This is a genomic window from Spirosoma aerophilum, from assembly GCF_054782495.1.
Window position 1 is genome coordinate 1 of the sequence record NZ_BAAGSJ010000036.1, and the last position, 230686, is coordinate 230686.

The 230686-nt window shown below is 52.1% G+C and carries 170 protein-coding genes; 94 read left to right on the plus strand and 76 right to left on the minus strand.

All coding sequences use genetic code 11. From position 1 onward, the window contains the following. Window positions 1–200 precede the first annotated feature (200 nt). Window positions 201–1040 (minus strand): outer membrane beta-barrel protein, encoded by an 840-nt coding sequence (locus ACYVK4_RS27960; protein WP_461130875.1) that lies wholly within the window; start codon window positions 1038–1040, stop codon window positions 201–203. Continuing rightward, on the minus strand, window positions 1003–2349 hold the full coding sequence (locus tag ACYVK4_RS27965; protein ID WP_461130876.1) for an SGNH/GDSL hydrolase family protein: 1347 nt from the start codon (window positions 2347–2349) through the stop codon (window positions 1003–1005). The genes ACYVK4_RS27960 and ACYVK4_RS27965 overlap by 38 nt, the downstream gene beginning before the upstream one ends. 223 nt (window positions 2350–2572) lie before the next feature. On the opposite strand from ACYVK4_RS27965, the gene lysM reads away from it, so the two are divergent. The 18 genes from lysM (at window position 2573) to ACYVK4_RS28055 (ending at window position 18830) form a co-directional block, all read left to right on the plus strand. Further along, entirely contained in the window at window positions 2573–3040 is a 468-nt protein-coding gene (gene lysM, locus ACYVK4_RS27970; RefSeq protein WP_461130877.1) for a peptidoglycan-binding protein LysM, read from the plus strand. A gap of 162 nt (window positions 3041–3202) precedes the next feature. Further along, on the plus strand, window positions 3203–4099 hold the full coding sequence (locus ACYVK4_RS27975) for a DUF937 domain-containing protein (protein ID WP_461130878.1): 897 nt from the start codon (window positions 3203–3205) through the stop codon (window positions 4097–4099). A 380-nt stretch (window positions 4100–4479) separates the two neighbouring features. Continuing rightward, window positions 4480–5364: a S1 family peptidase gene (locus tag ACYVK4_RS27980; RefSeq protein ID WP_461130879.1), complete on the plus strand. Its 885-nt coding sequence runs from the start codon at window positions 4480–4482 to the stop codon at window positions 5362–5364. A 136-nt stretch (window positions 5365–5500) separates the two neighbouring features. Continuing rightward, complete coding sequence (locus ACYVK4_RS27985; RefSeq protein WP_461130880.1) at window positions 5501–6589, plus strand: M20 family metallo-hydrolase; 1089 nt, start codon at window positions 5501–5503, stop codon at window positions 6587–6589. A 37-nt stretch (window positions 6590–6626) separates the two neighbouring features. Next, a complete protein-coding gene (locus ACYVK4_RS27990) occupies window positions 6627–7979 on the plus strand; it encodes an alpha-L-fucosidase (RefSeq protein ID WP_461130881.1) in 1353 nt (450 codons plus the stop codon). A 27-nt stretch (window positions 7980–8006) separates the two neighbouring features. Beyond that, window positions 8007–8993, plus strand: coding sequence for a type I phosphomannose isomerase catalytic subunit (locus ACYVK4_RS27995; RefSeq protein ID WP_461130882.1), 987 nt, complete (start codon window positions 8007–8009; stop codon window positions 8991–8993). Between the two features lie 101 nt (window positions 8994–9094). Further along, complete coding sequence (locus ACYVK4_RS28000; protein ID WP_461130883.1) at window positions 9095–9880, plus strand: L-fucose dehydrogenase; 786 nt, start codon at window positions 9095–9097, stop codon at window positions 9878–9880. Window positions 9881–9913: 33 nt separating this feature from the next. Then, window positions 9914–11305: an L-fucose:H+ symporter permease gene (gene fucP / locus ACYVK4_RS28005; RefSeq protein WP_461130884.1), complete on the plus strand. Its 1392-nt coding sequence runs from the start codon at window positions 9914–9916 to the stop codon at window positions 11303–11305. 4 nt (window positions 11306–11309) lie between these two features. Then, window positions 11310–11636: an L-rhamnose mutarotase gene (locus ACYVK4_RS28010; protein ID WP_461130885.1), complete on the plus strand. Its 327-nt coding sequence runs from the start codon at window positions 11310–11312 to the stop codon at window positions 11634–11636. Window positions 11637–11914: 278 nt separating this feature from the next. Continuing rightward, on the plus strand, window positions 11915–12388 hold the full coding sequence (locus tag ACYVK4_RS28015) for a hypothetical protein (RefSeq protein ID WP_461130886.1): 474 nt from the start codon (window positions 11915–11917) through the stop codon (window positions 12386–12388). Further along, window positions 12385–12585: a helix-turn-helix transcriptional regulator gene (locus ACYVK4_RS28020; RefSeq protein WP_461130887.1), complete on the plus strand. Its 201-nt coding sequence runs from the start codon at window positions 12385–12387 to the stop codon at window positions 12583–12585. Before ACYVK4_RS28015 ends, ACYVK4_RS28020 begins: the two co-directional genes overlap by 4 nt. Before the next feature lie 4 nt (window positions 12586–12589). Beyond that, a complete protein-coding gene (locus ACYVK4_RS28025; protein ID WP_461130888.1) occupies window positions 12590–13162 on the plus strand; it encodes a zeta toxin family protein in 573 nt (190 codons plus the stop codon). A gap of 262 nt (window positions 13163–13424) precedes the next feature. Then, entirely contained in the window at window positions 13425–15353 is a 1929-nt protein-coding gene (locus ACYVK4_RS28030; RefSeq protein WP_461130889.1) for a CocE/NonD family hydrolase, read from the plus strand. Between the two features lie 48 nt (window positions 15354–15401). Further along, window positions 15402–15683 (plus strand): DUF427 domain-containing protein, encoded by a 282-nt coding sequence (locus ACYVK4_RS28035; protein ID WP_461130890.1) that lies wholly within the window; start codon window positions 15402–15404, stop codon window positions 15681–15683. A gap of 104 nt (window positions 15684–15787) precedes the next feature. Then, window positions 15788–16282, plus strand: a complete 495-nt coding sequence (locus ACYVK4_RS28040) for a DUF6932 family protein (RefSeq protein WP_461130891.1) — start codon at window positions 15788–15790, stop codon at window positions 16280–16282. Between the two features lie 55 nt (window positions 16283–16337). After that, window positions 16338–16460: a hypothetical protein gene (locus ACYVK4_RS28045; RefSeq protein ID WP_461130892.1), complete on the plus strand. Its 123-nt coding sequence runs from the start codon at window positions 16338–16340 to the stop codon at window positions 16458–16460. 83 nt (window positions 16461–16543) lie between these two features. After that, on the plus strand, window positions 16544–17278 hold the full coding sequence (locus tag ACYVK4_RS28050) for an ABC transporter ATP-binding protein (RefSeq protein WP_461130893.1): 735 nt from the start codon (window positions 16544–16546) through the stop codon (window positions 17276–17278). Next, window positions 17271–18830, plus strand: a complete 1560-nt coding sequence (locus ACYVK4_RS28055; protein WP_461130894.1) for an ABC transporter permease/substrate-binding protein — start codon at window positions 17271–17273, stop codon at window positions 18828–18830. Before ACYVK4_RS28050 ends, ACYVK4_RS28055 begins: the two co-directional genes overlap by 8 nt. A gap of 55 nt (window positions 18831–18885) precedes the next feature. On the opposite strand, the gene ACYVK4_RS28060 is transcribed toward ACYVK4_RS28055, so the two are convergent. Next, window positions 18886–19911 (minus strand): LacI family DNA-binding transcriptional regulator, encoded by a 1026-nt coding sequence (locus ACYVK4_RS28060; RefSeq protein ID WP_461130895.1) that lies wholly within the window; start codon window positions 19909–19911, stop codon window positions 18886–18888. 319 nt (window positions 19912–20230) lie between these two features. Between ACYVK4_RS28060 and ACYVK4_RS28065 the strand changes: the two genes are divergently transcribed. The 15 genes from ACYVK4_RS28065 (at window position 20231) to ACYVK4_RS28135 (ending at window position 50177) form a co-directional block, all read left to right on the plus strand. Next, window positions 20231–23314, plus strand: a complete 3084-nt coding sequence (locus ACYVK4_RS28065) for a SusC/RagA family TonB-linked outer membrane protein (protein ID WP_461130896.1) — start codon at window positions 20231–20233, stop codon at window positions 23312–23314. Window positions 23315–23340: 26 nt separating this feature from the next. Then, the gene (locus ACYVK4_RS28070; protein ID WP_461130897.1) at window positions 23341–25059 is read left to right on the plus strand and encodes a RagB/SusD family nutrient uptake outer membrane protein; all 1719 of its coding nucleotides are present in this window, start codon (window positions 23341–23343) and stop codon (window positions 25057–25059) included. Window positions 25060–25106: 47 nt separating this feature from the next. Further along, window positions 25107–27581 (plus strand): hypothetical protein, encoded by a 2475-nt coding sequence (locus tag ACYVK4_RS28075; RefSeq protein WP_461130898.1) that lies wholly within the window; start codon window positions 25107–25109, stop codon window positions 27579–27581. A 461-nt stretch (window positions 27582–28042) separates the two neighbouring features. Continuing rightward, window positions 28043–31129, plus strand: a complete 3087-nt coding sequence (locus ACYVK4_RS28080) for a SusC/RagA family TonB-linked outer membrane protein (protein ID WP_461130899.1) — start codon at window positions 28043–28045, stop codon at window positions 31127–31129. A 17-nt stretch (window positions 31130–31146) separates the two neighbouring features. Beyond that, window positions 31147–32586: a RagB/SusD family nutrient uptake outer membrane protein gene (locus tag ACYVK4_RS28085; protein ID WP_461130900.1), complete on the plus strand. Its 1440-nt coding sequence runs from the start codon at window positions 31147–31149 to the stop codon at window positions 32584–32586. 89 nt (window positions 32587–32675) lie between these two features. After that, complete coding sequence (locus tag ACYVK4_RS28090) at window positions 32676–33488, plus strand: sialate O-acetylesterase (RefSeq protein WP_461130901.1); 813 nt, start codon at window positions 32676–32678, stop codon at window positions 33486–33488. Window positions 33489–33513: 25 nt separating this feature from the next. After that, on the plus strand, window positions 33514–34662 hold the full coding sequence (locus tag ACYVK4_RS28095) for a glycoside hydrolase family protein (RefSeq protein ID WP_461130902.1): 1149 nt from the start codon (window positions 33514–33516) through the stop codon (window positions 34660–34662). Continuing rightward, window positions 34659–36380: a sodium:solute symporter family protein gene (locus ACYVK4_RS28100; protein ID WP_461130903.1), complete on the plus strand. Its 1722-nt coding sequence runs from the start codon at window positions 34659–34661 to the stop codon at window positions 36378–36380. The genes ACYVK4_RS28095 and ACYVK4_RS28100 overlap by 4 nt, the downstream gene beginning before the upstream one ends. Before the next feature lie 34 nt (window positions 36381–36414). Further along, entirely contained in the window at window positions 36415–38457 is a 2043-nt protein-coding gene (locus ACYVK4_RS28105; RefSeq protein WP_461130904.1) for a glycoside hydrolase family 2 protein, read from the plus strand. After that, a complete protein-coding gene (locus tag ACYVK4_RS28110; protein WP_461130905.1) occupies window positions 38435–40723 on the plus strand; it encodes an FAD-dependent oxidoreductase in 2289 nt (762 codons plus the stop codon). The genes ACYVK4_RS28105 and ACYVK4_RS28110 overlap by 23 nt, the downstream gene beginning before the upstream one ends. Continuing rightward, on the plus strand, window positions 40716–42947 hold the full coding sequence (locus ACYVK4_RS28115) for a glycoside hydrolase family 95 protein (RefSeq protein ID WP_461130906.1): 2232 nt from the start codon (window positions 40716–40718) through the stop codon (window positions 42945–42947). Before ACYVK4_RS28110 ends, ACYVK4_RS28115 begins: the two co-directional genes overlap by 8 nt. Window positions 42948–42969: 22 nt before the next feature. Next, on the plus strand, window positions 42970–46074 hold the full coding sequence (locus ACYVK4_RS28120) for a glycosyl hydrolase (RefSeq protein WP_461130907.1): 3105 nt from the start codon (window positions 42970–42972) through the stop codon (window positions 46072–46074). 2 nt (window positions 46075–46076) lie between these two features. Beyond that, the gene (locus ACYVK4_RS28125) at window positions 46077–47186 is read left to right on the plus strand and encodes a glycoside hydrolase family protein (RefSeq protein ID WP_461130908.1); all 1110 of its coding nucleotides are present in this window, start codon (window positions 46077–46079) and stop codon (window positions 47184–47186) included. Then, window positions 47183–49120 carry a cellulase N-terminal Ig-like domain-containing protein gene (locus ACYVK4_RS28130; protein WP_461130909.1) on the plus strand — a complete coding sequence of 646 codons (1938 nt, stop codon included), beginning with the start codon at window positions 47183–47185 and terminating at the stop codon, window positions 49118–49120. The genes ACYVK4_RS28125 and ACYVK4_RS28130 overlap by 4 nt, the downstream gene beginning before the upstream one ends. A gap of 181 nt (window positions 49121–49301) precedes the next feature. Next, entirely contained in the window at window positions 49302–50177 is an 876-nt protein-coding gene (locus tag ACYVK4_RS28135) for an alpha/beta hydrolase (protein ID WP_461130910.1), read from the plus strand. A 70-nt stretch (window positions 50178–50247) separates the two neighbouring features. Here ACYVK4_RS28135 and ACYVK4_RS28140 read toward each other — a convergent pair whose 3' ends face one another. The 4 genes from ACYVK4_RS28140 to ACYVK4_RS28155 all read right to left on the minus strand — a co-directional run bounded on the left by ACYVK4_RS28140 (window position 50248) and on the right by ACYVK4_RS28155 (window position 54169). Further along, window positions 50248–51315, minus strand: a complete 1068-nt coding sequence (locus ACYVK4_RS28140; protein WP_461130911.1) for a DUF2382 domain-containing protein — start codon at window positions 51313–51315, stop codon at window positions 50248–50250. A 52-nt stretch (window positions 51316–51367) separates the two neighbouring features. Continuing rightward, window positions 51368–51820 (minus strand): YsnF/AvaK domain-containing protein, encoded by a 453-nt coding sequence (locus ACYVK4_RS28145; protein WP_461130912.1) that lies wholly within the window; start codon window positions 51818–51820, stop codon window positions 51368–51370. A gap of 224 nt (window positions 51821–52044) precedes the next feature. After that, window positions 52045–52866, minus strand: a complete 822-nt coding sequence (locus ACYVK4_RS28150; protein ID WP_461130913.1) for an aldo/keto reductase — start codon at window positions 52864–52866, stop codon at window positions 52045–52047. Between the two features lie 196 nt (window positions 52867–53062). Further along, a complete protein-coding gene (locus ACYVK4_RS28155; RefSeq protein ID WP_461130914.1) occupies window positions 53063–54169 on the minus strand; it encodes an NAD(P)-dependent alcohol dehydrogenase in 1107 nt (368 codons plus the stop codon). Between the two features lie 306 nt (window positions 54170–54475). Here ACYVK4_RS28155 and ACYVK4_RS28160 point away from each other — a divergent pair, with 306 nt between their 5' ends. Next, a complete protein-coding gene (locus ACYVK4_RS28160; protein ID WP_461130915.1) occupies window positions 54476–55570 on the plus strand; it encodes an endonuclease/exonuclease/phosphatase family protein in 1095 nt (364 codons plus the stop codon). A gap of 17 nt (window positions 55571–55587) precedes the next feature. Here ACYVK4_RS28160 and ACYVK4_RS28165 read toward each other — a convergent pair whose 3' ends face one another. The 3 genes from ACYVK4_RS28165 to ACYVK4_RS28175 form a co-directional block, all read right to left on the minus strand. Next, the gene (locus tag ACYVK4_RS28165) at window positions 55588–57294 is read right to left on the minus strand and encodes a hypothetical protein (protein WP_461130916.1); all 1707 of its coding nucleotides are present in this window, start codon (window positions 57292–57294) and stop codon (window positions 55588–55590) included. Between the two features lie 24 nt (window positions 57295–57318). After that, window positions 57319–58755 carry an FAD-dependent oxidoreductase gene (locus ACYVK4_RS28170; protein ID WP_461130917.1) on the minus strand — a complete coding sequence of 479 codons (1437 nt, stop codon included), beginning with the start codon at window positions 58753–58755 and terminating at the stop codon, window positions 57319–57321. 409 nt (window positions 58756–59164) lie between these two features. Then, a complete protein-coding gene (locus ACYVK4_RS28175; protein ID WP_461130918.1) occupies window positions 59165–60433 on the minus strand; it encodes a hypothetical protein in 1269 nt (422 codons plus the stop codon). Window positions 60434–61134: 701 nt separating this feature from the next. On the opposite strand from ACYVK4_RS28175, the gene ACYVK4_RS28180 reads away from it, so the two are divergent. The 7 genes from ACYVK4_RS28180 to ACYVK4_RS28210 all read left to right on the plus strand — a co-directional run bounded on the left by ACYVK4_RS28180 (window position 61135) and on the right by ACYVK4_RS28210 (window position 76093). Further along, the gene (locus ACYVK4_RS28180) at window positions 61135–64194 is read left to right on the plus strand and encodes a SusC/RagA family TonB-linked outer membrane protein (RefSeq protein WP_461131215.1); all 3060 of its coding nucleotides are present in this window, start codon (window positions 61135–61137) and stop codon (window positions 64192–64194) included. A gap of 11 nt (window positions 64195–64205) precedes the next feature. Beyond that, window positions 64206–65702: a RagB/SusD family nutrient uptake outer membrane protein gene (locus ACYVK4_RS28185; protein ID WP_461130919.1), complete on the plus strand. Its 1497-nt coding sequence runs from the start codon at window positions 64206–64208 to the stop codon at window positions 65700–65702. 82 nt (window positions 65703–65784) lie between these two features. Beyond that, the gene (locus ACYVK4_RS28190) at window positions 65785–68151 is read left to right on the plus strand and encodes a DUF1549 domain-containing protein (protein ID WP_461130920.1); all 2367 of its coding nucleotides are present in this window, start codon (window positions 65785–65787) and stop codon (window positions 68149–68151) included. 196 nt (window positions 68152–68347) lie between these two features. Further along, the gene (locus ACYVK4_RS28195) at window positions 68348–69784 is read left to right on the plus strand and encodes a DUF1501 domain-containing protein (RefSeq protein WP_461130921.1); all 1437 of its coding nucleotides are present in this window, start codon (window positions 68348–68350) and stop codon (window positions 69782–69784) included. 149 nt (window positions 69785–69933) lie between these two features. Beyond that, the gene (locus ACYVK4_RS28200) at window positions 69934–72252 is read left to right on the plus strand and encodes a PSD1 and planctomycete cytochrome C domain-containing protein (RefSeq protein ID WP_461130922.1); all 2319 of its coding nucleotides are present in this window, start codon (window positions 69934–69936) and stop codon (window positions 72250–72252) included. Window positions 72253–72368: 116 nt separating this feature from the next. Further along, window positions 72369–73820, plus strand: coding sequence for a DUF1501 domain-containing protein (locus tag ACYVK4_RS28205; RefSeq protein ID WP_461130923.1), 1452 nt, complete (start codon window positions 72369–72371; stop codon window positions 73818–73820). Between the two features lie 86 nt (window positions 73821–73906). After that, window positions 73907–76093, plus strand: a complete 2187-nt coding sequence (locus ACYVK4_RS28210; protein ID WP_461130924.1) for a c-type cytochrome domain-containing protein — start codon at window positions 73907–73909, stop codon at window positions 76091–76093. 10 nt (window positions 76094–76103) lie between these two features. Here the strand turns inward: ACYVK4_RS28210 and ACYVK4_RS28215 are convergent, their stop codons facing one another. Then, complete coding sequence (locus ACYVK4_RS28215; protein WP_461130925.1) at window positions 76104–78614, minus strand: bifunctional YncE family protein/alkaline phosphatase family protein; 2511 nt, start codon at window positions 78612–78614, stop codon at window positions 76104–76106. A 326-nt stretch (window positions 78615–78940) separates the two neighbouring features. Here ACYVK4_RS28215 and ACYVK4_RS28220 point away from each other — a divergent pair, with 326 nt between their 5' ends. The 14 genes from ACYVK4_RS28220 (at window position 78941) to ACYVK4_RS28285 (ending at window position 98628) form a co-directional block, all read left to right on the plus strand. Continuing rightward, the gene (locus ACYVK4_RS28220) at window positions 78941–79384 is read left to right on the plus strand and encodes a response regulator (RefSeq protein ID WP_461130926.1); all 444 of its coding nucleotides are present in this window, start codon (window positions 78941–78943) and stop codon (window positions 79382–79384) included. Continuing rightward, entirely contained in the window at window positions 79384–80127 is a 744-nt protein-coding gene (locus ACYVK4_RS28225) for a polysaccharide biosynthesis/export family protein (RefSeq protein WP_461130927.1), read from the plus strand. The genes ACYVK4_RS28220 and ACYVK4_RS28225 overlap by 1 nt, the downstream gene beginning before the upstream one ends. Window positions 80128–80136: 9 nt before the next feature. Then, complete coding sequence (locus ACYVK4_RS28230) at window positions 80137–82332, plus strand: GNVR domain-containing protein (RefSeq protein WP_461130928.1); 2196 nt, start codon at window positions 80137–80139, stop codon at window positions 82330–82332. After that, the gene (locus ACYVK4_RS28235) at window positions 82329–83621 is read left to right on the plus strand and encodes a lipopolysaccharide biosynthesis protein (RefSeq protein ID WP_461130929.1); all 1293 of its coding nucleotides are present in this window, start codon (window positions 82329–82331) and stop codon (window positions 83619–83621) included. Before ACYVK4_RS28230 ends, ACYVK4_RS28235 begins: the two co-directional genes overlap by 4 nt. After that, window positions 83573–84691: a glycosyltransferase family 4 protein gene (locus ACYVK4_RS28240; protein ID WP_461130930.1), complete on the plus strand. Its 1119-nt coding sequence runs from the start codon at window positions 83573–83575 to the stop codon at window positions 84689–84691. Before ACYVK4_RS28235 ends, ACYVK4_RS28240 begins: the two co-directional genes overlap by 49 nt. Continuing rightward, window positions 84676–85983, plus strand: coding sequence for an O-antigen ligase family protein (locus ACYVK4_RS28245; RefSeq protein ID WP_461130931.1), 1308 nt, complete (start codon window positions 84676–84678; stop codon window positions 85981–85983). The genes ACYVK4_RS28240 and ACYVK4_RS28245 overlap by 16 nt, the downstream gene beginning before the upstream one ends. A 122-nt stretch (window positions 85984–86105) precedes the next feature. Next, window positions 86106–88526, plus strand: coding sequence for a phosphotransferase (locus ACYVK4_RS28250; RefSeq protein ID WP_461130932.1), 2421 nt, complete (start codon window positions 86106–86108; stop codon window positions 88524–88526). 42 nt (window positions 88527–88568) lie between these two features. Next, on the plus strand, window positions 88569–89306 hold the full coding sequence (locus ACYVK4_RS28255; protein WP_461130933.1) for an acyltransferase: 738 nt from the start codon (window positions 88569–88571) through the stop codon (window positions 89304–89306). A 15-nt stretch (window positions 89307–89321) separates the two neighbouring features. Then, entirely contained in the window at window positions 89322–90551 is a 1230-nt protein-coding gene (locus ACYVK4_RS28260) for a glycosyltransferase family 4 protein (RefSeq protein WP_461130934.1), read from the plus strand. A gap of 69 nt (window positions 90552–90620) precedes the next feature. After that, the gene (locus tag ACYVK4_RS28265) at window positions 90621–91706 is read left to right on the plus strand and encodes a glycosyltransferase family 4 protein (protein WP_461130935.1); all 1086 of its coding nucleotides are present in this window, start codon (window positions 90621–90623) and stop codon (window positions 91704–91706) included. Window positions 91707–91859: 153 nt separating this feature from the next. Further along, window positions 91860–93068 carry a DUF1972 domain-containing protein gene (locus ACYVK4_RS28270; RefSeq protein WP_461130936.1) on the plus strand — a complete coding sequence of 403 codons (1209 nt, stop codon included), beginning with the start codon at window positions 91860–91862 and terminating at the stop codon, window positions 93066–93068. 13 nt (window positions 93069–93081) lie between these two features. Continuing rightward, the gene (locus tag ACYVK4_RS28275) at window positions 93082–94179 is read left to right on the plus strand and encodes a glycosyltransferase family 4 protein (protein ID WP_461130937.1); all 1098 of its coding nucleotides are present in this window, start codon (window positions 93082–93084) and stop codon (window positions 94177–94179) included. A 249-nt stretch (window positions 94180–94428) separates the two neighbouring features. After that, window positions 94429–95793 (plus strand): sigma-54-dependent transcriptional regulator, encoded by a 1365-nt coding sequence (locus tag ACYVK4_RS28280; RefSeq protein WP_461130938.1) that lies wholly within the window; start codon window positions 94429–94431, stop codon window positions 95791–95793. 30 nt (window positions 95794–95823) lie between these two features. Further along, complete coding sequence (locus tag ACYVK4_RS28285) at window positions 95824–98628, plus strand: PAS domain S-box protein (RefSeq protein ID WP_461130939.1); 2805 nt, start codon at window positions 95824–95826, stop codon at window positions 98626–98628. Between the two features lie 41 nt (window positions 98629–98669). Here the strand turns inward: ACYVK4_RS28285 and ACYVK4_RS28290 are convergent, their stop codons facing one another. Next, complete coding sequence (locus ACYVK4_RS28290) at window positions 98670–99482, minus strand: LytTR family transcriptional regulator DNA-binding domain-containing protein (protein WP_461130940.1); 813 nt, start codon at window positions 99480–99482, stop codon at window positions 98670–98672. Window positions 99483–99969: 487 nt separating this feature from the next. Here ACYVK4_RS28290 and ACYVK4_RS28295 point away from each other — a divergent pair, with 487 nt between their 5' ends. Then, window positions 99970–104175 carry a PAS domain S-box protein gene (locus ACYVK4_RS28295; protein WP_461130941.1) on the plus strand — a complete coding sequence of 1402 codons (4206 nt, stop codon included), beginning with the start codon at window positions 99970–99972 and terminating at the stop codon, window positions 104173–104175. A gap of 20 nt (window positions 104176–104195) precedes the next feature. Here the strand turns inward: ACYVK4_RS28295 and ACYVK4_RS28300 are convergent, their stop codons facing one another. The 3 genes from ACYVK4_RS28300 to pdxA all read right to left on the minus strand — a co-directional run bounded on the left by ACYVK4_RS28300 (window position 104196) and on the right by pdxA (window position 107698). Beyond that, window positions 104196–104834, minus strand: coding sequence for a DNA-3-methyladenine glycosylase (locus tag ACYVK4_RS28300; RefSeq protein ID WP_461130942.1), 639 nt, complete (start codon window positions 104832–104834; stop codon window positions 104196–104198). Window positions 104835–104839: 5 nt separating this feature from the next. Continuing rightward, on the minus strand, window positions 104840–105727 hold the full coding sequence (locus tag ACYVK4_RS28305) for a YicC/YloC family endoribonuclease (RefSeq protein ID WP_461130943.1): 888 nt from the start codon (window positions 105725–105727) through the stop codon (window positions 104840–104842). A gap of 111 nt (window positions 105728–105838) precedes the next feature. Then, window positions 105839–107698, minus strand: coding sequence for a 4-hydroxythreonine-4-phosphate dehydrogenase PdxA (gene pdxA / locus ACYVK4_RS28310; RefSeq protein ID WP_461130944.1), 1860 nt, complete (start codon window positions 107696–107698; stop codon window positions 105839–105841). Between the two features lie 153 nt (window positions 107699–107851). Here pdxA and ACYVK4_RS28315 point away from each other — a divergent pair, with 153 nt between their 5' ends. Next, window positions 107852–108784, plus strand: coding sequence for a 2-hydroxyacid dehydrogenase (locus tag ACYVK4_RS28315; protein WP_461130945.1), 933 nt, complete (start codon window positions 107852–107854; stop codon window positions 108782–108784). 84 nt (window positions 108785–108868) lie between these two features. Here ACYVK4_RS28315 and ACYVK4_RS28320 read toward each other — a convergent pair whose 3' ends face one another. Beyond that, window positions 108869–110653, minus strand: a complete 1785-nt coding sequence (locus tag ACYVK4_RS28320) for an IPT/TIG domain-containing protein (protein ID WP_461130946.1) — start codon at window positions 110651–110653, stop codon at window positions 108869–108871. Window positions 110654–110879: 226 nt separating this feature from the next. Between ACYVK4_RS28320 and ACYVK4_RS28325 the strand changes: the two genes are divergently transcribed. The 4 genes from ACYVK4_RS28325 to ACYVK4_RS28340 all read left to right on the plus strand — a co-directional run bounded on the left by ACYVK4_RS28325 (window position 110880) and on the right by ACYVK4_RS28340 (window position 116881). Next, window positions 110880–112412, plus strand: a complete 1533-nt coding sequence (locus ACYVK4_RS28325) for a P-loop NTPase family protein (protein ID WP_461130947.1) — start codon at window positions 110880–110882, stop codon at window positions 112410–112412. Window positions 112413–112614: 202 nt separating this feature from the next. Then, window positions 112615–115053: an outer membrane beta-barrel protein gene (locus ACYVK4_RS28330; protein ID WP_461130948.1), complete on the plus strand. Its 2439-nt coding sequence runs from the start codon at window positions 112615–112617 to the stop codon at window positions 115051–115053. Then, window positions 115053–116093: a sensor histidine kinase gene (locus tag ACYVK4_RS28335; RefSeq protein WP_461130949.1), complete on the plus strand. Its 1041-nt coding sequence runs from the start codon at window positions 115053–115055 to the stop codon at window positions 116091–116093. The genes ACYVK4_RS28330 and ACYVK4_RS28335 overlap by 1 nt, the downstream gene beginning before the upstream one ends. Before the next feature lie 8 nt (window positions 116094–116101). After that, on the plus strand, window positions 116102–116881 hold the full coding sequence (locus ACYVK4_RS28340) for a LytR/AlgR family response regulator transcription factor (protein WP_461130950.1): 780 nt from the start codon (window positions 116102–116104) through the stop codon (window positions 116879–116881). A 213-nt stretch (window positions 116882–117094) separates the two neighbouring features. Here the strand turns inward: ACYVK4_RS28340 and ACYVK4_RS28345 are convergent, their stop codons facing one another. After that, window positions 117095–117415, minus strand: a complete 321-nt coding sequence (locus ACYVK4_RS28345) for a heavy metal-binding domain-containing protein (protein WP_461130951.1) — start codon at window positions 117413–117415, stop codon at window positions 117095–117097. Between the two features lie 400 nt (window positions 117416–117815). On the opposite strand from ACYVK4_RS28345, the gene ACYVK4_RS28350 reads away from it, so the two are divergent. Continuing rightward, window positions 117816–118325, plus strand: coding sequence for a lipocalin-like domain-containing protein (locus tag ACYVK4_RS28350; RefSeq protein ID WP_461130952.1), 510 nt, complete (start codon window positions 117816–117818; stop codon window positions 118323–118325). A gap of 201 nt (window positions 118326–118526) precedes the next feature. Beyond that, the gene (locus ACYVK4_RS28355; protein ID WP_461130953.1) at window positions 118527–119057 is read left to right on the plus strand and encodes a lipocalin-like domain-containing protein; all 531 of its coding nucleotides are present in this window, start codon (window positions 118527–118529) and stop codon (window positions 119055–119057) included. Window positions 119058–119109: 52 nt separating this feature from the next. Here the strand turns inward: ACYVK4_RS28355 and ACYVK4_RS28360 are convergent, their stop codons facing one another. Both ACYVK4_RS28360 and ACYVK4_RS28365 read right to left on the minus strand, forming a co-directional pair. Next, on the minus strand, window positions 119110–119808 hold the full coding sequence (locus tag ACYVK4_RS28360) for a uracil-DNA glycosylase family protein (RefSeq protein ID WP_461130954.1): 699 nt from the start codon (window positions 119806–119808) through the stop codon (window positions 119110–119112). A gap of 106 nt (window positions 119809–119914) precedes the next feature. Then, window positions 119915–121018, minus strand: a complete 1104-nt coding sequence (locus ACYVK4_RS28365; protein WP_461130955.1) for a vWA domain-containing protein — start codon at window positions 121016–121018, stop codon at window positions 119915–119917. 382 nt (window positions 121019–121400) lie between these two features. On the opposite strand from ACYVK4_RS28365, the gene ACYVK4_RS28370 reads away from it, so the two are divergent. Then, complete coding sequence (locus ACYVK4_RS28370; protein ID WP_461130956.1) at window positions 121401–121850, plus strand: DUF2141 domain-containing protein; 450 nt, start codon at window positions 121401–121403, stop codon at window positions 121848–121850. Further along, window positions 121847–122443 carry a DinB family protein gene (locus ACYVK4_RS28375; protein ID WP_461130957.1) on the plus strand — a complete coding sequence of 199 codons (597 nt, stop codon included), beginning with the start codon at window positions 121847–121849 and terminating at the stop codon, window positions 122441–122443. Before ACYVK4_RS28370 ends, ACYVK4_RS28375 begins: the two co-directional genes overlap by 4 nt. Before the next feature lie 2 nt (window positions 122444–122445). Here ACYVK4_RS28375 and ACYVK4_RS28380 read toward each other — a convergent pair whose 3' ends face one another. Together ACYVK4_RS28380 and ACYVK4_RS28385 are read right to left on the minus strand one after the other, a co-directional pair. Then, window positions 122446–123384 (minus strand): aspartate carbamoyltransferase catalytic subunit, encoded by a 939-nt coding sequence (locus tag ACYVK4_RS28380; protein WP_461130958.1) that lies wholly within the window; start codon window positions 123382–123384, stop codon window positions 122446–122448. A 165-nt stretch (window positions 123385–123549) separates the two neighbouring features. Further along, the gene (locus tag ACYVK4_RS28385; protein WP_461130959.1) at window positions 123550–124980 is read right to left on the minus strand and encodes an arylsulfatase; all 1431 of its coding nucleotides are present in this window, start codon (window positions 124978–124980) and stop codon (window positions 123550–123552) included. 363 nt (window positions 124981–125343) lie between these two features. Here ACYVK4_RS28385 and ACYVK4_RS28390 point away from each other — a divergent pair, with 363 nt between their 5' ends. The 5 genes from ACYVK4_RS28390 to ACYVK4_RS28410 all read left to right on the plus strand — a co-directional run bounded on the left by ACYVK4_RS28390 (window position 125344) and on the right by ACYVK4_RS28410 (window position 131253). Beyond that, on the plus strand, window positions 125344–125697 hold the full coding sequence (locus ACYVK4_RS28390) for a T9SS type A sorting domain-containing protein (protein ID WP_461130960.1): 354 nt from the start codon (window positions 125344–125346) through the stop codon (window positions 125695–125697). Window positions 125698–125791: 94 nt separating this feature from the next. Further along, the gene (locus ACYVK4_RS28395) at window positions 125792–126898 is read left to right on the plus strand and encodes a sensor histidine kinase (protein ID WP_461130961.1); all 1107 of its coding nucleotides are present in this window, start codon (window positions 125792–125794) and stop codon (window positions 126896–126898) included. Further along, the gene (locus ACYVK4_RS28400) at window positions 126895–127653 is read left to right on the plus strand and encodes a LytR/AlgR family response regulator transcription factor (protein ID WP_461130962.1); all 759 of its coding nucleotides are present in this window, start codon (window positions 126895–126897) and stop codon (window positions 127651–127653) included. The genes ACYVK4_RS28395 and ACYVK4_RS28400 overlap by 4 nt, the downstream gene beginning before the upstream one ends. A gap of 117 nt (window positions 127654–127770) precedes the next feature. Continuing rightward, on the plus strand, window positions 127771–130341 hold the full coding sequence (locus ACYVK4_RS28405; RefSeq protein ID WP_461130963.1) for a TonB-dependent receptor: 2571 nt from the start codon (window positions 127771–127773) through the stop codon (window positions 130339–130341). 189 nt (window positions 130342–130530) lie between these two features. Then, window positions 130531–131253 (plus strand): outer membrane lipoprotein-sorting protein, encoded by a 723-nt coding sequence (locus ACYVK4_RS28410; protein ID WP_461130964.1) that lies wholly within the window; start codon window positions 130531–130533, stop codon window positions 131251–131253. 266 nt (window positions 131254–131519) lie between these two features. Here the strand turns inward: ACYVK4_RS28410 and ACYVK4_RS28415 are convergent, their stop codons facing one another. The 10 genes from ACYVK4_RS28415 to ACYVK4_RS28460 form a co-directional block, all read right to left on the minus strand. Further along, window positions 131520–132725, minus strand: coding sequence for an acetate/propionate family kinase (locus tag ACYVK4_RS28415; RefSeq protein WP_461130965.1), 1206 nt, complete (start codon window positions 132723–132725; stop codon window positions 131520–131522). A 22-nt stretch (window positions 132726–132747) separates the two neighbouring features. After that, complete coding sequence (gene pta, locus ACYVK4_RS28420; protein ID WP_461130966.1) at window positions 132748–134844, minus strand: phosphate acetyltransferase; 2097 nt, start codon at window positions 134842–134844, stop codon at window positions 132748–132750. A gap of 105 nt (window positions 134845–134949) precedes the next feature. After that, the gene (locus tag ACYVK4_RS28425; protein ID WP_461130967.1) at window positions 134950–136503 is read right to left on the minus strand and encodes an alpha-amylase family glycosyl hydrolase; all 1554 of its coding nucleotides are present in this window, start codon (window positions 136501–136503) and stop codon (window positions 134950–134952) included. Window positions 136504–136800: 297 nt separating this feature from the next. Continuing rightward, entirely contained in the window at window positions 136801–138363 is a 1563-nt protein-coding gene (locus ACYVK4_RS28430; RefSeq protein WP_461130968.1) for an alpha-amylase family glycosyl hydrolase, read from the minus strand. A 198-nt stretch (window positions 138364–138561) separates the two neighbouring features. After that, entirely contained in the window at window positions 138562–139611 is a 1050-nt protein-coding gene (locus tag ACYVK4_RS28435; RefSeq protein ID WP_461130969.1) for a SusE domain-containing protein, read from the minus strand. 13 nt (window positions 139612–139624) lie between these two features. Beyond that, window positions 139625–141229 carry a RagB/SusD family nutrient uptake outer membrane protein gene (locus ACYVK4_RS28440; RefSeq protein WP_461130970.1) on the minus strand — a complete coding sequence of 535 codons (1605 nt, stop codon included), beginning with the start codon at window positions 141227–141229 and terminating at the stop codon, window positions 139625–139627. A 120-nt stretch (window positions 141230–141349) separates the two neighbouring features. Beyond that, on the minus strand, window positions 141350–144391 hold the full coding sequence (locus tag ACYVK4_RS28445; RefSeq protein ID WP_461130971.1) for a SusC/RagA family TonB-linked outer membrane protein: 3042 nt from the start codon (window positions 144389–144391) through the stop codon (window positions 141350–141352). Between the two features lie 207 nt (window positions 144392–144598). Further along, window positions 144599–146554 (minus strand): helix-turn-helix domain-containing protein, encoded by a 1956-nt coding sequence (locus ACYVK4_RS28450; protein WP_461130972.1) that lies wholly within the window; start codon window positions 146552–146554, stop codon window positions 144599–144601. Between the two features lie 118 nt (window positions 146555–146672). After that, window positions 146673–149519: a DUF4961 domain-containing protein gene (locus ACYVK4_RS28455; RefSeq protein WP_461130973.1), complete on the minus strand. Its 2847-nt coding sequence runs from the start codon at window positions 149517–149519 to the stop codon at window positions 146673–146675. A 42-nt stretch (window positions 149520–149561) separates the two neighbouring features. After that, window positions 149562–150158, minus strand: coding sequence for a Maf family protein (locus ACYVK4_RS28460; protein WP_461130974.1), 597 nt, complete (start codon window positions 150156–150158; stop codon window positions 149562–149564). A gap of 217 nt (window positions 150159–150375) precedes the next feature. On the opposite strand from ACYVK4_RS28460, the gene ACYVK4_RS28465 reads away from it, so the two are divergent. The 4 genes from ACYVK4_RS28465 to ACYVK4_RS28480 all read left to right on the plus strand — a co-directional run bounded on the left by ACYVK4_RS28465 (window position 150376) and on the right by ACYVK4_RS28480 (window position 154160). Beyond that, window positions 150376–150894 carry a GNAT family N-acetyltransferase gene (locus ACYVK4_RS28465; RefSeq protein ID WP_461130975.1) on the plus strand — a complete coding sequence of 173 codons (519 nt, stop codon included), beginning with the start codon at window positions 150376–150378 and terminating at the stop codon, window positions 150892–150894. A gap of 79 nt (window positions 150895–150973) precedes the next feature. Beyond that, window positions 150974–153025 (plus strand): hypothetical protein, encoded by a 2052-nt coding sequence (locus ACYVK4_RS28470; RefSeq protein WP_461130976.1) that lies wholly within the window; start codon window positions 150974–150976, stop codon window positions 153023–153025. 54 nt (window positions 153026–153079) lie between these two features. After that, window positions 153080–153535, plus strand: coding sequence for a MarR family winged helix-turn-helix transcriptional regulator (locus tag ACYVK4_RS28475; protein ID WP_461130977.1), 456 nt, complete (start codon window positions 153080–153082; stop codon window positions 153533–153535). A gap of 55 nt (window positions 153536–153590) precedes the next feature. Further along, window positions 153591–154160 carry a YceI family protein gene (locus tag ACYVK4_RS28480; RefSeq protein ID WP_461130978.1) on the plus strand — a complete coding sequence of 190 codons (570 nt, stop codon included), beginning with the start codon at window positions 153591–153593 and terminating at the stop codon, window positions 154158–154160. Window positions 154161–154310: 150 nt separating this feature from the next. Here the strand turns inward: ACYVK4_RS28480 and ACYVK4_RS28485 are convergent, their stop codons facing one another. From ACYVK4_RS28485 to ACYVK4_RS28535, 11 genes are all read right to left on the minus strand, one after another. After that, window positions 154311–154691: a hypothetical protein gene (locus ACYVK4_RS28485; protein ID WP_461130979.1), complete on the minus strand. Its 381-nt coding sequence runs from the start codon at window positions 154689–154691 to the stop codon at window positions 154311–154313. 54 nt (window positions 154692–154745) lie between these two features. Further along, on the minus strand, window positions 154746–156935 hold the full coding sequence (locus tag ACYVK4_RS28490) for a hypothetical protein (RefSeq protein ID WP_461130980.1): 2190 nt from the start codon (window positions 156933–156935) through the stop codon (window positions 154746–154748). A 78-nt stretch (window positions 156936–157013) separates the two neighbouring features. Then, window positions 157014–157643 (minus strand): TetR/AcrR family transcriptional regulator, encoded by a 630-nt coding sequence (locus ACYVK4_RS28495; protein WP_461130981.1) that lies wholly within the window; start codon window positions 157641–157643, stop codon window positions 157014–157016. Between the two features lie 368 nt (window positions 157644–158011). Continuing rightward, a complete protein-coding gene (locus ACYVK4_RS28500; RefSeq protein ID WP_461130982.1) occupies window positions 158012–160018 on the minus strand; it encodes an FAD-dependent oxidoreductase in 2007 nt (668 codons plus the stop codon). Window positions 160019–160061: 43 nt separating this feature from the next. After that, window positions 160062–161492: a RagB/SusD family nutrient uptake outer membrane protein gene (locus ACYVK4_RS28505; protein ID WP_461130983.1), complete on the minus strand. Its 1431-nt coding sequence runs from the start codon at window positions 161490–161492 to the stop codon at window positions 160062–160064. Window positions 161493–161582: 90 nt separating this feature from the next. Then, complete coding sequence (locus ACYVK4_RS28510; protein WP_461130984.1) at window positions 161583–165068, minus strand: SusC/RagA family TonB-linked outer membrane protein; 3486 nt, start codon at window positions 165066–165068, stop codon at window positions 161583–161585. Continuing rightward, complete coding sequence (locus ACYVK4_RS28515) at window positions 165065–166084, minus strand: FecR family protein (protein WP_461130985.1); 1020 nt, start codon at window positions 166082–166084, stop codon at window positions 165065–165067. Before ACYVK4_RS28515 ends, ACYVK4_RS28510 begins: the two co-directional genes overlap by 4 nt. 24 nt (window positions 166085–166108) lie before the next feature. Beyond that, window positions 166109–166789 carry an RNA polymerase sigma-70 factor gene (locus ACYVK4_RS28520; protein ID WP_461130986.1) on the minus strand — a complete coding sequence of 227 codons (681 nt, stop codon included), beginning with the start codon at window positions 166787–166789 and terminating at the stop codon, window positions 166109–166111. 309 nt (window positions 166790–167098) lie between these two features. Beyond that, on the minus strand, window positions 167099–168136 hold the full coding sequence (locus tag ACYVK4_RS28525) for an SO2930 family diheme c-type cytochrome (protein WP_461130987.1): 1038 nt from the start codon (window positions 168134–168136) through the stop codon (window positions 167099–167101). A 3-nt stretch (window positions 168137–168139) separates the two neighbouring features. Further along, complete coding sequence (locus ACYVK4_RS28530) at window positions 168140–169351, minus strand: parallel beta-helix domain-containing protein (protein WP_461130988.1); 1212 nt, start codon at window positions 169349–169351, stop codon at window positions 168140–168142. Window positions 169352–169592: 241 nt separating this feature from the next. After that, the gene (locus ACYVK4_RS28535) at window positions 169593–169820 is read right to left on the minus strand and encodes a hypothetical protein (protein ID WP_461130989.1); all 228 of its coding nucleotides are present in this window, start codon (window positions 169818–169820) and stop codon (window positions 169593–169595) included. A 56-nt stretch (window positions 169821–169876) separates the two neighbouring features. Here ACYVK4_RS28535 and ACYVK4_RS28540 point away from each other — a divergent pair, with 56 nt between their 5' ends. Continuing rightward, window positions 169877–169999, plus strand: a complete 123-nt coding sequence (locus ACYVK4_RS28540) for a hypothetical protein (RefSeq protein WP_461130990.1) — start codon at window positions 169877–169879, stop codon at window positions 169997–169999. A 114-nt stretch (window positions 170000–170113) separates the two neighbouring features. Here the strand turns inward: ACYVK4_RS28540 and ACYVK4_RS28545 are convergent, their stop codons facing one another. Together ACYVK4_RS28545 and ACYVK4_RS28550 are read right to left on the minus strand one after the other, a co-directional pair. Beyond that, on the minus strand, window positions 170114–170368 hold the full coding sequence (locus ACYVK4_RS28545) for a hypothetical protein (RefSeq protein WP_461130991.1): 255 nt from the start codon (window positions 170366–170368) through the stop codon (window positions 170114–170116). Window positions 170369–170657: 289 nt separating this feature from the next. Next, entirely contained in the window at window positions 170658–171527 is an 870-nt protein-coding gene (locus ACYVK4_RS28550; protein ID WP_461130992.1) for a UbiA prenyltransferase family protein, read from the minus strand. On the opposite strand from ACYVK4_RS28550, the gene ACYVK4_RS28555 reads away from it, so the two are divergent. Further along, window positions 171515–171640 (plus strand): hypothetical protein, encoded by a 126-nt coding sequence (locus tag ACYVK4_RS28555; RefSeq protein ID WP_461130993.1) that lies wholly within the window; start codon window positions 171515–171517, stop codon window positions 171638–171640. The genes ACYVK4_RS28550 and ACYVK4_RS28555 overlap by 13 nt on opposite strands. 358 nt (window positions 171641–171998) lie before the next feature. On the opposite strand, the gene ACYVK4_RS28560 is transcribed toward ACYVK4_RS28555, so the two are convergent. Both ACYVK4_RS28560 and ACYVK4_RS28565 read right to left on the minus strand, forming a co-directional pair. Next, window positions 171999–173555 (minus strand): polysaccharide deacetylase family protein, encoded by a 1557-nt coding sequence (locus ACYVK4_RS28560; protein WP_461130994.1) that lies wholly within the window; start codon window positions 173553–173555, stop codon window positions 171999–172001. A 552-nt stretch (window positions 173556–174107) separates the two neighbouring features. Next, window positions 174108–174518 carry a hypothetical protein gene (locus tag ACYVK4_RS28565; protein WP_461130995.1) on the minus strand — a complete coding sequence of 137 codons (411 nt, stop codon included), beginning with the start codon at window positions 174516–174518 and terminating at the stop codon, window positions 174108–174110. A gap of 345 nt (window positions 174519–174863) precedes the next feature. On the opposite strand from ACYVK4_RS28565, the gene ACYVK4_RS28570 reads away from it, so the two are divergent. Beyond that, window positions 174864–177071: a PAS domain-containing sensor histidine kinase gene (locus ACYVK4_RS28570; protein WP_461130996.1), complete on the plus strand. Its 2208-nt coding sequence runs from the start codon at window positions 174864–174866 to the stop codon at window positions 177069–177071. A gap of 319 nt (window positions 177072–177390) precedes the next feature. Here the strand turns inward: ACYVK4_RS28570 and ACYVK4_RS28575 are convergent, their stop codons facing one another. The 3 genes from ACYVK4_RS28575 to ACYVK4_RS28585 all read right to left on the minus strand — a co-directional run bounded on the left by ACYVK4_RS28575 (window position 177391) and on the right by ACYVK4_RS28585 (window position 180775). Beyond that, window positions 177391–178032, minus strand: coding sequence for a porin family protein (locus tag ACYVK4_RS28575; RefSeq protein WP_461130997.1), 642 nt, complete (start codon window positions 178030–178032; stop codon window positions 177391–177393). Window positions 178033–178938: 906 nt separating this feature from the next. Next, a complete protein-coding gene (locus tag ACYVK4_RS28580) occupies window positions 178939–179886 on the minus strand; it encodes an alpha/beta hydrolase (protein WP_461130998.1) in 948 nt (315 codons plus the stop codon). Window positions 179887–179947: 61 nt separating this feature from the next. Then, complete coding sequence (locus ACYVK4_RS28585) at window positions 179948–180775, minus strand: AraC family transcriptional regulator (RefSeq protein ID WP_461130999.1); 828 nt, start codon at window positions 180773–180775, stop codon at window positions 179948–179950. A 494-nt stretch (window positions 180776–181269) separates the two neighbouring features. Here ACYVK4_RS28585 and ACYVK4_RS28590 point away from each other — a divergent pair, with 494 nt between their 5' ends. Beyond that, window positions 181270–181836: a hypothetical protein gene (locus ACYVK4_RS28590; RefSeq protein WP_461131000.1), complete on the plus strand. Its 567-nt coding sequence runs from the start codon at window positions 181270–181272 to the stop codon at window positions 181834–181836. Between the two features lie 445 nt (window positions 181837–182281). On the opposite strand, the gene ACYVK4_RS28595 is transcribed toward ACYVK4_RS28590, so the two are convergent. Next, window positions 182282–182728 carry a type I restriction enzyme HsdR N-terminal domain-containing protein gene (locus ACYVK4_RS28595; protein ID WP_461131001.1) on the minus strand — a complete coding sequence of 149 codons (447 nt, stop codon included), beginning with the start codon at window positions 182726–182728 and terminating at the stop codon, window positions 182282–182284. 122 nt (window positions 182729–182850) lie between these two features. On the opposite strand from ACYVK4_RS28595, the gene ACYVK4_RS28600 reads away from it, so the two are divergent. Continuing rightward, on the plus strand, window positions 182851–183621 hold the full coding sequence (locus ACYVK4_RS28600; RefSeq protein WP_461131002.1) for an AMP nucleosidase: 771 nt from the start codon (window positions 182851–182853) through the stop codon (window positions 183619–183621). 97 nt (window positions 183622–183718) lie between these two features. Here the strand turns inward: ACYVK4_RS28600 and ACYVK4_RS28605 are convergent, their stop codons facing one another. Next, a complete protein-coding gene (locus ACYVK4_RS28605; RefSeq protein ID WP_461131003.1) occupies window positions 183719–185059 on the minus strand; it encodes a tetratricopeptide repeat protein in 1341 nt (446 codons plus the stop codon). Between the two features lie 332 nt (window positions 185060–185391). Between ACYVK4_RS28605 and ACYVK4_RS28610 the strand changes: the two genes are divergently transcribed. Further along, window positions 185392–185814: an Hsp20/alpha crystallin family protein gene (locus ACYVK4_RS28610; RefSeq protein ID WP_461131004.1), complete on the plus strand. Its 423-nt coding sequence runs from the start codon at window positions 185392–185394 to the stop codon at window positions 185812–185814. A gap of 95 nt (window positions 185815–185909) precedes the next feature. On the opposite strand, the gene ACYVK4_RS28615 is transcribed toward ACYVK4_RS28610, so the two are convergent. Both ACYVK4_RS28615 and ACYVK4_RS28620 read right to left on the minus strand, forming a co-directional pair. Further along, window positions 185910–186686: a carboxypeptidase-like regulatory domain-containing protein gene (locus tag ACYVK4_RS28615; RefSeq protein ID WP_461131005.1), complete on the minus strand. Its 777-nt coding sequence runs from the start codon at window positions 186684–186686 to the stop codon at window positions 185910–185912. A 59-nt stretch (window positions 186687–186745) separates the two neighbouring features. Further along, window positions 186746–187411 (minus strand): phosphoribosylanthranilate isomerase, encoded by a 666-nt coding sequence (locus ACYVK4_RS28620; RefSeq protein WP_461131006.1) that lies wholly within the window; start codon window positions 187409–187411, stop codon window positions 186746–186748. Between the two features lie 59 nt (window positions 187412–187470). Here ACYVK4_RS28620 and ACYVK4_RS28625 point away from each other — a divergent pair, with 59 nt between their 5' ends. Continuing rightward, window positions 187471–188721, plus strand: coding sequence for an MFS transporter (locus ACYVK4_RS28625; protein ID WP_461131007.1), 1251 nt, complete (start codon window positions 187471–187473; stop codon window positions 188719–188721). 71 nt (window positions 188722–188792) lie between these two features. On the opposite strand, the gene ACYVK4_RS28630 is transcribed toward ACYVK4_RS28625, so the two are convergent. After that, window positions 188793–189002 carry a hypothetical protein gene (locus ACYVK4_RS28630; protein WP_461131008.1) on the minus strand — a complete coding sequence of 70 codons (210 nt, stop codon included), beginning with the start codon at window positions 189000–189002 and terminating at the stop codon, window positions 188793–188795. Between the two features lie 198 nt (window positions 189003–189200). Here ACYVK4_RS28630 and ACYVK4_RS28635 point away from each other — a divergent pair, with 198 nt between their 5' ends. Continuing rightward, window positions 189201–190064 carry an SMP-30/gluconolactonase/LRE family protein gene (locus ACYVK4_RS28635; protein WP_461131009.1) on the plus strand — a complete coding sequence of 288 codons (864 nt, stop codon included), beginning with the start codon at window positions 189201–189203 and terminating at the stop codon, window positions 190062–190064. A gap of 71 nt (window positions 190065–190135) precedes the next feature. Here the strand turns inward: ACYVK4_RS28635 and ACYVK4_RS28640 are convergent, their stop codons facing one another. From ACYVK4_RS28640 to ACYVK4_RS28660, 5 genes are all read right to left on the minus strand, one after another. Continuing rightward, window positions 190136–190366 carry a hypothetical protein gene (locus ACYVK4_RS28640; RefSeq protein WP_461131010.1) on the minus strand — a complete coding sequence of 77 codons (231 nt, stop codon included), beginning with the start codon at window positions 190364–190366 and terminating at the stop codon, window positions 190136–190138. A 14-nt stretch (window positions 190367–190380) separates the two neighbouring features. Then, window positions 190381–191715, minus strand: a complete 1335-nt coding sequence (gene argH / locus ACYVK4_RS28645; protein ID WP_461131011.1) for an argininosuccinate lyase — start codon at window positions 191713–191715, stop codon at window positions 190381–190383. A gap of 138 nt (window positions 191716–191853) precedes the next feature. Next, on the minus strand, window positions 191854–193119 hold the full coding sequence (locus ACYVK4_RS28650; RefSeq protein ID WP_461131012.1) for an MFS transporter: 1266 nt from the start codon (window positions 193117–193119) through the stop codon (window positions 191854–191856). Window positions 193120–193280: 161 nt separating this feature from the next. Continuing rightward, window positions 193281–193904, minus strand: a complete 624-nt coding sequence (locus ACYVK4_RS28655) for a hypothetical protein (protein WP_461131013.1) — start codon at window positions 193902–193904, stop codon at window positions 193281–193283. 66 nt (window positions 193905–193970) lie between these two features. Further along, window positions 193971–194414, minus strand: a complete 444-nt coding sequence (locus ACYVK4_RS28660) for a DMT family transporter (protein WP_461131014.1) — start codon at window positions 194412–194414, stop codon at window positions 193971–193973. Window positions 194415–194546: 132 nt separating this feature from the next. Here ACYVK4_RS28660 and ACYVK4_RS28665 point away from each other — a divergent pair, with 132 nt between their 5' ends. Further along, window positions 194547–195539, plus strand: coding sequence for a GRP family sugar transporter (locus ACYVK4_RS28665; protein WP_461131015.1), 993 nt, complete (start codon window positions 194547–194549; stop codon window positions 195537–195539). 8 nt (window positions 195540–195547) lie between these two features. Here the strand turns inward: ACYVK4_RS28665 and ACYVK4_RS28670 are convergent, their stop codons facing one another. Beyond that, window positions 195548–197308: a DUF885 domain-containing protein gene (locus tag ACYVK4_RS28670; protein ID WP_461131016.1), complete on the minus strand. Its 1761-nt coding sequence runs from the start codon at window positions 197306–197308 to the stop codon at window positions 195548–195550. 161 nt (window positions 197309–197469) lie between these two features. Here ACYVK4_RS28670 and ACYVK4_RS28675 point away from each other — a divergent pair, with 161 nt between their 5' ends. Both ACYVK4_RS28675 and ACYVK4_RS28680 read left to right on the plus strand, forming a co-directional pair. After that, window positions 197470–198927, plus strand: a complete 1458-nt coding sequence (locus tag ACYVK4_RS28675; protein WP_461131017.1) for a sulfatase family protein — start codon at window positions 197470–197472, stop codon at window positions 198925–198927. A 165-nt stretch (window positions 198928–199092) separates the two neighbouring features. Further along, window positions 199093–199752, plus strand: a complete 660-nt coding sequence (locus ACYVK4_RS28680; RefSeq protein WP_461131018.1) for an outer membrane beta-barrel protein — start codon at window positions 199093–199095, stop codon at window positions 199750–199752. Between the two features lie 92 nt (window positions 199753–199844). Here the strand turns inward: ACYVK4_RS28680 and ACYVK4_RS28685 are convergent, their stop codons facing one another. Further along, on the minus strand, window positions 199845–201029 hold the full coding sequence (locus ACYVK4_RS28685) for a hypothetical protein (RefSeq protein ID WP_461131019.1): 1185 nt from the start codon (window positions 201027–201029) through the stop codon (window positions 199845–199847). 324 nt (window positions 201030–201353) lie between these two features. On the opposite strand from ACYVK4_RS28685, the gene ACYVK4_RS28690 reads away from it, so the two are divergent. Genes ACYVK4_RS28690 through ACYVK4_RS28700 form a run of 3 tightly spaced genes read left to right on the plus strand, consistent with a single transcriptional unit; the run spans window position 201354 to window position 204626 of the window. After that, window positions 201354–203609, plus strand: coding sequence for an ATP-binding protein (locus tag ACYVK4_RS28690; protein ID WP_461131020.1), 2256 nt, complete (start codon window positions 201354–201356; stop codon window positions 203607–203609). A gap of 4 nt (window positions 203610–203613) precedes the next feature. Next, window positions 203614–204045, plus strand: coding sequence for a response regulator (locus ACYVK4_RS28695; RefSeq protein ID WP_461131021.1), 432 nt, complete (start codon window positions 203614–203616; stop codon window positions 204043–204045). Then, entirely contained in the window at window positions 204042–204626 is a 585-nt protein-coding gene (locus ACYVK4_RS28700) for a biliverdin-producing heme oxygenase (RefSeq protein ID WP_461131022.1), read from the plus strand. Before ACYVK4_RS28695 ends, ACYVK4_RS28700 begins: the two co-directional genes overlap by 4 nt. 41 nt (window positions 204627–204667) lie before the next feature. Here the strand turns inward: ACYVK4_RS28700 and ACYVK4_RS28705 are convergent, their stop codons facing one another. From ACYVK4_RS28705 to ACYVK4_RS28740, 8 genes are all read right to left on the minus strand, one after another. Continuing rightward, window positions 204668–206695: a PAS domain-containing sensor histidine kinase gene (locus ACYVK4_RS28705; protein WP_461131023.1), complete on the minus strand. Its 2028-nt coding sequence runs from the start codon at window positions 206693–206695 to the stop codon at window positions 204668–204670. Between the two features lie 300 nt (window positions 206696–206995). Then, window positions 206996–207484 carry a low affinity iron permease family protein gene (locus tag ACYVK4_RS28710; protein ID WP_461131024.1) on the minus strand — a complete coding sequence of 163 codons (489 nt, stop codon included), beginning with the start codon at window positions 207482–207484 and terminating at the stop codon, window positions 206996–206998. Between the two features lie 184 nt (window positions 207485–207668). Next, on the minus strand, window positions 207669–208931 hold the full coding sequence (locus ACYVK4_RS28715) for an Hsp70 family protein (protein WP_461131025.1): 1263 nt from the start codon (window positions 208929–208931) through the stop codon (window positions 207669–207671). Between the two features lie 237 nt (window positions 208932–209168). After that, on the minus strand, window positions 209169–209933 hold the full coding sequence (locus ACYVK4_RS28720) for a DUF5958 family protein (protein ID WP_461131026.1): 765 nt from the start codon (window positions 209931–209933) through the stop codon (window positions 209169–209171). A 130-nt stretch (window positions 209934–210063) separates the two neighbouring features. Further along, window positions 210064–211647 (minus strand): sensor histidine kinase, encoded by a 1584-nt coding sequence (locus tag ACYVK4_RS28725; RefSeq protein ID WP_461131027.1) that lies wholly within the window; start codon window positions 211645–211647, stop codon window positions 210064–210066. A 76-nt stretch (window positions 211648–211723) separates the two neighbouring features. Further along, the gene (locus ACYVK4_RS28730; protein ID WP_461131028.1) at window positions 211724–212236 is read right to left on the minus strand and encodes a hypothetical protein; all 513 of its coding nucleotides are present in this window, start codon (window positions 212234–212236) and stop codon (window positions 211724–211726) included. Window positions 212237–212257: 21 nt separating this feature from the next. Next, window positions 212258–213241: a hypothetical protein gene (locus ACYVK4_RS28735; protein WP_461131029.1), complete on the minus strand. Its 984-nt coding sequence runs from the start codon at window positions 213239–213241 to the stop codon at window positions 212258–212260. A gap of 391 nt (window positions 213242–213632) precedes the next feature. After that, complete coding sequence (locus ACYVK4_RS28740) at window positions 213633–214943, minus strand: thioredoxin family protein (RefSeq protein WP_461131030.1); 1311 nt, start codon at window positions 214941–214943, stop codon at window positions 213633–213635. A 119-nt stretch (window positions 214944–215062) separates the two neighbouring features. Here ACYVK4_RS28740 and ACYVK4_RS28745 point away from each other — a divergent pair, with 119 nt between their 5' ends. Together ACYVK4_RS28745 and ACYVK4_RS28750 are read left to right on the plus strand one after the other, a co-directional pair. Then, on the plus strand, window positions 215063–216913 hold the full coding sequence (locus ACYVK4_RS28745) for an ABC transporter ATP-binding protein (RefSeq protein WP_461131031.1): 1851 nt from the start codon (window positions 215063–215065) through the stop codon (window positions 216911–216913). Between the two features lie 572 nt (window positions 216914–217485). Then, window positions 217486–217863: a VOC family protein gene (locus ACYVK4_RS28750; protein WP_461131032.1), complete on the plus strand. Its 378-nt coding sequence runs from the start codon at window positions 217486–217488 to the stop codon at window positions 217861–217863. A gap of 137 nt (window positions 217864–218000) precedes the next feature. Here ACYVK4_RS28750 and ACYVK4_RS28755 read toward each other — a convergent pair whose 3' ends face one another. Continuing rightward, entirely contained in the window at window positions 218001–219770 is a 1770-nt protein-coding gene (locus ACYVK4_RS28755) for an arylsulfatase (RefSeq protein WP_461131033.1), read from the minus strand. A 707-nt stretch (window positions 219771–220477) separates the two neighbouring features. Here ACYVK4_RS28755 and ACYVK4_RS28760 point away from each other — a divergent pair. Next, a complete protein-coding gene (locus tag ACYVK4_RS28760; RefSeq protein WP_461131034.1) occupies window positions 220478–221092 on the plus strand; it encodes a hypothetical protein in 615 nt (204 codons plus the stop codon). A gap of 127 nt (window positions 221093–221219) precedes the next feature. On the opposite strand, the gene ACYVK4_RS28765 is transcribed toward ACYVK4_RS28760, so the two are convergent. Beyond that, entirely contained in the window at window positions 221220–221702 is a 483-nt protein-coding gene (locus ACYVK4_RS28765) for an alpha/beta fold hydrolase (protein ID WP_461131216.1), read from the minus strand. Beyond that, window positions 221653–221937 (minus strand): hypothetical protein, encoded by a 285-nt coding sequence (locus tag ACYVK4_RS28770; RefSeq protein ID WP_461131035.1) that lies wholly within the window; start codon window positions 221935–221937, stop codon window positions 221653–221655. Before ACYVK4_RS28770 ends, ACYVK4_RS28765 begins: the two co-directional genes overlap by 50 nt. Before the next feature lie 238 nt (window positions 221938–222175). Between ACYVK4_RS28770 and ACYVK4_RS28775 the strand changes: the two genes are divergently transcribed. Together ACYVK4_RS28775 and ACYVK4_RS28780 are read left to right on the plus strand one after the other, a co-directional pair. Then, window positions 222176–222784, plus strand: a complete 609-nt coding sequence (locus tag ACYVK4_RS28775; RefSeq protein ID WP_461131036.1) for a hypothetical protein — start codon at window positions 222176–222178, stop codon at window positions 222782–222784. 94 nt (window positions 222785–222878) lie between these two features. Further along, window positions 222879–224114, plus strand: coding sequence for an OmpA family protein (locus tag ACYVK4_RS28780; RefSeq protein ID WP_461131037.1), 1236 nt, complete (start codon window positions 222879–222881; stop codon window positions 224112–224114). 78 nt (window positions 224115–224192) lie between these two features. Here ACYVK4_RS28780 and ACYVK4_RS28785 read toward each other — a convergent pair whose 3' ends face one another. Together ACYVK4_RS28785 and ACYVK4_RS28790 are read right to left on the minus strand one after the other, a co-directional pair. Next, entirely contained in the window at window positions 224193–225587 is a 1395-nt protein-coding gene (locus tag ACYVK4_RS28785; RefSeq protein WP_461131038.1) for a Gfo/Idh/MocA family protein, read from the minus strand. A gap of 55 nt (window positions 225588–225642) precedes the next feature. Continuing rightward, a complete protein-coding gene (locus tag ACYVK4_RS28790; protein WP_461131039.1) occupies window positions 225643–226446 on the minus strand; it encodes an NIPSNAP family protein in 804 nt (267 codons plus the stop codon). Window positions 226447–226695: 249 nt separating this feature from the next. On the opposite strand from ACYVK4_RS28790, the gene ACYVK4_RS28795 reads away from it, so the two are divergent. Then, window positions 226696–227658 carry an alpha-E domain-containing protein gene (locus ACYVK4_RS28795; RefSeq protein WP_461131040.1) on the plus strand — a complete coding sequence of 321 codons (963 nt, stop codon included), beginning with the start codon at window positions 226696–226698 and terminating at the stop codon, window positions 227656–227658. A gap of 74 nt (window positions 227659–227732) precedes the next feature. Here the strand turns inward: ACYVK4_RS28795 and ACYVK4_RS28800 are convergent, their stop codons facing one another. Both ACYVK4_RS28800 and glgB read right to left on the minus strand, forming a co-directional pair. After that, entirely contained in the window at window positions 227733–228491 is a 759-nt protein-coding gene (locus tag ACYVK4_RS28800; protein ID WP_461131041.1) for a hypothetical protein, read from the minus strand. Window positions 228492–228632: 141 nt separating this feature from the next. After that, window positions 228633–230645: a 1,4-alpha-glucan branching protein GlgB gene (glgB, locus tag ACYVK4_RS28805; RefSeq protein WP_461131042.1), complete on the minus strand. Its 2013-nt coding sequence runs from the start codon at window positions 230643–230645 to the stop codon at window positions 228633–228635. Window positions 230646–230686: the final 41 nt, after the last annotated feature.

The window sequence follows — 230686 nt, forward strand, 5'->3', positions numbered from 1 at the left end:
CTTTGTGCCGCACGGCGGACCGTCTCTGTGGTTAAATCTTTTTGATCTAGCCTGGATTCTGATCTTCAGTTAAACGAATGCTAACCTGCATTTAGCCATTATTCACGTTAATTAATACTAAAATGGATAGCCGCCGGGAAGCTTTGTGACATGACAAAGCTTCCCGGCGGCTATCCATTTTAGTTCGCGTATACGCCTGCTTAAAAAACCTTAAAGCCCAGCGAGAGGGTGGCAATACCCAGGAACCCGGTAATGTTTGAATCTTTATAGACCCCACCCACAGGTACCGCATATCGCACATCAACATCCAGAAAAGGTACGGGTGAGTACCCAACGCCTAACTCCAGCGCGTAAGTGAAATCTTTCACTTCCAGATTCTGCGCGGTATATTTATTAAGCAGATTTGTGCTGGCGCTCGACGATGGAATATCCGTTTGGGGAAAGCCGACTGCCGAGTTTGCATTAATAATACCCGCTGTGGTCCGATTTAGCTCGGCTTTTTGCACGAAGATAAAATTAGGGCCAACGTAGCCGCGTAACTTACCGTCCATCCAGCGTTTACCGAATAAAATCGGCACATCCACTGCTTCCAGCACCGATTCTGACGTGGCATTCAGAGTGGCATTCAGTAAACCCGGCTGTACACTTACCGGCAGGGCGTTGGCCAGCGTTTGATTGGCATTAACATCCAGAGTAACGTTTGTTTTCTGCTTTAGTACGAAGCGATTGTAGGTTACTTCGGCCTGAATGAAAAAGCTGTTGAAATTTTTACGAGCCCACAAGCCCCCGGAATAGCCGTAGCCAATACCGTTGTTTTTATTCTCCAGATTAGGGACCTGAACACTACCTATCGTTTGGGCTGGCACCTTCGTGAAGCCGTGTGTAAAGGTAGCTCCTCCCTTAATGCCAAACTCGAACGGACGGGTTTGAGCAACCGCTGCTGACATGCTGACAACAAGCAGGGCAACTATTGATAATTGACTTAATTTCATGTCTGCGTAATTATTGCTGTAGAAGTACACGACGATAGTTCGCCACATTGACCGTTGGGATGGTTGCCGTGTATTTTGCATTGATTGCTTTAATGATTTCGTTCGCCATCAGCGCATAACCCGCAGGGGTAAGGTGAATTCCGTCGAGACTAAAGACGCCACCCTGAATGAAACTGGACGTATAAGTAATGCCATTCTGCGTTAATCCACCCGATGCAGCCACCTGGCTCAGCACCGTATTTGGGTCAACATAAGCTACCCCTTTAGCATCGGCCTGGGCTTTCATGATACCATTGTACGTATTGATACTGGCGTTCAACTGCGTTACCTCACCAGCGTCCAGCACAAGTCTGTCGGGAAGGGGGTTTGTAGGGCTCAAGCCATAAGGGCCCACTTTAGTACCGGCAGATGTGCTGCCAATAGTCGCGTAGTCCGTAGCACTGGCAAGCATCAGCAGATCGCCGGCCTGTGTGGCCCGGATGCCGTTGGCTGTCTGAATAACCAGCGCCGTAACAGGTGTTGTCGGATTCAGGAGGGCATTGATACTGGCCAACACAAGCGGAATCGTTACGGTGGTGTAATAGGGTGCCGTCGTAATATTTGGAATGCCGATAACAACGCCTTTCCGGCCGCCTTCCGTCAGCTTGTTCATGGCTGCCGTAAAGTTCGTTGTGAACAGAGCGGTTGGCGTCAGTGGGGTGGCTCCTCCCGTTGTGGCATACCCAAGGGCATCGTTGTTTCCTAACCAGCAGGAGAAGAAAGTGGCTCCGTTCAGGTTATCGCTCATGTATTGGAAATAGGTCGTGGCCGGGTTCGCGACCAGGCGCTCAAAATATTGATTACCCTGTACGGAACCATAGCCAACGGTCAGGATGTCGGATACCCGAATGCCCGGCACACCTAAGTTTTGATTAGCATCGGTAAACTTGGTCAGCAGCGGAGAGCCGCCCGCTGTGTTGCCACCTCGTGCGGCACCGGGTGCTACCTGCGTGATTGACGTAATCAGCGAGATTGGATTGGCGGCATCGGGTACTTTGGTAAGTTTTAAGTAACCTGCCCCGGCGGCCTGAGCTTCCGTAAATAACGGCTGTACAAAACTACCACCGCCAACGGTAGCAAACTGACCTGCCAGAATGCTGGGGTAGGAGTTAAGCTGACTGTCTCGATAAAGCCCGCCATCGGCGTAGCCTGCTGTTAATGAATTGCCTACAGCTACGTATTTTGCGAAGTCGGCCGTGCCTTTCGTTGGCGCAACGTTGTTGCCTGCATTGGGGTCAATATCATTATTGGTGCAGGCGTTTATAGCAACAAACGTAGTGAGCACGAGCCCCCACCGGAGCCTGTTTTTAAATAGCATTCGTATAGGTTGTTGATTGTAAAAAACTAAGATAAACTTGTGAAAAAGAAACGCAAAAATAGCTCCTTTTTGTATGCAAATTGGTTTGAGATTAATTTAATATATATCATATAAGGTTTATTTAATTTAAACAAAGCATAAACGCTGCCTGTTGTTTGTCACGAGTGAGTTAGCGTAATTGCCAGCCATTCGTTACATGTTTCATTAAAACCATACTAAACCAATGGGTCTCTTATCATTTTTTAAAGGCGTAGGTGAGAAAATTTTTCACAAGGATCAGGTTGCACCTGCACCTGCACAAGCCGAAGCGGTTGAGCCCGTTCGCGCTCAGGCATTACTCGATCACGTTAAGCAACTTGGATTAGCGTATAACAGCTTAACCGTTAAAACGAAAGGCGATACCGTTACGATCTCTGGCTCGGTGAAATCGCAGGAAGATGCGGAGAAAATCGCGCTCGCCGTGGGTAACGTTGAAGGTGTATCGGCTGTGGATAATCAACTGGTGGTTGACGAGCCCACTCCGGAAGGGAAATTCTACACCGTGAAGTCTGGTGACTCGCTGTCCAAAATTGCCAAAGAAGTGTACGGTGACCCAATGAAATACGGCATCATCTTCGAAGCCAATAAACCCATGCTGAAAGATCCCGATCTGATCTATCCCGATCAGGTACTGCGGATTCCACAGCTGTAGTTAAAAGTTAGCAAGTGGTAAGTTATAAAGTAGTAAGTGGCTGGCGCGACACTCAAGTCCTGCGTCAGCCACTTACTACTTTATAACTTACCACTTGCTGACTTAAAATAGAACATTCAGGCTATTGGTAAGTTTTATTGATCTCAACTCAATGAAAAACTCATGGCCGTTCATTTATTAGCCTATCTGAAAGAACAGTTTACGCCCGCGGTAGTCGACCAGCTTAGCGATGCGCTGAATGAATCGTCAGCAAATACTCTGAAAGCCGTCAACGGCTCGCTGCCAATCTTGCTTGGCGGATTAACCCGACGGGTACAAGCCTCTGGTGGCGCGTCGGCAATTGTAAATTTCCTGGATAAAGGCGATTATGGTAATACGCCTTTAGACGTGAGTCAGGCCCTCCGCAACCGCCAGTCCATACAGGAGGCTACATCCGCTGATGCCGGTTTCCTCGATCATATTTTTGGTGATAAAGCATCCCGCACCGTCGAACTCCTGAGTTTATACAGCGGTACAAAAACGCAATCGGCCGCCACAATTCTTGGGCTGGCAGGTTCGGTATTGATGGGGGTGCTGGGGCGTCAGGAGCAGGAAAAAGGCCTGACTGCCGAAAGCCTGAAGACGCTTCTGCTTGGGCAGGCAACCGAGTTTCGGAAAGCCCTGCCAACCGGCCTCGATGGCATTGGCAGTCTGCTTGAATTTGATGAACTCGTTACTCCGGCAGGCCCACAAACAGAGGTACAGGGTACCGATAACTTCAGCGGAACGGTCGTCAATCCAAACATTCCCAAAAGTCCTGAAGGTGACCGACGGCACGAAAACGTGCGGTGGCTGCGCTGGGCCATGATCGCTATTGCCGTCCTGGTTTTAGCGTTGCTTATTCAGAAATGTAGTCAGAATCAAAATGGTATTGATGGTGTCAGTACCGACTCTACCACCCGAGCCGAACCCAACGCTGTTGAAGATACATCGGCTGCTACAAAAGAAAGCGTTCGGGAGTCCAATGGGCAAACGAATGATTCGACAGCTCCCGGCCCAATGGGAATTCGTAAGAAATAGTCTTTAAGTTGGTAAGTAGCTGACACGGGCAACACAAGTGTCAGTTGCTTACCAACTTGGGCGAAGCCGCCCGTTATTGACTTATTAATCAAGCGAAGACCGGAGCGCCTTTGTACCGGCCGAGGTGGGGGTGTTCCCTAAAAGTAAGCTTATTGATCCGATAATAGAAGTGGCGTGGCTTTTGTAGGCAAAGGCCTTATAAGGGGCTTCTTTTATTCATTCCGGCTAGCACTCGTGCCTATGAGTGATGGCCGGAGTGAATAAAAAATAAGTGTATCCTAATTCGACCGTTTGTGATTTCGATCTATTCATGCGTCGGGATTCATTAACTTGCAGCCTCACTTGCCGCCTGGTCGGTTCACTTACTTTATCGCTTATTTATGTTTGTTGACGCCATTGAACGCGTTAATCTCTTCACCCAGCCCATGCATTCCATTGTTCGGTTGTATGGCCATAATGAAATTGTGCCGGGATCAGCCACCCTCTTTTTTATCAACGAAGAAGGTTGTGCCATTACCTGTAAGCATGTTGCCGAGCTGATTCGGCAAAGCGATGGTATCTACCATAATTATCGGGAGTTTCAGGGTGCCCGACGGGAAGCCCTGCGGGAGAAAAATGCCGCTCAGCTTATCAGCCAGCTAGAGGTAAAATTTAAACTGACGGCCGATACCATCATTCGGGTGCGCAACAACTTTATCAGTTGCGTTGATCAGTTTGAGAAGCTGACCATCGACCATCATCCCACTCAGGACCTGGCCCTGTTGCGGTTTGAAGGGTATAATCGGCTGCTGTATCGTTCCCATGCCGTGTTTCTGGGCGATACCAGCCGGATAAAGCCGGGTCGAAGTTTATGCCGGTTGGGGTATCCTTTTCCGGAGTTTACCAATTTTCGGTACAATCCTGCCAACGACGATATTGAATGGACAACGACCGGTCGGGTTGTTTCGCCCAGCTTCCCGATTGATGGTATCGTTACGCGGCTATCGGGCGATACGAACATGATTACAGGCATTGAGCTCAGTACACCCGGTTTGCGGGGCCAGAGTGGCGGCCCTTTGTTCGATACAACCGGACTTATCTACGGCATGCAGTCCGCTACCCGCCATTTACACTTAGGGTTTGATATTGAAGATCAGGAAGTGCTGGTAAACGGCCGTAAAAGTCGGGTCTCCAATTATCCGTTTCTGAATGTCGGCCAGTGTGTTCACGTCGACATTATCAAAGCGTTTCTTCGGGAAAAAAACGTGAAGTTCTATGAAGGGTAGCCGTCAGCTCTGTCAACATGATTCACCGGTCCTCCATCCATCTGTACAGGTAAGGCAGATTGCCCATTTACAATAGATCGGTAAACGAAAGACTTTATCGCGTTGGCTGTATCTTTGAGCGGCCAACGCTTTTTTTATGTCACAACTCACTGCCCTGTCAACACGGCAAATGACACTTGCCGACGAAGCCCTCGTCTTGCTCAAACGACTGATTTCCACACCGTCATACAGCCGGGAGGAGGAGCAGACTGCCACAATTATCGAAGCGTTTTTTCAACAAAAACAAATTCCGTATAAACGCCTGAAAAACAACGTATGGGCTCAAAATCAGTTCTTCGACTCGGCCAAACCCACGTTGTTGCTGAACTCACACCACGATACGGTGAAACCGAATAAATCCTGGACGCTCGACCCGTTTGCTCCGCTGGAGCGCGATGGGAAACTCTTCGGTCTGGGCAGCAACGATGCCGGGGGCTGTCTGGTCTCGTTACTGGCCACTTTCGCCTATTTCTATGACCGGCCCGATATGGCTTATAACATCGTAATGGCTGCCACGGCCGAGGAGGAAATATCGGGACGTGATGGCCTCGAACTCCTCTTACCCGAATTACCCCCCATTAGTTTCGCCATTGTGGGCGAGCCAACCGAAATGCAGCTGGCCATTGCCGAAAAAGGATTACTGGTGCTGGATTGCACGGCCAAAGGTGTCAGTGGTCATGCCGCCCGCGACGAGGGTGATAATGCCATTTATAAAGCCCTCAAAGACATTAACTGGCTGACCAGTTATCAATTTTCAAAGATATCGCCCACGCTGGGGCCAATAAAATTGTCGGTAACGATCATCCATGCGGGAACCCAGCACAATGTGGTGCCGGATACCTGCACATTCACGATTGATGTGCGCGTAACGGAGCAGTATACGCTTGAAGAGGTTATTGACACCATTCAGGCCAATATTCAATCGGAGGTGAAGCCGCGCTCAATCCGGCTCAAGCCGTCGTCGATTCCCGCCGATCACCCTATTGTGCAGGCAGGTCTAGCGCTGGGACGGCATACTTACGGGTCGCCAACGACATCGGATCAGGCTGTGTTGAACTGTCCGTCGCTTAAGTGTGGCCCGGGGCATTCGGCCCGCTCTCACTCCGCCGACGAGTTTATTTATCTGCATGAGATAGGGGAGGGCGTAAACGGCTATATTCAGATGCTGGAGCAGGTTGTTCGCTAACTTTCACCCAATACACCACCCTAAACCTACTGTCATAATGCCTATCTTCCGTAACTGCCTGGTCATCGCCAGTTTGTTAGGTTCGTTGCTAAGTTACTCTCAACCGGTGCCTAAACCCACGCCACGCCAACTTGCCTGGCAGCCGCTGGAAACAACGGCTTTTCTGCACTTTACAGTTAACACCTTTACGGACAAGGAGTGGGGCGACGGCACCGAAAGTCCGGCCATCTTCAACCCCACCAAACTCGACGCCCGGCAATGGATCAAGGCATTGAAGGAGGCCGGTTTCAAAATGGCGATCATTACCGCCAAACACCACGATGGCTTTTGTTTATGGCCTTCTAAAATGACCGATCATTCGGTGAAGAGCAGCCCCTGGAAAAACGGCAAAGGTGATGTCGTAAAAGAAGTAGCCGACGCCTGTCGTGAGTTTGGCCTTAAGTTCGGCGTTTATCTTTCCCCCTGGGATCGCCACGAACCTCGCTATGGCACGGCTTCGTACAATGACTACTACAAGAGTCAGCTTCGCGAGTTGCTAACCAACTATGGCCCTGTTTCGGAAGTATGGTTCGATGGGGCCAAAGGTGAGAATGCCAAAGATATGACCTACGATTTTGCCGGATACTGGGCTTTGGTTCGTGAGTTACAGCCCAACGCGGTGATGTTTTCCGATGCCGGTCCCGATGTGCGCTGGGTGGGTAACGAGTCGGGCAACGCGGGCGAGACCTGCTGGTCGACGATCAATACCGATGGGCTGGCTCCCGGCAAGGCGGACGAGAAATACCTGAACCGGGGCGATGCTACGGGCAAACAATGGGTGCCCGCCGAAACCGACGTGTCTATTCGCCCGGGCTGGTTTTACCACCCTGCCGAAGACACAAAAGTGCGATCTGGTAAGAATCTGGTGGATTTGTATTACCAATCCGTTGGTCGGAATAGCCTGTTGCTGCTTAATGTGCCCCCCAATCGGGAAGGGTTGTTTTCTGAGCCGGACATAGCCAGCTTAAAGGAATTTCGGCGTATTCTGGACGAAACCTTCCGCCAGAATCTGGTCGTCAAACAACCGTCGCTTACCGATAAGAAACTAACGACATTCACCACTCTAACTGCCAATCAGCCATTGACGATTGACCTTGGCGGGGAGAAATCATTCGACCGGATATCGATTCAGGAAAACATTGCCAACGGTCAGCGGGTGGCGACTGGCCGCGTCGAATATTGGGATGGCAGCAACTGGAAACCCCTGCAAACGTTCACAACGGTAGGTTATAAGCGGCTTTTGCGCTTTCCGGCCATAACATCTTCCAGGCTGCGCCTGTTTATTACGAACGCCAACGGGCCGGTTCAACTCGCCGAGGTCGGAGTGTTCAAAGCGTCTTCCAGAGAATAACAAACTCTCTTAATAATTAGAAACTATATGCTGTATCCGCTTACGTTTGAGACCATTTTCAAAGACAAGATCTGGGGTGGTCAGAAGATCAACACCATTCTGGGCAAAGACTTCTCTCCCTTGCCCAACTGTGGCGAAACCTGGGAGGTGTCAGACGTTGAGGGCAACCTGTCGGTCGTTAAAGAAGGTAGCTTGCAGGGTAAATCCCTTCACGAATTGGTAGAGCAGTATAAGGGCGAATTGGTTGGGGAGCACGTGTACAACAGATACGGCAATCGCTTTCCCTTACTGGTAAAATTTATCGACGCTAATGACGACCTCTCCATTCAGGTCCATCCCGACGATAAGCTGGCGGCAGAACGCAAAAGTGGCTTCGGCAAAACCGAGATGTGGTACATCATGCAGGCCGACGAGGGGGCTAAGCTCAACTCCGGTTTCAATCGGGAGCTTACCAAAGAGGAATACGTGAAGGCCGTTGCCGACAATACCATTCAGGAGTTGCTGAATATTGAACCGGCCGAACCCGGTGATGTATTTTTCCTGCCCGCTGGCCGCGTTCACTACATCGGGAGAGGGCTGTTGCTCGCCGAAATTCAGCAAACCTCCGATACGACCTACCGGATTTACGACTTCGACCGGGTGGATGCCACCACCGGCCAAAAGCGCGAACTGCATACCGAACTCGCCGTAGATGCGATCAATTATCACCATTACGACGAGTACAAAACGCAGTATGACAGGAAAATAAACGAGAGCGTGAACGCCGTTACGAGCGATTACTTTGTCACGAACATCTTGAACTTCAACGAAGAAGTTGAGCATGATTATACGCACATCGACTCGTTTGTGATTCTGATCTGTGTAGCCGGTGCTCTCACCATCGAAGCCGCGGGTGGCTATAGTGTAGCGCTTAAAATGGGCCAATGCGCCCTGATTCCGGCATCAATCAACAATGTAACGCTCGTTCCCGATGGAGATATGACTGTTCTGGAGACGTATGTCCCCGGACTGTAGAATTTTATAGCGTTGAATTTGGCGACGAAAGGAGAAAAGGCAATTATTTGTCTTTCTCATTTCGTCGTTGCTATTTTCCGGTGTTGTTAACTTTTCGAAACATGAATTTAAACTTACAGGATAAAGTCATTATTGTTACGGGTGGTGCCAAAGGCATTGGTGAAGGTATTTCGATGGTGCTGGCTGCCGAAGGGGCTATTCCGGTTATCATTGGGCGTAACCAGGACGACAACCAGCAAACGGTCGATGCCATTCGGGCAGCGGGCGGACAGGCGCACCAGTTCGTTGCCGAATTGACTTTGCCTGATGACTGTAAGCGGGCCGTAGAGCAAACGATGGCCCAGTTCGGCCGTATTGATGGGTTGGTGAACAATGCTGGCGTGAATGATGGAGTCGGGTTAGAGAACGGGTCGTATGATGGCTTCATCGCTTCGCTGCACAAGAATCTGGTGCACTATTACCTGATGGCGCACCATGCCCTGCCCGCCCTCAAAGCCTCGAAAGGAGCCATTGTCAACATTGGCTCGAAAGTGGCCGAAACGGGTCAGGGGAACACCTCGGCCTATGCCGCGTCTAACGGCGGTCGCAACGCGCTGACGCGCGAATGGGCGGTTGAATTGTTGCCGTACAGCATCCGGGTCAATTGCGTCGTGGTGGCCGAAAGCTGGACACCCCTGTACGCCAAGTGGATTAAAACCCTGCCCAACCCGGAAGAAAAATTGAAGCAGATCGTTTCCAAAATTCCCCTCGAACACCGCATGACCACTCCCGAAGAACTGGGTAACGCCGTCGCTTTCCTGTTGTCCGATAAATCGAGCCATACCACGGGTCAGCTTATCCATGTCGATGGCGGCTATACGCATCTGGACCGGTCTATTACGGATTAATACTATTCTTTTACTTCTCCTAAATCCTGAAAAATGCCTTTACCTGCTTCGACTACGTCGCCAAAAATCAAGTCCGGTTCGGCCGGGAACTACGGCATTGCCTTCGCCCTCGTCACGAGTCTCTTTTTTCTGTGGGGACTGGCCAACAGCCTCAACGGATCGCTCATCAAACAATTCCAGATCGCGCTGGATCTTGACCGTTTTCAGGCCGGTATTGTTGATTTTGCTTTTTACCTGGGCTATTTTTTTATGGCCTTACCGGCCGGATATGTGATGCGGAAGTTTGGCTATAAGCGCGGTATTCTGCTGGGTTTATTGCTGTATGGAGGTGGTGCGTTCCTGTTCTACCCGGCGGCCGAAGTGCGGGTGTACAGTTTTTTCCTGCTGGCCCTGTTCACCATGGCCTGTGGGATTGCCTTCCTGGAAACGGCCGCCAACCTCTACGTGACGGTACTTGGCGATCCGGCCAAAGCCGAGTGGCGACTCAATTTTTCGCAGTCGTTCAACGGCATCAGTATCATTCTGGGCCCCATCATCGGTGCGCTGTTCATCTTCTCAAAAACCGAATACACCCCCGAGATGCTGAAGGCGATGGCGCCCGTTGAAGCTCAGGCCATTCGGGTGCAGGAAGCCTTATCTGTGCAGGGGCCTTATCTGGTGATCGGCACCATCATTGCGCTGATGACGGTACTGTTTTTCATCACCAAAATGCCCGAAGTGGGTGAGGAGGAAGAACAGGCAGCCGGTAATATTCCCATTACCAGCTTGTTTCGGCACCGGCATCTGACAATGGGCATTATTGCCCAGTTTCTGAACGTTGGTGCACAGGCTACCCTCTGGGGGTATTTCGTGGATTTAAAACTCGATTTCTCCAGAGAGGGCCACTGGGCGCTGGCCGAAGGCTACATGAATATCATCAACTCGGTAACGGGTTCGCCAACGGATATGTCGCCGACGCAGATTGCCGGTTTTCACGCGTCGTTTGCGCTGGTGCTGTTCATGCTCGGTCGCTTTGTGGGTACCTCGCTCATGACCCGTATCAAGCCGAACACGGTACTGGCGATCTATGCCGCCGGGGCCCTGGCGATGGTGGTTCTGGCGATGGCAACGGGTGGATTGACGGCCGTCATTGCGCTCAGTTTTACCTATTTCTTCCAGTCGATTCAGTTTCCGACCATTTTCGCGCTGTCTACCAAAGGGCTGGGTGTCGAGTCGAAAATTGCATCATCGCTGGTCATCATGAGCATTGTGGGTGGCGCGTTGCTGCCGCTCGTGGCCGGGGCCTTATTTGCCAAAGGGGCAGTTTATGCCTTGATCGTCCCGCTGGTGTGCTTCGCCTATATTCTGTATTACGCCACACGTGGCTACAAGATCACAATGTCCGATCTGCACGCACCAACCATCGCCCCCGAAATTGCTCCCTAAACTGATGCGTTACTGCTTTGCTCTCGACCTCAAAGACGACCCGGCCCTGATTGCCGAATACGACCAGCATCACAAACGGATATGGCCCGACATTGAGGCCAGTATCCGGGAGGCTGGCATTACAGATATGCAGCTATACCGCACGGGCAACCGGCTGTTCATGATCATGGAAACGGACGAGACGTTCTCGTTCGAAGCCAAAGCAGCTGCCGATGCCGCCAGTCCCATTGTACAGAAATGGGAGACGCTGATGTGGAGCTATCAGCAACCCATACCCACGTCGAAACCCGGTGAGAAATGGGTGCTGATGGATCGTATTTTTAAGTTGTGAGCTTGGGGAAGCTGGCGCATGGCATACTGGCGCGGGTATTCACCCGTGCCTACTATTTCGTCAGTATTTACTGACGCTGGGATCTATTAGTGCATCTAATGCGTCAGCGAATGCTGACGAAATTACAGGCACGGGTAAATACCCGCGCCAGCAAGCCAATGAATCACCGGGTCTTATCCAAGGTTCGGTGATTTTTTTTAGCATTCAATTGTAAAGTTTATTTGACATTATGAAAAACTTACTTTACGTTTGATGTGTCAACTTAACTTTACATAACCATGAAAACAAAGTGGCTTTTTCCCCATCGTTTCCGGCTCATCGGCTGGTTGATTTTTGTTCCTTCTTTGGTTCTTGGTCTGGCCGCTTTATACGCTGATTTTAAGATTAACGGGCTAAGCGCTAACTGGCTAAGTGAGTCTCTAACGGTAAGTTCTGGTAACGCGATTGCGCACTTTACAGAGAACCAGGATCTAACCGATGAAATAGCGTCTATCGGCATCATCGTAGGTCTGTTATTTATCGCCTTCTCGCGAGAGAAAGTAGAAGACGAAATGATTGGACAATTACGGCTTGAAGCCTTACAGTGGAGTGTTTACGCGAATTATGCTATTCTGGCCATCGCGATTCTAACCGTGTACGACATGGCATTTTTTAATGTCATGGTCTATAACATGTTCACTGTGTTGCTGGTCTTCATATTTCGCTTTCGGTGGCTCATTTACCGGAATAGCCACACTTTACTCGCTTTATGAAAAACCGACTGAAAGTAGAGCGGGCGGAACATAATCTGTCGCAGGCGGATCTGGCGGATCGTATTGGCGTGAGTCGGCAAACGATCAACTCGATTGAAACGGGCCGCTACGTTCCCTCAACGATCCTGGCATTGAAAATTGCCCAAGTGTTTAGCAAGGCCGTAGAGCATATCTTTACGCTCGAAGAGACCGATTGATACGATGCCGAATCTGTATATTCTTGCTGGTTGCAATGGCGCTGGTAAGACATCCGTAGCTTATACGCTACTGCCTGACGTAGTGGACTGTCAAGAATTTGTGAACGCTGACGAAATAGCGAGAGGCTTGTCTCCTTTCAATGTTGAAGGGGTGGCGTTCGAAGCTGGCCGAATCATGTTGAACCGGATTGATTTTCTTCTTGATAAACAGGTCGATTTCGCCATTGAAACCACGCTGTCAACACGCTCTTATGTTCAATTAATTAAGCGGGCAAAACGTCTTGGTTACGAGCTTACACTGATTTACTCATGTTTGCATTCGGTCGAGTTGGCTAAAGAACGAGTCAAATCAAGAGTTGAACAGGGTGGGCACAATATTCCTCCTGATGTTATTGAACGTCGATATGTCCGTAGCTTAAAGAACCTGAATGACCTTTATTTGCCACTATTCGATAGCTGGATTGTGGTTGATAATTCACTGGCAGAGTTGCAATTGGTAGCACAGGGGCATAGACTTGATTGTATCGTTAATAATGAAGAAATTTGGCTTTGGCTCAGAGGACATGGAACAAACTAACACGATAACCGACACAGATAAACTGGTTAAAGGGGCGCAATTGGCTATAAAAAAAATAATCGAAAAGGCGAAACGTGACGACCGAACCCTCGTCATCGAACGTGATGGTAAAATTGTCCACGTCCGAGCCCGAGACTTATAGAAAATCGTTGTCTAAATCTGTTCGAAACGCCTGCCTCAGTCAGGCGTTTTTTGTTGGTCGCCAATGTTGTGCAATCGCTATCTTTACAACCATCAACTCCATCAATACCGGTCTAACTTTATGAAATACTGGCTCTACGCCCTGCTTTCCATCGCGTTAACCCTTCCCGCATACGCACAGCTGACATCAACGGGCAACTTCGTTCGGGATAACTATCAGAAATTCGAGTACAAAATCCCAATGCGCGATGGGACGAAACTGCACACGGCAGTGTATGTCCCCAAAGATGCGTCGGCGACAGCGAAGTACCCGTTCATGATGCAGCGGACCTGCTACAGCGTCGCCCCTTACGGCGCCGATGCCTATCCCGCACAGGTTGGCCCGTCGGGTACGCTCATGCGCGACAAATTCATCTTCGTGTATCAGGATGTTCGGGGCCGATGGGCGTCGGAAGGTACCTGGACGAACATGACGCCTACCGTTACGGATCAGCAACCGGCGGCTGCGCCGAAAGGCAAAAAAAAGACGATCGCACCGGTTAGTACCACGGCCATTGACGAGAGTTCGGATACCTACGACACCATCGAATGGCTGCTCAAAAACGTACCGAATAACAACGGTCGGGTAGGGCAGTGGGGCATCAGCTATCCCGGTTTTTACACGGCGGCATCCTTACCCAACGCGCACCCGGCCCTGAAAGCCGCTTCGCCACAGGCTCCGATTGCTGACTTCTTCTTTGATGATTTCCACCATAACGGCGCGTTCATTCAGGCCTATCTGTTCACGTTCCCGGTGTTTGGGGTGCAGCATGCCGAGCCAACCACGAAGGCGTGGTACAACGACCAGATGATTAAAACGGGCTCCAACGACGGATTCCAGTGGCAGTACGACCTGGGCCCGCTGAAGAATGCGGATAAATACTACAAGGATAATTTTTACTGGCAGGAAACGGTCAACCACCCCAACTACGACGAGTTCTGGCAGAAACGCGGCCTTCTGCCACACCTCAAAAACATCCGTCCGGCGGTGATGACCGTTGGTGGCTGGTTCGATGCCGAAGATTTGTACGGCCCGCTGAATATCTACAAAACAATTGAGAAGAGCACCCCCAACGCGTATAATACGCTGGTGATGGGGCCGTTCGGGCATGGCCGCTGGTCGCGCGAAACGGGGCATACGCTGCACAGCAACGTCTACTTCGGCGATAGCGTCGCGACCTTTTACCAGCGGAATATAGAAGCGAAATTCTTTACGCACTTCCTCAAAGGCGCGGGCGATGGCAAAACGGGCCTTCCCGAAGCGTATCTGTTCAATACGGGGCGCAACGAGTGGAAAACATTTGATAAATGGCCCGTTGCCGATGCACCCAAAAAACAGTTCTTCCTTATGTCGGATGGCGTACTGGCCACCAACCGGACGATGGAAGTTGGCAATAACCGATTTTCTGTATTCATCAGCGACCCCATGAAGCCCGTGCCGTACACGGAGGACATTACAACTACGCAGGGCTTCACGCCGTTCAACTACATGTCCGAAGATCAGCGGTTTGCGGGTCGTCGGCCGGATGTACTCACGTTTCAGACCGAGGTGCTGACTGAAGACATGACGCTGGGGGGCGAGATTATGGCCAAACTCAAAGTGAGCACCACCGGCACCGACGCCGACTGGGTGGTGAAATTGATCGACGTATATCCACCCGATGAGCCGAATCATCCCTATATGCCGAACAAGAATATTACGCTGGGTAACTACCAGCAGATGGTTCGTTCGGAGGTGATGCGCGGACGGTTCCGCAATTCGTTCGAAAAACCTGAACCCTTTAAACCCGGCGAAGTGACCGATGTGAATTTCCGGCTACAGGACGTGTTGCACACCTTCAAAAAAGGCCATCGGGTCATGATTCAGGTGCAAAGCACGTGGTTCCCGCTGATCGACCGGAATCCACAGAAGTACGTGGACAACATCTACAAAGCCGATGCCGCTGATTTTCAGAAAGCGACACACCGGGTATATGATAATTCAGTAATTGAAATTCAGGTGCTTAAATAAAAAAACAGAACCGTCAGACAGGCGGTTCTATCACAAATCCTTACTCCTATGAAAGCTATCTGGAATGGCGAAACAATCGCCGAAAGCAACGATACGGTTGTCGTTGAAAACAACCATTATTTTCCGAAAGACTCAGTTAAGGCAAAATTCCTGGTCGACAGTTCGACGCATACAACCTGTCCGTGGAAGGGGCTTGCCTCGTACTATACCTTAACCGTCGATGGGAAAACCAACCCCGATGCGGCCTGGTATTACCCCGAACCGAAACCCGCGGCCAGCAACATCCAAAACCGGGTGGCCTTCTGGAAAGGCGTACAGGTAGTCGAATGATCGACGTTCAAAAGCTAACTAAACGCTTTGATACCCACACGGCAGTCAACGAGGTGTTCTTGTGAGTTCGGGAAAATATACATAATTGTCTGTATTTGCATATAATGGCTAAGCACGTTGACTATTGGTTTGACAAGCATGGTAATCTCGCACCTTATACGTTTATATCAGTCGACGATTTAGTTGATTTTGAAAAGAGATTCGTGGCTGATTTCGTTCAGTCAACGACTCGACAGACAATTTTCACTGGCTTACTTGAATATCTGGGCGATGTGGGTATGTTATTAACTGACCTTAGCTACAAAGGGACCTGGCGAGTTTGGCTAAACGGTAGTTTTACTACACAAAGATTGAATCCGAACGATGTGGATTTACTGAATGTTTTTGATAACGATAGTTTGTTTGAGCAGCACAAGAGTCAGTTTGAACCGTTGTTTGCTGGTAATGCGTCAGCTCGCTATGGCGTTGACGCTTACTTTCTGCTTACTGATAATTCTGATAGAACCACTGAGTTAACAAATTATTGGCAACAGCAATTTGGCACAGATAGGAATGGACGTGCTAAAGGAATTATTAACTTAGAAATTTTATTTGGCTAGCCCTATGCATCTACGAGACATACAGAAGCGCCTTACAGATTTAGCTTTAGAACGTGTGCGCCTTACGGATCAACTCATCGAACAGGCCCGTCAGCAGCAGCAGCAAAATCCATCTGCAGTGAATGAATTTACCCTTCAAAGTCTGGAGCACAGGAAGAAAAAACTACTTCGCAAATAACGTCTGGTTTTAGTGGTGAGAAATTTAAAAGCCGAAAACAGTTGGACTTATGAAGAGAATAGCCTGGTTGGTTTTGTCATACAATGATCGACGTTCAGAAGCTGACCAAACGCTTTAATTCTCACACGGCCGTTGACGAGGTGTCGCTGTCGGTTGGGCAGGGGGAAACACTCGTGTTGCTCGGCACAAGTGGCTGTGGGAAAACCACAACCCTCAAGATGATCAATCGATTGATTGAGCCCACATCGGGTTCTATTACGGTCGACGGGGTCGATGTGCGGCAGCAGGCGGGCCCTGACCTGCGCCGTCGGATCGGGTACGTGATTCAGGATGGGGGCCTGTTTCCGCACTATACCGTTGCCGATGCCATTGCCACGGTGCCCAACTTACTCGCCTGGGAGCCAGCCCGTATCCTGGAGCGCACTCGTGAGCTAATGGATAAACTTCAACTGGTCCATACGCTGCTGAACCGCTACCCCGCCGAACTAAGTGGCGGGCAGCGCCAGCGGGTTGGACTGGCGCGCGCGCTGGCCGTTAATCCACCGGTGGTGCTTATGGACGAACCCTTTGGCGCCCTTGACCCATTCACCCGAAAGCACGTTCGGCGGGAGTTGTTCGGGCTGAATGAACTGCGCGAAACAACCGTCGTGCTGGTCACACACGATGTGAGCGAAGCTCTCGAACTGGCCGACCGTATTGCGCTGATGGACAAAGGGCGCATCGTGCAGATCGGCCCACCCGATGAATTGCTGACGAACCCGGCCACCGATTTCGTTCGCGATTTTCTGGATGATAAACCCCACCGACTGAATGGCTGATTTTTTCCTGTTCATCCGTGAACATGCCGATAAGTTACTGGAGCAGACGCTAACGCATATCGGGCTGACGTTTGTATCGCTGCTGCTGGCCTTGCTGATCGGCGTACCGCTGGGTATCCTCATTTCACGTCGGCAACGCCTGGCGAGCAGTGTTTTGGGCGTTGCGGGTGTGTTGCAGACCGTGCCAAGCGTGGCGCTGTTGGGCTTTCTGATTCCCTTGTTGGGCATTGGTGTTGGGCCGGCGTTGGTTGCTTTGTTTTTGTATGCACTCCTGCCCATTATTCGAAATACCTATGTCGGCATTACCGAAGTTAGTCCGCTTGTGAAAGAAGCGGCTATGGGCGTGGGCATGACAAACAATCAGGTTCTGACGAAGGTCGAATTACCATTGGCGCTGCCGGTCATCTTTGCCGGCGTTCGAACGGCCACGGTCATTAATGTCGGCGTGGCCACGCTGGCGGCTTATGTCGCGGCTGGTGGGCTGGGTGAGTTTATCTTCAGCGGGATAGCCCTTAGTAACGTCAACATGATGCTGGCCGGAGCGATCCCGGCGGCTTTGCTGGCGGTTGGTTTTGATCTTGGGCTGGCTCGTCTACAAAACCTGTCCGCCAAAAAGCTGAGGGTCGGGGCATTAACGTTCATCATTCTGGTGCCGTTTTTGTCGGCATTTTACCTGTTGCCGGGTCGCCAGGATAAGCTGGTAGCTGGTTTTGCGCACGAGTTTTACGGCCGTGCCGACGGCTATCCGGGTTTGCAGAAAACGTACGGCCTTCAACTTCGCCCCCGGCTCATCGACCAGAATCTAATGTACGAGGCCATTCGCCGGGAGCAGGTCGACATCATTAGCGGCTATTCCACCGATGGCCGCATCAAAGCGTTTAATCTGCTGGTGCTGGACGACAATAAACATGCTTTCCCCCCTTACGATGCCGCTCCGGTGGTTCGGCAAGCCACGCTCAAACGCTACTCCGATCTCGGTCCAACGCTGAATTTGCTGGCCGGAAAGCTGACCGATTCGGTTATGACCGCGCTGAATTATCAAGCTGACTATAAGAAAGAGTCGCCCGAGAAAGTGGCCCGGGATTTTTTGAAACAAGTAGGTTTATATAAAGTCCCAACCCCCGGCGACCGACCCGAAACTGTGGTCATGGGCTCCAAAGTATTCACCGAACAGTACATTCTGGCTGAGATTTACCGGCAATTGATCGAAGGACAAACCCGTTTGCGTGTCGTGACGAAAACAGGGTTAGGCGGCACCCAGATCTGCTTCGACGCCCTGCGAACGGGGGCTATTGATTTCTACCCCGAATATACCGGTACAGGCCTGCTGGTCGTACTGCAGCCTTCGGCAGACCGACTGCAAAGACTAACGATGCAGTCCGATTCGGTGTACCGGTTTTGCCGTGAACAATTTCAGCAGAAATACCAACTCGACTGGCTGAAGCCACTTGGGTTCAGCAACAGCTACTGCCTGATGATGCGACGGGATCAGGCGAAAACAGATGGTATTCGCTCCATCGACGATCTGGTAAGCTATTTGAAAAGGGATTAGCCCTTGTACGAAAGGCCTGAGTTATAAGCCCAAATCGTAAAATATATCCTTCATCTCAAGGGACACGCTGGCTTGATCCCCGAATAATAAGCTCTGTTTTCAACACGCGCGTGATGGGCTTCCATGTCGAAGACTCTGTGTTGATCTGATCGAGAAGGAGCTGGGCAGAAACCTGGCCGATCTCACGGGTGGGTTGGGCCATTGTGGTCAGGCCAGGCTCAATCAGCGCCGATCCATAGTCGTTACTGAAGCCAACAACGGCCATTTGCTCCGGAATGACAAGGCCATGTTCCTTGATCACTTTCAGGGCTTCCAGAGCAGTAGGGTCATTGACGGCAAAGAGAGCATCAGGCGGTTGAGGAAGATCCAGCAGGTATTTCACATAAATCTTGACCTTCTCCAGATTCAGATCATAGCTGATGACCAAGTCATTGATGATCGGGCGATTGTGTTTACGCAGGGCATCTTTATAGCCTTCCAGACGCTTCCGGCTAATATACAGGCTGGGCGGACCGGCCAGATGAGCTATGCGTTGCTTCCCCGACAGAATCAGGTGTTCCGTTGCTTTGAAAGCCCCTTCATAGTCATCAACGACCACTTTGGGAACCTCTATCTCATGACAGACCCGGTTAAAGAAAACCATCGGAATGCCCTTGCGCTTGAACACCTCGAAATGATCGAAATTTTTCGTCTCCCTGGTCATGGAGATCAGCACCCCATCGACCCGGTTGGCCAGCATCACGTTGGCGTTGGCTACTTCTGTTTCGTAAGTTTCATTCGACTGGCTGATCAGCACTGAGTAGCCTGCCTGAGCCGCTACTTCCTGCGCCCCCATAATGACGATGGGAAAAAAAGACGTAACAAACTCCGGGACGATAATGCCAATTGTCTTACTCTGATTTGATGAGAGGTTGATTGCCAGCATATTACGCTGGTAGTCCATCTGCTGGGCTAGTTGCAAAACGGCTTCCCTGGTCTCATTACGCACACTCGGATGCCCGGTAAGCGCCCGCGAAACAGTCGATTTTGAAATGTTCAACTGCCGTGCAATATCAATAATCGTGACCTGGTGGCGCTTCATGAATACCGTGAATTTAAAGTTGTAATTAACCAAGAAAAAGGACTCCTGGCAAAATTGATGTTTTTTTTGATTTATGGGAGCGTTCCCAAAAAATGGGAACGCTCCCATAAATATTTTAACTTTTTAATTCGGTTGAATTGTATTTTATAGCTTAAAATTTGCACTTGTTCAGGTGTTGAATTAGAAGGTAGGTACTGGTTTTAGGATCGGTGTATTTCCATAAAGGATAAACTACTAGCGGAGCGTAAAAACACATTCGTTCGTAGCCTGAACAAATATTGTACTATTCGTATAGACACACTAAACCGGATGAAACTGTATGCACACATTTACAAACCGATTGAACCGCTTTGCAGGCATATGGCTTGTTCCACTGCTGTTGCTGCTGAACGGGGTTGCTCCGGCACAAGTCAACCGTGATTCCCAGATCAGGGGGACCGTGGTAGCCGCCGAAACGGGGCTGGGTATCCCGGGCGTGAACATCATCATTAAAAACTCGAAACAGGGAACCACCACGCAGGCCGATGGCAGCTTCACCCTGAACGTACCTGAGCGGCCAGGTGTCCTGCTTGTTTCGTACATCGGCTATCAAACGCAGGAGGTGACGGTGAACGCGCAGACGACCCTCACGGTTAGCTTGCAGGCCGACACCCGTTCGCTGAACGAGGTCGTTGTCGTTGGCTATGGTACCCAAAAGAAAAGGGACATGACCGGCGCGGTTGCCTCTATTGGTTCAGAGTTGTTCAAAGAGCGCCGGGAAACGCAGGTGGCGCAATCGTTGCAGGGGGCCATGTCGGGGGTGGTCGTAACCCGGAGCGGTTCTAACGGGGCCATGGGTGGAGCGACCATCCGTATTCGGGGGGTTACGACCATTGGTAACTCCGACCCGCTGGTGATGGTGGACGGTATTCCGGTGGCCGATGTTAACCAGGTCAACTCCGCCGATATTGAGAATATCACCGTGCTGAAAGATGCTGCCGCGGCCTCGATTTATGGCTCAAGGGCGGCATCAGGCGTAATTCTGATTACCACTAAACGCGCCAAAACCGATCAGGTATCCATTCAGTATTCGTACGAGAATGGCGTAGACAAGCCCACCCGCCTACCCGAAACAATGGGCGTGGTCCGGTACATGGAGCTGGTCAATGAATTGCGCTGGAACGATGCGGGCAATGGCACGAACCAATACCCAACGTTTACCAAAGACTTGATCGATGGCTATGCCGCCAAAAACGCAGCCGATCCCAATAAATTTCCCGATACAGACTGGGTGGCGCTCACGCTGCGGCAAAGTGCGCCCCGCGAAACCCACAGCCTGAGTATGATGGCCGGCTCCCGGTTCGTCAAATCCAGTGCGTCGATCCGGTATGAAAAAGTGGGTGGTTTTTATGATAACAAAGACTACCGGCGGATTTTCGCCCGGCTGAACAACGACTTTACGATTAACAAATACGTCAGTGCCACGTTCGACTTTAACTTCAAACGGACTACCACCACCGACCCCACACACAGTGACCCGCTGGGGGAAATCCGGATTGCATCGCCCGTTTATCCGGCTATCTGGACCGATGGACGTGTTGCCGATGGCAAAGCAGGGGCCAACGTGTGGGCACGGCTGAAATACGGCGGTACCAATGTCAACTGGTTTAACCAGATCAGCGGACGGGTTGGTATCGACATCAAGCCCATCGACGGGTTAAAAATAACGGGCATTCTGGCCCCTATTTTTGATTTCAACAATCAGAAATTTTTCAATAAGCGGGTAGATGCGTTCTCCGCCACCGACCCCACGCAATTTGCGGTAACACTCTCTGAAAACGGGGCTAACGCCACAACGCGTCTGTCGGAGGCACGGAATAATAACCTGGCCCTGACCACACAATTATTGGCCAATTATGCCCGGACTCTCGGCAAACATGACATCACGGCACTGGCCGGATTCGAAAACTACTACAACAAATTCGAAAGCCTGTCGGCCTCCCGTGACCAATATCTGTTTGATGGATATCCGTACCTCGATCAGGGGCCAATTACGTTTCGGGACAACGCCGGTAGTGCTGGCGAAACGGCTTATCGGTCTTATTTCGGTCGGTTAACCTACGCCTTCCAGGACAAATACCTGTTTCAGGCAAACGTCCGGCGGGATGGCTCTTCCCGCTTTAACAGCAACTACCGCTGGGGAGTATTCCCTTCGTTCTCGGCCGGCTGGGTTATGAGTGAAGAGAATTTTATGAAGAGCCAGCATGTGCTGTCTTTCCTGAAACTACGGGGTTCGTGGGGTACGCTGGGCAACGAACGAATCGGAAATTACCCGTATCTGGGTATCATCAGTTTCGGCAATGCGCTGTTCTACCAGGCCGGAGCGGCAACGTCACAGCAAACGGCCGCGCAGATTCAGTATGCGATTGAGAACATCTCGTGGGAAAAAACGACTTCGACGAACATTGGTGTCGATGCCAATTTCTTCAACAACCGGCTTCGGCTGGTGGGCGATGTGTATCAGAAAGAAACCTCAGATATGCTGCTGGCCCTGCAGATTCCCATTTTTGTAGGTTTTGAAAACCCCAACCAGAACACGGGTAAAATGAATACGAAAGGCGTTGACCTCGATCTCTCCTGGAGCGACCGGGTAGGGCAGTTGACGTATTCGATCGCGGGAAATGTCTCGCAATTTAAATCGGTCATGGGCGATCTGGGCGGAACCGAATTTCTGGGCGATCAGATCAAACGGCAGGGAAGCGAGTTCAACGAGTGGTACGGCTACCAGGCCGTAGGGATTTACCGGACTCAGGAAGACGTTAACAACTCCCCTAAACTGAGCACCAACGTAAAGGTGGGCGACATGCAATACCGCGACATAAGCGGTCCTAACGGCGTACCCGACGGTAAGATTTCGCCCGAATACGACCGGGCTTATCTGGGTGGATCGCAGCCGCAATGGACCTACGGTGGTAATATTCGGCTGGCTTACAAAGGATTCGACCTTGGCCTTTCTATTCAGGGAGTTGGCAAACAGAACAGTTCTATGCTGGGCTTCACCGACTACAACTCCGCAAACTGGGGCCGGTTCCCTAACCTGCTCGACGGCCAGACGTGGAGCAACTACAACACCCCCGAGCAGAATGCAGCCGCCATGTATCCGCGCTATACCGAAACAAACAAGGGGATTAACCGGGCGATGTCCGATTTCTGGCTGTTTAATGGCGGCTATATGCGCCTGAAAAACATAACCGTTGGCTACGCCATTCCGGAGCGGTTTGCCCGCAAAGCCATGATGAAAAGCTGCCGGGTCTACGTAAGCGGTACCGATCTATGGAGCCTGAGCCGATACCCCAGAGGATGGGACCCCGAAGGGCTGGGCATCGTCACGACCCTGATGGGTGGCGTATCGGTTAATTTCTAATCCTAACAAAACGTGTCAGCACCTTTATGAAACCAATCCTATACACTACCCTGACCGGTTTGTGGCTCCTGCTGGCCGGGTGTCAGAACAGCCTCGACCTGTATCCACTCGCCCAGCCATCGGCCGAAAAATGGTACTCCAATGAATCCGAAATTTTACTGGCCCTCAACGATCTCTACCGGCCCGACTGGTGGACACCCGACGAGGGCATTGGTAACGAAATCCTGTCGGATGATGGCTTCTACCGAACAACGCTCTCGCCCATTAAAGCGGGTACGACCAATAGTCAGTGGGGCACGTCGACCCTGCTCTGGCGGAACAGCTACAAAGCCATTGCCCGCGCCAACCGGGCGTTGCTCGCACTGGACAATTCGGTAACCAAGGCCAACGTACCCCCGGCCAAACTGGCGATCTATGTGGCGGAGCTACGGTTTCATCGGGCTTCTCAATACGCCCGGCTCATTAGCTATTTCGGCGATGTCGTCTATAGCGATGGGGTTGTTTCCATCGAAGAAGCTTATACCAAAGGTCGAACCGACCGAAAAACGGTACTCGCTAAAACCTACGAAGATTTTAATGCGGCAGCAGCGGCCTTACCGCAAAATTACCCCGCTTCGGCGGTGAAGCGGGCCACTAAAGGAGCTGCCCTGGCGCTGAAGGCACGGCTGGCGCTGTACATGGGCGATTTTAAAATCGCTGCTGAAGCCGCCAAAGCCTGTATCGATCTGGGCGAGTATAGCCTGCACCCCGGTTATGCCAACCTGTTTTTACAGAACACCAAAAATTCGCGGGAGATCGTGTTCGGACTGCCCCGTTCCATTGCGCTCAATGTCAACATTGGTTCGTCCAATGTGCTGGATCGCCTTACGCGCAATGCGGGTGGGTTTGCTGCGGTAGCGCCAACCTGGGATTTGTTTTGTGGCTACCTGTGCAAAGATGGCCTTCCTATCGACAAATCCCCGTTGTTCGATCCCCGAAATCCATTCAAGAACAGAGACCCCCGCTGCACAGCCTCGATTGTGGAGTTTGGTACGGTTCATCTGGGCTTTGTATACGACCCCAATCCAACGGCCCTGCGCGTACTGCGGGTGAGCAGCAACTCGCAGGTGACCAATAACGATAACCGGGCCAACGCGCAGTTTGCCACGTTTACGGGATTGGTCTGGAAGAAAGGTATCGACGATACCTGGCTACAGAATGGCAACCGGATAGAGCCCGACCAGATCGTTATTCGCTATGCCGATGTGCTGCTGATGTATGCCGAAGCGAAAATGGAGCTCAACGAGATCGACAAATCGGTGCTGGATGCCGTCAATGCCGTTCGGGCCAGAGCGTATGATGTAAACCTGTCAGCCACCACCGCTTATCCCGCCATCACCGCTACCAGTCAGCCGGAGCTTCGCAAGGCCATTCGTATCGAACGGCGCATGGAACTGGCCAACGAGGGCCTGCGGTATATGGACCTGATACGGTGGCGATTGGCCGAAAAAGCACTGAACCGCCCCGTTTACGGTATGCTGGATCCTAACGATGTGAAAACGAAGCTGGTGGATAAAAATTTATGGTTCTTTCCCAGCACACCAGCGATCGACGAAGACGGACTGGCTGATTTCAAGCCGATGTTCGATGCGGGCCTGATTAAATTGATCGTGCCTACCAGTTGGAGTAATCAACAGTATCTTTGGCCCATTCCGGCCGCTGAGATTCAGATCAATACCAATATGAAACAAAATGCCGGGTACTGATCAGCAGGCATCCTAACCCATTCAAAGACCCTTTACGTCCCGTTTCCATGTTCCGTACTACGTTCCGATTCGTTCTCTCCGTGCTTTGTGTCGCTGGAACGGCCAATGCCCAGCAACAGCCTGCCCGTCCTCAGTTTAGCGGTATTTACCCGCACCTGGCGTATTACAACAACGAGGGAGAATGCGGCACCGGGGCCGTTGTGCCCTGGGCCAACCGGTTGTGGGTGGTCACCTACGGCCCGCACCTGCCCTTTGGATCGTCGGATAAGCTGTACGAAATCACGCCCGACCTGGCCCAGATCGTCAGGCCCGAAAGTACGGGAGGCACACCGGCCAACCGCATGATTCATCCGGAAAGTAATCAGTTATTTATTGGCCCCTACGCCATTGATAGCCAGCGGCAGGTCCGGACGATTCCCTATACCAACGCGCCGGGCCGCTATACCGCTCTGGCGCGGGACCTGATCAACCCCAAACAGGATCTGCTGCTGGCTACGATGGAAGAAGGTTTTTATCGGGTCAATACACAGAACCTGCACACAACGCTGCTATATCCCGACGGTAATGTGAAACAACCCAAGAAAGATGATGTCTCCAACAACCATCAGGGTACGTTGCTTCCGGGTGCTCACGGGAAAGGCGCCTATTCGGGGCAGGGCGTGCTGGTATATTCCAACAATGGTGAACCGGGTCAGCTGGCGCTGCAGCAGTTCGATATTGAAGCGGGCGTACTGGCCGAATGGAATGGTAAAGACTGGACGGTCGTGCGCCGGAACCAGTTTGTTGAAGTGACCGGCCCCGGTGGTATTTATGGCAACGCCAACCCGGCCACCGACCCGATCTGGGCGACAGGATGGGACCATAAGTCGGTGCTGCTGGGTGTGCGGGGCAATGGCAAATGGTCGTTTTTCCGGCTTCCCAAAGCCAGCCACTCCTACGATGGTGCGCACGGCTGGAATACCGAGTGGCCCCGCATTCGGGATGTGGGCGAAACGGGGAAGCCCGACTATCTGATGACGATGCATGGTCTGTTCTGGCGGTTTCCGGGCACGTTTTCGGCCAGCCGCACGGCGGGTATCCGGCCCCGTTCGGCCTATTTGAAAGTGATTGGCGACTTCACCCGCTGGAATAACCGCCTGGTCTTCGGCTGCGACGATTCGGCCCAGAAAGAGTTTTTGAACAAGCGGAAGGTGAAAGGCAGTATCGAAGGACCGGGGCAGTCGAATTCCAATCTCTGGTTTACATCGCCCGACACCCCCGACCAGCTTGGACCGAATACTGCCGAAGGAGCCGTCTGGCTGAACGAAGCCGTGCGCGCCGGCGACTCCTCGGAGCCATTCCTGTTTGCGGGCTGGGCCAACCGGTCGGCCTGGGTGCAGAACCATAGCGGAGAGGCCGTAACCCTTACGTTTGAGGTAGACCAAACTGGTACCGGCAACTGGACACCGTTGACAACCATTACCGTGGCTGGGCAACAGGCCACCCGTCTGCCGTTTGCCGCCAGGGCACCCGGCGAATGGATACGGGTGCGGACGAATAAGGCTGCCCGGCTAACAGCCCATTTTACGTATTCAGCCAACGACAACCGGACCACCACCGCTAACCCCATGTTTGCGGGATTGAGTCCGTTAAAAGCCCCTTCCTCAACGGGCGGGTTGCTCTACGGCCTGGGCAACAACCGGCGGGCACTGGGCCTGTTGGCGCAGCAATACACCCCCGGCGGGTCTGCACCCATTGGGTATTATGAGCTGGATGCGGCCATGAAGCTGGTTCGCAAAACGGATGATTCGATACAGACGTTTATCAGCGCCAAATTTGCCATACCCAAAGAGGTCGTGACGGTCGATGCTTCATCGGTGCTGGTGGTGGATGACAAAGGCCGACGCTGGCGCTTCCCGCTGAGCGACGACCGCTTTACGAAACTCACCACCGAAAGCAGCCTGCGCGTGTGTCGGGAAGTAGCGACCGAACGGGACTTGTTCAACTGCCACGGTACGTTCTACGAACTCCCCGCCGAAAATGCTGACGGCTTTGCCAAAGTCAGACCCATTGCTTCGCACCAGTTGCGGATCAACGATTACGCATCGTACCGGGGGTTACTGGTGATGACCGGTATTGATCTGGCGTCGGCAGGGGGGAACGAACACATCATTGTCTCCGACGACAAAAAAGCGGCAGTCTGGGCGGGGGCCATCGATGATCTCTGGAAACTGGGCAAACCAACCGGCCGGGGTGGCCCTTGGTACAATACTGCGGTATCGGCCAACACGGTTTCAGACCCCTATTTGATTGGTTTTTACGACAAGCGCACGCTAACCCTCTCGCACAAGGCCACGTCGCCCGTAACGTTCACACTGGAGGCCGACCCCGTTGGAACAGGGCAATGGATGGCGTACAAGACCTTTACCGTTGCTCCCGGCAAACCGATAACGCACGTATTCCCTCCCGATTTTCAGGCCCGCTGGATTCGTTTTCGCGCAAACAACGCCTGTACGGCTACCACGTTGCTTACCTATCAGTAAACCGATTCAGGTCGTTCTGTTGGCTGGCTGGTCTTTTCCCGGAAGCGGGATAAAGACCAGCCAGCCAATTTGCGTTTAGCTAGGTCCGGTAGCACCTGCTTTGGTGCCCTTATAACTAATAGACGGCTGGTTTTACGGAGCTTATCCAATTAGATTGAAATTGTAATTTATTCATATTTCCTCAAATGGCTGAAATGGCCGACGTTACAGCAAAATGGGAACGTTCCCAAAAAATGGGAGCGTTCCCATAGGAAAATCATACTACTATCTAGTATAATTTGAATTATAGCGTTTAATATTTGTACAAATCCCGACAAAGTCCGATCCAGATAACGATATTCCTATCCAGGATATGCTGAAAGAGACCAGTGCGCTGGCGGGGTAACTCAGCATCCCAAAACTTGTCTGTTAGCTTAGAAATTGAATTATTCCTGTAAAAACCTTAGCCAATCCGTACACTTATGCACACATTTACACGTAAACGAAACCTCTATGCAGGCATGTTGCTTATCCCGTTGCTGTTGCTGCTGAACGGGTCTGTTCTGGCGCAGGCCAACCGAACCACTCTGATCAGGGGGACGGTAGTAGCTGCCGAGAGTAGACAGGGTATTCCGGGTGCCAATATCATACTTAAGAACACACAGGTGGGAACTACCACCAATGCCGATGGAGGGTTTACGCTGTCCGTTCCTGAAGGTGCCCGCACCCTGACGGTTTCCTATATTGGCTATCTGTCGAAGGACGTGGCGATTTCTGGTCAAAGCAACCTCAGCATCGCCCTGGAGATGGATGACCGATCGTTGAATGAGGTCGTTGTGGTGGGTTACGGTACGGTGAAAAAGAGCGACCTGACGGGGGCCGTTTCGTCCGTTAAAGCGGCTGAACTGAAACAGACGCCTATCGCCAACTTCGTGCAGGGGTTGCAGGCCAGGGCTTCCGGCGTTCAGGTGACCCAGAACTCGGGGGCACCCGGGGGCAGCATCAGCGTCCGTATCCGGGGCAACAGTTCCATCAGCGGCAGCAGCGAACCTCTGTATGTGGTGGATGGCTTCCCCATTTCGGGCAGCGACAATCCGTTGGCGGGCGGGGGCAGCAGCTTCGGTAACGACAATGGAAACCGGCTATCGGTGCTGTCGACGCTTAATCCCAACGACATTGAGTCGATGGAAGTCCTGAAAGATGCGTCGGCCACGGCAATTTACGGAACGCGGGGGGCCAACGGCGTGGTCCTGATCACGACCAAACGTGGAAAAACCGGCCAAACGCGCGTAAACTACGAAGGCTATTACGGCCAGCAACAGGTGCGACGAATGCTGCCCCTGATGAACGCCACCCAGTTTGCGCAGTACGAAAATGAAGTGAGCGGGCAGGCGCTGTTCACAAATCCTGAGCAATTAGGCGCTGGTACCGACTGGCAATCCTACATTTTTCGCAAAGGAGCCATGCAGAGCCATCAGCTGTCGGTGTCGGGCGGTACGGAGAAGTCACTGTTCAACATATCGATGAACTACTTCGACCAGGACGGGATCATTATCAACTCGAATTTCAAGCGCGGGTCGGTACGGGTAAACCTCGATAATACGATCAGCAAGAATTTCAAGATTGGCACCAGCCTGACCTATACCTACTCACAAAATAACGGGGCCGTCACCTCAACACTGGCCGACGGAGCCGGGGGAGGCATTGTGCTATCGGCCCTGTTTGCCCCGCCAACCATTGCGCCTTATGATGCGCTGGGCAATCCAACCATTTTTAGCGGCCGGTATCTGGACCTCAACAACCCGATTGCCGTTGCGTCCAACGTCCTGAACCGAAATACCACCCGCCGACTGCTGGCTAATATCTTTGCCGACTGGACGATCCTGAACGGGCTAACTTACCGGGCTTCGTTTGGGGGCGATCTGGTCAATGACACCCGCGACTCTTACATCACCCGACTGGTGCGGGCCGGTTCGCAGGTTGGCGGTATTGGCGGAAAAGGGAATGCGTACAGCAATACGTTTCTGCACGAAAGCTTGTTGAATTACCAGAAAACGCTCGGCTCCCATAACCTGACGCTGACAGGCGTTTTTTCGACGCAAAGTCAGTTACTGTCCAGTGATGCTTCGTCGGCCCAGACCTTCCCGAACGATCTGGTACTGAATGACAACTTAAGTCAGGCGTCTATTGTCTCCATTGCCAGTAGCAAGCAGTCGTGGCGGTTAGATTCGTACACGGGCCGCGTCAATTACAATTACAAAAGCAAGTACCTGCTCACGCTGACGGGCCGGGTGGATGGATCGAGCCGGTTTGGAGCCAATAATAAATACGGCTTTTTTCCCTCAGTAGCGGGAGCATGGCGCGTTTCGGAAGAGGCTTTCATGCAGGGGCAGCAAGTGGTGAGCGATCTGAAACTGAGGGCTAGTTTCGGCATCACGGGTAATGCCGATATTCCACTCTACAACTCACTGTCGCGACTGAACTCGGTGGGAAACTACAATTTCAACAACACCCGCAGCATTGGTATTCTGGCCGCCAACATTGCCAACCCGGATCTGCGCTGGGAAAAAAGTGCGCAGACGGATATAGGCGTCGATATTGGCCTGTTTAATAACCGGGTTCAACTCACGGCGGATGTGTATGCTAAAAACACCACCGACCTGCTCTTATCGCGCGCCATCCCCCTGTCGTCGGGTTTTGGCTCCGTGTTTGGCAACTTCGGGGGCGTCGAAAACCGGGGCATCGAGTTATCGATGAATGTTGCGGTATTGAATGGCCCGCTTAAGTGGGACATCAGCGGCAACGTATCAGCTAACCGCAATAAACTGTCGATCATTGATGGTAAACGGACCGAAATTATTCCCGGTGATGGGGGCGGCTCTGTCGGGCCGTTTACCAACACCAGTCTGCTTCGGATAGGGCAGCCGATTGGCTCCTTCTATGGCTATTTCTTCGATGGTATCTACCAGACCGGCGAGAGCATCCCGACGGGCAGAACGCCCGGCAATGTGCGTTACCGCGACCTGAATGGCGACGGCGTTATTTCGGCCGCTGATCAGGATATTATTGGTAATCCAAATCCAGATTACTATTTCGGATTGACCAATAATCTGAAATTCAAAGGGTTCGACTTCAGCCTGTTCATCCAGGGGGTGCAGGGCAACCAGATCTACAACGTTTCGAAGCCCCGGATGGAAGGGGGCGCCGGTGGGTACAACCAGTACGCAACGATGGCTGACCGGTGGACGACCACCAACCCGTCGAACCGTTACCAGAAAGCTTCGCAGGGGCAGCGGATCAACCAGTCGGATATTCACATTGAAGACGGCTCGTTTGTGCGGTTCAAAAATGCTACGCTTGGCTACACCTTCCCGGCGGTAGGTAAAGTAAGCTGGCTCAAAAACAGCCGCATCTATGTAAGTGCCAACAACTTTATTACGATCACAAAGTATTCGGGCTACGACCCCGAAGTAAACACCGCCGGGCAGAACAACCTGAACCTGGGTGTCGACAACATTGGCTATCCTGTGGCCAAGTCATTTATCGCTGGTCTTCAACTAACGTTCTAAGCACTTACTCCTGAACCATGAAACGTATTTATCTATTTTCTCTGCTTCTTGCTGCCTTCGTGGGTGCGCTGAGCGGTTGTCAACTGGCCGAGCAGCCTTATTCATTCATTACGCCCAATCAGTTCTATAACACGGCATCGGATGCCGAAGCCGCCCTTACAGCCGCTTATACGCCCATCACAGACCTGTATAGCCGGGTGGGTACGCAGGTGCCCGACTATTCGGCCGACCAGTGCTTTCCACGAGCTGTGGTGGGCCGTGAGCAGTTAACAGTCTTTTCCTATGATGCCACCAACGACCTGATCGGGCAATACTGGCAGCACTGTTACAACGGGGTGAACCGGGCCAATCAGGTGATCGAAAATGTTCCCCGCGTAACGATGGACGAAACGCGCAAAAAGCAAATTCTGGCCGAGGCCCTGTTTTTGCGGGGGCTGTATTATTTCCACCTCGTAAAAACCTTCGGGGATGTCCCTATCAAACAAATCAGCACGAAGGATATTGCCAGCACCGAAGCTCCCAAAAGTAAGGCGGAAGAAGTCTATGCTTTTCTAATCAAAGACCTGGAACAGGCGGTTAAAGACCTCCCGGCTCAGCCCAAAGATCGGGGGCGGGCTGCCAGCGGAGCGGCTCAGGGGTTACTCGCCAAAGCGTATCTTTATGCCGGGAATAACGCGAAAGCTGCCGAGAACGCGCAGGCATTGATTCAGTCGAACCGGTATAGCCTGATGCCGAACGTGCTGGATCTGTACAACCCCCTGCGGGAAGATGCGGCCCGCGCTGAGATGATTTTTGCCGCCGAATTTTCGGCCCTTAGCGGGTTGATCGGCTATGATCTGGTTGGGTTTTATGCCCCGGCCAACTCGCCACCAGTATTTTCAAAAACGGCCTTCGGGTCGGCTTTCGGCTATCTGTCGTTCTACAGATCATTTAACCCCATCGACAAACGGCGGCAGCTACTGGATACCGCCTACGTAAACTCGGCGGGCAAACTCATTGGTCAGGCCGACGTGACGCTGAAAGATCGTATTCTGGTGAAGAAGTTTCTGGACCCTAACTCGAACGGAGCCAATGGCGAAAATAACTTTCCCATTCTGCGTTTGGCCGATGTATATCTGATTGCGGCTGAGGCCGAAGCGCGGCAAACGGGCCCGACGGCCGTTGCCTATGCCGCCATCAATACGGTTCGTCGGCGGGCGGGTATTCCGGACCTGACGCCGGGGTTGAGCAAAGATGCTTTTATTGAGGCTGTTCTGCAGGAGCGGTCCTGGGAGCTATGCTATGAGGCCGACCGCTGGTTCGACCTCACCCGAACGGGCAAGTTCAAGATGGTGGCCAATGTGCTGAATTCGTATTACCCAACCCGCCCGGTACTGGATAAGCACCGGTTCTTCCCGATACCAAATCTGGAGATTCTGACCAACTCACAACTGGAGCAGAATCCCGCCTGGAAATAAGTATGTACTATAGGTTGGGATGTATGTAAACGGCTCTGTCGAGCGCAGAGCCGTTTCATTGTTATCCTTTACAACAGACCTGGTTTTAGATGAAATGGCTTCCCGTTCTTTTCCTGCTCAGTTGCTGCTCTGGTGCCACCGCTCAGAAACGGCATCTCTTTCTGATTGCCGGTCAAAGCAATGCCGTTGGGCAGGGCACTGCCGGTGAATCGATCGTTTGTCGGCCCGGCGTAGCTTTTGCGTATCTGTCTTCCCCGGATTCGCTGGTTGCCCTGGCCGATCCGTTTGGCGAGCGGGTGGGGCATTTTGAGCCCGCAGGTACGGGCAGCATGGCCCCGGCTTTTGCCGATGAGTTGTACCGGCTTACAGGAGTGAGCGCGGTGCTGTTATCAACGGCGCGGGGTGGAGCATCCTGCCATCAGTGGGCCGAGCTGGGTGCCTATGGAACGTGGGCCGAATCGGGTAAACTGCCCTTACTCAACGAAGCGGTGACCCAAATGAGACGCGCTATGGCAAAAACGGGCCTCCCGATGAGTGGTATCATCTGGCTTCAGGGCGAACGGGATGCCAACGCCATTGCCGATAGCCTGATGACGGGTAACGACTACTCGGCCGCCCTGATCAGTGTCATTCAGCGCTTCAGACAAGCGGCTCGGGCCGCTATACCGTTCTACATCGTACAGACAGGCTATCAGGCCGGGCGCCCTTCAACCGGAAGCGAGGCTGTTCGGGCCGCCCAGCTGGCGGTGGCTCAGAAACTGCCTGACACCTATGTCGTTTACCCGGAAACCAACGAGTTTAGTAAACGAGGCTGGATGAAGGACTTTGTGCATTATAACCAGACGGGACTCAACGATATAGGAAAGAAGGTAGCCCGATTTATCAGTCAACACCTCAACTAACAGCTGAAACCTACACGTTTTATCCATGAAGGCTTTCTCACTCAACCGGCGCACGTTTCTACTATCGACTGTTCTGCTCCCGGCAGCGGCCTGTTCCCGGAACATCCGGGCTGCCAGTGCCGCGTCAGCGGGCATGCGTACGCCTGTTGCCCCCGATCGGCTCAATCTGAGCGCCATGATGCAACCCGTGCAGGAGCAGTCGATGCTGCGCGACCCGGACTGGTTTATCTGGGGCGGGGGTATGGTGCGCACGGCCGATGGGGTCTGTCACGGTTTTTTCGCCCGCTGGCCCCGAAAAGAAGGGTTCAATGCCTGGGTAACGCATTCTGAAATTATTCGCGCCACCAGCCCCGGCCCCCTGGGACCCTGGACGGTTGTTGGGCCGGTGTTTGACCGGCGACCCGGTTTCTGGGATGCCGACAACCTGCACAATCCGCTGATTCAGGCTTTCGACGGAAAATACTACCTGTATTATTCCGGCAACTACGGGCCGCGCAATGGCACTAAGGATGGCTGGTGGATTCACCGCAACAACCAGCGGGCAGGGGTGGCCGTGGCCGATCATCCGGCGGGCCCCTGGAAACGATTCGATACGCCATTGATTGATCCTACGCCCGGCGGTACCGATCACCTGCTTACCAACTCGCCCACCGTAGCCCGTCGAAACGATGGCAAGTACGTGCTGATTTATAAAGGCGTGTCGGATGGACCAATGCCGTTTGGCGGTAAGGTTCGCATGCACGTAGCCCTGGGCGACAGTCCAATCGGCCCATTTGTAAAACAGCCCAACACCGTATTTGGCCACGAGACCATGCAGTTTCCGACCGATGACAACGTCATCTGGAGCTCGAACGGGCGGCTCTATGCCATTGTGAAAGATTACCGGGGGCTCTATAGCCAGCAGGCCCGGCCCGGTTCCGCCGAGAAGGAGTCGCTGGTGCTGTTCACCTCCGAGAATGGCCTCGACTGGGGGCTGGCGGCCCACCCGTTTGTGTCAGATTTCCACATCCATTGGGCCAACGGGCGCGTCAGCGATCGACTGCACCGGCTCGATCAGCCGCAGGTGTGGCTCGAAAACGGGCAACCGTCGGTGCTCTTTCTGGCCGTAAAAGCCAAATCGGACGACGATGATTCGGACCTATCTTATAACATTCAGCTAAAACTCAACGCGTGAATACAACTATCGACACGGCGGTAATCGTCATTTTTTCAGCGTTTGTGCTGGGTATCGGGCTGCTGTTTGCCCGCACGGGCCGCAACCTTAAATCATTTTTTGCGGGGGGCGAGGCCGTCCCCTGGTTCATTGGCGGGCTGTCGCTGTTTATGAGTTTCTTTTCGGCCAGTACGTTCGTCGCCTGGGGCAGTATTGCCTATAAACACGGCTGGGTGGCCATCACCATACAATGGATGATGTGCGCCGGGGCGCTGGTTACGGGCTTATGGCTGGCCCCGCGCTGGAAAAAAACCGGTGTGCTGACCGCTGCCGAATACATCCGGCAACGGCTCGGGCTGACGGTTCAGAAGACGTACATATTCATTTTTACCCTCGTCAGTATCTTCATCAAAGGATCAGTACTGTACCCGGTGGGCAAACTGGTCAGTGTCTCGCTGGGGTTACCCCTGATGCCGACCACTATCGGGCTCGGCATATTCATGATTGCCTACACCTCCGTGGGTGGTCTCTGGGCGGTGATGGTGACCGATATTCTCCAGTTTGTGGTGCTGTCGGCGGCTGTCTGTATTCTGCTGCCGCTGGCCTTCGATCAGGTGGGGGGTATCGCAGGGTTTACCGCCAAAGCGCCCGACGACTTTTTTAACCTCCTCAACGGTGAATATTCCCTTGGGTTTATCCTGGCTTTTTTCGTGTACCAGGTGGCCTATATTGGCGGCAACTGGACGTTCGTGCAGCGCTACACCAGCGTCGATAGTCCGAAATCAGCCCGAAAGGTGGCGTTCCTGTTCGCAGGGCTTTACCTCATCAGCCCGATTATCTGGATGTTGCCGCCTATGATCTACAAGACCATCAATCCTTCGCTCACGGGTCTCGATACCGAGAATGCCTACCTCGAAATATGTCGGCTGGTTTTGCCGCCGGGTTTGCTTGGCCTCATGCTGACGGGCATGTATTTCTCGACTTCGGCCAGTGCCAATACCACCCTCAATGTGGTCTCAGCGGTGTTTACCAACGACATTTACAAGGGGCTGCTGAACCCCACCGCCACCGACCGACAGTTGATTCGGGTGGCGCGGCTCTCGTCCTGGGGCTTCGGCGTGGGCATGATTATAATTGCGTTGCTGGTGCCTTACATTGGTGGTATCGTGGAGGTGGTGCTCACCATTGGGGCCGTAACGGGCGGCCCGCTGCTGGCTCCGCCCATCTGGGCGCTCTTTTCAAAACGGCTGACCGGCCAAACGACGCTGCGGATCACCCTTATCACGCTGTCGCTGAATCTGGCAGGCAAGATTATCTTGCCACTGGCAATGGGCATGAAACTTAGTCGGGCGGAGGAAATAGTTATTGGCGTGGGCATACCCGTGTTGTTGCTGGCTCTGGCCGAATGGTGGGCATCGCGCAGAGGGGCGGATAGTACAGACTACCTCGCCTACGAAACGATACGGGCCGAGCAGTTACCCATACCCGAGCAGGAACAGGCCGACGAAGCCGCTGAGGTGAGCCGTCAGAATCAGTTTGGGCTGCGGGTCATTGCGGTTTCGCTGGTTGTAACGGCTCTTATTCTGCTGGGACTGAGTTTGCTGACCACGCAGGGAGCCGGGGTTACGGCCCTGCTGGCCGGTATTGTGCTGGTCACAGCCCTGATTCCCTGGCGGGCAGCGGCCCGGCTAAATCCCGTTCTAAAGTCGGCCGGAACCGCCGACGTCCCCAATCTTTAACGCTTCCTGACGAGCCCTTAATCTAAAAATCGCCATGATCTACCGCCTGTTTGTTCTCTTCTGGCTGATTCCCCTTTCGCTGGCAGCCCAGTACACCCTGCGCGACCCGAATGCCATTCCGTTGCATGGCGAGTGGCGGTTTGCCCTCGATCCCGTTGGTGCGGGTGAGCGGGGCAACTGGTATCGGGAAGATGCCTCGCTGAATCCGTGGGAAAAAGTAACCGTGCCGCATTGCTTTTCGGTCGATCCCCGCTTTCAGTTTTATATCGGAACGGCATGGTATCGACGGACATTTCCGCTTCAGGCAACGCCGGGCAAACGCGTTATCCTGCATGTCGACGCGGCCTATTACGAAACGGCAATCTGGATAAATAACCAGAAAGTTGGCACCCATGAGGGGGGGTACACGCCCTTTCAGTTCGATATTACGGACTACCTGAAAACAGGTGCCGGAGCCCTGAACGCCATTGCCATTTCCGTAAATAATAATACCTGGAAAACGACCACCATACCGGGCGCCAAAGACAATAACCTCCCCGAGTCCTTTCCGGGATGGCTGAACTATGGCGGACTTATTCGCCCCGTTTACCTGACCATCGAGCCGGAGGTATACATCGATAACACAAAAGTTGACGCCACACCGGACCTCGTGAAAGGTAGTTCGACGCTAACCATCAAAACCCGGATTCGGAATGCAGGCAAACAGGCCATAACCTCCAAACTCGCCTTTCGGGTCGTGCAGAACGGCAAACTTATTCCGCTTGTCTGGAAGCAGCAGGGCGGTTCGGTAGCCGCAGGTCAACAGGCCGTAGTGGAAGCGGAAACGGTGCTGAAAGCCGCCGATGTGAAGCTATGGAGTATCGACCAGCCGACGCTGTACGATCTGCAGGTGATAGCAGGTACCGACACCGTGCAAACCCATTTTGGGATTCGTAAAGTAGAGGTTCGCCATGCGCAGCTGCTGCTGAACGGGCAGCCCATCAAGGTAGCCGGAGGGAACCGTGTGGTCGATTATACGGGCCTGGGTTCGCTGGAGCCCGACTGGCTGGTGGAGAAAGATATGCGTCTGATGAAAGAAGCAGGCATGGAACTTCACCGGCTTACCCACTACACACCGGCCGAAACCGTATACGACTGGGCCGACCGCAACGGGATGCTCATCATCAGCGAAGCGGGCAACTGGCAGTTGACGCCCCGTCAGATGGACAACGATACCATGCGCACCAAGTTCCGGCAGCAGTTTCGGGAGATGGCCGAGCGCGACTGGAACCACCCCAGTGTGATTGCCTATAGTGTGGGCAATGAGTACCTGTCCGAACAACCGGCGGGCCAGCGGTGGACCAAAGATATGATCGCTTACGCCCGCGAACTCGACCCCACCCGCCTGTACACTTTCGCGTCCATGCGGCTCAATATTTTCCCGAAGAAACCCGAGGATGAAGCGAGTCAGTACTGCGATTTTATCTCGACCAACACCTACGGCAACCACGCAAACGTGCTGAAACACATCCATTCGCTATATCCTGACAAACCAATTTTTATCAGTGAATACGGCACGCGGGCAGATGGCAAAGACGGCGATGCCGGTCAGGTGACGCACTTGGATAAGTTTCTGTCCGATATTCGGCCATTGCCCTACGTGATCGGTGCATCATGGTGGTCGTTCAATGATTATCTGAGTCGGCACGACGGCACCAACCCGGACGGTACCCGCCCATGGGGGCTCGTGCGGGGCGACCGCACAAAACGGATGCTCTACAAAGCCTACCAGACCGGCATGGCCCCCGTTACGGTCGAGAAAGTGAACTGGGTGGCTGGTCCCGAAGGGGTTCACCGCGTCACGCTGCGCATTACGGCCCGCAACGACTTCCCAGCCTACGCCCTCAGAAAGTACCAGCTCAAAGCTGATCGAACGATGCTTGCCATTCCCGATTTAATGCCGGGCCAGAGCGCTGATCTAACGTTTACGGTTCGTGGTTTCGACAAGACGCTGGCCGTCGACGTCATCAAACCCACCGGCTTTACCATATTTACCCAACTGATTGACTTAACGAATGATACGCGAACAGGCAACTGATAAACGTCCCCTTCGGACGGTTCGGCACGATGCCGACTTACTGGTAATTGGCGGAGGGCTTTCGGGCGTTTGCTGCGCCATCACGGCCGCCCGTGCCGGTATTCGGGTGGTGCTGGTGCAGGACCGGCCGGTGCTGGGCGGTAACGCATCGAGCGAAGTGCGCCTGTGGGTGCTGGGGGCTACGTCGCACATGGGTAATAACAACCGCTGGGCGCGGGAGGGGGGCGTTATCGACGAGCTGCTGCTCGAAAACCTCTACCGAAACCCGGAAGGCAACCCGCTTATTTATGACACTATCCTGCTCGAAAAAGTAGTTGCCGAATCCAACATAACATTGCTGCTCAACACGGCGGTGTTTAACGTGGAAATGGCGGGCGAAGAAAGCGGGCGCATTGAGTCGGTGCAGGCGTTTTGTTCCCAGAACAGCACCACCTACCAACTGGTGGCTCCTCTGTTTTGCGATGCCTCGGGCGACGGTATTGTTGCTTTTCAGGCGGGGGCGGCCTTTCGGATGGGGGCCGAATCGGCGGGGGAGTTTGGCGAAAAGTTTGCCCCCTCTGCCGACTACGGCGAATTGCTGGGCCACTCGCTGTATTTCTACACCAAAGATACCGGCAAGCCCGTACGTTTTGTGCCGCCTGCCTATGCCCTGGAGGATATTACCCGGATTCCACGTTTCCGTTCGTTCAACACCAGCGATTACGGTTGCCGCTTGTGGTGGCTGGAATATGGCGGGCGCCACGATACCGTCCACGATACCGAAACCATCAAGTGGGAACTCTGGAAAGTAGTGTACGGAGCCTGGAACTACATCAAGAACTCGGGCAACTTCCCCGAAGCGGCCAACCTGACGCTGGAGTGGGTGGGGCATATTCCCGGCAAGCGCGAGAGCCGCCGGTTCGAGGGCGACTATATGCTCACGCAGCAGGACATTGTGGAACAACGTCACCATGCCGATGCCGTAGCCTTCGGGGGCTGGAGCATCGATCTGCACCCGGCCGACGGCGTTTTTTCGGAAAAGCCGGGCTGTAACCAATGGCATAGCAAGGGTATTTATGCATTGCCTTTCAGGAGTTTCTACAGTCGAAATGTGTCGAATCTGTTGCTGGCCGGGCGCATTATCTCGGCCTCACACGTGGCGTTTGGATCATCGCGGGTGATGGGAACGAGTGCGCATGGCGGGCAGGCTGTAGGCATGGCCGCAGCGCTTTGCACCCGGCAAGGGGTACTGCCCCGCGACATCACGGCCGAGCCACGGCTGATCCATGCGCTGCAACAGGCGTTGCTCAAAACAGGGCAGCACATTCCAGGTCTGCGGCTTGAGGATGAGCGGGATTTGACCCAACAGGCTACGCTGTCGGCGTCGAGTGACTGGGTACTGACCGAACTGCCGCCCGATGGTCCCATGCTGGCGCTTCGGCATTCAGCCGCTCAGATGCTCCCGCTCCGGCAAGGCCCGGTTCCGCAGCTTACGTTTTGGGTGGTAGCCGCTCAGGATACCACGCTGACAGTTGAGTTTCGGGTGAGCAGCAAACCCCGGAACCATACGCCCGATCACACCCTCGACCGGCGCGACATCCAGTTGAGTAAGGGCCGACAGCCTGTTAAACTGACCTTTACGGAGGATATGCCTTCGGATGGGTACGCCTTTATCTGCTTCCTGCAAAACGAACATATTTCGGTTCAGTGCAGCCAGTTGCGGGCATCGGGCGTCTTGTCGGTCTTCAACAAAACCAATCCGGCCGTATCGAACTACGGCAAACAGGAGCCGACCGACGACATAGGTGTAGATGCGTTTGAATTCTGGACCCCCGACCGGCGTCCGAAAGGGCATAATCTGGCGGTTCAGATAGAGCCGGGCCTTCGCGTCTTCGGCGGGGAAAACGTACGAAACGGCCTCCAGCGACCCACCAGCGCACCCAATGCCTGGGTAGCGCAACCTAGTGACTCACAGCCTACTCTTACCCTGACCTGGCCCGAGCAGAAACAGATCAGGGAGGTGGTTTTAAGTTTCGATTCCGATTTCGACCACCCACTGGAATCGGTGCTGATGACCCATCCTGAAACAACCATCCCGTTCTGCGTTCGTGATGTTGTGGTGTGTAATGACCAACAGCAGCGCGTGTATGAACTGGTTAATAATCATCAGAGCCGGCATACGATTCACTTTGAGCCGCCAATCAGTACCACCCGTCTGAGTATTCACCTGAACGCCATGAATGGTCCGGTACCCGCTTCGCTCATGGAAATTCGCTGTTATGAATAAACGCCCGGATACCCTGCGGCAAAAAAGCCTGGGTGTACTTGTTATCAGCCTGCTCATCGGCTGTGTGCCGGCAACCGGACAACCCATGTCAACGGATGGGTCTACCGTGCTCTGGTATGCCAAACCGGCCACAGAATGGCTGGAAGCGCTCCCGCTGGGCAATGGCCGGATGGGCGGTATGCTGTTTGGGGGCATCCGGTCCGAACACCTTCAGTTCAATGAGCAGTCGCTGGTGACCGGCACCACCCGGAAAGTTGGCTTTTACCAGCCTTTCGGCGATGTTTTCGTCGATCTCGACTCGGCAGGACCGATCCGTTCCTACCGCCGTGAATTGAATCTGCAAAATGCGGTACACACGGTCCAGTATGAGGCCAACGGGGTCCGGTTCAGTCGAACAGCTTTTGCCAGTTTTCCCGATCAGGTACAGGTGCTTCACTTTACCGCCGACAAAGCGGGGCAGCTCACCGGCACTGTTCGTTTGACCGACGCCCACCAGGCTCCGCTTCGGGTAGAGGACGGGAAACTGATCGCTACCGGCACCCTCGAAAACGGCATGGCTTACGAAGCGCAGGTGCGCGTGCTGGCCACGGGCGGCAACGTGTCGGCAACAGCCGCTGGTATTCACGTCGAAAAAGCGACTGCCCTGACGGTGCTGCTTACCGCAGGGACATCGTTCGTCAACGACGAATCGCGCAACTTCAGCGGGCCGCATCCCCACGACATGCTCAGCCGCCGACTGGCCAAAGCCGCCAGCCAATCGGTTAATCAGTTAAAAAAGGCTCATTTGCGGGACTACCAATCGCTGTTTGGGCGGGTCAGCTTACAACTGGGCCCTCCTGGTCTGGCGGTTCCGCCACCCATTCCGGATCGGTTGGCGGCCTATGCACAGGGGAAAAATGATCCGGCTCTCGAGGCCCTGTTGTTTCAGTTTGGGCGGTATCTGCTCATCAGTTCATCGCGGCCGGGCGGGTTGCCCGCCAATTTGCAGGGCTTATGGAACAATGAATTGAAGCCGCCCTGGTATTCGCAGTACACGACCAATATCAACGTGGAAATGAACTACTGGCTGGCCGAGCAAACTAACCTCGCCGAGTGCCATATGCCGCTTCTTGACTGGATCGAGAACCTGGCCAGGGTGCAAAAGAAATCAACCGATCCAGCCCGGAAAACCGATACCGGCTGGGTTATTTACAGCACGAATAACAGTATGGGCGGCCCCTCCACCTGGCGCATTCATCGGCCGGGCAGTGCGTGGCTGAGTCAGCATTTGTGGGAGCATTATGCATTTGGGGGCAACAGGCTGTTTCTGAAGGAACGGGCTTATCCGATGCTCAAAGAACTGACCGCCTACTGGGCCGGGCATTTGGTGGCTGGCCCCAACGGTAAGCTGATCAGTCCGGACGGTTGGTCGCCCGAGCATGCACCGGGCCTGAAGGAGGGAGACATTACGGCCTACCCCGGCGCTTCTTACGACCAGCAAATCGTGTATGATTTGTTCACCAACTACGTCGAAGCAGCCCGCACTTTAGGGGTCGATACGGAGTATGCTGCAAAAATAGAGGCACTGCGCAGTCAGTTGCTGGGCCCGCAAGTTGGTCAGTGGGGGCAGTTGCAGGAATGGATGGAAGACGTTGATGACCCCAGAGACGACCACCGTCATAATTCCCATATGTTTGCTGTACACCCCGGTCGGCAGATAAGTCCCCGCCTAACGCCCGAATGGGCCAAAGCCGCTTTTGTGTCGCTCCGGGCGCGGGGTGATAAAAGTACCGGCTGGAGTTCGGCCTGGAAAATCAACTTGTATGCCCGGCTCCACGACGCGAACTGGGCGCATACGCTCGTTCGGCGGTTGTTAAGACCCGTCGACCCAAAGCAGACCAGCTTTTCGTACGACGGAGGCTCCTATCCCAACCTGTTTGGTGCCCATCCGCCGTTTCAGATAGACAGCAATTTTGGCTATACGGCGGGCATAACCGAAATGCTGCTGCAAAGCCAGTTGGGTGAACTGGACCTGCTGCCCGCCCTGCCCGCTGCCTGGGCAGAAGGTTCGGTAACCGGTTTACGGGCGCGGGGAGGACTAACGGTCGACATTTGCTGGTGGGCCGGTAAGCTGATGTACGCCGTTCTAACCGCCATCCGGACCGGCACCTACACGCTACGTACTGGAAATCAGGTAAAACAAGTACATTTAACCGTTTCGAAACCAACAAAAGTCAACTTTTAACGGCTTGATTTATAACGTAATTATGTACATAATCTCCATTGTAGTTCAAAATCGACCCGTCGAGTGGCCGGATGGGGCGGGTGCCAACACGATTGATCGGCCTGCCAGATCAGCTACATTTCGACGAACTTTCCGTTTGGCGAAAGGATCAAAAACGCTTCTGACAACCCTACTGCTTGCTGGCTCCTGGTGGATGCCTGGTGCCGTTGCCCAGCCTGCCGGTTTGCTGCGTCAGCAGTTTCAGAACCCGCCCGCTTCGGCAAAAGTGTATGTGTGGTGGCATTGGATGGGCTCCAACTTTTCAAAGACAGGCATTACCAAAGATCTTGAAGCCATGAAAGCGGCCGGGATTGGTGGGGCAACCATCTTTAACCTCACCTCGGCCGTGCAGGAAACACAGTCGCCCACCCAGAATAACCCCTGGCCCGGTCAAACTTACCGTAGCCCTGCCTACTGGGACGCCCTCAAACACGCGGCTGCCGAAGCCCAGCGGCTGGGTCTTGAACTAGGTCTGCATAATACCGTCGGGTATTCGACAACGGGTGGTCCCTGGATTACGGAAGAACGGGCCATGCAGCAACTCGTCTGGACACGCACCTCACTGAGCGGGGGGCAACCACAGAATATCCTGCTACCCGAACCGGCCAAGCCTATTTTTAAAGGCTGGGGCAGCATCAACGCCCCCCTGCTGCAAGCCACCCGATTCACCGACATCGTGGTGCTGGCCGTGCCAATCGGACGTACGCCGGCGGTTCGTGAAGTTGTTAATCTCACTGCCCGTATGTCGAAGACAGGGCAGCTGCAGTGGCAGGCCCCGCCGGGCGAATGGGCGGTTTACCGGATTGGGTATTCCCCCACGATGGCAGTGCCTCATCCCTTGCCCGACGAATTGATCGGTAAGGTGCTTGAAGTGAATAAGCTCGATGCCGACCAGTCGCGCTTTCACTGGCAGTCAGTACTTGAGCCGCTGAAAACACATTTGGGACCTTACCTCGGCAAATCGTTCGGCCACGTGCTGATCGACAGTTATGAGGCCGGGGATCAGAACTGGACGCCCACCTTTCAGCGCGAGTTTGTCAAACGCAAAGGGTACGACCCGCTCCCCTGGCTTCTTTGCCTGACGCCCGACCCCAACGCCCCCGCCGATCGGTGGAAACCACTGCTGCTTGAAAACGATACGATGACCCGGCGCTTTCTATGGGACTACCGCGACGTCATCAGTCAGTTGTATTTCGATAATGGATGGGCCGTTGGGCAGAAACTGGTGCAGCAGGCGGGCCTCAAGCTTTACATGGAGCCTTACTCCGGCCCGTTCGACACCGCCGAGGGTGCTACCCTGGCCGATATGCCGATGGATGAATTCTGGACCCATCGACCCCTGGAACCAGAAAGTCCGGTACCGGCAGCAGGCAGGGCGGCCGGTAAGACCCTCGTTGGGGCCGAAGCCTTTACCGGACGTCCCGAGGTGAGTCAGTGGACCGAAGACCCGGCCTTCCTCAAGCCGGGTGCCGACCTGGCGTTTGTGGGCGGCATAAACCGGCTCGTGCTGCATCACTGGGTTCATCAGCCCTTCGATGACCGCTATCAACCGGGTATGGGTATGGGTTGGTGGGGTACCCACTTCAGCCGCCATCAGACCTGGGCTAAACCCGGTAAAGCGTTCTTCACGTACCTCAATCGCTGTCAGACGCTCCTCCAGACGGGGCAGCAGGTGGTTGATTATCTGTGCGTCGGAAAACTCGTCGGGAACGCCGATCTGGTGTCGGATCGTGATTTTCTGAAAAGTGAAATCCGGGTCGTTAATCGAATGATTGTCCTGCCCTCGGGCCGGACGTACCCGTTTATGGTCTTCCCGAACCAACCCGACATGCCGCTGGCCGTAGCCCGCAAAATTAAAACGCTGGTAGCCGCCGGAGCCAGGGTGGTAGCCGCCAAACCGACAACGACGCCCGGTCTGGTGGGCTACCCGGCCGTAGAAGACAGCCTGCAGAAACTGGTCCGTGAGGTTTGGGGGCCGGATACAACGGCTCATACGTATGGCCTCGGCCGGATTCTGCCTACGGTGGCAGACGCGTTGCGTGATGCACAGATTACGCCGGACGTTATCGTTGAGCACGCTCAGGACAGTAAAAACATCATCAGTGTTCACCGACGCACACAAGGAGAAGACCTGTATTTTGTGGCCAATCAGACCCAAAAAAGCCAGTCGATACCCGTGTCGTTTCGGGTCAACGGAAAACAGCCCGAATTGTGGCAGGCTGAGGACGGTAGTGTTCAACAGGCCCCGGTCTGGCAGGAGAAAAACGGTCGTACAACGGTATGGTTATCGCTGAAACCCATGCAGTCCATTTTCGTCGTTTTCCGGAAGGCTGCCCCTGTCGCCGATCATCCCATTGTGGTTCGGGTTGCCGATTCGACCGCCCATTGGACTATGGCCATCACTCAGGACAATAAATCCATTCTGCAAACCACCAGTTATCTGTCGGCTGAGGTACTATATGCGTCCGGCAAAACGGCGAAAACGACGTTGAAGGCTCCGCGGCCCACCACCCTGAATGGTGACTGGACGGTTTCGTTCGTGCCCAAACTCGACCAGCCCTTTACGCTGACGTTGCCGAATCTGATCGATTTCAGCCAGCACAGTAATCCGGCTGTCCGGTATTTTGCGGGCTCGGCCACCTACCAGAAAAATCTGACCATCCGCCCCGCCGATCGAAAGGCCAATCAACGGATAATCCTTGATCTGGGAGCGTTGCACAACATTGCCGAGGTTCGGCTGAATGGTACTGAACTGGGTGTTCTGTGGTATCCACCGTATCAGATCGACCTGACGGATGCCTTAAAAATCGGCGAAAATAAGTTGGCTATTGTCGTGACCAACAACTGGGCAAATCGCCTGATTGGTGATGAACAGGAACCGATTGACTTTGAGTGGGGACAGGATCGGGAGGATAAAGGTCGGGCCATAAAAGGCTACCCCGACTGGTTCATCCAGCAGAAACCCCGGCCCTCGACCGGCCGTAAAGCATTCACCGTCTGGTATTATCATCGCAAAGACAGCCCCTTGCAACCCGCCGGGTTGGTTGGGCCGGTGCGCTTACTTTTTGGCCAACAAGCAGCATTATAACCATGCGCGTACTCTTTCTTTGGTTACTCTGTCACTCGGCTTTGGCACAGCCGCCGAAATTGGACAGAAAGGGCTGGCTCGTTTCCATGGACAGCGTTGACTTGAGTGCGCTGGTGCAGCCGGTACCCGCAGCCAATCGCTTCGTACTGCCCGATTACAACATCTGGTGCGGGTCGATGATACCGGGTAACCATGGTAAATATTACCTGTTTTATGCCCGGTGGCCCAGAGTTAACGGCCATTTAGCGTGGATAACTCATTCGGAAATCGCCCTGGCCCGCGCCGACAAGCCCGAAGGGCCGTACCAGCACGTGAAGGTTATACTGCCCGCTCGCGGAGCGTCCTTCTGGGATGGGGTCTGTACCCATAATCCCGCCGTGATTGCCCATAAAGGCAAGTTTTATCTTTATTACATGGGCACTACCGGCAAGGCCGCCGTTAAGCAACCCGCTTCAGCAAATGACCCTGGCTGGTGGGAGTACCGGAACAACCAGCGAATCGGCGTTGCCGTGGCTGACAATCCCGAAGGCGAATGGAAACGGTTCGATAAACCGGTTCTCGATGTTAGTCCGGATAGTACAGCATTCGATGCGTTGATGGTATCGAATCCGTCAGCAACCGTGGACAACGCCGGGCGGGTAATCCTGGTCTATAAGCAGGTCGAAAAAAATAATACGCTGCAAGGTGGGAAAGTCCGGTTTGGGGTTGCCTTTGCCAATGCCCTGACAGGGCCGTTTGTTAAACACCCAACCCCCATTTTTGAGGCTAAAGACCGCGGTAGTGAGTGGATGGTAGCCGAAGATCCGTACCTCTGGCATTACAAAGGGAAAAACTATGCTATTGTCCGTGATGTAGTCGGCAAGTTTACCGGTGAAAAAGATGGGCTGGCCCTGCTCCGTTCGACAAACGGCTACGACTGGCGACCAGCGCCTTATCCAAAGGTGTTGGGTAAGACTGTATATCAAGCGACAGGTGAACCGTTTGACGACAAGCTCGAACGTCCCTGCCTTTACACCGAGAAAGGTGTTCCCAAACTCCTGTTCGGAGCCATGGGTGTTCGGAATCGTGCCCATTCGATGAATGTTTTCGTCCCCTTATCAAACTCGAAATGAAATACATTATCCTCGTCGCCCTGGTTTTTAGTACCCTTTCGGGCATGGCGCAACCCGCCAAACCGCTGGCTGTTCCGCTGGTGAATCAGGCCGGTTATAACCGGGGTGAGGCCAAACGCTTCGTCTGTTACGAAGCCGCCGACGGTACGCCGTTTCAGGTTATCCGGCAATCCGATAAGGTGGTTGTCTTCACCGGAACGATCCGGGATCGGGCGGGGGACTTCTCTGCGCTCAACCCCAAAAACGGGCAGGCAGCGTATATCATTTCGATCAAAGGTCGTGAGCCCTCGGTGCCGTTTCGCATTGCCGATCACCTTATCGAAAGTGTTTCCTCAAAACTGGCCTACGATTTTTTTGTGGATGTTCGGGGCTCCGAAGATCCCGTCCATTCAAATGAAGCGAAGGTGTATGGCGGTGGCCCATCCCGCGATCAGGGTTCGTTTGGACTGGAAACAACCTTCGAAACGCTGTTTTATGCCTCCAACCCCGCCTTGTTTGACCGATGGACTACCGAGCTGGGCGATAAAAAAACGGCTGACCTCATCGACCTGATTCTCTGGCATGGCGAATTTGCCTACCATCATGTCGATTACAACGGGCCGGTGGCTACCCGCCATGGAACCCTGGGCTATGAAGGGCAACCCCGCATGAATTACGACTACTGGAATACACTCGATCAACTGGCGGCCGTCTGCGCGGGGTACCACACCTTCCTGAAGCCTTATCTGTCCCGTGAAACGTACCTGAAATACCGCGACGAATGCCGCAAACGCTGGCAGACCTACGACCGCCACAAAGTAGTGCGGCACTGGACTTACAGCAACAAATGGGTCGACGAAGGGTTTCAGGAGTTTAACGAAATGGGCAATGCCTTTGGGCAATCGGTGTTCAGCAACCTGTTCATGTATCTCTCCGAGAAGGAGGAAGCCGACGGGCAGCCCGATCAATACCTGCGCTGGGCACAGGAAAGTGCCGAAGACATTATCAAGAACTGGGATTTCAACAATCCCCGGCATATGTGGTGGATTCGTAATGCCGAGCACATCACCCCGCAGGCACTGGCGTTTTTCCTGTTGGTTGCACCCAACAAAGCACCCAAGGGCACCCGTGAAAAACTCATGGCCTGGCGCGATCACATGAAGCAGAAAACGGCTAATTTCTGGCACTACCGGGTACACAGCGATACCGAATGGGCACACCCCCGTACTAAAGAGCTGGGCGGGGCACCTGCCCTGGGAGGGTCTATGTTTGCCGTGGCACATCTGCTGGGCGACCGGGAGCTACGTGACATTGGCTGGTCGCAGGTCAACTTTGTGTTTGGCCTGAACCCCATTGGTGCTCATCTGAGCAACAAAAGCGCGGATCGGCTGGCGATCAACGGCTATTGGGACGGGGTCGAACATGGCTGGCCCCGCAGTCACCCCAACGGCTACGGGATGCTCGGCAAAGTGCGCGGCACCCTCGACGGCACCCCCCTCGACGCGCAGTTTCCCCGGCCGGGTACATCTGCCATACTTGACAAATCGACGGAAGGGCAGGGGGATCATATTGGCCAGAACGCCTACGCCACCGAAGGCTGGGCCATCTCGAACCGGGGCTGGCTGGCCACGATTACCTTCGCTCCGCTGGGTACCCAGAAAGTCCGGATACTTGACACCAGTGGCAAAAAAGCGGTGGCATCCGGGAAGGCAGGCCAGGCGGTGCTTCTTGAACTGACAACGGCTCTGAATCTGGACCCTGCCAATGCCGAATCCGGCTGGGTACTGGTGAGCTTCGGTGACAAGGAACCTGTAAAAGTAGCCGTGCAGGAAACGGCTCCCGACTCGGGTGTTTTCACCGCGCGATATACGCTGCCGTCGACCGGGGCCAAACAGCTCCGGGTATCGTATGGCTATTGGGGGCTGGGTAGTCAGGCTATTTGTACTATTCGTTAAGTAGCCTGTTTCGGGCAGGGTTCCCGGGTGAAGTCCGTTCGTAGGCGTTTGAAAATGCGGGCTGAACACCGCAGGTACGTGTCTGGGTGCAAGTTCTTCGCCAAATGGTACAAAAGGCAGCCGAATTGGCTCGAATGAAACAGTTCTTTGTGTACTTTTGACGTAAAGAACCTGTATTCCTATGCCTTTATTTCGTTTAGTAGTCTGTATCAGCCTTCTGGTTTTACCTTTATTTGCCGCTCATGCCAAGGTTGATACGCTCGATGTGCCCAGTGCGGCCATGAGCCGAACCCTCCACGCGGCTGTTGTATTGCCCGAGCGGTACAAGAAAATAAAGCAACCGTTACCCGTGTTGTATCTGCTGCATGGTGGCTCGGGCAGCTTCCGGGACTGGCTTACCAAAACACCTGACAAAACGCTGCTACAGCGGCTGGCCAATCAATACAGCCTGATCATCGTTACGCCCGATGGCGATCCAACCAGCTATTACTTCGATAGTCCACTGGTCAAAACCAGCCAGTTTGAGACCTTTATCTCGAAAGAACTGATCGATAAAATTGACAACACTTACCGAACTGTCCGCGATAAAAAAGGTCGGATCATTGCGGGGTTGTCGATGGGTGGGCATGGGGCCATGTTCATATCGAGCCGTCATCCTGAGCTATACGCAGCGGCCGGGAGCATGAGCGGTGTCATGAATATCAATACCGCAACCTGGAAAGTCCCCGCCGACTTCGCCAAGTCCAGATCGGAGAATTTTATCAAGTTGCTTGGACCGCCGAAAGAGGGAGATGCGCCTTATCCGGGTTATACGATGGTTACGCTGGCCGATCAACTCAAGGCAAACAATCTACCGCTTATCTTCTCCATCGGGGTCGATGATTTTCTGATCGAAACCAACCGCGATCTGCACCGTCGGTTATTGGAAAACAAAACCCCGCACGACTACACCGAGCGGCCGGGCGCGCATACCTGGGAGTTCTGGGAAAATGCCCTGCCTTATCAATTGCTGTTCTTTAGCAAGATTTTACAGGCAAATGGTGTGTCAGTGATGTAACGCCGATTCACTCTACAACAAAAAAGCCCGATCAGGATTTCTGATCAGGCTTTTTTATATGAAGCTGGAACTATCGGTTGGTGTATGTCGACGTATTGTCGAGGTCATCATCCAGATCGGTCGTCCGGTCAGCCCGCAGCGTAGCATCTCTATCTGTATTTGGCAGATTTTCGACCTGTACGTCTGTGCTTCGAACCGTATCCCGTACTGTTTCCGTACGTTCGTTTACTTCTTTGCCGACCGAAATTTCTTCAACGACGTTGGCCGTTTTCGATACTACCGGTACTTCAGCATGCTCAACAACTTCGATCTGACCTTCCTGGAAAGCGTTCAGGTCGGCTTCTGTTGCCGGGCGGTTCACGGGGGTCCGTTGAACAGTTACCCGCTCTTCACGAAGACGCAGGCTTTCTTCAACGGGCTTTTCAATGATGCGGCTACGCACACGAACGCCACCGCGCTCAACTTCACGTTTGCCAACCTGAAGGTTTTCTTCGATCACCTTAATCGTTTGATCACCGTCCGTTGTTCCTACACGATCCGTTGTGTTATAATCGGTATCCGTATTATAACCGGCGTTTGTCCGGTTGTAATCGGTATTGTCCGTTAAGTTGGTTGTGCCAGTAGTACCCGCGTAATCGGTTGTGCCGGTCGTACCTGCATAATTAGTATCGGCACCCGCGTACCCTGTAGTGCCGTACTGCGACGTACCGTACTCATTAGCGCGTTCATCGACATCAACGGCACCATATTCGTCAAGAAGATCGGCAGCGCGCTCGGCTTCATCTTCCGATTGAGCATGTACCGTCACGATCGTACCACGATTGGCAACGTCTGAGTATTTACGCGTGTCGTCGGAATCAGAGCCAAACAGGTTGCTAAAGAAGTCACCAATGCTGCTACCTACGTCTTTGGTATCGTCAACAACTTCTTCCGTGCGTGTACCCGACGTATTGACATGGCGATCTGGAATCAGATCATCAGAACCAGTCGAATAATCACTCCGGTTAGTCATGGAGTCGCTGCGGCTAGCCGACATATCAATGCTATCGCGTGAGAAACCGTTGCTGATAAGTTGATCTACGGCATTTTGTGCATCTGATGCACTGTCAAATACGCCAATTACTGTTTGCTGTGCCATTTCTTTACGATTTTGTTGAGTTTAATTAGTATAAGTATTACTGGTAATGCGCTCACTCAGGAGAGGTAGAGGACATGGGCACTCGTTCAATAACGACTTCCTCTTTTCGGAGTACAACCTCCTGCGACTCGTTCTCCTGTACCTTACGTTTGATCACGTGTACTTCTTCCACCAACAGAAGCTTTTTCTGGGTAATAACAACCTCCTCCAATACAGGAATGATCATTGTATCCCCTTCATACCGAACACTGGGTGGCGTTTCGACAAACTGGTTGATGGCTACCCGCTCAACGGTAATTTCTTCCCGGCTGCCTGGTAAATCGATCACCTCGCGATCCTCATGAACTCGTTTACTGATACGAACCACACCCGTTTCGACTATATTTTTGTCGATCTGAATCTGCTCTTCAATGACCGGAATTTTATGGACCTGATTGGTCCATGCCTCGTCGGATTGACGCGTGTTCGGGGTTGGTAACAAGGTTGAATCAGTCTCGTTGTTCATGGAGTGATTAAGGCCTGAATGGCATTATTTGTTTAAAATATTTATTCTATATTTTTGGTAGTCTATGTGGCCAAATTTAGATGTTAATTGTATATATCTTCATAACTACCTGTAAGACAACAGGCAATTTTTCAGGCTCGCCTATTGCGTATATACATGAATAAGAATATATTTTTATGGAATAATAATATTGGCTTAACAAACGGAATGCTTGCTTACGGGAATTAAAAGCCGGCAATCAGTGCCGCCATTTTCTCCCGCGTGGCCTTGTCGGGTAGAGCGCCGATTCCTGCTTTGGCATTATCGGTCATGTGTTCCGGTTTGCTGGTGCCGGGGATAACACAGGTTACGGCTGGATGAGCCACCAGAAATTTAAGAAAAAATTGTCCCCAGCTTTCGATCCCCAGCTCACTGGCCCAACCGGGAAGGGTCTTACCACGCACTTTGGCAAACAGGCCTCCTTCGCCCAGCGGCCGGTTAATGAGCGTGGCAACACCGTGGTTGGCCGCAGCGGGGAGTAATCGCTTTTCGGCGTTTCGGGAAACAATGGAATAGTTAAACTGAACAAAATCGATTGGAGTTGACGAGATAATTTTCTTCAATTCATCATGCATAGAGTCGGTATAATGTGTGATGCCGATGTACCGGATTCTACCGGAGGCTTTCCAGTCTCTCAGCGTTTTCAGGTGGGTTTTCCAGTCGACCAGATTATGAATCTGCATCAAATCCATTGTTTTACGATGCATCAGGTCGAAGGATTCGTTCATTTGTTTAATGCCAGCATCATGGCCCTGTGTCCAGACTTTGGTAGCGTAGAAGAATTGATCCTGCAGTTGAGTACCGTTCGTTAGCTTGCCCACAACGGCTTCTGAACGACCATACATGGGCGAACTGTCAATCAGCGTGCCACCGTATTGATGCAGCGTTTGTAAGACCTGTTGCAAGGGTTCCATGGCCGATTGGTTCGATACGTCGAAGGTTTGCCAGGTACCCAGCCCAATAACGGGCAGTTTTTCTTTTGAGGAAGGAATAATACGTTCTAACATGGGATGTTGGGTTTATTAAGCAAGAGCGTTGATCCGGTTGGTTCTAATGAAGCTGATCGTCTGAAAAACAAAAATCACCACCCCATTCGCAGATGATGATTTTTCGCTATTTAAGCTTTTGTTACAAGGCTGAATTTGTCATTCCGACGCAGAGGGAAGGACAAATTCAACCTTGTCGATTCACGCGAAGCCGCCATTATTCATTCGACCCTTTCAGCGACTGCATATCGATCACGTACCGGAACCGTACTTCTTCGTCCATCATTTTGTCGAAGGCATCATTAATGTCCTGGATGGCGATCATCTCCACATCGGGCAGGATGCCGTGTTCAGCACAAAAATCGAGGACTTCCTGCGTTTCGGCAATGCTCCCGATCAGTGACCCCGACACCGATCGGCGATGAAAGGCTACCTCCTGATTGTTCAACGTACCCTCGTACGGACCCAGCAACCCAACCGTTACCAGACTGCCATTCCGCTTGAGCAGCTTGACGTAGGGATTGATCTTGAACTTGTCCGGAATCGTGATCAGGACAAAGTCCAGGGTCAGTTCGTTGGCTGACATGGCATCTTTATCTTCCGAAATAATTACCTTATCGGCGCCCAGTTTCTCGGCAGAGCCCCGCTTTTCTTCTTTGGTCGTCAACACCGTTACTTCGGCACCCATGGCTTTGGCCAGCTTGACGGCCATATGCCCAAGGCCACCCAGGCCCACAACGCCGACTTTATCGCCCGCTTTTACGCCCCAGTGCTTCAACGGGGAGTAGGTCGTAACGCCCGCGCAGAGAATGGGGGCGGCTGCCTTGATATCGAGCGCATCGGGTATTTTCAGAACAAACGATTCCTTAACCACATGGTTGGTCGAATAACCACCAAAGGTGTTGAAGCCGCTCCCGTCGGGTTTCATATAGCCGTTGTAGGTGGCGGTCCAGCTTACAGGTCCTTCGCAGTACTGTTCTTCGTGCTCTTCACACGAATGGCAATGACCGCAGGAGTCGATCATGCAGCCAACGCCAACCACATCGCCAACGTTGAATTTAGTAACGGCATCGCCTTTTTGCACCACCCGCCCTACGATCTCGTGACCCGGTACGCAGGGGTAGATGGTGTTGCTCCAGTCATTTTTTACCTGGTGAAGGTCGGAGTGGCAGACTCCGCAATATAAAATGTCGATCAGTACTTCGTCGGCTTTGGGTGGCTGACGTTCGAACTCCATGGGCTCCAGGCTTTTGCCGCCCAGAAGTGAGCCAGAGGCTCCATAGCCCTTTGTTTTGATGGCTTCCTTTGGTTTAACTGCTTCCATAACGTTGTTGGATTTTGTGTTTAGCACAGGTTATGTCAGTCACTGTGCTTACCCAATGGCAACTCGCATTCCAACACTGAGGTTTTCGCAAAGGGCTTTTTTTGTCCGGGCGAGCAAAGCATGGACAATGGTGCAGACTAGCGGTACTAATATGTTGACACCAGTAAATAAGTATCAGGGTTTGGGGATTGCTGTTAAAGCCGGAATGAACTGTAATGAGCCGGAAGACCCGCCTTTTGTCGTCAGATAGTAAAACCGTGCTGCTGATTTTAATGTTACACTTGGTATAGCCATTCATAAAATACCATGCAAACCCTTGATTATGTACTGCTTACATATGCTGTTGTGATCATAACTGTCTCCTTCCTGAACCTTATTCGTCTGGATTACTGGTGGATACGTATATGGGACTTCCCGCATTTGCAGCTCACTGTATTGGCGGCAGTTGGTTTGGTTAGCTGGTTTCTATTGCCGCATACGCTGTCTGGATTTTTCTATGTTATACCCGTCGGTTTGTTGGCAACACTAACCTATCAGGGGTGGCTCATTTATCCGTTTACTCCGCTCTACAAAAAACAGGTCCTGCGACTGACCGCCAAGTCCGGTACCGATAAAGTTGACGATAATACCATTCGGTTGCTGGTGTCGAATGTCCTGATGGATAATACCCGAACAGAGGATGTCCGGAATCTGGTCAGCAAGCACAAGCCCGATGTGGTATTGCTGCTGGAGGCTAACCAGCGGTGGAAGGAGGGGGTATCAGCTATCGAAAAGGATTATCCGCATCAGGTGTTGCATCCCCTGGAAAATACGTATGGCATGCTGATGTACTCGCGCTTCCCGATTCGCCACCACGAACTGCGTTTCCTGATTCAGGATGATATACCGTCGGTGTATGCACAGCTTGAACTGCCCTCTAAGCAGATTGTCAATTTTTACGGCGTTCACCCCATGCCACCCAGCCCAACGGAACATTACCGGTCCACCGAGCGCGACGCCGAGTTGTTGCTGGTCGGTAAAGAGGCCCGCAATAAGGTGGGGCCAATCATTGTGGCCGGTGATCTGAATGATGTCGCCTGGTCGCATACCACGCGGCTTTTTCAGCGGGTCAGCGGTTTGCTTGATCCCCGCATTGGCCGGGGGCTGTACAATACGTTCCATGCCTGGTATTTTTTCCTGCGCTGGCCGCTGGACCATGTCTTTGTGTCGCCCCACTTTCAGTTGCAGAAAATACTACGTTTGCCCAACTGCGGCTCCGACCATTTCCCGATGTTCATCGCCCTGACCTACGTATCTGAAAAAGAACAACCCATCGACGAAATAGAGATACCCGAACCCGAAGGTGATGATCTGGAAGAAGCTCATGAAAAAATAGTGGAAGCTAAATCAAGTCAAGACTGACCCAGGCATCTGGCCCGTTACTTTACTTCGTCCGGCGAATACTTTTGGGGTACATCGCTTGCCTTGAGCCGATCGTTGCGAACAAAAATCCGTTCATCGTTTATTGTGGCAACATGTCTATAATACGTTTGAATAAACGCCCTTATCGGTGCCACCTGTTCGTGGCCGAAAACATCTGCGTTTAGAAACCAGAAAGAATGTTTGTTGACTAAATCGACAAAAACCGCCGGGCGGTGCCTTTTTAAATCCGCCAGAAATCGGTCCTGGTGGGCTTTTTGCAGGGGTCCCGGCATCAAAACCCGGAAGGTAATATTGTCTGCGGTTGCCTGACTGAGGTTCGTTTCAACGTGATATGCCGGGTACCATCCCCATAGCGTGATATCATCGCCCGGCCGGGTGTAGGTCAATATTTTTTTAGCCGTGAGCGACACATAAACAGGTTTGAGCAAGTCTTGTAAACGGATGGAAACCGCTAGCGAAGAACGATTGGACATAGTCCATTTGTCGATTCCATAGGGTAGCCAACAAACCAGCATCCAACCCGCCAGAAGTAGCCGCATCCTGATTGGGGGTACTTGCCGGGCATCGTAGAAACGACTCAATACAGCTCCGCTCAGGAGAGCCAGCGGTACAATTAGAAACTGCTGATAATGGTGGTATTGGTAGCCCGATTTAATCGCTTCATAAAAGCCTGTTAGTACATGAAGCAGGCCAAACCAGACCAGAAAGGATGGCGTACTGCCGCGAAATGCCGAGCGAGCGGTTAACCAGAGAGCCCCCGCCATGAGCAATCCGTAAGAAAGCAAAAGATTGGGAAACTGGCCCGAATGCTTCAAAAAATCTGGATAATTGAGTGCTTTCTGCCCTATAGAACCTCCGTAGGAGTACTGTAGATTGCCAATCAGATAGAAGTTCAGGAAGTAATCAAACGATCCATTCAGCCGTGTAAATGACAGCACAAGCAACGGGCAACACAAACAACCGGTGAGTAAAACAACTAATGATCTGATCTTATCGGGACTTTTTGAGAGGATAAGCAAGGCCGTAAAAATCAGTGTGATCAACGCAGTGGGTGCACCTTGTAGTTTGGCAAAGGGAACGAGTCCTGCTACAAATCCGAGGGCTAGCAGAACCCCGAATGAGGGCTGCGGTTGACGGTGCAGTTTCGAGAATAACCAGAAATGAATGGCCAGTAAGCACAAAACGGCGTATTCGTTATACAACTCACAAAACCATCCCTGAACCAGCAGATAAAAAAAACCAGTGGGTACAAACACGGCTAAACCAATGGGTTTGGCAAACAGATTATTGACGGATAGGTAAGTGAAAACCAACGTAATAATCAGGACGAAAAAGCCTACCAAATGGGCTGAAATATAATCAAAAGGCCTGCCGAACCACGAAGGCACGATCAGTAAATAGCTGACCAGCGGACCCTGGGTGAGGCCATCCACATCTGTCCAGTATTGCCAGTACTTGGTCAGGGTCAGTGCCTGAGCCAGCATCTGAGATTCGTCAATATCCAGCTCCCTATTGTAGGCGATAAATGGAAAGCGCATGAGAAACAGCAATCCGCAAAAAACAGCGGCCCATCCCCATCGACTGCTTCGGCTGGTTGCTTCGCTGCCCTTATAAAGAAACAGTAACGAACTGATTAAAACCGATAGGCATCCGAACCCGGTAAGTATGGAAAGTGATGTATTGAAACCTACCAAATCCATCATAAGCGTAAACGTTGCTTGCTATAGTTACTGTTTTTTGAGCCCAGTCTCCGTAATAACTGTGTTTTCCTGATAGGTTTCGTAATCGGTGTTTACCGCCCACAGATCGACGGGTTGGTCGGTGGTTAGTTTTTGGGCGGCTAAGATCCCCATCAGAATACTATGATCTTGGTTGTTGTACTTGAACGCACCGTACCGGCCAATGGGGTAAAGGTTGGAAATGCCGGAGAGGTATTCCTGCACGGGAATCAGCGAATCCATGTACCCTTTTGCATAAATAGGATAACAGCGTGGAACCCGGTGTACATAGCCATCAAGCACTTCTCTATTGGCGATCAGACCGGTATGCTTCAAATCTGCCGTAGCCAATTCAATTAATGAATCATCCGAACTGTGCCATAGGTCATCATCGTCGTTACACCATAGTTCGAGGGCTAAGATGGTATCTTCTGAACTGCCGTAAATAGTAGGCAGCCAATTGCGGAAATTGGTGATTCGACCCACCTTCAGTTCCGGAGAGTGTATGTACAGCCATTGATCGGTGAAAAGACGATCGCCTTTTATCAAAAGGTATACCAGAATTGTGTGTCTAAACGTCAGTTTGTTCGCTGCCTCTTTTACCGTCTCAGGTACTCCCTCAAGGGTATTGACCAGATTCGTAATGGGCATGGTGCTGATTACGGCATCATAGTGTTTGATGGTGCCATCGGCTAATTCAAGGCCCACAACCTGCTGTTGGTCCGTAAGTACCCGGTTAACTTTTGTATTGAGAAAAACCTGTCCATTATGCTCCCGGCAGTATTGGGCCATTCGATCGTAGATCATACCCGTTCCCAGAGTGGGATAAGCGAATTGTTCGACCAGCGTTTGGTGCGTTCGTTTAGCACCGATAAGGCTGTTACGAACAGCTTCATACAGAGAAAGTTTCTTTATTCGCTGGGCTGCGAAGTCTGCATCCAGTTCAGTACATTTAATTCCCCATAACTTCTCTGAGTAGTGCTTGAAAAACATCCTGTAGAGCCTCTTCCCGAAACGGTTAGTTACCCAGCTCTCAAAATCACCGTTTGAGGAAACCGGAAAAACCTGTTGATAGACGTAGCTGATCAAACAACTCGCCGTCTCCAGCAAGCCCAGATTTCTAAATGTGTTAAAGGGTTTGAGAGGATAAGCAAAAAAACGATTCCGATAAAATATGCGCGTTTGGCGGTTTACCATCTGATAATCGTTTCCTGCCACTTCCAGCCATAATTCGTTGATTTGCCGGTTGGTACTAAAAAAACGGTGAGGGCCAAGATCGACTAAACAGCCCCATAATTGGATGGTTCTACTCATGCCGCCGACATCACTTTGGGCTTCGTAAATATCGACGTGGTGATTTTTTTTAACCAATTCATATGCTGCGGTCATGCCGGCAGGACCTGCCCCTATTATTGCAATTCGTTTTGGTACGGATGTGTTAGTCATTTAAAAAATTAGATGTAATTTTTTATTGGACGTTGATTTTGCTTTGAAGAAACACTATAAAGCAAAGTAAATCCGGTCCAGTCCACCAGCCGGTGCGAATAGTAAATGTATACTTTAGTATAAATTGTGACTCAATATATAACTAAAAGTGAATTTTACCAAGATTTGAGACTCGTTGAAGCCGATCTGAGACGATGGGGAAGTCGAAAGGCGAGCGATGGAGAATGTTTCTGCTGCTAACCAGCTGTTCGGAAACATGTAATAGGCACAACCCATGATCCTTCAGCTTACCCTCTTTTTAGAATATGTAAACATTGAATCTGAACGGTCACACGTATACGTATAAAGCCAACTGTAAACAGTTGGCTTTATACGTTAGTAACGTTATTCTGTCTAAGGGAAGACTAGTTCAGGAAAAGCCGAGCGGCTGGTCGTTAGGCGCAGTGAGCTGAGCGGCCAGATCCGTTAGCCGGTTCTGCATCATGTTTTTCAACGCCTGCCAGCCCGTATTCCACCGGCGAACCACGTTGACCTCGCGAACGATGGCAGGCTCTTTCGGCTGATTGGGCTGTTCGTAATACTCGGGCATCCGGGCCGTCATCTGGCTGACAACCGCTTCGATAGATCCGCTTAAAATTACATCGGAATCTGCTTTCGCCAACTGAATCAGCGCCCGACACATCGACGCGGTATAAAAGGCGCAGTCGATGTCCTGATGCCGAACGGGCACACCGTCGTGCAGACGCTGGAGTTTTACGCCCCCATCTTCCAGGCGGTCCGAAGCCGGAGCCTGATCGGCGGGTTGCGGAAAAACAGCGTCTATTTTATGCTTGAACTTATCCCACCAGGGTGGGCGTGGGCCGGGTTTCAGGGTGTCGCAAAAGATGATACGCTGGGGTAGGGTTGGCTCCTCCGGATTCATCACCAGTAGGGCAGCTCCCAAATGCCGGTCATCAGCGGCATGACGGCGCTGGATCACAAAGCAGTGGGGTTGGGTATCGCCTTCTTCGCTTAACTGCTCTGTAATGGCTTTGACACGCCGTAGCGAATCGTCCATATAGCCTTCGGTAATGACATGAACGGGCAACTCCGACGGTACTACGGCTTCCCAGCGTAGCTGGTGGGCCAGAATCGTCAGGGCTGTGCTGTCCGTACGGCGGGTACCAAAATAGACCCCAATATCTTCGCGGGGAGGTTCGCCATTGGCCTCGCCCGGCTGAATGGTATCGCCATGTGTGCCCTGACGGCTGAGCGGACTATAGCGGAAGGGTACCTCCAGGTGTTCGCGCTGAGCCGCTATGTTATATATACGTTTCTCGAACCGGGCCAGCAGCGGCTCGTAGGCGTCATTCTGAAAATAAACTTCGTCGATGGGCCGAAGCAGATGGCGGGCAATCTGTTCCTGTTCAAGGAGCCGTTCGAAGGCATCGTCCCGGTGTTTGAAGAACGTTCGTAGCGCGCCCTGCTCCACAAATTCTTCTATATCAGTGCCGTCTCCTTCCAGATTTTTAGTTGAAACGGTTCCTTGCTCAATCCAATCGCGCAGGAACTGCTTGACGGCCAGATCAAAGGCATTGTTGGCCGCTTCGGCCTGTTCTATTGTATAGTCTGTTTGATGGATGTTTGGTTTGTGGATGGGGCTTTTCTGATCGAAGAATGTCCCAGCAGTTATGGTCATCGATGAGTAAAAATTAGAACGGTGGTTAAAATGGCCAAATGGTGTCCAGCCACAAGATCCGCTACGATCCGGGAGCTACATTCACGATTCCAGGGTGGTTACCAAAGGAGGGATATACTACCTGGATAACGTCATTATGATTCATAGAAGTTTCCAAAGAGTAACCTATTTTCGCTCAATTAATGATTTCTTCAATATTTTTGTAATCTGTTGATAATAAGGATGTTGCCATGACGACATGTCTCTCTGGCTAATAGCGCCAGCATTCCGGGGTGCTGTGGAATCCCGTATGGACACTTAAACGGGTGATTGATCGACGTCCTTTATCCAACCTCTGATTTCTACTGGCCACACCTAGGGTTCAAGCACACTCCCTTCTGATCAACGGCTGCTTTCTCTTCAGTTCATTAGACAGCGTATTTATTGGCGCAGTCTTGAAAAATTGAAAAAAAACTTAAAATAATTAAAAACCACTAGGTAAGTCTAGGAAAGAGTTAGATCATCGAATGGTAATATTTGGTCAATAAATTGTTCATTTCTGTGTAACTAAATGCCATGAACCCTTAAACATCGACACGATGAAGAAGCTCTATCAAGCAGTTATCCTTAGCGTATTGACTGGCAGTTTTTCGGTCCTAGTCTATGGACAGGAAATGAGTGCAAAACGAACAAACACGCCACTCAGTCAGACTGAGCTGGTTATGCTGAACAGCTCAGACAATAAAGCAGCGCGTACAGTGGCCAGAACGACAGATGTAGTCGTGTCGGGGAGGGTAATTGATGAAAAAGGAGCGGGGCTTCCCGGGGTGAGTGTCGTGGTAAAAGGGACGACCCAGGGAACAACGACAGATGGGGAAGGACGCTATCGCCTGTCGGCCCCTACTACGGCGGCAACGCTGGTCTTCAGCTTCGTTGGCTATCAGAAACAGGAAGTACTCATTGGCAATCAAACGGGCATAACCGTCACGCTGGCACCAGACGATCAAACGTTGAATGAGGTCGTTGTGGTAGGGTACGGGTCGCAGCGTCGGCAGGATATTACCTCGGCGGTTTCGGTCATCAATATGAAGGATATTGGTGAACAGCCCGCCAACAACCCGAACCAGATTCTTCAGGGACGGGCACCGGGGGTAGTTGTCAAGCAAAAAAGCGGCACGCCCGGTGGTGTTTTCGAAGTGCGGGTTCGGGGTATCGGTTCGCTGGGAGCCGGTAGTAATCCGTTGTATGTTATTGATGGTTTCGCCGTTGGCACTTCCGTCGGGCAAAACTTGAACCCCAATGATATTGAGAGCGTCACGGTTCTGAAAGATGCCGCTTCGACGGCTATTTACGGAGCCAGAGGTTCCAACGGGGTAGTGCTGATCACTACCCGGCAGGCTAAAGAAGGTAAGGTAAATGTCAACCTGTCGCTCGATTATGGTCTTCAGACCGTGCCGAGGTCCCGACGGGTAACCATGTTGACCGGCCCTGAATTTGCCCAGTTCAAGAAAGACATATACATGGATCAAATTCGGATCCTTCAGAATCGCGAACCCGCCGAAAGCGAAGTGCCCCTTGGCTACCGTTTTCCGGAACAGACCAAGTATTCCACGAACTGGTTTGACCTGATCATGCGTGACAACGCACCCTATTCTGACTTAAATATGACGGTATCGTCAGGAACCGGACCTCTCAAGGCATTGGTGTCCGTTGGGTATTATAAAGAAGATGGCATTATCAAAAGAACGAATTATGACCGTATATCGGTGCGGTCCAACCTGGGTGGGCAGGTCAATAAGTTTATCACCGTAGGCTTGAACATCAACGGGACGTATACCCGTCAGAATCTGGCGAATACCGACGGAAGAAGTGCGCTGGTAGGGGGCGCCCTGCTGATGGACCCTCGGGCAACACCGTATAATGCCGACGGTTCGCTCGTTCCCTACATCAACGGAGTCGATGGCGTATTTGGTTTTCCTAACCCGCTCTACGTCCTGGAGAATGTCTATCGGAAACGTAATATCTCTGATTTATTGACCAATGGGTTTATTGAAGTAGCCTTTCTGAAAGATTTTAGATTCAGAACTTCCGCCAACGTAAAACTGACGAATAATACCTTCAAGGAATATGTTCCCTCTACCATTGGGTTGCCGGTGGCGTCGGGTACGGCGGGGGCGCCCCCACGAATTGCTACCGAAAGGGACGATACAGAAGAATTAACGAATTACTCGTTGGATCAACTGCTCACCTACAAGCCTCGTCTATCCGCCAATCATAGTCTGGATGTGCTGGTAGGCTATACGGCCCAGCAGGAAAAAGCACGTGGCTTTGCGGGTACCGGCAATACCTTTCCAGATGACCTGGTCCCTTTCCTGGGGGCAGCTTCTATTCGGTCGGCCTCGTCTTATGAGCTTGGATGGAGCATGCTGGCGTTGCTGAGCCGCGTCAATTATTCTTACAAAGACAAGTATCTCTTCTCCGCATCGTATCGGCGGGAGGGAAGTTCGCGTTTCGGGGCCAAGAACAAATACGGCGATTTTCCGGCTGCGTCTATAGGCTGGCGGATTACTGAAGAATCTTTCATGCCTAAAACGGCCTGGCTCAGCGACCTTAAACTTCGCGCCAGTTGGGGCGTAACGGGTAATAACGATATTGGTAACTACCCCAGTCTGGCGTTTGTAGGGGCCAACAATTACATCCTGGGTAATGCCTTCGCGGCTGGTAAAGTAGTCAGTTCGTTTGCCAATGCAGAGTTGAAGTGGGAGAAGTCAAACCAGTTGGATATTGGTATGGACCTTGCCCTGTTTAACAGCAAGTTGATCTTTAACGCCGAATACTACCGCAAGATCACCAACGATATGCTCCTGCCGGTATCCATACCGTCGGTGTCGGGGTTTACGACCAGTCTGGACAATATCGGTAAAGTAGAGAACCACGGCTTCGAACTGGGTGCCGAATTCCGGACTGCCATCGGCCAGGTCAACTTCCGCACCAATGCCAACATCAGCTTCAACCGGAACAAGATCCTGGCCATCAAAGGAGCTAATGATGCGCTGTATTACGGCAGCTTCTATGGCGGTTATAATGTTCAGAAAGTAGGTCGCCCGGTGGGCATGATCTATGGCTACAAAAAGCTGGGTATTTTCAATACCCAGGCCGAAATCGACGCGGCACCCAAGCAGGATGGTGTCATTCCGGGCGGGATGAAGTTTGCCGATACCAACGGCGATGGCGTTATCTCATACGATACGCAGGACATGGTTGAGATTGGCAACCCGAATCCGGCCTTTACCTGGGCCTGGACATTTGCCGCGGATTACAAACGGTTTGATATAAACTTGATGTTCCTGGGTGCGCAGGATTTTGATATTTACCGCAACATCGAAGCGTCGACTATGAACATGGATGGCGTGTTCAACGTGCTGGATAAAGCGAAAGATCGGTGGCGGTCGGCCAGTAATCCCGGAACAAATCCCTCCGACGTGCATGCGCAGGGCGGTACCAGTTACTTTAAATGGTCACGCGAGAGCAGCGACCGGTATGTATATGATGGCAGCTATACCTGGTTGAAAACCGTAACCATCGGCTACAACTTTCCCCGGTTCAAATCCATCCTGAGCAACGCCCGGGTGTTCCTGACCGGCAACAACCTGCTCATGTTTACCAAGTATCCCGGCAATAACCCGGACGCGGGTGTACGAAGCACGACCGAACCGAATAATGACGATGAGTCGTACCCGGTCCCCAGAACGTTTGCTGCTGGTATCAAACTCAACTTCTAATCGCCACGAACATGAAAAATAAGATTCTTATCGGAACCCTTTTTCTTTGCTTAGGTCAGTTTTCGTGCAGCGATGATATGCTGATCACAACCGACCCGACCCGGATCGGGACCGACCTGTTCTATAAAAACGAAACGCAGTTTTTACAGGCATTGAATGGTGTGTATGGCCAATTGCAGGGCATTACCAACGCAGCCTATATCTTTCAGGAGTTTCCTTCAGACAACACGACCCTCGATTTCAATCCGCTCGATCGGGGAGGAGCTGCCGGATGGGAAGCTTTCGAATTCTCGACCGTTAACCAGGGCAACGGCGAAATTGCCAATGTCTGGAACCTCTACTATTCAGCCCTGTACAATACCAACTATACGCTGGAGAAGCTGGCGACCAGTACGCTGGACGCCACCGCAAAAGCACCCATCGAAGGTCAGCTGAAGTTTCTCAGAGCCTATTTTTACTTTCATCTGGTTCAGTACTTTGGCGATGTTGTTCTGGTAACGTCCACGCTGGATAAACCCGACAAGGCCTTCGATTTAGTCCGGTCTCCCCAGGCCGATGTATGGGCGCAGATTGAGAAAGATCTGAAAGAGGCTGTTCCCTTATTGCCCGCCACCTACCCCGCGTCTCAACTGGGGCGGGTAACAAAAGGGGCGGCTTCAGGTCTGTTGGGTAAGGTTTATCTGACCCAGAAGAAATACGCCGATGCCGTCACGACGCTGAAGCAGGTAACGGGGTACTCATTAAACCCAATTTATGCCGACAACTTTAATCCGGCGAAAAAGAACGGCCCCGAATCGCTCTTTGAAGTGCAGTATCAGGGCGGTAATGATCTGGGTGAGTGGAGCAACTTTGCGTATATATTCGCCCCCCGATTATCAGCAGGGGCGGTAACCGGATTTGCCAATACAACGCCTGGTGGACGGAATATCCCGACCAACGATATGATCGCAGCCTACGAACCCGGTGATCTGCGGAAAGATGCCTCATTGAAAACCAGTTATACCCTGAATGGCAGTGTGGTACCCATTCCATACGTAACGAAATTTACGTATCCACACACCATTACCGGCCGTACGGATAATAACTGGCCGGTACTCCGGTATGCCGATGTGGTGCTGATGCTGGCCGAAGCCATCAATGAGCAGGCCGGCCCAACAGCCGAGGCTTTAGGGTATGTAAACCAGGTCCGTACCCGGGCGGGTCTGAAAGAGTTGGCAGGGCTCGACAAAGCGGCTTTCCGGACCGCGGTTTTGAAAGAGCGCCGGGTGGAACTTGCCTTCGAGAACCATCGCTGGTTCGACCTGAAACGGACCCTGAGTCCTACGGAGTTAGCGGCCTTTATGAATGCCCATGGGGCCAAAGAAAAAGCGAAGCCAACAGTAGATCGGGGTGGAATTTCGTTTAATGCATTAGATTATGTATACAGTGACTTCGAGTACTTTTTTCCGATTCCGGCTCCGCAAATTCTGATTAACAATAAATTGACCCAAAATGCTGGCTATCAGTAGCCTGTGAATAAATCGACATATCAGAGCCGTGGCCACGGCTCTGATATGTTAGCCCCATTTCTTAACTCATTACCTCAACCTGATGACTGTAGTCGCTGAATCGTTCTGGCTCTGGCAATTTCTGGGCCGATTACATCCTTTACTGGTTCACTTTCCGGTTAGTTTACTCTGTATTGCGTTATTGCTCGAGGCTATCGGCTGGTTTCGTAAGTCGACCGAAATGCAGGCCGGAATCCGGGCTATGGTCTGGATTGGAGCCATTAGTTCTATAGTGGCCGCTGCGCTGGGATTGATGCTGGTAAATCAGGATGATTATGGCGGTGATACCGTAACCATTCACCAATGGTCGGGGCTGGCAACGATGACGCTGGCCATCCTGACGGTGCTGGCACTACGTTCTGGCCGTACCGATCTATACCGGGGTCTGCTGATCACAACCGTGCTGGGCGTTAGTCTGGCGGGCCATTACGGGGCAATGCTCACCCACGGCGACGATTACCTGAGCAGTGTTCTTCCCTTCGGAAAGGGAGGCAGCACCCCCGTTACCAGTGATACACAGTTTGCCTTCGCCAGCGCTACAGATGCCAATAAACCCCTGGACGAAAAACAGATTGGTGAGCTGAATCTGGAAGTGCGGTCTATTCTGGCGCACAACTGCTACAGCTGCCATAGTGCTACCAAAATCAAGGGTGGTTTGCGGCTGGACAAAAAAGAGTTTATCATGAAGGGTGGCGAAGACGGTAAAATTCTGGTAGCCGGTCATCCTGAGGATAGCGATATGATCCGGCGCATCAAACTCCCCGCTGGTCATGAGGACGCCATGCCCACCAAAGGCAAGCGACTGAGTGAACACGACGTTGCCCTGCTCGAATTCTGGATCAAGCAGGGAGCTCCCTGGCCGAGTGGTGCCGAAAAGAGCATTTACCGGGTGGCGGCCCTCGAACCTCGTTTACCTGCGCTTCCCGATTCGGGTGCCGGGCTCTCGAATCCGGTGGATCGCTTCGTGAATGTCTATTTTCAGCAGCATAAAATTGCGTGGAAGGATGTCGTCAGCGACCGGGTGTATATGCGCCGGGTATATCTGGACGTTGTGGGACTCCTGCCAACACCGCAGGAGATCCAGACGTTTGAAGCCGATGCCCGACCCAATAAGCGGGAAATACTGGTCAACCAACTCCTCAGCCGCAATACCGATTATGCCCAGCACTGGCTCACGTTCTGGAACGACGCCCTTCGCAACGACTATACCGGTACGGGCTACATCACCGGCGGCCGCTTTGACATCACTAACTGGCTCTATTCTTCGCTCAAAGCCAACAAGCCTTACAATCAGTTTGTGCGGGAGTTGATCAGCCCAACCAAGGAGTCGTCGGGATTCATCAAAGGAATTAAATGGCGGGGAACCATCAATTCGAGCCAGCGGACCGAAATGCAGGCGGCCCAGAACGTATCGCAAGTGTTGCTGGGGCTGAACTTGAAGTGTGCGTCGTGTCACGATAGTTTTATCAGCGACTGGAAACTGGCCGATGCTTATGCCTTTGCCAACGTTTTTTCGGATACAACGCTGGAGATCAATCGCTGCGATAAGCCCACGGGCAAGCTGGCCGGACGCAAGATCATTTTCGAGAAACTGGGCACGATCAATGGCAAAGCCACCACCGACGAGCGACTTCGCGAACTGGCTGAATTTCTGGTACAACCTAAAGACGGGCGGCTGTATCGCACCGTCGTGAATCGGGTGTGGGCGCAGGTGATGGGCCGGGGCATTATCGAACCCGTCGATGTCATGGACAACGATCCCTGGAGTCAGGATTTGCTGGACTGGCTGGCGTCGGATTTTGTGGCGAATGGGTACAATATCAAGCGGCTGATGGCAACGATTCTTACGTCCCGAACCTATCAGTTACCTTCCGTTGGCCTAAAAGACGCGGACTTGATCACATCGCCCAACTTTGTTTTTCAGGGTATGGTCCGCCGTCGGCTCACGGCCGAGCAGTTTACCGATGCTGTCAGTATGGCGTTCAGTCCGGTGTATATCGACACGTCGATTGTGGAGAAACTGTTCCCTAAACAAATAAAGAAAGAAGCTCCCTTTGCGCGGGCGGCACTGGTCAAAAACGACCCGTTCCTGACGGCGCTGGGTCGCCCGAACCGCGAAACGGTTAGTACCAGCCGGTCGTCGCAGGCCAACCTGTTGCAGGCGCTGGAACTTACCAACGGCGAGCAATTTAACGAAGCCCTCAAACGGGGAGCCCAGCAATGGAAAGCCACCTACCCAACAACGGATGCGCTGGTGAAAAACCTGTACTGGAAAGCCCTCGGGCGGGAGCCTAAGCCTAAAGAACTGGCCGTGGCCCAAAAAATAGTCGGTAAAAATCCGAGTACAGAGGGTATTCAGGATCTGGTGTGGGCCATTAGCCTTCACCCCGAGTTTCAGTTGATTTATTAGGTTTTGAGAAACCGACCATGGCAGATTTAAGAATCTGCTACCACTCACCACACCACCTCAACCAGGAAACGGGTTGATAGCATGCATCAGACACATATATTAGATAGTAAAAAATAACGATCAGTGACTTATAACTACCTGATAGACAACTTTCGGGTATTGAGGTAAGTACAGTCGGTTTTGAGCCAGATATACTATGAGACATAACTGGAATAGACGGGAGTTTCTGCAAAAAACAAGTGCGGCTACGCTGGCGGCTATGGCAGCGGGTGCCCCCATGTCGAGCCTGTTATCAGGTTGCCGCCGGACGCCGAAGCCGGGCGAGACCAACGGTACCGCCGACACGGTCATTCTGCTCTGGATGGCGGGCGGCATGGCCCATACCGAAACCTTCGACCCCAAACGCTACACGCCTTTTGAAAAGGGCATGGAAGGCAACCGGGTGTTGAGTACCTTCAAGCCCATACCCACGGTGCTGGACGGAATCAATTTTTCGGAAGGACTGCAATCCATTGGCAAGGTTATGGACAAAGGAACATTGATTCGGTCGTATGTGGCTGGTGATATGGGCCATATTCTGCACTCACGCCACCAGTACCACTGGCATACCTGCTACGAACCACCCCAAACGGTTGCGGCTCCGCACCTGGGTTCCTGGATTGCAAAGGAGTTGGGTCCCAAAAATCCGGTCATTCCGGCTTTTGTCGATATTGGGCAGCGGTTCACCGTGGGCGAGGCCGAAGAGCTTAAGGCGTTCCATACCGCCGGTTTCCTGGGCAATGAATACGGCCCGTTTTTCATTCCCGACCCTAGTCAGGGGCTGGAGAGCGTTCGGCCGCCGGTTGGCATGGATGCCAAGCGATTTGAGCGACGGAATCAGTTGTATAATGATTTGATCAGCAATGGCCCGATGGGTGAATTTGGCAGCGATTACCAGAAAGAGTCGCTCAAACGGTCGATGGAGCAGGCGTATATGCTGCTCAACTCCCCCGAAGCCAAAGCCTTCGATCTGAGCCAGGAGCCCAAGGCCAGTTACGACATCTACAATACCGGTAAGTTTGGCCTGGGCTGTTTGCTGGCCCGCCGACTCACCGAACAGGGTGCCCGTTTCATCAGCGTCACCACCGAATATGAGCCGTTTAAAGGCTGGGATACGCACGAGAATGGGCACACGCGTCTGGAAGACATGAAAAAGCAGATCGACGGCCCCATTGCGCAGTTGATCAAAGATCTGGACAAAACCGGACAACTCGATCGTACCATGATTATTCTGGCCAGCGAATTCAGCCGGGATATGATGGTAGAAGGGCGACCCGATGCCAAAGTGCAGGAACAGGTTAAACAGCCGGAAATACTGTCTGACCTTAAGTTCTATGGCATGCACCGTCACTTTACCGACGGCTGCTCCATTCTCATGTTCGGGGGCGGTATCAAAAAAGGGTTCGTTTACGGCAAAACGGCTGACGAGCGCCCCTGCAAAACCATCGAGAATCCAGTACATATCGATGGCATTCATCAAACGATTTACCATGCGTTGGGTATTGCGCCGGATACCCATTACGAAGTTGAAAAGCGACCATTTTATTCCACGCCCGATGGGCTGGGGAAAGCGGTTCTGGATTTGCTGGCTTAGGGTTGTGCTGTCAGTTTCTTAAAACCGACACGGTAGATTTCCTAAACCCTACTGCATAGGCTGTCAAATTGACGAGCTTAACCGAAGGGGTATGGTGGTGACATAGATCGCGGATACGATACTATCCTGAATCAAATAAATCGTGCAGTATGCGTAAGAGTCTAATCTATTTACTGGTTTTAGGTGCAGGAATTGCCTGGTATTCCCAGGCCTGTACGACCAGTTCAGGAAGCAACGGCGGTTCGGAAGACCTTCCGGAGATGGTCAGCTATAATTTTGATATCCGGCCCATTCTGTCTGACAAATGCCTGGCCTGCCACGGTCCGGACGCCAACAAGCGCGAAGCCGGGCTGCGGCTCGACATGGCTGAAAGTGCGTACAAAGCCTTGCAGGAACACCCGTCGGCGCATGCGCTGGTGCCAGGCAAACCGGAGTTGTCGGAAGTGTTTCTGCGGATCAGTTCGCCGGATACGTCCATCATGATGCCGCCCCCCTCGTCCAACCTGAAACTGTCGGCGCGAGAGATAAAACTGATCGAGAAATGGATCCGGCAGGGAGCTGCTTACGAGAAACACTGGGCCTTTGTCGCGCCCACTAAGCCCGCGATTCCGCATGTCGAACGAACTGACTGGGCGAAAAACGAGATCGACTACTTCATCCTGCAAAAACAGGAACAAAAAGGGCTCAAACCCAATGATGAAGCCGACAGAGAGCGGCTGCTTAAACGACTGAGTCTGGACCTGACCGGGCTGCCGCCCAGCCTGCAGACCATGGACCGTTTTCTGGCCGATAAAAGCGCCAATGCCTACGAAAAAATTGTCGATGAGTTACTGAAGAACCCGGCTTACGGCGAAAAAATGGCGCTGCACTGGCTCGATCTGGCCCGCTATGCCGATTCGCACGGGTACCAGGATGATGGCTACCGAACGCAGTGGCCCTGGCGGGATTGGGTCATTCATGCGTTCAACAAAAACATGCATTACAATGATTTTGTGAGCTGGCAACTGGCGGGCGATCTAATGCCAAACTCTACTAAAGAGCAATTGCTTGCCACTGCCTTCAACCGGAATCACAAAATAACGGAGGAGGGTGGCGTCATACCGGAAGAGTACCGGACCATGTACGTGACCGACCGCAACGACCTGTTCGGAAAGGGGTTGCTGGGGGTAACCCTTGAATGTGCCCACTGCCACGACCACAAGTACGACCCTTTTTCGCACAAAGAGTATTACCAGATGTTCGCGTTTTTCAACAACGTGAAAGAAGTGGGCATCGAGTCGGTTATTGGCGGGCCCGATACCTACGCCAAGAAGCCACTGATGGAAATCTGCGACGAAGACATCCAAAGTATCCTGTCCTTCGTCAACAAACGGGATACCAACCGACTGATCGTGTCGGTGATGGGCGATCTGGATACTACGCGCAAGACCTTTGTGCTGAAACGGGGTGTCTACGATGCCCCCGGCGAAGAGGTGCAGCCCGGTACGCCCAAAGCCATACTGCCGTTCAATCCCAGTTACCCCAAAAATCGGCTGGGACTCGCCAAGTGGCTGTTTGATCGAAAGAACCCGCTGACGGCCCGCGTGTATGTTAACCTGTTATGGCAGGAATTTTTTGGGAAAGGGATCGTAAAAACGTCCGGTGATTTCGGGATGCAGGGCGACCTCCCGTCGCACCCGGCTTTGCTCGACTGGCTGGCCGTCGACTTTATGGATCACGGCTGGGATATAAAGCGGCTGGTCAAACAGATGGTGACGTCAGCTACCTATCGACAATCGGCGGTGATTACGCCCGAGAAACTAGCCGCCGACCCGGATAATATACTTCTTGCACGGGGACCGCGCTACCGAATTCAGGCCGAGTTTATTAAAGATCTGGTGCTGAGCAGCAGCGGTTTGCTGAACCCAACCATTGGGGGGCCGAGTGTGAAGCCGTATCAACCAGCTGGGTTGTGGGAGGGAGCTACATCGGGGCGCGGACTGCTATCGGTTTATAATCAGGATCACGGATCAAGTCTGTATCGGCGGGGTATGTACACGCTCATCAAACGGACTGTTCCACCGCCGTCGATGGCTATTTTCGATGCCAGCAACCGCGATCTGTGCGAGGTGAAGCGATTGAAAACCAATACGCCCCTGCAGGCACTGGTCATGCTAAACGACCCGACGGTACTGGAAGCGTCGCGGGTGCTGGCGGCCCGGCTGTTACAGGAAAATAGCGACGTAGAGGCTAAAATCAGTAAAGCCTTCCGGCTGATCGTGAGTCGCAAACCCAGCGGGAAAGAAACCGAAATACTGACCGGCTATTACGATAAGGAGTTGAAAAAACTCACCCCATCCGTCGCCGAGAAATCGCTGGCTGTTGGCGAGTACCCGATTCCTGCCCGAGTCGACAAGACTAAATTAACCGCGTTAATGCGCGTCTTGACGACCATTTACAACCTGGAAGAAACCATTACAAAGTCCTAAATGGGACACAGATTGACGTATTTCCAATCATCTATCTACTTCAGTACTAGTTAGCTGGATCATACCTAATCATACTGATCATAAACATCAGTCCCGGCCGCGGGTGCGGTTCTATTATGGAAAAAGAAATTCTCGAACACGGTCTGAATTTTAACCGACGCCGTTTCCTCTCCCGGCTAAGTCTGGGTCTGGGAAGCGCTGCTTTGGGTTCGTTGCTTATTCCTGATCTGTTTAGTGGGTCCGGGGCCGAAGATGGACTGACACCCGGTATTCCGCATTTCGCGCCAAAAGCCAAACGCGTCATTTACCTGTTTCAGAATGGTGCCCCCTCACAGCAGGAGTTGTTCGATTACAAACCCAAACTGCGGGAGATGATGGGGCAGGAGATGCCGCCTTCCGTGCGGGGAACGCAACGGCTTACGGGTATGACCGCCAACCAGAAAGAGTTTCCGCTGGTGGGTTCTTTTGTCGACTTTAAACAGTACGGCGAGTCGCGGGCGTGGGTTAGCGATCTGTTTCCGTATACGGCCAAAATCGTCGACGACCTCTGTATCGTGAAGTCCATGTTTACCGAAGCCATTAACCACGACCCCGCGCTCACATTCCTGCAAACGGGTTCGCAGCAGGGCAACCGGCCCAGTATGGGCTCCTGGCTGAGTTACGGGCTGGGGAATGAAAATAAAAACCTGCCCAATTTTACCGTGTTGCTGTCGCGCGGGATTGGCAACGGGCAGGGTGTGTATTCCAAGCTGTGGTCGAATGGGTTTCTGGATTCTATTCACCAGGGCGTTCAGTTCAGCAAAGGCGAAGACCCCGTGCTGTATCTGCGTGACCCCGAAGGAATGGATCGGCAGGCCCGCCGGGAGATGCTCGACAATCTGGCGCAGCTCAACGATTTATCCTATCAGGAGTTTGGCGACCCGGAGATCAGCGCCAAAGTGAAGCAGTACGAAATGGCGTACCGCATGCAAACGGCCGTGCCCGAAGTGATGGATTTGTCGAAGGAGCCGGACGATATTATCAAGCTTTACGGACCCGATTGTCTGGTGCCGGGCACTTTTGCCGCCAACTGCCTGCTGGCCCGCAAGCTATCCGAGAATGGCGTGCGCTTTGTGCAACTGTACCACCAGGGCTGGGATCAGCACGGCAACCTCCCGTTTGAGATCGCGAAGCAGGCCAAAGACGTCGATCAGGCATCGGCTGCACTGGTGACCGACCTCAAACAGCGCGGTCTGCTGGACGAAACACTGGTGATCTGGGGCGGTGAATTTGGCCGTACCAGCTACACACAGGGCAAACTTACCAAAGATAATTACGGTCGCGATCATCACCCCCGCTGCTTTACGATCTGGATGGCGGGTGGCGGCATTAAGCCGGGTATCGTCTACGGCGAAACCGATGAAATGGGCTATAACATTATTAAAGACCCTGTTCATGTGCACGATTTTCAGGCAACGGTCCTGAATCAGCTTGGCCTGAACCATGAGAAATTGATCTTCAAACACCTGGGCCGCCGGTATCGGTTAACCGACGTGTCGGGGAAAGTGGTGCATGATATTATTGCCTAATTGTACCCATGGGATTTATCCCGTGTTCTCCTTGATATAAAAACACGGGATGAATCCTGTGGGTACGGCAAATTATTTAGTTGGAGATGAATAAAAAACTAATCGGTTTTGCGGAGCAGGCGTTATTTGCGTCGGTAGTTTTCGTCCTGTTTTTGTTGCTGTTCAATGGCAAATTTGTGGTTCCTGTCTGGCTGCAACCCCTCGGGCGGATGCACCCGCTGCTGCTGCATTTCCCGATCGTTATTTTGTTGCTGGCTATGGTTATGGAGGCTTTTCGCTCTCGAACGTCCAGCGTGTCGAACCCCGCCTTTGCTGAGTTTTATCAACATTTCCTGAGCAGTCTGCTGTTGATCGGAGCGTTGTCGGCGGGCTTGACGGTCATTATGGGTTTATTCCTGGCCAAGGAAGATGGCTATAGTGGTCAGGTGCTGACCTGGCACAAATGGTCGGGCGTGGCTATCTTTTTCATGGCGTCATTCCTATACTGGGCCCGTCCTAAGGTCTGGTATACGGCCATGATAGCCCGGTTGGGGGCGGCTGTAACGGTGCTTTGCCTGATTGGGGCCGGTCATTATGGAGCCACGCTCACCCACGGTGACAACTTCCTGTTCGAGCCGATCAGCCGGCTGGAAAAACCCGCTCCGGTCGCGTTCGACAAGGCCATGGTCTATGCCGATGTCATTCAACCCATTTTTGAGCAGAAATGCATTAGCTGCCACAATGCCGACAAACTGAAAGGGCAGTTGAATCTGGCAACGATCGATGCCATGCTGAAAGGGGGTAAAACCGGTAAGTTATTTGTAGCCGGAAAACCCGATATGAGTTTGCTGCTCGAACGGATTCATATGCCGATGGAGGAGAAAAAACATATGCCGCCATCGGGTAAAACGCAGCTCACACCACAGGAAATGACCCTGCTGGCCTTATGGGTAAAGGGCAACGCCGAACATAAAAAGAAACTGATTGACTTACCCGCTACCGACTCGTTACGCCTGATGGCATCGGCCTTGTTCAAGCCTGCGGAGCCGGTGGAGCAGTTTGATTTTGACCCGGCAGACGAAGAGACGGTAAAGAAACTAAATAACGACTACCGCACGGTGGCTCCACTCGCCAGAGAGTCGCCCGCCCTGGCCGTCAACCTGTACAATAAAGACACGTACTCGCCCGAAAAATTAGCGGAACTGAGCCCCGTGAAAGAGCAGGTCGTCTATCTGAACCTGAACAAGATGCCCGTAAAAGACGCCGATCTGAAACGAATTGCCGAGTTTGATAATCTACAAAAACTGGACCTCAATTTTACCGACATTACAGGTTCGGGGCTTTCAGAACTGGATGGGTTGAGTCAACTGAAAACACTCGCCCTCTCGGGTACCAACATCACGTTCGACGTGTTGCAGAAGCAGTTGGGGAACTTCAAGAAACTGCAAACGATTTCGCTTTGGAATACCAAACTTACGCCTGTACAGATAGGCCAGTTGCAGAAGGTGTACAGAAATATTCAATTCATTGCCGGCTTTGACGGGGCCGACAGTGCTCCCATCACGTTGAATCCCCCGCAGATAAAAAATAGCTCGACTATTTTTACCGGCACCGTACCCCTTCAGCTAAAACACCCGATCAAAGGCGTTCAGATTCGCTACACCACTGACGGCACCGAACCCGACAGCCTGCACTCCCCCGTATTTACCAACCAAACGGTACTCTCCCAACCGACTCTGGTAAAGGCGAAAGCGTACAAAGCGGGCTGGTATGGAAGCACTGTTGCTACATTCGATTTTTACAAGAGCACCTATAAACCCGACAGTGTCAATTTGCTCTTCCCGCTCAATCCGGTTCACCAGGCCGATGGGGCGCATACGTTTTTCGATGGCCGACTTGGAACGTTCAATGCCAACAGCCCGGCTTGGGCCAACAACTGGGGTGGATTCAGGAAGTATGACATGGCCCTGGTTTCGGAATTTAAAAAGCCGATTTCTGTAAGCTCCGTTGCACTACGGGTCATGGTCGAAGAGGAAACGAGTATTTTTCCGCCAGAAGTCGTTGAAATCTGGGGCGGTAACAGCCGCGAAAAGATGACATTACTCGGCACGCTAAAACCCGGAATGCCTGTCAAAAAAGAGAAGCCTATCCTGAAAGCTGTCGTGTGCGCTTTCAAGCCGCAAACCGTTTCGTTCCTGAAGGTCATCGCCAAACCCGTCAAAAAATTGCCCGACTGGCATCCTAATAAAGGCAATAATGCCCTGTTGCTGGTCGATGAGGTGTTTATCAATTGAGATGACCTGCTCAATCGTCATCCTCATCTTCTTCACCTTCCTCTTTCTTCCCTAGCCGGACAAAGGCGCCCCGACGCGGGGCAGGCATTACGCTCTTTGGGCCGCGAACGGTTTGCCAGACGATCTCGCTGAAAATGAGGTCGTCAATATCGTCGGGGCGGCTCAGGTTGAAGCGCGAGGAGCGTTTGGAGTTGTTGTTGACGGCTACGTTCCTTTCGTTGAGGTCGATCTCGGCCGCCCTGGCGATGAAGGGTGTCGGATCTGCTTTTTTGGCGAAACAGCGCCACAGGGGCGTGGCGGCAGCATCGTACTGACTCATGGGTTTGAGGCCTAAGATAAGCTCGATGGTTCGGAGAAGACCCGAAGTTGAATACATGGTATGATCGACGTAGCCCCGTTTCACAAAGCCACCCGCCACAAAGGCGATTGAGCGGTGGGCGTCTACATGGTCGGGGCCGTTCTGGGCGTCGTCTTCCAGAATAAACACTACCGATTCGTTCCAGATCGGACTTTTTGATAGATGCTCCACAAACCGACCAACGGCCAGGTCGTTATCGGCAACAGCGGCTTCGGGTGTGGGCATACCTATTCGAGCGCCCGATGTATGGTCGTTGCCCAGGCGCACGGTATTGAGCCGGGGCAAGGTGCCGGCGGCAAGCAGCGCATCAAAATCTTTCTCCCAAACCTCAACCCGTTTTGTATCCATATAAGCCATGTCAAAGCCTTTGAAATCAGGGCAGTTGTGGCCTTCCAGCACTTTGATGTTTGGTTTGTTATCCACGAACCAGCCGTAGCTTCGGAACGTTACACCTGCCCGCTGGCAGTGGTCCCAGATAAAGCCATCGCGCGGATGGGCAATTTCTTTTTGTCCTTCGTAATCATACGTACCGCCCCGGCCCCCGTAGCTGGTGACCCAGTTCTTCTCCACATAATCATTGGCGTAAGCCGCCGAGGACCAGTTATGCCCATCGGCACTCACTTCGGCATCGACGTAGAAGTTGTCCAGCAGCACAAATTCTTTTGCCAGTGCGTGTTGGTTGGGCGTTACTTTTTTGGGGAACAGACAAAGAGCCGGGTCGCCGTTGCCTTCGGGCATGTCGCCCAGTACCTGATCGTAGGTGCGGTTTTCCTTGATGATGTAGAAGACATATTTAATCGGTGACCGTGCCGACGAACCACTTCCCCCAACGCGCATAGGGATCGGGTTCCCGGCTTCGCCTTCTGCCAGTTGCTCTTTACTTTTCGTATACGGCGTATTGGCGTAGACCAGCCGTGAGTAAGCGGCTAATACATCGGTGGTGGGTACGTCGATGACGGAAAGGGTGCCTTTAAATAAGCCGGCAATGTATTGTTCACGTCCCGTGTTGGCTTGCGGATTGGGCCCCACCTGCTGAGGTGCGCGTGACCGCACGGGGTTTGGCCCTTTCGGATTCGCCTTCGAGGAGAAGCCTTTGCCGTTCGTAACAAAAATCCGGGAGCCGATCACTTTCACCGCTGTTGGATACCAGCCCGTTGGGATAAAACCGCTGGAATGACTATGACCTTTGCTGGTCACATCAAAAACCGCCAGGCAGTTATTGTCGGCGTTGGCAATGTAGAGTGTATTCTCGTCGTCGCTCAGAGCCAGCCCGTTGGGTGTCGTGCCCAGCGGTGCATTGGGGAAGAGCGACGTTGTCAGGGTTTCAATCACCTGCCGTTTGGCCACGTCGATCAGGACAACCGTATTATCGTTTCCGTTAGCCACATACAGGTATTTGCCATCGCGGGTAAGGAGCAGATCGTTCGGGTTTCTGTTGGTCGGAATTTTAGCCGTTATCGCCTGCGTGTTCACGTTGACGACCAGCACACTGGCCCCACCCCAGAGCGAAACAAACAGTTCGTTTTTGTCGGGCGAGAGCAGGCAGGTGTAGGCAGCCGCTCCCAGATTGAGCTTGTGAAGTGTTTTACGGGTTTGGGTGTCGGTAATGTAGAGTGAACTGTCCTCTTTCGTGACGACATACAGGCGGTTTTTGGCATCGTCGACGGCCAGACCGGTAGGGGATACTTTAACCGGCCAGGGCTTTGCCAGCACGATGGATTCATCGGGCACGAGTTTCTCGTTTTCAATCCGGTAAATCAGTATCTTATTGTCGTTGCCCCCCGAGGCATACAACCGGTTTTCGTCGGCGCTAAAGGCCAGACCCAGGTAGGATTTGCCTACTCTGGCCGTATCCAGAATCTGGTGCGTCTGGGCGTCCAGCAGCGTAATGCTCTGGGTACTCTGTCCATTATTCGTGACCGCCAGATATTTCTTGGTAGGAGAAACGACCAGATTCAGCGGCAAGTCGTCCAGATTAACGCTCTGTCCCGGTGGAGTTAAAGACCAGCCATTGGGCAAATGGACACGAGCCGCAGCCAGTTTCTGATACACGTCTGTTTCCTGCGACGAGCCAGACGAATGGCTGGTCCGATGGCAGCCCGCCAGTAAAGACATTAGGAACAAAGGGCTGGCTATGTAAAACAATAAGGAGCGAAGGGCCATGCGATGAATGCTGATAAACGTTACTCGATAAGGAGTCGAAACCTCGGGAAAATCTACTGATATCGGTGTAGGATGTCTGTTAAATTATTAAGAACAATCAAGTCGGCCTGTATGCCGGAGGGCGTTTTGTGGGCTGGTATCTGATGTACAGATCTCCCGTCGACGGGTCTTTCCAAAGTTGATCCCCTTTTTCGATTCCACATTCTGGAATTTTATTCCAGACCATAGACGTCTGTTCTGTTACTGGTTTAGAAATCTTCTGACAATCAATGGGTTATTTAAGTGGCACAGTATTCGAGTACCTGTTTGTCAAACTTAGAAAGTTCATGGAAAACAAAGACGCACTGTCCATCTTCGTTGTCGACGATGACCCCTTCTGCCAAAAGATTTATGAGCAGCATCTTCATCAGTTAGGCTACAGCCAGGTCCGGCTGTTTAGCGATGGACAGTCATGCCTTAATCTGCTGACTGAGCTTCCCGATGTTATTTTTCTGGATTACCAAATGGAGCCGCTCGATGGCCTTGAAGTACTTCGGAAAATTAAACGCTTTAACCCGGACATCTACCTGGTAGTTATTTCGGCTCAGGAAGATTTGCAGGTGGCTGTCAACGCACTCAAATACGGCGCTTTCGACTACATCATAAAAGGACATGACGACTTTGCTAAAATGGACACAGTTCTGAAAAAAATTCAGGATGTAAGGGCCCTGTTAAAGCAGCGTCCTGCCGGACGGTGGAATAAACTGCTCACCCTTGTTGGTCTGGTCTGATGCTGAATACACGTATTCGTTCATGGCTGGTTCTGTCCATGTTCTGGCTGACCAGTTGTGCGTCTCACAACCTGTTTCAGGCCGGACCATCCCAACAAGTGGATTCCACTTTTTTTAAACAGGAAAGCGTTCAATATACCATCCGGAAAGATGATAAACTCAGCATCAGTATCTGGAATCATGATGACCTGAGCGTGGGGTCGCTTTATAGTATCTACAGCGCCAACGAGGTGTATGGCAAGTGGGTCATGGTCGATCCGAATGGCGAGGTGCCCGTGCCGAAAATCGGAAAGGTGAAACTGGTGGGCCTCACGCTCCTGCAAGCGCGGGAACGGCTGCTGGCCGAGTTTGGCAAATGGATCGTCAACCCCATTATCGACCTCAAAGTGCTGAACCGCGAAGTGACGCTGCTGGGTGAACTGAAAAACCCCGGCAAGCTGCTGCTCGAAAAAGAAGCCAACAATCTCGTCGAATTGCTCGGGCGGGCCGGGGACTTCGACCTATACGCCGATCGGCAGGCGGTGCAGGTGATTCGCACTATCGACAATAAGCCCCATACCATTAGCCTCGACCTGACCCGAATGGACCAGTTTGCGACCAAAAATATCCAGATCATACCCGGCGATGTCATCTACGTGCCCGCCCGGAAAAGTAAGCTTTGGGATAAGCGGGCCGGGCCGAGTGTGCTGCCGGTAGCGAGTGCCATAACGACCCTGCTCGTACTGTTCAAGTTCTTTATTTAATCGGTTGCCATGTCTGAATTATCAAAAACGCTGGGAATACTGGGGCCGTTTGTGCGGGGGTTACCGCTCACGGTGGCCATCATGGCGATTGCCCTGTTTTTGGCGGGCCGGTACCTGCGCTATACGACCCCCATGTACGAAAGCATGGCGAAAATCAAACTGGCCGATGCCAATGAAGGAGCCCCTAGTGCCAACCTTTACAAAGACTTCGATGTGTTTGCCAATAGCAATAAAATCCTGGCTGAGGTTGAGCTGCTGAAGTCGACTACCTTGCTGACCAAAGCCTTCTCGACCCTTGACCTGGGCGTGACGATCTACCGGGTGGGGCAGTTGCGAAAAGCCGATTTGTATGGTCAGTCGCCCATTGTGATCACGGCGGCTTTTACCGACCCGAAATGGTATAACCAGTCGTTTTACCTGTCGGTCCGGCGCGACTCCTTGGTAACGATCAACCTGCCGAACGGGAAAAGTGTGAACTGTGAACTGAATCGGATGGTGAGGCTCGATGGGGGAACACTGTTTATTGCCCGCAATGAAGCCCTGCTGCAAAAACGCCACCACCTGATCGTCAACGACCGCTACGAGTTCATCGTGCGCACCAAAGAAAGTGTCGTTGAATCCATTGTGGGCGACCTGGATGTGATGGCTGTTGACAAAGACATTCCCGTTCTTCGGATCAGCTATAAAAGCTCCGTACCACAAAAGGCGGCCGATGTTGTGAACAGTGTGGCCGCTGCGTATATAGCCGACGGTGTGGAGGATCGCTTCCGGACAGCCGACACGACCGTCGATTTTCTGAACCAGCAACTGAAAGATTACAAAGGCCATCTGACGGCCAGCGAACGAGCCATTGAAGGGTATCGAAACGCTAAAAATATCATCAACATAAAGCAGGAAACCGAAACCGACCTGCGCAAAATTGCGGACCTGAAAAAGCAGTTGTCCAGTGTGCACATGAACGTGCTGGCCATCGACAGCCTGAATCGATACGTCAATCGAAACCCTGACTTTTTAAAGTCAGCCCCGAATTTCGAAGCGTTCAACGATCTGTTGTCGACCGAAATTGTCAAGAAAATGAAGCAGTTGCAGGGCGACCGTCGCGAGCTGCTAACGCGGTACACGGCCGATCATGAAAAAGTACGGCTGCTGGACACGCAGATGAAAGACCTGGCCGATTACATGAAGGAGAGCATTCATAACACGCTCACCAATCTTCAGATCAAACACAAAGACCTTACCGAAACTGTCAGCGAGGCAGAAGCCGCCTTTATTGGCCTGCCGACCAAAGAAAAAACCATGACGGTGCTGGAGCGAAACTTCAGCCTCGACGAACAGATATATCGATTTCTCCATCAGAAACGTACGGAAGCCGACATTGCCCGGGCCGCTACGATCTCGTTTCATCGGGTCATTACCGAAGCCAAAGTGGCGCAAAAACCGGTATCGCCCAATCCAACGCTTATTAAAGTGCTGGCAGGTTTTCTGAGCCTGCTCATTAGCGTGGTACTCATTTACGGCGTCCACTTTCTGAAGGCACGGGTGAGTAACGAAGTTATTATCCAGAAAACCTCCGAAACGCCCGTGGCCGCTTCGGTGCCTTTTTTGACCAAAGCCGGTCAGGAAAAGACGTTTTTCCGACAGTGGGTGCTCCATATGGAATTAAAGCAGTGGCTGCTGCCGGGGGCGGTGGTTTCGGTATCGTCGTTCGATAAGCAGGAAGGCAAACAGACCCTTGTGCTGGGTTTAGCCAGGGCGCTGGTGAATTTAGGCAAGCGCGTGCTCGTCGTGGATGCCGATGGTGCTATGACAACTGTTGAGACGGAGGACTCCCTGTCTTATCTGGCCTTACCCACCGTTGCGCAGCGGTGGGAGCGTCCGGCGGTATGGCAGCAGCTGGTAACCGAATGGCGGGATCGTTTCGATGTGGTGCTGATTAAAAATGCCCCGCTCACAACCGAATCGACATCTGTCATGCTTATGGCTTCGGCAACGCTCAACCTCATGGTGCTGGACAGCCGCCGAACCAGGCAAGCCCGAATTCTGGAAGCCGACCTCCTGCGCGACGAGTTGAAATTACCGCTGGTTCAGTTTGTGCTGAACCGGGCCGGGTACACCCCTTCGCTGTTTCGCGAGGGAATTCATTTCGTTCAGAAGTTAAGCCGTTACTGGCCTCTATCCGTTACACCGAAGCGTATACCCGCATGAACCGTTCGCAAATAAAGCAGTTGGTAACCTCCGAAAAATGGCTGGTGCTGGCCGACCAGGTAGTCGTTAGCGGTTCCGCTTTTCTGACCAACCTGCTGCTGGCACAAACGCTTGGCCTGACGGCTTACGGTCAGTTTTCGGCCGTTGTACTGACACAGTTGTTCCTGTTGTCCATTCAGCAGGCCGTGGGTAGCGGCATTTATCAGGTGGTTTGGCCGGGTTTGCCGGTTCCCTTACAAAAATCCTATACCAATGGTTTTCTTTACTTTCAGGTAGCCTGGCTGCTGGTACTGGCGTTGGTGGGGGCTGGTCTGTTCAGTCTGTTGCCTATTGCATTGATTCCCTACGAAACGTCGTTTTTGCTGGCGGCTGCCGGTACAACGGGCCTGTTTCTGTTTCAGGATTTTTTACGAAAAGTGCTCTTGGTACAGCAGCGGGCCGGACGGGCGTTGCTGCTCGATGGCCTCGCTAATGGCAGTCAGCTTATTTTGCTGCTTGTGTTTCATCGGCAGGGCAGCTTATCCCTTGAGGGGGCACTTTTAATCATCGGCGCTACGTTTTTGCCATCTGCCGGGCTGGGTGTCTTCTGGTTAACCCCATCGCGGTTTCGGAAGCCCGAGGCCTGGCTTGTGTGCGGCTATTATCGCCAGCAGGGAAACTGGATGCTGCTGTCGGCCTTAACGCAGTGGTTTGCGGGCAATTACTTTATTGTCGCGGGTGGGTGGTTGCTGGGTGCCGCCACCCTGGGAGCGCTGCGGCTGGCGCAGTACATCTTTGGCTTGTTGAATGTACTGCTTCAGGCGCTGGAAAGCTACGTTGTTCCGAGGGCAGCCCTGGTGGCTCATTCACCGGCTACCTTAAGGGCCTATCTGCAGGGCGTGCTGCTTAAAAGTTTACTTGGCCTGTTGCCCGCATTACTCTTGCTGGTGGTCGGGGCCGAGCCCTTGCTAAGGCTGGTAGGAGGGAGCGACTACCAGACGTTCTCGTACGTCATGTATGGGCTGTCGGCGGTTTATGTTCTTGTGGTTTGCAGCTATCCCATCCGCATCATTCTCCGGGTTCGTTTCCTGACCAAACAGTATTTCGCGGGTTATGTGCTGGCTACGGTCTTCAGCCTGTCGTCGGCGTCGTGGCTGGTGTCAGCCTATCAGCTCACCGGCATATTAATTGGCTTATTTCTTACTCAGGCCATTCTCATCAGTTACTGGCTTTGGGTCTTACATCAAAATAGCTTATTCGAATGGAAATCATTCACCTTATTCTCGGCAAGGCCAATCCGGCCCGAATGAATGGTGTTAATAAAGTCGTACATGAACTGGCCACGCAACAGCAGCAGGCAGGTTATGCTGTAGAAGTATGGGGTTTCTCGGCCAACCCGGTGCACGATTATCCGGCAAGGGCCTATACAACCCGCCTGTTTAGCGCCAGCCGGAACCCATTTCGGGTGGGGGACTCCTGGAAACAGGCCATCCTGGAGCGCCAAAAAACGGCTGTCGTGCAAATTCACGGGGGCTTTGTTCCCCGATTTTCGGGCGCGGCTAGTTTCCTCCAGCAGCACCGCATTCCCTATCTGATTACCCCTCACGGGAATTACAATGAATATGCGTTGCAGCGAAGTCGATGGATGAAACGGCTCTATTTCAGCCTGTTCGAGCAACGGGTTCTGAAAGGTGCGGCTGCCATTCATGTGTTGGGTAAAAGTGAAATAACCGGGCTGCAATCCCTCTATCCCAATCAAAAGTCAGTTCTGATTCCGTATGGTTTTTCGGCGGTAGCTGAGCCCCGTCCGTCCTATGCTTCGGCGTTTATCGTTGGTTTTTGCGGTCGGCTGGATATCGACCACAAAGGGTTGGACCGGATGCTCGAAGGGTTTGCCGATTTTCAGAAAACAAGACCCGATGCCCTGCTCTGGCTTATTGGGGATGGACCCCACCGGCAGAAACTGGAAAGTATGAGCAAGCAGCTGGGCCTAAGTCAGAACGTTCTGTTTTTGGGCAGCCAGTTTGGCGACGAGAAAATTGAACTGCTGAGCCAGTGTTCGGTATTCGTTCATGCCTCCCGCTATGAGGGCTTACCGGTTTCTGTGCTGGAAGCGGCTTCGTTGGGTTTGCCATGTCTGGTTTCCGAGGCCACCAACGTGGGCGAAGTGGTCCGGGCTTTCGATGCGGGCTATGTAATTGGGAAAGGTACCCGTCAGCAGGTGGCGAGCGGATTGAGCCGTATGTATGGCGACTGGCAAACGGGTCAGCTGGCCCTACTGGGGGCGAATGCCCGTCAGATGGTGAACGATACCTACAACTGGCCGCATCAGCTGGCAGCGTTCAATCAGCTTTATCAGCAGATATGGCAGCTACATTAACCACGGAGCGGGATCATAGCCGTTTTCTGGCTCAGGTAAGCTTCTGGCTCACGATTATCCTGTTCATCAAGCTGGGTGGGTTCTTTACCTGGAGCAACAACATTTCGATCACGCGGGTCATCAAAGTCATCAGCCGGATAGCCATGACCAGTTCCATCTGGTACCTCTATCGGGTCATTATCAGGCGGGGGGCGGTGGCGTCGTTCGGGTGGAAACACAGCCTGTCGCCCTTCCTGTATGTCGTTTATCTGTTTTTGGGACTCCTGTCCATTACCTGGTCCACCGACCCCGGCTATTCGGGCCTTCAGTGGTTTATGGATCTGGAAGGGCTGGTTTTTGCTTATTATTTCATCGCCTGTTTTATCCTGATCGATTATTTTTTTGCCGGCAGTACGGTAAAAATGTATCAGGTCATCGGCGATGCGGTGATGATGATGATCAGCATTTTTCTGGTCGGGATGTACATTGATCCCGACACGTTCTATCGGCTGACCCACGGTGGCGAAGAGGCCCGGCTTGGGGGCTTTATCATGAATCCCAATGAACTGGGTATGCTGTGCGCCGTGGGCGTTTCCTGTTTTATTTTCAACATCTACCGGAAGCACCAGCTCATCTGGACGTTCGTTAAGATCGGGCTGCTGATGTGGGCGGTTGTGCTGACGGGGTCCCGCTCGTCTACCATCGGCTGTTTACTGATCGCGTTTTTTCATATCCGTCAATCGTCAAACACCCGACTGAAAGTGTTGATGTATGCCGGGGCCGCCATGGTTGTTCCGCTGGCCGTTCAAAAGTTGCTCATCAAAGAGAATGGGGGAGGGCTCGACGAGGTGATGAGCATGACCGGGCGGCTACCGTTCTGGACGGCACTGCTCACCGAGGGCCTCCCCAAAGCCCCTTATTTTGGCTTTGGTTTCATGCGTATAGCCACTACCGACTACTTCCAGGGCGAGCATATTTTTACCTATGCGGCCAAAATGACTCATAACACGTTTATTCAGGTGTTGATGAATCTGGGCTTTGTGGGGTTCACTATTGTGCTTTTTCAGCTCGTTTTTACCATTCGGGGTTTTTTGCAGGTGGCTGAGCGGGAGAAGAGTCTCATCTGCGTTGGGGTGCTGATTCCGGTCATGATCAACTCCTTCACGGAGTTTGGCATTTTTGGTGAAACGAACTACGGCATCCTGTTCTACCAACTGCTGGTTTTTTACATCAGCCTGTCCATCAACCCCCTTCTAACGCCCGCCGAAAAACTGTATCTCCACCGTCGGCGGCCAGCCTTCCGCTTAGGCTAATTCATTTTCCGTTTTCTGGAATAGCATTCCGGTATATGGAAGATTATGCTACTAAAAAGCCCTGCCAAAGCATCTGGGGGCTGTTTTATTGGAATGGCATGGTACTGGTAAGAAGAAGACATATGAAAAATCACGTTTACGAGGAAGACATACAGCGTTTGACAACGGGGCTGAATCGGATCGGGCTACCTGTAGCGGCCAACGCATCGGCCGATTATAGCTGCTCCATTTCCTGCAACCTGTATCGTAATCCTGACGGTACGATTCGCTGGCTCTGGCCGGTTGGGGCTGCGCAACCCGACTTCCTGCGATTTTACTATGTCGGCAGCCGTCGGGCGCAGTTATTTTCGTGGTTTGTTCGGTTCATCTTCTTCCTGAAACAGGGGAATCGGCTGGCGCAGGGTCAGCTGACGCTCTATACAACCGTTGACGGACAGCAGCGTCTTCTCGGTGCTGAGATAGCCCGCTGGGCATTGTTCACCGGAACGGCGGGCCCTAATCGTAAACTAGTGGTCTGGTACGTTACCCATGACAGCAAACGGTATTTTTTGAAAATTGCCCTTGGCCCGGCCGCTGTTAACAATCTCCGGCAGGAAGCACTGGCTTTGCAGCATCTGCAGGAGCAGCCCTTTCTGCAACTGGAAAGCCCACGTCTGAACGCGTATTATTCGGGTGTCGTGATTCAGGAAGACATGGGAAACGGGGCGGGTAAACAGGCAAACCGCCTGACCGACCTGCCCAGTGGTGCTTTGCTGGAGCTGGTTAGCCGAAACTGGCACCGCCAACCCTTGGCGCAAACGGTCTGCTGGCAGCAGGCGCTCGGTACCCTAACGGCATTACGCACCATGCCGGACACCCGTATTCCTATTGGTCTGCTCGATAAACTTGACAGGCTCATGCAGAGCCTTGATGCTGATGTAGTCGTTCCGATGGCCGCTGCGCACGGCGACTTTACCCCCTGGAACATGCTGTTGCGGAATCAGCAGCTAGGTGTGTTTGACTGGGAACTGGCTCAGCCCGTATTGCCGGGTTTGTATGATCTCTTCCATTTTCAATACCAGTCCGGTACGCTCATTGGTAATCAGGGGTTTGGCGTTGTTCGGCAGGAGATCCAGACCATGCTCAACTGCCCGGAATGGCAGCTCTTCTGCGAACGACATCGAATAGATGCCGATCTGGCCGAGATACTGTATCTGGTTCAAACAATGACCTATTACTTGTCGGTATATAGCCGTCAATCAGCCTGGCACCCGCAGGTGAATTGGTTGCTAACGACCTGGAATGAAGCGCTGACCTATTGGCTGAGCCTCCGGAACATCATGTCTGACCGACAGTTGTTGCTTCAGGATGTGGCTTTCTGGCTGCATGAAAAGCCTCATGCAGCCCTCAAATTCCTGCCTGCTCAGCTCGATGACTTGCCCGATTCGTCGGACCTTGACCTCTGCCTGCCGAGGGCCGTGGCCCGTCAGTTAACGGCCTTTGTGCGGCAGCATCGGCTTGTTCATCATGTGGTTGTTGAGACCCGGAGCTTCATGAATCAGCTGCATATTCATTGCCTGGATGATTCCAGCCTGCACATTGATCTGATCTGGTCGTTCAAGCGCAAACAGCTTGAATTTATGGACGCCCATGAGGTTTGGGAGGGGGCCGCATTAGGCGCGCATGGCCTGAAGGTGCCCCGTCGGGAGGCCGATCAAACGTATATACGCCTGTTTTATGGGCTAAACAAGGCGGTTATTCCCGAGCGGTATTATCATGTCTTCGATCAGCCAGCGCCGGTAATGGCATCAGACAAATTGGTAAACGAAGTTCGGCAGCTGCCGCCGAATCGGGGTTGGCGGGGCGTTGTAAACACACTGCTGTATGGCTGGGATACCATTCGGTCGCTGGCGTTTCAACGGGGCATGGTCGTGACGTTTAGCGGAGTTGATGGGGCCGGGAAATCGACTGTCATTGAACAAACGAAGTATCAGATCGAGAAACGGCTCCGGCAGCGGGTTATCGTGTTGCGGCATCGCCCATCGGTATTGCCCATTCTGAGCGCCTGGCAGTATGGCAAGCAGCAAGCCGAACAGCGGTCTATCCAGACGCTACCCCGGCAGGGAACGAACCAAAGCCAACTGTCGTCATTGCTCCGTTTTGCTTATTACTATACCGATTACCTGTTTGGACAGTTTTATATCCAGGTGAAGTACGTCTGGCGGGGGTATATCGTCCTCTACGACCGCTACTATTTTGACTTCATCAACGACAGTCGGCGGAGTAACTTACAACTCCCGGCGGGACTGGCCACCCGACTTTACCGCCTGTTGCTGAAGCCCCGGTTAAACGTTTTTCTGTACGCATCGCCGGAGGAGATTCTTCGCCGGAAACAGGAACTGGATGCGGGAACGATTACGGAGCTTACCGGGCAGTACCTCCAGCTATTTGATCGTTTACAAACGCAGTATCCGGATTCTGAGTACATGCCGGTACTGAATCAGGATTTGCCCCTCACGCTGAACCGGATTTTTAACCGTATTGAAGTGCATTCAGTGTATTAGACCGTATCTTCTCCTTTGCCATCGGCATTTTCTCTACCCCAAATGAAATTCTTGCTTGAAGGAATCATTCGCCTTCGAAACCCGGCATTCCGTTTTTCACCGGCCTTGACCGATGCGCTTATCGTCGCTTTTTGCTGGCAGCAGCTTCGGGCGCTGGTGCGTGGTAGTTCGGTTCTGTTATGGGGGCGGCAACCCCGGTGGATGCTGCGGGGGCGGGGCGTTCGGTTCTTTAACCTGTCGCAGATTCGCTGGGGCCGATTTCTGAAGCTGGGCGATCAGGTGTATTGTTCGGCTATCAGTACGGACGGGATTACACTTGGCGATAACGTAAGTATTGGGGCCTGCAGCCGCCTGATCGTGTCCACCACACTCGATAATCCCGGCCGTTTCATTCGCCTGGGCAACCGGGTGGGTCTGGGGGAGTTTGCTTACCTGGGTGGATCGGGGGGGCTGACCATCGGCGATGACTGCATCATTGGGCAGTATTTCAGCTGCCACCCCGAAAATCACTGCTTCGATCGTGTCGACTTACTCATACGGCTGCAGGGCGTTGAGCGCCACCCCATCACCATCGGCCGAAATTGCTGGATTGGCAGTAAAGTAACCATACTCAGTGGCGTATCCATTGGCGAGGGAAGCGTGGTAGCGGCTGGTGCCGTGGTTACGCGCAGCTTTCCGCCAAACAGTGTTCTGGGTGGCGTGCCCGCCCGCCTGCTCCGGTCACGAACGGATGCCATAAAAGAGCACCGCTCTGCCGAGAGGGCGCACACCATTAACTAGTTCGTATACCCCTTCATGAAAACCGTACTTGTAACGACCTATGCTGTCAATCCCTTCAAAGGATCGGAGGATGGTATGGGCTGGAATTTTATTCTTCAGATTGCCCGCTACCAACGGGTTATTGCGGTGACGCGGCCCAACAACGCATCGGCCATCGATCAGTATTGGGCCGCGCACCCGGAGCTTGATGAACTTCGCCAACGGGTCCGGTTCCTGTATTTCGACTGGCCGCTGTGGCTGCGTTTCTGGAAAAAAGGGCCGTTGCTGTCCATGATCTATTACTACGGCTGGCAGTTAAGTCTGGCGCTCTGGCTCCGTCGAAAGCAGCTTTCCGTTGATCTGGTGCATAACCTGAATTTCCATAATGACTGGACACCCACTTTTTTGTGGTTGCTGGGCAAGCCGCTTATCTGGGGACCGGTAGGGCATCACCCGGCTATTCCGCACCTCGCCCTTCGGGAGTACAGTCGAAAAGCCAGAGTCCTTGATCGGATGCTTTGGTTAATGAAACGGGCCTTCTGGTGGTTCGATCCACTCCTGCGCCTGAGTAAACAGAAAGCCGCCCATGTGTTGTGTATGAACCCGTCGGCCGCAGAAGCCCTTCGCCTTCCAGCGCATCGATACAGCCTCATGCCGTCGGTCGCTTCAGCCGCCGTTATGCCCGTTCATCGGCCGGTCGATTGCTTTCGGGTGTTGTCGGTTGGCCGGTTTGTTCCGTTAAAAGGGTTTACCAGTACTATACGGGCGTTTGCACACTTCTATCGGCAGCTTGGCGCACATCAGCAAAAGGAGGTCCGCCTGACGCTGGTGGGTAGCGGACCGGAAGAGGGACGCATTCGGAAATGGGTGGAGGCCGAGGGAATTGGCCACTGTACGGATATTATCAACTGGCTGCCTAAAGATCAGGTAGCCGCTTGTTATCAATCGGCTTCTGTTTTTCTTTTTCCCTCGCACGAAGGGGCGGGTATGGTGGTGGCCGAAGCCATGAGTTACGGTCTGCCCGTGGTTTGTTGGGACAATGAAGGCCCCGGCCGGTTTATCCACCCGGCCTCTGGCCTGCGGGTACCGCTCCGAAATCTGGAATTAAGTGAAGCGCAAATGGCCCGCCAGTTAACGAAACTATTCTGTTCTCCGGACATATACCACCACGAACGGCAATTGGCACTGGAGCGGTTTGAACAGGCGTTCTGCTGGTCGGTTCGGGGTGAGCAACTGAAGCAGGTTTACGAAGCTGCTTTCCGATAGCCTGATTACCTATTTAAAAAAGACAGCACTAAAACAGGTGCCTGCGGGCAGGCTCATTTCTACATACACATGACATCGAAACGGATTATTGCCGTCCATCTGCTGAATGACTGGAGCGGCAGTCCGCTTGTTTTTCGGCAAGCGTTGGAAGGGCTTCAACAGACAGGCTTTGAGGTAATTTTGTATACGGCTACCCCGTCGGGTACGGGTTTCCTGAGCCATCTCGACGGGGTGACGGTTCGGCCCATTCACTACCAGTGGTATCCGGCCCGACTGCTCACCCTGTGGCATTATCTGCGCGTTCAGCTAAGTCTGTTTCTGCGGCTGCTGTTTTTTCTGCAGTCGACCGATTGCGTATACATCAATACGTTATTGCCCTTTGGCGCGGCTCTGGCGGGCTGGTTACGCGGATGCCGGGTGGTTTATCATGTTCATGAAGTAAGCGTAAAGCCGCAGTTACTGAAAAACTGGCTGTGTCTGGTGGCTAATCGGACGGCGAATCAGGTGCTTTTTGTGTCGGTGTATACCTTGCGCGAAACAGCCCTGACCCGACCTGTCTGCACCTTGCTCTACAACGCCCTGCCCGCTTCGTTTGCCGAACGGGCTGCGGCTCTTCCAGCACCTAACATGGCGACTCACTTTACGGTGCTGATGCTCTGCTCGATGAAAGCTTATAAAGGCATTTATGAGTTTATCGACATGGCCCGATTACTACCCCACATGCGGTTTTTATTAGTGCTGAATGCCAATGAAAGCGCCGTCAATGACTTTACAAAGCGTTCGGCACCACCCGCCAACTGCTTCATCTTCCCCACGCAGACAGATACCCTTCCTTTTTACCAGCAAGCACATATCGTGCTGAATCTGTCGCGGCCCGATGGCTGGGTGGAAACATTTGGTATGACCATTCTCGAAGCGATGGCGTGTGGGCGACCGGTCATCATGCCAACCGTTGGGGGTATCTGCGAACTTATTCAGGACGGTAAAGAGGGTTTCAAGCTGGATGTACGTCAAACCCTGAGGATTACGGAAGCGCTGGGTCGTTTGTCGGCGGATATGCAGATGTACATCCATATGGCACAGGCTGCTCGCCGGCGAGCCGCTTTTTTTTCAACGAGCCGTTTTCAGAAACAGGTCATTCAGATCTTCGCCTGAGCAGACTGTTGGCCACTGGTATTGTACAGAATGGAAAAAGTTTCCAGAATCAGGAAAGTCGGGTTCGTTAAATCGTCAAAATTAGGCAGTTAGCCTACATTTGGGAGTTTGGCACGTTTCGGGCTATTGGTCTATATAGAAATAGACAATAGTATGAACAAGACAAACATTGCAATTATCGGAACGGTGGGAATACCCGCTAAGTATGGTGGTTTTGAAACCCTGGCCGAACACCTGGTTGAGCGCCTGGAAAATGAGGTAAATATATCCGTGTACTGTACCACGAAAAAGTACAGTCCGGCACAACGGCAAACCCATTACAGAAACGCCCGCCTTATTTATCTGCCCTTCGATGCCAATGGATTACAAAGCATAGTCTACGATTGTGTCAGCATTCTGCACGCCCTGTTCTATGCCGATGTGCTGCTGATTCTGGGCGTTAGTGGCGGAATTATGTTGCCCTTTGTGCGGTGGTTTACCCGCAAAAAAATTATTATTTCGATCGACGGCATTGAATGGAAACGTAACAAATGGAGTAAGCTGGCGAAATGGTATCTGTGGGGAGCCGAGTGGCTGGCTGTTCGCTACTCGCATGCGGATATTTCGGATAACGAATCCATTCAGAACTACACCGCGATTCGGTATAAAACGCTGAGCCACATCATTGAGTACGGCGCCGACCACACCCTGGCCGTTGCACCCACCCCGGCCGATCGGGAACAGTATCCGTTTCTGGCCAGGCCCTATGCTTTCACCGTTTGCCGGATCGAACCGGAAAACAACATTCACATGCTGCTGGAGGCTTTTGCCCAGTTGCCGAAACATACGCTGGTGCTGGTCGGCAACTGGCAGAACAGCGAATACGGTCTGGCGCTTCGTGAGCGCCATAAGCAGCATCAGAATCTCCTGCTGCTCGACCCGATCTACGACCAGCGTCAGCTTGATCTGCTGCGGAGCAATTGCCTGGTGTATGTGCATGGGCACAGCGCCGGAGGTACCAACCCGTCGTTGGTCGAAGCGATGTATCTGGGCCTTCCGGTAATTGCGTTCGATGTCAACTACAATCGAACGACAACGGAGGGGAAAGCCTTGTTTTTTAAGACCTCCGATGAACTGGTCCGTCACATTCAGCTGACGGCTGTTGCGGAGTTGAAGCAGCAGGGGGCCGTATTAAAAGCCATAGCGCACCGCCGGTATACCTGGTCGGTTATTGCGCAGAAGTACGCCTTTCTGATTCGGAAAGTGATTGAATCGCCCGCCAAAAGCACTCTCCGGTCAGCAGCTGGCTCCCGCCTGTCGACCGACCACCTCCTCCAATCCGAGCTGGCTCATTTACAAGCTCCCGTATACTTCTACGAATAATACCTAAGAACCCATGAATCAAGACCTTTACACGCTTGCGAGTCTCTTGTTTGGCTTCGCGGTTGCTTTTCTTAGCTGCTTCCTTTTACTGCCGCTGCTTATTCGACTGAGTCCGGCGCTTGGGCTGGTCGATAAGCCTAACAGCCGCAAAGTTCACCATCAACTCATTCCGGCTATTGGGGGATTAACCATGGCGCTGGCCCTCGTGGCTACTACGCTTGTTTACCCGCCCCTGCAGGTACTTTTTCGTCAGTATACCACGTTAACGCTGGCGTTGCTGGTGTTGTCGGTAACGGGGGTGGTCGATGATCGCCTGAATATGCCGGCATTGGTTCGTCTGCTCATTCAAGTGGGTTGCGCGTTTGCCGTGGCACAGCATGGCATTCGCCTGAGTTCGCTGCACGGCGTTTTCGGGATCACGGATATTCCTCTGTTTTTCCAGTATGGGCTAACGGTACTAATCCTGACCGGTATGGCGAACGCCTTTAATCTGATTGACGGTATCGACGGGCTGGCGGGCAGTCTGGCACTTGTTAACTGCCTGCTATTGAGTTTTCTATTGGTATTCATCTGGCAGGAGCAATGGCTTTGTCTGCTGCTGCCGCTGACGGGGGCGCTATTGGCCTTTTTGAAATTTAACTGGCGACCTGCCCGCTTATTTATGGGCGATGGGGGATCCGTTGCGCTGGGGTTCCTGATCGCGGCCGTGGGTATTGTGCTTGTGGAGCAGACGTATCAGCAATCTCTTTTCCGGCCGTATGCGCCCCAGATCGTGGTGTTGGTGATGGCGAGCTGTATGATCCCGATCATGGATGCCCTTCGGGTATTCGGTACCCGGATCAGTAAGGGTGCATCGCCCTTCTCCGCCGATAAAAACCACATGCACCACTGGTTACTGAAGCATCGATTTGCTCATTCGCAAATAACACTGCGTATTGCCGGGGCTCATGTTTGCCTGATTGGCCTGTCGTTGGGGGCATCCCTTATCTGGAGTATTTCCACTATACTTTTCCTGCAGGCTGCCTTTATTGTTGCCTATACCGCCATGGTCCAGCTTAGTTACTCGTTTCTGAAAAGTTACCGTCTAATCAAGAAAATGGAGGTAAGGTAGCTATTGGTATGTATATATGACCAATTGAATACTAGTTATTTATAGTTTTTTGCATTAAGTATATTAAATTTGTTAATAAATTTCGTATACTTAATCTAACGCCGTTTTAATTATCGTGATAGAGGCTCTGAAATTATGAGCGCTATTAACGGACTTTTTAGTCTTGATTGGTTACTAAATATTGAGAACTTAGCTAAAAAATATAATTTAACGGAAGAAAAACTATTTAGCAGTAAGCAACATCGTACAATGACCCAGTCCAGTATCTACCGTATCTTTATTATTGAGGACGACCCCTGGTATGGTGAAGTTCTTAAATATCACTTGTCCCTGAATCCAGACTACGAACTTTATCGGTTTACTACGGGCGAGGAATGCTTAAAAAATCTGGATACCTATCGGCCTCATCTGGTCACCATTGATTATTCGTTGCCCGATACGAACGGAGCGGATCTCTTTCGCCGTATTCATGAGCAGGCACCCGATACACCCGTCATTGTCATAAGTGGACAAAAAGATGTTGAAACCGCTGTTGGTTTGCTTCAGGCCGGGGTTCAGGACTATTTTGTGAAAGATGACCGCACCAAGGACTTGCTTTGGAACGCCATCCTTAAAATTCGGGAAAATCAGAATCTGAAGCAGGAAATTGCTCAACTGCGGGAGGAACTGGGACAGCGATACGAATTCGGCTCGATTATCAAGGGTGCCAGCCCGGCTATCCGGAAAGTATTTTCACTTATTGAAAAAGCGGCCCGAACAAATATCAATGTGTCGATAACGGGGGAGACCGGAACCGGAAAGGAACTGGTAGCCAAGGCTATCCATTATCATTCCGACCGCCGGAAAAAACCGTTTGTTGCCGTTAACATGGCGGCTATTCCGCACGAGTTACTGGAAAGCGAGTTGTTTGGCCACGAAAAAGGAGCTTTTACGGGTGCCATAAGCCGGAAAGTCGGCCGTTTTGAAGAAGCGAATAAAGGGACACTATTTCTGGATGAGATTGCTGAACTAGACCTGGCCTTACAAAGCAAGCTCCTGCGCGTATTGCAGGAACGGGAGCTGACGCGGGTAGGCGGCACAGAAAAGACAACCCTCGACCTGAGGCTGGTGATTGCTTCGCACAAGAATTTGCTGGATGAAGTCCGGCAGGGGCGTTTTCGCGAAGATTTATATTACCGGCTTATGGGCCTCCCGATCGACCTGCCGCCCCTTCGCGAACGGGTAAGCGATATTATGCTGCTGGCCCGCTTTTTCCTGGATGAATTCTGTCAGGAAAACCGGTTGCCTGCCATGTCCATTTCATCAATGGCCACGGAAAAACTACTGCGTTACAATTTCCCCGGTAATGTACGTGAACTGAAAGCGGTCATGCAACTGGCCGCGGTTATGTGCGATGGCGTAGATATTAAACCCGATGATGTGCTGCTGGCTTCCGAAACAGAGCATCTGATTGCCGATGCGGAAGAGAAAACGCTTCGTGATTATACCATTCAGATTATTAAGTCCTATCTGAAGAAACACGATAACAATGTAGTACTGGTGGCCGAGAAGCTGGATGTTGGCAAATCGACGATTTACAAAATGATTCAGAATAACGAACTGTCGCTATCCTGAATCTGACGGTTTCAAGAAACGGAATTTTGAATGGAAACATCGTCTACTTTCCCATCACCCGCTCAGTCGCCATCTGATTTGAGGCTGGAAAATGAACGGCTGCGGCAGGAAAAGCAGCAGTTGGAAGAGACTGTACGCCAACAGCAAATGGCAATAGCCCAGGCTGAACAGCGATGGACGTTTGCCATGGAAGGGGTTGGCGATGTAATCTGGGAATATAACCTGCAAACCGGAAAGGTGGCTCGCTCGACCCGGGTTCTGGAAATTCTGGGTTATTCGGGCGATGAATTACCCGATACCATTCAGGGATGGAAAAGCCTGGTGCATCCGCAGGACATTGATCTGGGTGTTACCTATGAAATAGACGAGTACAAATCCGGACGTCGCCAAAGCCACTCAACCGCCTATCGACTTCGTTGTAAAGATGGTTCCTACAAGTTCTTTCTCGATCGCGGGCGTCTTTTCAATTATTCGGATGATGGTAAACCCCTGCTGGTGATTGGGACCATGACCGACATTACGCATCAGAAATTTATCGAAGATGCGTTGCGGAAAAATGCGAACCGCCAGGCAAATCTTATCGCCAGTCTGCAGGATGGTATTCTGTTCGAAGATGAGGAGCGGGCCATCGTACTGGTCAATCAGCACTTCTGCGACCTCTTTTCCATTCCTGCAACACCCGATCAGATGAAGGGTATGGATTGCTCGGGTATGGCTGAGCAAAGCAAGAACTTCTTTAAAGATCCGGAGAAGTTTGTGGCGGGGGTCAACAAACTGCTGGCCGATCAAAAAGCGGTTACCGGCGAAGAGCTGGAGCTGGCCGACGGGCGTATTTTTGAGCGGGATTATGTCCCAATCTTCATGGACAATGTTTATTCCGGGCACTTGTGGAAATACATTGACATTACCACCCGAAAACGGGCGCAGGAGGTCTCACTCCGGCAGCGTGAGAAGTTCCAGCGTATTATCGAAAATATGAATCTGGGGTTGATCGAGGTGGATCTTGACGACCGTATCGTTTACACGAACCAGAGCTTTTGTACCATGAGTGGGTACGAACCCGATGAACTGGTTGGCCATATCGCCATCGATATTCTACTCAAAGGCCAGAACGTCGAGTTCATGAAAGAGAAGAATGACAGTCGGCTATCGGGTACTATTGATGCGTATGAGGTAGCCGTAAAGAATAAACGGGGCGACGCCATGTGGTGGTTGATCAGCGGGGCGCCTTTGTATTCAGAAACCGGAGATGTTATCGGGTCGACGGGTATCCATCTGGACATTACCAAACAGAAGCAACTGGAATCCGAACTGCGGATTGCCAAACAGGGGGCCGAGGATTCATCGCGGGCTAAAGAACTGTTTCTGGCGAATATGAGCCATGAGATCCGCACCCCCATGAATGCCATTCTGAACCTTGGTCAGCAGCTTACCAAAACGGTCCTGACCGATCAGCAGCATTTTTATCTCAGTATGATCAATAAGGCCGCCAGCAATCTGTTGGTCATTATAAACGATATACTGGATTTCTCGAAAATAGAAGCCGGGGAGCTTTCGCTGGAGCACATCGGGTTTAACATGCCCGAACTAATTCAGCAGGCCGTACTGGTGATGGCACAAAACGCGGATAAGAAAGGGCTTCGCCTGTCGGCAAACGTTGATCCGAACCTGGCGCCCGTACTGCTTGGCGATCCATATCGACTGAATCAGATTCTGCTGAACCTGCTTGGCAATGCCATTAAGTTTACCGAAGAGGGAAGCATCATTGTGCAGTGTAAATGTGCAACGCACGGTGCTCGTCAGGAGGTCGACATAACGGTTTCAGATACGGGTATTGGTATAGATCCAGGCTTTCAGGAAAGCCTGTTCACCAAGTTTACTCAGGAAGATGAAAGTATTGGCCGGCGGTATGGCGGCACCGGCCTTGGCATGAGCATTACCAAACAACTGGTCGACCTGATGGGCGGAACCATCAGGGTTGAGAGCCAGAAAAATCAGGGCACATCGGTATACGTTCATGTAAGCTTTCCGATTGGTTCGAACACGAATCTGGTGATACCGAAGCAGGAAACGCAGCATGATCGGGTCCTGAAGTCGAAACGCATCTTGCTGGTGGAGGATAACACGATGAATCGGCTGGTTGTCCGAATGATTCTTGATCCGTTTGGGGTTGATCTAACCGAAGTAGATAACGGCGTCGATGCACTGGACGTATTACGGGGTGGTTCCTTTGATCTCGTGCTGATGGATGTTCAGATGCCCATTATGGACGGGCTGGAAGCTACCCGGATCATTCGGCGTGAGATCAGCCCGTCGATACCCATTATTGCGCTGACGGCCAGTGCCATTCGTAGTGACAAAGAAGAATGTTTCAAGGCGGGCATGGATGATTTTCTGGCTAAGCCGTTCGACGAAAAAGAACTCATTGACCAATTGGTAAAATGGTTGAATTGTGTCGATACGGTTGTTGAAAAACCGACGACTACACGAGCCCATGCCCTGTATGATCTGTCAATGTTAGAAACAATCAGCCAGGGGAATCAGGACTTCATTCAAAAAATGATTAGCCTGTTTTGTTCGGAAACGCCTGCGGTAGCCTCGCAGATCAGAACGGCCTATGAAGCGGAAGACTTTGAAAAAGTAAAATACCTGGCCCATCGAATCAAGCCGTCGATTGAAAGTCTGGGCATCTACCAGCAGAAAGAGGCTATCCGGCAGATTGAACATCTGGCGAAAGAAGGCCAAAAATCGACCGAACTGGCGGGGCTCATCCTGGCATTTGAGAAGACAATCGGCGAGGTCGTTGCGGATATGCAGACGTTATATCCTGACTAATAGCAGCAAAGGCTTTTACTAGTCAGGATAGGATTCGTACATTAGTTGCCTAGGCCGGGCAAGGCGGCTGTTTGAAGCCAGAACCGGCAAACGCGTTCAATAGCCTGGGTGAACGCTATATACCCATCCTGTAAGGAAATGACAGAATTCGCCTGACGGCGGTAGCCATCCGTCACTAAACTGTCGGTTGGCGACACCAGTAAGATGATCGGAAGCCGGCAGAGATGCGGATGCTGTTTGAGGTGCTGAAGTGTCTGCAAACGTTCCAGCGTAGAGGTTCGTGCATCCAGCAGCAGCAAGGCCGGAAACTCGTCTTCGGTAACCTGGTTAAACAGGTCGGGTAAATGCTTGCCCTGCTGCATACTGTGGAACTGGTAGGATGGCCATTTCTTCTCCATCATTTGCGCAACCAGCAGTGCATTGGGCTCATCATCAGTAACTAACAGAATCGACTGCTTTGGCCCACTCACTGGCTCGGCTGTCGCCTGCGTAAGCGTTACCGTGGGCTGGGGGGCAGTTGTTTTATCCATCACGGGCGAAAGACGGTCGGCCAGCGCATCGACCACCTGATTCCAGCGCCGACGGCTCACCGGAAAGGTGACACCACTTTCGAGCTGAATTTCGCCCGCCATTTTTTGCCGTGGGGGCTGATGCAGGCTCTTTACGTAAGCAGGATTGATAAGAACAGTTTTATGTGCCCGGATAAAACCAGGTAACTCACACTCCAGGTAGCTAATGGGTTTAGCCAGCAGTTTTTTTTCACCATTTCGAAAATGAAGCCAGCTATAATTATTAGCTCCCAACAAATGAGTGATGAGTTCCGGATACTGTAGGGCAGGTTTGATAACGCTCATGATACGATTACGTTAAGAGAAAGAGGCTCTCTTTTGTAAGATTAGTATGTTTATACTGTATTTATATCGGATTAATAGGGAATCGGTAAAGGGTTAACTTAAAACCATGTATTTGGTTAGTTTTTAATTCCGAATAGAAAGGCTATGAGACGCCTGCCAGTATCTGATAAGTGCTTTTTTTGAAAGTTTCTAGTTATCAGGCCAATAGCCTTTTGGCAGGTAACCAATTTAAGAAGAGGTGGGTCCCGATAAAAGAAGAAGTCGTTCTCTTCGTCATACCTACCCAAAGACTTCCCGGCGGCACTACTAAGCTCATTTGTAAAGCGTTATTCTAATAAGCGTATTTTTATGGAATATGTGTTAACTTGGAGTTTATTAATACTAAATTTGTGAATATTTATATTGAATTTCATACGTAGTAAATATATACTAGTAAAAAAGGTCAGGCTTTTTACATAATATAGCCACTTGTAACTGTACGAAATTAATGACAAGGCTGAAAGCAGAACTCTATGAGCTTATAGGCAATCATGAGTCTATTTTTGATTTTATTCAGGAGGTTGCCATAGATGGCTTTTGGTACTGGGATTTGGAAAATCCGCAGCATAGGTGGTTGAACCCAGCTCTTTGCTCAAGATTAGGCTACCAGCCTGATGAGCTGCCCAACTGGTCATCATTAATCCATCCGGACGATCTGCCGGCCGCAACCGAGGAAATTCTGGACCGGATCGATCTGCCAGATTTTAAATACGAACAGGAAATAAGATATATACACCGGGATCAGGCCGTTATTCGGGTTCAATGCCGGGGTTGGGTGGTTAGGGATGCGCAGGGAAAGCCCAGTCGAATGCTCGGTGCACATTATGATCTGGTCCGCGAAGCAGATATAAGTAATCTCAACAGTCAGGAGAAGGTTTTCTATAAAAACATACTTGAAAATCAGTCGGTCTATGTGGCTAAAACTGATTTGAGTGGGCGTTACACCTTTGTAAACGATTATTTCTGTCATGCTTTTGGTCTTGAGCGGTCCAGAATAATAGGGACTCACTCGCTGGAATCTGTCCTCGAAGAAGATCATCAAAAGTGCGGGGAAACGGTTATCAACTGCATACAGAATCCTGGAAAATCGTATCAGGTCCTGCTACGAAAACCGCACAAGGACGGTCGTATTCGCTTTACCCAGTGGGAGTTTGTGGCGGAGTCAGTGGCTGGCGATCAGATTACTGAACTACTTTGTATCGGGTATGATGTAACGGATAAGGTCAGGATAGAAGAAGATCTGGCTATAATGCTGACCAACATGAGCGACGCGCTGTTGAGCATCGATGCGCAGGGAGTTCTCCGATATGTGGCCCCTAACTTTACCCGGTTATATGGCTATGAACTAAGTGAAGCCATCGGCAAATCGTTTATCGACTTTGTGCATCCCGACGATGTGTCGCACTGCTTTGCTGCCTTACAGGAGACCATTGTGTCAGATCAAAGTCCGGCCATCGAACACCGCATCCGACACAAAAACGGGCAATGGTCGTGGAGTATTACAAAAGGCATTTTTGACCCAAAGAAACGAGAAGTTACCGTTACCTGCCACGACATTACCGACCGTAAGCTGGACCAGGAGAAGCTAAAAGAACTCGCGTTGGTGGCGTCAAAAACGACGGATATTATTATTATAACCAATGCGGATGGGTTCATTACCTGGGTAAACAACGCCTTTGAGAAGCAGACGGGTTACACAAAAGAGGAGGTCCTGGGCCGAAGGCCGGGTGTTTTCCTGAAGGGGCCGCAAACCGACCCGGAAGCCAGCCGACGTATGGGGCAGGCCGTTCGGGAAAAAAAGGACGTTACCGAGGTTATCCTCAACTATGCCAAAGACGGGAGTACGTACTGGCTCGATGTTACCATTACTCCGGCCTTCGACGAGGCAGGCAACTGTACGCACTTTATTGCCGTTGAACGTGATATTACCAGCCGAAAGCAACTGGAAGATACCCTGAGGGCCAAAACCCAGGAGTTGGAAGCTTTTTTTAACACCGCACTCGATCTGTTCTGTATCGCCGACCTGAGTGGGAAATTCATTACGGTCAACCAGGCCTGGGAGTCTATTTTAGGCTATTCCATCGAAGAGATAAATGGGAGCCAGTTTCTCGGATTTGTTCATCAGGACGACTTGCCGAAAACGCTGACTGCGCTGCAAATGCTGGGACAGGGCGGAAAGGTCTTTAACTTCACAAACCGCTACCGCCGGAAAGATGGGGCCTACCGGGTTATCGAATGGCGGGCCATCACAGAAGGAAGCCTGATATACGGGGCTGCCCGTGACATCACCGACCGGCAGCGTGCCGAAGATGAACTGACGCACACCAAAGAAATTCTTGCCCAAACGAATCAACTGGCCAGAATTGGCGGCTGGGAAGTGGACTGGAGAGAGAAAAAGCTCTACTGGTCCGACATAACCCGGGAAATCTACGAAGTGTCGGACGAGTATGCCCCAACACTGGATGAGGCCGTTGCTTTCTTTAAAGAAGGGCAGAGCCGGGAAACGTTTTTAGAAGCCGCTGCCCGGAGTGTTCAGGACGGCACGCCCTGGGATCTTGAGTTAGAAATAGTGACGGCCAAGGGCAACAGTATATGGGTGAAAGCACTGGGGGCAGCGACGCTCGTGGATGGCGAGTGTATTCGGGCTTATGGTACATTTCAGAATATAACGGAACGAAAAAAAGCGGAACAGGAATTGCTGCGGGCCAGAGAACAGGCCGAAGCCGCCAGTAAAGCCAAGTCGGAGTTTCTGGCCAATATGAGTCATGAAATACGGACGCCCCTCAATGGGGTTATTGGCTTCACGGATCTGCTTCTCAAAACGAATACCGATAGTACCCAACAGCATTATCTATCGCTGGTATTTCAATCAGCTAATTCACTGCTCGATATCATCAATGACATACTTGACTTCTCCAAAATTGAAGCCGGTAAGCTGGAGTTAGCCATCGAGAAATCAGATCTGCTGGAAATAGGCGGTCAGGTTGCGGATATGATAAAATTTCAGGCGCACCAGAAAGAGCTGGAAATGCTGCTGAACATTGCGCCTGATGTGCCTCGTTTTATCTGGACAGACCCTATCCGGATTCGGCAAATACTGGTGAATTTGCTGAGCAATGCCGTCAAGTTTACGCAGTCGGGTGAAATTGAGTTGAAAGTAGAGCTGCTGGAGCCACTAACGACCAGCGAAACCCGATTCCGGTTTTCAGTACGCGATACGGGAATGGGCATTGGGCCAGAAAATCAAACAAAAATATTCGATGCCTTTGCCCAGGAGGATGCGTCCACGACGCGCCGGTTTGGGGGTACGGGGCTAGGCCTGGCTATTTCCAATAAACTGCTGGCGCTGATGGGTAGCAAGCTTCAGGTAACCAGCGTTATTGGCGAAGGCAGTACGTTTTATTTTGATGTCGCCTTCCAGTCGATGGGGGGAGAGGCTTTGGAATGGGACAATCTGGACGATATTAAACAGGTGCTGATCGTTGATGATAACGCGACCAATCGGCAAATTCTAACCGCAATGCTGCACCTGAAAGGCATACAGACCGAACAGGTAAAAAGCGGAATTGAGGCATTGGAGAAATTAAAAACGGGTAAGCATTTCGACGCCGTTTTGATGGATTACCATATGCCTTACTTCGATGGCCTGTCTACCATTCGGCATATTCGCCAGGAATTAAAACTTCAGCCCGATCAGTTACCAATTATGCTGTTGCACAGTTCATCGGAAGATGAAAAAGTAGCGACGGCCTGTGCTGAGCTACAGGTGTTTCAGCGGCTGGTAAAACCGGTTAAACTGGGGCAGCTTTACAATTCGCTGAGCCAGATAAAACGCCCAAGAGCAGTACCGGATGTTATTAAAAAACCGCAAAGGCAGTACATCGACGAGGTGTATGCTCATCAACCGCTCACGATTCTGATTGCCGAAGATAATAAGGTCAACATGCTGCTGGCTTCATCGCTTCTGGAACAGATGCTTCCTAAAGCAAAATTACTGAAGGCGGTAAATGGCCAGGAAGCCATCGAACAGTTTCAGTCGGGCCATCCCGATCTTGTTTTTATGGATATTCAGATGCCCATTACCAATGGGTATGAAGCCACCAAAGTCATTCGTCAACTTGAAATAGGCAAACGGACGCCAATTATTGCCCTCACTGCCGGTACTGTTCAGGGAGAACGGGAGAAATGCCTGGAAATGGGCATGGATGATTACCTGAGTAAACCCATTCTGCCTGCTTTACTGGAAAAAATTATTGGCAAATGGATGGCCCAGACGGGCAAGCTGCTGGATGATGAAGGGGCTGCCGATGTTGATTATAACGCTCATTTTGATCTCGACGGATTGAAGGAGCGAATGGGCAATAACGAGGAGTTGGTGAAGGTGTTGGTCGAGTCGGCGCGGGAGTATATGGATACTGTACCGGCCACTATTCAGAACACAGTCACAAATGGTAGCGTACAGGAATTGAAATCCCTGGCTCACCAGCTGAAAGGAACGGCATTGACGGTAAACTTCACCCGGCTGGCCGACCTGGCCCGTGAACTCGAAGGGGTAGCGCCAACCGATACGCAGCGAATCACCTATCTGTCTGCCAGCGTGGAAAAAGAGGTGATCTTTCTGATAGAGATGCTGCGGACCGAAGCTTATCGCTAACCGTATGAGAATAAGCGACCTTACTTTTTGCTGACAAACTTATTGCCGTTGATGTAAAACCGGTAGGGTAGGTCAACGCCCTGCGTCAGGCCGATGCGCGTTGTGGTCACCATGTCGAAGTCATGTAGAACCGGTCCGCGAATAAAGATATCACCGGTGGCCAGCGACGAAAAGTTATGCTCCTTTCGGTTTATGCCCAGCGCAATGGTAAGCTTCCCCGGCCCATTAGCCAGATTACGCTCCCCGTCGGCAGTGGTTGGATCGATGGTATTGTTCCGGTAACGCTCGAAACCGGTTTTAAAGGCTTCATTTCGTCGGTGCCCCATCAGGTCAATTCCTTCGGTAGGCTGGAGCGCGCGAATGAGCACGGCTTCTCCGACACCTTCCGGCCCCGTTACGACATTGATGCAGTTGTAGTGATTGTAAATCTGGTACACATACAGGCTTCCCGCCGGGCCGAACATGGCCGCATTGCGCGAGGTTTGGCGTCGGTAGGCATGGCAGGCCGGATCGTCGGTCAGGTAGGCCTCCGTTTCAACAATAACCCCCGCTGTGGTGCCGTCGGCGGCAGACTCATGAACGAGTTCGCAGCCGAGCAGCAGTTGAGCAAGGGTTATTGTATCATGGTTCTGATAAAAATCCAGCGGAAGCTTAGGCATAGATCCTAAATCACATTCATCGTTTGTTCTTTTATTTTCTCCAGCTCATCTTTCATCTGCACCACAAACCGCTGAATCGCTGCGTCATTGGCTTTGGAGCCGATGGTGTTGATCTCGCGACCAATTTCCTGAGAGATAAAGTTCAGTTTTTTGCCGTTGGCTTCTTCGGTTGCCAGCACTTCCAGAAAATAGCTGAGGTGGTTCTTGAGCCGGACTTTCTCTTCCGAGATGTCGAACTTCTCCACATAATAGACTAACTCCTGTTCGAAGCGATTGTTATCGAAGGATTCACTGTCCAGCAATTCACGCACTGAATGACGCATTCGGTCGCGCACGGCGGGAATCCGGCGAACATCCTGCTCTTCAACATCAGCGAGCCGGTCAGTGATGATCTGGATATATTCCTGGAATTTGCCTTCCAGCACGGCACCGTCCTGCTTGCGGAAGCCGTCGCACTTGCGAATAGCTTCCTGAACCGCTTCCAGCACCGTTGCCCAGTCCGACGAGTCGGCGGTGTGGTCAGTGGATTCGGTCAGGTAGGCGTTAGGTTGCTGCAGTGCCATCTGAAGAACGTCGCCGTCCGGAATGCTCATGAGCATGGTATTCGCCGTTTCTTTCAGGTCCGATACATAAGCCGCCACCAGCGGCCGGTTGATGGTGACGCCGGGCCGAATGGCGTTGGTGCGGGTCAGGTTGAGGGAAAGCTCGACCTTGCCCCGCTCCAGCTGATGGGTCAGCAACGCACGAAGCTCAATTTCTTTGTCAGAGAACTGGCGGGGCATTCGGCAGTAAATATCCAGAAACTTTGAATTAAGGGTCTTTACTTCCGCAGTTACCGACAGGCCTTCAGCCTCTACCGTTGCATTGCCGAAGCCGGTCATTGATTTAAGCATGTATTGAACTGGTTATTGGTTAGTGGTTATCGGGTTATTGGTTATCAGGCGATTGGTTGTTAAGCATTAGGGATCGTAACGCAGGAACCGAATAACTCAATAACCAATCACTCACTTCAGGGCTCCTTCTGCTATTTCTAAAAACTCTTTTCTGTTTCGGGCAACATCGATGGCGGTATAGATAGCCTGAAGCATCGATGTCTCATCGGCCAGATCTTTCCCCGCAATGTCGTAGGCGGTGCCGTGGTCGGGCGATGTCCGGACGGCAGGCATACCCGCCGTGAAGTTGACTCCTTCTTCAAAGGCAATGGCTTTGAACGGAATTAACCCCTGGTCGTGATACATGGCCAGCACCGCGTCGAACTTTGAATAGGCCCGCGTGCCAAAGAACCCATCGGCGGGGTAGGGGCCAAAGACCAGCTGGCCTTTGTTGCGCCATTCGGCAATCAGGGGTTTGATGATCTCATTTTCCTCATTACCCAGCAGCCCCTCTTCGCCGGCGTGTGGGTTCAGCCCCAGCACCGCGATCTTCGGTTTTTCAATGCCAAAATCCTGTTTCAGCGACTGCATCATCAGGGTCAGCTTCTGCGCGATGCGTTCGCGGGTAATGTTCTGACGAACGCGTCCCAGCGGCACATGACCCGTAACAACCCCTACGCGGAGGGTCTGGCTAACCAGGAACATCAGGTTATCCTGAACCCCAAATTCCTGCGCCAGGTATTCGGTATGGCCCGGAAACTTGAACTCTTCCGACTGGATATTATTTTTATTGATCGGAGCCGTTACCAGCGCATCCAGCTTACCGGCTTTCAAATCGTCGACAGCCCGTTGTAAACAGGCCAGTGCTGCCTGCCCGGCATCGGTTGTGACTTGGCCCGGCTGAATATCCTGATTCTGGTCTGGCCAGCAGGTAATAACATTGGTAAGCTTATGGCTGATCTGCCCGATCGACTGAGCGCCGTTCAGATTCCAGTCTTTCAGGTTCAGTAAGTTGCGATAACGGTTCAGAATACGCATGGAGCCGTAAATGACGGGTGTGCAGATTTTCTGGAGCCGGTTGTATTGCAGGGCTTTCAGGATCACTTCGGGCCCGATACCGTTATAATCACCCAGTGAAATGCCAATAACGAGCCGGTCTTCGCGTCCGCCGGTTTCCGTCACCTGTGCCGTCGGGTCATTGCCCGCCCGGGTTTCCAGATCGCTGGAGATCGGTTCGCGTTGTCCGTTTCGGTTTTCGTTAGCGGGTCGGTTGCGGCCCGGCTGGTTGTCATCGCGCTGGCGGTTTTCATGAGGACGCTGGCCGTTATTGGGCTGCCCGTCACGCTGATTTTTAGGGCGCTGGTTGTTGTTCCGTTGTCCCCGGTCCTGGCGGTCGCCGGCAGGAGTCGTCTGCTCGCCAGCCTCCGCATTGGCAGGCCGTTCGTCACGATTGACACGGTTTTGCTGCTGCCGGTTATCGCGCTGGCCCTGTCCGCCCTCTCGTGGGGCGCCATCGCGTGGTCCGCCATCGCGGTTTCGGTCGCGCTCGTTACGGGGTTCACCTTCTCGTGGTCCGCCCTCCCGTTGTCCGCCTTCCCGTGGGTTTCCACCTCGCTGACTGTTATCGCGTTGGCCGCCCTCGCGCGGGCCGTTCTCTCTTTGTCTGCCCTCTCGTGGTCCGCCCTCTCGTGGGGCGCCATCGCGTGGTCCGCCATCGCGGTTTCGGTCACGATCATTGCGCGGCTCACCCTCACGTGGGCCGCCCTCACGTGGGCCGCCCTCACGTGGGCCGCCCTCACGTGGGCCGCCCTCTCGTGGGCCGTTATTGCGTTGTTCGCGTTGTGGGGCAGTCTGTTTGTTAACACCAGCTTGTCCGTCTGGGGTAGATCCTGATTCGTCCACTTGTGGGGTTTTCGATGTACTGTCTGAATTCTCCGGGACAGACGGTGTTGTACGGTGGGAGTTCGATTCTTCGGATTGGCGTTGTTCCATGTACTTTTTGTAGTTTCGCCAAGAGTTAGCAAATAGTGAAAAATGAAGAATGAAAAGTGACGAATAAACGGAATAAACCAAACACGTGTTTACTCAGCACTTTTCATTCTTCATTTTTCACTGTATTCGCTGCAAGTTACGAAAACACAACGGATGTCCCAGAATCAGCGCTCTATTCTCATTGCCGACGAAATGCACCCTTCGCTGTTTGCCATGCTCGATCAGGCAAACTTTCGGTACGACTACCAACCTAAAATTACCCGGGCCGAGCTTGTGACGGCCATTGCGCCATTCGATGGCCTTATTATTCGAAGCAAGACAACTATTGACGAAGAACTTCTGACACACGCAACAAACCTGCAGTTTATTGGCCGGGCAGGAGCCGGTCTGGATCTGATTGACCTCGAAGCGGTAAAAAAACGGGGCATCCAGGTCTTTCATGCCGGTGAAGGAAACCGCGATGCCGTAGCCGAGCATGTAGTGGGTATGCTTTTAGGCCTGCTAGCCAATATCCTTAAAGCTGACCGCGAAGTGCGTCAGGGTATCTGGGATCGGGAAGGAAATCGGGGCTATGAGCTGGGTAGCCTCACTGTGGGCCTTATCGGCTACGGAAACAATGGGCAGGCTACGGCTCGCCGACTGAGTGGTTTTGGGTGCCGTGTGCTGGCGTATGATAAATTGCTGACCGGCTACGGCGATGCCTTTGCGCAGGAAGCCACCCTCCCACAGATCATGGCGGAAGCCGATGTGCTGAGTTTGCATATACCGCTAACCGACGAAACGCGCATGCTGATCAACGACACCTTTATCGATCAGGTCAACAAACCATTTTATCTGATAAACATCGCACGGGGAGAAATCACGTCCTTGTCGGCAGTGGTACGCGGGTTGGAAAGCGGAAAAATCCGCGGAGCCTGTCTGGATGTGCTGGAGAACGAGAAACTGGCAAAACTCACCCCCGATCAGCAGCGCTCCTTCGACTATCTCCGCCAGTCGGACCGGGTTGTCCTGACGCCCCATGTGGCTGGCTGGACGCACGAAAGTTATGTTCGTATCAACGAAGTGCTGGTCAGGCAAATGCAGTAGAGCCGCCATACCTTGCGGCTCATTCCCGGATGGTTCGATGAGCCGTTAGGTCGTGCGATCCTGAAGCCGCAACGTATGGCGGCTCTACCTGATAACGGTAAAGTTACTACTGCTGCAACTGGTGCCCGCTTCGTTGGTCAGGCAGATCTGGCCAGTGATTGCTCCGGCGGGAACGGTCACCCGAATCGTATTTCCTTCGACCACAAATTTGGCAGCTGTCGAATTGCCATTGCTGAAACGAACTTCCTGAACGGTTGTGATCGTCTGACCCGTCAGGATAATCTCATCGCCAACTTTTCCTGACTTCGGTGAAAAGTCAATCGCCGAAATAAGTCGAAGTACGGTAAACGGGGTTGTGGTGGCGGTACTATTCGTTTCGTTCGTTACCCGAATAGGACCCGTCTGGGCGTCGGCCGGTACCAGCACCCACCGTTCAGTGTCTGTATTTTTGCCGCCGTCGGCCGCCTTTGTTGTTGAGCCGCTAAACAGGATGTCCGCATTCATCAGGAAGTCGCCCCGCAGCACCACGCGATCGCCCACCCTCGCTTTAAGGGGAAGCACACTGGAAACCACCGCATTCTGAATAACAACCAGACTTGCCGTGGCGGCACCTGCGCGGTTACTGAGTACGACCAGGCCGCTCGACGCATTGGTTGGAACGGCCGTCAGTACATTGAACCCCTCAGTACGGTCATTAATATTCACCGGAATGCCGCTGATAGTAGCCCCCGTAATGCGATAAAGATCTTTGCCCGATACCGTAAGGGGCCGTCCCTGAAGTTGTCTGGCCGGATTAAGGACAAGGTTTGAGGGGGGCAGAAAGTAAAACAACGATTCGCTCGCTACTGTGCTACCACCAATGCCGCTGGCTGCCACTGCCACCGGCTTGGAGGCTGGTAAAGTGGGTATAATAACTTCTACCTGCCTGCTGTTCAGCACACGGAATGTAGCCGGTACATTATCGATGGTGAAGCTCGATGCATCGGCCAGATTAACACCTTCCACAATAAGCTTTTCGCCGGCGTAGCCATCCTGAGCCAGCAAGTGGGTGATAAAAGGGGCCGGGATGATCTTGAGGCTATCTGTACTGGTGGCCACCAAAGTCTCGAACACCCGTACGGTCACCAGTCCCGACGTAGCCGATTCGGGGACTACCGTACGTATTTCAGTATCTTTGACGGTTGTCAGGGCTTTTTCCGTCGTCAGTCCATTGATGCTCACCACGCCATCGGTCAGGTTCTTGCCTGAAATGACAAACTCGGCACCCCGTTTTGTATTCAAGGGACTAATGCTCGTGATTTGTGGCGTTCCCGCCACGATGAATTTCAGTATTTCCTGGCCGCCAATCGTCTCAATCGATAGGGGCAACGGACCCCGGGGCAGGTTGGGCGGAACGACGATGGTCAGTTTCTGAAGAGTACTGTCCTTCACGATGGCATCGACATTATCGAATCGGATCCGCTTGATCTGGTTGAGATAATTGCCTGTTATCTCAACCACGGTGCCGGGCAGGCCGTTTGCTGGTGTGAAGGCGGTAATAATGGGAGCTGGTTGACGAACCAGAAAGGCTAACGGGTCAGATGATCCCTCGTTGTTTTGAACACGAATTTGTGTGATACCCGGCGCCACGGGCGGGACCTTTGCCTGAATCGTTGTTTCGTCATTACTAACGATGGAAGCCGGTGTGGAGGGACCAAAAATTACTGTTGGGTCAGTTCCGAATTGATACCCGCTCAGCGTAATAGTTTGCCCCACATACGCCTGATCGGTCGACAGTCTGATCAGTTCCGGCGGACTATGCTGAACCCGGCAACTGCTAACGGTAATACCTATAACGAAGAGGAAGAAAAAGATAAATGTTGATTTCATAGACGGCAATGGGAGACTGGGCTCCTGAGCATTATCGGTAAAATTAGTCAATTTGACTGTCTAAAAACCATTTCCATCGAAAGCCTGTTAGAGGAAATGAGGAGTGAAGAGTTTAGAATGATGCATGAAAACGAAAACATCAAGTAATTCATCAGGACGGATTCATAAATAAAAATATCCCTAATTTTTCACTTTTCACGGTATATTCTTCACTAAGAATCCACAAATGAGCTATCGCAGCCTGAAAGCATCAAAATTACTAGCAATCTCCACGCTTGGCCAGCTTAAAGCCGCTGGGTACGAAACCCGCTCAATCAAGCAGGAGCTACGAGATAATCTAATTGACCGTATTAAGGATAAAGAAGTTGTTTTTCCCGGTATCTGGGGATACGAGGATACGGTTATCCCCGATGTGGAACGGGCCATCCTGTCCATGCACCACATCAACCTACTGGGCTTACGTGGCCAGGCCAAAACCCGTATCGCCCGGCTGATGGTCAATCTGCTGGATGAATACATTCCGGTGGTGGCCGGGTCAGAACTGAACGACGATCCGTTGTTGCCCCTTTCCCGATTTGCCATTGATCTCATTGCCGAAAAAGGCGATCAGACACCCATTTCGTGGATGCATCGCAACGACCGGTACACCGAGAAACTGGCAACCCCCGACGTGTCGGTAGCTGACCTGATCGGCGACGTGGACCCCATTAAAGCGGCTACGCTCAAACTACCGTACTCCGACGAGCGGACCATTCACTTTGGCCTTATTCCGCGTTCGCACCGGTGTATATTTGTGATCAACGAATTGCCCGATTTACAAGCGCGTATTCAGGTGTCGCTGTTCAATATTCTACAGGAAGGCGACATACAGATTCGGGGTTTCAAACTGCGTTTACCCCTCGATATTCAGTTTGTGTTTACGGCTAACCCGGAAGATTATACCAACCGGGGCAGCATTGTCACTCCGCTGAAAGACCGGATCGACTCGCAGATTGTGACCCACTATCCGAAATCGATCGAGATTGGCAAGAAGATCACCATGCAGGAAGCCATCGTTAAGAATGAGCAGAAAAGCATGGTGAAAACCAATGAACTGGTTGCTGACCTGATTGAACAGGTAGCCATTGAAGCGCGGGAGAGCGAATACGTCGACTCAAAAAGTGGCGTGTCGGCCCGGATGACGATTTCGGCTTACGAGAACCTGCTCTCCTCGGCCGAACGCCGGGCGTTGATCAACGGTGAAAAAGATACGTTTGTCCGCATTGCCGACCTGTATGGCGTGGTGCCTGCTATCTGCGGTAAAGTCGAGCTGGTGTACGAAGGTGAGGTAGAAGGACCGGTTATTGTTGCGCAGAACCTGATTGGCAAAGCCATCCGGAATCAGTTCCTGGGCTATTTTCCCAACCCTGAGAAAGCCAAGAAAGACAAGCGCGGTAACCCGTACAAGAAAATAACGGACTGGTTCGGCGATGGCAACGTGATGGAATTCCTGAACGAGCTGTCCAACCGGGATTACGAAGCCCGGCTGCGCACCATCGATGGTCTGGATGATCTGGTCGATCAGTTTCATCCGCGCCTGGGCAAATCCGAAAAGCTCTTTATGATGGAGTTTGCCTTGCACGGTCTGGCCGAGCACTCGCTGGTTGGCAAAAACGCCATGGACACGGGGCTGTCGTTCAAAGACCTGCTAGGGTCTATGTTCAACCCCGGCAAGAATTTCGGGGAGGAAGAGGAAGACGAGGACGACGACCGATTCTAAACAAACATAATCAAACGCAAAACGGGCCGTACGGCCCGTTTTGCGTTATACTGAGTTGAGTAACCGTACACCGAAGGTGCTGGATGGCTAAGGCCCATTTTCCCCTGATTCATCGGAAGTTTCCCCCGATTGGATAAAATCAGGGTGATTAGCAGCGAGACGGAAGCTAGGTTTGAGTCATTCAACAAAATGACTACATGTTATGCGGCTTTTCGGCTTCTATCTACTCTTTTCGCTTCTATCCCTCTCTACTTTACGGGCACAGTCAGTTTCAGAAAATAACCCGTCCGCTACCGGAGCGAACCGTGTACGGATTGTGCTGACAGATGCCCGCCAACAACCTGTTTTTGGGGCCACAGTGCGGTTTCAGCTCTCGACCGACTCCACCCGTCAGGTTGTGACCATTACCGATACGGCGGGCGTGGCGCTGCTTAATCTGCAACCCGATGCCTCCTGGGCGCTGAACGTGACCGCGTTGGGAAAAAAGCCACTAACGCGCGGCATTCGGCTAACGAAGGCCCAGTCTACTTTTCGGTTCACCCTCGAAGATGAAGCGAAGACCTTAACGGGCGTGACGGTTACGGCCCGAAAGGCCCTCATTCAACAGGAGGATGATAAGACCATCATTAACCCCGAACTCATTGCCAACAGCAGTACCAGCGCGTTTGAACTTCTCACCAAATCACCCGGTCTTTTCCTTGATCAGGAGGGTAATGTTTACCTGAACAGTGCGGTTCCGGCCACCATTTACATCAATGGCCGGGAGCAGCGGATGAGTGCACAGGATGTAGCTACCTTACTCCGGAGCCTCCCGCCCAACAGTGTCGAGCGCATTGAGGTCATGCGAACGCCTTCTGCCCGCTATGATGCGTCGAGTGCCGGGGGGGCGGTGAATATTATTCTTAAAAAAGGTGTCAAGCTGGGTCGTACGGGAAGCGTATCGGCCAATATGAACCAGGGGCGCTTTGGCAATCAGGGCGTTGGCTTTAGCCTGAACGATGGCAATGGTACCCGCTCTACGTACCTGAACCTGAACTACAGCCGACGGGATAATTACGATAGTCTAACGAGTTCGCGTCAGCTGCCCGGTAACCAGACCATTCGTCAGGAAGCCTACACCCGCAGTCCGGGCGATGCGCTCTTTGCGGGGTATGGGTTGAGTTACCAGCTGAACCGACGGTGGGAACTGAGCGTTGACGGTCGGGCTAATTACGGCTTTACGAACAGCTTTGCCGATAACAATACCCAGATCCGGTCGGCTGAGAGCGGGCAGTTATTGGTCAAAAATCTCAACAGCCTTCAGAACCGGGGCCACAATGGCTCCGTGACGCAAGGGATTTCCAGTCGCTATAAACTCGATTCGCTGGGGTCCGAAATAACCGCTGATGTGTCGTATAGTTACCTGTATAATCGTACGGATCAGAGTTACCAGACGCAGTTTCAACTCCCCATAAACCCCACGCTGATGGGTGAGGGCACCATCCTGACCCGCCGACAGTTGATGACCGCTAAAGTGGACTGGGTTCAGAAACTGCCTCATAAACTCACGCTCGAAGCGGGACTGAAAACAAGTAATCAGTGGTTTGCCAGCAGGACCGACTATGCAACTATCCTCCAGGCAATTCGTCAGCCGGATCTGGCTCGTAGTAACACTTTCGATTATACCGATGGTATTTACAGTGGATATGTGCAGGCGGCTAAAACGTTTGGCAAGTTCACCCTGAAAACGGGTTTGCGGGTAGAGCAAACGAATATGAACGGGCATCAGCGAGTGCCGACCGACACGGCTTTCCGGGTCCGGCGCACCGACCTCTTTCCTTATTTTTACCTGAGTCGGCCACTTCTTTCCATTGCCAACTTTCCCGTGCAGGCTTCCCTCATTTCCCGGAGGTCCATTACCCGGCCTGGCTATGAGCAGCTAAATCCGGCTATCCGTTACGTAGATCAATACCTGTATGATACAGGCAACCCGGCCTTACAGCCCCAGTTCACTCAGAATGTAGAGGTTAACCTGAGCGTTGCTAACCTGCCAATTTTGGCCGTAGGACAGAACTATACGAAACAGATTTTTTCCAGCGTGCTGTACCAGAACCCCGCCAACCCCAGTCTGGCTTACCGGACAACGGACAACCTGGGGCAAAACCGGGAAACATACTTCAGAATGTTGCTTGGCATACCGCCCGGTGGTCGCTACTTTTTCGTTGTGATCGGGCAGTATAATCTTAACCGATACAATGGACAGTATGAGAACCAGCCGCTCACCTTCAATAAGGGATCGTGGACATTACTAACCTACCACCAGCTCGACCTCGACAGCCGCTCTACCCTTCAGGTTAACGGGTTCTGGTCCATTCGCGGCCAGCGCCAGTTCTATGAACTTGGCAATTTTGGTACCGTCGACATGAGCATCAACCGAAAGTTTCTCGATAGTCGTTTGATGGTTACCCTATCCGTATCCGACATGGCGTATACCAACCGGAATACATTTGTCCTGAATCAGGGTAATGTGATGGCGGAGGGGGCGCGCCGGGGCGATACCCGCCGGATAGGTTTTAGTCTGCGGTATAACCTCGGGTTTAAGAAACAGCGGGACGAAAGCCCCAATCCGTTTAATTTTGATGGCCTCAACCAAACAAAGTAATGAAGATCGCCCCGCCCGCTTTTCGTAAACCCGCCCGCTCCGACTGGGCACTGATCGCCATACTGTGGATACTGGCCTTCCCGTTCGTAGTGGCCGGTAATATGGACCGCTCGTGGTGGCTTATCGTGATCGGTTGGGCGTTTGAGGTGATTGTCCATTCGGGAGTTGCCATGGTAATGGTGTATGTACTGTTTCCGGCCTTTCTGTTCACCCGGCGTTTCTTTCTCCTGTTCCTATCCCTACTGATCACGCTCCTGACGTTTGCAACCCTTCATCGGCTGGGTATCTGGCTGCTTTATGACTCGGATAAACCGTTCCGGTGGTTCAGTGTTTTAAACAGCTTGGTGAGTATTGCGTCGCAGGGAAGCGTGTTGGCGTCGATACTGACTGGTAAGCAGTTTTTTGAAACGCAGCAGCGTCTGGTACGTACCGAAAAAGAACGCACCGAAGCCGAGCTGAGACACCTTAAAGCACAGATCGACCCGCACTTTTTATTCAATAACCTGAATGTGCTGGGGGCCCTCATTGAGCGAAGTCCCGAACAGGCCAGCGCTTATCTGCACCGGTTTTCGGCCTTGTATCGCTACCTCATTCGTCATAAGGATGAAGACGTGGTGCCACTGGCCGACGAACTCGCCTTTCTCAACGACTACACGTACCTGATTCGGCAACGCTTCGGTCGGGCTTACGAAATCGTCACGACAGTGCGCGTAGCCGATACGTTGGCTGTGCTGGTGCTGCCGGGCAGCCTGCAAACGCTGGTCGAAAACGCGGTTAAACATAACCAGAGCAGCGAAACCGATCCGTTGCTCATTGACTTGACGATTACTGCCCAAACGATGGTGGTTCGCAACGAGCTGCGCCCCAAGCTTACACCCGTTGAGTCGACGGGAACCGGCTTGCGGAATTTGCAGGCCCGTTACCAACTGCTTTCCGACCAGGCTGTACTGGTTCAGCCAACGGCTACCGAGTTTGTGGTGACATTGCCTATGCTCAGGCCTGCCGTTGTCGAATCGAAAAAACCATTATTCATTCCCTGATAACTGCTGTGTCGATCACCCTCGTTATACTCGAAGACGAAGCGATAGCCGCCCGTCAGCTCACCGATCTGGTGATGCGCCTGCTGCCTGATGCCCGTATTCTGGCTACCCTGCCCAGCGTTCAGGAAGCAGCCGCCTGGCTATCCGACAACCCGCCACCCGATCTGCTTCTTTCGGACATCGAGCTGCTGGATGGCAATGTATTTGCCCTGTTCGACCGAGTGCAGGTCAACTGCCCGATCATTTTCACGACGGCCTACGATCAATTTTTGCTACGGGCCTTTCAGGGTAACGGAATTGCTTATCTGCTCAAGCCGTTTACCGAACCGCAACTCCGGCAGGCATTGGACAAGTATGCGCTGCTGCGAACGTCCCTAACGTCGCCCGCGCCGGTACTCACTGAAACGGTGCTGACTCAACTGCGCGAAGCACTCCGGCCAGCCATGGCTTCTTACCGGCAGCGCTTTACCGTAAAAATGCGCCAGGGTATTCACTTGCTGGATGTGAATGACATTACCTATATTCAGGCTGATGGAGGAGTCGTCTTTGCCTTTGACGATAAAGGACAAAAATATCCGCTGAATGGAACACTCAGCGAGGTGGAGGAGCAACTTGATCCCGCTCGTTTTTTTCGCCTTAATCGTTCTGAAGTGGTGCACATCCGGTATATCGTTCGGCTGGAACCTTATTTTAATGACCGACTGGCCGTGCAGATCGTGGGTCGAACGGAACTCCTCATTGGCAGCACCGCCCGCACGCCCGAGCTACGCCAGTGGATTGACGGGTAGACCTTCTTGGCATACCGCTTAGTGGCACAGGCAGGGCATGGCATCCGGTCTGGTGCTGGTCATGATTATGCTACATTTTTTGCCCCGCTTTCAGTCACCTCCTCCAATAAGTCCTGACTTCACACGCCTGACCGGGCGTCGCCCCAACACTGTTCGTGAGTTTATGGATCAACAGAAATCAGCCTGGATGGCGTGATCAGTCGGCCTGTTTATTTATTCGACAACCACCGCTGTACCGTTGGCACTAACCATCAGCATGGAGCCATTGCCGCCAATGGTCTGGTAGTCCAGGTCAACACCGATAACGGCCGTTGCGCCCAGGCGGGTGGCTTGATCAATCATCTCTTTGATTGCAATGCTTTTGGCTTCGCGCAGGGCCTGCACATAAGCCCCCGAATGGCCCCCGACAACATCCCGGATCGAGGTGAAAAAGTCTTTAACAAGATTGGCTCCGATAATGGCCTCGCCGTTGACCAGACCTACATATTTCGTGATATGCTTGCCTTCAATGTTAGAGGTAGTGGTTACGAGCATAAGAAAATGGTATAAGATGACAGGCCAGTTCGCCCAAGTGGCCGTAAAGTTAGTCAGTTGGGCGTTTTTTAATATATACCGAAATTAAGTTCGCTGTTAAAATACATGAACGGTTAATGGCGCATAGACTAATCCTGCTATCGAACTGACAGTAGCTTATCCACTGTCTCTGTTGGGTATCGATCCTGATAATCGTGTCGATGCCGGTGAGCGGACAGAGGCAGGGTATGTATTTTATGTTTTTTAGTAGGATAAGAGGCTGTTGTCTAGGAAATTAGGCCTCTTGATAGATCGCTTCCGAATTATGGGATTAACCTGTTCAACGAACTGACTAACGCTGTTAATTTGTAGTTTAATTACTATATCTTCCTTTTTTTGCAACGGCTACAACCAAAAACACATGAAACATCTTCGTTCATTACCGCTTTCGATTTGGGCATTCTTTGTCGCTATTACTCTTGTTAGTAGTAGTTGTAAGGACGACAACCCGGCAACAGCAGTGCCAACAACGGTTGAGGGGAGCTATAGAATCACCGCCCTGTCGGTCGACCCTAAAGCGCTCAGTTTATACAGCGACCTGATTGCAGCCTCCAAACTGCTGTTCAGTAACACGACTTGCCTAACCGACCTGACCATCACGTTCAAAGCCGGGGGCGATGCCACGACGGATAATCCAACGTCCTGCCAGACCATACCTGTTCCGCTTAGTACGTTTACCGGTATCGATGCAAGCAGCAAGTGGGTATACAGCGGAAACAAGCTGACGATTACCAAAAGTGATGGTACTAAAACGGATTATACAGTGCTCAGCACGGGTAATGTTCTGAAATTACAGTGGCAGGGTGCCCTAAACTACCCGGTTCCCAGCCCAACAGTGTATACGTATACGATGGATCTGGCAAAGAAGTAAAGGCAAATCCATTTTTTTGAAAACCGGCTCAACAAAAGGGCCGGTTTTTTTATGTGCTTAGTCACACCATACGGGGTGAAAAATAGGCTAAACAAGTACTTTTTGACCGTTCGTTAAAACCATTTACCGATAACTCAACCCAGCTTTATTCTCGTGTATAGACCAAATACTTTTGACCGAAATACTAATCTACTATAGACAATGAAAAATAAAAATTCAGTTCGTTTGATGGCCTGGGCGATGATTCTGGCCATTCCCGTTTGGTTTGGAAGCTGTAAGAAGGGCAGCGACGATGCCGTTACACCCACAACATCAGCCGTCCAGGGCAGTTGGAAAATTTCAGGGCTTAAAATTAACCCTGGCGTCGATTTTTTAGGAAATGGGCAAAAAAGCAATGATTTGCTGGCGTTATATAGGTTAATACCCAATGGCAACGATATTGTCGACTGCTTGACAGGTACAACGATTATCTTCAATGCAAACGGAAAAGTCACGGGTACGCCCGGGGCAAAATGCTCGTCGGCATCGGACGACCTTAACCCCGTTGAGGATAACTCGACCTGGAAGTTAGACGGGAACAAACTAACGCTCACCAGCGGCAGTGACGTAACCGTCTATGACATGGTAATCAGTGGGAATACGATGAAATTATCGACATCGGAGCAGGAAGACTATGATGGAGATGGTAAAAATGAAACCTACACCACTACGCTGGAGATGACGAAGGTATAATAAACCCGAACCTTTTCTGAAAAAACGACTTGCCGGTTGGTGAGTCGTTTTTTTATGCCCCGTCCGTGCATTCATGCAGCGTCGTAATGTACTGGTCCAGATACTGACTCAGGGACTTCGACTTGTATTGCAAGATATATCGCGGGTGGTCGAGGGTGACGATGCGGTCAAAGAAGCCCTGCTGGTCGTTGAGACGCCGTAAGTAGGTTTCGTTTTTCCGACCCAGGCACACGGCCACTTTTCGGTTGTAGCCAAAGCCAGTTTGGGTTCGAATGGTTTCGGTAATAGCTGGCCAAAGCGCTTCGGTAGTCGCGCGGTCGTCGTAGAAGTTATAGTTGATGGGTCCGGAGGCTGGTCCTGCTTTGGTTAGCGCCAGCGGAAACAGCGACGTCAGAAAGAACCGACTGTAAAAAGCCTGTGCTCCGCCAAATGCCTCGACAACCTGATAAATGAACCGGCTTGATAACTCCGGCGTGTCGCGCAGGTCGTTCTCGATGCCGCAATACCGGCGCAGGTTCTGCGGTGTGGTAAACGAAATGCCCGTTACACCCGCGCCGAATCGACCGGGATTGATACCCAGCACGAAGACGCGGGGATTTGTATCGGCAAAGAAATGGCTGTAAAACGCCTGAACAATGGCTTTTACCTCCGGCCGCTGAAACGGATTGATGACGCCAATACCCGGTGGCAGATGAGCGGGTGCTTCAAGTGTATTGTAATACGCAATGGCTTTGTCAGCGAAAGTGGTCATTGTTTTTGTCATGCTGACGAAGGAAGCATCTTCGGATACACAAAGTATTGTTTGCTAATCCCGAAGATGCTTCCTTCGTCAGCATGACAAAAAACGCATTGGGTACTTACTTGATATTCTTCCGCCGGTTCCGCTGGAAGTCTTCAAACATCATGTTGCCCAGGCCCTGCAAACCGCTGTAATAGGCCCGGCCATTGTTGACCTTCGTAAACTCCTGCACAAACTGTTTGAGGTAAGGATCGGAGGCAATCATGAACGTGGTGATCGGAATCTCCAGTCGACGGGCCTGAGCAGCCAGCGTCAGCGTTTTACTCACTACTTTGCGATCGAGCCCAAAGGAGTTCTTGTAGTATTTGATCCCTTCTTTCAAACAGGTCGGCTTGCCGTCCGTGATCATGAAGATCTGCTTGTTCTTGTTCTTCCGTCGACGCAGCAGGTCCATGGCCAGTTCCAGTCCGGCCACGGTGTTGGTGTGGTAGGGGCCAACCTCCAGATAAGGCAGTTCTTTAGCCTGAATCTGCCAGGCGTCATTGCCAAACACAACGATGTCGAGGGTGTCTTTCGGATATTTCAGCTTGATCAGTTCGACCAGAGCCAGCGCCACTTTTTTGGCGGGCGTAATGCGGTCTTCGCCGTACAGAATCATCGAATGGCTGATGTCGATCATCAGCACCGTTGACGTCTGCGTTTTCTGCTCTTTTTCCGTCACCTCCAGGTCCCGCTCCATGAGCCGAAACTCCTCGACACCGCTGTTGATCTGTGCATTTTTGATCGACTCCGTCATCGAAATCTGCTCCAGCGTGTCGCCGAACTGATAGGAGCGAAGATCGCTGCTCAGTTCGTCGCCAGTGCCGGTATAAGGTGTTTTGTGATTGCCACCGGACTTCGATCGCTTCAATTTGCCGAAGATCTCTTCCAGGGCGCTGCGTCGTATCGTCTGTTCGCTCTTGGGCGTCATCACGATTTTACCCTCCTGATTTTCTTCGGTCAGGTAGCCCTTTTCCTTGAGGTCGTCGAAGAAGTTACCGATGCCATATTTGTCGTCTGTCAGGCCGTATTGCCGGTCGAGCTGGCTCATCCACGCCATCGCCTGCTCGACATCTCCGGAGGTCAGCAGCAATAACTGCTGGAAAATGTTGAGCAGTTTATCGAAGTTACTGCCTTCGTTTTGCTCGGGCGGTACGTAATCAGAAAATTGAAAGCCTTTCATAAGAATTGTCGTTTGTAGGGCCGCCATACCTGGTGGCTTGTAGCAGTGGTTCTGGCCGTAAATAAAGAGCTACCGGTGTATCAGCAGAACAGCGCGTTTCCCGGATTTGTTCGGTTAGCCCGGTTAGCTTATCACTCCATCTGGTTTATCAAATATAACGAAATAATGCGTTCGGGTGGTCAGTTAATTCTCTCGCAACTACCCCAATGTACCGTTTAACGGCCTCAAGAAGCCCCGTTTAGCCCACCATTCGTCCCAAAATTGCCAATGGCCCCAAAACAAGGCGGCTCATCCCTTCGAGTTGCAGAGGCTGCAAAAGGGGGTGTAGGTTTGCATCGTCGGACAACAATGACCGGCCTCACAAATCAAAAATAGAATCGCCATGAAAACGCTCCTGTTTACGTTCGCCCTGCTTCCCGGATTATTTATCAACACGAACGCAGTCTCCCGGCTTGCCGCTCCCGGCGATTCGGCCACATATAAATTGACTATCGATTTCACGAACGTTACCAAACGGACGGGTACGCTTTACGTTGGTCTCGTGAACGATGCGGCTGATTTTAACGGAAACTCGTACCGCAAGACCCGCATCCAGATTCCCGCTACCGGCGATTTTCAGGTTAAGTTCGATCAACTGCCCGCCGGGCGATATGCGGTCAAAGTTTTTCAGGATTTGAATGACAACCAGAAACTGGATATGTCGAACCAGATGCCCGTGGAGCCTTTCGGCTTTTCGAACGTGACCATGCTGATGGGGCCGCCTTCGTTTGAGCAATCGGCCTTTGCGTTCAACGCACCCAGGACCATTGTTATCAGCCTGATCGGTCAATGAATCTCTTTATCGACACGAAAGCTAAACGAACGACCACTATGAACCGGATCACTTTTCTCAAAACTCTGTTAGGTACAGGCCTTGCGCCAGCCGTTGTACTCGCTGGCCCAACTGTCAATACGCTTCAACTGGAAGCAGAGCGGATACGTTTGGAATTGCTGGACGCCTGGGCCATGTCTGAAAAAATGACATTACTGACTGCCGGGCAAATGCCCGCCGACGCGTTCGACTTCAGGTACACCCCCGAAGCCATGACCTTTGCCGACCAATGGCGGCACTGCTGTCAGTTCACCGTAAGCCAGCTGGCGGGTCGGTTGGGGGTAATTAATCCGTATCAGACCCGTCAACTGCCGCCGGTAATGACCAAGGGGCAGATCATGGACGAATTACGAACCATGTACGTGTTTGTGCAGAAGACCACTCGGGATGTGCCGGATGCCAAACTGCTGGAAAAAGATGATTTCATGGGTAGTAGTATCCCAAACTGGCGCCTGATCTACACCATGGAGAACCACATCATCCACCATCGGGGACAGTGTATGGTCTATCTACGCCTGAAAGGCGTTACGCCCGAAGGCTATTTAGGTTGGTAGTCCTAGAGCTGAGCCAGCAGGTACAACACCGCCATTCGAACGGCCACGCCATTTTCAACCTGGTCCAGAATGATGGAATGCGATGAATCGGCTGCGTCGGAAGTTAATTCAACGCCCCTGTTGATGGGGCCGGGGTGCATGAGCACAATGGGGCGATCCAGCTCGTCGAGCATCTGTTTCGAGATACCAAAGTAAAGCGAGTACTCCCGCAGCGATGGGAAGTATTTGATCTGCTGCCGTTCCAGCTGAATGCGGAGTACGTTGGCCACATCGCACCAAGCCAAAGCTGCCCGAACATCGTGCCCAACTTTAACACCAAGCGCTTCGATGTATTTGGGGATAAGGGTTTTGGGCCCGCAAACCATCACCTCGGCACCCTGTTTCTGAAGGCAAAAAATGTTGGAAAGCGCCACCCGGGAGTGCGTAATATCGCCGATGATCGCAATGCGTTTACCCGCCACATCGCCCAGTTTTTCACGAATGGAAAAGGAGTCGAGCAGAGCCTGGGTAGGGTGCTCGTGGGTGCCATCGCCCGCGTTCACCACATTGGCTTTTATATGCTTGGTGAGGTAATGAGGAGCGCCGGGGCTGCTGTGCCGCATGACCACCATGTCGACTTTCATGGCCAGAATATTATTGACCGTGTCGAGCAGCGTTTCCCCTTTTTTGACCGAACTGCCCGATGCTGAAAAATTAACGACATCGGCCGATAATCTTTTCTCGGCCAGCTCGAACGAGAGTCGGGTACGAGTCGAATTTTCGAAAAAAACATTGGCAATCGTCACATCGCGCAATGAAGGGACTTTCTTGATGGGCCGGTTGATGACTTCTTTAAATTGCCCGGCTGTATCCAGAATAAGTTGGATGTCAGACTCGGTCAAGTCTTTGATACCCACCAAATGGCGGACACTAAGGGCAGTTCGATTGGTCGATTGGGCCATGAGAGCAGTAAAACTATAAATTGGGCAAAGATAGACCGGAACCCGTGAAAGAAAAACGGGCAGGCTGGATTCTATGCCAGATCGAGCTCTTTTGGTTGCCGAATACGGCGGATGAGGTCTTGAGGGCAGTTCCTGAAATCAGGCTACTAACCGCGATACGCCAGCCTATTGCTTGTTTTTGAAAAGCGGGAATAAGCCCGATTCCACATGCGCCTGCATCATCAGCTGACTTAGGTATTTGGCTTTGTCGGGGTATTTGCCCGCCACATCATGCGTTTCGGCCGGGTCTTTCGAGAGGTCATATAACTCAACGGCTCCCGTTGGGTCGTTGACGGCCTGCAACCGTACCGCTTTCCAGTTGCCCTGCCGAACGGCCTGTTTGCCGCCCTGCTCATGGAACTCCCAATACAGGTAATCGTGCTCTTTCTGGGTGCCTTTTCCGGTTAAGGCCGGCACAAACGACAGGCCGTCGAGGTGAGCGGGCGTTTTGGTACCGGCCAGCTCGGCAAACGTGGGCAGCAGATCCCAGAAACCGCCAAGGAAATCACTATGGCTACCCGGTTTGATCATACCCGGCCAGCGGGCAATAAAAGGCGCGCGAATACCACCTTCATAGAGATCACGCTTCATGCCGCGAAACCCGCCACTACTGTTGAAAAAAGCCGGATCGCCACCCCCTTCCCGGTGCGGCCCGTTATCACTCGAAAAGATAATGAGCGTGTTTTTGTCCATTCCTGTCGCCTTTAACCGGGCCATCAGCTGACCTACATACGCGTCCAGTCGGGCAACCATAGCGGCATACGCTGCATGCGGATGGGCTTGCGAGGCATATCCACTTGTTTTGGCATTGGCACCATAATTGGAGCCGATGTAGGGCGTTTCGGTAAATTTGCCTTTATAATAGGCGAAGATGCTGTCGGCAGGAGGGATCAGCTCGGCGTGCGGGAGTGTGTAGGGCAGAAACAAAAAGAAAGGCTGACCACTCCTGCGGGTCCCCAAAAAATTCAGGGCCTGTTTCTGGATCAAATCCGGGGCAAATTCATTTTGCTGGGTCAGGTTTTTATTCGCTGCGAGTACAACCTTCTTATCGTTATCCCAAAGGTGATTCGGGTAGTAACGATGCGCCAGCGCCTGGCAATTGAATCCGTAAAACTGGTCGAACCCCTGTTTGGTTGGATCGCCTTCTGACCCTACCGGACCCAGCCCCCATTTACCAAAAGCCGCTGTCGTATAGCCCGCCTGTTTCAGCAGTTCTGCAACGGTCACGACCGAATCGGCGATGGGTTGCTGGCCTTCGGGCTGCACTTCTTTATTGCCCCGAATGTAGGTATGGCCGGTATGCAGCCCGGTCATGAGCGAAGAGCGTGAGGGGGCACACACGGAAGTGCCCGCATAAAACTGCCTGAATCGCATGCCTTCGGCCGCCAGGTGGTCGATATTGGGCGTTTTGATCAGATTCTGTCCGTTTACGCCAATGTCACCATAGCCCAGGTCGTCGGCCAGGATAAAGATGATGTTGGGCCGAATCGCCTTTTGGGCCTGTCCCTGCGCAAAAGTCGACGCAAGAAATAGCAGGCTGAAGAAAAGTTTGTTCATACAGGGTGATTGGTTAGTCACCGACGCAAATGTCGTTCCTGACGTCTATGGAGCTTTTTTTGCCTTCATACGGGCCATAAAGAGCATTTGGTCTGTTTAGGGTGTTCGTTGAGTTACACCGAAACGGTGAAAGTGTGTTGTCGATACCTTTTCACCATAAAGACTGTATGGATAAACTTATACGGCCTGTCAGCGCCATTTTTTTTGAAAAAGTCTGATAGGCTCTGCCGCCGTCGATTCAGTCATCCCTTCAAAACACTCATTCGGCCGGTTAATCCGGGCGGCCATCGCCTTTTTGTTGTCGGCGCAGGCACCCTGCGCCACCTTTGTATCAGTTAAACGAAACAAATAACTGATACGACAATGAAAAATATACTTCTATTGATGCTGGGACTGGTAGCCGGTACCGCATCGTTCGCTCAAACAACACCAGGGGAAACACCAGACGCCAACCTGGCTCTGACCAGCAGCCATAAACTTAAACTGATGGTTGGTCAGCAGGACGCCAAAGGAACCATCGCTCTGATCGATAACGCAGGCCATATCCTGTATAATGATTCGGTGAACCTTCGCAAGGGCATCAACCAGAACTTCAACATCGACGAACTGGCCAGCGGAACCTACCAGATCGTGGTAAAAATTGGAAAACAGAGCATCGTTAAAACGTTTGTAGTCGACGAGAAACCCGCCCAGACGGTCGTGACGCTCAATGCATAAAAGCGGAAAAACGGCTCCAGCCCGCCACCGGCCTGCCTGATAAGGTAGGCCGGTGGCGGGTTATACTTTTACTGTTTGATCACGCACCCCACCTATGCCGAACCGGTTAACCTCGAAGGAGAAATGGCAACTGTCCCTTCGGCTGATGTTGCTTTATTCTCCGTTGCTGCTGTATGTCAACATGCCGCAATCGGCCTGGACCAGTGGTAAGCTGGGCACCATTCTTGGCATTTTTCTGGGCTTTAATGTCGTCGTTCTGGGCCTGTATTTCATCTGGATTACAGTTACCGACTGGTTACAGGACTACCTGTTTGGCCGATTTGGGCAGGACTTTTTCTTTCAGTTTAACTGGCTGGCCGTGCTTCTGCCTATTCTGATCGCCCTGGGGTTAGCCGGTTTGTATACGTTTGCGCTACAGCTGGTTGGCAAGTTGTTGTTCATGCTCTATATGAATGGTTTTCTGGGGGCAAACGCCGGTCCATCGAACGAGCCACCTCAGGAGGTGCTTCGTTTCATACAGCGGGCCAATAATGGCTTCTCGGTAGCCATTATGCTGTCGGTATTCTACCTCACCCTGACGACCCGATCCTATCAGCAGCTCAAAAATGTGCAGTTCAGGGCCGAGCGGCTGGAAAAGGAAGCGCTGCTAAGTCAGTTCGAAGCCCTCAAAAGTCAGCTGAGCCCCCATTTTCTTTTCAACAGTCTCAGCATTCTTACGTCGCTGATTCACGAAGATGTCGATTTGTCGGAGCAGTTTATCAAGCGGCTTTCCAAAGCCTACCGCTACATTCTGGAACAACGGGATCAGGATCTGGTACTGCTCAGGACCGAGCTGGACTTTATTGAGTCGTACACCTTTCTACTTAAAATTCGCTTCGAGAACAAATTCGATGTGCTGATCGACGTGCCTCAAAGCGTTCAGCAGCAATACCGGATTGCCCCGCTGACCTTGCAATTACTGGTTGAGAATGCCGTGAAGCACAACCGGATGTCGATTCAGGAGCCGCTTCAGGTGCGTATCCATGTGCAGGATGGCTGGCTGGTGATAGAAAATCCGCTCCAGGACCGGGATAAACCCGAACCTTCCACCGGCATAGGACTTAACAATATTATTAATCGCTACGCACTCCTGACCGACCAGCGCGTGGAGTGCCGTCAGGAGTCAGCTTTGTTTGTTGTCAAAATCCCTCTTTTACCATGAATGTGCTGATCATTGAAGACGAAGACCGGACCGCTCGTCAACTGGAGCGGATGCTCAAAAAGTACGACCCAACCGTGCATGTGCTGGCCCAGTTACCATCGGTGCGGGCGTCGGTGTCGTGGCTCAGTCAGCACCCGGTGCCGGAGCTGATTCTGATGGATATTCACCTGGAAGATGGGCTGGCATTCACCATTTTCGAGCAGATTACACTCACGGTGCCAATTATTTTTACGACGGCCTATGACGAGTACACGATTCGGGCGTTCAAGGTGAACAGCATCGACTACCTGCTCAAGCCGGTCGATTATGATGAGCTGGCTTCGGCGCTGGATAAGTTCAGGACGCTGCGTAGTGTGGCGCCCAGCCCCGACGTATCTACGCTGCTTCAACTGATGCAGCAGTTTCGGGAGTCGCCCTTCAAAGAGCGGTTTATGGTGAGTATCGGCACCAAAATACGCAGCGTCGAAACAAGCGACATTGCGTATTTCTATTCCGAAGCGAAAGGGACGTTTCTGATGACGAAAGAAGGCCAGCTGCTGACGATTGAGTACAGCCTTGACCAGTTGATCGGGATGGTGAACCCGTCTCAGTTTTTCAGGGTGAACCGACAGTTTCTGGTGGCACGATCGGGGATTCAGACCATTCAGGCCTATTCGGCGGGGAAGCTCAAAGTAGACCTTCGGCCTGCTTCGCGGCAGGAGGTGTTCGTGAGTCTCAGTCGATTATCGGATTTTAAAGACTGGCTGGGCCGATAAATCGGTTTCATTCGTCGGTCGGGAAGCGATGTTCATCCGGTGAATTCCGGGGCTCATCGCCTTTTTTTTTCGGGCGTTTTCGGAAGGCTGCACCTTTGATGCGTAAATAAAACGCTCATGAAACCGCACGTCTTACTTTCCGCCATCTGTTTACTCTTCGGCCTTTCTCTTTCATCTGTTCACGCTCAATTTCCAATGGGTGGAGGAGCCGCCACTACGCAACCCAAAGCCCTGCCCGGCACCGCCGGTGACCAAAGCCCTAAAGGAACCGCCCGCATCACGGGGTCTATTGTCGATTCAACCCAGGCTAAAGCCGTAGAATTCGCCAGTATCGCTCTGTATAACAAAACCAACGATAAAGCCGTCGACGGTACCGTTGCCGATGAAAAGGGTAAGTTCACCTTATCGAAACTGGTCGCCGGGGAGTACCGGGTGCTGATCAGCTTTGTCGGTTTTCGGAATAAAACCATTGAAAATGTTACGCTCGCCAACGGGCAAAGCCTGGACCTGGGAACGATCAAACTTCCTTCGAGTGTCAAAACGCTGGACGAAGTGACTGTGTTGGGACAGGCTGCGCTGATCGAGGAGAAAGTGGACCGGCTTGTCTATAATGCCGACAAGGATATTATGGCGAAAGGGGGCGACGCCACCGACATTCTCCGCAAAGTGCCGCTGCTCACGGTCGATCTGGACGGTAACGTGTCCATTCGGGGCAGTCAGAATATTCGGGTGCTGATCAACAACAAACCCTCGACCATTGTCGCCAGCAGCGTTTCGGATGCGCTCAAGCAAATTCCCGCCGATCAGATCAAATCCGTTGAGGTGATCACCAGTCCATCGGCCAAGTACGATGCAGAAGGTTCCGGCGGCATTATCAATATCGTCACGAAAAAGAATAGCCTTCAGGGCCTGAACCTCAATGTGGATTCAGGGGTGGGTAACCGGGGGTCGATGCTCAGCCTGAACGGTAATTATCGGCAAGGCAAGCTGGGCGTTACGCTGGGTGGTTTCGGACGGGCCAGTTACAACACCATCACCCAAACGAACCTCGACCAGACGAGTCTGGTAAACGGCGCATCGACGCTTACCCGGCAAACGGGCAATGGGCATAGCTCGGGCCTGTTCGGGCAGTATAACCTAGGCTTCGATTATGATCTGGCACCGAACCAGAGCCTGACCGCGGGCGTACGCTATGGCCTGCGTAACATGCTGAATCAGCAGGATCTGGTCACCCAGCTTTTCACCGATGGCACCGCCGGTGCACTGTCGAAACGGAACGTAGATACCAAAAACCTGTCGGGTACAATCGATGCCAACCTGGATTATCTGCACACGTACAAACCCGGTCAGGAGTGGAGTATCTCGACGCTGTACAGCCGCAACGATCTCACCAATAACTTCGACGCCGATCTGCTGGGCGGTACCGATGCGCTCATTGGTCGGCAGCGGAACTTGAATAAGAACGTGAACCAGGAGTTTACCCTGCAAACGGATTACCAGACGCCTATCAAGAAAAACCAGATGCTGGAATTTGGGGCCAAAGCCATTCTCCGGCAGGTGGACAGCGATTATCAATACCTGACAGCGGCTTCGTCGGGGGCCTTTACCACCGAAAATAACGGTACATCGGGCAACCTACAGTACCACCAGAACATTGCCGCTGCCTACAGCTCGTATACCTACACGACCAAAAATCGCTACACGTTTAAAGGTGGGCTGCGGTATGAGCACACCTTCATCGACGCCAGCACCCGCGAAAACGGAAACCTGGGCATCGGCGATTACGGCGTACTGGTGCCGAGCCTGAATGCGTCCAAAACCTTCAGCGGAACGACGCTCAAACTGGGCTATAACCGACGCATTCAGCGGCCGGGCCTGCAACAGCTGAACCCTAACTTTAACGCGGCCAACCCGCAGAACATCACCATCGGCAACCCATCGCTTCGCCCCGAACTGACCAACAATTTCGAACTGGGTCTGAGCAAAACCATTCAGAAAACGTTCATCAACGCCACCTTCTTCGGACGCATTACCAACAACGCCATCTCGCAGGTGAGCCGCCCATCCGATACGCTGGCGGGGGCCATTGTCACGACCTATCAGAACATCGGTCAGCAGCAGGCCTACGGAGCCAACATCTTCTCGAACGTCGCCATAACGTCAAAAATCAGTATTGGTCTGTTTCTGAACACCTTTTATACCAGCCTGACGGGTCAGGTGATGGGGGCCGACGGCGCATCGGCCACGCTGACCAACACAGGCTTCACCATTGGCGGGGGCACGTTTGCTTCAGCTCAGTTTAAAAATGGCTGGGGTGTTCAGGGGTTTGGGTTTATGCAGGGCACGCAAGTGCAGCTGCAGGGCACGCAGGGCGGCTTCGGCTTCTACTCACTGGGCATAAAAAAAGACATTGCCAACAAACAGGGGAGCATTGGTTTGGCGGCCGAAAACTTCCTGTCCAATCGCTACCACGTCAACACGGTTCTGAACTCGGCTCAGTTCAATCAAGTGAGCGACACCTACCTCTACAATCGGGGCATCCGCCTGACATTCACCTACAAGCTGGGTAAAATGACGGTGGAGGGCAACCGCAAGAAAGCTAAGTCGGTCAACAACGACGACGTAAAAGCGGATGGCAGCGCGCAGCCCCAGTCGGGAGGTCAGGCGCCGGGCGGGAGTCCGAGATAGCTGACGCTGGCAAAGTCAGGGCGTGATCTACTCCACCCCAACTAACCCCACCCCAACCCCTCCCCTAAAAAAAGGGGAGGGGCTAAAAAAAGAGAGTGCCCTTCGGCATAGCCCCTCCCCTTTTTTTAGGGGAGGGGTTGGGGTGGGGTAAATCACGGCAATCACATTTATTAAATTCTACTAACACACATGATTACGCTTAATAAACTGCTGGCTGCTACGCTGGCCACTTGCCTGTCTGTTGGGGCCTTTGCCCAGACGGTTGATGAACTGGTTGTCAAACACGTTGCCGCATTGGGCGGGGCTGAGAAACTGGCGGGAGTGAAAACCCTCGTTACCGAGCGGACGCTCTCAATGAATGGGATGGATATTCCCGGCAAAACGACGGTAATCGTGGGAAAAGCAATGCGCTCCGAAATGTCGATCATGGGCAACTCGGTGGTGCATGTGATCGATGGGGTGTCGGGCTGGATGATTCGGCCGACGATGATGGGCGGTACCGGTGATCCGGAACCTATACCCGCCGACATGATCAAACAACAGATCGGCCAGCTCGACCCGTTTGGGCCGCTGGTGGGCTATAAAGAAAAAGGGAGTCAGGTCGAACTGGTTGGAAAGGAGACGGTAGATGGCAAAGACGCCTATCACCTGAAAGTAACCGGCAAAGACGGTCAGGTGGTCGATGAGTTTCTCGACGCCACAACGTATCTGGTCAGCAAAGTGAAACAGACGGGTATGGACGGAAAGACCAGCGAGGTACTTTTTTCGGACTACAAGGAAACGGACGGGATCAAATTTCCGAAGATGATGGAAATCGTGGGTGGTCAGATGGGCACGCTGACCTTTATTACCGATAAGGTGAAGGTAAACCCGTCCGTTGATGAGAATCTATTCAAAAAAACGGCTAAGTAAGCGGACTCCGGTCGTGTGTCAACCGCAATCGCTATGCCCGCTAATCTTACGCAGGCATAGCGATTACTAAAAGCGTTTTCAGGCAGCTTGCCAAATGCGCTTCGGTATCGACAAGCCAGCGCTATCAGTACACTAAAATAATCTGGTACTCCTCTGGTTTAATCGTTTGAATGGGTTTTGTCTGTCCGGGCCAAGCTCCGGCTTGGCCCTCGAATGGCAAGCTCAAAGGCCAAGCCGGAGCTTGGTCCGGACATCATACCTACCCTTTAGTTCACCGAGCTGCTTAAGACCTGGTAACTCTGCGTGGCAATCTCCAGCTCTTCGTTGGTTGGGATTACCAGGATTTTAACGGCAGAATCGGTTCGGTTAACTTCCCGAATGCCGGGCGCAGGGGTGCTGTTTTTTTGAGGGTCGAGGTGAATCGACAGGAAGTCGAGTCCCGTACAAACCTGTTCGCGCAGGGCGTTGTCGTTTTCGCCCACCCCCGCCGTAAATATCAGGGCATCCAGACCGTTCAGCACTGCGGCATAAGCGCCAATGTATTTTCGGATTCGGTACGCGTAAATGTCAAGGGCAAGGGCCGCTGCCCGGCTGCCCTCGGCGAGTGCTTTTCGAATATCACGCATATCGCTCAGGCCAACAAGCCCCTGCATACCCGACTGCTTGTTGAGCAGATTATTCACCTCATCGGGACTATAGCCCCTGGAGATCAGGTGGAAAATGACGGCAGGGTCGATATCGCCCGACCGGGTTCCCATGACCAGCCCCGCCAGCGGACTGAAGCCCATGCTGGTGTCGATCGACTTGCCGGCCTGAACGGCGGTAATACTACACCCATTGCCCAGGTGAATACTGATCAGTTTAGCGTCTGGTTTTCCCAGCCAGGCTGTGGCGGCCTCGCTTACGTATTTATGACTGGTACCATGAAACCCATAGACCCGAATGCCATCGACGGCGTACAGCGATTCGGGAATGGCGTAGCGAAAGGCGTATGCCGGCATTGTCTGGTGAAACGCCGTGTCGAAAACCGCGATCTGCCGGGCATTGGGAAAGGTACTTTCGGCTATTTCAATGCACTGGTAATTGATGGGGTTATGGAGCGGAGCGAGTGGGAACAGGTCTTTGATCGTTTCTTTCACCGCCTGGGTAATCAGCGTAGCGCTGGCAAAGCGTTCGCCCCCATGCACCACCCGATGCCCAACCGCCTTGATCTCGTCGACCGAATGAATCAAGCCCATGTCGGCATCCAGTAACAGATGCAGCACCTGCTGAAGCCCATCCGAATGGTCGGCCAGTGTTTCCCTGCGCTCAACGGTCTGAGCGGGCTCAGTCGTCAGTATCTTGTGCCTGATAAAGGCGTCGTTCGTGCCGATACGTTCGATCAGTCCGCTGCACAACGGTTTGTCGGAAGGCATGTCGAACAGTTGATATTTCAACGAGCTGCTGCCCGCGTTGATCACTAGAATATACATACATCGAAAATAAGCAGGTTGGCTACTGGCTATCCTGGCATTGAATGGCTGTAATGACGACCGTATTGAACACGTCGTCTACCGTACAACCCCGGCTGAGGTCGTTGATGGGTTTGTTGAGCCCTTGCAGCATCGGTCCAATGGCGAGCGCACCCGTTTCCCGCTGCACGGCTTTGTACGTGTTGTTCCCTGTATTTAAATCCGGGAAAATCAGCACGCTGGCTCGTCCGGCTACTTCGGAGTTGGGTAGCTTCTGACTGCCTACCAACGGATCAACCGCTGCGTCATACTGGATAGGACCTTCGATTTTTAAGTCGGGACGCTTTTCCCGAACGATGGCCGTGGCCTGCCGTACTTTCTCGACGTCTTCCCCTTCTCCCGACGTACCCGACGAGTAAGATAACATGGCGATACGGGGCTCAATGCCAAAACGGGCACTGCTCTCTGCGGAAGAAATAGCTATCTCAGCCAATTGGGTAGCTGTCGGATTGGGGTTCACGGCACAGTCGCCGAAGACGGATACGCGATCGGCCAGGCACATGAAGAAGACCGACGATACCAGCGATACTCCGGGTTTGGTTTTGATGAACTGCAGGGCCGGTCGGATGGTGTGCTGCGTGGTATGGACGGCTCCCGAAACCATGCCATCGGCATGCCCCAGATAAACCATCATGGTACCGAAGTACGATACATCGAGCATCATGTCTTGCGCCATGTCGAGGTTCACATTTTTGGCTTTCCGCAGTTCGTACAACGTAGCGGCATAGGTTTCGTAATTTGCCGACGTGGCCGGATTGACAATATTCACGACGCTGGTGTCGAGCGTCAGGCCCAGCCGTTTAATTGACGCCAGCACTTCGGCCTCGTCGCCCAGAATGGTCAGGTCCACAACATTCTGCGTCACCAGTTTAACGGCTGCTTTCAGGATCCGGTCGTCATTGCCTTCCGGCAAAACAATGTGCTTTCGCTGGCTTCGGGCTGTTTTAACCAGCTGATACTGAAACATGTGGGGCGTTATGCCTTCCGACTGAAACGTAACCAGCCGGTCGTTCAGTGCTTTGGTGTCTACGTTTTTCTCGAACACGTCGATGGCCAGTTCGATCTTCTTCCGGTTGTCGGCCGTGATGCGGGAGTGGATGCCCCCGATGGCGGTTGTCGTGCCAAAGGTGCCTTGCTGTACCGTCAGGATGGGAATAACCGTTTGAAGGCCTTCGATCAGGCGGATAACGGGTTCGTCGGGCTCCGTACCGGCCGTCAGTACAATGCCCGCTACTTTCGGATAATTGGCCGACAAGTTTGCCTGTAAGGCCCCTATGATAATGTCACCCCGGTCGCCGGGGGTAACGATCAGTACATTTTCCTTGATGTAATTCAGAAAGTTAGGCAGCATCATCGCGCCCGTCACAAAATTGTCGACCTGATTGGACAGCAGGCTTTCGCCCACGAGCACTTTGGCCCCCAGCGCGTCCCGGATTTCCTTCATGGTCGGGCTCTGTAACTGCTTTTCCCACGGAATAACGGTGAGCATCATGTCGGCCGGCAACTGCATCCGTAGCAGCTGCCGGACGTCGTCTACCTGCTCGGGCTGCACCCGGTTAGCCACCAGACCAAGCACCTGCACTTCCCGGCCCTCGAAGCCCTGAAGCGCACTCAGGGCCGAGCTGATAATCTGAGCGGTGGATTTAGCTTCTCCACTGATGACGACGAGGACGGGCGCCCCAAGATTTTTGGCGATAGCGGCATTCGATTCAAATTCAAAGGCAATACCTTCGCCCAGAAAGTCGCTGCCTTCAATAACCGTAAAATCGCAGGTTTCTTCCAGCTTTTTATACTTGCTGATGATGGTATTAAGCATCTCGCTTCGCCCTTCCAGTTCCATGCGCTGCAGAGCCTCCTGCCTGGTAAACGCATAGGTATCTTCGTAGCTGATGGGCAGCGCGAAGTAGTCCAGAATAGCTTCGATATGAATTTCCTTCTGACCCGGAACTTGCTGCGTAATGATCGGTTTGAAGTAACCCACTTTCCGGGTCTTTCCCAGCAGGCTGTTCACCAGGCCAAGTGCCAGGAGAGATTTGCCCGTATACGGCTCTACCGACGCGATAAAAATAGCTTTTGTCATGAAAACAAGAATAACTGCCAGTGCAGGGTTGCCGACTTAAGTGTCTAATCCCAGACGTAAAACTTGAGACGATCGAATTAGTTTCTCCAGTGAGGTTTGAAGCCTCTACTCAACAATCGTGCACCCATAACCCGGCACCGTTACGCGGTCGCCGGTGAAGGAGCTGCCTGGCACGGTTTCAAAGACGACACAGCGACACCAGGCTTCGTCGGGCGAGAAGACGACCTCGATTGGTTTCCTGGTCAGGTTGTGGACAACCAGCACGCAGGGGCCGCCCTGTTGTGCCTGACGTATAAACGCGACAATTCCCTTCTGGCGAATGCCCGTTGGCAGCAATCGGCTGAGGTTGTTGTTCAGAATGGGATGGCTGTTTCGGTAGTGAATCAGGCGTTTGTAGTGGGTAAACAGGGAGTCGGGATCCTCCTGTTGCAAAGCCAGCGGGCGCACCGTCTGGCTGGTGCTGTACTTACCGCGACGCCAGTAGGTACGCTGGGTGTCTTTTGCCCGAATATCCCACAGGAAAGGCTCCCGGATGTATTCGTCGGGTTTCACGCCCAGCATACCGATTTCCTCCCCGTAGTAGAGGTAAGGAAGACCCGGCAGGGTAAGCAGCAGGTTAGCGGCTACTTTCAACTGGCTGATTTTGCCCTTGAGGAGACTGCCAATGCGGTTCTGGTCGTGATTCGACAGCAGCAATGCATCAATGAATTCCGGGTTGACGGTGCCAAAGGTGCTGTGAACGTAGGTCAGGTATTCAACCAGGTCCTCCGTGTCGTTTTCCTTCCGAACGATTTCGGCGATCATCAATTGAAGGTCGAAGTTGAAATTGGCTTTCAGACCTTTAAAATACGGGGCAATGTGCTCCGGTCGTGTCCAGACTTCGCCGACGGTATAGGCACCCGGTTTCGCTTCCTCGACAACGCGGCCAAACGCCTGCCAGAACTCGTGGTTTTTGGGTTCTTCGGCTTCGCGGTATAAATGCCGGGCGGCATCGAGCCGAAACCCATCCACGCCGATCTCGTTGAGCCAGTACCGGGCTACGTTAAAAACCGCTTCGCGAACGGGAGGATAGTCGAAGTTCAGGTCGGGCATGCCGCTCCAGAACATGCCGTAGTACTTTTCCGGATAAGTGGCCCCAGCGATCGAATGCCAGGGGCTGCGCTCGCCCGAATCGGCGGTAATGTCGCGGGTGGCCAGTTTACGGCGTTTGATTTCGGCTGGTGTGAGCCATTTGTAATAGTTCCAGTAGGGATTGTCCGGACCTTTGGCGGCTTCTTTGAACCAGGTATGCTGGACACTTGTATGGTGCAGCACCAAATCAATAATGACCGCGATACCGCGCTGGTGGGCTTCGTTGATGAGTCGCTTAAAATCGTCGATGGTGCCGTACTCCGGGTCGATGCCATAATAGTCCGTCACGTCGTACTTGTGGTACGTTGGCGACGGGCTGATGGGCATGAGCCAGATCGCCGAAACACCCAGATCTTTCAGGTAGTCGAGCTTGCTGGTAACGCCGTTCAAATCGCCGATGCCGTCGCCGTTCGAGTCGGCGAAAGAACGGACGAAGATTTCATAGTGGACACCTGTCGTGCCTGTTCGCGGTTGAGACACGGACAAATGGCTGGCCGATGCGGCTGTTGAGGAGCTGTCAGAATGCATTCAATGGTATAGTGCTTCGTACAGGCAAACGGAGAAGGCTGCGATTGAGTTTACAACAAACGGGCATATGTACGAAAAAAGGCATTCCTGACGATTCAAAACCTGTATCGGCCCGGTGATGTAGTGGCCTGGCGTGATGTGATGTGATGTCGGGTCCTCAGACCCGACAAGCGAGGTTTCTCAAAACCTAATTAATCGAACGGCCGAACGAGGTTTTAAGAAACCTCGCTGTGTCAGGTCTGAGGACCTGACACCACATCAAGACCTGACACCACATCACCAGGCACCTAAAACTTTTTATTCCAGCACGATGCATCCATAAGCTGGAATGCTCAACTGACTACGGCTAAGAGTCGAACCCGAATTGGTCTGGAACGCAATTTTGCGGAACGATTTCTCCGCCGACGGCATGGCTACCGTAACCGGTTTGCCCGTCAGGTTCTGCACCACCAAAACAGATTGCGTACCCGACTTCCGAATGAACGACACCACGCCCGATTGCCGAATGTCGGTTTCTACCAGCTGGCTCAGGTTATCATTCAAAACCGGGTTGCTGTTCCGAAACTGAATCAGCTTTTTGTAATGGATATAAAGGGAGTTCGGATCGTTCTGCTGACGTGACAGGGGAGCCACCGCAGAATCAGTCGTATAAGTAGGCTTCATCCAGCGGGTGCGCTGTTTATCCTGAGACTGGTCAGTCCAGAGAAAAGGCTCCCGGATGGTTTCGTCGGGTTTACGGCCCAGCATGCCCAGTTCTTCCCCGTAATACAAGTACGGATTGCCGGGCAGTGTGAGCAGGAGGGAGGCCGCCACTTTCTCGTGGTTGAGGTTGCCCTTGAGCACGCTGCCTATGCGGTTCTGATCATGATTGGTGAGCATCGTGGCGTCGATGAACTGCGGGTTGGCCTGTGCGTAAATGTTCCGGTTATGGGCCAGCGTATGTACCACATTCATCGAATCGTTTTCCTGATCGATCAGCTTTTGCAGGGCAAAACTGAGGTCGAAATCGAAGTTGGCTTTCAGACCCTTGAAATAAGGGGCCACTTTTTCCGCCTTCGTCCAGACTTCCCCAACGGTATAAGCCCCCTTTTTAGCCTTCTCCATCTCCCGGCCGAATTCTTCCCAGAAGGGAATATTTTTGGCTTCGTCCTGATCGGGGTAAATGTGCCGGGCGGCATCGAGCCGGAACCCATCCACACCAACGTCATTCAGCCAGAATTTGCCGGTCTTATAGATCTCCTGCCGCACCTTCGGCTCATCGTAGTTCAAGTCGGGCATGCCGCTCCAGAACATACCGTAATAGCGGGCGTCCGACGGGCTGTTTTTGATCGAATGCCAGGGGCTGCGTTCGCCCGAATCGGCGGTGGCTTCGCGGGTAGCCAGATTAAGCGAGTCGATCTGCTGCGGGGTCATCCAGACATACCAGTTGCGGGTAGGGCTTTTTAGGTCTGTCGATGCACTGGTGAACCACGGGTGCCGGTTGCTGGTATGGTTGATCACAAAGTCGATGATGACATTTATGTTGCGTTTGTGCGCTTCGGCCAGCAGTCGTTTGAAGTCGGCCATCGTGCCGTAGTCCGGGTCGATGCCGTAATAGTCAGCCACATCGTATTTATGATACGACGGCGACGGGTTAACGGGCATGAGCCAGATGGCCGACACGCCGAGGTCTTTCAGGTAGTCGAGCTTACCGGTAACGCCGTTCAAATCACCAATGCCGTCGCCGTTGGAGTCGGCGAAGGAACGGACAAAAATTTCGTAATGAACACCCGTTCGGCCAGTGATTTTGGTTGCAGGTTGGGCGAAGGCACCAGGGGTGAACAGATTTAATAGTAAAACGTAGTATAGCAGCCGGGTCATAAATGGGTTGTTTGTAGCAAACTAAAGAGAAAAAGTAAGGTCTCATTACCTCGCCCCAAACTATACCCCACCCCAACCCCTCCCCTTGAAAAAAGGAGAGACGGTCGGCCGCTGCCGGGCTCAGGAACGAGGTACCCTTCTTCTAGCCCCTCCCCTTTTTTCAAGGGGAGGGGTTGGGGTGGGGTAATGACCAACAGTCTACTGCTTCGTCAGTGTATACGTGTAATTGCCGCCGACGCTCAGGTTCAGCGTAACCAGATACTTACCGGCCGCCGGGACTTTGATGTTGTCACCACCGGAATCGAGCAGGCCGTCAGCTTTGGTATCCCCGTAATTAATATCCCAGGCATTGTTGGCGCGGAACTTAAGCTCATCCTGCTTGAGATCGACAACGGCTTTCCAGGTGCCGGTGGTGGCATCGTAGGTAAGGGGAGTATCGGTATCCCAGCCGCCGGGGGTAGCTGCGCCGATGAGACTCCAGGTCGTTTTGGTCGCGCTCCAGGTCAGCGTATTCACATCGGCTTTGATGAGGTAATAGCCCGCCGTTGGAATGGTCAGGTTATCGCCCGTTGTCGAGAGTTTGCCTGCGCCACCCGTGCCGTAGTTCGTCTGGTCCCAGTTGGCAGCCGACGTAAATTTAAACGGTGATGCCGATGCGAAATTGATATAACCCTCATACACACCATTGTTGAGAACAGACGCAATTTTAGGCGCTGTCGCCGGATTCCAGCCCTGATAATCGCCCGGCGCCCATAACGATGGGTAGTCGATAACAACCAGGAAAGGCGTTCCGGTAAGGGTCGTCGGGGCTGAATATTGCTGATAGCCGGGTTGGCCCAGCGGCCGTACCACCTCCGACTTGACCCGTACATCAACCTGTCCGGCACTACCGGCAGGTAATCCCAGCTTGAGCATTGTCTGGTTCAGGTCGGCGACGGTCATGGTCAGGCTCGTCTGGTTCGATGCCGACACGTTGATCGAGTCACTGAACTTGTTGCCTGCCTTGCCGAATTGCAGGGAGTAGACCACCGGAGCATTAAATCCATACTGTGCCGGAGTCCAGTTGAACACAACGGCATTTCCGGTTGCATTGGTACTGCTCAGGGCGGGTGAAGTGGTACTGGGTGTTAGGGCCAGCGTCCCGCTGCCACCTGGCTGAAGAATCAACTTGTCTTCGTCTTTCTGGCAGGCGTTAAAGGTGATTAGCGCCACCCCGGCTACCAGAAGATTATATAAGATCGTTTTCATGATGAATGTCTGATTAGTACCCTGCGTTTTGCTTCAAATTTGGATTGGCAACCAGATCAGAGGCTGGCAGCGGGAAGATGTTCCGGAAGTCTTCAACAGCCCGTCCTTCTTTGACACCACCTTTGAATGGCCATAAATAACTAGCTGTAGTGAAGCGACCGAAACGGATAAGGTCCGTCCGGCGGTAACCTTCCCAGTACAGTTCGCGGGCGCGTTCGGCCAGGATAAAGTCCAGCGTCAGGGCCGAGGCTGTTACGTTGCCGGTTGTTCCTTTATAAGCCCGCTGCCGTAGCTGATTCACGTAGCCCAGTGCAGTTGGGAGGTCGCCACCGGTACCGCCCCGAACAACGGCTTCGGCATACATCAGGTACACATCGGCCAGACGCAGCAGCGGGAAATCGGTGTCCACAAAGTCACCGGCCGGGTCAGACCCTTTCGCTCCGGTTGAGGTCACATTTTTGTATTTCGTGACGGCGTACCCGTCCGTGAAGGTGTTCAGCACCGTGTTGATTTCCAGATTCTGCCCGTTGGTGTAGAACATGGCCCGTGTGTCGGTTGCTCCCGACGGGTCGCTGAACTGGTTGACCAGCCCTTTGGTGGTGCGGTTACCAGCCCAGCCCCCGTTGACGCCAAAGTCACCCGCGTTCATGCTGCCGCCGATGGCCGCGTGGATCAGGAAGGGCATACCTCCGTAGGTTTTGGTACGGGTACCATCGTAGGTGACGGGTAGGATAATCTCTTTGGAGTTGTTATTGTCGGCCAGAAATAAGTTGGCATAGGTTGGCTCCAGCGAGTAAACACCCGATTGGATAACTTTCGCCGAGTAAGCCACGGCATCGTTCCAGCGGGCTGTGCCGATATATACCTGTGCATTCAGGTACAAGCGTGCCAGCAACGTCCACGCAGCTGCCTGATCGGCACGACCGTATTCGGCCGCACGAGGGGCTGCCAGCTCCGTTTCGATGGCTTTCAACTCCGACTCGATATAATTGAACAGTTCCTGTTTGTTCGTTTGCTTGGGCAGAAACGAACCCGGTGCGTCGGCTTCCGTCACGAAGGGCACGTTGCCGCCATACAGATCCAGGGCGTGCAGGTAAGCCATTGCCCGCATAAAACGAGCTTCGGCGCGGTAGGCTTTAATAGCCGTAACGTTATCGGCCGAGAAACCCCGGCTGCTCAGACTGGCATCCGAGCTCTGGCGGATGAACTCGTTGCACTGCGTAACCATGTAATAAATTCGGTTGTACATGGCCGCGCTGTATTCATTGCTCGATGTCCAGCTTAGGTTATGGTAATCCTGTACCGACCCGTCGTTCCAGGCAATAACGGCCTCATCGGTGGTCAGTTCCTGAACCATCCAGTATTGCCGCAGGTAGTTTGAGAATCCCTCATCAATGCCGCTGATATCGGGTTTGCCCGATGGCCCCTGCTGACCGCTCACGGCCAGGACAGCGTAGAGTTTGGCTAATACCGACTTGTAGTTGGCCGGATCAGTATAGACCGAAGCCGAGGTGACGTCGTAGGTCGGCAAGCGGTCGAGGTCTTTCACGCACGATGACGCCGTAGCGAGCACAGCTGCCAAAAGACCGGTTTTTAGTATGTTCTTGATTGATTTCATTGGTTTGTTTGTTTCACCACCCCCAATCCCCTCCTGTTTTAGGAGGGGGAGGAAAAAGGCTACCCTTCTGAATATCCTCCCTCCTGTTTTAGGAGGGGGTTGGGGGGTGGTAGGCATATGTTAAAAGCCCAGATTAAGTCCTACCGAGAATACCCGTGGGCGTGGGTAGAAATTGTTGTCGATGCCACCGGCAATCTCCGGATCAAGTCCGGTATATTTCGTGATCGTGAACAGGTTCTGCGCCGTTGCCGTAGCCCGCAGCGATACTTTCTTCGCGATAACCCGACCAAAATCGTAGCCCAGGTTCAGGTTGTCCATCCGCAGGAACGATGCGTTCTCGATGTAGTAATCTGAAAAATACTGGTTGTTCACAAAGCCGGTTTCCAGCACGCTGGTCGAAGCATTGGCCAGGTATGGATTGGAGGTAACGACGTTACGCAGGGCGCCATTATTCGACCGGATGTTGTTGTACACGTAGTTGCCGATGTTGCTCCGCAGCACAAAACCCGCATTGAACTGCTTGTACGAGAACTGAGTCGTGAAACCCAGGAACAGTTGCGGATTGGCCGTTTTGTAGCGGTAGCGGTCGTCGATCGTAATCTGACCATCGCCGTTCCGGTCTTCATAAACGCCCTCCAGCGGTTTGCCATTCTCACCATAGACCTGCTTGTAAACAAAGAAGGCGTTGGTTGGGTAGTTGACCGTCTGAATCTGAACCGTGTTGCCCGTACCACCCGTAATATCGCCTACCAGAATACCCGGATCGTTCGGTGTGGGTACTTTTGAAAGGTTCGTGATCTTGTTCTGGTTGTAGGTAATGTTGAAGCCGAGATCAAGATTCAATCCATCGCGCTGTATAGGCGTCGCGTTGAGCTGGAATTCGATACCCTTGTTTTCCAGGTTCCCTACGTTCGTCAGAATCCGGTTGGTCAGGTTCGAACCAGCGGGTACGGGAATGGTCGCCAGCAGATTGCTCGTCTTCTTCTGGTACACGTCAATACTACCCGACAGTCTTCCTTTGAAGAACGCATAGTCGATACCGGCGTTGAGGGCGGCTGTTTGCTCCCATTTGAGGTTGGCATCGTAACCTTCCGCCCGCAGCGTCCGGTAGAAGGTGTTGCCAAACTGGTACTGCGCCGTTGGATCGCTGATGGTGTAGCGAGGCAGATAGGGATAATCGCTCAGGCTTTGCGGCAGATCCTGCTGACCGGTTACGCCATAACCCGCCCGGATTTTCAGGGCCGACAGCGCATCCACGCCTTTCAGGAATGACTCTTCTTTCACGTTCCAGGCAAAGGCCAGCGAAGGGAAGGTACCCCAGCGAACATCGGGAGCAAAACGCGAGGTAGCATCCCGTCGCAGCGTGGCCGTCAGCACGTAGCGGTTCTTGAAGGTGTAGTTCACCCGGCCAAAGAACGCCAGCAGCGTGTACTGGGTCCGGAAGGGAATGCCAGCCGCGTTGATGGTATCGTTCTGCAATTGCCCGTCAATGGTCAGCGGAGCAGCCCGGAGACTTGGGTAGCTTGGCTGATCGCGAATGAAATCCTGGTACGAATACCCGGCGGTCACGTCCACGCGGCTGTCGATCTTCTTGATGTCGCGGGCGTAGTTCAGGTAAAACTCCAACGTTTTGTTGTTGCGTTTCTGCGAATACTGATTATTCTGGCCACCCTGGTTGAAGAGCGAAGCGGCTGTTGCCGGGATGAACGTCCGGCCATCGCTGGACGAAATGTCGTAGCCCAGATTCAGGTTAGCGCGCAACTCGGGCAGGAAGTGAAATTTGTAGTCAAACACCACATTACCAAAGCTCCGGTTCACCGTGCTCCGGTCGTCCCGCTGTTCCAGTAAGCCCAGTGGATTGCGTGGTGCCAGCGTGTTGGGCCGACCGGTGCCTGGGTCGATCCATTCGTAGTAACCACCATAATTCGAGTTGCCGCTGTAAACCGGCTGCGTCGGGTCGAAGGCGACGGCGGCACCAATGGCCCCCTGCTCCGCAAAGCGGTTCTTGATAATTGACCCTTTCAGGTTGATGTCAACCGATAAATGATTGGTGAAGAACTTGGGTGTTAAGCCAATGCCGCCCGAAAGACGATTGAAATTAGATGTTTTGAGTACGCCGTTCTGGTCCAGATACCCCAGCGACACCCGGTAAGGAATGGCCTTGTAGGAACCGGTTATGCTCAGGTTGTTGTCGGTGCTGAAGGCCGGACGAAAAATCTGATCCTGCCAGTTGGTAGTAGCCGTACCCAGCAACGTTTTCTGAGCCGCGCTGGCGTTCAGGGTCGTGTTGTTCAGAACGAGGTCGCGAAACTGATCGGCCGACAAAACAGAAAGCTGTTTCGAATTGACCGATACCGAGCCGAGGGTGCTGAAGTTAACGCGCAACTGGTCACCCTGACGCCCTTTTTTCGTTGTAATCAGAATAACGCCGTTTGCCGCCCGCGCTCCATAGATAGCCGCTGCCGAGGCATCTTTCAGAACGGTAAACGTTTCAATGTCCTGCGGGTTGATGAAGCTTAATGGGTTCGACGCACCCGATATGCCGTTGTTGTCGAGGGGTACACCGTCAATGACGTACAAAGGGTCGTTGCTGGCGTTGAGCGATGAACCACCCCGAATCCGAATCTGGCTGCCCCCACCGGGCTGACCGCTGGGGGGCGTAATGTTCACCCCGGCAATTTTACCCTGCACCAGTTGCTCCGGGTTAACGATGTTTCCCTTCTGGAAATCCGTTGAGGAGATGGACGCAATCGCCCCCGTCACATCCTGCCGGCGCTGCGAGCCGTAACCCACCACCACCACTTCCTGAAGTGACTTCGAATCATCGGCCAGTGTAACGTCTACGGTAGACCGGCTGCCAACCGCAATTTCCTGGGGTGTCTTGCCAATGAAGCTAAAGACGAGTGTGGCATTGGGTTCCACATTGGTCACCTGATAGGTACCGTCTACATTTGTTTGGGTACCTCGTGTGGTACCTTTAATCTGTACCGTAACGCCGGGGAGGGCACTGCCGTCGGTTTCTTTAACCGTACCGCTTATTGTCTGCCCTTGTGCTCTGGCCGTTATGTTGACGAAGAGTAAAAAAAGCATAACCATGATGGACCGCCAGACCGGGCGAATCATACCATCAGGCCGAAACCTTTCGGGAAAGAGTTTCATCATTGAGTTGATTTAAATGGTTTAATCAGACTGTTTTTTTGATCGGAAGAATCCGGGCAGTCAACTTTATCTGACAAAAGTACCATTAGGCTCAACCCGTGTCGTCCCACTTTAGAACGGCTGGTGATTTAGATTGAATTTTTTGTAATTAATTGATAATGAACATCTTGTTGGGTAGGAAAGAAGTGCCGTATTCGGAAAGTGGCACGCCTAAAGGGAGTGGTCGTCGCTGACCATGTTGAAATACTCCTTCGGCGTCTGATTTGTGAGTTTTTTGAAGGCCCGGTTAAAAGCTGTTTTTGAATTGAAGCCCACCTCGAAGGCCAGACTAAGGAGTGTATAATGCCGCGACCGGGGGTCTTCCATCCGCTGCTTGAACGCTTCTATTCGGTACTGATTGATGAAGTCGAAGAAATTTTTGCCAAATCCATCGTTGATCACCCTCGACAATACGTGTGGAGGCATCTTCACGCCCGTGGCCAGTTCATGGATGGTCAGGTTCGGATTGGTGTAAGGTTTTTGCTGCTGCATATAGGCATCCAGCGTGTCCCGCAACGACTCAAGATCGGGAAGCGGATGGGCCACGGAAGGCGCTGGTCTGACCGAAATCGTTCGGGATTCGACGGCGGGCAGCAGGGGCGCCGGAACCGGAGCCAGTTCAGCCATGGCGGGTTCCGGTAGCGGATGAACGATATCCTCGAAAAAACCCGGCGTTGGCTTGCGGACGGGCTGGGGAAGTTTAAAAATCTCGGGCTGATGAATGGCGACATACCCCAGAAAATAAGTGATCGTGGAGAAAGCCAGCCAGATTACATCCACGTTCCGGTCGGCGAGGGTTACGATGTCGAAGTCGATAAGCCGGCTCACCAGAACCTGCACGAACAGGAACGCCCACAACGTCAGGCAAACGCCCTGAATGATGATGACGGTGCTCAGATACTGCAGATTCTGTTCGTACGAAACGCTCGTCTGGTAATGAACCTTGTATGCCCGAATGGTTCGGCGGCAGGTGATCCAGTAGGCTATGTTGAAAAGCAGTCCCAGCAGACCCATAACCAGAAAAATGCCCCGAAGGGTCGGGTCTTCGTTGATGAGTTTGAGCTGGAATACCTTGCTGTCCATCAAAAAATACGGCAGATAGGTCAAAAACTGAACCACCGTCGGAATGAAGTGATAAGCCCAGGTGCGGTTTGGCAGGCCCGTATCGAACAGCAGCCGACGCAGGTAAAAATAAAAGAGGGGCGGGTGCAAAAACCAGATGAAGTCGGGTATCAACAGCAGTTTTGGGTAAGTGTGCGCCACATCCCGATAACTGCCAACGACTTTCAGCAAGATAAACAGCGAGGCCATTCCCAACAGTACCACCAGCCAGCGGTTGGCCGCCCGGTTGTAATTCTGGATGCTGGGAATGGCAATGAGCAACAGAATCCCCTGCAAACACGAGAACAACATCAGCAGGTCGTAGACGGAGTAAAATTGAAACGTACTGGTCAGATCTTCCCAACTGCTGATGTTGATGTCAATATCCTTGCCGCGCGCTTCGGCCTCGGTAACGATGCGGTTTGGGCGAATCTTGCCATTTTCGCTGCCCTCGACAGACTCCCAGCTACCCCGCGTGAACTTGTATTCCAGCTTTGACAGATACGTGTAAACCGTTGTACGGTAGGTGCCGTCGGCCTGCCGCTGTAATTTGTAACGTGGGTCGGCGGAGTTCCATTTATTGAAATTGCCGGTAATATAAAGCGAGGCATCGTGGGGGGTATTGGCTGGTACTTCCGTCAGGACAAATTTATACGCCATCTGGTGCTCCCATCCGGCAATAACAGCCTGCACAGACAAGGGACGGTCTGTTTTTGATCGATCGTATTCCCGGTTAGGAATGGGCTTGCCTGTAGCGCTCCCCTCCGTCAGCGTCCAGTTGCCCTGCGTAAACTTGTACGAAAAACGAGTGAGTGTATCGGGTAATGTCAGCGCATAGGTGCCATTGGGCTGCCGTTTCAGCTCAAAACGGGGATCTCCGGCATTCCAGCTGTTCAGATCGCTCGCCAGAAACAAGCCCGAACCTGACTGCGACAACATGGGGTAGTCTGTCACCTCCACCCGGATTTGCGCCAAAGCCGGTATCGTGATCAGCAGACAAGCCACCAAAAAGCCAAAACGATTCATAATAACGTCGAATAAAATGCGGTGTACCCACGGACCGGGCCGCGTTCGGCTTCAGTCCGTGTTTTTGATGAATAGGAAATATCATCTCAAAACACGGGTTGAAACCCATGGGTACATCTTATCGCTTCACTACCTTTAAAACGCTCTGCTGCGTTCCTTGTTGGATGCGCAGGAAATAGATTCCCGATGGCAGGGCCTGCAGGTCCATTGGCTGGCGAAGTTGTTGGCTGGTTTTCGACGCACTTAATGAGCGCATGTTTCGACCACTACCGTCCCGCAAGCTGAACTCCACAAGCCCCCGGTAACCGCCGGTTAGGTCGACAACGGTCTGTTCAGCAGCAGGGTTTGGCGAAATGATAATCTGGCTTACTGGCTCTGGCTCAGTGGTCGTTACGATACCCGGTACGACTGCGAAGGGAACAAGTCCCGCTTCGGGTGTGGGGAGCTTGCTTGTCGAGTACAAATGGAACGCACCCGGCTCCAGGGTGATGGATTGATTGGCGTCGGACAGCTTAACTTCCTGCCCCGTAAAGTAGTGATACCAGGTGCCGCCCATTGGGAAACCCGCGCTGACCGTCTGCGCCTTCGTGTCGAAATTGCCGATCAGGAAAACGGTTCCTGTTGCACTGCGCAAGGTGAGCCGCTTCACGACACCCGTGAAGTCGGTAGTGAAATCAGCAGTGGCAAAAGCGGGGACGGTTGTTTTGAGGCTGATGAGGGCACTGTAGACTTTGTACAGTTTCAGCCGGTCGGCGTCCTTGTAATACTCCCACCGAACAGGCTTGGCCGCTGTGCGGCAATCGTTACTGATGGTGGTGCCGTCGGAGCAGGTGTTGATGGACAGGTCGTAACCCAGTTCGCCAAACTGCCAGATCATTTTTGGCCCCGGTACCGTCAGCAGGAACGCAGCGGCCAGTTTAGCCCGGTCGAGGGCTGTGGGCAGGGATTTAATGTTGTAAGTACCGGTGGCAGCACCGTTCTGGCGCAGGTCATACACGATCCGTTCTTCATCATGGCTTTCGGCATAACCAATCAGGTTGGGTTTCTGGAAATTGCGTTTCTGGTACGAGATGCCCGAAAAATCGCCCTGTGCCGAACGGGTGGCCCCCCGGTAATCGAAGTTGTGGTTACCCCAGAGCATCATGCCGTAATTGGCCAGTTCAGTTTCTTCCTGACCATCGGCAAAATGTTCCAGAATGACATAGGCTGTAGGGTCAACGGTGCGGATCTGGTCGTAAATACGTTTCCAGATGGCAATCCGACTGGCGTCGTAGTTACTCCAGGCCGACACATCGTTGCCCGAATTTTTCTGGGTAAATCCTTTCGAGAGGTCGAAGCGGAAACCGTCGACTTTAAACTCCTGCAGCCAGTATTTACATACCCGATCCACAAACGCTTTGGTGTCCGGGCTCTCATGGTTAAAGTCGAAAAAGACGCTGAACGGGTGCGTGGCCTGCTGGTTGAAATAGGGGCTGTCTGCCGAGGGGCGGTCACCGGCCCAGTACATTTTCACGTAGGGGAATTCATAATCGGCCTGATTCAGCACCATATCCAGCACGACCGCAATGCCTTGTTTATGGGCTGCGTCGATAAATTGTTTCAAGGCTGTCTTTGTCCCGTATGCCTTATCAGGGGCGAAGTAAAACGTTGGGTTGTAACCCCACGAATCGTTACCCGAGAACTCGGTAATGGGCATCAGTTCGATGGTGTTGATGCCCAGTCGCTTCAGATAGGCCAGGCTGTCGGTGAGGGTCTGGTAGCTCCGGGTTTGCACAAAGTCACGAACCAGCAGCTCATAAACAACCATCGTGTTGACGGCGGGCCGCTGGAAGCCTGTCGTCTGAAACACGTAAGGCGTTTGGCCGGGCTGAAGGACAGACACCGTGTTGCCCTGGGCTTTTTCGGGAAAAGCTTTCAGGTTGGGGTAGGTCGTTGCCGGAATGAATTTGTCGTTGTTTCGGTCCAGAATTTTGTCGGCGTAGGGGTCCGCGACGCCGATAGTGCCGTCGACCAGATACTGAAAGGCTGTTTCGCCGACGGGCAGGTTGGCGAGTTCGAGCCAGTAGCGATTGCCGTCGGGCGTCCGGTTCATCAGGTAAGCCGGGGCAATGGCCCAGTTATTGAACTCACCAAGCAGGTACACAAAGCTTTTCTTGGGTGCGTATAAGACCAGCGTTGCTTTATTGGAGCCGGTGTAATTAATGCCGTCCTGTAAACCCGTGGGCAGGGTCGCAACGGGCGATTGGGGTTTTACCGTAAAATAAAAGGTGTCGGCAAGGGCAGTTGTCCCCGTCGTTGCGCTTAATGACGTGGCTCTGACAATAACCGTTCGCTGTAAACCCGACTGCGTTCCGGTGTTGATTGTGGTGTTCAGCGAATCGGTGCCGGTGGAACTGGCCGTTGGTTGTCCGTCCAGTGTCAGGCCGAACGTTGCCGACTGTGAGCTTTTGTAGCGCACCTGCAACGGCGTGTTGGCATCGACGTAAAACTGTTTCTGACTGGGCGACAGCCGGGTCAGGTTAAAACTGGCATCGAAAATAGTAATCGAGAAGTCTTCCGTTTGGGCTTTCCCATCGCCACTTTTGAGTAAAAGACCGAGCTTTCGAATGGGTGTTCCGGTGGGTACACCAAAATAGGCGCGCGGCACCAGTTTGATCTGCCATCTGTCAGCGCCCAGCGCCGTCATTTTACCCGGCGCAAAGGGTTTCGCAAAATCGGTTTGGCCCGTAGGTTGAAACTCGAACGCATTCCCGCCCGCCGTCGACCCCGCCCCCGACCATAAATAAACATCGTCCTGTTTGCCCAGCAACCCTTTTGCCCGACTGTCGGTGGACTTGGTCAGGTCAAAAGTAAGGGTGATTTGGGCGTCGGCCGTGGGAAATGCGGGCTGGGTTGTAACAACCTGACTAAAGGCTGAAACCCCTAAAAAAAGAAAGAGAAAAACGACGTAGTAGCGTGACTTCATAACGATGTTGATGAAAAAGGTCACAAACATACGGGTTTATTCCTATTCTACGTACGCTTTCAGGGCCTGGTATACCCGGTGCGTTGGTAAACCCATCACGGTGTAAAAGGAGCCTTCGAGCCGGTCGATGCCTACCAGGCCAATAAAATCCTGTGCCCCATACGACCCGGCTTTATCGAACGGTTTGCATTCGCGGATGTAATAGGTGATCTCATCGTCGGTCAGAGTGGCAAACTGAACGATGGTTTCATCCGTAAATGAGTGTAGCTGAGGCTGGCCGGTATTATCCGGGGCCAGAATGGCTACGCCGGTTCGTACGCGGTGCGTTTGGCCGGATAGGGACTGCAGCATTCGGCGGGCATCTGCTTCGTCCTGCGGTTTGTTCATGATCTGCTGGCCGAGAATCACCACCGTGTCGGCACAAAGTACAATACGGTTCGGTGTATCGGCATCGTTGATGAACTGCCCGGCCTTCTGGCGGGCCAGGTATTCGGCTACCTCATCGACCGGCATGGTATCCGGGAAAACCTCATCGGTTGGGCGGGTTTCGATGGTGAACAAAAAGCCCGCATCGGTCATAAGCTGTTTCCGGCGGGGCGAGCCCGAGGCAAGAATCAAAGGATAACGTAAGGATAACACAGAGGAAAAGATATAGGATGTATATTATAAGATCGGGGCCGCCCGCGCGGTATGATGTATGCCGTTAGGCTACTTCGAGCCATCCAGGGGGCTGGTTCCCTGAGCATCACTGGCAAATTTCAACTTATATTCGTAAATCATCACCTTATTATGTGATTTGGTCAGCATACATCCTGCACCATACATCTTATATCCGACAACCTATATCCTACATCTTGTGTTTATCCGACTCGCCACCCCTGCCGATGCCGCTGTAATTACTGAGCTATCAGCCGTAACCATGCGTGAAGCGTTTGGACCGCCCTATAACCCGGCCGACCTTGTTGACGAATATATTGAATCGGCCATTACGGTACCTATTCTGGAAACGGAGCTGGCCGATGCCCGGTCGACGTTTTTTCTGCTGGTGTCGTCTGATGATAGGCCCATCGGTTTTGCAAAATTACGGAAGCACACGCCACCAAGACGGATGAAAATCCGTAATGCTATTGAAATACAGCGAATCTATCTGCTGGCGTCTCAAATAGGGCAGGGGCAGGGGCGTGCTCTCTTGAATCACTGCCTCGACTGGTCTAAAGAACAAGGGTATGAGGCCGTGTGGCTGGGCGTCTGGGAGCGAAATGAACGGGCTCAGTTATTCTATAAAAAGATGGGATTCGAGCGGTTCGGTTTTCACTATTTTCAGTTCGGTTCGGAGCGTCAGCGGGATTATTGGCTTCAGAAACAGTTACGTTAAGAGCGGCCGATTCCTGTTGGTACATGTATTCCGTTAAACCATTTGTATCGGCCCTGCTCTAAGAATCGTTCTGATAAACATGAAAAAAAAATATCCGGCACGGTACTCGCCATTTCTACGCCATTTTTTGGTGTGGCTGGTGTGCATTGCCGGATATTCCGCTTCCGCATGGGGGCAGTCGGACCCCCGCCCGAAGCAACCGGAACAAAAAGTGCAGACGCCTGCCCCGCTCAATATCTATGCCATAGATACCCTGCAGCATAAGCCAATTCAGCCCATGAGCGTAGATTCCATGGCACTCATGCAATCGCTGGCTACCATCAAGGCCAGTTCCGTGTCGGACAGTCTACTCCAACAGCGCGACAGCGTGTTCTATAGCCGATTGAAAACCAAAATGTACAAACATCGGCTAACCCGGCAGTTGTACGACGCTGTGTTTCAGGATGTATACAACAGCCGCGCCCGAACGGGCGAGGTGAATCAGATCGAAGTGAACCCCTTCCGGATCTTCGAAGGAAAAATTATCGGGGACATATACATCCGGCGGCTTGGGGTGTTTGGTCAGACCGTTTACGATACCCTTCGTAAACCTGCCAACTGGGTGGAGCGGACCGGCAATCGGCTGCATTTCAATACCCGCGAACACGTTATTCGGAATTCATACCTGCTTTTTCGGCAGGGCGATATACTTGACCCCAACGTACTGCGGGATAATGAACGGCTGTTACGGACAACGTCCATTTTTCACGATGCCCGTATTTTAGTGCTGCCCCGGCCGGGCAGCAAGCAGTTTGTTGATGTCTACGTAATTACCCAGGATGTCTGGTCGCTCTTGCCCAATGGCGGGTTTGGCGGTCTCAACAGCTTTAGTCTTGGCTTCGATCAGCTCAATTTCAGGGGGTTAGGGCATCAACTTTTTGCGCAGGTGGCTTATTCCGGAAACGACCCACGCCAGAAACTGGAATATCAGGGGCGGTACAAGGTTCCATTTATTGGCAAGACGTTCATGACGGCCGAAGCTAATTTGCTGTATCTACGCGACCTGAAGCAGGCCGCTTTCAAGTTATATCGCCCTTTTCTGACGCCCGACATGAAGTATGCCGGAGCGATTGAACTTAACCACACGAAGATTAATAATCGGCTGGTCACCCGCGACGATAGTGTTTTGCTGGTGCCACTCAGTTATAACTACTCCGATATCTGGATTGGGCGGTCGTTTCGCCTGTTCTATAAACAACAGGACACCGACGAAAAAGGACGATCGAGGCTCGTGGTGGCTTTGCGAAACACGAGCTATACCTACAGCCGACGCCCCGATGTAACGGCCGATACCAATCAGATTTATCAGGATAGCCGCACAACCTTGTTTAGTGTGGGTTTCTCCCGGCGAAAATACGTACGGGATGTCCTGATCTATGGGTTCGGACGTACCGAAGACGTGCCCATCGGGGAAACGGTAGCGGCTATCGCCGGCTTCGATAATGCTGAACTGGGACAGCGGCTCTATACAGGGCTCAACTTCTCGCAGGGCAAATATGTCCGGCATCTCGGCTATGTCTACGGGCTTGTCAACGTGGGTGGTTATGTCCGCAATAACCGGATCGAGCAGGGTGTCTTTTCACTGGAGTCTAATTTCTTTAGTCAGCTAATGAAAACCAAGTGGGGCAACATGCGTCACTTTTTCAATACCCGCTATACGACCGGGATTGGTCGCTTTGCCAACGAATACATTACCCTGGGCAGTACCGGAAGCGGTATCAATACGGATGGTATCGGCATCAACAGCGACGCCCTGCGCGGCACTAAACGATGGTTTATCAATTATGAAAACATACTGTTCTCCCGGCTGAATCTGATCGGATTTCGGGTTGCCTTTATCACGTTCGTCAACCTGGGGCTGACCAGTTTTCCGGAACGCCCCTTGTTGGCCAGCACACTATACCAGGGATATGGTATTGGCTTTCGATTGAGAAACGAAAACCTGACATTCAACAGCTTTCAGATCCGGCTGGCCTATTATCCTAATATTCCGGGTAACACACTGCCGTTTCGGCAGGCCTTTGAGGGTATTCCTACGCTTCGACTACGGGATTTTGATCTGTCGGCTCCGCAAATCATCCCGTACCGATAAAAATAATTACATTAAATGTATTGACATTTAATGTAATTGTATTATCTTTGTTGCATGTCCATAGAAACTGACATCAAGCAGAGTACACCCTTCCGATCGCCCTATCAGCGGGCCATTGTGAATTTGCTGTACACCAGCAACTGGATCGCTGGAAGCCAGACTCAGTTGCTGAAACCATTCAAACTTACCTTACAACAATATAATGTGTTGCGAATTCTACGCGGCCAGTATCCAAACCCGATCAAAGTATCGGACATAACGGAGCGGATGCTCGACAAAATGTCGAACGCATCGCGGCTGGTAGATAAGCTGGTGGCGAAGAAACTTGTGCTGCGTACCGAATGCCCCAGCGACCGACGGGCGGTTGATGTGGTCATTACGGATAAGGGGCTTGATTTACTGAAGCAACTGGATACCCGCCAGAGCGAATGGAATACCTTGCTGGAAGCTAAATTGACGGCCGACGAGGCTGTATCGCTAAGCCTGTTGCTCGACCGGTTGCGCGTTTGAACGGTTCATTATTTTATTACTCGTCTTTCACTAATTACTAATCTGTTACAAACAAATGAAAAAAGCAACGATGATCGCTGCGCTGTTGTTCTCTTCAGTAGGCGCTTTTGCTCAAAACTGGACGCTCGACAAAGCGCACTCGAACCTGGGATTCACGGTAACGCACATGATGTTGTCGGAAGTAGATGGTAAATTCCAGAACTTCGATGTGAAGATGACTTCGTCGAAGCCTGATTTTACAGATGCACAAATCGACCTGACCGCCGATGTAAGCAGCATCAACACGAACCAGGAAAAGCGTGATGGCCACCTGAAGAGCCCTGACTTTTTCGACGCGACCAAATACCCAACTCTGCAGTTTAAGAGCAAGTCGATCAGCAAAGTATCTGGCAACAAATACAAGCTCATGGGCGATTTGACCATGCACGGTGTGACGAAGCCTGTAACCCTCGATGCGGTGATCACGGGTCCGGTGACCAACCCACAAAACAAAAAGACTTTAGCTGGTTTTAAAGTAACAGGCGAAGTAAAACGCGCTGACTTTACCGTAGGAACAGTCCCAACGGCTGTTGTTAGCGATGAAATCTCGATCCGTGCAACGGGCGAGCTGGTAAAAGCCAATTAAATTAGTCTGCCCTATAGAAATCCCTGCTACCCAACGGTGGCAGGGATTTATTTTGGAGTCGTGTGGCTGATAGGGACCGGGCCGCCGGGCGAAAAATTCATCCCTGGAAAGCAGGCCCTGGTTTGCTCGTTTCTGAAGGGGGCACCCCGTTCAGGGTTTCAGTCGTTTGGCGGTCGCGTCGAATGTAGCCAAAGTACCTTTCAGGGTATCGGTATCCACTTTGGTGAGGTCAATGGACACTTCTCCTCCCTGAGACGATTCAAAGTACATGACCACTTTATCGCCCTTCTCCTCGACCCGGATGAGGGGGCGTTTAGCCTGGCCAGGATCTGTCGTATTTGTCAATTCCCCCGTCAGTTTATCCGCCTTACGGACTAAATCCGTCGTAAACTTTACATCGCCAACGGGGGTTCCAACGGCACTGATTTCCCATTTACCGGCAAAAAAATCAGAAGGAGTAGCTGTTTGCGAGAAACCGGCATGGGCAATCCCGACAAACAGGAACAGAAGAAGAATACGTACGTTTTTCATATCAGCTATTGGTTAAAATGTAATACAGTTTTCTTAGATAAACGGGTACCGGCTCTATTCGACAATGACCCGGACGCGGTCCAGATTCTGGATACGCGTAAACTGGGTTTTCGTATCACCTTCCCGTTGAGATGCCACTCGGAGGGTTGGGAAATAGGTGCCGGGTTTGGTGAAGGTGTACGTAGACGTAACCTGCACAGGGGAGCCGGTTTTGTCGGACGGCTTGAGCCGGGCCGGTACGGGGAAGACCGCAGAGTGGTCAAAGGCCCAGCCATGAAGATCACTGATGGCAAAGCCACCCGGTAATCCCTCGAAGTTCCAGACCGCCGTCACAACTTTGCCCTTGCTCTTGGGCACGGCCACCTCGGCGGTGAAGCGAACGGCTTGTCCCACTTTCACGACAGCTCGTTTGCCGCCATTGGCGAGTACGCTGACCACCGGCTGAATACCCCCGCGCTGGTCTGCCGTAGCAGGAAGCACAACCTGCCCGTCGGCGATCGTATAATGGGTGGTAGCGGCCGGTTCGATGCCTTTCTCTACCCAGGCACTCAGGTCCAGCAGCGCCTGCTGGAGTACGCCCAGATAACTCACCGTCCGGGTGGGGTCATCTTCAATGGCCACGTCACCGTGCAGAGCATGGTCGGTATACCAGAGTCGAAAATTCTGATCGGTTTTGTCGCCCAAATGCTCCTGTACCCGGGCACGGTACCAGTCCGCCTGCCACGCAAACGCTTCCCGATCCCAGCGTGATTCGAGTAAAATCATTTTGCCGTTGAACTTACCTGTCGGCAATACACCAGCCGCTCCCCGGGTAAAGAGGGGCCCCAGGAGCATGGGACGCTGAGGATATATCGGTTTCCCGGTGGCATCCCGGAACTGGTCGTATACCGCATATTCTTTGCCGGGTATTTGGTGCCGGTGATAGGTTTGTACCGCCAGGAAGTTCGAATTATCGACTTGAACACTGTCGCCCGGTTTTACCAGAGCCAGTATGGCCGGATCAACCGGGCCAAGAACGACCTGGTCACCCGAAATTTTCGTCAGCTGCAGGGTCTTACCGGCAGCGGCACCGCTTTTTATGAGTAGGTCTCCTCCCAAAAAGTCAATGTCGGGTAATCGGTTTTGTAGTTGAAATCCAACGGGCATAGTGCCTTCGACCCCGCCCAGGCTTTTCCAGGCAGCATCGGCGGTGCCCCGGTCCTGCGCCGACATCGCCTTCGTTAAGCCTAACGCTACCGCCTGATCACGGGTGACACCGGCCTTTATGGTACTGACCTGCTGAATACGCGCTTTCAGGAGGGAGGCTGGTGCGCTGGCCCCCAAATAGCCGGGGGTGTTCCAGAAATCCTTCTCGAAATAGGCCCGATCGATGCCGACAATACTTTTGTACAGCACCAGAAATCCATGGATACCCATTGTCTTGTAGCCAAACCAGGACTGGGGCGGAAAGCCCATTTTGGTTACCTCCTGTAAGGCTTCTTTTTCTTCCTGATTCAGCCCCGCATACATATTGCCACTGCCACCGGGTTCGAGGGCATCAATGATCTGAGGGAATTTATCGTGTAAGACCCGCATGGCGTGCATCCGAGCCGTAAAGACGTTGGGAATGGCCATGGGAGAGCCCAGCACGTAGGGAACCACACCATCCCAAACGCCCTCTGTATTCTCGATGCCCCCTACCGTCCGATAAGCGCCCCCGCTGCCCCCGAAGGCATAGCCGAACGGGCGCTTCCCCCCGTAGAGTTGGGCCGCGATTACCCGTGAATATTGAGCCGATGCTGCATTCGCCCGGTAAGCACCTATGCTCGCATCCCGGGCTTGTGGCTTGGCAAAATCGATCTTGCCGCCCTCATTGGTTTCAATGAAATAGGCTCCGTGCGAAACGGAAAAGCCAATCTTGTCTTCTTCGCCAGTGGCGCCCTGCGACAAATTTTCATCATCGGGAAAGGGGGTAATATATTGGAAAAAGCGGCCCAAATAGGTTTCTTTGGGTGGGAAGTAAAACGAGAAACGGGCTTCCGTGCCTTTAAAACCACCATGCACATAGCGGTGTCTTACGGGTTTATTCCGCCACTCATCCTTATCCACGTAAGGCTGGCTAAACAGCGTGTCTTTGGTCGTGTAATTTTTAGCGAGCGCTGCGCTTTGCTGCGGCAGGTTGTTTTGCGTCTGGCCAAGGGAAATGGTCAGCGCCCCCAGCAAGACAAAAATAGGACGGAGCAAGTATGGACGGACTGATTTCATTGATTTGCTATTGGGTTAGAGAGGCTATCCGGTAAGTAGGAGAGGTATAGAGACCAGTCAATCATTTGGGCAATGCCTTTACTGGGTGGTCAGCACCGCGACGGCCGTTTCCCGCAACGCCTGTATGTGTTCATCGACGGCTTGAAGCCCGCTGGGCGTGCAAAGACTTCGTATGTATTGGCCGGTCGTATAGATCATTAAGTCTTGAGCTGACAAACCAAACCGATTAAATTTCTCGCTCCGAACGGCAGCCTGGTGAAGCACCAGTACACTTTGCAAAGCAACCTGGGGAAGAATATCGGCCCGGAAGGCCCCCTCGTCCATAGCCTGGTGAATAACGGACAGAAAGTACTGTTCAAATTTTTGACTGATTACAGCATTCACCTTCTGTTCCAGCTCGGGGTAGTACTTGTGCAGATCTTCGTAGAAAACTTTATTGACCAGGTACTCTTTTTCAAGGGCAATTTGCCAGATCGTAAAAAAGAGGCTGGCCGCGTTTTTGCCGGCCGGAAGGTTTTCCAGCATCTGGTACTGCTCGCCGTGGTAGTGATAAAGGACAGCTTCCAGAAGCTCTTCCTTATTTTTAAAGTACCTGTAAACCGTTTTGGTGGAGATGTTGAGCGACTCAACGAGCTTCTGAATGGACATTTGCCGAATGCCATACTGTAAGCATAGGGTCAGTGAGGCTTGTAAAATTTCGTTCTTCACAGGAGCTTACCGGGGAAAATATTGAGTTCGATTTATTTTCCATTACAAAGGAAACGGAAAATATTTTTTCAAGCAAATTTTCCTGTTAATTTTGAAGTGCTTGCTGGCTATGAATAATTACGGCCAGGGCCCATCAGCCCGCGTTCATTTGACGCGCTTATTTGTTGTCAACAAAACCGCTCATTGGCGTTTTTTAGAAGGCAATGGTTCGTCGGCGATCCATCATGCGCACCCAGCCGATCCTGTACCTGGCATAACGCCCAACTCCTGCCTGAGACGAATAAACCGCTTCGTCTCAGGCAGGAGCTTTTTTTTAAAGAGATGGTTAATTATTAATTTCTGCCCACCCTGGTGAGTCGCACAGGTGATTAGTTTGGTACGAACAGCACGGCATCGGCTACCACAATCCCATCGGCATCTTTTGTCGATACCTCAACGAAGCTTTTCTTTCCCGGCGACAGATTATATGACCCGAGCGATACCCACTCGCCGGTCGTTTGGCCTTCTACCCGAATGTCGGCCTCACGAATGGTGATGGGCTTTGTCTGATTGCCATCCGATACCAGCAAGTTCGTTTGGCTAGAAGCGCCCGTCAGCTTGGGGACGTACATATAAACGTGGTAAGTGCCCGATTGGGTCACCGCCGGGCTGAACCGGACAGTTTTTACACCCGAACCGTTGCCCGATGTAGTGAAATAGCTGGGTCCATAAGCACCTTTCGGATTGTTGTCACGTGTCCAGTCGCCGGTGCGGGATACCTGTGCAGGATCGTCGTTATCAACCAGAATCTCGGGCGTACTGCCATCGGCCAGTGGGTTAGTTTTCAACTGGCTCTGTAACTTCTTTATATCAACGCGCTGCACCGACGTTTTTCCGTCGATAGCCATGCTCGCGGCCACCGCCGATGATTGGGCCAGTACCATAAAGACCGGCTCCATACGAATCGACCCGTAAGCAATGTGGCTCGCCGACAAACAAACGGGTACCAGCAGGTTGGTGCATTCGGTCGCTTTGGGCGTCAGGCAGCGGTACGAAATGGGATAAGGCGCGAAGCCGCCCACCTGCACGTCACCTTCGTTCTTGACCATTTTTATGCCGTTTTTCTCCACGACCAGCCGCTGGCAATTGTGCGAGTCCATCGTATACGCAGCCATGCCCACGCCGTCCGGCACTACTTCGCGCCCCTGGCAGTTGGCCTGGGTCATCACGTACGCGCCTACCATGCGCCGGGCTTCACGAACGTACATCTGCGTCGACCAGTTGCCTGAGTCGGTGTATTCATCTTTCGGGTAGCCAAATTTGAGCATTTCGGTCTGGATGTCTTTGCGCATCCGGGGGTCATGCCCAATAAAGTATAGCAACCCTTTGTTATACAGCTCGTGCTCCCGCTGAATGGCCGCCCGACGCTCGTAACTGGCTTCGGGGAAGTCGTAGTTCATGCCAATCATATCGGTCGAAAATGGACCGTTGTTGTTGATATCCGTTTTCTGATTCGGCATCCGGTCGGGTTTGAGAATGGTGTTGAACGCCAGCCTGGGGTTCTTTTCGATGGCGCGCAACAGCAGTTCGTAGCGGGTCGAATCATACCCTTCGGGCCGGGTGATGGGAATGCTGTTGGCCGGATCGCTGCTCAGGCAAATGCGGAAGTTGTAAGCCTGCACCTCTTTGTTGCCCGTACCTGTGGGCAGCACCTTCGCCAAACTGATACCCCACAGCAGGCCACTGTCCGGCTTGCCGGGTATCTTGTATGGATCGACGCCATCGGCAAACTGGTGCTTATCGAGCAACTGAAAACCGTTGTAGGTTTCGCCGTAGGTCTTATTGTCTTCGCGGCCTACCGTGTAACTAACACCCGCTTTAGCCAGTAAATCGCCTTCGTAGGTACAGTCGAGAAAAACCCTGGCAAGAACGGTTCGGGTAGCATTCCCCGCTGAGGATGGCTCCAGGGTGATACTCTGAATGGTGCTGCCCTGCTTCTTCACCGACTGAAGCCGATGTTCGTAAAGGACATTGACATTACCCCGTTTGATGTATGATTTAAAGAGGTCTTCTGCCACATGAGGCTCAAAAATCCATTGTTCGAACTTTCCGTAATGCTTGCCGATCTGGCGGTAGTAATCGCGGGCGATGCCGGAGATGGCGTATTTATTGCCAATGTCGGTGTAGCCCAGCCCGCCGGTCGTGAGTCCGCCGAGGTGACGTCCCGGCTCGATCAGGATAACGGATTTGCCCAGTTTACGGGCGGTATAAGCCGCCATTACCCCCGCCGACGAACCGCCGTACACGCAGATATCGACCGTAATGGGCGTAGTCTGGGCGACTAACTCGCCTGTCAGGAAACAGACTAAAAAAAGCAAACGAATGGAGTTGCGCATGATTGACTATCAGGAGTTGTGGCTTTCCGTATCTATTTATTGGTTAGTAGCCCGGATTCTGGTCCAGTTTTGGGTTTACATCGCGCTCGGTTTGAGGAATCGGGAACAGGTAATGGTACTCGGCCACAGGAATAGCTGGATTTTGTGCTTTCAGGGCACTCACCAGCCGTTTGGTACGCACCAGATCATACCAGCGGTGCCCCTCGAACGCCAGTTCCAGCCGACGTTCCAGCAGCACGCTATCCCGGAACTGCGCCTGACCCAGGTTGGCGGTCAGGTTGGGCAGTCCCGCGCGACTACGGATTCGGTTTACCGTGGCGTAAGCATCGGCACTGTTTGCGGTCTGCTCGTTGAGGGCTTCGGCATACATGAGCAGCACATCGGCATAGCGCACAATGGGGTAGTTATTGCCGCCGTCGCCATTACCGGTAGCCGTAGGGTCCAGGTATTTGTACACGTAGCAGGGGAACAATACGCTGGCCGGAGCCGCCGGGCTGCTGGTGGCACTGTAGAGCCGCAGGGTCACGTTCCGGCGTTTGTCATCGGCGCGATAAGCCCGGTACAGGTTTTCGGTAGCGGGGTCATCACCCAATCCTGCCACGCCATTTACGCGGTCGAAGTTAGGGCGCATGTAGCCCTGCATCCAGCTGCCCTCGCCGAAACCACCACTCAGGGCCTGCATCTCGAAAACCGCTTCTTTCCCATTCTTATTGGCAATTAGAAACGCATCGGAAAAGTTGGCCCACAGGTCATAAACGCCCAGATCAATTACTTCTTTAGCTTTCGCTGAAGCCTTTGGCCAGTCCTGGCGAGTCAGATACACCTTCGCCAGAAATGCTTTGGCAGCCCCTTTAGTAGCCCGGCCACGATCCGCGACCGAATAAGATGCGGGCAGCACAGCTTCGGCATCGGTGAAATCCTGAATGACGAGCTTGTATACGTCATCGGCCGATGCCCGCGCCACGGTCAGGTCGTTGAGTGATGTGGTTTCGACGGTAATGATCGGTACACCGCCAAACAATCTCACGAGGGTAAAATAATAAAACCCACGCATAAATTTAGCTTCGGCAATGTAGCGGGCTTTCAGGTCATTATCCATCGGGATACCGGGTACGCGGGTAATCACGGCGTTGGCCCGGTTGATGGCCGAATACACCGTCGACCAGATAGCCTGAAACGTATTGGTAGCGGGCGTGAAGGTGTATTTGTCGAGGTCGTTCTTAGGCTGGTTGGCCGTTGAGCGACCATTACCCCACTCGGCATCGTCGGTAGCTTGATCCTGCAAGATCCACATCACCTGCGCGTACAGGTTGGTGCTGTTCAGCGGGTCGTACACGGCACTGACAGCCGCTTTGGCGTCGTCGGCATTTTTGTAAAAATTGGCCGGGGTAAAACTGGATTCGGGCTTCTGGTCCAGTACATCGCAGGACGTTAACAGCCCGATCAGGCAAAGAATGAATATGTTTTTTTTCATGGCTCAGAGATCGTTAAGTGATGTAGGATATATGTGGGGACAGGCGAAAGCAATACATCATACATCACATATCCTACATCATATATCAAATCAGAATCCTACGTTAAGGCCGAACAGGATGGTTTTGGCCGACGGATAGCTGGCGTAATCGAAGCCCTGGCTGCGGCTGTCCTGCCCGAACCGGTTCACCTCCGGATCGTAACCCGAGTAGTTTGTCCAGGTCAGGTAATTCTGTGCCGTCACATACACCCGCAACGACTGGATTTTCAGCGTTTTCAGCGCCGATCCGGGTAGGTTATAGGCCAGTTGAACGTTCTTTAGCCGGAGGTACGACCCATCCTCGATCTGCCGGGTCGATACGCGGTTGGCCGGACGGGTGGTTGAGGCCCGGGGAATGTCGGTATTGGTGTTGGTGGGTGTCCAGCGGTTCAGCATGTCACGATCCTGATTGGTCGTGGCGTTGAGGTATTCAAGCTCATACCGGTTGGCGTTCAGGATGTTATTGCCATATACGCCTTGTAAAAAAGCTGTCAGTTCAATGCCTTTGTAGGAGAAGGTATTACTCAGCCCGCCCAGAAACTTCGGTTGTGCCCGACCAATAATTGTTCGGTCGTTGTCGTCAATTTTCTTGTCGCCGTTGATGTCCAGGTACCGTCGGTCGCCGGGTTTGCGGGCCTGCGGGTCGGTCAGGGCGGCCAGTTCATCGGTGGTCTGGTAAAGGCCATTCGTGACATAGCCAAAGAATGACCCCAGCGGTTCGCCTACCCGGATAATGCCCGAGTTCAGTCCCTGGCCAATGTTGGCCACGCTACCGGCAAAAATCTGCGGAGCCCCGCCAATGTCGAGGACCTTGTTGCGGTTGAGCGCAAAGTTCAGATCGGTGCTCCACTTAAAGGCACCATCCAGATTTCGTGAGGAAATGCTGAGCTCGAACCCTTTATTCTCCACTTTGCCAAGGTTTTTGAAGGCGCTGGAGAAGCCGGATGTGCTTGGCACAGTCACATTGAGCAACAGGTCTTTGGTTCGTTTCAGGTACAGATCGGCCGTCAGCGTGATGCGGTTATTGAGCAAACCAACGTCGACGCCCATATCGGCCTGGGTCGTCGTTTCCCACGACAGGTCGGGGTTGGCAATCTGATTGGGTCCTAGACCCGTCGACACGGTATTTCCGAAAACGTAGTTCTGCGTGCCCAGCAGCGAGTAGGCCGGGTAGTTGCCCACCCCATCCTGGTTGCCCGTTGCGCCGTACGTAACCCGGAATTTAAGGTCATTGATGACTCGATTGTTTTTCAGAAACGCTTCTTCCGAAACCCGCCACGCCAAAGCCGCCGACGGGAAATACCCATACTGTTTGTTGGTCCCGAAGCGCGACGAACCGTCACTCCGGAATGAGGCCGTAAGCAGGTATTTATCTTTATAGCCGTAGTTGATCCGGGCCAGGTACGACTGTAAGCCCCAGGTACCAATGCCCGACGAAGGCGTGAGCGGCACCGAACCGGATCCCAAGTTGCTCGAACCCAGGTTGTCATTGACGAAATTACGCGCCTGTGCCTGGCTGTTTTCCGTGCGGTTGGCCTGTTGGGTATAGCCAAGCAGGGCCGTTATAGTATGCACCGTATTGAACGTACGCGTGTAGGTCAGCAGGTTTTCGTTGAGCCAGGTTACCGACTGCCCGCTGAAGATCGAAGCCGCTCCTCCCTGCGCCAGTCCGCTGGATACCGAACGGGGCAGGTACGAATCCTGCTTCTGCAAAACCCCGTCGATACCCAGCAGCACCCGCAGACTTAGTCCGTCGAGAATCTGGTAATCGCCGAACACATTACCGAAGATGCGGTAGGCCGTATTCCGGTTTTTATTATCGCGGGCCAGCGCCACGGGGTTATCGGCGGTGAAGGCCAGCGCCGGGCTGGTGAGCAGGTACGAGCCATCGGTGTTGGTGACGGGCAGAATGGGCGGAAATTGCAGAGCGGCAATGGTTACCAGGCCCGCGCTGCCTAAATCCCCATCCGAACGCGCCTGATTGGTGACGGTTCGATTGACCGTCAGGCTATTGCCGATCTTTATTTTGTTGGTCAGCTTGCGGTCCAGATTGATACGGAAGGAATATCGGTCAAAATCGGAGTTGACGATGATACCGCCCTGTTTGAAATACCCACCGGCAAGGGCGTACTGCGTTTTCTCGTCGCCACCGCTCATCGACAGCTGGTAGTTGGCAATGGGGGCCTGCCGGAAAATCTCATCCTGCCAGTCGGTGCCTTCACCAAAGGCGTTGACCTGCTCCTGGGTATACACCGCCGGGCGCCCTTCATTGGTGTTGGCGTCGTTTACCAGTTGGGCATACTCCCGGCCGTTCAGCACGGGGTATTTCCGGCGAACTGTCTGAATGCCGTAATACGTATCCAGGTTGATGGTCGATTTGCCGGCTTTCCCCCGTTTAGTGGTGATAATAACGACGCCATTGGACCCCCGCGAGCCATAAATAGCCGTCGACGAGGCATCTTTCAGAACCGAGATGGACTCAATATCGCTGGGGTTGAGCGTACTTAGCACGTTGAAATTCGACCCGCTGCTGGCGCCGTCGTTCTTGAAGGGGATTCCGTCGATGACGTACAGCGGCTCGTTATCACCCTGGATGGAGTTGCCGCCCCGAATCCGGATGCTCGTTGTACCACCGGGTGCGCCCGAGTTCTGGGTGATCTGCACCCCGGCGGCCCGGCCCTGCAAGGCCTGATCGAGGGAGGTGACGGCCACCTTCCGAATTTCCTCGACGGGTACGGTCGATACCGCGCCCGTCAGATCGCTTTTCTTCACCTGGCCGTAGCCCACGACCACCACTTCGTTGAGCGCTTTTGTATCCGGCAGAAGCTGCACATCCATAATCGTCTGATTCCGGACGGCCCGCTCCTGGCTGACGTAGCCGACAAAGCTGAATACCAGGGTAACGGCCGATGCATCGTTCGGAACACTAATCTGGTAGCGTCCCTGTGCATCGGTCGTTGTCCCGCGCGACGATCCTTTCACCACCACACTTACGCCCGGCAGTTCTTCACCCGTTTCGCCGGTAACGCGCCCAGTTATCCGGATATCGGTCTGCGATGTTTCCATCGGTTGCACCGTTGCCAGATTGGTCAGACCGGCCAGCGACACAGGACCTGCTCCGGCGGTTGTCATGGGTATTGGTGCCGGTGAGCTGATCACCGCGCGGTTGTTGTTTTTGGGCGGCAGAATCAGATACGCCCCCGATCGTAGTTTCTTGAAGCGTAAACCATAGGGCTTAAGGAGCAGGTCGAGATTTGTTTCCAGCCGGGCGTTGAAGTTGAGCGGTTCAAGGGGGCTCAGGTGCCGCGAAATGACCGATTCCTCGAACAGAATATCGACGCCGTAATGGTCTTTTAGTTGCAGCAGCGTTTGTTTAAGGGGCTGACTGGCTCCGCTGACCGCCGTACCTTTGCCGGGCTGCCTGCTATCGGTATGCTGCGGAGGGCGGGCAAACGCCAGAGTTTGAGCGACGGTATGCCCATAACCCACACTGATCAACCAACTGGTTGTCAGTAATAACGGTAGCGATTTTTTCATTGATTGACCTGGATTTCAGAAGGAGTAGAAAAAATGATATACTGATCGCGGTGGCTAACCCGTAGGTTGAGCAGTTCGGCCAGAGCATCGGCCAGTTCATCCGACGAACCGGCGCGGATGGTTCCCGTCAGGGTTCGGCGGGCGAGTGCGGGGTCGGCAAGCTGCACCGTTACGCCAAATACGGTCTGAATTTGAGAGGCCACCTCCCGCAGTGATGTGTCGTTGAAGCTAAACAGACGGTATCGCCAGTGGGCAAACCGGATGGTGTCGGCGCGGGCCTGCAACTGCAATGCTCCTTTACCATCGAGCGTAACCCGGTCGCCGGGTTTCATAAGCAGGTTCTGGGGCGGCCGATTGGCCATGGCATAGTGAAGGTTGACCTTCCCCCGTTTCAGGACTACCTCGGCCCGGGCGGCCCGGCTGCGCACGGAGAACTCTGTACCCAGTACCTCAACCGCAAGCCCGTTGGCGGCCAGCACAACAAAGGGCTGGTTGTTAGCCAGGTGCCGGATATCAAAGACCGCATCGCCCGTTAGCTGAACATGGCGGGAGATCCAGCCGTAGCCAATTCGCGGCACCCGCAGCGATGAATTGCTGTTGAGGGCCACCGTTGAGCCATCGGGTAAGCTTACAGAACGGAGCTGGTGTGCCTCCGTCGTGATGGTGGTATACAGAATAGCTTCTTTGACGAACCAGCCGCCAGCCAGTAGCAGCAGCGAAACCGAAGCGGCTGCCAGCCAGCTTCCCCGTCGCCAGAGCGGGCGTGACGCAGCCGCCCGTTGACGAACCAGTGGTACCTGTTCGTCAACGGGCGTATCGAGTCGCTGGCGGAACAGGTCAAGATGCCGGGATAGGTCGGGGGCATATTGCGGGAAACTGCGTTCCCATTCGTCGAGCCACTGGAAATACGTTTCCCGGCTCCCGGCATCGGCCAGCCATTCACCAATTACTTTCTGCTGGACAGACGTGGCCTGCCCGGCAAAATAGGTAAATAACAGTTCTTTCGTTGGTTTCATGATGAGGTCGTCTATCGTTGAGCACTAGAATAGTATCGTCAGCAGAAGCAGTCCCCAACTAATCAGGTTCTGTTGTCGGAGAAATTGCCGAACGGTAGAGAGGGCCCGCAGCAGGTGGTTTTCAACGGTTTTGGGCGACAGGCTCATTTCGGCGGCAATCTCTTTGTAGGATTTTCCTTCAAATCGGCTCAACAGAAAAACCCGCTGCCGTTGGGGCGATAGCTGCTGAACAGCCTGCTCCAGTGCCCGGTATAGCTCATCCTGCTGCAACAGACGGTCGGGTTGGGTAGCATCGAGGTCGGCAGGGTCCAGGTCATCGGGCAGCGTCTCCTGCCGGTTCAACTCCCAGCGCAGGCAATTGTAGGCGCGGTTTCGCACGGCCTGATACAGGTACGCCCGGTAGGAGCCTCTGACCTGCTTGTAGAGTTCTTTCTGGTAGAAGGTGTAGAATAAGTCGGCCACCACATCTTCGGCGGCCTGTCGGTCATACATGAACCGAATGGCATGACTGCAAAGGGGTGAAAAATATTGCCGGAAGAGCAGTTCACAGCCCAGCTTCGGATCGTTGGCAAAGGCGTTGCGGATGAACAACTCGCCGTCAGCAGCCAGAAAGGGCAGAGATTCGGTATCGCTCCGTAGCAAAGGCGATGACCCGGAGGGTGCCGGGTCCGGTATATGCCGGAATGGAAACGCGTTGGCTGACATTAAATCGAAGGGTCTAGTAGACAGAAGACAAGCTCATGCCAAAAATCCCCCAATCGATTTTTATTTTTTATTTATAAAATGCAAAATTTACCTAAGGCCCGTGTCATATGGCTAGTAGCTGACGGGTAAAGGTTATCTAACTAAACGCCCGCGTATTGACGTACAGCATGAAAGCGGCTTTGTCTCATCCTGGGGAGTGATTCAGACAATCTGGTTCAGGCCGCACCACCCGTTTACCAACGTCCTGCTTACTGGCCATACATTGATGCGCTGCCAGGATCTGAGCGTGCATGAACGTTCTGCTGATGACTAATTCATCGCTTTGATCCATGCCCGAAGCAGCTCCAGACTTTCGGTATGTACCCGTTTACGGCCGAGTTCAGGCATCATATCGCCCGGGTCTGTCGACTGAAGGCGGTAGATCAGAATGGATGCCTCAGGGTGACCCGGCAGGATGTCGAAAGACTGACCACCCGACCCTCGACCGGCGGCAACCGGTGGTTTTAAAATCCCCAGCGCCCTCGGGTCTGTTTCCCCAACGCTCAGATTCAATCCTGACGTCATGGCTGGCCCCTGTGGATTGTGGCAATGGGCGCAATTGATGTCGAGCCAGGCCCGAGCCCGGTCGTTAAGCGATCCGGTTTCCGGCTTATTCCACACGGGCGTCTTCGGACAGTTGGCCAGCGGGGGCATATCCGTTAGCATCCCGCTTCGCTGCCAATGCCGAAGTTGGTTTTCGCCCGTCTTCGCCCCGGCGTATAGCATATCGCCGTTGAGTTGCCGTACCGAAGGGCCAATGGGCGTCATGACTTCCTGGCGGTTATGGCACCCTTTACATTGGTTCAGGTTGGGTACCAGATAGGCGTGCTGACGGGCAGTTCCCTGTGCATCCACATACTGAACGGTTTTGGTTTCGCCTGCTACTTCCAGCAGTGCGTCGGTCTGTTCGGGGTTCCATACGTAGGTGAGCGCTTTCCATCCGTCTGGCTGATGAACCAGCAGCCGGGTTTCCAGTAACTGGCGCCCTTTGGCCGGGTCGCGAAAGTCATGCGGGTAGTAGAACGTTTTGACCAGCGTTGTGCCGACCGGAAAGTTGAGCACCGTCGAATCCGTATACGGTACAGACTGGCCCTGAGGTAGTTTGATGAACCGGAGTTTCTCGGCGTAATCCGAAAACAAAGGCGTGTTTAGCGTATAGGGCACAACCCCGTCGGCTGGGCGCTGCTGGGACAGATCACCGGCAAAGAAGCCATAGGCCGATAGTTTTTCGGGCACCGCTGCCTGTTGCCAGCTGACCAGCGTCAGCCACACCAACAGCAACAAGGCACCCGTCAGGTAAGTACGCATCGGTTAACGGGCGTTGACTGTTATGGCCTTCAGCGGGGGCAACTGGCAGTTGAATGGCGCAGCATCGCGGGACATATTTTTGAAACCCGTTCCGGCATCCAGGTTGATGATACTTTGGTTTACGTTGTTCCGAATGCAAATGCGCCGATCGGGCTGCGGATTTCCATTTTTATCCACCGTCGCCGGGTCCATGATACCGTCGTGCAGAATGTGCGGTACTTGCGGGCCGGTTTTAAGGATATTCTTATACAGTTCACCCCACTTCCCGCGCGAAGTAGGCGGGCCGGGGTTGCGCTCGTAGACGTTATCATGAATAGAAACGGCCGTTGAATAAGGGTAATACGATTTGTCGGCAACAGGCAGTTGGGTGAACAGGTAACTGATGATCCCCGTCCCGATGCTTTGGTTGCGAACAAACCGATTGTTGAACACCTCAACCCCGTTGGCTGCCATAATCAGCAAGCCGGTTCCATCTGCTACGCTGGCGACAATATTTCCTTGAGGGGCGAAATTCGGCAGGTTGTTATCGTGAATGAAGTTGTTGAAAACGCGCACATTTCCTCCCTGCTTTTGGACTAGATCGGGCAGATCGAACACGAGAATGCCCCCTGTATTCTCGTAGGCTTCGTTGTCGAACACGTCAGCGTTGCGCGAATTCTCGATCTCAATACCGGCTACGTTATGGTAGGCTTTACTGTTTTTGACAACAATTCCGCGCGACTGCCCCACATAAATGCCCGCGTCGGAAGCCCCGATGGCGGTGCAGCCGTCAATCACTACGTTCTCGCACTGGACCGGGTACAGCCCGTAGCCACCATTCTCCGCCTTTGGCGGACCTGTCCACTCGACTTTGACGTTGCGAAAGAGGATACCTTTGACGTTCATGGTCTTGATGCCATCGCCTTTTGTATCCTGAATGGTCAGGTTTTCGATGACAATCGATTCACTATTCGATACGCGCAGGCCCTCGGCTCCGTCGGTCTGCCCCTTGAAGCTGAGCACGGTTTTGTCGATGCCTTTTCCGCGAATCACGATGCGCTTTTTGTCCTGGAGCGATAAGCTGCCGGTAAAGGTGAATGTTCCCGCATCCAGGTCGATGGTGCTGCCATCATCGGCCATGATCAGGTTCGTCTGGTAGCGTTTCTGGATAGCTGGTTGGGCGTAAAGTGTATGAACGCATAGCCAAACGGTCAGTAGCAATAAGGTTGATTTCATGGAGGCAGGGTTAGCGTAAAGGATGTCGTTTCGCTACCTGTTTGGGTAGCAGCGTCCGGGAATAAAGGTAATTTAAAGCCAAACTATTGGCAAATTTCGACGGTATAAGATGCACCTTAATTGCCTGATCATGTACGCTATATTTGTTTGGCGATGGCCCATTTGAGACGCAAACATGTCAACGTTCATAATAGGGGAGCGTTTTGACGGGACACCGATCTTCTACTGGTTGTTGACAGGTTTACGCACCCGCTGATACATCATTTACCACTCCCTGTCTGATCTGTATACAATGGCTGATGGACAACGGAAGTGCTTTGAAGCTGTCGCCGTCGATAGGGTGGGAATTGTGTACGCCGGTAACGTTGGTGGCTTCTATTCTGGATTTTACCCGGGGATAAAAAACCGGCGTGTGCTGGTCAATACGGGTGGGCGCCTGCTGGGTATGATCGGCGATAAACAGGGACACGTTTAAGACTGTTGAGCAGGTGAATGGAATGCCGGGTACATGAATATGTCCTGGAAATGGGAACCAAAAGGGATATGCAGCTGGGCCTGCGCGCCGACATACGCACCCGAAAGGTAATCACTCTGAAAACACGGTTCGACGCGATTACCAGAGCCGCTTTACCCTCTTTTTATGGGTGAAAGAGCTTGACCGTCGCCAGTAAGACCTGAAACCGTTCACCAAAAAGTTCGATAGGTGAACGGTTGAGGTTTGTGTCTGCCGGGTGCAGTTAGCTAAAAGCCACTCTATTTGAATTAGTTCGGGCTGCCTGTAACGGCTAAAATCTTTTCCTGAATATGAATCTGACATTCATCTACCAGCCCTTCATAATAAATTTCCCATTTTACAATTTTGGCAATATCCTCGGATTCACTGGGTAGCGACATTCGGTCAAGGTAAAATTCTTTCCTCTTTTGCAACTGATCTAAACTCTCGGAACCGTAGGTTAAAATTGCCAGTAATTCAGAAATGGGAAGGTCCTTGAGCTTTGTGAAGTCAACATTTTCCATACATTGCAGAAGAATAAATAGAAGTTTAGTAAGCTGATCCTTTTAAAACTTAAAGGTACCATAGAATCCTAAAAAACAAACAAAATTATACAACGCTCCTGGTTGGAATTGATCAGGACGCCTGATCAATAGTTAAAAAAACGGTTAACGATGTGCTTATTAGCTGGTAGGTTGGCCTAATGCCAATGGCCGTCGTCTCACAAAAGAGCGTTTGATGAGACGCTGGTTTTAGCAATCTGTCAAACCTCTCAATCGTATCCGCAATTTTATGGGTCCATCAGACCGTTGGCTATTGGAAGATCAATACACCTGTTACCAGCAGCAAACCATCTAAAATTACATAATAGGTATAATCGGAGGAACTGCTGACGATTGATCGCCAGAATAGTACCAGCAGGATCATGGGCATACTAATCCAGAGCAACTGCCATAGATCAAATCCCAGCCCGTAAAGCCCAACGGTTGACAGCGCAAAGCCTATAGAAATGCACCGGAACAAGAAGCGCACCTGATCTTCTGCCAGCATGGACACCAGTGTGAGCCATTTCGATTGTCGATCGATGTCCCGGTCCCGATAGTCGAAACACATCGCAATGCCGTAGATCAGTAAAAACCGATTGATGAACCAGACGCCTGCCAGCACGCGCGCCGGTTGGGGAGAGGTATCAACCAGGAACGGTAAAGCAACTGTCACATAAGTCCAGACCAGCGCCAGATACAAGGTCTTCAGGACGGCAATTTTTCGGAGGGCCAAAAAGGGGCGCCAGGGAATTTTGGGCGCGGTATATAAAAATGTCAGCAGGACAACGGGTAAAAGCTGGCTCAGGTAAGCCGTTAACTGAGCCAGGTACCAGATGCCAATCACAAGCGAACCCAGTATCACGCCGAGCAGTTCTTGTTTGTGGGTAGTAATCCAACAGACACGCTCAGTATTGGCGAAGGACTGATTGGTCAACGACCAATCGGTTACGTATACGTGCAGGGAGTAACTACACAAGGTTCCCACAAAGACGAAATAAAGCAATGACGCCGGCACGTGAAAAGCAAACAACCGTATCGTTGTCAGACTCATCACCACAGCGCAAGTTGCAATGTAGAAATTACCAAAAATAGCGGTCTGCCAAACCGCTTTAACGCAACGATAGAGTGTCTGAACCATGGTCGTGTGGAGGAAGAACACCGACACAGGCCAATCTGTTTTGGGATGCCTGGGTGGGCATGGTAGCCATGAATGCCTTTGCAGGGATGAACAACGCGATCAGGCGGATCTAAAGCCACTCGTTTTGGCTCGCAAAAAAATCTTGTTCAGGGTAAGCGCCAAACAGCAAAAAGAGCCCCCGCCGGTCTGCGACTTCCGTTCGGCACGTGTCTACACAAACCAACGGGTGCTCCGTTTGTTAGCCGTTTATCGTTGATAAACGATTAGAAATCATCGGTAACCGTTATGATAGTGAATCCCGCAAACACTGGCTTCAAGGCCCGATAATTGGTACCTTATCATTGTTAGGCAGCGGCTGGCGAAAGTACCGTTCAACAGCAGCCGACCGTCACGTATTCCTGTTACTTTTTGCACCTTAATCCACTTTTAGGCTGCCTGCCGTATAAGCGTTACTCCTGAAGGGCTGCCGTCTCAATTGTTCGTCAGGGTGTAGCCTATGTAAGAAGTTACTTTCTTGCCATTGCTTATATCAACAGCATTGCCGCGCTGCATACGGTAGTCGACTTTTGTTAACTGACCCGTAGTAATCCCATTCTGCACCGTTAACTGCCAGTTTTTACCGGAGCCGGTCAATGCTGTGATCGGGTTACTGATTCCGGCGGTAGTGACCTTCCAACCAGCAAGTACACTCTGGCTTATTTCCCTGTCGAAAGTCAGATCAATGATTGCGTTATTTGCGCCAGATTTATTAACCGACATCAGCTGCGGGGGAATTACGTCGTAAGATGGGTTGGCGAATCCGCTGGTTTTCTTTTTGTAAATATTGATAAGACCGGTAGAGGGATTGTAGCTGAAGTTGTCGGCACCACTAACGCTTACGCTGTTGATGCTGCCACCACCTACTAGCAGGGATACATCACGCCACATCAGATCCTCGCTCAGTTTGCTGTAATCCAGGTTTATCGTCATTACATTACCTGAAACAGACTGCGATTTTATAACTCCCTTTTTCACTTCCATGTATTCGGCAAACTCCTGCAAGCCTGGAATCCAGGTACGATCACCATTTTTACTATGGTTATTGATGTACTGCAGGAAGGCTTTGTAGTTAACAAATTGAGACGAATTGCTAAATGGATAATTCAGCCCGTGCGAAAAGCCCTGATACACATATTTGGTGGCGGCAGTGGCACCGGTTGATGCGGTGAAAGCGTCGTCTACCCATTTAGTCGCATTGGCCAGGTCGGTCGCTGACCAGGAATCTCCCCACCACCGGCGAGTTGTGATCAATCGTCGGCTTTCATCACTTTTGACTTTTTCCGTCCAAAGCACATTATACTTGACAGGGCCATTGTTGTCATCAGACGCGAACCCGCTTGACCCATACCCCTGGCTGGCGGTCAGGATGTAGTTTAGTGAAAAAGCCGTTTCAACAAAGCCCTCATAATCAGTAGGTACAGTAAACGTGCGCGTTTTGATTCCCAACTGATTATACAGGTTTATTTCGTTTTGCTTGAGGTCATAATAACGGCTAAAATACGCTGCATGCGTTAGACTATGATTGGAGAAGTCAATGGCCCCTGATGCAAACATCGTGCGTGCCTGTGCCCAGGTTGTCACCGTGTTGTTACTTCCATCGTGCGTGTTATTGGCGCACCAGGCAAAGGTATAATGCCATTTTACAGGCTGGCCCGCCCCATCCGTATAGGTCATTCCTGGATAGCTACTGCCGTCAGCCGCGGTTCCGCCTACGATATACGGATAGACAACATTGTAGTCGCCAAGTTTTCCATCATCTTTCACTAAAATGAAGCCGACCGATTTATTATACTTCAGATCAGCAAAATTGGCTACAGGCGAAACGGGCGTATTATTGAAGGTTACAGTTACCGTGATGTCTGAAGCGGTGGCAGCTCTCCTGGAACCCTGAGCGCCTGAACTTGTGTCCGGTTCGACAGGGCTACAATTTGTGGCTAGTAGAGAAATGGCTAAAGCAGCGGCAAGGCTAAGTGTATAAGTTAATTTCATAGATGGTTAAAAAAGTTAGTTGAACAAATATAATTCTGTGCAACTAAATCCTATCAAGCGGGAATTTTCCTATCAAGTGCAGAATATTACTCAGTATTTGTGATAATATGCTCAGGTATAAATACTTAATAATGTGTGATTTGTAGAAATCATGAAATAGATCAATTCGATCAAATAAGTTAATTTATTTACTGTAATATGTAGTTTTAAGGAAATATTGTTAACTTATTACGCTATATATGTAAAGTATATGTAACACTAAGCGAAAAATATTTTAAGGAAATTTACTTAGTTATTTTCTGTTTTTTGAATGATATATACATAATAATATGAAAATTGAATCACATTTGCCAAAATCTCAATATGCAGACGTACGTGTAACCTGATAACAGCAAGTAAATAGGCCTATTAGCCGTCGAGCGTACGGCCTTGGTAAAGAATAATAAACTTGCTCGTAAATGACTGGCTAATACGCGTTTCAAGAAGCCTAACAAGCACCTTTTATCGTTTCCTTTTTCAATTTAGCCTGAAGAGCGCTTCAGGAGCAGCTCATTATTTGTAAAGGGTATCATTCAATGCAAATAGCCGTGCGGCTGAAGCACTACTCAGAACGCTACTACCGCAAGACGTTAGGCCGATAGATGGAAAAGGCAGACCCTTGCCCCGGTTGATTCTTGCAGGTGATTTGAATATGGAGAGCGACCTACTGATAAAGTCGACGATTCGGTGTTTGCCGGGGCTTGCCACGGCACCTTCCCGCCCCCATCCGTAGCTGACCCAGCAGACCTCCCGGGCGTCATCAACTTCTACAAATACACATCGTGACAAACCGAAAGGCTGCCCTATCTTGGCCCCAGGCGAATCCATCGTTTTATCAATGTCGGGCAGCACGACCAGCTCCTGGCTGACTTCGGCCGGAAAAGCCAGATTTATCTCCTGCCGTTTACACTCGGTGATGTCCAAATACAGTAGCTACCAGATAGCTGTCCCCATTGCGTATCGGGAGGGAGCGATTTTGCGAGAAGATGATTGTATTATCTGACCAATTTACTCCGTCGCATACGGGACATATCGTATGAATTATCGTGCAGAGATAAAAATGTGATCAATGAAACGTTGCCTTCTTTCGTCGATAGTATTCAGAAAAACGTCTGGAGCCTGTTAATAAAAATAATACTAATTAGTTGTATATCAGTCATTTAGTGTCTGATGGATAGCTAGGCATAGCCTGTGCAGGCTGAACACGATACCGCCTTTGGAGTTATCTAGTTTGTTAGGGCCGACGTATAAGAACCCTATTCGTTTTTGATGGCTGTTGATAATGTACCCCTTGGTTTAGGGGTGGAGGTTGAAAATGAACGGTTACGATTTGCTCTGAAGGCAGCCGCGATTGGCACCTGGGATGTAAATCTGCGCACGATGGTGGCCTGGTGGGATCCCTACACCAAAGAGCTGTACGGGATGGAGGGTGCAGATGCCCTTGGCATTGAATCAATCCGGCAACTGATGCAGTATGTTCATCCGCTGGATCAACATGCTGTACATCAGGCTATGCTTCGGGCGCTCGATCCGGCCTGGGGTGGACTTTACGAAATCGAGTTCCGTATCCAGCGACAGAATGATGGTCAGACGCGCTGGTTGCTGGCCAAGGGCCAGGCCTATTTTGATGACCGGGGAGAGGCCTACCGCTTTTCGGGTACCGCACAGGATATTACTCTGCAGGTGGAGGCTCGCCAGGCATTGGCTCAGCAGCAAGCGCAGCAACGCTTTATCCTGCTTCTTTCAGACACCCTCCGTTCCTTAAGCGATCCCTTAACGATGTACTATCAAACGGCCTGCCTGGTAGGTGAATACCTAGGGGCGAATCGGGTCGGGTATGCCGAAGATCAGGGTGATGATCAAACGATCGTCGTGCTGCGCAACTACGTAAACGGCGTAGCAGATCTGCAGGGTACCTACCAGTACGCTGATTACGGCCCCCTACTGGATGAGTTTCTGGCAGGACGCACCGTTGTGCGATCCGATATTGCCCATGACCTGACCTTGACGCCTGCTCAGAGAGAAGCGCATCAACTGCTCGAACTAGGGGCGACGGTTAACAAGCCATTGATGAAGGAAGGTCGTCTGATGGCGGTTTTGTTTATCCATTACCGGGCAGCGCATAGCTGGTCGGAAGATGAGCTGAATTTAGTGGATATGGTAGCCGAAAGGTTGGTAGTAGCCATTGACCGGGCCCGGGCGGATGAAACGCTGCGGCAAAGTGAACAGCGGTTCCGGCTCCTGGCCGACGCGGTACCCCAGGCGATTTGGGTGACGGATGCGCAGGGCAATACCGAGTTTCTTAACAAATGGTGGACTGAATACAGTGGCGTTTCCTACAAACCTACCACTGCCTGGCAGATTGCCGCTGACCTGCTGCATCCGGATGATGAACCGCTCCTGGTAGCCGTTTTTAAACAAGCCATGCAAAACGGTACCCACTTTGAGCTCGAACAGCGCAACCGATCAGCTTCGGGAGAATACCGCTGGTTTCTCAACAAAGGTGAGCCCTATCGTGACCCATATACCAATCAAATCACCAAGTGGGTCGGCATCAGTGTCGACATTCACGATCGCAAGCTGGCGGAACACTTACTTCAGCAAAGTGAGTCCCGTCTCCGGACCCTGGCTGCCCAGCTCGAGCAGCAGGTGCAGCAGCGTACAGCCGAATTGGCGGGGAGAAACCAGGAGTTAGCCACGATCAACCAGGAGTATGCTGCAATTAATCAGGAGTTGCAGGAAGCCAACAACTTACTGGCCCGATCCAATGCCAATCTGCAGCAGTTCGCTTACGTAGCCTCGCATGACCTGCAGGAACCACTGCGCAAGATTCAGCAGTTTGGCGACCTGCTAAAGGCGCGGTATACGCAGTCGAAAGGGGAGGAGGTCGATTATCTGGAGCGGATGCAGTCTGCGGCAGCTCGTATGTCTACCCTCATTAAAGATCTCTTAAACTACTCGCGCATCTCGACCCAGCGGGATGCCAGCGGCCCGGTGATGTTGGATGAGGTAGTCCGGCAGGTAATCTCAACGCTGGAACTTACCATTAAGGAGACAGGGGCTCAGATCCTGGTGCAGCCCTTACCCACCGTGCTGGGAGATGCATCTCAACTGGGACAGTTGTTTCAGAACCTGCTAAGCAATGCCTTGAAGTTCCGGCGGCCGGATAGCACGCCACACGTTGAGATCAAATCGCGGTGGCTGACCTGGGAACACCTCCCTGCGTCGATCAAACCGGACCGGGGTACCCTGGCCTATCATCAGATTGATGTGATCGATAACGGGATTGGCTTCGACGAAAAGTACGTGAACCGCATCTTTCAGGTGTTTCAGCGGCTGCACGGGAAGGGGGAGTATGCGGGCACGGGCATCGGCCTGGCCATTTGCGAAAAGGTAGTCGTCAATCATGGGGGGGCGATCACCGCCCGGAGTCAACCGGGCCAGGGCACTGTCTTTTCCATTTACCTTCCTGTGTAGGTAAGCTGAACTTGTTGGCGGGGTTGATTTTAGATTCGCCTGACCTTGCAATACACTCAGACTATCAATCGCTTGAGACCCATCACATTGGTGATTTGCCTGCTTTCATTCTGATTGATCCAGGGGCGTTATTCTGGATCAAACTTTACGGTCCCACGAACTAAGTCTAACTCTATATAAGGAGGGATGGCCGATTCAGTAAGTGGCAAACGCATTCCCTTCTTAACTGCTAATCGTCTGAATAGAGCTATATTGAATAACCAGCCCTTTTTACTTCAAAGGGCTGGTTATTCAATATAGCTCGGAGTCCATCCTTTAGTTACTTCCCGCCAAACAAGAAGCCCAGGGAGAGTCCGAACGCCGTATTTTTCACAGAACTAGAAGCACCATTGGCGATATTGGCCAGGCCCGGCGAATAATAGCCTGAGACCATCACTCCGGAGGGGAGTTCATACCCCACCGACAGCCGCAGCCCATAATCCAGTCGTCTGGCATCTCCGTCTTTGGTGCTGAAATCAATTGTCTGACTTTCTTTTTTGCCTGAATTAGTCGCCGTTGATTTACCACTCAAGGCGTAAGCCAGATAGGGACCGGCTCCGAGGACCACTGAGCCGGGGCCTGCCTCCAGGGAGTATGTTAGCTGCACAGGCACTTCAACATAGGTAAACACCGTACTCACCGATCCACTTGTCAAGCCCCCGCTCAAACTGCCTAAATTGATGGCTGATCCCTTCACCGAATACAATACCTGAGGCCGAATAGAGATTTTCTCACTTACCTTAACATCGGCCAGCAGACCACCCATGTAGCTTAGCTGATTACTTGTCTTTAATGTCAAGCCACCAAGGGTATATTTTTGGCTAACCAATTGAACACCAGCGGTCACCCCGTAACGGACTTGTGCTGAGGAAATCAAAGGACTGAAAAGTAAGGCGGCTACTAGCAATGCAGATTTTTTCATGTGACTACGTGATTTAAATGGAATGGATAAGTGGAAAATAAGGGTTAATGGATTGATAGAGAGGTAATTGTGTAGGCTGGGCAACAATTCTGATAGTAGCCCTCCTTGTAGTTAGCTACCCTATATCGCCAGAAGATCTGATGGCTCGTCTTTTTTAGTCAGATCCTGCTCGAGTAAAGTCCCTAAAACCGAGGGCTAAGTTTCGGCTAGCCCATCCCCGCAGGGTTTAAAAGGCTTTTACCGAGGGCGTCTTTCAGAATAACTATCCGCAAGCGCAAGGGACTGTTTCGCGGACGGGGATAGGTTACCCCCTTTTCGGCATTCGTGCGTCACGAGCCTGAGCGCATACGGATATAAAGAAAACTCTGGTGCGGACTGATCGGGGTTGGGGTATCGGGCCGAGGTTTGGGTGAGTTGAATCCAGGTAAGGCGTGGGGCCAGTTGGTTTTGCATGACGGGTGCTGTTGTAAACGATGTGTAAAACTAGCTTCCCGGGCTCTGCCCAAAAATGAAGAGTTTACTTCCGGCTGGTTTCAGCTTATCTTCGGCCACCCCAGGGTTAGGTCTGGAACCGGTTGGCATTGCAGAGAAGCGTATACGACGAATGGCGTTTGACAGATGTTAAAAAACTAACCGCCTTTTAAAAACGCTCCTGCCTGAGACGAAGGATCAAATCTTTTCATGAATGCCTTCTTGTAATCGTAGCAAGAGTCAGACTATTTCTATACTTAACCAATACGTCTCCCAAAGCGGCCAGCTGCTTTATTGTCAGGTTTGCGATTCAATCAATGCCCGCTTTACCTGAGATGAGTTCACCGCCATCTACAAACTAGCAGAAAACTCATTTTTCAGGCCTATTCCCGAAAGTAAACCAGCAAACTAGTTAGTTATCTGAAAAGATTCATGTTAGTTTACGTCCCTGGTAACAAGATACTCTTTATAAAACCCATCGAGCTTGTCAATCGCCTGATCGACGTACTGGGCCACATCGTAGAGTTCGTAGTGTCCCGCACCCTCAATGACCATGAAATCTTTCTTGTTTGGGGCTTGCTCCCATAGCTGTTGGCCGTCGCTGAATGAGAAGGTATTCCCTAGTCTTCCCCCTACAATTACCTGGAGGGGCTGCGTAAGTAACTCCCCGACCAAATGAAAGGCGTCGAACCCCATGAGCAAAGCATCGCTTCTGGACAGGCGACGATTGGTCGAGTAGGGGCTGTAGCTGCGGGGAGTCCGGTAGTAGTCTACCGCTTCTAAGGTATCTGGGTCAGTAATGCCCCAGGCTTTTGCTTCTTCCGGACTATCCGGAATCCATTTTTCGCGCCGTAATTCACCGCCATTCGTTTCGAGGGTTCGTTGTTTACCTACTTCTTCGATGGCTTTGACAACGCCACCTGCTGAGCGAACGGCTTGTCGGAAAGCCCGGCCTATATTGACGGGCACGACGGTACCGACCGCCCTAATTCGATGCTCCGTCAGGGCGGCATTCACCGCGTAACCCCCACCCGCGCAAACGCCGAGGATACCGATTCGGTCCTGGCCAACGTAGGGCAGCGTAGTGAGAAAGTCAACCGCACAGCGAATATCTTCAACTCGGGCTGCGGGGTCTTCTAAATCGCGTGGTTCGCCACCGCTCTGGCCTTGATAGGACGGGTCGAAGGCTAGGGTTATAAACCCTTTAGCCGCCATCCGCTCCCCATAGAACTTGCCGATCTGTTCTTTTACGTTACTGCCCGGGGTAACAATCACCAGGGCTGCGTACTGCTTATTTTGATCAAAGTCATCGGGCAGACGAATCTCGCCCGCTAGGTCGATCGCTTTGTTTTTAAATGAAACGCGCTGAGTCTGATGAGACATAGTTTATTTTATAAGGTTATAAGGTTGAGCAATCCGTCTATCGAGTGGTCTAAACAGGCTCCTATCCGGTCGCATCCATTGTAATGCTAGACGGTGATTGACCATATATTTTTTTAAAAGCATACGAAAAGTGGGCAAGACTTTCGAACCCAACCTCGTGGTAGACCTGCGATGGCCGCCTGCCTTTTACTTTGAGCAAATAAAAGGCTTCTTCAAGCCGCTTTCGGTAAAGCCAGCGTCCAGGAGACATTTGAAAAACACGGTTGAAGTTTCGTTTGAACGACGCCAGACTGCGGCCCGTTAAATAGGCCCACTGTTTCAATTCGACATTGAAGCGAAAGTTTTGTTGCATGAATGTCTCCAGATCAATCTTACCAGGCTGACTAAAATTGAACAGTACACTCTGCAGGGAGGGATGCAATTGCTGTAGCAATAGCAGGGCTTCCTGTCCTTTGAGGTGGGCCAAAGGCAGTGGCAGTGGCAGATCGAAATAAGGCTCTAAAGCGGCAAAGAAGTTATGCAGTAGCAAGCCGGGGGCCAGCGACTGCACAATCGGATTATTGGTGTAGGATTGCTCACCATATACCCCGTATTGCTGGCTGAATGCCTGCAACACGGAGTTATCAAACAAGATCGTGATGGAGCGAAACGAAGCGTCATCGGGCGGGATCTTGGTGAATTTTGCCAGCAAATTTTTAGGGCAAAAAACTAAACTACCCGCCCCGAAATCACGACTTTCCCCCGAATCCAATACCCGTAAGCGGCCCGATAGAATATAGCTTATGCCGTGTAGAGCGACACACTGTTCGACGGCCGCATGACGGCTCTCATACACTGAAAATACGATTCCTGACCCACCCCCGGAAGGCATTCGTTCCTGTTTATCCATTCAGCTAAAAAATCCGTTCAGCTAACAAAATTAGTAGGCTAGCGCGTACGGGTGGTTGCGTGCGAAGCTCAAGTTTATTGCGCAGAAAGCTCACAAAGGGTTTATAGCGGCTGATAAGCAAGTGCTCTTCTTCGTAAAGCAATTACGAATGGCGAACCATCAAGTAGGCCTGATCAATAAAGTATTGCGGAAACGCTCCTACCTGAGACGACGATAGCCCCTTCCTGTATTTTCCACTTAAAGGGGTATTTGCCACTTAAAGGGGGCGTTTTTTTGAGACTATTTTATAGGCAATCTGTTGGGTCAATGTGCCCAGCTATTTAGGCGTAAAAAGCTACAACATTCATTAAAAAGCCACTTTTACGTTTCGTTGACATTCTTTTACAGGTCATTAATAGACAGCAGAATAGAAACCTTTAGCTTTGAGCCTAAGCAGTTCTCCCGGATCTGATTTATCAGGATATAGATTTACTACAATTAAACGTGCAAAAAATATGAAAAGAATCATTTATGCGCTGATCTTACCGCTGGTTGTGGTAAGCGGTCTGGTACTGGCTAATCGTGAAATTAAACATGAAGCGTTAAAAACGTCAAATGCAAAGCCACCCTCTGCTGAGGAAAGGAAAGCGGCACGGAAAAGATGGGAGGCTACCCCGGATGGTATGAAGTACAAAAAATGGGAAGCGTCTTCCGATGGTAAAAAAGTGTTTGCCGGTGAAGCGAAGATAAGGAAGTATATAAGTGCTTTTACCAATATGGAGGCTGTTGTAACCTCGCTTTCTCTTCCGCCAGGCTCACGATTAGGTTTTGGCGTGATGGTCAGGATTAATGGTGACGATTACATTCTCAGTTTTGGGTCTGAGAAGTTTGACAAGAATTCGCCGAACGTTACCAGTGACTTTCAGCAATTGCATAACCTGAAAGTCGACGATAAAATAATTATAAGAAGCCATAGCGTCATGCACGCGCCCAAATATTTTTATCCAATCGTATCGGGCGACTATGTCGAACGAGATGGAAAACTGATGTATAAGCGCGCCCCTCGCCAGGGTGGTTGCTAAGCAAATTGTGAACGAGATACAGGACTTGTTCTTAACGTTTTTGTTATCTCCTGTGGACAAAATCAAACAGGAGATAATAAAATAGTATCAGGTATGAAGATTAGTGACAGGTTCAGGGTTGGAGGATGAACAAGCAACTAGTAGTAAGGAAAAGCAAGTATTAGGGCTATACTTCATTGTCGATGTTGCTTTATATTTTAAAGTAAAATACAATACTCAAAATACTGATTAGTAGCGCAATGGTTGCACTAACAGCGGGTGAAGTTGTAAGTAGTCCAGGGAAACCGTGTGTCAACTACCGCCCGAGTGCTCATTTTTAAAATGAAAGCTTCTTCTAGCAGGTGGGGAGCCTTTGCCGAGAAAGTGTTTTTTACTATCTGGCAACGACTAAAGGTAGCATACGATAGAATCAGCGTGAAGACCGGTTAACGCTGTTTGACAGGCACTACGCAGCGAAGGCCGGAAAGTCATCCAAAAAACGGACGTCAGCCGTCTCGTGGTCGATCCCGCAGCAGTAATGCGTCAGGCCATTGGAAATGACCACGTAGGGTGCCTTGTGAACGTGATTGTAACGGGCGATCTGATCGAAAACCGATTGGGTCAAGGGAATGTGCGGTGCTTTACATTCCACCACCAGAAATGGCTGCCCCGCCCGGTCAAAAACAACAACATCCGTACGCTTCTGGGTCTGGTTCAGCATCAGGCCCCCTTCGGTACGGATCAGAGCCTTTGGATAGGCGTAATGGGTCAATAACAGATTGACAATATGCTGCCGTACCCATTCTTCGGGCGACAGCCGAACGTACTTCCGGCGTAATGAATCGAAAATATAGGGTTTCCCTTCGACTTGCTTAATTTTACAGTCAAAAGCAGGGAGGTTCAGCGCAACCATACCTCAAAGATATAAAGAGCGAAAGAGGGAATGAGTGAAAGAGCGAATAAAAAATCCCACCATTCGACTTCGGTAATGATAAAATCACTCTTTCGCTCTTTCGGCCTTTCATTCTTTACTACATGAAAACAAAGGAAGAAATTGTACAGAACTGGTTGCCCCGCTATACGGGCACACCCATTGAGGTGTTTGGCGAATATATTCTGCTGACCAACTTTATTAACTACGTGGAGATTTTCGCCAGAAAGTTCGACGTGGAGATTTTTGGTATGGGGCGGGCCATGCAAACGGCTACCGCCAATAACATCACCATCATCAACTTTGGTATGGGCAGTGCAATGGCCGCTACGGTTATGGATCTGCTGACAGCCATTGACCCCAAAGCGGTTCTGTTTCTGGGTAAATGTGGCGGATTGAAAAAAACGCAGATCGGCGATCTGATTCTGCCCATTGCCGCCATCCGGGGCGAAGGGACCAGCAACGATTACATGCGTCCTGAAATACCGGCGCTACCCTCGTTCCGGTTACAACGGGCTGTTTCGTCGACCATTAAACGGTACGAACTCGACTACTGGACCGGTACAGTATACACCACCAATCGGCGGATCTGGGAACATGACGAGGTCTTCAAAGATTACCTGCGCGAAATCCGGGCCATGGCTATCGACATGGAGACGGCGACCATCTTTACTGTCGGCTTTGTCAACTCCATTCCGCATGGGGCGTTGCTGCTCGTGTCAGACAACCCGCTCGTGCCGGAAGGTGTAAAAACCGAAGAAAGCGACAAACGCGTAACGGGTCAATTCGTAAACGTCCACCTCGAAATAGGCATCGACGCCCTGCTCGAACTCGAATCCTCCGGCGACTCTGTAAAGCACCTGAAGTTTGAATAGGTGAGTAGTAAGCAATAGGAGTTAGGAGGGCTGGCGCACAAGCAAAATCATGCGCCAGCCTTCCTAACTCCTCGCTTCTCACTCCTAACTCCTGTTACTAATTACAATAGTCGCTAATTACCTTATAGGCCGGATTGTAGCCTAGTTCTCCGGCTTTGGAGAGGTCGAGACAGCCGCCGTTCTCATCGCCAAGGCTATGTTTGATAAGGCCGCGGACGTAGTAGACCTCGGGGTAGCGGGGATTTAATTTGATGGCGCTGTTGCAATCGGTGAGGGCCCCTTTCTGATCCCCCTGCGCCGACTTGATCATACCCCGGCTAAAGTAGGCTTCGGCGTAGGCCGGGCTCAGTTCAATGGCTTTGTTCAGGTCGATGATTGCCGCTTTGGCTTCCCCCTGTTTGTTTTTGCTGACACCCCGGCTGAAATAGGCTTCGGCCCGCTCGTTGCTCAGTTCGCTGATTTTGCTGCGTTCCTGCACTACGTTTCGAAGGTTATCCAGTACGGCATGCGTCATGCGTCCCGCATATACAACTTTTGTGTCGGCGTTGACATTGTTGATGTCGATGGCCTGATTAAAATCCTGAACCGCCCCTTTCTGATCACCAAGTTTACTCCGGCAAAAACCCCGCCCATAATACGCCCTGAAGTTGTCGGGTTTGAGGGCAAGGGCCCGGTCATAATCGCCCAGCGCTGTTTTATAGTCATCCAGTTTGCTTTTGGCATAACCCCGGTAGAAAAACGAGTCGGCATCGTCAGGGCTTAATTCAATGGCCTTGTCGAGGTCTTTTATGGCCCCGCTATAGTCATTTAACTCAACTTTCGACATGCCGCGCCCGGCATAAGCCTGTGCCCGTTTGGGGGTGAGTTCGATCACTTTCGAAAAGTCGGCAACACTCCCGGCATAATCGTCCAGCTTCTGTTTGGTCGTGGCACGCGTATAATACGCCTGGGCATTACCCGGGTCTAGCTCAATGGTTTTCGAAAAGTCGGTCAGGGCTCCCCGATACTGTTCGATGCGGGTGCGACTAACCCCCCGGCTATAGTAAGCCTGCGGATCGTCGGGATTGAGTTCAATGGACCGACTAAAGTCCAGCAAGGCCCCGCGGTGGTCGTCCTGTCGGCTTTTGCTGACGCCCCGACTCAAAAAAGCGAGCGCATCTTTCCCGTTCAGATCGATAGCTTTGTCATAATCCAGAATGGCTCCCCGATGGTCTTTGAGGTTGGCTTTGGCAAGCCCCCGGTTGTAGTAGCTGGCCGAATTTTCGGGGTTGATGCTGATGGCCATACTGAAGGCCTGGAGTGCGCCGGTAAAATCGTTCGATTTACTTTTGGCGATACCGCTGTCGAAAAATTCAACGGCCGTTTGTTGGGCCATAACGGGATTCAGTGCACTGGCGCATAGAAACAGAGCAGCCAGCGACAGTACATGTCGCTTCATAGGTAAAGTAGCAAGTTGTGGTGAGTAGGTGCCTGGTTGAGCGCGATAAAATTAACCCATTGTAACCGCTTCGCAAACTTATTTATGTATGAAAGTGTACCAAGTCGAAATCTTAGTCATATAATGGCTTCTTGATTCTTTTCAATCCGACAGTATAGCAGCCTTACTAGAGTAAAATAAGACAAATCAAGTCATTTTGTCATATATCGCTGACGAATAAAGGCTGAAACAGGACAAAATGGCGCAAATGTGGCGATTAATGGAGCTGGTACAGGATTTGATTAATAGTGTTTGTGCTTGACAGTAAACAACACTAAAAACTAAATAAGATCATGGCAACCTTAGTTCGATATAACAACTTCCCAACCTTCTTTAACCCTTTTTACAACCGTCCCGTTGTTAACCGGTATTATAATCCTACCCCTAACGTGCCGGCCGTAAACGTTAAAGAAAACGAAACAGGCTTTCTTCTTGAATTGGCCGCTCCCGGCCTGAAAAAAGAAGATTTAAAGATCAACGTGGAAAACAACAAGCTGACGATTGCTTACAAATCGGAAGTAAAAACCGATGAGACGGCCGATAAATTTACCCGGCATGAGTTTGGCTTCACGTCGTTCGAACGCAATTTCAAGTTACCCAAATCAGTCAACGCTGACGCCATCAAGGCTGCTTATACCGATGGTATCCTGACGGTTGAACTGCCCAAAGTTGAGGTAAAAGAAGAGAAACTGGTAAAAGAGATCACCGTGGCCTAAGGGCGAATGGGTGATAAAAAAATGATCTGATTGAACAGGTCGTTTATCTGGAAAAGTGGTGGCATACGTCACCACTTTTTTTATGCCTTGTCAGGCTAGTGAAAGAGCTTCTGTTTCAATTTCTGCCAGCGCGAAGGTGTTCGAACCAGGGTTAGACCACCACCCGTAATACTAATCGTCTGACGAGGCCTGGGCTCGATCAGCACAATATCTTTCAGGACAACGGAACAGGTTGATGGGGATACCGTAAAGGTCGTTCTGCCGGGAATATGAAAAGAGGAAACGGTGTGGGCTGCCAGCGTTAGGTCGGTAGGCTGGAGCTGAGCAGGAACAGATACCGTAAACAGCCCCGAACTGTCCGTTTGCGTTCGCCAGGTTTTATCGGCCTGCGTAATGGAGATATAAACATCGGCCAATGGTGACAGATTGCCACTGGAATCCTGATGCATAACCCGGCCATCAATCGTCACCAGCGTTGGCGGGCTAACAGTTTGCCGGGCTGGCAGGGGCGAAATGGCCATATCCGGCCGTACAGACGTTGGCGGAACTGATTGACTGACTGGCTTAACCTGAGCCCGGGCAGTTTGCCAGCCAAACAAACCCAGCGTCAGCAGGCCGATCCAATGACGCCAGACCGTGTTTGTGGTCCGATTCGCCAGAGGCAGCGGGCGGTCCAGCTGTTCATGTCGAAAACGCCCGCAGCTTGAATCCGGCATCTTATGCAGGACACGGACTAGTTCCTGATCTGAAAGAGCGGTATAATCAACGACTGTCTTCCGGCAACTGGCACAAAAACGGCCATTGTCGGTCGGCTGCATACTGTCCCATGCTTCGTGGCAGGGCGTTGGTATCTGGATGGTAAGGCTGCGCATAATCGACCCGTTTAGGAGACTGGCTCAGAATTGTCAGGATAAATGATCAATTGTTAAAGTTAACGATTTATCAGGTTCATAAACGCTTCCAGTTTTTGCGGGTCCAGTTGACCGTTGGTTCGTACGCCACTGCAAATGTCAAGGCCAAACGGATGTACCGTTTCAATCGCTTCCCGAACGTTCGCGGCACTTAACCCACCCGCCAGAAACACCGGTACCGGCGACTGCTCCACAATTTGCCGACTTACGTCCCAGTTGTGCACTCGCCCGGTGCCGCCCAGTTCTTTCACGGCCAGATTGGGGTTGCCTGAGTCGAGGAGCAGGGCGTCGGCACCGCGCTGAACGGCCAGAAGGGCTTCCTCCAGATTTTGTTCGTCAATGACATGGATGACCTGAACGAGTTTGACCGCTGGCAAGGCAGCATGAAGCTGCGCGTAGGTATCGGCAGGAACGGCATCGACGAGCTGAATGGTATTGGCACCCACGCGCCGTTGATGAGCCAGAATATCGGCCACGGTGGTTTCGCTGGTGAGCATGAACGTGGCCAGCGGTGGGGGGGTCGCCTGAACGATCCCGGCGGCCAGGTCATCGGCTACCACACCGGGGCCGCTGGGCATCCGGCCTACCAGCCCCAGCGCATCGGCACCGAGACGAATAGCCAGTTGCGCTTCCGCAATGCTGCTGATACAACAAATTTTAACTCGGGTTCGGAACGGAGATTGCATAATTTCGGGTTGACTAATCAAACTCTCGGGCGATAAAAATAGTATACGCCGACAAATGTATGGCTCAACAGGCTCCAGTCGATACCTACGCATCTCTCCGCATTCCTGAATTTCGCTATTTCGTCATGAACAGTTTCCTGATCACGGCTACGCTGCTGATTCAGGAAGTTATTCTGGGGTACGAACTTTATAAAATGACACACGACCCGCTGATGCTGGGTCTGGTTGGACTGGCTGAAGCTATCCCGTTCATCGCCCTGTCGCTCTTCGGCGGGCATCTGGCCGACCGTCGGGACAAGAAGCGGATTCTGCAATGGAGTCTGCTGGTTATTCTGGTCGGGTCGGTTATTCTCTACCTCGTCTTTCAGCCGGCGTTTGCTGCGGGTTTATCCCAAACGGCCCGGTTGGGGACTATTTACGGCGTTCTGATGCTGATCGGTACGGCGAAAGGGTTCTATTCACCGGCGAGTTCGTCGTTGAAGCCGTTTCTAGTGCCTCGGCCACTTTACGCCAATTCGGCCACCTGGAGCAGCTCATTCTGGCAAGCCGGGGCGATCATCGGACCGGGTTTGGCGGGTTTTTTATATAGCTGGGTTGGGTTCGATAATACCCTGATCGTGGTCATTGTCCTTCTCCTTCTCTGTTTTCTGCTGATCTCGCTCATTGAGCGTAAACCAACGCCCGTTACGGATTTGCCGGTGTTGAAGCTGAGCGAAAGTCTGAAAGAAGGGTTCCGGTTCGTGTTCAAGACACAAATTGTTCTCTACGCCATCTCCCTCGATCTGTTTTCGGTCCTGTTTGGGGGCGTGGTAGCTATCCTGCCGGTCTTTGCCGAAGATATTCTGAAAGTAGGGGCTGAAGGGCTGGGTTTTCTGCGGGCGGCTCCCTCCGTAGGGGCTTTGCTAACGATGGCCTATATGACCAAACACCCACCTACCCACAATGCCTGGCGCAACATGCTGCTGGCAGTGGCCGGTTTTGGAGTGGCTACCATTGTGTTCTCGCTGTCCACGAATTTCTATCTGTCGCTGATCATGCTAGGGCTAACCGGCGCGTTCGATAGTGTCAGCGTTATTATCCGCCAAACGATCCTGCAAATTTTCCCGCCCGATCACATGCGGGGTCGCGTGGCGGCTGTGAACGGTATCTTCGTGAGTTCATCGAACGAGATTGGGGCATTTGAGTCGGGGTTACTGGCCCGTTTGCTGGGCACGGTGCCATCGGTCATGCTGGGCGGGGTGGTAACGCTGGTCGTTGTGGCCTATGTCTACGCCAAATCAAAGGCTCTGTTTTCCGTTCGGTTGAGCTGAAGATAATGTAGCGTGTAGAATAAATACAGACAATCATCTATTCTACACGCTACATTATCTTCAAAGGGCAGTCAGGCGTAAGCTGGCGATAGGTGAAAGTCACAAATAAATTCATCAATGTCTACCTGCTCGTTAAGCAGAACGCGGGCGTTGAAAAATTCCCAGAATAACTCATCTGAGACCTGATAATCACGTTGCAACCGGACCATGTCGCGGATGCTTGCTTTGAGTTGGTTAACTGGTGTTTGCATCTCGTACGAGCGGAATTGAGCCGTTTCCATAATCTTATGTTGTTTGCGTGCGAGTTTTTTAAACACCCTCTTTACTCTATTGTTTTTATGTATAATGTAATTTATTTCGCCCTGGTTAGAAAAATTATATTCTTTCTTTTAGCTAGGTGCCAGAGGGCAACTGTTGTCCCGGCATGATACAACAAAATTTTTTCTAAAAAATTTAATCGCTTGACAATCAATTATAATATGAAACACTTTACCCTTTTTGTATGGGCCGTCATTGCCGGAGCTGGCCTGGTATCTATGACACCTCCTGCCCGGCCCAAACCGATGAAGTTAGTGAAGGTATGGGAAACGGACACAACCTTACGTACGCCTGAGTCGGTATTGTACGACGGGAAGAACACAATTTATGTCGCCAATATCGACGGCAAACCTGATGCTCTCGACGGCAGCGGCTTCATCTCCAAAGTGACGCTCGATGGTAAAGTTGAGAACCTGCACTGGACGTCCGGATTAAATGCACCCAAGGGGATGGGGCTTTACAAAAAACGGCTCTATGTAACGGACGTCTACCGGCTGATCTGTATAAATACAGAGAATGGACAGGCCGAAAAGACCTGGGATGCGTTAGGAAAAGACCCATTCCTGAACGATGTGACGGTGGCAACCGATGGCACTGTGTATGTTTCCGACAACCGCAACGATAAAATCTATCGCCTGAAAGATGACAAATGGGAAGTCTGGATGGAAGGCGAGCAACTCAACAAACCGAACGGCTTGCTGGCAGTGGGCAAAGACAAGCTTATGATCGGCAGCACGAAGATCGGGGCCCTGCAATCTGTTGATCTGGCAACGAAAGCAATCACTAAACTGGCCGACGGGATGGCCAATACAGATGGCATTGTGCCGGAAGGAAAGGGGAATTATTTTGTGTCGGACTGGAGTGGCCAGCTATTCCATATCGGTACCGATGGGACCAAGGTGCAGCTGATGGACACCCGCGACCAGAAAATCAATTCGGCCGATATTGACTACATCGCCAAAAAGAAATTACTGATCGTACCAACATTCTATAAAAATTCGCTGGTAGCTTATCACGTCGAATAAGCAGGAACCGGCTATGCAGAAACCCGCACCGATAGACTACTGTCGGTGCGGGTTTTTGTTGTGAGGGGGTGTCAATACTCGTCGTCTATGTCTTCGTTCTCATCATCTGCATCACCGGTGATGATTTCGGCTAATCCGGATATGGCCTGGTCCAGAAAGTCCATGACCTCCGTTAGCCGCTTGTGATTGGCATTATCCTCATCGCCAATCCCTACGACGGTCAGCACCTCAAACGATATACGGGAAAGCTCTCCGCCAATGCGCCGTAGATCGGCCTGGGTTTTTTCGGGTAGTGTGCTCATAAGAATTAGGGTATCTACGCCAGCAGCTGCTGAATAGCGGTTTGGGCTTTTTCGGCGCCAAAGCCAGTCATTGCCTCGCCCATGGCCTTTTCGATCAGGTCGTTACCCAGATTGCCGATGCTGCCTTCGTGGGTATGATGCAGCTCTCGTGGGGGGCTGTAGGTATGTTCGGCAATTTCTTTGCCGACGGTTCGGTATGCTTCGCGGAAGGGAACGCCCTGCAACACGAGCTCATTCACGCGCTCGACGCTGAAGAGTAAGTCGTATTTGGGGTCATCCAGCAGATTGGACTTTACCTGAAGGTGCTCCAGCATGAAGTCGGCAATGTTCAGGCAATCCAGCAACTCATCGAAAGCAGGCATCAGAATCTCCTTCAGCAACTGCATATCGCGGTGGTAGCCGGAGGGCAGGTTGCTCATCACCAGCGTTACCTCCATGGGTAATGCCTTCATTTTGTTTGTCTTCGCCCGCAATAGCTCCGCAACATCCGGGTTTTTCTTATGCGGCATAATGCTGCTGCCCGTTGTCAGGGCATCGGGAAGAATCAGGAAACCAAAATTCTGGCTGTTGTACAGGCAAATGTCCATTGCCATCCGCGAAATGGTGGCGGCTATGGCGGCCAGGGCCGTGAGGGCAGTCTGTTCGGTTTTTCCCCGGCTCATCTGCGCGTAAACGACGTTGACGTGCATGCCTTCAAACCCCAGCAGTTCGGTTGTGAGGGTGCGGTTGAGCGGGAACGACGAGCCGTAACCTGCGCCCGAGCCGAGCGGGTTGCGGTTGGCCAGCCGGTAGGCCGTTTGCAGGGTCAGCATGTCGTCGGCCAGGGCTTCGGCATAGGCGCCAAACCACAGTCCGAACGACGACGGCATGGCAATTTGCAGGTGTGTATACCCCGGCAGCAGATCATTTTTATGCTGCTCCGACCGACTCACCAGCCGGTCGAATACCGTTTTGACAGCTTCGGCAACGCGCCACAGACGGTCGCGGGTAAAGAGTTTCAAATCGACCAGTACCTGATCGTTGCGCGACCGACCCGAATGAATTTTCTTGCCCACATCGCCCAGCACCCGAGTCAGCATCAGCTCGACCTGCGAGTGAACATCTTCCACGCCTTCTTCAATCTCGAATTCGCCTGCCTGAATCTTTTGATAGATAATTTTCAATTCATCATCCAGCATGGCTAATTCTTCCGAAGAAAGAAGGCCGATGGTTTCCAGCATTCGGGCGTGGGCGAGGTTGCCCAGCACGTCGAAAGGAGCCAGGTAAAGGTCCATTTCACGGTCGCGGCCGACGGTGAAGCGTTCAATTTGTTCGGCGGTACTGACGCCTTCTTTTTGCCAGAGTTTCAAGAGTGAATGAGTTAATGAAAGAGCGAGAGAGTGAAAGAGTAAATGAGCGGTCAAGCCAGATCGCTCTTTCACTCTTTTGCTCTCTCACTCTTTCGCTTTTTTTGCAAAGGTCGTAAAGAAAATTGGGCAGACAATTTCTCAGGCGATGGGATCGACGGTTGGAAACGGATTTTTCAGTTGTCGGCCAAGTAGCCAGAACCCGCCCGCTGATACCAGACTGATGCCGGCAACGGCCAGCCAGTGTATCGTAAACCCAAAATGAGCGACCAGCTGGGAGCCAATGGCTGGAGAGAGCGTTTGTGCCAGGGCTCCGCTCATTGAGGCCAGGGCCAGGTATTGTCCCCGCGTGGCCGGACGGGATCGCTCCACCGTAAAGGACTGAATAAACGGGATCGCCAGCATTTCACTCATGGTGCCAACCCCAATGAAGACCAGGGCAATGGCCATGTTCGGGATGGTTAACCAGCCGGTCAGTGCCAGAACACCATACGCCACTGCGGTCAGGACAACCCCAACCACGATCAGGTTTGTTTTAGGCCACTGGCGTTGTTCCAGACTATATACCAGCGTCATTTCGACGCAGACAATGATCATCCCGTTCAGGGAGGTCAGGCTGCCAATGGTGCCCACACCCAATTGCATGACCTCCTTGAAAAATAAGGGGACAATGGAAAATAACTGCATAAACGCCATCAGGTACAGGCAGGAGCAGATAACGAAGGCAACGAACCACTTGTCGCGATAAGGTGATTGGCTGGTGGTTATTGTCGGGGGGCTATCCGCCCGTGTAGGTTCGGTCGCAGGAACGGGTATTTTGTCTGGAACGGGCAGGCGCAGCCACAAAACGAGGCCCGCTGCCAGGCAGGTCAGGCCGTCGGCCCAGAACAGCAAGTCGTAACTGACACTGGCGATCCAGCCCCCGAGGCCACCCCCAACGGACCAGCCGAGGTTAATGGCCAGCCGGTTCAGGGAAAAAGCGCGGGTGCGGGTTTCGGTCTCCGAATAAAAAGCAATCGCGGCCTGATTGGCGGGCCGGAAGGCATCGCCAAAGAGTGTGAAGATGAAAACGCTCCCGCAAAGTGCATAGAAGTTAACAACGAATTGCAGGCCTATCAACGCAAACCCACCAAACAGAAGGCTGAAAAGCTGAATATAGTAAAACCCAAACCGGTCGGTCAGACGGCCGCCGAGGTAGGTGCCGACAAAGGCGCCGAGTCCGTAAACCGCCATCACGATGCCCGTATCCTGAACGGAATAATGCAGATACTGCGTCAGGTAGAGCGTCATGAACGGCAACACCATGGTGCCGCAGCGGTTAATGAGCATAACACCGGCCAAAAGCCAGACGGAAGGCGAAAGGCCTTTATACGCTCGCTGGTACAGGTGCAGGGTGCGCTGAAGCATGGTGCGAAGGTACAACGAAAGCTCGCAGACAACCCCACCGAATGTCAGGGAAACTTATTGGTTTAACGTGGACAGTAGCTAGATATAGTTGTTTTTTAATAGGTTGATTTTGTCATGCCGACAAAAAACCGGTAGTCCAATCAGCAAAAATTCACGTTAATTCATCGGGATTTTCGGCGGGCGTCGGCATCTTCGCCGGGTGCAACAAATATTTTCGGGTCGGTGATCAGGGGGCGGTGTTCTTCCAGAAATGATTTCAAGAGCCGGATTTCTTCCAGTTGCTTCTCGATGGGATGGGTGAGGGTGTAGCTCTCCACATGCACTTCGGTGGTGCCGCCCGGCTGGAATTCGGCAATGACATAGTCCATCAGCTTGATGCCCTTTCGTTTAAGTGCGTGGAGGTACAGGTTCTGGTGGTTATGCTGAAAGCGACCGGGCTGATAGGAGGCTGTCGTTTTCAAATCCACGGCTTTGAACTTGCCTATCAGATCAACGTAACCGTAAAACAGCACGTCGTCAATTTCCCACTGGCAGTACACCTGAGTGTCGACAATAGGGCGGGGGAGCAGCTTCCGGACCTTTTTGATCACCTCCGGGTCAAAGCGTTCTTCATTCGTCCCTTTTACAACGGCTTCTTCAAACGAAACGCCCCGTTCCTGAGCGGCCGTGCCGGGCGTAGGCACCCGGTTGATGGAGTCGATCAGCTCCTGAACAGAGAGGTTTCCACCCCGAATGTAGCGTGAAAAGACATTGAGAAGGGACGGATAAAAGCGGTAGTTGATCATAAAACCCACAGATTTGAGCGCGTGTTGAGGCAGCAATTGTGAGCAGTAAACCCCACAGAAACGGGTTTAGTTTTTTACCACCAGCAGCACTCCCGTTATGATGAGCATAACACCGAGTAATCGCCAGCCGTTGGCCGGGTGCAGCGAAAAACCCATCAGACCATAATGGTCGAGGATAATGGCTGCCACCAACTGACCTGCTACGCTCAGACTGACCAGGTTCGCCGTGCCAATTTTTGGTACACTCACAATGACGGTTATCATATAAACGGCTCCCATCACACCGCCCGTCCATTTCCACCAGCTCACCTGTTTAATTACCTCCACAGAGGGTGTTGGTGAGCCGGACGCGAAAAAAAGCAGAATAAGGGCAATCAGACCGGAGCCAAACGAAATGGCCGCGGCCAGAATAGGGCTAGCCATCGCCTGTCGCAAATTGGCATTAACACCGGCTTGAACTGTAATCGCCAGACCAACCAAAAAGGCAAAGAGGATGTAGATGTAATTCATGAAAACAAAGGTAGGTAACTACAACATGAGACCTACCGCTCAGTCAACTTTTATGGTGAACAGATTCTTTGTCATGACTAAGGCATTTTGTAGATTGCCCGACAAACCTAACCTAAACTGGATCAGTTCAATATGTTTATCATTTCTCACTATCCGCTGGCCGTGGTCGTCTGTTTTCTGACCATGCTTTGCTGGGGTTCCTGGGCAAATACCCAAAAATTAACCACCCAGTCTGTGCCAACGACAATTTTCTACCGTGATTACACCTATGGGATACTGATACTGAGTATATTACTTGCCTTCACGCTCGGCAGCCTGGGCTCAGCGGGCCGGTCGTTTATTGCCGATTTTAAGCAGGCCGACACCCAAAGCATTCTCTACGCCCTGCTGGGTGGTTTTGTTTTCAACATCGCCAATGTACTCATTGTGGTGGGTATCGAACTGGCGGGTTTATCGGTGGCCATGCCGGTTGGCATCGGACTGGCTTTGATCTTAGGCGTAATTGTCAACTACGTCCGGTCGCCGGTGGGGAATATTAGTCTCTTGTCGGGTGGCGTATTTTTTATTTTCCTGGCTATCGTATTCAGCGCGTTGGCGTATCGGGCGAAAGCCGTAACCGATGAAACGGTGAGCACGAAGGGGTTGGTGATCACGTTGATCGGGGGCTTTCTGATGAGTTTCTTTTTCTATTTCGTTGCCAGTGCAATGGCGCCGGATTTTGCTAACCCCGGCCCGGGGCTGCTAACGCCGTATACCGCTTTGGTACTCTTTGCACTGGGTGTTGTGGTTAGTACGCCTTTATTTCTGCCGGTTTTGCGTCGGTTTGCCAGCAAGCCCGCCGATGGTGAAATTGGCTATGGCGATGTGAGCCGTCGAAACCACCGGATCGGCATGCTGGGCGGAGTTATCTGGTGTTTGGGTATGGCGTCGAGTTTGCTGGCTTCCGGTGAGGCTGGTTATGCCATCAGCTACGGGCTCGGTCAGGGCGCTACCATCGTCGCTGTTTTGTGGGGCGTCTTTATCTGGCATGAGTTTCGGGGCGCACCGGCGGTTTCCAGCCGTTATCTGACGCTTATGGGCGTCTGTTATGTGCTGGGCCTGGTGTTGATCATCTATGCCAAGTGAAGCGGCTTCTATCGGGCCGACTGGATGTACTCGTCCACGATGCGTTCCAGCACCGGCATGGTCACGGTTCCCTGACTTAAAATAAGGTCGTGGAAGGCCCGTATATCAAATTTTGCACCGAGGGCAGTCTGCGCTTTCCGGCGTAGTTCCTTTATTTTTAGCTCACCAATCTTATAGGCAAGTGCCTGACCGGGCCATGAGATGTACCGATCCGTTTCGGTGGTGCAGTCATGGATCGATAAGGCGGTGTGTGAAGACAGGTAGTCGATCACCTGCTGGCGGGTCCAGTCTTTGGTATGAATACCCGTATCGACAACCAGGCGGCAGGCGCGCCACATCTCGAAGGTGAGCCGCCCGAAATCGCTGTACGGATCTTTGTAGAAGCCCATCTCCTTGCCCAGCCACTCGCAGTAAAGTCCCCAGCCTTCCCCAAAGGAATCGACATAGAGCTGCTTTCGGAATTCGGGAAGGCCGGTTAGTTCCTGCGATAGCGCCGATTGAAGGTGGTGGCCCGGTACTGCCTCGTGCAGGGTGAGGGATTCCAAAGTGTACAGGGGTCTGCTGGGCAGGTCATAAGTGTTGACCCAATAGTAACCGGGGGTTTTGCTGCTGATCGGCGAGCCGGAATAGCGGCCACTGGTGTATTTCGGGGCCAGCGCGTCGGGAACGGGCGCCACACCATACGGCTGCCGGGGCAGCTTCCCGAAGAAAGCGGGTAGCTTCTCGTCAGCTTGTTTGGCAATAAAACTGGCCTCCTTCAGCAATTGAACGGGCGTTTTGGCATAGAATTGAGGGTCGGTACGAAGGAATGTCAGGAAATCCTGAAAGGAGCCTTTAAAGCCGGTTTTTGTGATGAGGGCCTGCATCTCGGTCTGGATGCGGTCCACCTCGCGCAGGCCCATGTTGTGAACCTCATCCGCCGATAGATCGAGGGTGGTATAGTAGCGAACCCGCTGCTGGTAGTAAGCCTTGCCATTGGGCAGGTCGTTGGCCGCCAGTGTGGTGCGGGCACCCGGCAGGTAGTCTGCATCCATAAACGCCCCAAACTGCCGGAAGGCTTTAACGGCTCCGTCCATGACGGCTTTTTGCCCCGCCTGCTGCAAACGGGCCTGCTCTGCCTCACTCATTGAGGTGGGCAAGCGTAAAAAAGGCTGGTAAAAAACACTCTGGGTAGGGTCGGTAACAATATGGGTGCGGTAGGTTGTTTCGAACCCTTTCAGGGTGACTTTGGGGGGCGTCATGCCTATGCGTAATCCTTCGCGCAGCAGCCCGACAACTTCGTTGAGGTAGGTAGGAAACGAATACAGCAGCTTGATATAGCTTTCGTAATCGGCGGTGGTGCGAAAAGTGAGACGCGATTGTATGAGGGGTAAGTAAGAGTGGGGCCCCGATTCGGCGGTAATCGGATTTAAGTAGGCTTTCAGGTCGTAATGGCTAATGTTTTCTTCCAGCGTATAGGCCAGTAACTCGCCATTAACGCGGTCTACGCTGGATAGGGTGGCTGTCGGAATCGACTTGAGCCTGGCCAGCTGACTCCGGTAAAAGGCTGTCTCCCGGGCAAAAGCGGCTTCGGTCTGGGGACTTAAGCGCTCGATCTGCGTCTTTTTTCCGGCCGAAACGGCCAGTAGCGGATGCTCTCTCAGGCGAAAAGCCCACGTACTGTCAATGACCTGATGCAATTGCTGTGTTGGTGTTTGCGCCCGGAGCGATATAGAAAAACAGAGGAGCAGCAGGCATAAGCCCGTACCGGAGCGTAGAGAGAAGGACATGTAACCTGGTGGGTTTAATACGTACTCTCTAATATAGCAGTAAAATAGTTCTGTTGGACCAGATGCCGGAAATCGACAGGCGTCAGCTGGTACGGTGCGAAAAAATAGAAACGACGAATGCGGAGTATTTTCTGCTTATTTTCCCCTCAAATTTATTGCTTATGAAACAAGTCGTTCTCCTGATCAGTGGAGGTTTGTTGCTGGCACTTGGTCTGCTGGCGCTTAACCAGAAACCCCGACGCCCCAATATTCTGTTCATTCTGGCCGATGACTGGAGTTATCCCTACGCCAGCATCTACGGCGATAAAACCATTAAAACCCCTAATTTAACCAGGCTGGCACAGCACGGCACCGTTTTTACCAATGCCTACTGCGCTTCGCCGTCCTGCACACCCTCGCGGGCGGCTATCCTGACGGGCCGTTATCCGCATAACCTTGGCGAAGGCGTTAACCTGTGCGGGCGTCTCGATCGCAGCATGCCGACGTATGTGCAGTTGCTGGAAAAAGAAGGCTACTCCGTAGCGTTTGACCGTAAAGGCTGGGCGCCCGGCGATTTTAAGAAGATGGGATATACCGAAAATCCCGCTGGTAAAATGGCTGAATTCACGGTCTTTATCGACCAGCGTTCCGCCGATCAGCCTTTTTTCTTCTGGTTTGGCACCAACGACCCCCATCGGCCATTCGAGTTGGGGGATGGAAAAAAAACGGGTATCGATCCGCAGCGAATTCATTTGCCAAAATTCCTGCCCGATGTTCCCGAAGTCCGTGGCGATGTGGCCGATTACCTCTCGGAAGTGGAACATCTGGACCGTGAGATTGGCGAATTGCTGAAAAAGCTGGAAACTACCGGCCAGTTGGAAAATACCCTGATTGTGGTGGCCTCTGACAATGGCATGCCCTTTCCGCACGCCAAAGCGAACCTGTATGACTATGGCACGCGGGTTCCGTTGCTGATCAGTTCGTTTGGTAAAAAAGGTCTCCAGCCCAAACGCAATGATTCGTTCGTAAATCTCATCGACCTGATGCCTACCTTTCTGGATTGGGCGGGCGTTAAGCAGCGGCCTGAGCTGGACGGTATCAGCCTGCTGCCGGTGCTTAACGGGCAGAAAGCGAGCCACCGAAATGAAGTATTTCTGGAGCGCGAACGGCATTGTCTGTGCCGATCCGAGTTCGACTATGGGGCTGGCTACCCGATGCGCGCCATTCGCACAAAAGATTATCTCTACATTCGCAATTTTCGACCAGAGCGCATGCCCGCCGGTGATGAAACCATTCCCAACACGCCATCGGTATATGGCGATGTAGACGGCGGCCCAACCAAAGTGTATATGATGGACCATCGAAACGACCCGTCTGTGAATACGTTGTTTGCCATGGGGTTCGGCAAGCGTCCCGCCGAAGAATTGTATGTGCTGAAAAGTGATCCCGACAACATCCACAACCGAATTCAGGAAGCGGCCTACAGCTCCGTAACGAAGGAGTTACGCAGGCGGCTGGATGCGTGGATGGAGCAGGAGCGTGACCCCCGTCGGCAGGGTGGGGGCGATCAGATCGACAAATTCCAGTCGACCACACGGGCCTGGATAACTAAAACGGGAATGATTTTATTGGACGAATAGCAACCCTCTGCAACGGAATAGGATCATAAGTTGTATAAGGTATAAGCGGTCGTTACCCGTTGGTTGATTATTCACTCACTTGTTGGTGAAATGATGATATTTGTCGGGTGAAGGCTGATATTCGTGAAATCAGTTCATACTCAAGTACACACTTTTTAATTTCTCATGCGTAATTTCTTCGTTATCCTGCTGGTGATGGCATCCTTCGTTGTGAAGGCTCAAACGGTTATCACTCAGGCCCCCGCCAGTCCCGCCAAGTCGACCAAATCTGCAAAGCCATTCAAAGTCAAACTAGCCGGGGGCTATGTCTCACCCGCAAACGGTATGGGGGAAAGTGATTTCGTGAAGGGTGGCCTTGCCTACAGCATCGAGCCGCAGTACGAACTCACACGCAGTCTGGAAGTTGGCCTTCGCTTCGAACAGGCATTTATCAAGCGCCCCGAAGCGCTGTCCAAAGATATTTTTTATGCCACTAAGGCCAAGTCCATTCTGTCGGGCGCGTTAACCGCGAATTATGTCTTCAACACGGGCACCGGTCTCAAGCCGTTTATTGGCGTTGGCGTTGGCGGGTACTATACCGAAGCCAGCCAGCAAAACATACCCATACAGGGTACCAGCTCAACGGTTGCTTACCCATTGCCCGCTACTGTGTCGCTGGGCGGACTAGCCCGGATAGGCGTTAAATACGGTATCGTGCATGTTGAAGCGGACTATAATCTGATCAGTGATACCAGTGTTAAAAATGCCGCCACCGGCCTGACCCTGACGGCTCAAAATACGTATTTTGGTATTAAAGCGGGCCTAACTATTGGTGGATCGCGGTAGGGTGCTGGTTTAAACGTGGAATGGTGGGGCAGCAGACTGGTGGAGTAAATAGTTAATTACTGCACCAGTCTGCTGCCCCACCATTCCACGTTTTAGTACTCAATGAGTCGTAGGAACATCTCGGCTGCGTGCCAGGCGTGCGGGAAGGCCAGTTTTTGTTTGACAAGGTCTTTGTCCAGCACCGTAAGGCCGGGGTAATGTGCATTGCTGGCCCGCTGCTCCCAGCTTAAGGGATAATCGAGGTTGCCGATACTACCTCGTTTTTCGCCGTAAAAATGATCTTCGGCCCAGACCCGATACGGGAAATGGGCATTCAAATCATCGCTCAATCGTTTGCCGTCAACGTGTTCGCGGGTGTAGGCCCACCAGAACAGGGACGAATAACTGTCATACTGGCTTGGAATTCGGTAGCGGTCGGGCAAATTGAGCGACTTGAGCCCATATTTCAGCCATTTGGTCTGGTAAACGGCGTGCTCTGCCTCGTCGGATTGCCCGATGATGTAATCCTCTCTGTCAAATTTCCTGACTGAATCCAGCGCCATCTGTACAACCGGGTGGCTTTTGTCGGATACCAGCGACACCAGGAATAACACTTCACCAAGGTTATCGGCTTCCTGGCTGCCCTGCCTGTTTCGGTCGAAGGGGTCGTGAAGGGCCATAATCCAGTCATGTATCAGGGGTAGGTTATCCGTCTGTTTAAGGACCATACCCATGAGCGCGGCATCGCGGTATCGGGGTTTTAGATAAACAAGAAAATTGGGGACGGGACGACCATGCATGATGTTGATCAGGACTTCATGATGCAGCACTCGTAGCACCGAAGCAAAACGCTTACCCGTAAAGCGAGGCAAATTTACCCGGCTTCGCGTTCCCGGAATCAGTTTGGGCTTCTTGCTGGCCTGGAGAAGCCACACGCCCGTTTCATCTTCCAGGATCTGTATGGTTTGGCCGTCTTCCAGAATCAAATGAACCAGATAGGCGGATGGGACAATGATCTCCTGCTTCACACGCCATTGTTCCTCAATGTTGCCCGTCAGGGCGTTGAGCAACCTTCCTTTTCGATAAATGAGTTTCAACCGGTCACCCATCCCGAACAACAGAAAATTCAGGTCGGGCAATTGGTGCTGATTCGTGTAGTCCTTTCGGAGCAGGTTCAGGTTCTCCCGGTATGCCTGCAGTTCGGCTGCCGGATTCGTGTGCATGGCGGGCAAAACAGGCTTTTGCGCCAAAGCCGAAAGCGGTAGAAACACCAGGAGGAAAAGCCAGCGGAAGAGCATAAATTGGAGTGGAGCTAACCTGGCCTTAAGTAACACAAAATTTTGGTAGAAAGAGCGCAGACAGGTAAGCGGTCACTCACCGCGATCCGTATCGACAGGCGTCGTTTCTTCTCGCCCTGTTTTTAATTAATGCATTCGTTGCTAAACATTTAGCCTCTTTATTATCTTTATCTACGTAGCTAAATAGTGCGGTTGATAGGATTTATTGAACGCTAATTTCTATATGATTATATTGCAATTTGTTAAAGTTTATATTTCTTCTGGTTCATCGTTGTCGTTTATTTGCCTGGGCGATTTCGTTTTTCAGTAATAGGCTATTTATAAATGACTTCGACAACGACTCCAACAACAATTGATCTAACAAACTGCGAACGGGAGCCCATCCACATTCTCGGTCATATACAGTCCTATGGCTACTTGCTGGCCATTCAACCCGATACGTATTCCATTGTTCATGCGAGCGACAACATTGTTGACCTGACCGGTATAGAGGCCGCTCAGCTATTGGGGCAGCCAATAGATAAAATGCTGGAAAAAACAGACCTGCCTGTTCGCAGTCTGATCGAACTTCTGAATGTAGGCCGTCGAAATGACTCCTGGGAGTCCATGAACCCGCACCGGCTGGTGCTGAACGGAAAAAGCTGGAACCTGATTATTCACCAGCATCAGGGCCTTGTTCTGCTGGAATGGGAGCCTATGGGCAACGACCAGAACCAGTTGATCAATCAGCAGCTGATTGCCCAGGCCTTAACGGAGGTGCAATCCAGCCGCACGCTGACCGAACTCCTTCAGAATACCGCCCGACGGGTGAAAAGCATTATCGGTTTCGATCGGGTGATGGTCTACCGGTTTGGTGCCGAATGGCATGGGCAGGTCATCGCCGAAGAAAAAGACGAACATCTGGAGCCTTTTCTGGGATTGCATTATCCGGCATCGGACATTCCCCGGCAGGCTCGTGAGCTTTATAAAGTGAATCTGGTTCGGCTGATTGCCGATGCGGGCAGTATGCCGTCCCGCATTTTAACAACACCCGACTGGCCCGAAAATCAGCCACTTGACCTGACGCACTCGGTTCTCAGGGCCGTGTCGCCGGTGCACATCGAATACCTGAAAAATATGGGTGTGCAGGCTTCCATGAGCATCTCGCTCTTGTACCGGGGCGAGTTATGGGGCCTGATCTCCTGCCACAACAGCCAGCCCCGGTTTGTGGATTACCCGGCCCGACAGGCCGCCAAGTTCGTTAGTCAGCTGCTGTCGGCGGCTTTGGAGTTTCGAAAGGATAAAGAAGACCAGACGAACCTGCTCCAGTACCAGCAGGCTGGTCGGCAACTGCACGAGCAGTTGCTGTTAAGTGACGATGTCGTTCGGGCACTGACCAAACTTTCCGTTACGGCTTTGGACGTAGCAGGTGCAGCCGGAGCGGCCCTTTTGTTTAACGACAAAGTGTATCAACTTGGCCAGACCCCGGACGAGAAGGCCATTCGGGGTTTAGCCGACTGGATCGGCAAAACAGGAACCGAATCTTTCTACGAGACCAACCAACTCCCCAATATATATCCCCCCGGCAAGGAATTTAGGGCGGTGGGAGCCGGGTTGTTATCCATTGTGTTATCGCGGGAGTTGAATGAATACCTCTTCTGGTTCAAGCCTGAGCGTATTGAAGAAGTTACGTGGGCAGGTAATCCCGACAAGCCCATTACCGTTTCGGACGATGGTGTTCGCCGACTGAGTCCCCGCACCAGTTTTGCGGCCTGGACGGAACTGGTGCGGAACACATCAGAGCCGTGGACTGAGTCTGAGGTTTCGGTGGTGGTGAAACTGCGGGAGGATATCTTGCAGATAGTAACCAGGCAGGCCAATGAAATCAGGTTGCTCAACCAGCGTCTGCAACTGGCCTATGAAGAACTGGACGCCTTCAGCTATACCGTATCGCACGATTTACGGACCCCGCTGTCGTCGATCCGTTGTTACTCGGAAATCCTGCTCGAAGAGTACGGCGAGGATTTTACACCCGATGCGAAGGCCCTGTTTCAGAAAGTGATCGACTCAACCGATCGAATGCGCCGGCTGATCCGGCACATTTTATACTATTCACGCATGGGCCGTACCGAGCTGGATACGCAACTCGTCGACATGAAGCAGTTGCTTGAGGGTATTCGGGAGGAAATTATGGTGACCAACAAAGACCGTTCGCTCCAAATCGACATTGAGTCTGCTCCAGCCATCAATGCCGACCCAACCATGACGCTTCAGCTGTTTACGAACCTGATCGGTAATGCGGCTAAATATACCCAGCTGGCACCGCAGGGGCTGGTGCGGGTAAAGGGTATTCAACAGGATGAAGAGGTGATCTACTCCGTTGAAGATAACGGTATTGGCTTCGATATGAAGCAGGCCGGCCGGATGTTCGAATTGTTCAAACGATTAGAAAATGCCCGTAATTTCGAAGGGTCCGGGGTGGGCTTAGCCATTGTAAAACGGATCGTGAATCGGCACCAGGGCAAGATCTGGTTTCATAGCGAACCAAACCAGGGCACCACATTTTTCGTTTCATTTCCAGTAACCCCCCCTGTCTCTTAAGCATATGGCCGACGTACTTTATGTTGAAGATAATCCGAACGACGCGGACATTTTTGGCCGTCTGGTCCGGAAGCTGAAACGGCCCATTACGTATACCGTTATCAGCAGTGGCGCCGAAGCGCTTGAATACCTGACGGGGCAGGGACGTTACGAAAGTCAGAAAACTATACTCCCGAAACTGGTGCTGCTGGATTTAAACTTAAGCGGGTTGAGTGGATTCGATGTGATCGAACAGACGCGGGCCTTCGACAAGACACGCTATCTGCCCATTGTTGCGTTCAGCACATCCGATAACCCTAAAGATATACAGTCAGCCTACGAAGCGGGCATCAATGCCTATGTCGTGAAACCTGGCACCTATCAGGCCACGGGCACTGTTCTGGAAAAATTATGTGAGTTCTGGCTGGAAAACAACATTCGAATAGACCATAGATGAGTACTTTACTGGATCGGTTGCGGCACGAAACCCGGCCTGCTCACGAGCAAACGGAGCAACTTTTTTATACAGAAGCACTCAGAACCGGCAGCCTGTCGGCCATGGAGTACAGCCATCTGCTTCGTACTCACTTGGTCTTTCACCAGGCGCTGGAAACGGCCATTGACCGTTATCCTGATTTTTTTGAGGAGTACCAACCCGATACGCGTCGGAAAACGTCCTGGCTGGAATCTGACCTTGTTTACCTGAATGAGCCCTTGCCCTCGCTGCAGCCCGGACTTTTTGCCGAATGGTCGCCGGTGGATCTGTTGGGGGCCGCTTATGTGGGAGAAGGCTCCATGCTGGGCGGCACCGTGATTGCCCGGTTATTGCAGCAGAACGAGGCCATCCGTCCGTTGCTGGCGCATGCCCGCTTCTATCAGGGTTATGGCCCGGCCACCGGTGGCAACTGGAAACGTTTCGGGGCTTTTCTGACAGAACGAGGCACCCCTACTGCCAATGACGTAGTCGATGCCGCTGGTCGGGCCTTTTGCCTGTATCAAACCGTTTTTCGGTCAAATCAGCCCCGGTTTGCCGTATAGATGAACGAGCGAACGTCAGCCGCTCACTCGCTCAACCGGCTTCAAACCAGAATCGGCAGGAAGATTTTAAAGGTAGAGCCTTTGCCTTCCTGACTGCTTACGTCGATACCGCCCCCGTGGCTTTCGGTTACCCGCTGGCAGATGGCCAGACCAATGCCGGTTCCACTGTAGTTTGCCGGATTGTGCAGGCGCTGGAACGGGGTGAAGATCCGGTCTTTATAGCGTTCATCGAAGCCAATACCATTATCTGATACCGTTATGAGCCAGAAGGGCTGGTTCGTCTGGTCGATCAGATTGGCTGGTAGTTCATTCGGACTGGCTTCCTGAAACTGTATGTTGATAAGGGGCGCTATGCCGGGCTGCGTGAATTTTAGCGCGTTTGTAATGAGATTCTGAAACAGCTGACGCAGCCGGGACGCACTACCATATATATGGGGCAGGGGAGATGTCTGGACCGTCGCGTTTTTTTCAGAGATGGTCATTTCCAGGTCCGTTACCACATCGTTGAGTACGTCGTTGAGGGCAACTGTTGTAAACGAGTCTCGTTGTGTACTTAGTTGCGAATAGAGCAGTAAATCCTTGATTAACAGTTGCATTCGCCCGGCCGATTTCTGTATGCGCCGAACCATATCCCGCTCGCCGTCCGAAAGGCTATCAACAAATTGATTCTGGAGAATATCGCTGAATGCCTGAATACGCCGGAGAGGTTCCTGTAGATCATGCGACGCGATGTGCGCAAATTGCTGCAGGTTCTCGTTGGAGCGATGCAGTTCAGCGTTGGCTTCTTTGAGTTCTTTCTCCTGCTGCTGAGCGGCCAGTTCCGCCTGTTTCCGTTCAGTGATGTTGTTGTACGTGACGACTACACCATTGCTGCCCTGTTTAACCGCCGACACTTCAAACCAGCCTTCAAGACCAAACTCATCGCGGTAATACTGACTGCTTTGCTCAGGCTGCCCCGTTTCCACAACCCGTACATACAAATCAAAAAAACCATTGTCTTTATTGCCCGGAAAAACAGTCAATAAAGGTCGGCCAATAATCTGATCAGGTGTCATGAAGTTACTTTTGATGACGGCTTCATTCGCCGTATCCATCATAAAGTCGACAACCGTATTGGATGCATCGCGCAGGGCCGTCATGGCAATAATGCTGTTGAGCGACGCATCCAGGGTCGTTCGGAGTTGATTGGCCTGCTGTTCGAGGGTATGTGTCTGTTCCTCTACGCGACGTTTTAATAAGGCCTCGTTTTCTTTATCGGCCGTAATATCCATGACCGTGCCGATAAATTGATGAACAACCCCCTGTTCATTAAAGAAAGCCTGCCCATTGGAGCGGATCCAGCGAATCTGGCCATCGTTTCGCCCTACAGTACGGTATTCGAGGTCAAAGCGGCCGTCGCCACCCGGTTGCAGAATGGCCTGAATGGCCCGGTCCGCCATTTCCCGATCATCCGGATGAACCCCTTCTAAAAAAACAGTATAGTCGATCGTTGCTGACGGGAGCAGGCCAAATAACTCTTTCGTGCGGTCAGACCAGATCAACTCGCCGGTTAGGGGCCGAAATTCCCAGGTACCCATGCGGGCGGCTTCAACAGATAACCGAAAGTTGGTTTCGGCTATTTGCGAACGCAGTTCAATCTGTTTTCGGTCGGTCACGTCAACCAGCACACCGGAAAAAGTAAGCGGTTGGTTGCTGGTATCGTATGTAGCCTTGCCGCGTGCCAAAACCCAACGGGTATGGTTGGGAGACACGATGCGGTACTCTGCCTCATACACTTGCCCGTACCGTATCGCTTCGTCAATCAAGTGGAGCACTCGCGACTGGTCGTCCGGATGAATCGAGTCGGTGAATGTGCTTAAGGGAAGCCCCAGCTCACCCAGCTCGTCATGGACGCTGAATAGCCGGAAAAGATTCACATCCCCATATACTTTATCGGCTCCGATATCTAAAAACCAGGTAGCAATCAGGCCTATGCTCAGGGCTGTTTGAAGCTGGTCGAAAGAACGGCGAAGTAAGGCTTCTTCGTCTGGTTGTAAAGGCGTTGATTGAGCAGCAAAAGGCTGATTCATGCGTTGAGACTATCTGAAAACGTTAGCGGTTAGTCTGTGGTTTTGAGCCAATGAATGCGTTCAGGACATCATCTTTTCGAGGAACCACACACCGTTCGATTGCCAGTCGAACCAAGGCCATCAGTTGGGCCTGCCGTTCGGCAAACCCTGTTTTTACCTACTAAACTAAATTACGGGCAAAACGTCTTTAAAATAAATACAGATCCTTTATTCTGTCAATCCGGTGGCTCAGAATCAGCCGCCTTCTCTTCACTGGAATAGGCTGTTTAGGGCAATTTTGGGTTGAGATGAGCGCCAGGCTTATTGGCGTGCCTGTTTTTTGCGGATGGCCTGTCGTTGCTTCAGCACTTCCTGTTTATCAGTATGAATATCTTCGGCTTCTTCAACGGAGTGGGATTCTGACAGGTTGGCCTCGGTTTTTGCTTTCTCAACGAGTTTGCCGAAAAACCGGTGGAGGGCGCGCAGTTCAGCTTCTGTAAGGTCTTCGACATTGAGCAGGCGGTTACTGGCTTTATTATTCACCGCGATGAGTTCATTCAATTTGAGCTGCATCGCCAGCGAGTCTTTATTCTGCGATTTCTGAATCAGGAAGACCATTAAAAACGTGATGATCGTTGTGCTGGTGTTGATGACGAGCTGCCACGTATCGGAATAGCCGAAAATAGGTCCCGTGATGATCCAGACGATAATGCTCAGTAAAGCCAGCAAAAAGGCGGTGGAGGAACCTGTTACCTGGGTGGCTCTAGAGGCAAATGTCTCAAACGATTTGGCAAATGAACGAGTACGCATGGGGAGACGGAAATTAAAAAGTAGACTATGTACTAAATGGTTTGGGCGGGTGATTTCTGAAATTAAAAAACGGCATAGCCGCGCCAGAAAGATAGCTTTTTGACCCGACTATGCCGTTTTTTTCGTTTGCTTATGTCAACTATGAATGAATCCCGTTTGCCAGTCAGAAGTTTTATTCGATCGATCAAGGCATGCCGAACTTGGTGCGGCTGTCATAAGCCAGGCCAAGACCAACGCTGGACAGTTTGTTTTCGTCGGCGATGGCTGCGTTGGGAAAGAGCCGCTTGAATTCAGTTTGTATGGCGTGCACTTCGGTAGAGCCGCCGGTCAGAATAACCAGGTCAATGTCTTCGTTTCGAACGCCTGCATCCTGAAGGCACTGCCGGGCTGAGTCGGCTATTTTTTCAACATCCTCGAAAATCGCTTTTTCAAAAAGGTCGCGTTGTATCGGTACGAAAAAGTCATCTTCAATAAAATTGAGGTGCGTTTTGTGCTCCGGCTGATCGGTCAGGGCAATTTTGGCCCCTTCGGCAGCGGCCAGCAACGAGTGACCCGTTTCGTGCTCCAGCACATGCAACAGCCTACCGTATCGTTTTTTGTCGTGCGACTGATGGAGAATCTGCCGGGTTTGCATAATGAGTTTGGTCGTATACAGAAAATTGACTTTACTCCATTCGGCCAGGTCGTGGTATTGTTTCAGGGGTACTTCCAGATTTTTGTCGCCGTAGGTACTTCGGTAGCCCAGCTCGGGCATGATGGCCGCCAGACTTAACTCTTTATCGAAATCATTGCCCCCGATCCGGACACCGGTATTGGCCAGGATGTCGGTGCTGCGATCGGCTTTGTGAATAGACTGGTTCGACAGCCGGATAACGGTGAAGTCGGAGGTGCCACCGCCCAAATCAGCCACAATGGCCAGTTTCTCGCCACTCAGCCGGGCTTCGTGGGCGAAAGCTGCAGCAATTGGCTCAAACTGAAACGCAATGTGTTTGAAGCCGATTCGCCGGGCAATGGCGGTCAATTCGTCCTGTGCCCGACTATCGGCAGCCGGGTCGTTATCGAGAAAATGCACCGGCCGTCCCATCACGACACTGTCGATCTCCTGACCGGCAACGGCATCGGCTTTGTCTTTAACGTGTTGCAAAAAGTGCGTGATGATGGTCGGGAAGTTCATGGAAACGCCGTTGACGACGGTTCCCTGCTTCATAAGCGACGTACCCAGCACCCGCTTCAAACTCCGCATGAACCGACCCGGCTGCCGTTCAAAAAACAGGTTAACGGCGGTTCTGCCATAAAATGCTCTGTTGTTGTCGCGCTGAAAAAAGATCGCGCTGGGGATGGTTACGTGGTCTTGTTCAACGGGTACCAGGCTGATTTCGCCGTCTTTATCAATGGCTACGCTTGTATTTGAGGTGCCAAAATCTATTCCGCAGGAAATTCTTGTCATGCCAATCAGTCTCGAATGTTATCGCGCATTGCTCTCTTCGGGTCAGGACGTACTACAAACTAAACCGGGATGCACGACTTTGGATGGGTAAAAAAGGGGGACAAAATTACCATTAAAAACGATTTGGTAGGCGGCTTATTTATTAAACGCCGACGATAATAGGCATCGGGGCCGACGGGGAGGGGTGAAAAGGAAGCTGGTAAGTCTTTTGGGCAGGCTGCACAGGCAGGCTGTCTGTTAGCGAAGGCTGGTTCCGTAGGTATCCCGCATATGCCTGTCGACTACGTCTGTTGTTAATCGACTCGCTTGTTCTGGCCGTAAATGATACATTTTCAAAAGGGCTTGCTCGACGGATTGGAGCAGTATGCGCACGGAAAGGGATTTTCTGTCGATAAAGGACGGGACCGATAATGTCACGATCTCATCGTACGAGAGAAAATTCAGCCGGGGTTGATTCGCTGGATCGGGCTCCTGTGGCTGGGGTTTAACCTGGATGCTGTTAGCTTGCTCGTGCCAGTGCCTGGCGATGCTGGCAAACTCAGTCCGAAAGCTGGGGTCGGCGTATACTTTCTCGACCAGTGCCTGGTGGGCTGTCTCAATGTTTCGGACGGTCTCATCACTCGATAGGTCCTGATACTGCCAGCCCGTCGGATTGTCCTTCTCCAACGCATAATGTCGCTGGTAACCCGTTTTGAAGAGCTGTAGCAACAGCACGAAGTATTTGTTCAGTTCCGATTCAGGCAGATGCGCTCGTAACCCTTTCCTCAATTGATTGATGTACCGAATGAAGGCGGGCGTGGCGAGGGCCTCCGGTGGAAACTCAGCCAGGGCCTGATCCAACTCGTAATTCGTGAGATTTAATCGACCCAGTATTGCAGAGAAGTCAAATAACCAGACTCTTCTGGCAAACCGGTCCAACTGGTTCACATGAGTCAACAGGTCGTCTGCTGGCCGGATGCCCTGGCCAAATTGATAGATCGCTATTTCTTCGTCAAGGCTCATGGTCTGGCTAATGCGTGTGTGACGGCCTGATCTATCCATTAACGACGTCTCCGCTTACAGGGCTATGGCTTCGTTAATGAGTTGTATACCAGTGTTTTTATCTCTGAGAAACTCGCTACAACTCTTTTTGTTACACAGGTAATTCAATCGTGAATGTTGCATAACGACCTTCTTCTGTGTCGACGGTGATGTTGCCTTTGTGCATGCGAATAACGTCCTGGCTGATGTACAGCCCTAATCCAGTTCCTTTGGCAGTGGGCTTCGTTGTAAAGAAGGGAGAAAATAGCTGTTTGACCTCCGCGGCTGGAATGCCTTTTCCATTGTCCCTGATTTTTATGTTCACCAGGCCCTCCGTAAGTGTTGTCTCAATGCTTATGGTGGGCATGTACTCCGTAGCAGATACGGATTTTTCGTAGACCGAATACAGCGAGTTATCAAGGAGGTAACCAATGACCGACTCTATATCCGCCGATAGCGTATTGATGTCCCGGCAATTATCACTAAAGTCTGTAAAAAACTGGACCTGAAAACCGTCGTACAACTGCTTCGACGTTTCTAAAACACGTTCAACCTGCCGTTCAATGAGGGATGTAAGCTGGGTGGTTTCGGCCTGAGTTGATGACGTTTTCAACAGCTTTTCCATACTCCGTACAATCCTTGTCAGGCTTGAACCGTGTTCGTTGATCTTCTCCACGTTGGTCTGGGCCATTTTCATCAGGGGCAGCAAATCATCCTGAACGATCTCATCGGTAGCGTATTTTTCATGACTGAGCCCGTCCTGCATATCAACCAGCAGATCTTTTGAGAAGGCTGCAAAATTATTGATGTAGTTCAGCGGGTTGAGCAGCCGGTCGACCAATCCCTTGGTGAGCTGGCCAATGGACGCCAGTTTTTCCTGCCGGATCAGCTGCTCCTGCGTTTCTTTCAGGTTGGCCAGTGTGTTTTGCAGATCGACCAGCAGGTCGTCCGACTTCTTCTTCTCCCGAATCAGGTCAGCGGTTCGTTCGCTGGCTTCCTGTCGGGCGTTTGCCAAGTCATTGACCATGGTGTTGAACGCGACACCGAGTTCGCCGATCTCGTCGTTTGAGTGGCGGCTGACGCGTTGGGTCAAGTCGCCTTCGCCCACTTTATTAGCCGCATCCCGCAACTCCAGAACGGGTACGGATATATTGCGGGCCAGAAGCAGCCCCATGAGAATACCCAACGCCAGGACAACAAACGAAAAGAATAACGATGTAGCGCGAATCTGTTTTTTTGTCTGGATAATTTCGTTGGTCGACGAGGCTACCAACACCTCTCCGTTCATAGAGGGGGTGTTAAAGGCGGCCCGTTTAATAACCATCGAATCACTGGAAGCCGCATTAACGTCCAACGCTACGTTTTCGGGATAGGTCATAAAAACTGTGCGTTTGACCTGGCTGGCAGATTGGTTTTCTGCCGGCAGCGTATCCGTTTGGATGAGGCTGACAAATTTGAGTTGAGGGTCATTTTTGGCGAAATCCATCGCCATCTGCACCCCCTTAAAATTCTGTTCCGTTATCGCGATCCTGACGCCCAGCGCTACGGTATTAGCCTGACTCTGTACTTCTTTATTGTAGTTCGTCAAGAGGTACTGTTCCTGGACGGCGGGGAGGTAAAAGAGCAAAAAACAGGCGAACAGCGATACAATGGTGACGACGGCCATCCATATTTTGGTCTTTACTGTGAAGCGCATCAGACGTTCTTTTTTGTGGGTGAAGCAACGCAGTCACCCGGCTGCTCAGCGCGCGACTACATTCAACCTAAAGGGATCAGAGTACTTTTTTTCCGTCAACCAGAATCGACTTGATGTCGTTGGATACCTGACTGACGATGCCGATGGCCCCCCGCGTCTGGGCCACAAAGGTTGCCAGTTCGCTTTCAGAGTTGAAGAAATTGGGCGCGTCGGCTTTTCCCTGAAACACCAGCGCGAGCCAGTACTTATTGAGTTCATTGCTGCTCATGTTGTAAAGTCGCTTACACGTATGCTCCCCAATGGCGGTGTTGCTTTTCATGAGTGCCAGAATGACTTTCGAGCCATCGGGCCACCGCTGCTTTTCTCCTTTAAGAGCCGACCGAAGCAGCGACATATTCATTTCTGAAGGTGCACCTTTGCCGTTACTGATAACGGTCAGTACGGGGTCCTGACTGGTCTGGGGAATATCTTCCGCAAACAGGGCTTCATCGCTGATACCGGTAAAGATGGCTTCCTGCGCGGCCGATTCCTGCCGACTGCCAAGCAACAGCACTAGTAGTATGAATGGGGTAAACCAGGCAAAATTCATGTTCGTCCTTCAGTTTGTTGTTCAGAAACCAATAGCCAGTTGAAGCGATACCTTGTCGGTCGTGGTTGCCTTTTCTTTTTGTAGCTGCTGATACTCCAGCTTCACCACCGTCAGGTAGTTGATTTCGTAGCGCAGACCAGCAATGTAGGACTGGGTATTGTCCTGGCGAAAATAGACTTCTCTGTCCCGGTACTGAACATTGTCATAACGGATGTATGGAATGAGTTTGTCTTTGAATCGCAGGCCAGCGTACAGGTACAGGGTCGATACCCGCTGGTTGCCCATTATATTCGACTGGTTCAACGCGGTGGTGCTCTCGGCTATGAATTCGAACTTCTTGCCAAAATAAGTGGCCGAAGCGGTCAGTAAATTCTGCGTTACATTGGAGTTAGGAATCTGAACACTGTCTGCCTGACCAACCAGGCGGCCCACGTTGGAGATAACGTCGTGGTAGAAAGTGCCACCCAGCCGCAGGTTATCAATCGGTTTGATGTGTACTCCCGCCGTTATGGATTTGAAAGCGTTGTTATCGGCCAGGTCCGTTGAGCCAATGCCGTTGCCAACCATCAGGTCGTAGCCAAATCGTAGTTTCCCAAGGTTTAGCCCCTGAAGACTGATGCCCGTCGTATTCTGCGGGATAATGCCCTGTGCGAAGACGAGCAAACGGTCAATGGTAGGCCAGAAGACCCGTCCCCGATGGTAGGTGTCGTTCCAGTAATTGATGGGTGTATGGTGTTTGCCAATGAGCAGGTTATGATTGCCGTAATAATTGTATTTGATAATCGCCCGTTCAATGCGGATATCGAATTTAGACTGGTTTTCGGGCGCGTATCGAATTACGGTCTCGCCTAAAAAAGAAAACCGGTCATTCAACTCCGACTTGATAAACGTGGTTTGTTCGCCCAGCGTGAAATTGACCCGGCCATTTTGCAGGTACGTAACGGCGTCAATAAATCCATTGACCTGGGTTCGTTGGGCATGCGTTTGCTGCCTTAATAAAAGCATTAATATCACCAAAAATGCACACGGTAGAGATCTTTTACGTTTCATACAATTGAATTAGGGCGTACAAATGGTATGTAGAGTAGGGCTATAGACACCCGGTGGCGAGCGAATACAGGTGGCAGAAGCCCCCGCGTATTCGTATTGAACTGACAAGTCGCCGGTGCATGAGTAGTATAAGTAAGCGGGAAAGATGAACACGGAACGCCCGCCGTTCGGGCTGGCTACCTGTCGCAGGCATTCCTGTTAAAATAGCCTGAAGGTCCTGGGGGCCAGGTAACAAATGACAGTCAATAGCTGGCTATACGCCAGATTATAGAGTCGATTAAATATAGATAACGGCTTAATAGATTAACAATTAGTATTTAGGCAACGGTAGTAAATGACCTTATGATTAGTTGGACCGCCCCAGCTTTTTCAATAATCGGGCGCGGGTGGCCGCATAGCTTGGCGTAGGGTATAACGCTATTGACCGTTCAGACCAGGCCAGAGCGGCTTCCCAATCGGCCGAAGAGGTGCCTAACTCATCGTATGTGCCGGCGATTTCGTCGAGTAAGTAAGCTACCCGCCACGACATAAGATGATCCTTGATAGGCATCTCGGCGACTGAATAATCAAGCGTTTCTTTCAGCGAGTCTGCCCTGAAAACCGTGAGGTATGTCAGTTCTGCGCTGGCAGCAGAGTCTGCCTTACTCAGGCTGGCGACTGACTGGCTCATCAACTGATGTTGGGCTATAGGAGCTGCCAGGGCCTGGTATTTGGCGAAGTTCTTCGTCTCCCTGAAAAACCTGAGCCGATACTCGTTGGCGGCTTCCTCCTTCAGTGTATCGTGCCGAACGATGGAAGGGTTGGCCGAAGCGGTCATTCGTTCGCTGTTCGCAATAACTTTCTCCAGCAGTTCTTCATTGCTCAGGGCAACGGCCTGTTTGAAGTCGTTGGAAATCATTCGGTGCAGCGCATTTGACATTGTATTTCGCAGGTTTTCCTGAGCCGGATCCGCTGATGAATGTGGCGGGCGGTGCCTGATCAGATAATCAAACGCTTTCGCATCGGACGACTGAAGGGTGGCGGCAATAAACGTTATAGTTTCAGGCGTTGTGCGTTCCTGCTCCGGCAGCGCGTCGATATACGCATCGATCACATCATTGATGGGCCGGTTGAGGGTTTGGCGGGTTTGCAGGTATTTCTTTAAAAAGTGTGGGTCATGCCGGCCTTCGGCAAAGTCCTTATCTCCTTTGGCTATCGTAGCTTTCAAGCGGGGTAACGACAACGCGTGATCGACCTGCGCGATCATGGCCGCCACCCCGCCATACCCCACCGCGCGATGAATCAGGGCACCATCGGGCGCAATGAATAACGCTGTAGGGTAACTGGCTACCAGGTATTGTCTGGCAATGGCTACACCCTCTCCCCGTTCGGCATCGAGTTGATAATTGAGGAAGTAAGCATTGTATTTAGCGCCTACGTTCGGGTTCGGAAACGCTTCCTTCTCCATTCGTTTGCAGGGCGGGCACCAGGTTGTGTACACGTCCAGAAAGATGGGTTTGTTCTGCCGTTTGGCTTCGGCCAGAACGGCTTTCCAGGAACCCTTGAAAAAGGAAATACCGGGCGGCTGATTAAGTGGAATGGTCATACTCCGGGCGGTCAGTTCACTTGTTAAAAGCAGAGCCAGGAGCAAAATCAGCCTTGAAACAAATTCTTTCATATTGGAAGTAACAACAAAAATTTGTCAATGTAATGATGGCGCATTGCTGATGGCCAGAGCCTCGCGCCATCACGACCTCGCGCTGAACTAATCCCTTATTGGACTTGTCTTTTTTGTATATGGCAAAAAAGGAAATTCCACACGCTAGCCCCGCTGATACCAAAGACCAGGTAAGCTGGCGCGAACGCTTCGCGGCACTGCGCAATCTGCCTGCATTTTTTAGATTAGTATGGGAAGTTTCGCCGGGGTTGTTTCTCGGCAATGCCGCCCTGCGGCTGGTGCGGGCAGCTATTCCGGCGGCTACGCTTTATGTAGGTAAACTGATCATTGATCAGGTTGTTGCTCTGTCTAAACAAACGACAACCGACGATACAAACTATATCTGGTGGCTCGTAGCGGCCGAATTCGGGCTGGCGATTCTTTCCACGGCCCTGGGCCGCGCTGTGGCCCTGATGGATGGTTTATTAGGTGATTTGTTTGCCAATCAAACGTCGATTCGGCTGATGGAACACGCGGCCTCGCTCGATCTCGAACAGTTTGAAGATGCTACGTTCTACGATAAACTTGAACGCGCCCGACGCCAGACGTCCGGACGGACGGTGTTACTCTCCGGTGTATTCGGTCAGGTACAGGAGCTGATTTCAATTGGGTTTCTGGCCGCTGGTCTGGCCGTTTATAATCCCTGGTTGCTACTGTTGATTCTGGTAGCCGTAACGCCTTCGTTTATTGGCGATAACTACTTCAACCAGCGCAGCTATTCACTCTCCCGCTCCTGGACTCCTGAACGACGTGAGCTCGATTACCTCCGTTACATTGGGGCGAGTGATGAGACGGCTAAAGAGGTCAAGATTTTTGGCCTGTCCGATTTCCTGATTGGCCGGTTCAGGGAATTATCCTGGGGGTATTACCTAAAGAACCGGGCGCTGGCCATTAGTCGCGCTGGCTGGGGAACGCTGCTGACTAGCCTGGGCACAGCGGGTTATTATGGTGCCTATGTCTGGATTGTGATGCGGGCGGTTAACGGGCAGATCTCGCTGGGCGACCTGACCTTTCTGGCCGGTTCCTTCCGGCAGGTGCGGGGCTCGCTGGAAGGAATTCTGCTTCAGTTCAGCAGCCTCACGCAGGAGGCTATTTATTTGCAGGACCTGTTCGACTATTTCGCTATTAAGCCGCTCATTCATTCGCCCCAAACGGTACGCCCTTTTCCAAAGCCGATTCGCGAAGGGTTCGTATTTGAAAATGTCGGGTTTAAATACACTAACTCAGAGCGTTGGGCGCTGCGTAATCTGTCGTTCACGCTTCAGGCTGGGGAAAAGCTGGCCCTGGTTGGCGAAAACGGTGCGGGCAAAACAACCCTTGTCAAACTACTGGCTCGTTTGTACGACCCGGCAGAAGGACGGATTCTGCTCGATGGCTATGACCTTCGGGAGTATGACCTGATGGAGCTTCGGCGCAATATCGGCGTCATCTTTCAGGATTATACCCGCTTCAAAATGTCGGCGGGGGTAAATATTGCCGTGGGTGACATCGACGAACGAACGAATCAGCCGCGTATCGAAACATCTGCCCAACGCAGCCTGGCCGACACGGTTATCGCCAAGCTGGCCGGTGGGTACGACCAGCAACTGGGGCGATCCTTCGGCAAAGGCGTCGAACTGTCGGGGGGAGAGTGGCAGAAGGTTGCGCTGGGGCGGGCCTACATGCGTGATGCGCAGTTGATTATTCTGGACGAACCGACAGCCGCTCTCGATGCCCGGGCGGAGTACGAAGTGTTCCAGCGGTTTGGGCAACTAACGGACGGTAAATCATCGGTAATCATCTCGCACCGGTTTAGCACTGTCCGCATGGCCGACCGGATTCTGGTGCTGGAAAACGGCACCCTGCTCGAGATCGGGAGCCATTATGAGCTCCTGGAGAAAGACGGTCGCTATGCCGAGTTGTTCGGCCTGCAGGCACGGGGGTATCAGTAGAAAGATGGCGGGAGGCCGGATAACAACGGCTTCGGTCTCTCGTCATACTTAGTTATTGTAATTTAGGTAGTTAGCCTCCTATAGGGCCGTTCTAAAAGGGTTAACTTCACATCTTTTAGCTTGCGTTTACGCTATTTTGGTGTGGCCAATGGCGGATTTACAGCTATTTAGGCAGGGCCTATAGGTAAACTGTGAAAAGCAGAAGGGTGACAAAATAATCTTAAAGCTTCAACTGCTGGTATAGGCATGGTTTGTTTGCCTCATACATGCCTGAATGGGCAAATGGAACGCCCGTTTGTATCGCTTACGAGCGTTAAACGAGAGAGTATCCCTGGCTACCTTTGATTGAAAAAAGTGCTATTCGCAGTAATACGTTTTCCCGTAATCCATTTCCGTATCCTGACCAGTTATTCGGCACTCTGCACTGGATGACTTATACAGTACTGCCAAACGACTTCAATCTTGTGTAATCTACCCAATTATTTCCTGCTCTATTCGCTAAATGGGTAACAACAGAAATAGATTACGTTTTGACGGTATTAGTATTGGCAAACTAATTGGAAGGACTAAGCATGAAAAAAGTAACGGGAATAGGGGGCATCTTCTTCAAATGCGATGACCCGCATCGCATGAATGAGTGGTATGCCCGTCATCTGGGTTTACCAGTGACGGAGTACGGAACCATGTTCAAATGGCGCGATGCCGAAGAGCCCGGCAAAGAAGGAACCACGGTTTGGGCCACCTTTGGCAAAGACACGACTTACTTTGGCCCCTCGGCAAAGGAATTTATGATCAATTACCGGGTCGAGCAGCTCGATGAACTGGTTGAGCAGCTAAAAAGTGCGGGAGTGACCATTCTGGATGAAATTGCGGTTTCTGAGTATGGGAAATTTGTCCATATCCTGGATCCTGAAGGGAACAGCATCGAACTGTGGGAGGAAGTTGGTTAGGCTTTGTCCAGGCTTTCAGACGTGTTCACGCCAGACGCCTAGGTTACGGGGAATACGTTACAAATTAGCAGACAGGCGTTTCAATTAAACATTGAAATAGGTCGGCAAAAAACGAGCGACCAGGGTTGAGTAGCCGATTACTCTGAAGCGGTAAGCAAGAGCGCTTTTACTTCGGCCACCTGCCTGTTGGGGACAGATCTGGCCTGCAGCAAAATCCGGTGATGCCCGGCAGGCAGCTTAAGCTTTCCCAACGCCAGCCACGCCCAGGGCTTTTCATAGACTTCTTTACGAGGAATTCGGTCCGGGCTGGGTGTCAGGGGCGGGTCAAAACGGGTTCGTATCGTTTGTTGGAGCGTCTTATTGTCGGCTGTAATGGTTACCAGTGTTCCAACAGCGGCAGTCGGAGCGGTATATTGGAGGCTCAATTGATACACGCCCGGTCGATCTACGGCCACGTCCCACCAAATTGAATCGGCGGGTGACTGCCAGTTTATGAGCCAGTCATTCGCCCAGCCGTTGCCCTGTTTATAGCGTACCTTACCCGAAAAATAGGCTTCCGGGGCCTGCAATAACACCCGTCGACTCGCCACCGGCACGGGCCGGGAAAGACTTATCGTTTGGGACACATCTCTGAACCAGTGCGCGTAGGCGGTTTGTAGTGTTTGCACCTGTTGGGGCTGTCTAGCGGCCAGATCCGTCGACTGCGCCGAATCGCCAGTCATATCGTATAAGTGGATTTGCCCCTTTTGCTGAACCAGCCGATACTGAGCCGTCCGTACCGCCCCTGGCTCCGCCGGAAGGACGCCACCGCTCATCCCGGCAACGTGGGTGAACAGCATGCGATCGGGTAACGTATCGGTCTGGCCTCGCAACAGGCCCGCCAGGTTGCGGCCATCGATGGGGTTGCCAGGTGTAAAGCGCAAATCACACAAGCCGACCAGCGTTGGTAATAGATCGATGTGGGCCGAATTGGGTCGTATCCGGGTTTGAGGACGTATTTTTCCCGGCCATCGAACGAAGAGCGGCACGCGCACGCCCCCTTCATCGACCGAGCCTTTGATGCCTTTCATCTCTCCATTGAAGCGGTGGCCGTTGGGGCCGTTGTCGGTTGCAAAGACCACAATCGTGTTTTGGGCCAAACCCAACTGATCCAGTTTGGCCAACAGCCGCGCTACGTTATCATCGACGTTTTCAACCATGCCGTAGATACTGGCTTGCTCATCGTCGAGGCCTTTGGCTTTATACTTATCAAAATATCGGTCCGCTACCTGGTGGGGGCTGTGGGGAGCATTGAACGGCACATAACAGAAAAAAGGTTCGGTTTTATGCTGACTGATAAAGTTCAGGGCGGCATCGGTCAGTACGTCGGTAATGAACCCTTTGGTGGATACCATCCGGTCGTTATGTTGCAAGTCGGTATCGAAGTAATTATTCCAATGGCCCGCACAAAAGCCCAGAAACTCATCGAATCCCTGACTGTTGGGGTCTTCGGGGGCATGTTCCCCATTATGCCATTTGCCAAAACAACCGGTGGCATAACCGTTCTGCCGGAACACCTCGGCCAGAGTGAGTTCCGTGCTGCGCATGCGTTCCCACCCCTGGGAGACCGAAACCGTACCCGTGCGGAGGTGGTAGCGGCCCGTGAGCAGGCTGGCGCGGGTGGGGGCGCAAAGCGGGCTGACGAAAAAGTGATCGAACCGGGCTCCGCTGCGGGCCAACTGGTCGAGGTTGGGTGTTTCGACAAATCGATTTCCATGCAGGCTCAGGTCACCCCAGCCCTGGTCGTCGGTCAGGATGAACAATACGTTGGGCCTTACAGCAGCTGGTGAGGTGCTGATGGTTGGTCCCCAAGTGATCCATGCGCCGATGAGTAGCGCAGCCATGCCTGTCCAAAATGGAATTTTCATCAATTAGAATGAATAAGTGATTCAAAGCCGGTTCATAACGAGTCAGCGTCTGGGGCCAGTCAGTTACTAAAAGAAAGGAGTCTCCTTCTTTACTGGAAATTGTTATCAAAAACGTCTGCTGGCGCCAATGAGTATGGGTATTGGCTTGGCAAGCCTCGCCTTATTCGATGACCGATTACCTGTTGATCGATCAGACGACCTACTCAGGCATTAGCCATTAGCGGTTGAAATAACCGGACAGGCATGGTAAACGGCCGTTCTTCCCCTAACACCCGTTATCCTGCGTTTCAACCGGGCTATGCTCCGTCCAGGGTAAGAGCCTAGGTAAAGCCGCTCTTTTTCAGGGCGGGGTAGTTAATATGGGTGTGTTGATTGATCAGAAGCTGGCAGGCTTTGACGCCCTGGTTGGCAGCCAATGGAGCGGCCAGTAGGCTTTAAACGACACATGATTGAGTTGCATTGGCCGGTGCATAACCACTATCGATAGTTCCCAAAAAGTCCGGTTCTAAAAGTCGCTGAAAGCACAGTCCTACATCCATCGGGGGGAGTCAGACTTTCTATATAAATTAACTGTAAATATTATTTAGTATCATAATGATAATATGTTGGCAATTTGAGCGATGTATGTGAATAAAATATTTACATTTGTAGTAAAAAAGTAACTCGTGAAATACATCTGCTTTTATTTGTTTTTGGCCGTATCATTCATGGCCAGTGGTCAAAATAAACAGGCGGGCATTGGCCCCTTTAAAATCGGCAGACCGACCGCCGAGGTGCTTGGTGAAGTAGCGAAAGGGTACCAAAGAGGAATCAAGGATGCTACCCGGCAAAATTTCGAGGGAGATGGCAGTTCGGTGTTTCGGTTGGTGTACACCGGGAAGGGAGATGCTCCTTCCTTAGCCTCCTCTTGCCCCATGGTCGAAGTGTACTACCTCAAAAAGTACGAGGTAGCTGGAGTCAATTTACTGAATACCTACCTGTTTTTCTTTGAGGATAAGTTAAGTCAAATACAGTGCCAGGGGAGTAACGAACTGGAGCAGGCCATGGTGGTTCAATACGGACAACCCCAACTGAAAAGCCTGGAAACCAAAGGCGATTGCGTCAGTAATTCCAACAAGACCTACTCTAAAACCTGGGTCAGTGGCGATATGGAAGTTCAATCAAGTGGCTACTACTCGTACAGTACCGAATGCGGACTTAGCGAATTAAGGTTTTTCACTTTAAAACTGCCCCTTTTGGAACTGGAAGCCCAAAATTGCGCCCAACGAAACCAGGGTCGGGCTATCAGCGCCCGGGAGAAGAACAAACAAAAGGACTTATAACCCTACCTGAGCCTGGTGAGGATGCTTACCCCCGTATGTTTCAGTACTGTATCTGTAGGGGAAAGTACGGGGATCGGGTTCATTCGAATATCAATAGGGAACTGGCCATTAACAACTGCATAGCCAGTCACCCAGGTTGTGCGTAGTAGTTGACCGACTGTACCACAAATCGCCTTTGCTGAACTTGGTTAAAAGCGGCCCACCACGGATGAACGCCCGACCCAATCGGAAGCATGGGAAGCTTGTACAGATTCTCGTCAGGATAGGGGGGCAATAAAATCAGCTTTTCGGTCTTTTCCGGAAAATGAGCCGCAAAGCTGAAGGCGACGGCAGCTCCGATGTCATGACCGGCGATGTAAGTCCGCTCAAAGCCCAGTTGGCCGAGTAAAGCCGACACATCACCAGCCATTCCTTTTTTCGAATAGCCCGTTATTGGTTTATCCGAACTTCCCATACCGCGCAGCTCAACCACAATGACCTGATAACTCTCCGCCAGCAAGGGCATGATTTTGTGGTAGCTCCACCCGGTTTGCGGCCAGCCGGGTAAGAGGACGAGCGGCTTACCCCGACCACCTGATACGTAGTGCAGTTGAACGATCCGTGTACTGATTGCGCTCGAAGAGTTTTTTTACAAACGAATATTGAATGCCTACTTCCAAAGCGTCATAGAACATGTTTTCAATCTGGAGGGCAGGTTGCTGACTACTTTGATAGGCCTCCGTCATGTTGAGATTGCCAACAAGTTGCAGCGGTTGCTTGCTATAGGCAACCGCTGCAATTTGTTCCGGAGCGTACCGGGGCGGGCCGATGGGATTGGCTATTGTACTTATTTTGGTACTTTGCAAAGCCAAATACCCGTAACGATGAATTTCAGGTTTGGCCGCCTGACAACCATCCCATTCGTTTGAAACCGAATCAATGAATTGATCAGCAATCAGATTAGATCCGCCAACATCCGGTTAAAGTCGGTTTGGTCAACGTAGTACGAATCCGGATACCTGACTAAATTTGACATTATACCAATATGCTCTGGCTATTCACGCCATCTGCGCGAGTAGCCAGCCTGACTAAACTTTAAAAACTATGAAAACCGCCCTTACCTTCCTGGCTGTACACGGAATACTGGCTACGGCCCTGGCGCAGACGCCCACGGTTCCATCGCCCGATGTACAGATTAAAACAGCGTTGCTGGCCGCGCCCAGCGATAAGCGCGATGGCGCTACGGTGTATGGCTATTCGCCGAAAAATGAGTTCGTCGTACTGCGAAAAGGAACCAATGAACTTGTTTGCCTGGCCGATGACCCGGCTCAGAAAGGGTTGAGTGTCTCCTGCTATCACCGCGATTTGGACCCGTTCATGGAACGCGGTCGGGTATTGAAAAAAGACGGTAAAAAACCGGCGGAGATTCTGGCTATGCGCGAGCAGGAGGTGAAGGACAAGAAATTGACAATGCCGGGACATCCGTCGTCGTTATTCTCGTATACCGCCAAAGATGAAGATTATACAGCGGCAACGGGTGAGGTGAAAAATGGGTATCTGCGCTATGTGGTCTATATTCCGTATGCCACCGCTGAGAGCACAGGATTGCCCACCAAACCGGAAGCAGAGGGTATGCCCTGGATTATGGACCCCGGCACACACCGGGCACACATCATGATCAATCCGCCCGTATCGACTACGGCGCATCACTAGTTTATAACGGATAAAGCAGTGCCTATCATTGGCGGTCGAAGCGGGAGTAGGATAGTGGATAAAGAAAGGTGAACAGCACTAATCAGGGCCGCAAATGAGTAGGCAGTTTATGAACCAACGGGCAGGAACCACAGTACGAACGTTCGTCGTATGGTTCCTGCTCGTTGGGTGCGGTCTGGTGCGAGGTCAGGCTATTGATTACTCACGCATAAAAGCTTCAGGGGGGAAGTATAAAGCTGTTCTGGCAACGCCCAGGTCGGCAGATTCTGCCCGAAAGAATAAACCGAGTCTTTTGACGATCAAAGTCTTTGCGGGAGATATCAGTAAACCGCTGGCATCGGCTTATGCCGTTATGACGTCACGCGTTACCAATCGATCAGAACGTATTGATATTGCCAATGGGCAGCTTACCCGGGTATTTGAGAAGGCTGACAATCTGTTTATTGAGGTAAGTGCACCGGGGTATAAGCCTGCCCAGCGTACCATGGACATTACCCTGTCGCCCCAGGGAAATCGATTCGAGTTCGATGCTGAGCTGGATCGGATGACGATTGGCCTGACGGTTTCGGCTGTGGACAGAGGCACCAACATGATCATTCCCGATGCCCGCTTCACCATTAGCAGCAAGACCAGCGGGAGTACATCCATTACACTCACTCCCGATGCGACGACGGGTTTGTCGAAGGTAGAACTGCCGGGCAAAGGGACGTATATATTAAGCAGCACAGCTAAGGGGTATGCGGATTTCGTGAAGCCGATAAAGCTGGATAGTTTGCAGAATGAAGCGCGTTTTATTCTGACCGCCTTGCCAAAGCCGAAAACCGTCAAGCCGCAACCGTTGCCTGAAGTTCGCGTTGTGGCCAATACGAGATCTCAAGTCCCGCCGATGGCCGAACCTGTTCTCCGGGCTCCGGTGGTTGCTCCGGCCGCACCAGCCCCCCCACCCGTAGTTAAAAAGTCCTTTGGCCCCCTCGAAAAAGGGAAAGCGATTCAACTGGCCAACATTTACTTCGACCAAAGTTCACCAACGCTCCGCCCCGAATCTTTTCCTGAACTCGACCAATTGTATGCGACCCTGGTAGAAAACCCGTCGTTACAAATCGAAATACGCGGCCATACCGATAACCAGGGCGATTTTGATTTAAACGTAAAACTCTCCCGCGACCGCTGTCTGGCCGTCGTCGATTATCTCGCCGGTAAAGGAATCGCCAAAAGCCGCTTAAGGGCTGTTGGCCGGGGACCGATTGACCCCATCGCGCCAAATAATAATGAAGAGAACCGGAAGAAGAACCGGCGGGTGGAATTTGTACCGGGATTTTTACCAGATTAAAAGGAATAAACAAGCTTGTCCATCAAGCTGTCAGTAATCAGGAAAATCCTTTTAATCTGGTAAAAATCGCCCGGTGGTTTAGGCAGTCTTCGGCTCCGGCCCCCTAAACGCATCTTTTTTGTTTACAGCTGGCAGCTTAACGGGTTTTCCCTCGCGCGCCGACTGGTAAATGGCTTCCATGATTTTCTGATCCTGCAGCCCTTCTTCGCCCGGTGTAAACGGCATTTTGTTTTCCCGAATGCACTCCGAGAAGTGGTCCATCTCGGTGGTGAAGTGATCTTTGTCGGCAATCTTGTGCTGAATGATCTGGTTTTCGGTACCCTGCGCCTGGCTCGTCTCCAACTGAAGGCCGGTATACGGGAAAGCCGGGTCCATCTTTATCCAGCCTGTATCGGCCAGTACACGATAACTTTTATCATCATGGTGACCGTAGCTGGTGGCGCAACTGGCCTGCACACCACTAGGGAACTTCATCAGCCAGTTGACCTGCTCTTCAACCTCTTTGAAGCGAGGATCATTAGGGGTGCTGTGAACATACCCCATCACTTCGGTTGGCTCTTCGCCCAGCACAAACCGAATCGTATTCAGGCAATACAGCCCAACGTCGGGTAGGGAGCCGCCCCCGGCCAGCGCTTTGTTAAACCGCCAGTGTTTCGGGTTATCGGAGTTTTGACCGTTGTTGGCAATGATACTTTTCACCTTACCGAACTTCTCCGTCTGGACCATATCGCGCACCATTTTGTTGTGGGGTTCATACTGAATCCGGTAGGCGATCATCAGCTTACGATCCGCTTTTTTGCACGCGTCGATCATGGCCTGACATTCTTCTGCCGTATTGGCCATTGGCTTCTCACAAAGAATGTGCTTGCCTGCCTGCGCTCCCCGAACGGTATATTCGGCGTGCATGCCATTGGGCAGCACTATATAAATAGCCTGCACCTCTTTGTTGTCTTTAAGCTTATCGTAGTCAGCGTAGCTATAACAGCTAGACTCTTTGATACCGTATTGAGCGGCTACCTTTTGCATTTTCTCCGGGCTGCCACTCACCAGCGCGACCACTTTCGATTGGGTACAGGCACCAAATGCGGGCAAAATCTGGTTGAGAGTCAGGTGACCCAGCCCAACCAGGGCATAGCCCACACGCTGGTCGTTGGCGAGTGGAGTGGGGGTTGGGCCTTCCTGCTGTTCCGTTTTGGCTTTGATCTGCTCCAGCTCAATGGGTTTGGTGGAGTCAGCCGGTATTTCGGCAGGAGGGGAGGTCGCCGGCAGTTTGGGAACGGGTCCGCCGGGGGTGCTTGCTGTTTCAACGGGGGTATTGCCGGCTTCCGGCTTCTTCTCGCAGGAAGCCAGCGTAGTGCCCAGAGCACCAACGGCCAGCGTCCGGCCGGTAAGTTGAAGGAAATCCTGCCGCGACAGGGTAGAAAGCGCCGGAGTGCCGAGTAAGCTGGTCACTAAACGATCAATCGGTTTCATAACGTTGTTTGTTTACGTCGTGAAACCGATTGTCAAAAGGCGTTGTTCAGCCGAGTTATTTAATAGGCGAATAATCCGTTGGTTTCATGTAGACCGACTCAACTTTGGTGGTCAGTGAGCCGCCTGCTTCTTTCTCCGATGCATCTTTCACGGCGATCCATTTGGGGTCTTTCCGGAACTCGTCAAAATGAGCTTTTCCTTCGGCTTCGCTGGGGTGCGCCAGTATGTAAACCAGTTTGGACTGCGCCGACGGATCTTTCTCCTGCGTCACCCAGTAGGCCACATTCGTCATGCCGTGCTTGCTGAACAGCTTCATTGTGTGATCGCGGAAGCGTGACAGCAGGTTAGGCAGTTTGCCGGGCGTGCATGTGTAGGTGCGTAATTCGAAAGTCCGCTCCGGCGATTTCTGGCTTAGCTTGAGTTTGGGGGAAAAGTCAGCATCGGTCATGAAAATCTGATCGACATGATCGACCAGTTTCCCATTGGCCTCGGTTTTGGCGACCACTGCTTTCCATTCGGGATCGCTGCCGAAAGCTTTCCAGGAGGCATCCCGGGCTTCGCGGCTGGGGTAGGCCAGAATGTAGATCAATTCTTTACGGGCGGTATCGGTCGGTGTCCAGTAACCGATATTTTCCATGCCGTGCTTTTCAAAGATCTTGGTTGTATACTGGCGAAAACGGTCAACGATTTCGGCGTATTTGCCGGGAGTTGGGTAATAGATTCTGACCTCGTAAAATTTCGAGCTGGGCGCTGGGGCTTCCGTCTTTTTGGGGTTCGATGGGCCGGGTTCAGGCATAGCAAAGGTAGCCGTGCCAAGCAGCAGGCTAAACAAGAGTAGTGAATACAATTTGTCTGTCATAATATTGCAGAAACGTAATGATAAGGCGTTCTATGTACAGAAGTGATCGAGGGTATTTTTCTAACCTCGCCAAGGATGAACTACCTTGTTTTTATTCGATTGTAAGGTGAATCGTTAAGCAAATAATTTGCTGATCTTACCATGTGATCATTTTTTGATTGGGTAATTAATGGTTAAGTATTGTTGCTAAACTATTGAAAAACCTTATTTTTGTTGGTCATCCACCGTTTTTTCCCAATTTTATACGTTATGCTGAGTCGCGTTGCCAATTCTGTTTACTGGATGCATCGATACATTGAGCGGGCTGAAAACTATGCTCGTTTCATGAGTGTTAACTTCAATCTTGCCCTCGATTTGCCGCCCAATGTCGATCAGCAGTGGGAGCCGTTGCTCATTGCAACGGCCGATCATGATCTGTTTATAAAATATTATGAGGAGCCTACGCGGGAGAATGTCATTCATTTTATGACCTTCGACAAGCGTAATCCGAACTCTATTGTTACCTCCCTGAGCTACGCACGTGAAAACGCCCGGACAATACGCGAGGTGATCTCGAAGGAGATGTGGGAGCACCTGAACCAGTTTTACCTGATGGTGCGCGATACATCACCCAAGCAGCAGTGGGAAGAGATACAGACGCAGAATTTCTTTACGGAGATCCGTAACAGCACCCAGCTTTTTTATGGCATCATCGACGCCACCATCACCCGGAACGAAGCCTGGCATTTTGGCCGCTTAGGTCGCTTTCTGGAGCGGGCCGATAAAACATCCCGTTTTCTGGACGTTAAATATTTTACGTTGCTGCCTGAGATAGAGGCTGTCGGGTCGACCATCGATCTGATGATCTGGTCGGCAGTGCTCAAATCTGTCAGTGCGTATAACATGCATCGCCAGCAGTATCGGTCGCTGTCGCCGGCAAGCATTGTGGAGTTTCTTATCCTGGACCGGATGTTTCCGCGCGCGGTAGCCCATTGCATTCGACAGGCGGAATTGTCGCTGTATGAAATTTCGGGGAACAACATCGCTCATGGTTTCGGCAATATGGCGGAGCGCTCCCTGTCCAAGCTCCGAACCGAAATCGAATTCACCGAAACCAGCGATATCTTTAAAATGGGGTTGCACCAGTATCTCGATAACTTCCAGACACGGACGAACGAGATCGGAAGCAAAATCTTCGAGACCTACTTCGATCTGAAGCCGATAGAGGTGTAACTAAGAGTGATGATGCCGGAATGAGTGGATGGATTCGCTGTTAGCTATTCTCACAGTCACTCAGTCCGGCATTCTTAATTGAAGACCGGGATTGTGACGGCCAGGTAGGCCATATTCGCGCGGTTGCGGAAGCGATTATTATCGGCAATAATATCGCGGTTTGATACCGTCGTTTCTGTGATGAGCCATTGATAACCCGCCTTAATTCCAAGGCGCTGGCTGATCCTGACCCGCGCATACACTTCGCTGGAAAGGGTACCCCGATTATTATCGCCAAGCAGTCGGGCATTCAGGAGGCTGGGACGGGATTTCTGGAAAGTGTTGGCTCCCTGATAGTAAGACGCGCTGGAATCCGCTCCCATGAACTGGCCGGTCGATGACTGATAACGTCCCGTTCTTGACTTCCCAAAAGTTAATCCCAGCAAGTCGGCACTGGCGCCAATTTCCACTATTCCTAAATTAACCTGCGCCCGGATCCCCACATTCAGGGAGGTCATCGTTACGTAATCATACCGGACGGTATCTATGTTCTGGACCAGTAGAGGCTCAGACAGGGCATTGAGTCCCGTTTTACCGCGCGTCAGGCGGGCCGGGGCTGTGTAATAATTGATGTTGTCGCCGTAGAAAGCACCCAGGCGGGCTGTCCAGCCGAGGGAGAAAACCTTCCGTTCACCCAGATTGATGAGTTGATAATAAGCCAGAGAGGGGTTGTAGTTATTTTTTGAATAGGCCATGCCTATGTCGTACCCACTGCTGAGACGAGCCGATACCGGCGATTGGGCAATTGCGAAAAAAGGAAATAGAGACAGTACAAGGCAAAGTAATTTCTTCATCAGACATGTGGGCTGTTATTTTGGCAAATATAGATAAGGGAGTGGTTATGTATCTTTTTTAATCTATTAGACACAAAAACAGCAAGTCGGATTAGGTTGAACCAATCCGACTTGCTGTTTTTGTTGACACCACGAATCGCCTTAAACCATTTTTAGAACAACCGCGCCCAGGGGCGGTATGTTTAGTCTAATTGACTGCGGCCGGCCGTTCCAACCCTGGTCTTCGCTCGAAATAGGCGATCCATTAGAGACCCCACTACCGTAGAATTCGATGGCATCGCTGTTGAAAATCTCCTGGTACGAGCCCGGCGCTGATACACCAATCCGGTAATCAGAACGCGGAATGGGCGTCATATTCAGCACAATCAGTAAGGTATCTTCATAGCGACCCCCTTTGCGAATGTAGGTGATCACGCTGTTTTCCCGATCGGAGGTGTCGATCCACTCAAATCCGTCGGCGGTGAAACTGCGCTCATACATCGCTGGTTCGGTTCTGTAGAGCTTGTTCAGGGCTTTCACGCAGGCGGCTATACCTTTGTGGGGAGCAAATTCAAGCAAGTGCCAATCCAGACTCGTTTCGTATTTCCACTCCGCTGTCTGAGCAAATTCACCACCCATAAACATCAGTTTGGTGCCCGGGTGGGTAAACATATAGGAGAACAACAGCCGCAGGTTGGCAAAGCGCTGCCACTCATCACCCGGCATTTTATTGATCAGCGATTTCTTGCCATACACCACTTCATCGTGCGAAAGGGGCAACATGAAGTTTTCGGTAAAAGCATATACCGTACTGAACGTGAGCTCATCCTGATGGAATTTTCGGAAAGCCGGATCGCGCTGGAAATAGCGTAACGTATCGTTCATCCAGCCCATCATCCACTTCATGCCGAAGCCCAGACCGCCCATGAAAACCGGCCTTGACACACCCGGAAAAGCCGTCGACTCTTCGGCAATGGTTTGTGTATCGGGGAATTCGCGGTAAACAGCTTCGTTCAACTCCTTGATGAGCGAAATAACTTCCAGGTTCTCCCGTCCGCCAAAGACGTTGGGCTCCCACTCGCCCGCATTGCGTGAGTAATCCAGATAGAGCATGGAGGCAACAGCATCAACGCGCAACCCATCAACATGGCAGCGATCGAGCCAGAAGAGGGCATTGCTCAACAAAAAGGATCGAACCTCAGGGCGGCTGTAGTTAAAAATGTAGCTCTTCCAGTCAGGGTGATACCCTTTCCGTGGATCGGGGTGTTCGTAGAGGTGCGACCCATCGAACTCATAGAGTCCGTGTGCATCGCCCGGAAAATGGGAGGGTACCCAGTCCAGCAGTACACCGATACCCGCCTGGTGCAGGCGTTCGATCATCTGCATGAACTCCTGTGGCGTACCAAAACGGCTGCTGGGTGCATAATAGCCCGTAATCTGATACCCCCAGGAAGGCTCGTAGGGATACTGCATAACCGGCATAAACTCAACGTGCGTGAAGCCCATATCCTGCAGATACGGCACCAGCGCATTGGCAATTTCACCATATGTCAGTTCGCGGTCGGGGTTGCCGGGGTCACGTCGCCAGGAGGACATGTGCATCTCATAGACGGAGATGGGGGCGTTGAGCGAGTTTTTTTCCTTCCGGGTCGCCATCCATTCCTGATCCTGCCACTCGTGGTAAGTATCCCAGATAACCGAAGCCGTTTTGGGAGGCAGCTCCCACCAGTGCGCGTAGGGGTCGCCCTTTTCAACCTCCCGACCGTTCTGGTTGACGATGTAATATTTATAGGCTTCACCCCGGCCGGTATGGGGAATGAACAACTCCCATATGCCCGACGAATCCCAGCGGACGTTCATGGAGTGGCTGCCTTTATCCCAGCCGTTGAAGTTCCCAATAACAGAAACGTAGCGGGCCGAGGGAGCCCACACGGCGAAATAGGTGCCAATAACCCCATTGTGCTCAACAACGTGAGAGCCGAATTTTTCATACAGCTTCAGGTGCTTACCGGCCCGGAACAAATAAATGTCGAAGTCAGTAAAGCGGGAGTAAATGCCATCCTGTGAGGATGGGTTCTCCGTTGGGGCCGATGTCGTTGTAACTTCTTGGGGTAAAGTCGATTGCACCGTTTGCTCGGTTTTTTCCGAAGGTGTAGGAGTCTTGCGTTTTGCCATTGGTTGGAACTAAATAGATACGTTGTTGAACGTATTCAGGA

What these genes read in the sequence shown, in the direction of transcription:
- ACYVK4_RS27960 (WP_461130875.1), bottom strand. Translation starts at nt 1,040, where the DNA reads ATGTGGCGAACTATCGTCGTGTACTTCTACAGCAATAATTACGCAGAC.
- ACYVK4_RS27965 (WP_461130876.1), bottom strand. Translation starts at nt 2,349, where the DNA reads ATGCTATTTAAAAACAGGCTCCGGTGGGGGCTCGTGCTCACTACGTTT.
- lysM (WP_461130877.1), top strand. Translation starts at nt 2,573, where the DNA reads ATGGGTCTCTTATCATTTTTTAAAGGCGTAGGTGAGAAAATTTTTCAC.
- ACYVK4_RS27975 (WP_461130878.1), top strand. Translation starts at nt 3,203, where the DNA reads ATGGCCGTTCATTTATTAGCCTATCTGAAAGAACAGTTTACGCCCGCG.
- ACYVK4_RS27980 (WP_461130879.1), top strand. Translation starts at nt 4,480, where the DNA reads ATGTTTGTTGACGCCATTGAACGCGTTAATCTCTTCACCCAGCCCATG.
- ACYVK4_RS27985 (WP_461130880.1), top strand. Translation starts at nt 5,501, where the DNA reads ATGTCACAACTCACTGCCCTGTCAACACGGCAAATGACACTTGCCGAC.
- ACYVK4_RS27990 (WP_461130881.1), top strand. Translation starts at nt 6,627, where the DNA reads ATGCCTATCTTCCGTAACTGCCTGGTCATCGCCAGTTTGTTAGGTTCG.
- ACYVK4_RS27995 (WP_461130882.1), top strand. Translation starts at nt 8,007, where the DNA reads ATGCTGTATCCGCTTACGTTTGAGACCATTTTCAAAGACAAGATCTGG.
- ACYVK4_RS28000 (WP_461130883.1), top strand. Translation starts at nt 9,095, where the DNA reads ATGAATTTAAACTTACAGGATAAAGTCATTATTGTTACGGGTGGTGCC.
- fucP (WP_461130884.1), top strand. Translation starts at nt 9,914, where the DNA reads ATGCCTTTACCTGCTTCGACTACGTCGCCAAAAATCAAGTCCGGTTCG.
- ACYVK4_RS28010 (WP_461130885.1), top strand. Translation starts at nt 11,310, where the DNA reads ATGCGTTACTGCTTTGCTCTCGACCTCAAAGACGACCCGGCCCTGATT.
- ACYVK4_RS28015 (WP_461130886.1), top strand. Translation starts at nt 11,915, where the DNA reads ATGAAAACAAAGTGGCTTTTTCCCCATCGTTTCCGGCTCATCGGCTGG.
- ACYVK4_RS28020 (WP_461130887.1), top strand. Translation starts at nt 12,385, where the DNA reads ATGAAAAACCGACTGAAAGTAGAGCGGGCGGAACATAATCTGTCGCAG.
- ACYVK4_RS28025 (WP_461130888.1), top strand. Translation starts at nt 12,590, where the DNA reads ATGCCGAATCTGTATATTCTTGCTGGTTGCAATGGCGCTGGTAAGACA.
- ACYVK4_RS28030 (WP_461130889.1), top strand. Translation starts at nt 13,425, where the DNA reads ATGAAATACTGGCTCTACGCCCTGCTTTCCATCGCGTTAACCCTTCCC.
- ACYVK4_RS28035 (WP_461130890.1), top strand. Translation starts at nt 15,402, where the DNA reads ATGAAAGCTATCTGGAATGGCGAAACAATCGCCGAAAGCAACGATACG.
- ACYVK4_RS28040 (WP_461130891.1), top strand. Translation starts at nt 15,788, where the DNA reads ATGGCTAAGCACGTTGACTATTGGTTTGACAAGCATGGTAATCTCGCA.
- ACYVK4_RS28050 (WP_461130893.1), top strand. Translation starts at nt 16,544, where the DNA reads ATGATCGACGTTCAGAAGCTGACCAAACGCTTTAATTCTCACACGGCC.
- ACYVK4_RS28055 (WP_461130894.1), top strand. Translation starts at nt 17,271, where the DNA reads ATGGCTGATTTTTTCCTGTTCATCCGTGAACATGCCGATAAGTTACTG.
- ACYVK4_RS28060 (WP_461130895.1), bottom strand. Translation starts at nt 19,911, where the DNA reads ATGAAGCGCCACCAGGTCACGATTATTGATATTGCACGGCAGTTGAAC.
- ACYVK4_RS28065 (WP_461130896.1), top strand. Translation starts at nt 20,231, where the DNA reads ATGCACACATTTACAAACCGATTGAACCGCTTTGCAGGCATATGGCTT.
- ACYVK4_RS28070 (WP_461130897.1), top strand. Translation starts at nt 23,341, where the DNA reads ATGAAACCAATCCTATACACTACCCTGACCGGTTTGTGGCTCCTGCTG.
- ACYVK4_RS28075 (WP_461130898.1), top strand. Translation starts at nt 25,107, where the DNA reads ATGTTCCGTACTACGTTCCGATTCGTTCTCTCCGTGCTTTGTGTCGCT.
- ACYVK4_RS28080 (WP_461130899.1), top strand. Translation starts at nt 28,043, where the DNA reads ATGCACACATTTACACGTAAACGAAACCTCTATGCAGGCATGTTGCTT.
- ACYVK4_RS28085 (WP_461130900.1), top strand. Translation starts at nt 31,147, where the DNA reads ATGAAACGTATTTATCTATTTTCTCTGCTTCTTGCTGCCTTCGTGGGT.
- ACYVK4_RS28090 (WP_461130901.1), top strand. Translation starts at nt 32,676, where the DNA reads ATGAAATGGCTTCCCGTTCTTTTCCTGCTCAGTTGCTGCTCTGGTGCC.
- ACYVK4_RS28095 (WP_461130902.1), top strand. Translation starts at nt 33,514, where the DNA reads ATGAAGGCTTTCTCACTCAACCGGCGCACGTTTCTACTATCGACTGTT.
- ACYVK4_RS28105 (WP_461130904.1), top strand. Translation starts at nt 36,415, where the DNA reads ATGATCTACCGCCTGTTTGTTCTCTTCTGGCTGATTCCCCTTTCGCTG.
- ACYVK4_RS28110 (WP_461130905.1), top strand. Translation starts at nt 38,435, where the DNA reads ATGATACGCGAACAGGCAACTGATAAACGTCCCCTTCGGACGGTTCGG.
- ACYVK4_RS28115 (WP_461130906.1), top strand. Translation starts at nt 40,716, where the DNA reads ATGAATAAACGCCCGGATACCCTGCGGCAAAAAAGCCTGGGTGTACTT.
- ACYVK4_RS28120 (WP_461130907.1), top strand. Translation starts at nt 42,970, where the DNA reads ATGTACATAATCTCCATTGTAGTTCAAAATCGACCCGTCGAGTGGCCG.
- ACYVK4_RS28125 (WP_461130908.1), top strand. Translation starts at nt 46,077, where the DNA reads ATGCGCGTACTCTTTCTTTGGTTACTCTGTCACTCGGCTTTGGCACAG.
- ACYVK4_RS28130 (WP_461130909.1), top strand. Translation starts at nt 47,183, where the DNA reads ATGAAATACATTATCCTCGTCGCCCTGGTTTTTAGTACCCTTTCGGGC.
- ACYVK4_RS28135 (WP_461130910.1), top strand. Translation starts at nt 49,302, where the DNA reads ATGCCTTTATTTCGTTTAGTAGTCTGTATCAGCCTTCTGGTTTTACCT.
- ACYVK4_RS28140 (WP_461130911.1), bottom strand. Translation starts at nt 51,315, where the DNA reads ATGGCACAGCAAACAGTAATTGGCGTATTTGACAGTGCATCAGATGCA.
- ACYVK4_RS28145 (WP_461130912.1), bottom strand. Translation starts at nt 51,820, where the DNA reads ATGAACAACGAGACTGATTCAACCTTGTTACCAACCCCGAACACGCGT.
- ACYVK4_RS28150 (WP_461130913.1), bottom strand. Translation starts at nt 52,866, where the DNA reads ATGTTAGAACGTATTATTCCTTCCTCAAAAGAAAAACTGCCCGTTATT.
- ACYVK4_RS28155 (WP_461130914.1), bottom strand. Translation starts at nt 54,169, where the DNA reads ATGGAAGCAGTTAAACCAAAGGAAGCCATCAAAACAAAGGGCTATGGA.
- ACYVK4_RS28160 (WP_461130915.1), top strand. Translation starts at nt 54,476, where the DNA reads ATGCAAACCCTTGATTATGTACTGCTTACATATGCTGTTGTGATCATA.
- ACYVK4_RS28165 (WP_461130916.1), bottom strand. Translation starts at nt 57,294, where the DNA reads ATGATGGATTTGGTAGGTTTCAATACATCACTTTCCATACTTACCGGG.
- ACYVK4_RS28170 (WP_461130917.1), bottom strand. Translation starts at nt 58,755, where the DNA reads ATGACTAACACATCCGTACCAAAACGAATTGCAATAATAGGGGCAGGT.
- ACYVK4_RS28175 (WP_461130918.1), bottom strand. Translation starts at nt 60,433, where the DNA reads ATGACCATAACTGCTGGGACATTCTTCGATCAGAAAAGCCCCATCCAC.
- ACYVK4_RS28180 (WP_461131215.1), top strand. Translation starts at nt 61,135, where the DNA reads ATGCTGAACAGCTCAGACAATAAAGCAGCGCGTACAGTGGCCAGAACG.
- ACYVK4_RS28185 (WP_461130919.1), top strand. Translation starts at nt 64,206, where the DNA reads ATGAAAAATAAGATTCTTATCGGAACCCTTTTTCTTTGCTTAGGTCAG.
- ACYVK4_RS28190 (WP_461130920.1), top strand. Translation starts at nt 65,785, where the DNA reads ATGACTGTAGTCGCTGAATCGTTCTGGCTCTGGCAATTTCTGGGCCGA.
- ACYVK4_RS28195 (WP_461130921.1), top strand. Translation starts at nt 68,348, where the DNA reads ATGAGACATAACTGGAATAGACGGGAGTTTCTGCAAAAAACAAGTGCG.
- ACYVK4_RS28200 (WP_461130922.1), top strand. Translation starts at nt 69,934, where the DNA reads ATGCGTAAGAGTCTAATCTATTTACTGGTTTTAGGTGCAGGAATTGCC.
- ACYVK4_RS28205 (WP_461130923.1), top strand. Translation starts at nt 72,369, where the DNA reads ATGGAAAAAGAAATTCTCGAACACGGTCTGAATTTTAACCGACGCCGT.
- ACYVK4_RS28210 (WP_461130924.1), top strand. Translation starts at nt 73,907, where the DNA reads ATGAATAAAAAACTAATCGGTTTTGCGGAGCAGGCGTTATTTGCGTCG.
- ACYVK4_RS28215 (WP_461130925.1), bottom strand. Translation starts at nt 78,614, where the DNA reads ATGGCCCTTCGCTCCTTATTGTTTTACATAGCCAGCCCTTTGTTCCTA.
- ACYVK4_RS28220 (WP_461130926.1), top strand. Translation starts at nt 78,941, where the DNA reads ATGGAAAACAAAGACGCACTGTCCATCTTCGTTGTCGACGATGACCCC.
- ACYVK4_RS28225 (WP_461130927.1), top strand. Translation starts at nt 79,384, where the DNA reads ATGCTGAATACACGTATTCGTTCATGGCTGGTTCTGTCCATGTTCTGG.
- ACYVK4_RS28230 (WP_461130928.1), top strand. Translation starts at nt 80,137, where the DNA reads ATGTCTGAATTATCAAAAACGCTGGGAATACTGGGGCCGTTTGTGCGG.
- ACYVK4_RS28235 (WP_461130929.1), top strand. Translation starts at nt 82,329, where the DNA reads ATGAACCGTTCGCAAATAAAGCAGTTGGTAACCTCCGAAAAATGGCTG.
- ACYVK4_RS28240 (WP_461130930.1), top strand. Translation starts at nt 83,573, where the DNA reads ATGGAAATCATTCACCTTATTCTCGGCAAGGCCAATCCGGCCCGAATG.
- ACYVK4_RS28245 (WP_461130931.1), top strand. Translation starts at nt 84,676, where the DNA reads ATGGCAGCTACATTAACCACGGAGCGGGATCATAGCCGTTTTCTGGCT.
- ACYVK4_RS28250 (WP_461130932.1), top strand. Translation starts at nt 86,106, where the DNA reads ATGAAAAATCACGTTTACGAGGAAGACATACAGCGTTTGACAACGGGG.
- ACYVK4_RS28255 (WP_461130933.1), top strand. Translation starts at nt 88,569, where the DNA reads ATGAAATTCTTGCTTGAAGGAATCATTCGCCTTCGAAACCCGGCATTC.
- ACYVK4_RS28260 (WP_461130934.1), top strand. Translation starts at nt 89,322, where the DNA reads ATGAAAACCGTACTTGTAACGACCTATGCTGTCAATCCCTTCAAAGGA.
- ACYVK4_RS28265 (WP_461130935.1), top strand. Translation starts at nt 90,621, where the DNA reads ATGACATCGAAACGGATTATTGCCGTCCATCTGCTGAATGACTGGAGC.
- ACYVK4_RS28270 (WP_461130936.1), top strand. Translation starts at nt 91,860, where the DNA reads ATGAACAAGACAAACATTGCAATTATCGGAACGGTGGGAATACCCGCT.
- ACYVK4_RS28275 (WP_461130937.1), top strand. Translation starts at nt 93,082, where the DNA reads ATGAATCAAGACCTTTACACGCTTGCGAGTCTCTTGTTTGGCTTCGCG.
- ACYVK4_RS28280 (WP_461130938.1), top strand. Translation starts at nt 94,429, where the DNA reads ATGACCCAGTCCAGTATCTACCGTATCTTTATTATTGAGGACGACCCC.
- ACYVK4_RS28285 (WP_461130939.1), top strand. Translation starts at nt 95,824, where the DNA reads ATGGAAACATCGTCTACTTTCCCATCACCCGCTCAGTCGCCATCTGAT.
- ACYVK4_RS28290 (WP_461130940.1), bottom strand. Translation starts at nt 99,482, where the DNA reads ATGAGCGTTATCAAACCTGCCCTACAGTATCCGGAACTCATCACTCAT.
- ACYVK4_RS28295 (WP_461130941.1), top strand. Translation starts at nt 99,970, where the DNA reads ATGACAAGGCTGAAAGCAGAACTCTATGAGCTTATAGGCAATCATGAG.
- ACYVK4_RS28300 (WP_461130942.1), bottom strand. Translation starts at nt 104,834, where the DNA reads ATGCCTAAGCTTCCGCTGGATTTTTATCAGAACCATGATACAATAACC.
- ACYVK4_RS28305 (WP_461130943.1), bottom strand. Translation starts at nt 105,727, where the DNA reads ATGCTTAAATCAATGACCGGCTTCGGCAATGCAACGGTAGAGGCTGAA.
- pdxA (WP_461130944.1), bottom strand. Translation starts at nt 107,698, where the DNA reads ATGGAACAACGCCAATCCGAAGAATCGAACTCCCACCGTACAACACCG.
- ACYVK4_RS28315 (WP_461130945.1), top strand. Translation starts at nt 107,852, where the DNA reads ATGTCCCAGAATCAGCGCTCTATTCTCATTGCCGACGAAATGCACCCT.
- ACYVK4_RS28320 (WP_461130946.1), bottom strand. Translation starts at nt 110,653, where the DNA reads ATGAAATCAACATTTATCTTTTTCTTCCTCTTCGTTATAGGTATTACC.
- ACYVK4_RS28325 (WP_461130947.1), top strand. Translation starts at nt 110,880, where the DNA reads ATGAGCTATCGCAGCCTGAAAGCATCAAAATTACTAGCAATCTCCACG.
- ACYVK4_RS28330 (WP_461130948.1), top strand. Translation starts at nt 112,615, where the DNA reads ATGCGGCTTTTCGGCTTCTATCTACTCTTTTCGCTTCTATCCCTCTCT.
- ACYVK4_RS28335 (WP_461130949.1), top strand. Translation starts at nt 115,053, where the DNA reads ATGAAGATCGCCCCGCCCGCTTTTCGTAAACCCGCCCGCTCCGACTGG.
- ACYVK4_RS28345 (WP_461130951.1), bottom strand. Translation starts at nt 117,415, where the DNA reads ATGCTCGTAACCACTACCTCTAACATTGAAGGCAAGCATATCACGAAA.
- ACYVK4_RS28350 (WP_461130952.1), top strand. Translation starts at nt 117,816, where the DNA reads ATGAAACATCTTCGTTCATTACCGCTTTCGATTTGGGCATTCTTTGTC.
- ACYVK4_RS28355 (WP_461130953.1), top strand. Translation starts at nt 118,527, where the DNA reads ATGAAAAATAAAAATTCAGTTCGTTTGATGGCCTGGGCGATGATTCTG.
- ACYVK4_RS28360 (WP_461130954.1), bottom strand. Translation starts at nt 119,808, where the DNA reads ATGACCACTTTCGCTGACAAAGCCATTGCGTATTACAATACACTTGAA.
- ACYVK4_RS28365 (WP_461130955.1), bottom strand. Translation starts at nt 121,018, where the DNA reads ATGAAAGGCTTTCAATTTTCTGATTACGTACCGCCCGAGCAAAACGAA.
- ACYVK4_RS28370 (WP_461130956.1), top strand. Translation starts at nt 121,401, where the DNA reads ATGAAAACGCTCCTGTTTACGTTCGCCCTGCTTCCCGGATTATTTATC.
- ACYVK4_RS28375 (WP_461130957.1), top strand. Translation starts at nt 121,847, where the DNA reads ATGAATCTCTTTATCGACACGAAAGCTAAACGAACGACCACTATGAAC.
- ACYVK4_RS28380 (WP_461130958.1), bottom strand. Translation starts at nt 123,384, where the DNA reads ATGGCCCAATCGACCAATCGAACTGCCCTTAGTGTCCGCCATTTGGTG.
- ACYVK4_RS28385 (WP_461130959.1), bottom strand. Translation starts at nt 124,980, where the DNA reads ATGAACAAACTTTTCTTCAGCCTGCTATTTCTTGCGTCGACTTTTGCG.
- ACYVK4_RS28390 (WP_461130960.1), top strand. Translation starts at nt 125,344, where the DNA reads ATGAAAAATATACTTCTATTGATGCTGGGACTGGTAGCCGGTACCGCA.
- ACYVK4_RS28395 (WP_461130961.1), top strand. Translation starts at nt 125,792, where the DNA reads ATGCCGAACCGGTTAACCTCGAAGGAGAAATGGCAACTGTCCCTTCGG.
- ACYVK4_RS28400 (WP_461130962.1), top strand. Translation starts at nt 126,895, where the DNA reads ATGAATGTGCTGATCATTGAAGACGAAGACCGGACCGCTCGTCAACTG.
- ACYVK4_RS28405 (WP_461130963.1), top strand. Translation starts at nt 127,771, where the DNA reads ATGAAACCGCACGTCTTACTTTCCGCCATCTGTTTACTCTTCGGCCTT.
- ACYVK4_RS28410 (WP_461130964.1), top strand. Translation starts at nt 130,531, where the DNA reads ATGATTACGCTTAATAAACTGCTGGCTGCTACGCTGGCCACTTGCCTG.
- ACYVK4_RS28415 (WP_461130965.1), bottom strand. Translation starts at nt 132,725, where the DNA reads ATGTATATTCTAGTGATCAACGCGGGCAGCAGCTCGTTGAAATATCAA.
- pta (WP_461130966.1), bottom strand. Translation starts at nt 134,844, where the DNA reads ATGACAAAAGCTATTTTTATCGCGTCGGTAGAGCCGTATACGGGCAAA.
- ACYVK4_RS28425 (WP_461130967.1), bottom strand. Translation starts at nt 136,503, where the DNA reads ATGCATTCTGACAGCTCCTCAACAGCCGCATCGGCCAGCCATTTGTCC.
- ACYVK4_RS28430 (WP_461130968.1), bottom strand. Translation starts at nt 138,363, where the DNA reads ATGACCCGGCTGCTATACTACGTTTTACTATTAAATCTGTTCACCCCT.
- ACYVK4_RS28435 (WP_461130969.1), bottom strand. Translation starts at nt 139,611, where the DNA reads ATGAAAACGATCTTATATAATCTTCTGGTAGCCGGGGTGGCGCTAATC.
- ACYVK4_RS28440 (WP_461130970.1), bottom strand. Translation starts at nt 141,229, where the DNA reads ATGAAATCAATCAAGAACATACTAAAAACCGGTCTTTTGGCAGCTGTG.
- ACYVK4_RS28445 (WP_461130971.1), bottom strand. Translation starts at nt 144,391, where the DNA reads ATGATGAAACTCTTTCCCGAAAGGTTTCGGCCTGATGGTATGATTCGC.
- ACYVK4_RS28450 (WP_461130972.1), bottom strand. Translation starts at nt 146,554, where the DNA reads ATGAATCGTTTTGGCTTTTTGGTGGCTTGTCTGCTGATCACGATACCG.
- ACYVK4_RS28455 (WP_461130973.1), bottom strand. Translation starts at nt 149,519, where the DNA reads ATGAAGTCACGCTACTACGTCGTTTTTCTCTTTCTTTTTTTAGGGGTT.
- ACYVK4_RS28470 (WP_461130976.1), top strand. Translation starts at nt 150,974, where the DNA reads ATGAAAAAAAAATATCCGGCACGGTACTCGCCATTTCTACGCCATTTT.
- ACYVK4_RS28475 (WP_461130977.1), top strand. Translation starts at nt 153,080, where the DNA reads ATGTCCATAGAAACTGACATCAAGCAGAGTACACCCTTCCGATCGCCC.
- ACYVK4_RS28480 (WP_461130978.1), top strand. Translation starts at nt 153,591, where the DNA reads ATGAAAAAAGCAACGATGATCGCTGCGCTGTTGTTCTCTTCAGTAGGC.
- ACYVK4_RS28485 (WP_461130979.1), bottom strand. Translation starts at nt 154,691, where the DNA reads ATGAAAAACGTACGTATTCTTCTTCTGTTCCTGTTTGTCGGGATTGCC.
- ACYVK4_RS28490 (WP_461130980.1), bottom strand. Translation starts at nt 156,935, where the DNA reads ATGAAATCAGTCCGTCCATACTTGCTCCGTCCTATTTTTGTCTTGCTG.
- ACYVK4_RS28500 (WP_461130982.1), bottom strand. Translation starts at nt 160,018, where the DNA reads ATGCGCAACTCCATTCGTTTGCTTTTTTTAGTCTGTTTCCTGACAGGC.
- ACYVK4_RS28505 (WP_461130983.1), bottom strand. Translation starts at nt 161,492, where the DNA reads ATGAAAAAAAACATATTCATTCTTTGCCTGATCGGGCTGTTAACGTCC.
- ACYVK4_RS28510 (WP_461130984.1), bottom strand. Translation starts at nt 165,068, where the DNA reads ATGAAAAAATCGCTACCGTTATTACTGACAACCAGTTGGTTGATCAGT.
- ACYVK4_RS28515 (WP_461130985.1), bottom strand. Translation starts at nt 166,084, where the DNA reads ATGAAACCAACGAAAGAACTGTTATTTACCTATTTTGCCGGGCAGGCC.
- ACYVK4_RS28520 (WP_461130986.1), bottom strand. Translation starts at nt 166,789, where the DNA reads ATGTCAGCCAACGCGTTTCCATTCCGGCATATACCGGACCCGGCACCC.
- ACYVK4_RS28525 (WP_461130987.1), bottom strand. Translation starts at nt 168,136, where the DNA reads ATGCGTACTTACCTGACGGGTGCCTTGTTGCTGTTGGTGTGGCTGACG.
- ACYVK4_RS28530 (WP_461130988.1), bottom strand. Translation starts at nt 169,351, where the DNA reads ATGAAATCAACCTTATTGCTACTGACCGTTTGGCTATGCGTTCATACA.
- ACYVK4_RS28540 (WP_461130990.1), top strand. Translation starts at nt 169,877, where the DNA reads ATGGGAACCAAAAGGGATATGCAGCTGGGCCTGCGCGCCGACATACGC.
- ACYVK4_RS28545 (WP_461130991.1), bottom strand. Translation starts at nt 170,368, where the DNA reads ATGGAAAATGTTGACTTCACAAAGCTCAAGGACCTTCCCATTTCTGAA.
- ACYVK4_RS28550 (WP_461130992.1), bottom strand. Translation starts at nt 171,527, where the DNA reads ATGGTTCAGACACTCTATCGTTGCGTTAAAGCGGTTTGGCAGACCGCT.
- ACYVK4_RS28560 (WP_461130994.1), bottom strand. Translation starts at nt 173,555, where the DNA reads ATGAAATTAACTTATACACTTAGCCTTGCCGCTGCTTTAGCCATTTCT.
- ACYVK4_RS28570 (WP_461130996.1), top strand. Translation starts at nt 174,864, where the DNA reads ATGGCTGTTGATAATGTACCCCTTGGTTTAGGGGTGGAGGTTGAAAAT.
- ACYVK4_RS28575 (WP_461130997.1), bottom strand. Translation starts at nt 178,032, where the DNA reads ATGAAAAAATCTGCATTGCTAGTAGCCGCCTTACTTTTCAGTCCTTTG.
- ACYVK4_RS28580 (WP_461130998.1), bottom strand. Translation starts at nt 179,886, where the DNA reads ATGTCTCATCAGACTCAGCGCGTTTCATTTAAAAACAAAGCGATCGAC.
- ACYVK4_RS28585 (WP_461130999.1), bottom strand. Translation starts at nt 180,775, where the DNA reads ATGGATAAACAGGAACGAATGCCTTCCGGGGGTGGGTCAGGAATCGTA.
- ACYVK4_RS28590 (WP_461131000.1), top strand. Translation starts at nt 181,270, where the DNA reads ATGAAAAGAATCATTTATGCGCTGATCTTACCGCTGGTTGTGGTAAGC.
- ACYVK4_RS28595 (WP_461131001.1), bottom strand. Translation starts at nt 182,728, where the DNA reads ATGGTTGCGCTGAACCTCCCTGCTTTTGACTGTAAAATTAAGCAAGTC.
- ACYVK4_RS28600 (WP_461131002.1), top strand. Translation starts at nt 182,851, where the DNA reads ATGAAAACAAAGGAAGAAATTGTACAGAACTGGTTGCCCCGCTATACG.
- ACYVK4_RS28605 (WP_461131003.1), bottom strand. Translation starts at nt 185,059, where the DNA reads ATGAAGCGACATGTACTGTCGCTGGCTGCTCTGTTTCTATGCGCCAGT.
- ACYVK4_RS28610 (WP_461131004.1), top strand. Translation starts at nt 185,392, where the DNA reads ATGGCAACCTTAGTTCGATATAACAACTTCCCAACCTTCTTTAACCCT.
- ACYVK4_RS28615 (WP_461131005.1), bottom strand. Translation starts at nt 186,686, where the DNA reads ATGCGCAGCCTTACCATCCAGATACCAACGCCCTGCCACGAAGCATGG.
- ACYVK4_RS28620 (WP_461131006.1), bottom strand. Translation starts at nt 187,411, where the DNA reads ATGCAATCTCCGTTCCGAACCCGAGTTAAAATTTGTTGTATCAGCAGC.
- ACYVK4_RS28625 (WP_461131007.1), top strand. Translation starts at nt 187,471, where the DNA reads ATGGCTCAACAGGCTCCAGTCGATACCTACGCATCTCTCCGCATTCCT.
- ACYVK4_RS28630 (WP_461131008.1), bottom strand. Translation starts at nt 189,002, where the DNA reads ATGGAAACGGCTCAATTCCGCTCGTACGAGATGCAAACACCAGTTAAC.
- ACYVK4_RS28635 (WP_461131009.1), top strand. Translation starts at nt 189,201, where the DNA reads ATGAAACACTTTACCCTTTTTGTATGGGCCGTCATTGCCGGAGCTGGC.
- ACYVK4_RS28640 (WP_461131010.1), bottom strand. Translation starts at nt 190,366, where the DNA reads ATGAGCACACTACCCGAAAAAACCCAGGCCGATCTACGGCGCATTGGC.
- ACYVK4_RS28650 (WP_461131012.1), bottom strand. Translation starts at nt 193,119, where the DNA reads ATGCTTCAGCGCACCCTGCACCTGTACCAGCGAGCGTATAAAGGCCTT.
- ACYVK4_RS28655 (WP_461131013.1), bottom strand. Translation starts at nt 193,904, where the DNA reads ATGATCAACTACCGCTTTTATCCGTCCCTTCTCAATGTCTTTTCACGC.
- ACYVK4_RS28660 (WP_461131014.1), bottom strand. Translation starts at nt 194,414, where the DNA reads ATGAATTACATCTACATCCTCTTTGCCTTTTTGGTTGGTCTGGCGATT.
- ACYVK4_RS28665 (WP_461131015.1), top strand. Translation starts at nt 194,547, where the DNA reads ATGTTTATCATTTCTCACTATCCGCTGGCCGTGGTCGTCTGTTTTCTG.
- ACYVK4_RS28670 (WP_461131016.1), bottom strand. Translation starts at nt 197,308, where the DNA reads ATGTCCTTCTCTCTACGCTCCGGTACGGGCTTATGCCTGCTGCTCCTC.
- ACYVK4_RS28675 (WP_461131017.1), top strand. Translation starts at nt 197,470, where the DNA reads ATGAAACAAGTCGTTCTCCTGATCAGTGGAGGTTTGTTGCTGGCACTT.
- ACYVK4_RS28680 (WP_461131018.1), top strand. Translation starts at nt 199,093, where the DNA reads ATGCGTAATTTCTTCGTTATCCTGCTGGTGATGGCATCCTTCGTTGTG.
- ACYVK4_RS28685 (WP_461131019.1), bottom strand. Translation starts at nt 201,029, where the DNA reads ATGCTCTTCCGCTGGCTTTTCCTCCTGGTGTTTCTACCGCTTTCGGCT.
- ACYVK4_RS28690 (WP_461131020.1), top strand. Translation starts at nt 201,354, where the DNA reads ATGACTTCGACAACGACTCCAACAACAATTGATCTAACAAACTGCGAA.
- ACYVK4_RS28695 (WP_461131021.1), top strand. Translation starts at nt 203,614, where the DNA reads ATGGCCGACGTACTTTATGTTGAAGATAATCCGAACGACGCGGACATT.
- ACYVK4_RS28700 (WP_461131022.1), top strand. Translation starts at nt 204,042, where the DNA reads ATGAGTACTTTACTGGATCGGTTGCGGCACGAAACCCGGCCTGCTCAC.
- ACYVK4_RS28705 (WP_461131023.1), bottom strand. Translation starts at nt 206,695, where the DNA reads ATGAATCAGCCTTTTGCTGCTCAATCAACGCCTTTACAACCAGACGAA.
- ACYVK4_RS28710 (WP_461131024.1), bottom strand. Translation starts at nt 207,484, where the DNA reads ATGCGTACTCGTTCATTTGCCAAATCGTTTGAGACATTTGCCTCTAGA.
- ACYVK4_RS28715 (WP_461131025.1), bottom strand. Translation starts at nt 208,931, where the DNA reads ATGACAAGAATTTCCTGCGGAATAGATTTTGGCACCTCAAATACAAGC.
- ACYVK4_RS28720 (WP_461131026.1), bottom strand. Translation starts at nt 209,933, where the DNA reads ATGAGCCTTGACGAAGAAATAGCGATCTATCAATTTGGCCAGGGCATC.
- ACYVK4_RS28725 (WP_461131027.1), bottom strand. Translation starts at nt 211,647, where the DNA reads ATGCGCTTCACAGTAAAGACCAAAATATGGATGGCCGTCGTCACCATT.
- ACYVK4_RS28730 (WP_461131028.1), bottom strand. Translation starts at nt 212,236, where the DNA reads ATGAATTTTGCCTGGTTTACCCCATTCATACTACTAGTGCTGTTGCTT.
- ACYVK4_RS28735 (WP_461131029.1), bottom strand. Translation starts at nt 213,241, where the DNA reads ATGCTTTTATTAAGGCAGCAAACGCATGCCCAACGAACCCAGGTCAAT.
- ACYVK4_RS28740 (WP_461131030.1), bottom strand. Translation starts at nt 214,943, where the DNA reads ATGAAAGAATTTGTTTCAAGGCTGATTTTGCTCCTGGCTCTGCTTTTA.
- ACYVK4_RS28745 (WP_461131031.1), top strand. Translation starts at nt 215,063, where the DNA reads ATGGCAAAAAAGGAAATTCCACACGCTAGCCCCGCTGATACCAAAGAC.
- ACYVK4_RS28750 (WP_461131032.1), top strand. Translation starts at nt 217,486, where the DNA reads ATGAAAAAAGTAACGGGAATAGGGGGCATCTTCTTCAAATGCGATGAC.
- ACYVK4_RS28755 (WP_461131033.1), bottom strand. Translation starts at nt 219,770, where the DNA reads ATGAAAATTCCATTTTGGACAGGCATGGCTGCGCTACTCATCGGCGCA.
- ACYVK4_RS28760 (WP_461131034.1), top strand. Translation starts at nt 220,478, where the DNA reads ATGGCCAGTGGTCAAAATAAACAGGCGGGCATTGGCCCCTTTAAAATC.
- ACYVK4_RS28775 (WP_461131036.1), top strand. Translation starts at nt 222,176, where the DNA reads ATGAAAACCGCCCTTACCTTCCTGGCTGTACACGGAATACTGGCTACG.
- ACYVK4_RS28780 (WP_461131037.1), top strand. Translation starts at nt 222,879, where the DNA reads ATGAGTAGGCAGTTTATGAACCAACGGGCAGGAACCACAGTACGAACG.
- ACYVK4_RS28785 (WP_461131038.1), bottom strand. Translation starts at nt 225,587, where the DNA reads ATGAAACCGATTGATCGTTTAGTGACCAGCTTACTCGGCACTCCGGCG.
- ACYVK4_RS28790 (WP_461131039.1), bottom strand. Translation starts at nt 226,446, where the DNA reads ATGACAGACAAATTGTATTCACTACTCTTGTTTAGCCTGCTGCTTGGC.
- ACYVK4_RS28795 (WP_461131040.1), top strand. Translation starts at nt 226,696, where the DNA reads ATGCTGAGTCGCGTTGCCAATTCTGTTTACTGGATGCATCGATACATT.
- ACYVK4_RS28800 (WP_461131041.1), bottom strand. Translation starts at nt 228,491, where the DNA reads ATGAAGAAATTACTTTGCCTTGTACTGTCTCTATTTCCTTTTTTCGCA.
- glgB (WP_461131042.1), bottom strand. Translation starts at nt 230,645, where the DNA reads ATGGCAAAACGCAAGACTCCTACACCTTCGGAAAAAACCGAGCAAACG.